Origin of the sequence: Urbifossiella limnaea (genome assembly GCF_007747215.1) — a bacterium.
Classification (GTDB): Bacteria; Planctomycetota; Planctomycetia; order Gemmatales; family Gemmataceae; genus Urbifossiella; species Urbifossiella limnaea.
The window spans coordinates 7,282,213-7,509,371 of record NZ_CP036273.1 but is presented as its reverse complement, the minus strand read 5'-3'; the positions used below and the strand labels follow the sequence as shown (position 1 = coordinate 7,509,371).

196 protein-coding genes and 1 tRNA gene (2 of these 197 only partly in view) are annotated in these 227,159 nt (G+C 72.2%); 83 read left to right on the top strand and 114 right to left on the bottom strand.

Annotated features, from left to right (window positions below; all coding sequences use genetic code 11):
* A protein-coding gene (locus tag ETAA1_RS30340) for an FHA domain-containing protein (RefSeq protein WP_145244347.1) crosses the window boundary here: on the top strand, positions 1-1,155 show its 3' portion. Its footprint begins 60 nt before the window's first position; the window shows 1,155 of its 1,215 coding nt (coding positions 61-1,215); its start codon lies off the left edge, out of view; the stop codon is at positions 1,153-1,155.
* Positions 1,089-1,595 carry an anti-sigma factor family protein gene (locus ETAA1_RS33995; RefSeq protein ID WP_390621227.1) on the top strand — a complete coding sequence of 169 codons (507 nt, stop codon included), beginning with the start codon at positions 1,089-1,091 and terminating at the stop codon, positions 1,593-1,595. The genes ETAA1_RS30340 and ETAA1_RS33995 overlap by 67 nt, the downstream gene beginning before the upstream one ends.
* Before the next feature lie 4 nt (positions 1,596-1,599).
* Here ETAA1_RS33995 and ETAA1_RS30330 read toward each other — a convergent pair whose 3' ends face one another.
* A complete protein-coding gene (locus ETAA1_RS30330) occupies positions 1,600-1,971 on the bottom strand; it encodes a zf-HC2 domain-containing protein (protein ID WP_145244346.1) in 372 nt (123 codons plus the stop codon).
* 379 nt (positions 1,972-2,350) lie between these two features.
* Positions 2,351-3,121, bottom strand: a complete 771-nt coding sequence (locus ETAA1_RS30325) for a methyltransferase, TIGR04325 family (RefSeq protein ID WP_202920524.1) — start codon at positions 3,119-3,121, stop codon at positions 2,351-2,353.
* A gap of 121 nt (positions 3,122-3,242) precedes the next feature.
* Here ETAA1_RS30325 and ETAA1_RS30320 point away from each other — a divergent pair, with 121 nt between their 5' ends.
* From ETAA1_RS30320 to ETAA1_RS30310, 3 genes are all read left to right on the top strand, one after another.
* Positions 3,243-4,673 carry an alpha/beta hydrolase family protein gene (locus ETAA1_RS30320; protein WP_145244345.1) on the top strand — a complete coding sequence of 477 codons (1,431 nt, stop codon included), beginning with the start codon at positions 3,243-3,245 and terminating at the stop codon, positions 4,671-4,673.
* 143 nt (positions 4,674-4,816) lie between these two features.
* Complete coding sequence (locus ETAA1_RS30315) at positions 4,817-5,875, top strand: polysaccharide biosynthesis/export family protein (protein WP_145244344.1); 1,059 nt, start codon at positions 4,817-4,819, stop codon at positions 5,873-5,875.
* A 64-nt stretch (positions 5,876-5,939) separates the two neighbouring features.
* Positions 5,940-6,416 carry a hypothetical protein gene (locus tag ETAA1_RS30310; RefSeq protein WP_145244343.1) on the top strand — a complete coding sequence of 159 codons (477 nt, stop codon included), beginning with the start codon at positions 5,940-5,942 and terminating at the stop codon, positions 6,414-6,416.
* 6 nt (positions 6,417-6,422) lie between these two features.
* Here the strand turns inward: ETAA1_RS30310 and ETAA1_RS30305 are convergent, their stop codons facing one another.
* The 12 genes from ETAA1_RS30305 to ETAA1_RS32575 all read right to left on the bottom strand — a co-directional run bounded on the left by ETAA1_RS30305 (position 6,423) and on the right by ETAA1_RS32575 (position 20,817).
* The gene (locus tag ETAA1_RS30305) at positions 6,423-7,586 is read right to left on the bottom strand and encodes a glycosyltransferase (RefSeq protein WP_145244342.1); all 1,164 of its coding nucleotides are present in this window, start codon (positions 7,584-7,586) and stop codon (positions 6,423-6,425) included.
* Positions 7,583-8,791 carry a glycosyltransferase gene (locus ETAA1_RS30300; RefSeq protein ID WP_145244341.1) on the bottom strand — a complete coding sequence of 403 codons (1,209 nt, stop codon included), beginning with the start codon at positions 8,789-8,791 and terminating at the stop codon, positions 7,583-7,585. Before ETAA1_RS30300 ends, ETAA1_RS30305 begins: the two co-directional genes overlap by 4 nt.
* Positions 8,792-8,856: 65 nt before the next feature.
* On the bottom strand, positions 8,857-9,876 hold the full coding sequence (locus tag ETAA1_RS30295; RefSeq protein WP_145244340.1) for an NAD-dependent epimerase/dehydratase family protein: 1,020 nt from the start codon (positions 9,874-9,876) through the stop codon (positions 8,857-8,859).
* Entirely contained in the window at positions 9,873-10,946 is a 1,074-nt protein-coding gene (locus ETAA1_RS30290; RefSeq protein WP_202920523.1) for a Gfo/Idh/MocA family protein, read from the bottom strand. The genes ETAA1_RS30295 and ETAA1_RS30290 overlap by 4 nt, the downstream gene beginning before the upstream one ends.
* A gap of 22 nt (positions 10,947-10,968) precedes the next feature.
* Positions 10,969-12,105, bottom strand: coding sequence for a glycosyltransferase (locus ETAA1_RS30285; protein ID WP_145244338.1), 1,137 nt, complete (start codon positions 12,103-12,105; stop codon positions 10,969-10,971).
* Positions 12,105-13,307, bottom strand: coding sequence for an acyltransferase family protein (locus ETAA1_RS30280; protein WP_261342002.1), 1,203 nt, complete (start codon positions 13,305-13,307; stop codon positions 12,105-12,107). The genes ETAA1_RS30285 and ETAA1_RS30280 overlap by 1 nt, the downstream gene beginning before the upstream one ends.
* Before the next feature lie 101 nt (positions 13,308-13,408).
* Positions 13,409-15,034 carry a lipopolysaccharide biosynthesis protein gene (locus tag ETAA1_RS30275; protein ID WP_202920521.1) on the bottom strand — a complete coding sequence of 542 codons (1,626 nt, stop codon included), beginning with the start codon at positions 15,032-15,034 and terminating at the stop codon, positions 13,409-13,411.
* A gap of 36 nt (positions 15,035-15,070) precedes the next feature.
* A complete protein-coding gene (locus ETAA1_RS30270) occupies positions 15,071-16,363 on the bottom strand; it encodes an O-antigen ligase family protein (protein WP_145244335.1) in 1,293 nt (430 codons plus the stop codon).
* Between the two features lie 47 nt (positions 16,364-16,410).
* Positions 16,411-17,085 (bottom strand): exosortase-associated EpsI family protein, encoded by a 675-nt coding sequence (locus tag ETAA1_RS30265; RefSeq protein ID WP_145244334.1) that lies wholly within the window; start codon positions 17,083-17,085, stop codon positions 16,411-16,413.
* A gap of 23 nt (positions 17,086-17,108) precedes the next feature.
* Positions 17,109-19,274, bottom strand: coding sequence for a polysaccharide biosynthesis tyrosine autokinase (locus ETAA1_RS30260; protein ID WP_202920520.1), 2,166 nt, complete (start codon positions 19,272-19,274; stop codon positions 17,109-17,111).
* A 53-nt stretch (positions 19,275-19,327) separates the two neighbouring features.
* The gene (locus tag ETAA1_RS30255; RefSeq protein WP_145244332.1) at positions 19,328-20,200 is read right to left on the bottom strand and encodes an exosortase/archaeosortase family protein; all 873 of its coding nucleotides are present in this window, start codon (positions 20,198-20,200) and stop codon (positions 19,328-19,330) included.
* A gap of 230 nt (positions 20,201-20,430) precedes the next feature.
* Entirely contained in the window at positions 20,431-20,817 is a 387-nt protein-coding gene (locus ETAA1_RS32575) for a nuclease A inhibitor family protein (protein WP_202920519.1), read from the bottom strand.
* A gap of 550 nt (positions 20,818-21,367) precedes the next feature.
* Here ETAA1_RS32575 and ETAA1_RS32570 point away from each other — a divergent pair.
* The gene (locus ETAA1_RS32570) at positions 21,368-21,562 is read left to right on the top strand and encodes a hypothetical protein (protein ID WP_202920518.1); all 195 of its coding nucleotides are present in this window, start codon (positions 21,368-21,370) and stop codon (positions 21,560-21,562) included.
* 5 nt (positions 21,563-21,567) lie between these two features.
* Here the strand turns inward: ETAA1_RS32570 and ETAA1_RS30245 are convergent, their stop codons facing one another.
* The 11 genes from ETAA1_RS30245 to ETAA1_RS30195 all read right to left on the bottom strand — a co-directional run bounded on the left by ETAA1_RS30245 (position 21,568) and on the right by ETAA1_RS30195 (position 38,526).
* Entirely contained in the window at positions 21,568-25,014 is a 3,447-nt protein-coding gene (locus ETAA1_RS30245) for a WD40 repeat domain-containing serine/threonine protein kinase (RefSeq protein ID WP_145244330.1), read from the bottom strand.
* 301 nt (positions 25,015-25,315) lie between these two features.
* The gene (locus tag ETAA1_RS30240) at positions 25,316-26,656 is read right to left on the bottom strand and encodes a DUF1552 domain-containing protein (protein ID WP_145244329.1); all 1,341 of its coding nucleotides are present in this window, start codon (positions 26,654-26,656) and stop codon (positions 25,316-25,318) included.
* Positions 26,653-28,992 (bottom strand): DUF1592 domain-containing protein, encoded by a 2,340-nt coding sequence (locus tag ETAA1_RS30235; protein WP_145244328.1) that lies wholly within the window; start codon positions 28,990-28,992, stop codon positions 26,653-26,655. Before ETAA1_RS30235 ends, ETAA1_RS30240 begins: the two co-directional genes overlap by 4 nt.
* A gap of 391 nt (positions 28,993-29,383) precedes the next feature.
* On the bottom strand, positions 29,384-29,563 hold the full coding sequence (locus tag ETAA1_RS30230; protein WP_145244327.1) for a hypothetical protein: 180 nt from the start codon (positions 29,561-29,563) through the stop codon (positions 29,384-29,386).
* A gap of 732 nt (positions 29,564-30,295) precedes the next feature.
* Positions 30,296-30,610, bottom strand: coding sequence for a hypothetical protein (locus tag ETAA1_RS30225; protein WP_145244326.1), 315 nt, complete (start codon positions 30,608-30,610; stop codon positions 30,296-30,298).
* A 38-nt stretch (positions 30,611-30,648) separates the two neighbouring features.
* A complete protein-coding gene (locus tag ETAA1_RS30220; protein WP_145244325.1) occupies positions 30,649-31,980 on the bottom strand; it encodes a DUF1552 domain-containing protein in 1,332 nt (443 codons plus the stop codon).
* Positions 31,981-31,988: 8 nt separating this feature from the next.
* On the bottom strand, positions 31,989-34,496 hold the full coding sequence (locus ETAA1_RS30215) for a DUF1592 domain-containing protein (protein ID WP_145244324.1): 2,508 nt from the start codon (positions 34,494-34,496) through the stop codon (positions 31,989-31,991).
* A 270-nt stretch (positions 34,497-34,766) separates the two neighbouring features.
* Entirely contained in the window at positions 34,767-35,078 is a 312-nt protein-coding gene (locus tag ETAA1_RS30210) for a hypothetical protein (RefSeq protein ID WP_145244323.1), read from the bottom strand.
* On the bottom strand, positions 35,075-35,839 hold the full coding sequence (locus ETAA1_RS30205) for a diheme cytochrome c precursor (protein WP_145244322.1): 765 nt from the start codon (positions 35,837-35,839) through the stop codon (positions 35,075-35,077). The genes ETAA1_RS30210 and ETAA1_RS30205 overlap by 4 nt, the downstream gene beginning before the upstream one ends.
* Before the next feature lie 16 nt (positions 35,840-35,855).
* Positions 35,856-38,282 (bottom strand): molybdopterin-dependent oxidoreductase, encoded by a 2,427-nt coding sequence (locus tag ETAA1_RS30200; RefSeq protein ID WP_145244321.1) that lies wholly within the window; start codon positions 38,280-38,282, stop codon positions 35,856-35,858.
* Positions 38,269-38,526, bottom strand: a complete 258-nt coding sequence (locus tag ETAA1_RS30195) for a hypothetical protein (RefSeq protein WP_145244320.1) — start codon at positions 38,524-38,526, stop codon at positions 38,269-38,271. Before ETAA1_RS30195 ends, ETAA1_RS30200 begins: the two co-directional genes overlap by 14 nt.
* Before the next feature lie 210 nt (positions 38,527-38,736).
* Between ETAA1_RS30195 and ETAA1_RS30190 the strand changes: the two genes are divergently transcribed.
* The 6 genes from ETAA1_RS30190 to ETAA1_RS30165 are packed head-to-tail and all read left to right on the top strand — an operon-like array spanning position 38,737 to position 43,425.
* Positions 38,737-39,264: a cytochrome c3 family protein gene (locus tag ETAA1_RS30190; protein ID WP_145244319.1), complete on the top strand. Its 528-nt coding sequence runs from the start codon at positions 38,737-38,739 to the stop codon at positions 39,262-39,264.
* A complete protein-coding gene (locus tag ETAA1_RS30185; RefSeq protein WP_145244318.1) occupies positions 39,257-40,192 on the top strand; it encodes a 4Fe-4S dicluster domain-containing protein in 936 nt (311 codons plus the stop codon). The genes ETAA1_RS30190 and ETAA1_RS30185 overlap by 8 nt, the downstream gene beginning before the upstream one ends.
* Positions 40,193-40,226: 34 nt before the next feature.
* Positions 40,227-41,132 carry a hypothetical protein gene (locus ETAA1_RS30180; protein ID WP_145244317.1) on the top strand — a complete coding sequence of 302 codons (906 nt, stop codon included), beginning with the start codon at positions 40,227-40,229 and terminating at the stop codon, positions 41,130-41,132.
* A 30-nt stretch (positions 41,133-41,162) separates the two neighbouring features.
* Complete coding sequence (dsrP, locus tag ETAA1_RS30175) at positions 41,163-42,410, top strand: sulfate reduction electron transfer complex DsrMKJOP subunit DsrP (RefSeq protein WP_145244316.1); 1,248 nt, start codon at positions 41,163-41,165, stop codon at positions 42,408-42,410.
* Between the two features lie 10 nt (positions 42,411-42,420).
* Positions 42,421-42,909, top strand: a complete 489-nt coding sequence (locus ETAA1_RS30170; protein WP_145244315.1) for a macro domain-containing protein — start codon at positions 42,421-42,423, stop codon at positions 42,907-42,909.
* A 30-nt stretch (positions 42,910-42,939) separates the two neighbouring features.
* Positions 42,940-43,425: an RrF2 family transcriptional regulator gene (locus ETAA1_RS30165; RefSeq protein WP_145244314.1), complete on the top strand. Its 486-nt coding sequence runs from the start codon at positions 42,940-42,942 to the stop codon at positions 43,423-43,425.
* Here ETAA1_RS30165 and ETAA1_RS32565 read toward each other — a convergent pair.
* From ETAA1_RS32565 to ETAA1_RS30140, 5 genes are all read right to left on the bottom strand, one after another.
* Complete coding sequence (locus tag ETAA1_RS32565; RefSeq protein ID WP_202920517.1) at positions 43,403-43,648, bottom strand: hypothetical protein; 246 nt, start codon at positions 43,646-43,648, stop codon at positions 43,403-43,405. The genes ETAA1_RS30165 and ETAA1_RS32565 overlap by 23 nt on opposite strands.
* 27 nt (positions 43,649-43,675) lie before the next feature.
* Positions 43,676-44,971 carry a hydroxylamine reductase gene (gene hcp, locus ETAA1_RS30155; protein ID WP_145244810.1) on the bottom strand — a complete coding sequence of 432 codons (1,296 nt, stop codon included), beginning with the start codon at positions 44,969-44,971 and terminating at the stop codon, positions 43,676-43,678.
* 1,054 nt (positions 44,972-46,025) lie between these two features.
* Positions 46,026-46,096, bottom strand: a tRNA-Gln gene (locus ETAA1_RS30150).
* A gap of 77 nt (positions 46,097-46,173) precedes the next feature.
* Positions 46,174-47,529: a DUF1501 domain-containing protein gene (locus ETAA1_RS30145; protein WP_145244313.1), complete on the bottom strand. Its 1,356-nt coding sequence runs from the start codon at positions 47,527-47,529 to the stop codon at positions 46,174-46,176.
* A 118-nt stretch (positions 47,530-47,647) separates the two neighbouring features.
* Entirely contained in the window at positions 47,648-50,203 is a 2,556-nt protein-coding gene (locus ETAA1_RS30140; RefSeq protein WP_145244312.1) for a PSD1 and planctomycete cytochrome C domain-containing protein, read from the bottom strand.
* A gap of 295 nt (positions 50,204-50,498) precedes the next feature.
* On the opposite strand from ETAA1_RS30140, the gene ETAA1_RS30135 reads away from it, so the two are divergent.
* A complete protein-coding gene (locus tag ETAA1_RS30135; protein ID WP_145244311.1) occupies positions 50,499-51,365 on the top strand; it encodes an alpha/beta fold hydrolase in 867 nt (288 codons plus the stop codon).
* 186 nt (positions 51,366-51,551) lie between these two features.
* Positions 51,552-52,109 carry a cytochrome P460 family protein gene (locus ETAA1_RS30130; RefSeq protein WP_145244310.1) on the top strand — a complete coding sequence of 186 codons (558 nt, stop codon included), beginning with the start codon at positions 51,552-51,554 and terminating at the stop codon, positions 52,107-52,109.
* A gap of 106 nt (positions 52,110-52,215) precedes the next feature.
* On the opposite strand, the gene ETAA1_RS30125 is transcribed toward ETAA1_RS30130, so the two are convergent.
* Together ETAA1_RS30125 and ETAA1_RS30120 are read right to left on the bottom strand one after the other, a co-directional pair.
* Entirely contained in the window at positions 52,216-53,712 is a 1,497-nt protein-coding gene (locus tag ETAA1_RS30125; protein WP_145244309.1) for a S10 family peptidase, read from the bottom strand.
* Positions 53,713-53,867: 155 nt separating this feature from the next.
* Positions 53,868-57,917: a PVC-type heme-binding CxxCH protein gene (locus ETAA1_RS30120; protein WP_145244308.1), complete on the bottom strand. Its 4,050-nt coding sequence runs from the start codon at positions 57,915-57,917 to the stop codon at positions 53,868-53,870.
* Between the two features lie 124 nt (positions 57,918-58,041).
* Here ETAA1_RS30120 and ETAA1_RS30115 point away from each other — a divergent pair, with 124 nt between their 5' ends.
* Positions 58,042-58,734, top strand: coding sequence for a DUF4058 family protein (locus ETAA1_RS30115; RefSeq protein ID WP_145244307.1), 693 nt, complete (start codon positions 58,042-58,044; stop codon positions 58,732-58,734).
* Between the two features lie 3 nt (positions 58,735-58,737).
* Here the strand turns inward: ETAA1_RS30115 and ETAA1_RS32560 are convergent, their stop codons facing one another.
* Complete coding sequence (locus ETAA1_RS32560) at positions 58,738-58,881, bottom strand: hypothetical protein (protein WP_202920515.1); 144 nt, start codon at positions 58,879-58,881, stop codon at positions 58,738-58,740.
* 44 nt (positions 58,882-58,925) lie between these two features.
* On the opposite strand from ETAA1_RS32560, the gene ETAA1_RS30110 reads away from it, so the two are divergent.
* The gene (locus ETAA1_RS30110) at positions 58,926-59,774 is read left to right on the top strand and encodes a glycosyltransferase family 2 protein (RefSeq protein ID WP_145244306.1); all 849 of its coding nucleotides are present in this window, start codon (positions 58,926-58,928) and stop codon (positions 59,772-59,774) included.
* 172 nt (positions 59,775-59,946) lie between these two features.
* Here the strand turns inward: ETAA1_RS30110 and ETAA1_RS30105 are convergent, their stop codons facing one another.
* From ETAA1_RS30105 to ETAA1_RS30095, 3 genes are read right to left on the bottom strand one after another with little or no spacing between them, the layout of a single operon-like run.
* Positions 59,947-60,381 carry a DUF7689 domain-containing protein gene (locus tag ETAA1_RS30105; RefSeq protein WP_145244305.1) on the bottom strand — a complete coding sequence of 145 codons (435 nt, stop codon included), beginning with the start codon at positions 60,379-60,381 and terminating at the stop codon, positions 59,947-59,949.
* Positions 60,382-60,384: 3 nt separating this feature from the next.
* Entirely contained in the window at positions 60,385-60,699 is a 315-nt protein-coding gene (locus ETAA1_RS30100) for a hypothetical protein (RefSeq protein ID WP_145244304.1), read from the bottom strand.
* Positions 60,700-60,741: 42 nt separating this feature from the next.
* A complete protein-coding gene (locus ETAA1_RS30095) occupies positions 60,742-62,583 on the bottom strand; it encodes an L-lactate permease (protein WP_145244303.1) in 1,842 nt (613 codons plus the stop codon).
* A 264-nt stretch (positions 62,584-62,847) separates the two neighbouring features.
* Here ETAA1_RS30095 and ETAA1_RS30090 point away from each other — a divergent pair, with 264 nt between their 5' ends.
* Complete coding sequence (locus ETAA1_RS30090) at positions 62,848-63,312, top strand: hypothetical protein (RefSeq protein ID WP_145244302.1); 465 nt, start codon at positions 62,848-62,850, stop codon at positions 63,310-63,312.
* Between the two features lie 1,265 nt (positions 63,313-64,577).
* Here the strand turns inward: ETAA1_RS30090 and ETAA1_RS30085 are convergent.
* Entirely contained in the window at positions 64,578-65,948 is a 1,371-nt protein-coding gene (locus ETAA1_RS30085) for a DUF1501 domain-containing protein (protein WP_145244301.1), read from the bottom strand.
* A 294-nt stretch (positions 65,949-66,242) separates the two neighbouring features.
* Between ETAA1_RS30085 and ETAA1_RS30080 the strand changes: the two genes are divergently transcribed.
* From ETAA1_RS30080 to ETAA1_RS30060, 5 genes are all read left to right on the top strand, one after another.
* Positions 66,243-67,319, top strand: coding sequence for an arsenate reductase/protein-tyrosine-phosphatase family protein (locus tag ETAA1_RS30080; protein ID WP_145244300.1), 1,077 nt, complete (start codon positions 66,243-66,245; stop codon positions 67,317-67,319).
* Positions 67,310-67,789, top strand: a complete 480-nt coding sequence (gene rpiB / locus ETAA1_RS30075; protein ID WP_145244299.1) for a ribose 5-phosphate isomerase B — start codon at positions 67,310-67,312, stop codon at positions 67,787-67,789. Before ETAA1_RS30080 ends, rpiB begins: the two co-directional genes overlap by 10 nt.
* 100 nt (positions 67,790-67,889) lie before the next feature.
* Positions 67,890-68,303, top strand: a complete 414-nt coding sequence (locus tag ETAA1_RS30070; RefSeq protein ID WP_145244298.1) for a hypothetical protein — start codon at positions 67,890-67,892, stop codon at positions 68,301-68,303.
* 29 nt (positions 68,304-68,332) lie between these two features.
* Entirely contained in the window at positions 68,333-69,718 is a 1,386-nt protein-coding gene (locus tag ETAA1_RS30065) for a DUF1501 domain-containing protein (protein ID WP_145244297.1), read from the top strand.
* Between the two features lie 18 nt (positions 69,719-69,736).
* Positions 69,737-70,267: a PH domain-containing protein gene (locus tag ETAA1_RS30060; protein ID WP_145244296.1), complete on the top strand. Its 531-nt coding sequence runs from the start codon at positions 69,737-69,739 to the stop codon at positions 70,265-70,267.
* Positions 70,268-70,269: 2 nt separating this feature from the next.
* Here the strand turns inward: ETAA1_RS30060 and ETAA1_RS30055 are convergent, their stop codons facing one another.
* The 5 genes from ETAA1_RS30055 to ETAA1_RS30035 form a co-directional block, all read right to left on the bottom strand.
* Positions 70,270-71,454 carry a TolC family protein gene (locus ETAA1_RS30055; protein WP_145244295.1) on the bottom strand — a complete coding sequence of 395 codons (1,185 nt, stop codon included), beginning with the start codon at positions 71,452-71,454 and terminating at the stop codon, positions 70,270-70,272.
* 80 nt (positions 71,455-71,534) lie between these two features.
* Positions 71,535-72,164, bottom strand: coding sequence for a Uma2 family endonuclease (locus tag ETAA1_RS30050; protein WP_145244294.1), 630 nt, complete (start codon positions 72,162-72,164; stop codon positions 71,535-71,537).
* A 42-nt stretch (positions 72,165-72,206) separates the two neighbouring features.
* Complete coding sequence (locus ETAA1_RS33650; RefSeq protein ID WP_145244293.1) at positions 72,207-74,018, bottom strand: adenylate/guanylate cyclase domain-containing protein; 1,812 nt, start codon at positions 74,016-74,018, stop codon at positions 72,207-72,209.
* 211 nt (positions 74,019-74,229) lie between these two features.
* The gene (locus ETAA1_RS30040; RefSeq protein ID WP_202920514.1) at positions 74,230-75,261 is read right to left on the bottom strand and encodes a DUF1559 domain-containing protein; all 1,032 of its coding nucleotides are present in this window, start codon (positions 75,259-75,261) and stop codon (positions 74,230-74,232) included.
* A gap of 388 nt (positions 75,262-75,649) precedes the next feature.
* Positions 75,650-76,441 (bottom strand): hypothetical protein, encoded by a 792-nt coding sequence (locus ETAA1_RS30035; RefSeq protein ID WP_145244292.1) that lies wholly within the window; start codon positions 76,439-76,441, stop codon positions 75,650-75,652.
* Positions 76,442-76,674: 233 nt separating this feature from the next.
* Between ETAA1_RS30035 and ETAA1_RS30030 the strand changes: the two genes are divergently transcribed.
* From ETAA1_RS30030 to ETAA1_RS30020, 3 genes are all read left to right on the top strand, one after another.
* A complete protein-coding gene (locus tag ETAA1_RS30030; protein ID WP_145244291.1) occupies positions 76,675-77,214 on the top strand; it encodes a hypothetical protein in 540 nt (179 codons plus the stop codon).
* A 33-nt stretch (positions 77,215-77,247) separates the two neighbouring features.
* A complete protein-coding gene (locus ETAA1_RS30025) occupies positions 77,248-77,589 on the top strand; it encodes a hypothetical protein (RefSeq protein ID WP_145244290.1) in 342 nt (113 codons plus the stop codon).
* A gap of 115 nt (positions 77,590-77,704) precedes the next feature.
* A complete protein-coding gene (locus tag ETAA1_RS30020) occupies positions 77,705-77,959 on the top strand; it encodes a hypothetical protein (protein WP_145244289.1) in 255 nt (84 codons plus the stop codon).
* A 74-nt stretch (positions 77,960-78,033) separates the two neighbouring features.
* On the opposite strand, the gene ETAA1_RS30015 is transcribed toward ETAA1_RS30020, so the two are convergent.
* Together ETAA1_RS30015 and ETAA1_RS30010 are read right to left on the bottom strand one after the other, a co-directional pair.
* Entirely contained in the window at positions 78,034-79,491 is a 1,458-nt protein-coding gene (locus ETAA1_RS30015; RefSeq protein ID WP_145244288.1) for a DUF1501 domain-containing protein, read from the bottom strand.
* 67 nt (positions 79,492-79,558) lie between these two features.
* Positions 79,559-80,452, bottom strand: a complete 894-nt coding sequence (locus ETAA1_RS30010; protein ID WP_145244287.1) for an RpnC/YadD family protein — start codon at positions 80,450-80,452, stop codon at positions 79,559-79,561.
* Positions 80,453-80,604: 152 nt separating this feature from the next.
* Here ETAA1_RS30010 and ETAA1_RS30005 point away from each other — a divergent pair, with 152 nt between their 5' ends.
* Positions 80,605-83,649 (top strand): protein kinase domain-containing protein, encoded by a 3,045-nt coding sequence (locus ETAA1_RS30005; RefSeq protein WP_145244286.1) that lies wholly within the window; start codon positions 80,605-80,607, stop codon positions 83,647-83,649.
* A gap of 3 nt (positions 83,650-83,652) precedes the next feature.
* Here ETAA1_RS30005 and ETAA1_RS30000 read toward each other — a convergent pair whose 3' ends face one another.
* Positions 83,653-86,328: a heavy metal translocating P-type ATPase gene (locus ETAA1_RS30000; protein WP_145244285.1), complete on the bottom strand. Its 2,676-nt coding sequence runs from the start codon at positions 86,326-86,328 to the stop codon at positions 83,653-83,655.
* Positions 86,329-86,414: 86 nt separating this feature from the next.
* Between ETAA1_RS30000 and rsmH the strand changes: the two genes are divergently transcribed.
* Complete coding sequence (gene rsmH, locus ETAA1_RS29995; protein WP_145244284.1) at positions 86,415-87,308, top strand: 16S rRNA (cytosine(1402)-N(4))-methyltransferase RsmH; 894 nt, start codon at positions 86,415-86,417, stop codon at positions 87,306-87,308.
* Positions 87,309-87,323: 15 nt separating this feature from the next.
* Entirely contained in the window at positions 87,324-88,976 is a 1,653-nt protein-coding gene (locus tag ETAA1_RS29990; protein ID WP_145244283.1) for a hypothetical protein, read from the top strand.
* Positions 88,977-89,138: 162 nt separating this feature from the next.
* Here ETAA1_RS29990 and ETAA1_RS29985 read toward each other — a convergent pair whose 3' ends face one another.
* The 9 genes from ETAA1_RS29985 to ETAA1_RS29945 all read right to left on the bottom strand — a co-directional run bounded on the left by ETAA1_RS29985 (position 89,139) and on the right by ETAA1_RS29945 (position 98,566).
* On the bottom strand, positions 89,139-90,512 hold the full coding sequence (locus ETAA1_RS29985) for a DUF1501 domain-containing protein (protein WP_145244282.1): 1,374 nt from the start codon (positions 90,510-90,512) through the stop codon (positions 89,139-89,141).
* 125 nt (positions 90,513-90,637) lie between these two features.
* Complete coding sequence (locus tag ETAA1_RS29980) at positions 90,638-92,329, bottom strand: GH3 auxin-responsive promoter family protein (protein ID WP_145244281.1); 1,692 nt, start codon at positions 92,327-92,329, stop codon at positions 90,638-90,640.
* A 112-nt stretch (positions 92,330-92,441) separates the two neighbouring features.
* The gene (locus ETAA1_RS29975) at positions 92,442-93,446 is read right to left on the bottom strand and encodes an alpha/beta hydrolase (RefSeq protein WP_145244280.1); all 1,005 of its coding nucleotides are present in this window, start codon (positions 93,444-93,446) and stop codon (positions 92,442-92,444) included.
* A gap of 146 nt (positions 93,447-93,592) precedes the next feature.
* Complete coding sequence (locus ETAA1_RS29970) at positions 93,593-94,882, bottom strand: beta-ketoacyl-[acyl-carrier-protein] synthase family protein (protein ID WP_145244808.1); 1,290 nt, start codon at positions 94,880-94,882, stop codon at positions 93,593-93,595.
* Complete coding sequence (locus ETAA1_RS29965) at positions 94,882-96,168, bottom strand: beta-ketoacyl-[acyl-carrier-protein] synthase family protein (protein WP_145244279.1); 1,287 nt, start codon at positions 96,166-96,168, stop codon at positions 94,882-94,884. Before ETAA1_RS29965 ends, ETAA1_RS29970 begins: the two co-directional genes overlap by 1 nt.
* 230 nt (positions 96,169-96,398) lie before the next feature.
* Positions 96,399-96,890, bottom strand: coding sequence for a 3-hydroxyacyl-ACP dehydratase FabZ family protein (locus tag ETAA1_RS29960; RefSeq protein WP_145244278.1), 492 nt, complete (start codon positions 96,888-96,890; stop codon positions 96,399-96,401).
* Entirely contained in the window at positions 96,890-97,279 is a 390-nt protein-coding gene (locus tag ETAA1_RS29955; RefSeq protein ID WP_145244277.1) for an acyl carrier protein, read from the bottom strand. The genes ETAA1_RS29960 and ETAA1_RS29955 overlap by 1 nt, the downstream gene beginning before the upstream one ends.
* A 46-nt stretch (positions 97,280-97,325) precedes the next feature.
* Entirely contained in the window at positions 97,326-98,090 is a 765-nt protein-coding gene (locus tag ETAA1_RS29950) for a 3-oxoacyl-ACP reductase family protein (RefSeq protein WP_145244276.1), read from the bottom strand.
* Positions 98,087-98,566 (bottom strand): 3-hydroxyacyl-ACP dehydratase FabZ family protein, encoded by a 480-nt coding sequence (locus ETAA1_RS29945; protein WP_145244275.1) that lies wholly within the window; start codon positions 98,564-98,566, stop codon positions 98,087-98,089. Before ETAA1_RS29945 ends, ETAA1_RS29950 begins: the two co-directional genes overlap by 4 nt.
* A 269-nt stretch (positions 98,567-98,835) precedes the next feature.
* Between ETAA1_RS29945 and ETAA1_RS29940 the strand changes: the two genes are divergently transcribed.
* The 4 genes from ETAA1_RS29940 to ETAA1_RS29925 all read left to right on the top strand — a co-directional run bounded on the left by ETAA1_RS29940 (position 98,836) and on the right by ETAA1_RS29925 (position 105,009).
* Positions 98,836-101,946 carry a serine/threonine-protein kinase gene (locus ETAA1_RS29940; RefSeq protein ID WP_202920513.1) on the top strand — a complete coding sequence of 1,037 codons (3,111 nt, stop codon included), beginning with the start codon at positions 98,836-98,838 and terminating at the stop codon, positions 101,944-101,946.
* A 37-nt stretch (positions 101,947-101,983) separates the two neighbouring features.
* A complete protein-coding gene (locus ETAA1_RS29935) occupies positions 101,984-102,259 on the top strand; it encodes a hypothetical protein (RefSeq protein ID WP_145244273.1) in 276 nt (91 codons plus the stop codon).
* Entirely contained in the window at positions 102,256-102,768 is a 513-nt protein-coding gene (locus tag ETAA1_RS29930) for an HNH endonuclease (protein WP_145244272.1), read from the top strand. The genes ETAA1_RS29935 and ETAA1_RS29930 overlap by 4 nt, the downstream gene beginning before the upstream one ends.
* 390 nt (positions 102,769-103,158) lie before the next feature.
* Positions 103,159-105,009, top strand: a complete 1,851-nt coding sequence (locus tag ETAA1_RS29925) for an FG-GAP-like repeat-containing protein (RefSeq protein ID WP_145244271.1) — start codon at positions 103,159-103,161, stop codon at positions 105,007-105,009.
* A 33-nt stretch (positions 105,010-105,042) separates the two neighbouring features.
* On the opposite strand, the gene ETAA1_RS29920 is transcribed toward ETAA1_RS29925, so the two are convergent.
* The 6 genes from ETAA1_RS29920 to ETAA1_RS29895 form a co-directional block, all read right to left on the bottom strand.
* Positions 105,043-106,488: a DUF1501 domain-containing protein gene (locus tag ETAA1_RS29920; RefSeq protein ID WP_145244270.1), complete on the bottom strand. Its 1,446-nt coding sequence runs from the start codon at positions 106,486-106,488 to the stop codon at positions 105,043-105,045.
* A 19-nt stretch (positions 106,489-106,507) separates the two neighbouring features.
* A complete protein-coding gene (locus tag ETAA1_RS29915) occupies positions 106,508-106,714 on the bottom strand; it encodes a hypothetical protein (RefSeq protein WP_145244269.1) in 207 nt (68 codons plus the stop codon).
* A complete protein-coding gene (locus ETAA1_RS29910; protein ID WP_145244268.1) occupies positions 106,711-107,157 on the bottom strand; it encodes a DUF6932 family protein in 447 nt (148 codons plus the stop codon). The genes ETAA1_RS29915 and ETAA1_RS29910 overlap by 4 nt, the downstream gene beginning before the upstream one ends.
* Positions 107,158-107,265: 108 nt before the next feature.
* Positions 107,266-107,703 (bottom strand): Clp protease N-terminal domain-containing protein, encoded by a 438-nt coding sequence (locus tag ETAA1_RS29905; protein WP_145244267.1) that lies wholly within the window; start codon positions 107,701-107,703, stop codon positions 107,266-107,268.
* 25 nt (positions 107,704-107,728) lie between these two features.
* Entirely contained in the window at positions 107,729-107,950 is a 222-nt protein-coding gene (locus tag ETAA1_RS29900) for a DUF7336 domain-containing protein (RefSeq protein ID WP_145244266.1), read from the bottom strand.
* Positions 107,951-107,964: 14 nt separating this feature from the next.
* Positions 107,965-108,177 carry a hypothetical protein gene (locus ETAA1_RS29895; RefSeq protein WP_145244265.1) on the bottom strand — a complete coding sequence of 71 codons (213 nt, stop codon included), beginning with the start codon at positions 108,175-108,177 and terminating at the stop codon, positions 107,965-107,967.
* A 133-nt stretch (positions 108,178-108,310) separates the two neighbouring features.
* Between ETAA1_RS29895 and ETAA1_RS29890 the strand changes: the two genes are divergently transcribed.
* The 6 genes from ETAA1_RS29890 (at position 108,311) to holA (ending at position 119,771) form a co-directional block, all read left to right on the top strand.
* The gene (locus tag ETAA1_RS29890) at positions 108,311-110,392 is read left to right on the top strand and encodes a catalase (protein ID WP_145244264.1); all 2,082 of its coding nucleotides are present in this window, start codon (positions 108,311-108,313) and stop codon (positions 110,390-110,392) included.
* Between the two features lie 24 nt (positions 110,393-110,416).
* Positions 110,417-110,920, top strand: coding sequence for a hypothetical protein (locus tag ETAA1_RS29885; RefSeq protein ID WP_145244263.1), 504 nt, complete (start codon positions 110,417-110,419; stop codon positions 110,918-110,920).
* Positions 110,921-110,949: 29 nt separating this feature from the next.
* A complete protein-coding gene (locus tag ETAA1_RS29880) occupies positions 110,950-112,314 on the top strand; it encodes a right-handed parallel beta-helix repeat-containing protein (protein WP_145244262.1) in 1,365 nt (454 codons plus the stop codon).
* 82 nt (positions 112,315-112,396) lie between these two features.
* Positions 112,397-113,548 (top strand): alpha/beta hydrolase, encoded by a 1,152-nt coding sequence (locus ETAA1_RS29875; protein WP_145244261.1) that lies wholly within the window; start codon positions 112,397-112,399, stop codon positions 113,546-113,548.
* A gap of 325 nt (positions 113,549-113,873) precedes the next feature.
* On the top strand, positions 113,874-118,751 hold the full coding sequence (locus tag ETAA1_RS29870; protein ID WP_145244260.1) for a sigma-70 family RNA polymerase sigma factor: 4,878 nt from the start codon (positions 113,874-113,876) through the stop codon (positions 118,749-118,751).
* A 12-nt stretch (positions 118,752-118,763) separates the two neighbouring features.
* Positions 118,764-119,771, top strand: a complete 1,008-nt coding sequence (gene holA, locus ETAA1_RS29865) for a DNA polymerase III subunit delta (RefSeq protein ID WP_145244259.1) — start codon at positions 118,764-118,766, stop codon at positions 119,769-119,771.
* Between the two features lie 270 nt (positions 119,772-120,041).
* Here the strand turns inward: holA and galE are convergent, their stop codons facing one another.
* Positions 120,042-121,028 carry a UDP-glucose 4-epimerase GalE gene (gene galE / locus ETAA1_RS29860; protein ID WP_145244258.1) on the bottom strand — a complete coding sequence of 329 codons (987 nt, stop codon included), beginning with the start codon at positions 121,026-121,028 and terminating at the stop codon, positions 120,042-120,044.
* A 172-nt stretch (positions 121,029-121,200) separates the two neighbouring features.
* On the opposite strand from galE, the gene ETAA1_RS29855 reads away from it, so the two are divergent.
* Positions 121,201-124,293 (top strand): YCF48-related protein, encoded by a 3,093-nt coding sequence (locus ETAA1_RS29855; RefSeq protein ID WP_145244257.1) that lies wholly within the window; start codon positions 121,201-121,203, stop codon positions 124,291-124,293.
* A gap of 60 nt (positions 124,294-124,353) precedes the next feature.
* Here the strand turns inward: ETAA1_RS29855 and ETAA1_RS29850 are convergent, their stop codons facing one another.
* From ETAA1_RS29850 to ETAA1_RS29810, 9 genes are all read right to left on the bottom strand, one after another.
* Complete coding sequence (locus ETAA1_RS29850) at positions 124,354-125,280, bottom strand: hypothetical protein (protein ID WP_145244256.1); 927 nt, start codon at positions 125,278-125,280, stop codon at positions 124,354-124,356.
* A gap of 131 nt (positions 125,281-125,411) precedes the next feature.
* Positions 125,412-126,434 (bottom strand): DUF481 domain-containing protein, encoded by a 1,023-nt coding sequence (locus ETAA1_RS29845; protein ID WP_145244255.1) that lies wholly within the window; start codon positions 126,432-126,434, stop codon positions 125,412-125,414.
* Positions 126,435-126,596: 162 nt separating this feature from the next.
* Positions 126,597-127,457: a LamG domain-containing protein gene (locus ETAA1_RS29840; RefSeq protein WP_145244254.1), complete on the bottom strand. Its 861-nt coding sequence runs from the start codon at positions 127,455-127,457 to the stop codon at positions 126,597-126,599.
* An 11-nt stretch (positions 127,458-127,468) separates the two neighbouring features.
* A complete protein-coding gene (locus ETAA1_RS29835) occupies positions 127,469-127,765 on the bottom strand; it encodes a type II toxin-antitoxin system RelE/ParE family toxin (RefSeq protein WP_202920512.1) in 297 nt (98 codons plus the stop codon).
* A complete protein-coding gene (locus ETAA1_RS29830) occupies positions 127,758-128,003 on the bottom strand; it encodes an addiction module protein (protein ID WP_145244252.1) in 246 nt (81 codons plus the stop codon). The genes ETAA1_RS29835 and ETAA1_RS29830 overlap by 8 nt, the downstream gene beginning before the upstream one ends.
* A 40-nt stretch (positions 128,004-128,043) precedes the next feature.
* Entirely contained in the window at positions 128,044-129,480 is a 1,437-nt protein-coding gene (locus ETAA1_RS29825) for an MBL fold metallo-hydrolase (protein ID WP_145244251.1), read from the bottom strand.
* A gap of 33 nt (positions 129,481-129,513) precedes the next feature.
* The gene (locus tag ETAA1_RS29820; RefSeq protein WP_145244250.1) at positions 129,514-130,212 is read right to left on the bottom strand and encodes an NfeD family protein; all 699 of its coding nucleotides are present in this window, start codon (positions 130,210-130,212) and stop codon (positions 129,514-129,516) included.
* Positions 130,213-130,296: 84 nt separating this feature from the next.
* Entirely contained in the window at positions 130,297-130,974 is a 678-nt protein-coding gene (locus tag ETAA1_RS29815) for an SDR family oxidoreductase (protein ID WP_145244249.1), read from the bottom strand.
* 128 nt (positions 130,975-131,102) lie between these two features.
* A complete protein-coding gene (locus ETAA1_RS29810) occupies positions 131,103-132,620 on the bottom strand; it encodes a DEAD/DEAH box helicase (protein ID WP_238389325.1) in 1,518 nt (505 codons plus the stop codon).
* A gap of 148 nt (positions 132,621-132,768) precedes the next feature.
* Here ETAA1_RS29810 and ETAA1_RS29805 point away from each other — a divergent pair, with 148 nt between their 5' ends.
* Both ETAA1_RS29805 and ETAA1_RS29800 read left to right on the top strand, forming a co-directional pair.
* A complete protein-coding gene (locus ETAA1_RS29805) occupies positions 132,769-134,370 on the top strand; it encodes a M20/M25/M40 family metallo-hydrolase (protein ID WP_145244247.1) in 1,602 nt (533 codons plus the stop codon).
* 67 nt (positions 134,371-134,437) lie between these two features.
* Positions 134,438-134,956 carry a YfiT family bacillithiol transferase gene (locus tag ETAA1_RS29800; RefSeq protein WP_145244246.1) on the top strand — a complete coding sequence of 173 codons (519 nt, stop codon included), beginning with the start codon at positions 134,438-134,440 and terminating at the stop codon, positions 134,954-134,956.
* A gap of 73 nt (positions 134,957-135,029) precedes the next feature.
* Here ETAA1_RS29800 and ETAA1_RS29795 read toward each other — a convergent pair whose 3' ends face one another.
* The 4 genes from ETAA1_RS29795 to ETAA1_RS29780 are packed head-to-tail and all read right to left on the bottom strand — an operon-like array spanning position 135,030 to position 138,206.
* Positions 135,030-135,293, bottom strand: coding sequence for a hypothetical protein (locus tag ETAA1_RS29795; protein WP_145244245.1), 264 nt, complete (start codon positions 135,291-135,293; stop codon positions 135,030-135,032).
* A 30-nt stretch (positions 135,294-135,323) separates the two neighbouring features.
* Positions 135,324-136,232, bottom strand: coding sequence for a hypothetical protein (locus ETAA1_RS29790; protein ID WP_145244244.1), 909 nt, complete (start codon positions 136,230-136,232; stop codon positions 135,324-135,326).
* Between the two features lie 50 nt (positions 136,233-136,282).
* On the bottom strand, positions 136,283-136,981 hold the full coding sequence (locus tag ETAA1_RS29785; protein WP_145244243.1) for a hypothetical protein: 699 nt from the start codon (positions 136,979-136,981) through the stop codon (positions 136,283-136,285).
* Positions 136,982-137,027: 46 nt separating this feature from the next.
* Entirely contained in the window at positions 137,028-138,206 is a 1,179-nt protein-coding gene (locus ETAA1_RS29780; RefSeq protein WP_145244242.1) for a hypothetical protein, read from the bottom strand.
* 332 nt (positions 138,207-138,538) lie between these two features.
* On the opposite strand from ETAA1_RS29780, the gene ETAA1_RS33645 reads away from it, so the two are divergent.
* The 5 genes from ETAA1_RS33645 to ETAA1_RS29755 all read left to right on the top strand — a co-directional run bounded on the left by ETAA1_RS33645 (position 138,539) and on the right by ETAA1_RS29755 (position 143,469).
* Positions 138,539-139,921 (top strand): serine/threonine protein kinase, encoded by a 1,383-nt coding sequence (locus ETAA1_RS33645; RefSeq protein ID WP_145244241.1) that lies wholly within the window; start codon positions 138,539-138,541, stop codon positions 139,919-139,921.
* A gap of 237 nt (positions 139,922-140,158) precedes the next feature.
* Positions 140,159-140,473 carry a hypothetical protein gene (locus tag ETAA1_RS29770; protein ID WP_145244240.1) on the top strand — a complete coding sequence of 105 codons (315 nt, stop codon included), beginning with the start codon at positions 140,159-140,161 and terminating at the stop codon, positions 140,471-140,473.
* A 148-nt stretch (positions 140,474-140,621) separates the two neighbouring features.
* Entirely contained in the window at positions 140,622-141,848 is a 1,227-nt protein-coding gene (locus ETAA1_RS29765) for a phage portal protein (RefSeq protein WP_145244239.1), read from the top strand.
* 89 nt (positions 141,849-141,937) lie between these two features.
* On the top strand, positions 141,938-142,570 hold the full coding sequence (locus ETAA1_RS29760) for an HK97 family phage prohead protease (protein ID WP_145244238.1): 633 nt from the start codon (positions 141,938-141,940) through the stop codon (positions 142,568-142,570).
* Between the two features lie 158 nt (positions 142,571-142,728).
* The gene (locus tag ETAA1_RS29755; protein ID WP_145244237.1) at positions 142,729-143,469 is read left to right on the top strand and encodes a phage major capsid protein; all 741 of its coding nucleotides are present in this window, start codon (positions 142,729-142,731) and stop codon (positions 143,467-143,469) included.
* On the opposite strand, the gene ETAA1_RS29750 is transcribed toward ETAA1_RS29755, so the two are convergent.
* Both ETAA1_RS29750 and ETAA1_RS29745 read right to left on the bottom strand, forming a co-directional pair.
* A complete protein-coding gene (locus tag ETAA1_RS29750) occupies positions 143,399-145,096 on the bottom strand; it encodes a recombinase family protein (RefSeq protein WP_145244236.1) in 1,698 nt (565 codons plus the stop codon). The genes ETAA1_RS29755 and ETAA1_RS29750 overlap by 71 nt on opposite strands.
* Positions 145,093-145,305, bottom strand: a complete 213-nt coding sequence (locus ETAA1_RS29745; protein ID WP_202920511.1) for a hypothetical protein — start codon at positions 145,303-145,305, stop codon at positions 145,093-145,095. The genes ETAA1_RS29750 and ETAA1_RS29745 overlap by 4 nt, the downstream gene beginning before the upstream one ends.
* A gap of 204 nt (positions 145,306-145,509) precedes the next feature.
* Between ETAA1_RS29745 and ETAA1_RS29740 the strand changes: the two genes are divergently transcribed.
* From ETAA1_RS29740 to ETAA1_RS29700, 10 genes are all read left to right on the top strand, one after another.
* Positions 145,510-146,019 (top strand): hypothetical protein, encoded by a 510-nt coding sequence (locus ETAA1_RS29740; RefSeq protein ID WP_145244234.1) that lies wholly within the window; start codon positions 145,510-145,512, stop codon positions 146,017-146,019.
* Positions 146,020-146,208: 189 nt separating this feature from the next.
* Complete coding sequence (locus tag ETAA1_RS29735; protein WP_145244233.1) at positions 146,209-146,691, top strand: hypothetical protein; 483 nt, start codon at positions 146,209-146,211, stop codon at positions 146,689-146,691.
* Between the two features lie 1,442 nt (positions 146,692-148,133).
* On the top strand, positions 148,134-149,642 hold the full coding sequence (locus ETAA1_RS29730) for a phage major capsid protein (RefSeq protein ID WP_145244232.1): 1,509 nt from the start codon (positions 148,134-148,136) through the stop codon (positions 149,640-149,642).
* Positions 149,643-149,706: 64 nt separating this feature from the next.
* Entirely contained in the window at positions 149,707-149,865 is a 159-nt protein-coding gene (locus tag ETAA1_RS32555; protein ID WP_202920510.1) for a hypothetical protein, read from the top strand.
* 63 nt (positions 149,866-149,928) lie between these two features.
* A complete protein-coding gene (locus tag ETAA1_RS29725) occupies positions 149,929-151,323 on the top strand; it encodes a transposase (RefSeq protein WP_145233609.1) in 1,395 nt (464 codons plus the stop codon).
* Between the two features lie 249 nt (positions 151,324-151,572).
* Positions 151,573-151,758: a hypothetical protein gene (locus ETAA1_RS29720; RefSeq protein ID WP_145244231.1), complete on the top strand. Its 186-nt coding sequence runs from the start codon at positions 151,573-151,575 to the stop codon at positions 151,756-151,758.
* A 30-nt stretch (positions 151,759-151,788) separates the two neighbouring features.
* Positions 151,789-153,192, top strand: a complete 1,404-nt coding sequence (locus ETAA1_RS29715; protein WP_145244230.1) for a phage portal protein — start codon at positions 151,789-151,791, stop codon at positions 153,190-153,192.
* Between the two features lie 350 nt (positions 153,193-153,542).
* On the top strand, positions 153,543-154,382 hold the full coding sequence (locus ETAA1_RS29710; protein ID WP_145244229.1) for a terminase large subunit domain-containing protein: 840 nt from the start codon (positions 153,543-153,545) through the stop codon (positions 154,380-154,382).
* Between the two features lie 22 nt (positions 154,383-154,404).
* Complete coding sequence (locus tag ETAA1_RS29705) at positions 154,405-155,061, top strand: hypothetical protein (protein WP_145244228.1); 657 nt, start codon at positions 154,405-154,407, stop codon at positions 155,059-155,061.
* Positions 155,058-155,747, top strand: coding sequence for a phage terminase large subunit family protein (locus ETAA1_RS29700; protein ID WP_145244227.1), 690 nt, complete (start codon positions 155,058-155,060; stop codon positions 155,745-155,747). The genes ETAA1_RS29705 and ETAA1_RS29700 overlap by 4 nt, the downstream gene beginning before the upstream one ends.
* Positions 155,748-155,826: 79 nt before the next feature.
* On the opposite strand, the gene ETAA1_RS29695 is transcribed toward ETAA1_RS29700, so the two are convergent.
* Together ETAA1_RS29695 and ETAA1_RS29690 are read right to left on the bottom strand one after the other, a co-directional pair.
* Entirely contained in the window at positions 155,827-157,356 is a 1,530-nt protein-coding gene (locus ETAA1_RS29695) for a hypothetical protein (protein WP_145244226.1), read from the bottom strand.
* A 197-nt stretch (positions 157,357-157,553) separates the two neighbouring features.
* Complete coding sequence (locus ETAA1_RS29690) at positions 157,554-157,757, bottom strand: hypothetical protein (RefSeq protein WP_145244225.1); 204 nt, start codon at positions 157,755-157,757, stop codon at positions 157,554-157,556.
* A gap of 26 nt (positions 157,758-157,783) precedes the next feature.
* Here ETAA1_RS29690 and ETAA1_RS29685 point away from each other — a divergent pair, with 26 nt between their 5' ends.
* From ETAA1_RS29685 to ETAA1_RS29645, 9 genes are all read left to right on the top strand, one after another.
* Positions 157,784-158,434 carry a phage major capsid protein gene (locus ETAA1_RS29685; protein ID WP_145244224.1) on the top strand — a complete coding sequence of 217 codons (651 nt, stop codon included), beginning with the start codon at positions 157,784-157,786 and terminating at the stop codon, positions 158,432-158,434.
* 110 nt (positions 158,435-158,544) lie between these two features.
* Positions 158,545-158,916: a hypothetical protein gene (locus ETAA1_RS29680; protein ID WP_145244223.1), complete on the top strand. Its 372-nt coding sequence runs from the start codon at positions 158,545-158,547 to the stop codon at positions 158,914-158,916.
* Between the two features lie 68 nt (positions 158,917-158,984).
* A complete protein-coding gene (locus tag ETAA1_RS29675) occupies positions 158,985-159,578 on the top strand; it encodes a head-tail connector protein (RefSeq protein ID WP_202920509.1) in 594 nt (197 codons plus the stop codon).
* A 164-nt stretch (positions 159,579-159,742) separates the two neighbouring features.
* Complete coding sequence (locus ETAA1_RS29670; RefSeq protein ID WP_238389324.1) at positions 159,743-160,330, top strand: RNA polymerase sigma factor; 588 nt, start codon at positions 159,743-159,745, stop codon at positions 160,328-160,330.
* A gap of 145 nt (positions 160,331-160,475) precedes the next feature.
* Positions 160,476-161,270 carry a hypothetical protein gene (locus ETAA1_RS29665; RefSeq protein ID WP_145244220.1) on the top strand — a complete coding sequence of 265 codons (795 nt, stop codon included), beginning with the start codon at positions 160,476-160,478 and terminating at the stop codon, positions 161,268-161,270.
* Positions 161,271-161,272: 2 nt separating this feature from the next.
* Positions 161,273-161,746, top strand: coding sequence for a hypothetical protein (locus ETAA1_RS29660; protein WP_145244219.1), 474 nt, complete (start codon positions 161,273-161,275; stop codon positions 161,744-161,746).
* 164 nt (positions 161,747-161,910) lie between these two features.
* Positions 161,911-162,090: a hypothetical protein gene (locus ETAA1_RS29655; protein WP_145244218.1), complete on the top strand. Its 180-nt coding sequence runs from the start codon at positions 161,911-161,913 to the stop codon at positions 162,088-162,090.
* On the top strand, positions 162,090-162,311 hold the full coding sequence (locus ETAA1_RS29650) for a DUF350 domain-containing protein (RefSeq protein WP_145244217.1): 222 nt from the start codon (positions 162,090-162,092) through the stop codon (positions 162,309-162,311). The genes ETAA1_RS29655 and ETAA1_RS29650 overlap by 1 nt, the downstream gene beginning before the upstream one ends.
* A 36-nt stretch (positions 162,312-162,347) precedes the next feature.
* Positions 162,348-163,646, top strand: coding sequence for a sulfatase-like hydrolase/transferase (locus ETAA1_RS29645; protein ID WP_145244216.1), 1,299 nt, complete (start codon positions 162,348-162,350; stop codon positions 163,644-163,646).
* A gap of 9 nt (positions 163,647-163,655) precedes the next feature.
* Here ETAA1_RS29645 and ETAA1_RS29640 read toward each other — a convergent pair whose 3' ends face one another.
* From ETAA1_RS29640 to ETAA1_RS29630, 3 genes are all read right to left on the bottom strand, one after another.
* A complete protein-coding gene (locus ETAA1_RS29640) occupies positions 163,656-164,450 on the bottom strand; it encodes a hypothetical protein (RefSeq protein WP_202920508.1) in 795 nt (264 codons plus the stop codon).
* Between the two features lie 97 nt (positions 164,451-164,547).
* A complete protein-coding gene (locus ETAA1_RS29635; RefSeq protein ID WP_145244214.1) occupies positions 164,548-165,795 on the bottom strand; it encodes a secretin N-terminal domain-containing protein in 1,248 nt (415 codons plus the stop codon).
* A 94-nt stretch (positions 165,796-165,889) separates the two neighbouring features.
* A complete protein-coding gene (locus ETAA1_RS29630) occupies positions 165,890-167,275 on the bottom strand; it encodes a DUF1501 domain-containing protein (RefSeq protein WP_145244213.1) in 1,386 nt (461 codons plus the stop codon).
* Between the two features lie 244 nt (positions 167,276-167,519).
* Between ETAA1_RS29630 and ETAA1_RS29625 the strand changes: the two genes are divergently transcribed.
* The gene (locus ETAA1_RS29625; RefSeq protein ID WP_145244212.1) at positions 167,520-168,266 is read left to right on the top strand and encodes a hypothetical protein; all 747 of its coding nucleotides are present in this window, start codon (positions 167,520-167,522) and stop codon (positions 168,264-168,266) included.
* Complete coding sequence (locus tag ETAA1_RS29620) at positions 168,244-170,517, top strand: pentapeptide repeat-containing protein (RefSeq protein WP_145244211.1); 2,274 nt, start codon at positions 168,244-168,246, stop codon at positions 170,515-170,517. Before ETAA1_RS29625 ends, ETAA1_RS29620 begins: the two co-directional genes overlap by 23 nt.
* Positions 170,518-170,549: 32 nt before the next feature.
* Here the strand turns inward: ETAA1_RS29620 and ETAA1_RS29615 are convergent, their stop codons facing one another.
* Positions 170,550-172,901, bottom strand: coding sequence for a spermine/spermidine synthase domain-containing protein (locus ETAA1_RS29615; RefSeq protein ID WP_145244210.1), 2,352 nt, complete (start codon positions 172,899-172,901; stop codon positions 170,550-170,552).
* A 318-nt stretch (positions 172,902-173,219) separates the two neighbouring features.
* On the opposite strand from ETAA1_RS29615, the gene ETAA1_RS29610 reads away from it, so the two are divergent.
* Entirely contained in the window at positions 173,220-174,026 is an 807-nt protein-coding gene (locus ETAA1_RS29610) for a hypothetical protein (RefSeq protein WP_145244209.1), read from the top strand.
* A gap of 7 nt (positions 174,027-174,033) precedes the next feature.
* Here ETAA1_RS29610 and ETAA1_RS29605 read toward each other — a convergent pair whose 3' ends face one another.
* Together ETAA1_RS29605 and ETAA1_RS29600 are read right to left on the bottom strand one after the other, a co-directional pair.
* Positions 174,034-175,311 carry an MFS transporter gene (locus tag ETAA1_RS29605; RefSeq protein WP_145244208.1) on the bottom strand — a complete coding sequence of 426 codons (1,278 nt, stop codon included), beginning with the start codon at positions 175,309-175,311 and terminating at the stop codon, positions 174,034-174,036.
* A gap of 65 nt (positions 175,312-175,376) precedes the next feature.
* On the bottom strand, positions 175,377-176,132 hold the full coding sequence (locus tag ETAA1_RS29600; RefSeq protein ID WP_145244207.1) for a creatininase family protein: 756 nt from the start codon (positions 176,130-176,132) through the stop codon (positions 175,377-175,379).
* 101 nt (positions 176,133-176,233) lie between these two features.
* On the opposite strand from ETAA1_RS29600, the gene ETAA1_RS29595 reads away from it, so the two are divergent.
* Together ETAA1_RS29595 and ETAA1_RS29590 are read left to right on the top strand one after the other, a co-directional pair.
* Positions 176,234-176,701 carry a RidA family protein gene (locus tag ETAA1_RS29595; RefSeq protein WP_145244206.1) on the top strand — a complete coding sequence of 156 codons (468 nt, stop codon included), beginning with the start codon at positions 176,234-176,236 and terminating at the stop codon, positions 176,699-176,701.
* A 174-nt stretch (positions 176,702-176,875) separates the two neighbouring features.
* Positions 176,876-178,291 (top strand): DUF1501 domain-containing protein, encoded by a 1,416-nt coding sequence (locus ETAA1_RS29590; protein ID WP_145244205.1) that lies wholly within the window; start codon positions 176,876-176,878, stop codon positions 178,289-178,291.
* Between the two features lie 417 nt (positions 178,292-178,708).
* On the opposite strand, the gene atpC is transcribed toward ETAA1_RS29590, so the two are convergent.
* The 11 genes from atpC to ETAA1_RS29535 all read right to left on the bottom strand — a co-directional run bounded on the left by atpC (position 178,709) and on the right by ETAA1_RS29535 (position 187,258).
* A complete protein-coding gene (gene atpC / locus ETAA1_RS29585; protein WP_145244204.1) occupies positions 178,709-179,134 on the bottom strand; it encodes an ATP synthase F1 subunit epsilon in 426 nt (141 codons plus the stop codon).
* A gap of 103 nt (positions 179,135-179,237) precedes the next feature.
* Entirely contained in the window at positions 179,238-180,692 is a 1,455-nt protein-coding gene (atpD, locus tag ETAA1_RS29580; protein WP_145244203.1) for a F0F1 ATP synthase subunit beta, read from the bottom strand.
* 41 nt (positions 180,693-180,733) lie between these two features.
* Positions 180,734-181,204 (bottom strand): DUF1569 domain-containing protein, encoded by a 471-nt coding sequence (locus ETAA1_RS29575; protein WP_145244202.1) that lies wholly within the window; start codon positions 181,202-181,204, stop codon positions 180,734-180,736.
* Positions 181,205-181,276: 72 nt separating this feature from the next.
* Positions 181,277-182,149, bottom strand: coding sequence for an ATP synthase F1 subunit gamma (gene atpG, locus ETAA1_RS29570; RefSeq protein WP_145244201.1), 873 nt, complete (start codon positions 182,147-182,149; stop codon positions 181,277-181,279).
* A 140-nt stretch (positions 182,150-182,289) separates the two neighbouring features.
* Positions 182,290-184,020, bottom strand: a complete 1,731-nt coding sequence (locus ETAA1_RS29565) for a F0F1 ATP synthase subunit alpha (protein WP_145244200.1) — start codon at positions 184,018-184,020, stop codon at positions 182,290-182,292.
* Positions 183,983-184,687: an ATP synthase F1 subunit delta gene (atpH, locus tag ETAA1_RS29560; RefSeq protein WP_145244199.1), complete on the bottom strand. Its 705-nt coding sequence runs from the start codon at positions 184,685-184,687 to the stop codon at positions 183,983-183,985. The genes ETAA1_RS29565 and atpH overlap by 38 nt, the downstream gene beginning before the upstream one ends.
* A 98-nt stretch (positions 184,688-184,785) precedes the next feature.
* A complete protein-coding gene (locus ETAA1_RS29555) occupies positions 184,786-185,382 on the bottom strand; it encodes a F0F1 ATP synthase subunit B family protein (RefSeq protein ID WP_145244198.1) in 597 nt (198 codons plus the stop codon).
* Positions 185,383-185,413: 31 nt separating this feature from the next.
* The gene (gene atpE, locus ETAA1_RS29550; RefSeq protein WP_145244197.1) at positions 185,414-185,722 is read right to left on the bottom strand and encodes an ATP synthase F0 subunit C; all 309 of its coding nucleotides are present in this window, start codon (positions 185,720-185,722) and stop codon (positions 185,414-185,416) included.
* A gap of 32 nt (positions 185,723-185,754) precedes the next feature.
* Positions 185,755-186,528 (bottom strand): F0F1 ATP synthase subunit A, encoded by a 774-nt coding sequence (gene atpB, locus ETAA1_RS29545; protein ID WP_145244196.1) that lies wholly within the window; start codon positions 186,526-186,528, stop codon positions 185,755-185,757.
* A 122-nt stretch (positions 186,529-186,650) separates the two neighbouring features.
* Positions 186,651-186,872, bottom strand: a complete 222-nt coding sequence (locus ETAA1_RS29540; RefSeq protein WP_145244195.1) for an AtpZ/AtpI family protein — start codon at positions 186,870-186,872, stop codon at positions 186,651-186,653.
* Positions 186,869-187,258: a hypothetical protein gene (locus tag ETAA1_RS29535; RefSeq protein WP_145244194.1), complete on the bottom strand. Its 390-nt coding sequence runs from the start codon at positions 187,256-187,258 to the stop codon at positions 186,869-186,871. Before ETAA1_RS29535 ends, ETAA1_RS29540 begins: the two co-directional genes overlap by 4 nt.
* 561 nt (positions 187,259-187,819) lie before the next feature.
* Between ETAA1_RS29535 and ETAA1_RS33235 the strand changes: the two genes are divergently transcribed.
* Positions 187,820-189,100 (top strand): DUF4912 domain-containing protein, encoded by a 1,281-nt coding sequence (locus ETAA1_RS33235; protein WP_202920507.1) that lies wholly within the window; start codon positions 187,820-187,822, stop codon positions 189,098-189,100.
* 66 nt (positions 189,101-189,166) lie between these two features.
* On the opposite strand, the gene ETAA1_RS29525 is transcribed toward ETAA1_RS33235, so the two are convergent.
* From ETAA1_RS29525 to ETAA1_RS29505, 5 genes are all read right to left on the bottom strand, one after another.
* The gene (locus ETAA1_RS29525; RefSeq protein WP_145244193.1) at positions 189,167-189,409 is read right to left on the bottom strand and encodes a hypothetical protein; all 243 of its coding nucleotides are present in this window, start codon (positions 189,407-189,409) and stop codon (positions 189,167-189,169) included.
* A gap of 90 nt (positions 189,410-189,499) precedes the next feature.
* A complete protein-coding gene (locus ETAA1_RS29520) occupies positions 189,500-190,039 on the bottom strand; it encodes a hypothetical protein (RefSeq protein ID WP_145244192.1) in 540 nt (179 codons plus the stop codon).
* A gap of 79 nt (positions 190,040-190,118) precedes the next feature.
* Positions 190,119-191,153, bottom strand: a complete 1,035-nt coding sequence (gene selD, locus ETAA1_RS29515) for a selenide, water dikinase SelD (protein WP_238389323.1) — start codon at positions 191,151-191,153, stop codon at positions 190,119-190,121.
* Positions 191,154-191,155: 2 nt separating this feature from the next.
* Positions 191,156-192,037 (bottom strand): SDR family oxidoreductase, encoded by an 882-nt coding sequence (locus ETAA1_RS29510; RefSeq protein ID WP_145244191.1) that lies wholly within the window; start codon positions 192,035-192,037, stop codon positions 191,156-191,158.
* A gap of 105 nt (positions 192,038-192,142) precedes the next feature.
* Entirely contained in the window at positions 192,143-192,835 is a 693-nt protein-coding gene (locus ETAA1_RS29505) for an HAD family hydrolase (protein WP_145244190.1), read from the bottom strand.
* A gap of 106 nt (positions 192,836-192,941) precedes the next feature.
* Between ETAA1_RS29505 and ETAA1_RS29500 the strand changes: the two genes are divergently transcribed.
* The 4 genes from ETAA1_RS29500 to ETAA1_RS33640 all read left to right on the top strand — a co-directional run bounded on the left by ETAA1_RS29500 (position 192,942) and on the right by ETAA1_RS33640 (position 202,183).
* Positions 192,942-193,895: an EF-hand domain-containing protein gene (locus ETAA1_RS29500; protein ID WP_202920506.1), complete on the top strand. Its 954-nt coding sequence runs from the start codon at positions 192,942-192,944 to the stop codon at positions 193,893-193,895.
* Between the two features lie 90 nt (positions 193,896-193,985).
* Positions 193,986-195,224 (top strand): DNA methyltransferase, encoded by a 1,239-nt coding sequence (locus ETAA1_RS29495; RefSeq protein WP_202920505.1) that lies wholly within the window; start codon positions 193,986-193,988, stop codon positions 195,222-195,224.
* A gap of 116 nt (positions 195,225-195,340) precedes the next feature.
* On the top strand, positions 195,341-197,317 hold the full coding sequence (locus ETAA1_RS29490; protein ID WP_145244187.1) for a WD40 repeat domain-containing protein: 1,977 nt from the start codon (positions 195,341-195,343) through the stop codon (positions 197,315-197,317).
* 264 nt (positions 197,318-197,581) lie between these two features.
* Positions 197,582-202,183 (top strand): VWA domain-containing protein, encoded by a 4,602-nt coding sequence (locus ETAA1_RS33640; RefSeq protein WP_145244186.1) that lies wholly within the window; start codon positions 197,582-197,584, stop codon positions 202,181-202,183.
* A gap of 102 nt (positions 202,184-202,285) precedes the next feature.
* Here ETAA1_RS33640 and ETAA1_RS29480 read toward each other — a convergent pair whose 3' ends face one another.
* Complete coding sequence (locus ETAA1_RS29480; RefSeq protein ID WP_145244185.1) at positions 202,286-202,975, bottom strand: metallophosphoesterase family protein; 690 nt, start codon at positions 202,973-202,975, stop codon at positions 202,286-202,288.
* 110 nt (positions 202,976-203,085) lie between these two features.
* Between ETAA1_RS29480 and ETAA1_RS29475 the strand changes: the two genes are divergently transcribed.
* Positions 203,086-206,112: a PSD1 and planctomycete cytochrome C domain-containing protein gene (locus ETAA1_RS29475; RefSeq protein WP_145244184.1), complete on the top strand. Its 3,027-nt coding sequence runs from the start codon at positions 203,086-203,088 to the stop codon at positions 206,110-206,112.
* Positions 206,113-206,189: 77 nt separating this feature from the next.
* Here the strand turns inward: ETAA1_RS29475 and ETAA1_RS29470 are convergent, their stop codons facing one another.
* Positions 206,190-206,972, bottom strand: coding sequence for a DedA family protein (locus tag ETAA1_RS29470; protein WP_202920504.1), 783 nt, complete (start codon positions 206,970-206,972; stop codon positions 206,190-206,192).
* A gap of 179 nt (positions 206,973-207,151) precedes the next feature.
* On the opposite strand from ETAA1_RS29470, the gene ETAA1_RS29465 reads away from it, so the two are divergent.
* On the top strand, positions 207,152-207,982 hold the full coding sequence (locus ETAA1_RS29465; protein WP_145244182.1) for a sugar phosphate isomerase/epimerase family protein: 831 nt from the start codon (positions 207,152-207,154) through the stop codon (positions 207,980-207,982).
* Between the two features lie 37 nt (positions 207,983-208,019).
* Here the strand turns inward: ETAA1_RS29465 and ETAA1_RS29460 are convergent, their stop codons facing one another.
* The 6 genes from ETAA1_RS29460 to ETAA1_RS29435 all read right to left on the bottom strand — a co-directional run bounded on the left by ETAA1_RS29460 (position 208,020) and on the right by ETAA1_RS29435 (position 215,774).
* Positions 208,020-208,673 (bottom strand): flavoprotein, encoded by a 654-nt coding sequence (locus tag ETAA1_RS29460; protein WP_145244181.1) that lies wholly within the window; start codon positions 208,671-208,673, stop codon positions 208,020-208,022.
* Positions 208,666-209,418, bottom strand: a complete 753-nt coding sequence (locus tag ETAA1_RS29455; protein ID WP_145244180.1) for a phosphopantothenoylcysteine decarboxylase domain-containing protein — start codon at positions 209,416-209,418, stop codon at positions 208,666-208,668. Before ETAA1_RS29455 ends, ETAA1_RS29460 begins: the two co-directional genes overlap by 8 nt.
* A 202-nt stretch (positions 209,419-209,620) precedes the next feature.
* Complete coding sequence (locus tag ETAA1_RS33635; RefSeq protein WP_145244179.1) at positions 209,621-211,156, bottom strand: hypothetical protein; 1,536 nt, start codon at positions 211,154-211,156, stop codon at positions 209,621-209,623.
* Between the two features lie 60 nt (positions 211,157-211,216).
* Positions 211,217-212,449 (bottom strand): hypothetical protein, encoded by a 1,233-nt coding sequence (locus ETAA1_RS29445; protein ID WP_145244178.1) that lies wholly within the window; start codon positions 212,447-212,449, stop codon positions 211,217-211,219.
* A 205-nt stretch (positions 212,450-212,654) separates the two neighbouring features.
* Positions 212,655-213,677, bottom strand: a complete 1,023-nt coding sequence (locus ETAA1_RS29440; protein WP_145244177.1) for a vWA domain-containing protein — start codon at positions 213,675-213,677, stop codon at positions 212,655-212,657.
* A 69-nt stretch (positions 213,678-213,746) separates the two neighbouring features.
* Positions 213,747-215,774 (bottom strand): transglutaminase domain-containing protein, encoded by a 2,028-nt coding sequence (locus ETAA1_RS29435; protein ID WP_202920503.1) that lies wholly within the window; start codon positions 215,772-215,774, stop codon positions 213,747-213,749.
* 134 nt (positions 215,775-215,908) lie between these two features.
* Here ETAA1_RS29435 and ETAA1_RS29430 point away from each other — a divergent pair, with 134 nt between their 5' ends.
* Positions 215,909-217,252: a WD40 repeat domain-containing protein gene (locus ETAA1_RS29430; RefSeq protein WP_145244175.1), complete on the top strand. Its 1,344-nt coding sequence runs from the start codon at positions 215,909-215,911 to the stop codon at positions 217,250-217,252.
* An 87-nt stretch (positions 217,253-217,339) separates the two neighbouring features.
* The gene (locus ETAA1_RS29425) at positions 217,340-218,062 is read left to right on the top strand and encodes a thioredoxin family protein (protein ID WP_202920502.1); all 723 of its coding nucleotides are present in this window, start codon (positions 217,340-217,342) and stop codon (positions 218,060-218,062) included.
* 21 nt (positions 218,063-218,083) lie between these two features.
* Here ETAA1_RS29425 and ETAA1_RS29420 read toward each other — a convergent pair whose 3' ends face one another.
* Positions 218,084-218,515, bottom strand: a complete 432-nt coding sequence (locus ETAA1_RS29420; RefSeq protein ID WP_145244173.1) for a DUF1810 domain-containing protein — start codon at positions 218,513-218,515, stop codon at positions 218,084-218,086.
* A gap of 83 nt (positions 218,516-218,598) precedes the next feature.
* On the opposite strand from ETAA1_RS29420, the gene ETAA1_RS29415 reads away from it, so the two are divergent.
* Positions 218,599-218,877, top strand: coding sequence for a hypothetical protein (locus ETAA1_RS29415; protein WP_145244172.1), 279 nt, complete (start codon positions 218,599-218,601; stop codon positions 218,875-218,877).
* Here the strand turns inward: ETAA1_RS29415 and ETAA1_RS29410 are convergent, their stop codons facing one another.
* From ETAA1_RS29410 to ETAA1_RS29400, 3 genes are all read right to left on the bottom strand, one after another.
* A complete protein-coding gene (locus tag ETAA1_RS29410) occupies positions 218,878-219,273 on the bottom strand; it encodes a hypothetical protein (protein ID WP_145244171.1) in 396 nt (131 codons plus the stop codon). It lies immediately after the preceding gene.
* A gap of 199 nt (positions 219,274-219,472) precedes the next feature.
* On the bottom strand, positions 219,473-220,237 hold the full coding sequence (locus ETAA1_RS29405; protein WP_145244170.1) for an SDR family NAD(P)-dependent oxidoreductase: 765 nt from the start codon (positions 220,235-220,237) through the stop codon (positions 219,473-219,475).
* Positions 220,238-220,322: 85 nt separating this feature from the next.
* Complete coding sequence (locus ETAA1_RS29400) at positions 220,323-221,234, bottom strand: peptidylprolyl isomerase (RefSeq protein ID WP_145244169.1); 912 nt, start codon at positions 221,232-221,234, stop codon at positions 220,323-220,325.
* Positions 221,235-221,440: 206 nt separating this feature from the next.
* Between ETAA1_RS29400 and ETAA1_RS29395 the strand changes: the two genes are divergently transcribed.
* Positions 221,441-221,935, top strand: coding sequence for a DUF4279 domain-containing protein (locus ETAA1_RS29395; protein WP_202920501.1), 495 nt, complete (start codon positions 221,441-221,443; stop codon positions 221,933-221,935).
* 166 nt (positions 221,936-222,101) lie between these two features.
* On the opposite strand, the gene ETAA1_RS29390 is transcribed toward ETAA1_RS29395, so the two are convergent.
* Positions 222,102-224,285, bottom strand: a complete 2,184-nt coding sequence (locus ETAA1_RS29390) for a glutamine synthetase III family protein (RefSeq protein ID WP_145244167.1) — start codon at positions 224,283-224,285, stop codon at positions 222,102-222,104.
* Between the two features lie 170 nt (positions 224,286-224,455).
* Between ETAA1_RS29390 and ETAA1_RS29385 the strand changes: the two genes are divergently transcribed.
* Positions 224,456-225,316: a ParA family protein gene (locus tag ETAA1_RS29385; protein ID WP_145244166.1), complete on the top strand. Its 861-nt coding sequence runs from the start codon at positions 224,456-224,458 to the stop codon at positions 225,314-225,316.
* Complete coding sequence (locus ETAA1_RS29380; protein ID WP_145244165.1) at positions 225,313-226,212, top strand: RpnC/YadD family protein; 900 nt, start codon at positions 225,313-225,315, stop codon at positions 226,210-226,212. The genes ETAA1_RS29385 and ETAA1_RS29380 overlap by 4 nt, the downstream gene beginning before the upstream one ends.
* Positions 226,213-226,261: 49 nt before the next feature.
* On the opposite strand, the gene ETAA1_RS29375 is transcribed toward ETAA1_RS29380, so the two are convergent.
* Positions 226,262-227,159: the 3' portion of an outer membrane protein assembly factor BamB family protein gene (locus ETAA1_RS29375; RefSeq protein ID WP_145244164.1), read on the bottom strand. Its footprint extends 305 nt past the window's final position; only the last 898 of its 1,203 coding nucleotides appear in the window; its start codon lies beyond the right edge, outside the window; the stop codon is at positions 226,262-226,264.

Below are 227,159 nucleotides of genomic sequence, written 5' to 3'. Positions count from 1 at the left end.
GCCGTCGCGTGCGGGATGCGGGGCCCGCTCCACCTCCGCCTCACCCACCGCTCGTCGGGGGCGACCCGCGCGGTCGCGCTCGACCAGCCCTACGCCCTGCTCGGCCGGGGCCAGGCGGTCCATGTCAAGCTGAACGACCCGAGCGTCAGCCAGTACCACGCCTACCTCCAGGTGATCGACGGCCGGCCGTACCTCGTCGATCTCGGCAGCCGAACCGGGGTCGTGTGGGAGGACGGGAGCCGGGGGCGGGGGTGGCTGACGCCCGGGCACAAGGTTCGGGTCGGGGCGTTCGACCTGGTCGCCGACGGGGCCGTGGCCGCCTCGGACCCGCTGGCCCCGCCCCGACCGGAGCCCGGCGAGCCGGAGGACGGCGAGCCCGGCGCCGGTGCGACCGCCGTCCTGGAGGTGTTTCCCGCGGCGGGGGGCGCGGCCGGAACCTTCCCGCTCGACCAGCTGCTGACCTTCGTCGGGCGCCACCCGTCCTGCCAGTTGCGGTTCGCCGAGGACTCGGTCGGCTACTTCCACTGCGCCCTGGTGAACACCCGGGACGGGGTGTGGTTGGTGGACGTGTTCAGCCAGAAGGGGACCCGGCTCAACGGCCGGGCGGCCCGGCTGTCACGGGCCCGCGAGGGCGACCTGATCGAGATCGGCCGGGTGAACCTGGTGGTCCGCCCGGCCGGGGGCCGGGGGCCGCTGACCCTGTGGGGCTCGGCCGCCCGGCCGCCCGCCGCGGAGCAGCCGGCGGCCCTGTCGCGGCAGATGGCCGAGTCGGTGACCGGGGCGCTCACCCCGGTCCGGGAGATGATGGAGCAGTTCCAACAGTGCTTCGTGACGATGGCTGGGATGTTCGCCACCCAGCAGCAGGAGCACGCGTCACTGGTCTGCGAGCAGATGCGACTGATCCAGGACCTGGCACGCGAGCTCCGCGAGCTCCGCGGCGAAATCAAGGGCGGCCGGGCCGAGGAGTCGACATCCACGCCGCCGACGGTCGCCCGGCCGGCCCCCCGGCCTGCGGCCGCACCCGGCGCCCCGCTCCCGTCGGTGAAGGCCGAGGGGGCGGCCGCGCAGGCGCTGGCCGACGCCCACTCGTGGTTCCTGCAGCAAATGACCAAGCTCAACCAGTCGGCACCGTCGTCCGGCCCGTCGAAGGGCTAGCGGAGTGGCCGCGCGTCCCTGCCCGCAATCGCTGCACCGACCGCGAGTGCGAAACTTCCTCCCCGCCGCCGCATCTAACCAAAACAGGCTCAGGACTTTCCGCCCTTCTCCGGGCGTCTCGGGTCGGACTAGCGGGGTTTCACTTGGTCACGTGCGAGCGGGTCGTTGAGTTGCTCGGTGGCTACGTCACGGGGGGCATCCCCGCCACGACTCGGGCGGGGGTTGTGCGGCACCTGTCGGTCTGCGTCGAGTGTGCCACACTTACCGCCGAGTACCGGGAGGTGATCCGCCTGGCCGGGTCACTTCCGCGACCGGCCCTATCCGTGGCCGCCGCGTCCCGCCTGTTGTGCGGAGTCCAGTCGGCCACCGCCCAGCCCGGGTGCGGGGCGATGGACGAGACCGTCCCCGAAATGCCCGCGTTCGTGCCCGCCCGCGGGTAGCCAATTACCTGTTACCGGTATCGGGCCGGCCGATCGCCCGGCCGATGAACTTGCGGAGTCGGGCCTCCACATCGGGGGGCGGGTCCGCGGGGCGGAGGGTGCCTGCCAGCCGGACGATCTCGAGGTACTCGTCTGCCACGATCTTGCAGGTCGTGCACAGGGACAGATGAAACGCGAGGCCCACCCGTTCCACTTCGCTGAGGCCGCCACCAACGTATCCCTCCAACGACCGCTGGACCCGGTCGCAGGTGGTCGTCTGGATTGCCCGCGAGATGGGGGCGACGTCGGGCGGCAGGGGTGTCGGCGAAGAGACTTCGGCGACGGGTGGAAGGGGTGTGGACGAGGAGACGTCGGCATCGGTAGGCTTGGCGGTCACGCGTGCCTCCGGAACGGACGTGGAAAGCGGACGGGAGTCGCGGACGACAATGGTCCGGGGCGAGTAGAACGGTACCGAGTGAGCGACCGACAACCAGGCGCCAAGGAAATCGCTTGTGCCACACAGCGGTCTGACATGGCGAACCGGGTGGACTCAGCCACGCCGTTCGCACCCACAATTCATCCCATTTTCATTCTCGCCTCTTCGACCCGAGTTGGCAACCGACCCCTCGAAAAATCGCGCCGGCCCACGCACTTTCTTGTCAAATATGCTTCTGATTACTACGTCCGCCGTGAACGACGGTCTCGGTTGGGTAGTTCCCGCCCGTGAAAGGAGCCGACGGCGATGGGGTGCGGTAAGCCTTTCCCCACCCGTTGACTCACGAGCGGCGAACGGCGTACCACCCCCGACTAGTCGACTTCCCGAGGTGCGGGTGGGTCGGAATTTCGTGCGCCAGGTTCGGGATCTCCCACTCGTCCACCACGTCGTACCCGGCGGCATCGAGGGCCGACAGAAACTCGGCCCGGTTGCGGATCTGGTATGGTACCTCGGCCCGCGGGAACCGCTCCAGGGTCACCACCGTCGGCCCCTCCCGTGTCGCCACCTTGTTCAGGAGGAGGTGCCGCGGCCGGGCCGGGAGGCGGCCAAGCAGTTGCCCGAGCGGAACGTCGAGGTATTGCAGGAGGCCGGAGGCCAAGAAAATATCAGCCTCCGGTGCGGCGTCGAGGGAGTCGACGAACTCCAGTCCTCTCAGGCCGTCCCGCTCGGTCCTCGCGCGGCCGGCCCGGACGACCGCGGGGACGTCGTACACCACCCACCTGAGGCGCCCGTCCAGTTCGAGGTGGCCGCCGAACGCCCGGAACTTGGTCCCCTGGTGCCCCCCGGCGTCCAACACGCACCGGGACTCGGGGATGAGTCGCCGGAGCCAGTACAGGACCGGCCAGTCCCACAGGGCGATGCGGCACATCTTCTCGAACGAGACATCGGCCACGCCGTCGTTGTCGTACCCCGCCAGCAGCCCGGGCCTCACCGCGGCCAGCGCCTCCTGGTAGGTCGCGAAGGCCCCGCGGTGGTAGTATTCGCGGAGGTGAAATCGTCCGAGTACCGAGTTGAACGCAGCCCTGGCGAGCACGAGCGGGGAGCGATTCAAATGCGGGTGATCCACAGGCCGACTCACTGGGACGCCTCCCGATTAAGCAGTTGGACGGCCGATCGACGACACGGGCCGGGACGATCACCCCCGGTTAGTATTTCCAACCACGGGTGCTCCGGTGAGACCACTTGAGATCGCGTTCTGGGCCGCGACCGCTCCCGTCCTGCTCTGGTGCCTGTCGCACCGCGACCTGCCGGCGTGGGTCCGGGTCCTGTCGGCTGTCGCAACGGCGTTGCTGGTCGCTCACGTCGCGACCGAGGGTTGGCGGTGGCACCTCGTCCCGGCCTACCTGACGGTAGGATACGTTTTCCTCACCTGCGTGTGGCCCGGACCCCCGCGCCTGGAGGTGGGACCGGCGGGCGCCGCGGTCGGCCTCGGGCTGCTGGCCGCCGCCGCCGGTCTCGCGGCCGCGTTTCCGGTCTTCGATCTCCCAAAGCCGACCGGCCGCTACCCGGTCGGCACGGTGACCCTCCACCGCGTCGACCCCGCCCGTGCGGACCCGCGCACGGACCGCCCGGACGGGCGGCGCGAGCTGATGATTCAGGTGTGGTACCCAGCCGAGAGGCCCGGCCCGGGTCACCCGTACCGGCAGTCGGCGGAAACGACGTTCCTGTCCCGTCACCTGTCGCTGGTACGGACGCACGCGGCGTACGGCGTGCCCGTGGCGACCGACCCGGGCCGCCACCCCGTCGTCGTCTTCGCGCCGTCGTGGGGCGGCTGCCGGGGGGACAACACCACCCAGGCGGAGGAGCTGGCCAGCCACGGGTTCGTCGTCGTCGGCATCGACCACCCGTATTTCACCGACCGGGTCGTGTTCCCCGACGGCCGGGAGGCCCGCACCGTGTTTCCCGAATTCCTCGACTACGCGACCGAGGAGACGCTCGCGGCGACCCGCCGAACGATCGAGGACACGTTGACCGTCCGGGTCGCCGACGCCCGGTTCGTCCTCGACGAGGTCGGGCGGCTGGACCGTGCCGACCCGGGGGGCATCTTTACCGGCCGGCTGGACACGTCGCGCATCGGTATGTTCGGCCACTCATTCGGCGGGGCGGTGTCGGCCGAGGCTTGCCTCCTCGACTCCCGGGTCGCGGCCGGGTTCAACCTCGACGGCTTCATCTTCGGCCGGTCCCTGGTCGAGGGCCCCGGGAAGCCGTTTGTCTTCATCACCGAGGACGTCCCGGAGCCGACCCAGGCCGACGTGGCAAACGCCCGGAACGACGCCGTCCGACGGCGGCACACGGTGTACGTCGAGAACTTCTCCGGCATCCGCAGCGGCCTGGCCCGGGTCCGGGGGCACTACGGCGTCCTCCGCGGCGGGCTGCACGTCAACTTCGGCGACGCCGCGTACTTCTCGCCGATCCGAAGGCTCCGACCCGTTCACGACCTGCCGGCCGGCTCCATCCGCCCGGACCGTGCGATGCGGATTCTCAACACGTACTTGCTGTCGTTCTTCCGCAAGCACCTGACGGGCGAGGACGACGGGCTCTTCGACTCGCCGTCGCCGTTCCCGGAGCTCGAGATCGCGCGCCTCGCGGACGGCGGCAGGTGACCGACAACCGGAGCGACCCCGGCCGGAAGCCGGGTAAGTTCGGGGGGCAAATCGGGTTCTTCCGGGAATTCGGATTAACCCGCGGGCGCCGGTCGTTCCGATACCTCTACACGAGACGTGCCGATGTGTTGACGGGGGCAGTCATGGGGAAGATCCGCGGGCTTACGCCGACGGTAATTGCTCTGCTCATGGGGGCCATCCTCACGACCGGGTGCTTCCACGGCGGCGGGCGGCATAAGCCGATCGTCCCGGTCGCGGTCCCCCGCGAGCTCGAAAAGGTTACCCTCCCCGACTACCGGGTCGAGCCGCCGGACATCCTCGTCGTCGAGGCCGTCCGGGCGATCCCGAAGCCGCCGTACAAGGCCGAGCCACTCGACGTGCTGTACCTGAGCCTGGCCACTCCGCTGCAGGATAACCCGCTGTCCGGGTTGTACAGCATCGACCCGGACGGGACGGTCAACCTCGGCCCCGCTTACGGCGGTATTGTGCCGGTCCGCGGCCAGACCATCGCCCAGATCAAGGCGTCGTTGGAGGACCACCTCAGTAAGACCGTGAAGCTGAACAACCCGGTCATGACCGTGACCCTGGCCCAGTCCCGGGCGGCGCAGCGGATCACCGGCCCGCATCTGGTCCGGCCGGACGGGACGATCGCGCTGGGGACCTACGGGAGCGTCCGGGTGGCCGGGATGACCCTGGCCGAGGTCCGGCAGGCGGTCGAGGCCCAGCTCGCGCTGTACCTGCTCGACCCGGAAGTGGCGGTCGACGTGCAGACGTACAACAGCAAGCTGTACTACGTCATCCTCGACGGGGCCGGGGCCGGACAGTCCGTGTACCGGCTGCCGATCACCGGCAACGACACCGTGCTCGACGCGGTCTCGCAGATCACCGGGCTGTCGGCCGTGTCCGACCCGCGGCGCATCTGGGTGTCGCGCCCGGCCCAGCCGGGCGGGTGCCACCAAATCTTCCCGGTGGACTGGAAGGCCATCTCCGAGTGCGGGGACGTGGCGACCAACTACCAGTTGCTGCCCGGCGACCGGGTGTTCGTCGGGTCGCTGCCGGCGGTCGCCCTGGACATCCGCCTCGGCCGGCTGTTCGCCCCGCTGGAGCGGATGCTCGGCGTGACCCTGTTGGGTAACAGCACGATCCGCGCGGTCGACGGCCAGAACCAGAATGGTGGGGGTGGGGGCTTCGGCGGGTTTTGAGTCGTGAACGGCGTCGGGTAGACTAGTAAGTGGTTGGAACCGGGTCACCGCACGGGGCAGGACCATGAACCGAAAGTCGCTCGTCGCCGCGGCCGTCCTCGGCACCCTCGCCGGGGCGGCGAAGGCCCAGCCCCCCGTCCCGGGCGGGGTGGGGGGCGCGGGGAACATTCAGCGGCCGTCGTTCAGCCCGTACCTCAACCTGCTCCGGTCCGGCTCCCCGGCGCTGAACTACTACGGCCTGGTGCGGCCCGACCAGCAGTTCCGGCAGTCGATCACAAACCTCCAGGGCTCCGTGGCCGCCAACCAACAGGCGATCGGCGGGCTCCAGTCGGAGGTCGAGGTGGGGGCGCCGGTCACCGGCCACCCGACCCAGTTCCTCAACTACGGCGGGTACTTCCTCAACAGCGGACCGGGTTCAGTCGGTGGCGGGGGTCCGGCGAACTTCCAACCGGGTGGCCAGGCCGGTGGGGTGATGACCGGCCGGCCGGGCATTGGCGGGACCGGCGCGGGCGGCGTCGGCACCCCGCCCCGACGCCGGTGACCCGACTCAGCCTCGCTCCGCCGCCGCCCGCAGGTGCCCGGCCAGTTGCCGGGCCGACTTGTCCCAGCTGACATTGACCGAGCGCTCGGCCTCGGTCACCGGCGGCGGGTCGGCCAGGACGGCGGCGAGCGCGTCGGCCAGCGCCGCCGGGTCGCCCGGCGGGACGAGCCGGCCGGCGGGCCCGCGGACCAGTTCCGGGATCCCCCCGACGCGGGTGGCGACGAACGGCCGGCCGCACGCCAGTGCCTCCCGCAGCACGTTCGGGATTCCCTCGGAATAGCTCGGGAGCGTCACGACGTCGGCCGCCCGGTACCAGTCCGGCAGGTCGGCCTGCGGGCGGGGGCCGGCAAGGGTCACCCGGTCGCCTAGCCCGAGCCGCTCGACCGACCGACCGACGGCGGCTGTGTCCGCACCGCGGCCGACGACGTAGCACCGGAACTCGGCCCCGCGGGCGGCGAGCGCCCCGCAGGCCTCGACCAGCACCCCGGCCCCCTTCGACAGCAGCACGTTCCCGACGAACACGATGACCCGCCCGTCGGCCGGCAGCCCGAGCCGGGTCCGCGCCTCGCCCCGGTCCCCCGGGCAGAACACCTCCAGGTCGGTCCCCTCCGGGACCACGTGGACGCGGCCGGGGTCGACCCCGAGGCGGACGACGTGGTCGGCCAGATCGCGGCTGACCGCGACCACGCCGTCCGCCTCCCGGAGCGCCTCCGCGACCCTTGCCGCCCGGCGGCCAGCCCGGCCCAGGACCAGCACGTCCGACCCGATCACCTTGATCACCACCGGCAGGTCGAGCTCCCGCCCGAGCTGGACCGCGGCCCACCCGTCCGGGTGCGCCCAACAGGCCAGCACGACCTCCGGCCGGAGTGCGGCCGCCGCCCGAAGGAACGTCCGCCGGACGCTCGCCTGGTAGAACCGGCCGTACGCGCTCTGAAGCACCCACGGCGGGTAGTAGTACGTCGGGTGGTAGACGTGTACCCTGTCGCGGTCAAGCTCGGGGGGGATCGTGACCCCCGTCCGGCGGTTGGCGACCCGCTCAGTCCACGGTACCGGGACGACGGCGGCGACCGTGTGCTCCCGGGCCAGGGCGCGCGCCTGGAGGTGGTTGTAGACGGCGTCCTGCTCGCGGCCGGGCCGCGGGTAGCGGTTGGTGAGGGCCAGGATTCTCATGCGGACCGCGGGGCTGGGCCCGACAGGATGGGGACCAAGTGCCGTTCGACCTCGGCCAGCCGGGCGTCCCACCCCTCGCCGCGGACCGACTCGCTGATCGCGGCCTGCGGGCCGGGCGTCGCGAGTGCCGCACGCAGCTCGGCGACGAACTCCTCGGGGGACCGCCCGATCCGGCACTGCGGCAGCACCCGGACCTCGGGGATATCGGTGGACACGACCGGGAGGCCGGCGGCCAGATATTCCCGGGCCTTCAGCGGGTTGGCGTTGAGCGTCACCTCGGTGACCGGGAACGGGATGACGGCCGCGTCGAACGCCTTGCTGTACCCCGGCAAGTCGGCGTAGGGCTTGCGGCCGAGGAGATGGATGTTCGGCTCCCGCGCCAGGGCCGACACGTCCATCGTCACCTTGCCGAGCAACACCAGCGACCCCGTGGGGAAGTTGCGGGCGACGTGGACGAGCAGCGGAATATCCACCCAGTCGTCGGCGATCAGGCCGAAGTAGCCGATCACCGGCCGGGGGAGGTTCGCGACCTCGGCGGGCACCGGCGTGTCTGGCCGGAGGGCCTTTGCGAAGTGGTCGAAATCGACCCCGTGGCGGACGAGGATGGTCGGGGCGTGCGGGGCCTTCTTGCTGGCCAACAGCTTCTCGGCCGACACGACGACGAGGTCGGCCTTCGCGATCAGGTCCCGCTCGATCGCGGCGAGCGACGCGGTGTCCACCCCCTTGAAGGCGGTGTACTCGTCGACGCAATAGTAGACGACCCGCTCCTCGCCGAGGCGGCCGGCGAGTATGCCGGCGGCCGGGTTGAACACCCAGTTGACGGGCCGGCGGAAGCGGAGCTTCCGCATCGCCCGCCGGACCTGCCAGCGGAGTAGCCGGGCGTTGAGCCGCCGGAGGAGAGAGTTGCCCCAGGACGGGATGACGAGGGGGCTGAAGACGAACAAGTTCGGCTCGACCTCGCGGACCGGCTCGGCCACGGCCCGGAGCTTGGTGACGATCCGGCCCAGGTCGCGCTTGTTCGCCAGGGACGGGGAGCGGTACCCGATGGAGTTGACCCAGAGCACCCGGTTGTTGCGGGCCAGGAGCCGCATCAGGTGGGTCTTGGACAGCGGGTCGCCGGTCCAGTCGTGGCTGAAGCAGAGCATGTCGCGGCCGCGGAGGTGGGCCGGGGCTGGCGCGTCCGTAGAGTCGGTAAGTCGGTCCATGTCGTCCGCTTGGGTATGGCCGTGGACGCCGACGGGCCAGGCCCGCCCGCGGGGAGCGGCCGGGGTTACGATGTCGCTGGCGTCCCCTGGCGCAGGGCGGCGAACGATTCGCGTAGCCCCGCCTCCAGCCCGATCTCCGGCCGCCACCCTAGGCCCTGCTTCGCGCGGTCGTTCGGGTACCGTCTCGGCCGCCACATCGCCTGGCTCTTGTACCGGGTCAGCACCGCCGGCAGCTGGCCCCGTGAGTGCCGGTGGTACCACTCGCATAGCCCGGACAACGGGCCGATCGCCCACCTCGGAATAGTCACCCGGCGGATGCCGCCGACCTCGGTCCGGTACCGCCGGACCAGGTCGCGGCCGGTCGGCAGCTCGTCGTCCACGACGTTGAACGCCTGCCCCTCGACGCCGGCGGCCTCCCCGGCCAGCACCACCGCCCGGGCGCAGTTGGCCACGTGGGTGTACGGCATCGCCTGCCGCCCGCCCATGACGACCATCAGCTTCCCGACCCGCAGCCCGACCCGGGCCGTCAGGCAGTCCCGCCCGGGGCCGTAGATGACGCCCGGGCGGACCACGACGAGCGGCAGCCGGCCTTCCCGGTAGGCCGCCCACGCCGCCTGCTCTTCCGCCACCTTGCTGTACGAGTACGGGTCCCGCAGGTGGGCCGCCGGGTCGAGCGGGCAGGTCTCGTCGAGCACGCCGCCGGTCGGGACGCCGGCCGTCCCGTACACCCCGAGCGAGCTGACCAGGACGAACCGCCGGACCCCGGCCCGGCCGGCCGCGTCGGTCAGCACGCGGGTGGCGACCACGTTGCCGAGGAACAGCACCGCGGTCGCCCCGGTCATCTCCGCGGCGACGTGATAGACGACGTCGCACCCGGCGACCGCCCGGTCGCAGAAGTCGGGCCGGGTCAGGTGCCCGCGGACGAGCTCCAGCCGGTCGGCGCCGTGTGCGGCGGCTACCGCCCGGAGTTCCTCCTCCGAACTGGTCGGCCGCAGTGCGCAGCGGACGGCGGCCCCGCGGCGGAGCAACTCGGCGACGACGTGGCGGCCCAGGAAGCCGGTTCCGCCCGTGACCAGCGCGGTCATTTCCCCCCCCCCTCCTGCCGGCGGCACGTCTCGAAGATGTCGTCCATGATGACTGTGACCCGGCGGATGTCGCCGGGCGGCGTCGGGGACGGCTCGCCGGCCGCGATCGCCCGGTAGAACGCCCGGAACAGCGCATTCATCCCGGCGAAGTAGTGGAGGTCGCTGCGGGCGAACCGCCAGACGCTCCGGGTCCACGCCCGGGCCGCCTCGGTGAGGTGGCGCCACGGCCGCTGGACCTTCCCGAACGGCCCGGGCATACCGGCCGGCCGCGTCCAGCGGAGGGTCTGGGCGTCGAGGTCGGCCTCCACGCACGCCTTCGTTCCGTACACGCGGGCGACCCGCTGCACCGGCCGGGCCTGGCTGCTGAACAGTACGCCGGCCGTCGCCTCCGCCCCTCGGAGCATGACCCGGAGTTCGGTCGGCACCCGCCCCGACTGGCCGAACCAGGTGGCCCACACGGCTGGCCGCTCGTCCGGCAGGAAGTCGGTGATCTTGTACAGGGCGTGGGAGATGTTGTTCTGGAACAGCCCGCCGGGCAGCCGGTGGACCCAGTGGTCGGGGTCGCCGGCCAGGACGCGGCCGAACGGGCCGGACAGGTCGTACCCCATGACCGAGTCCACGTGGACCACCCGCCCGAGGTCGCCGCGGCGGTGGCAGGCCCGGAGTTCGGCCCAGCAGGGGTCGAACAGCTGGTCGTGGCCGACGCACACCAATCGGCCGTGCCGGGCGGCGGCGGCGAGCACCTCGTCGGCCTCGGCCACGGTCACGGTGAACGGCTTCTCGACGTACACGTGGGCACCGGCCGCCAGCGCCTGCAGGGCGAGCGGGGCGTGGGAGTGCGGCGGGGTGGTGACGTGGACCACGTCCGGCCGCACCTCGGCGAGCATCCGGGCCACGTCGGTGTCCGTCCGCGCGACGCCGAACCGCTCCGCCGCCTGCCGGGCGAGTTCCGGGTAGGAGTCGCACACCGCGACGACCTCGGCCGTCCGAATTTTGCGGACCTCCGCGAGGTGCGCGTCGGCGATCTGCCCGCACCCGACGACCGCCACCCGGAGCTTGCCCGAATCCATAGTCCCCTTACCTTCTCGTCGGTCACCCGGCTCGCGGGGCGGCCTCGCGCTCGCGGTACAACTCCTCATAGGTCGCGGCCATCCGGTCGAGGGTGTAATTCGCCTCGAACGTCTGCCGCCCGGCCCGGCCGACCCGCCCGGCGAGGGCCGGGTCGCCGAGCAGCCGGGCCAGCGCGGCGGCGGCCGCCGCGTCGTCCCCCGGCGGGAACAGCAACCCACTCACCCCGTCGGACACGACCGCCGGGATGCCGCCGACCGCGGCGGACGCGACCGGCACCCCCGCCCGCCACGCCTCCAACAGCGAGACCGGGAAGCCCTCCGACCGGCTGGTGAGGGCGAACGCGGTCATGATACCCAGGACCGCCTCCGGCCGGGGGTGGTAGCCGAGGAAGTGGGTCTGGTCGGCCAGGCCGGCCTCCCGGGCCACCGCCTCCAGGCGGCCCCGTTCCGGCCCGTCACCCACCAGTACCAGGTGAACCCCGGGGAACCCGGCCCGGAGCCGGGCCACGGCCCGGATCAGCAAGTCCTGCCGCTTGACCTCGACGAGCCGGCCGACGGTGCCGACCACCGGGGCGTCCGCGGGGATGCCGAGCGACGCCCGGACGGCGGCCGGGTCGGGCAGCCCCGGCCCCGGGTCGAGCGGGATGCCGTTGGGGACGACCAGCACCTTGCCCCGGGGCACGGTCCGCCACCGGGTGACGGCGGCGGCAATCTCGTCGGACACGCAGCAGAAGCGGTCCACGGACCGGGCGGCGGATCGGAAGACCAGACGGGCCTTGAGGGCCGCGAGGCGTGACCCGAGGCGGGCGAAGTGGTTGCCGTGCTCCGTGTGGACGACCGGAATCCCGAGTGAGCGTGCGGCCGGCCCGAGATACCAGGCGGCCCCGATCTGGTGAGTGTGAACGACGTCCGGCCGCAGCCGGGAGAGGGTCTCGGCGGCCCGGGCGACAAACGCCTGTTGCCGACCGGGCGGCTTGTCCAGGCTCACGACCGCGGCCCCGGCGGCCTCGGCGGCGAGTTGTCCCGGAGCCTCGACGCAGACGACGCTGACCCGGTGGCCGGCTTGCACGCCGTGGCGGACGAGGCCGAGGACCAGCCGCTCCAGCCCACCCACGTCGAGCGACAGGACGCCGTGGACGGTATGCAGCGGCGACCCCATCACGGCTCCATCCCGGCCTTGGGCGGGTCACCGACCAGCCGTGCGGCGGGGGCGAAGTACTCGGCCCCGCGGGGGTCCGACGGTACGGAGGCCGGGAGCACGTCAGAGAGGCCGTCCGGGGCGGGAGCGGGTGTATTACCCGACCGACCACGAGCCTCCAGCCTGCTCTTGATGCGGAGGAACGGCTTCTCCACCAGCCAGTAGGACGCGAGCGCGCAAGACCCCGCCAGGATCAGGTTTTGGGGGAACCGAGCGTACCACCCCTCGCAGTGGGGGTTGAGGAACGGCTGCTGCCAGAGGTAAAGGCTGTAGGACCCAACCCCGACCGCGACCATCACGCGTGCCTCCAGCCAACGGGGCGCACGGCGGGCGGCGGCCCAGACCAGAACCCCGAGGGTCAGCGCGACCACCGTCGGTGTTACCAGGATCCCCATTTTCCCGGACAGGGTCCCGGCGGCCAGGCCGGCGACGAGCAGGACGAAGGCCGCGGGCCACCACCGCCCAAGTACGTCGAGGGTGCGGAATCCGAGTGGCGACCGCGCGAGCACCGCCACCAGACACCCGGCCGCGATGGAATCGAGTCGCGTGAACGTCCACAGGTCGGTCATCCGGGCTTCGGCCGGCCACCAGATGAGGACGGCCAGGCGAGCTAGCGGGCCGAGGGCGAGGGTGCCCGCGAGCACGCCCGGCAACGCCCGCCGCGGTACGACGAGGAACGTCACCGGCCAGATGAGGTAAAAGTGCTCCTCGACGGACAGGCTCCAGAGGTGTCCGAGCTCCCAGGCCGGGCGGGGCACGAAGTTCATCGTGTACGTGACCGCCGCCGCCCAATCCCAGGCGGAAGGCTTCGCAAAACCGTACCAGCTGAGGGCCGCAACGAAGGCCATGAAGCAGACGTAGGCCGGGAGAATCCGGAAGGACCGGCGCAGGTAAAAGCCGCCCAGACTCGTTCGGCCGGTCTGCTCGTGCTCGCGCAGCAGGAGGGTGGTGATCAGGAAGCCGCTCAGCACGAAAAAAATGTCCACACCCACGCTGCCGATGGAACCCAACCGGTGAAGCGGACCGAGCGAGGGGAAGTCCGTCGTGCGGTGGGCGTGGGCCAGGCAGACGAGCAGCACCGCCACGGCGCGCAAGCCGTCGAGCGCGGGGATGCGCCCCCGCGACAGCCAATCCGGTTCAGGACCAGTACGGGATCTCAACACGCGCGTCCAACCCCCAAGAGGTACTGAAACGAGCTCGGCAACCCCCCGGCTCCCGAGGCGAGTTCGGAGGGTGATTCGGTAGCCCTAACGGATCACGGGGCTTAGCCCGCGGTCGGTGATGTCAGGAGATCGGGTGGCGCGAGCCCCGTCCGATTCACTGGCTGTCCGTCCACCGACCCGAGCGACGCCTCTGCCCCCGGGGAAACTCGGCCGTCGTGCGTGTCCTGCCGGGACTCCGCCACGGCCGAGGAGCCCTTCAACGGCCGGCGAAGTACCAGTATCGCCAAGCCCGCACCGAACAGAACCGTGTAGAGGCCACCGTACGCGACCAGCTTGGCCCAACTGTCCACCGGGAATGTCCCGAGAAGGACCCACAGGACGGCGGCGGGCAGGAGGCAGCACAGGACGGCCGGGGCGATCGAATACCCGATGTACTCCCAGACCCCGACGCCCACGAGCCGGCACCCCTGGACCAGGGGCGCGACACCCCGCGACAGGACCGCGGGGATGGCGATGGCCCAGCCGATGCCCTGGAGACCGTAGACCGGACAGACGACGGCCGTGATGCCGCAGACGGCGGCGGCGTCCAGGATCGAGCACAGCGCCAGGGCCCGGTGCTGTCCGGCCGCGACCACCATCCCCTTCGTGATGTGCTGGGTTCCGGACAACATCTCGCCCGCCGCGATCACGATCAAGAGGCCGGCGGCGGGCGCCATCGCTGCCCCGACCCAGAGGTTAATCAGGGGACCGCCGAGCACGATCAGGAGCGATGTCAACAACACCGCCATCGCCGCCGAGACACGCCCCCCCTCCAGGAACAACCGCCGCTGCGCGTCCACCCGCCCGGTGGCGTACAGGGAGGTCGCGTACGGGGTCAGTACCCCGGTCACGGCGACCAGGGCCGCGGTGGCGGCCCCGAGGAGGCGTTCCGCGACGGAGAACGGCGCCGTCCACATCACCCCCAGGAGGGCCCCGATCAGGAGGATCGTGAACTGCCGCCGGCTCACCACCGCGACGTTCGTGACGAGGTTCCAACTTCCGAAGTGGAACAACTCCCGGAGGGAGTCCCTGGTGAGGTACCTCGGGCGGACCCGCAACCCCGGAACGGCCCGGTAGCAGAGCACGCCTTTCGCGACACACGTGCCGGCTGTTACACCCACCGCGATCCACGCGAGCGTCGGCATGTCCTCGGGCGACCGGACCAGAGCGAACGTGAGGCCCGTCCGGAGGACGACGGCGGGGATGTCGACCATGTTCAGCCAGTCGAACCGCTGACAGCCCCAGAGGGTGGCGTCGAAGCCCGTCGAGACCAGAAACAGGGCGAGTTGCACCGCCACCAGTTGGAGCGCGAGTTGGACCGTCTCGTGCTGCGGCGGGGGGATGTCGAACACCTGAAAGAAGAGCGACTGACCGGCCAGGATCGCGGCGACCGCGGCCACGGCGACGGCCGACAGGAACGTCATCCCACCGGTCAGCGTCCGGTTCAAACCCTCCTGATCGCCGCGGGAGTGGTAGAACGCGACATGCCGGCCGACCGCGCCCCGGATGCCCAGGTCCAGCAGGCCGAAGTAGCCCATGAGTGCGCCCAGCACGATCCAGACCCCGTAGACTTCCTGGCCGAGGTGGACGATCAGGTACGGCAGCACGAGGAACCCGGCCCCCGTCTCGGCGACGAGACCGGCCGTGTTCCACACCACGTTCCGCCGGATCGCCTTCTTGGTGCCCACATCCGCTCCGTTGTCGAGTCCCACATCCGGCGGCAGTTACTCCCCGCCGAGCCCGAACAGGACGCTAGTTAACAGCCGAAGGCCGAGCCAGCCGGTCACGCCGACGCCGACGCCGACGCCCACCAGCCGGGGGCTCACGCGGTACCTCGCCGGCGGGTGCGGGTAGGCCATCCGTAAGTAGGCGTCGGCCAGGCCGAGGATCAGGAACGTGGGCACGACGTAGTTCCGCGAGATCGAAAAAATCCCGCCTGCGTAACCGATTAACGCGGCCAGTACGAACGGCCGCAACCGATCCAGCAGCGGGTTCGCCGGGCGGACCGACCAGAGCATCGTCCCGCTCAGGACGAACAGCCCGGTGAACACCGACCCGCCCAGGAGCCCGAGCTCGACGTAGGCGTGAACGAAGGAGTTGTGCGCGACCAGCCCCATTTCCTTGCCGAAGTTCCGGACGCCGATCCCGGTCACCGGGTTTTGCGTCATGAGGCTCAACCCATCGGACCATAGCGCCACCCGAGAGTGCGCGGTGTCGTTCCGGTCCATACTGATGTTCGCCTGCCGCCCCCCGGCGAGGAGTGGCAGCCCGGGGAGGAGGACGGCGGCCACGGCCAGGGTCTTCACCCACCCGTATCTGCCCCAGGCCCAGCCAACGATGGCGATCAGCAGGCCCAACAACCCGCCCCGTGATTGCGTCAGGACGAGTGCGTACCCGAAGAGCCCGGCGGGCAACAGCCAGCACACGCTCCCGACCAGCCGGGCCGACGTCGCGGTCCGGGCGAGGGTAAAAATGGTGCCGGTGACGAGAATCAGGCACAGGTCGTTCGGGTCGTTGTAGATGCCGCTACTGCGGAGCTGCGTGGTAAAGGTTTGCTCGCCGGTGGTGTCGTACTCGAGCCGCTGGAGCGGGGCCAGGGCCGGGTTGTCGATCACGCCGTGGTACTGGAGGAGGCCCAGGGTTGACAGCACGACGACGAGACCCACCACCGCGCCCACGAACACCCGCAGTCGTGACGGCGTGTCGATCACGCTGACCAGCAGCAGGTAGTAGAGGACGACCTTGCCGAACTCGGAGCCGAAGTCCAGCGCGACCCCGACATCCCCTCGGACCAGTTGTGAGAGCATCCCCGCGACCCAGAACGCGATTACCCCGACCGTCAGGGGCCGGTCGGCCAGGGTGCCCGGTTGCAAGTTCTCAATGAGCCGCGGGGCGGCCGTGATCAGGCAGAGGGTGATCACGAGCAGGTACAACCGCAGCCCGGCGATCTCCGGCACGAGTTCCTCCGGCCGGATCAGCAGCACGGCGTTCAGGAGGAGAAAGAGCCAGAAGGCCATGGGATACCGAGGGGGCAGCCGGCGAGGGCGGGGGGCGGGGGGACGACTCAACCGGGACTGAGGGCCGCGCGGAACTCCGGGATCGCCCGGGCCAGGAACGCGCCGCACACGTCGGCCGCCTCCGCCCGCGTCCCGGGGAGGAACTCGCGGACGACGTAGAACTTGTACAGCGCCGGGGCACGGGCCAGTGTCACCCGGGGGTTGTCGGGGGCGTCCCAACCCTGGCCGTCGCGGGACCACGCCCAGAACACCTCCAGCTGGGCCGGGGAGGCTCCTTCGGTCTTGGCGAACCGCGCCACCCGGAACGGGTGCGTGCCGCCGCCGGCGACGACGGTCCGGACCGTCGCGTCCGTCACCTGTCGGTACCCGCCCGCCGAGTAGCACACGTCCGGGGTGTGCACGCTGATCGGCCCGCCCCGGCCGCACACCACCAGGGCCGAGACCGCCTCCCGCGTCCGCCGGTTCGTGTACAGGCGAACCACGCACCGGTGGATGCCGGCCCGGGCCATGTCCTCCGGCTCGTACGGGACGTCCTCGCCGGTCCAGTCGCCGAACGCCGGCGGCAGGCGGTCGAGGCTGGCCGACGCTTCCTGGAGTTGCCCGGACGGGCCCCACCGGTCGGTGGACACGCCGTGTACGGCCCCCAGCCCGCCGACGAGCAGGGCCCCGACCAGTACCGGGGCGGCCGACTTGACCGTCATCACGCGTGCCTCACTCGCCACGGGACCCTACGCCTTCCGCCACGTTACACCGCCGCTTCCGCCGGCACCTTCCCGTACCCCTTGGCCGACCGGTGGGCCTCCTGCCAGACGCCGTTGACCACCGCCCCGGACAGGTTCGCCCCGACCGCCCGGAGCCGCCCGGCCGTCTCGGCCACGTGGGCGACCTGGCTGACCCCGATCAGCACCGACAGCACCACCCGGTCGGCGTCCCGGGCGAGTAGGAGCGTGTCGGACACGAGCAGGAGGGGGGCGGTGTCGACCACCAGGAAGTCGAACTGGGCCTCCAGCGACTCCTTCACCCGCCGCCACCCGTCACCGATGATCGCCTGCCGGGCCGTGAGGTCCCACCGCCCGGCCGGGACGACGGACAGCCCGGGGATCGGGGACGGGCGGACGGCCGTCGCCAGGTCCGTCTCCCCGCGGAGCAACTCGCACAGCCCCGGCCCCGCGCACACGCCGAACAGCCGGTGCGCGGCCGGGGACTGGACGTCGCCGTCGACCAGCACGGTGCGGTAGCCCGCCCGGGCGAGGCTGATCGCCAGGTGCCCGGCCAGCGACGTCTTCCCCTCGCCGGCCACCGCGCTGGTCACGAGGACGGTCCGCAACCCGTGCCCGGCCGGGGTGCCGTGGAGGAGCATGGTCCGGGTGGTGTCGATCGCCTCCGTCAGGGCGGGGCCGGCCCCGGCCGGCCCGCGGCCGTCGGCGGCACCGATCGGGGGCACCGTGCCCAGGAGGCGGACCCCCATGTCGGTCGTCACCTCCTCGGCGTGGGTGACCCGCCGGCGGCGGTACTCCCACCCGACGAGGCCGGCGAACCCGGCCGCGAACGCCAGCACCCCGCCGATCAGAGTATACTTCAGCCGCCGGTTGCCCTCGATCCCGGGCACGAGGAACGCCTCCTCGGCCAGCGTCACCCGCGGCGGCGCGCCGATTTCGAGCCGGATGGTGGCCATCTCTTCGGCCAGGCGGTTGTCCATCTTCTCGGTCTGCTCGCCGAGCCGGCGGAGGTTCTCCAGCTCGATCCGGTACTGGTTCACCTTGCCGATCTGCTGCTTGACCTCGTCGACCCGGGTCTTGGCGACCTCGACCCGCGCCTTGTGCCGCTCGACGTTCAGCTGGAGGTCCGCCACGCGGGCCTGCTGGGCCCGGGCCTGCGCCTCCCGCGCGTGGGCCTCCACCTTCGGCCGAAGCTGCGCCTTGTACTGGTCCCGCTTCTCCGCCGCGGCCTTGACCGCCTCGCGGGCCTGCACCACCACCGGGGGGTTGGCCCCGGGCTGGAACAGTGCTTCCGTCTCGACTTGCTTCTGCTGCGCCCGGGCGACGGCCGCCTCGAACTGCTGGAACGTCACGTCCTTGCGGATCTCCTCGTCGACCTGGGCGGGCGGGACGGGGGGCGGGGCGTCGCCCGCCTTGGGGGGCGCCGTGAGGGCGGCCAACTCCCGCTCGGCGAGCTGCTGCTGGTCCCACGCGGCGCCCTGCTCCCGCGAGGCGAGCCGGAGCTCGTCGTTGTAGATGGCGTCCATGGTCGTCAGGGTCGGCCCGTCCTTCGACCCGAGCACCAGGGCGATCGACTCGCCCCGCTTGCGGTACCGCTCGAGCTCCTGCTGGTTGGCCCGGTTCGTCTCCTCGAGCCGGGCCAGCTTCTGCCGCCGCTTGCCGTTCTCCCGCTCGTCCACGGCGGCGAGGTAGGCCTTGGCCACGGCCCCCAGGACGTCCTTGAGCTCCTCCCCGTTGTCCCCCTCGAGGGCGACCTGCATGAACTCCGACCCGGGCTTGGTATCGACCTTGAGGTTGCGCTCCAGCCAGGTCGGGGCGTCGGGCTGGGCCGTGCGGACGACCCCCAGGCCGCTCACGGCCGGGTCCTTGAGGGCCGCGACCAGCGTCAGCCGCCGCTTCACCAGGGCCGCCTGGGTCAGCTTGTACGAGTTGAAGTCGACGCCGCCGCCCGTCGACGTCGTGGGCAAGAGGGTCGGGTTTTGGGAGGCGATGTGGAAGACGACCGCGGTCGTCACCTTCGGGAGGGGGAGGAACAGCCAGATGCCCGCCGCCACGGCCCCGGCGAACAGGACCACCCCCAGGAAAATCACCGGCCGCCGGCGGACGGAGTGCAAGACGAACCGGGCGGAAATCCCACCGGGCCGCTTCACGTCGCCGCCGGCGGCGGGATCGGTCGTGGGCATCTGCGACATGGTGATCGGACCTCAACTCGACTCGGGAATCCGGAACCGCGCTCGCCCCGACTTCAGCCCGCCGTCGTGGCGGGAGCCGCCCGCCCGGCCGGCACCACCGCCCGGGACAACACGCACAGCACCGTCAGGAGCAGGGTCAGTCCGACCGGCATCATCAGCCACCCGGCGAGGTCGTGGAAGACGGCCCTCGCCAGGTCGCCCCGGTTCGCCTCGAAGAGCAAGCCGGTCAGCGTAATCCGCACCACGTTCGCAACGACCGCGATCGGCGCCGCGGCGGCGACCAGGATGACCTTCTCCGGCCAGCTCCGCCGGACCAGGAAGGCGACGCCGACGGACAGCGCGAAGAAGGTGACCAGCATGGTCAGCCCGCTGCACGCCTCCACGACCCCCAGTCGCGCGTCGGTCAGCAGGATCACGTTCCCCTCGGCCACCGCCGGCACCCCAAAGGTCTGGAGGGCGTAGGTGCTGGCGGCGGTCGCGGTCGCCTGGAGTCGGCCGCCGAGCAGGGTCTGCGCGCCGTACGGGAGGGGGATCATGAACGCCAGGAACAGGACGGCCGGGGCGGCCCATGCCAGCAACTCGCGCCCGCCCGCCACGGCGATCAGCCCGGCCAGCACGATCAGCAGCGAGACTTCGTCCAGCCAGGGCTGGTAGAAGACCTGCCCGGCCATCCGCACGCCCCCGCCGAGTACGACGACCAGGACCCCCCACCACCGCGGCCGGACGTCGGCGGCCGTAATTCGGTCGCGCCGGGTCCACAACAGGTACACCGAGAACACCGGAACGAGAAAGCCGTGCGAGTACTGCGGGTCGGTCGCCCACCGCTCGACGATTCCGTCCAGCGCCGACCAGTACGCCCACAGGGTGACGGCGAGGGGCACACCGACGCTCAGCAGCACGGGGGTCGTGTTTCGGGGGAGGGCCATCACGCCTCAGGGCAAGCAGGTCTTTCGGGGGAGATTGGGGGGTCGGTCGCCCCGACCGGCTCCCCGGCCGGCCGGTCGCACGCACACCACCCAGGGTCGGCTTCGAAATACTGGTAGTGTTAGGTGCGCGGGCGGCAGAAAGGGTTCAAAGAGTTGGCAACCGGATTCGTCGCGCACGGGGACCAGTCGGACCCGGCCGACGAAGGCGCCCGCCGTCCCGGTCGTGCGGTTCAGGGGTCGATCGCTGTGGTCTTGAGCCCGGCCCAGAGCCCGTCGGGGGTTCGGCCGACGACGTACACCGTCACCTTCCCCACCCCGACCCGGACCACGATCGCGTCCGACAGGTGCTCCCGCACGGCGGCCGCCACGACCCGGTAGCGGGCCGGCACCGCCCGGTCGTCGTCCCGGTCCTGCTCGAGCGGGGCGAAGAACTCGTCCACCGACAGTTGGCTGGCCGGGACCGACGCCTGGTGGAACCCCCGCCGGCGGACCCAGTCGGGGTTCGGCAGGCCGCCGGTCCCGGGCCACTCGAACGCCTCCCACCGGAACCCCACCCCGGCGGGGTAGAGCAGCCCGGTGGTCACCTGGCGGAGGAGCTGGGTGGTGTCGCTCAACATGGTCGGTCCTCGTTCGACCACCCGGCGGCGCGATCGTCCGGCGCGGCCCGGAATTGGTCGGAGGCGGTCCAACCGTCCGGGGCACTTCGCGGGGTCGTTCGGGGGACGCCTCGGTGCCTTGGCTGGCATTCGATGCGCCACGGACCGTGGGGTCGCAAAAAATGGCCGCGCGCCGATCCTGCCGGCGCCGACGGGTTGCGGGAAATGATTCAGAAAATAGCCAATGCCGCGAATCCTTCGACCCCGGTTCATCTCTAAGTAGAAAGCGTTTCCGTTTGGCAGCAGCCGTGACACGACGGACCCCGGTTCCGGCGTGCCGCTCGGCGGAATCGTCGCGGATTCCGTTGTCTCGCACCCGGGCGGATTGCGAACCCGTCCGGGTGGCGCGGGTCCCGACCCCGACTGGGGTTGCGCCCGACTGCCGGACAACGGGCCCCTTCCGCCCGACCCGAACGGCGCCCGTTCCGGCCGGCACCGGATGCCGGTCAACAGGATGCATGCCCCGACGACCAGGACGGTCGGCGAGACAGCCCAACCCGAGTTGGGAATCATGTCCACCCCGCAACCCACCCCTCCCCCCTCCCCGGAGGGGCGCTCCCGGTTTGCGGCCCTCGCCCAGGTGGCGGCGGCCACCGCCGCGTGCGCGCTCGCCCTCGTGTACCACTCGGTCATCCTCACCCTGACCATCCTCGACGGCCGGCACGGCACCGCGGCCCCGGGGCGGGTCCACCCGGGGAACCTGTAGCCGCGCTACTCCCCGAGCGGCACCCCGGCGTCGGCGAACCGGGCCCGCAGCGCGGGCAGGTCCCACAACCGGGCGGCGTAGTCGCCCTCGCACCGGACCACCAGCCGCCGCCCGTCGGCCGACGCCGTCAACTCCCGGACCGCGGCGGGGGTCCGCAGCGCGAACAACTCCTCCACCCGGTCCGCGTCCCACCGCCACACCCGCACCGTTCGGTCGAACCCGCCCGTGGCGAACGTGTTGCGGCCGAGGAACGCCACGGCCGCGGCCACGTCCCGGTGGGGCTGCCAGGCGGCGAGGACGTGCCCGTCCGACAGGCGGAGCACGTACCCGCGGCCGGTGTCGGTCGTCGCCACCGCCACGTCCTCCCCCGGGGCGATCGCGACCGCCCGCACCGCCACCCGCGACTCGACCGTCCACACCGCCGCGGGCCTCAGGTCCGCCCCCGGCGCGGGGCCGGCCGCGTCGAAGCACCGCACCGCCCCGTCGATCCCGCCGACCAGAACCCGGGTGGCGCCGACGGCCAGGCACCGCATCCCCTTCAGCCCGGTGGCCCGGCCGGGAACTTCGTTCGACCACCGGGCGAACCGGTCGAACCCGGGGGCCGCGGCGGTCGCCACGTCCGCGCCGTCGAGGGCCCACAGCCGCCCGCCCGCCCCGAGCCGGCACGCGCCCGCCGACGGGAGGTCCCCGCGGATCACCCGGTCGTAGCCGCCGCCGGCCCGGCGGTACACCTCCGCGTACCGGCGGGCCGCGGCCGCGACCCACTCGCCCGCCGGGTCCACGGCCACCCACCCCTCGGTCGCCCGCGGCTCGTCGTGCCGGACCGTCCGGACGCCCTCGGGGAGGGCGGCGGGCGTGAGGCGGTGCGGGGCGTCCAGGTCCCAGACCGACAGCCGGGCGACCCGCCCGCTGCTCTCGGTCCGGGCGAGGCAGGCGAGGGTGCGGCCGTCGGCAGCCAGGGCGACGCCGAGGAGGGGGTGGCCGTGGACCGCGACCGGCTGGTGCTCGCGGAGCCCGTTGATCTCGACCAGCCGGGCCGCGGGGCCGGCGGCCACGGCCACCAGCCGGCCCGACGGGTCGAACGCCGGGGTCGCCGGCGCGCCCTCGACCCGCAGGTCGGCCACCCGGCGGCCGGTGGCCACGCTCCACAGCTTCACGTGCTTGTCCCACTCCGACCCGGACGCCAGGAGTCGCCCGGCCGGGTCGAACCGGAGGGCGGTGATCTCGCCCCCGTGGGCGGTCCGCTCGCCCGGCTCGCGGAGGACCCGCACGACCTTCCGCTCGGCCACGTCCGCCAGGTGGATCGCGTCCTCGGCGGCGAACGCCAGGGTGGACCCGTCCGGGGCCGCGGCCAGCGCCGCGGTCCCCGGGGCGCTCATCTCGTGCGCCGGCCGCAGCGAGTCCGGGTCCAGGAAGCGGATCGTGGCATGGGTGCTGACCGCCACCCACCCGCCCGCCGGGCCGACGGCCAGCCCGTACACCTTGTCGCCCCGCTCGTACACGGCCGCCCGCTCCCACGTGCCGACGGCCCACCGGGTGACCGTGCTGCGGGCCGGGGCCGGCCGCGAGGTGACCGCGCACACGGCGTAGAGCGACCGCCCGTCCGCGGCGAACTCGACCCAGTGGGCCTCCCCGCCGGGGTTGTCGAGGCTCCAGCTCACCGCCGCGGCGGCCGGGGCGGCGAGGTCCCACCGGTGCAGGTACCCGGACCGCGTCCCGACCACGACCCAGCGGCCGTCCGGGCTGACCGCCACGGACCGCGCCTGGTCGGGCCGCAGGTTCGCCCACTCCCCGAGGCGGGCCGGGAAGGTGAGCGTGCGGACGTCCGCCCCGGTCTGGGCGTCCACGACCCGGACGGCCATCGGGGTGGTGGTGAAGGTGGTGTCGGCGAGGTTCTGGGCGAGGACGACCCACCGGCCGTTCGGGTGGAACGCCACCCCCCGCGGCCAGAACCCCGGGGCCAGGGCCCGCACCGGCCGCGCGTCGATCCCGCCCAGGGCGGCGGCCAGCGCCGTCCGCAGCCCGGCCTCGTCGCGGACGCCGGGCGGGAGGGCGAGGCGGGCGGCGGCCGTCAGGTCGTCGGTCGCCTGCCAGGTCCAGCCCGGCTCCTGGTCCGCGATCGCCTCGCGGGCCCGGGTGAACAGGGCGTGGTACGCGTTGACCCGGGCCAGCTCCTCGGCCCGGAGTTGCCGCTCGACCGCCACCTGCCGCGCCCCGTCGGCCCCGACCGCCTTCGCCTTCGCCACGCCGACCGCCCGGGCGTACCAGACGCCGCCGGCCGCGAGCCCGGCCAGGGCGAGGGCCGCGACCCCGGAGGCGGTCGCGAGGGCCGGCTCCCGCTTGCACCACCGCCAGAGCCGCTCGACGAGCCCGGCCGGCCGGGCGGTGACCGGGCGGCCGGCGAGGAACCGGTCGAGGTCGTCGGCCAGCTCGGCCGCGGTCGCGTACCGGTCCCGGGGCACCCGGGCCATGCACTTCCGGCAGACCAGGTCGAGGTCGGGCGGGACGCCGGCCGCCACCGCCCGGGGCGGCGGCGGGGTGGCGTGGGCGACCAGCTGGAGCGTCCGCACCGGGTCGTCGTCGTCGAACGGGCGGCGGCCGGTCAGGCACTCGTACAGGACCACCCCGAGGGCGTACACGTCGGCCTCCGGGCCGACGAACCGCCCCTCCCCGAGGGCCTGCTCCGGGGCCATGTACGCCGGCGTCCCGAGCGGGACGGCCGTCCGGGTCGCCCCGTCGTCGCCGGGGGCGACCCGCCGGGCCAGGCCGAAGTCGCTCACCTTCGGGGACGGGTGGGGGACGGTCCGCGGGCCGGGGTCGGGGTCGGGGCCGGCCCCGGGCTTCTCCCCCGCGGCGGGGCCGTCCAGGAGGATGTTCCCGGGCTTGATGTCGCGGTGGACGATGCCGGCCTCGTGGGCGGCGTGGACCCCGCGGGCGACGGCGGCGACCAGCCGGGCCGCCTCCGCCGGGGGGAGCGGCCCGGCCGCCAGCCGGGCCGCCAGGCTCCCCCCGGCCACGAACTCCATCACGAAGTACGGCTGGTCGCCGGCCCGGCTGGACGAGTACACCTCGACCACGTTCGGGTGCTTGACCGCGGCGACCGCCTCGGCCTCGGCCTGGAACCGGACGAGGTCCCGGTCCGTCGGCCGGTCGCCCGGCCGGGCGTCCGGGCGGATCATCTTGAGGGCGACGACCCGGTTGAGCGCCAGTTCCCGGGCCCGGTACACCACCCCCATCCCGCCGGCCCCGATTTCCTCCAGGATTTCGAAGCCGAGGACCACGGGCACGGCCCGCGCGCGGGCGCCCCGCGGGGTCACGTCGGCACCACCCCGGTCGGTCAACTCGGCCCGGTCGCGCAGGGACTCGACGACCGACGTGAGGGAGTCGCGGCGCGGCAGGCCGCCGGGCGGGCGGGCGCTGGGGTGGTTGGGTGTGATGGGGGAAAGGGTCACGGTGGTCCTGCCCGGTCCGGCAGCGGTGGCTGCGGTATAGCGTAACGCAACAGTTCCCGATCACAACGGGAACCGCCCCGGCAGACGGGAATTGTCGAACGACACCCGGACCCGGTGGTGAACCACCGGGTCGCCCGCGCGGGCGACCGCGGGAGAAGGGGAGCAGGCTGAGGCGGTTGGTCGCAGTTCCGCTCGCGCTCGCGGTCCTGATCGGCGCTGACTCGGCAGTCCTCGCCCTCGTGGCCCACGCCCGGCCGAAGCCGCCCGACGGGCGGCGGGGAGGCGGTAACAGGAACCCACGTCACACGTCGTCGAACCGGCCGGTGCTGTCGCCGACCTTCTCGGCCGCGACGCCCAGCCGGTCCAGCAGCGACACGAACAGGTTCGTCATCGGCGTGTCCGGCCGCGCCGCGACGTGCCGGCCGGGGCGCAGCGACCCGCCGCCGCCGCCGGCCAGCACCACCGGCAGGTCGTCGTGGTTGTGCTTGTTCCCGTCGCCGATCGCGCAGCCGTACACCACCATGCTGTTGTCCAGCACCGACGTGCCGTCCGCCTCCTTCATGGCGTCGAGCCGCGCCAGGAAGCGGGCGAACTGCTCCATGTACCAGCGCTCGATCTTCGCCACCTTCAGCTTCTTCTCGCGGTTCCCGGCGTGGTGCGTCAGGAAGTGGTAGCCCTCGGCGATGCCCAGGTGCGGCATCGGCCGGTTCGCCCCCTCCGGCGCGACCGCGAAGCTCGCCACCCGCGTCGAGTCGGTCTGGAACGCGACCGCGAGCAGGTCGTACATCAGCGCCAGGTGCTCGGGATAATCGTCCGGGACGCCCTCCGGCGGGCGGGCGCCGCGCGGGTCCGGGGCGCGGAAGCGCTCGTACCGGGCGATTCGCTCCTCCAGCCGCCGCACCCCGTCCAGGTACTCCTCCACCTTCGCGCGGTCGGTGCGGCCGAGCTCGCGGGCCAGGTCGCGGGCGTCCTCCCGGACGAAGTCGAGGACGCTGCGCCGCTGCTCCATCCGCGCGCGGGCCGCGGCGGCGTCGGCGCCGCCGAACAGCTGCTCGAACACGACGCGCGGGTTGGCCTCGGGCGGCAGCGGCAGCGACTCGGACGCCCACGACAGGTTGTACTGGTAGGCGCAGGCGTACCCGGTGTCGCACGACCCGTACAGCCGGCCGGCCTCGGTGCCGAGCTGGAGCGAGTCGATCCGCGTGAGGTGGCCGACGCGCCGCGCGGCGACCTGATCGACGGAGATGCCGAGCCGCAGCCGGGCGCCGCCCGTCTTCCAGGCGTGGCAGCCGGTGAGGAACGACGCCCCCGAGCGGGCGTGGTCGCCCGGCCCGTCGCCCCAGTCGTTGGCCGCATCGTGGGCGAGGCGCGTGACGACCTGGAACTTCCCCTTCAGCGGCTCCATCGGGGCGAAGGTTTCGTTCAGCTTGTAGTCGCGGCCGTCGCCGGACGGCACCCAGCGCTCGTAGTTGCAGCCGTTGGGGAAGCCGATGAAGGCGGCACGCAGGGGCAGCCCGGACGCGGTGGCGGCGAGCCGCGGGCCGGGCGGCCGCGCGGCGGCGAACGCCTCCAGGCTCGGCAGCGCGACGCAGGCGCCGAGGCCGCGGAGGAACGTCCGGCGGGACGGGGAGCGGCGGGTCATGGCTTCTTGACCTCACTCTTGTGGGCCGGCGGGCGGCGGATGTCGATGGGCGGGCGGGCCAGGCGCGGCGACTCGCCGGCGTCCCCGCGGCGGAGCTGGAACTGCGGGCTCGTCGTCACCCCGGCGAGCAGCACCGAGAACTTCCCGCCCCCGGCCGCGACCTCGGCGGCGATGCGATCAACCACCGGCGCGTCGGCCGGGTCGAGCCCGCGGCCGAGGGCGTAGGTCAGCAGCTTCTCGGTCACGCAGCGGTAGAACACGTCCTTCCGCGCCGCCAGCGCGCGGGCCAGGTCGGCGGCGCCGGCGACCTTCACGCCGGTCGTCAGCGCGGTGCGCGGGTCCACGGGGCCGCCGGCGTCGCGGTCGCGCCAGCGGCCGGTGGTGTCAAAATTCTCCAGCGCCAGCCCGAGCGGGTCGAAGTGGGCGTGGCACGCGGCGCACGACGCCTTCGCCCGGTGCGCCTCCAGCTGCTCGCGCAGCGTCTTCGGCTCGGCGGCGCCCGCCTTCGGGTCGTCGAGCGGTGCGATGTTCGGCGGCGGGGGCGGCACCTCGCGGCCGAGCAGGTTTTCCAGCACGAACAGCCCGCGCTTCACCGGCGACGTGCGGTTCGGGTTCGACGTGCCCAGCAGCACGCTGGCGTGGGTCAGCACCCCGGCGCGGCGGCCGTCGGCCGGCAGCGGCACGCGGCGGAACTCGCCGCCGGTCACGCCGGCGATGCCGTAGTGGGTGGCGAGGCGGTCGTTGAGGAACGTGTAGTCGGCGGTCAGCAGCTCCGTCAGGTCGCGGTCGGAGCGGGCGACGTGCTCGAACAGCCGGTCCGTCTCCTCCTTCATCAGCGGCCGGAGCGGGTCGATCCACTCGCGGTCCCGGAACGTGACCGGCGCGTACAGCGCGTTGCGGGTGCGGAGCCACTGGCCGCCAAAATCCTCGAAGAACCGCGCCGACTTCGGGTCGGCGAGCATCCGCCGCACCTGCGGTCCGAGCTCGGCGCGCAGCTTCCCCGCGGCGGCGACGCGCGTCAGCTCGTCGTCCGGGAGGCTGAGCCAGAGGAGGTACGACAGCCGCGACGCGAGGGCGAAGTCGTCGAGCGGCTGCACCTCGCGCGGGTCGTCCGGCCGCGGCTGGAGCTCGGCGCGGTAGAGGAAGCGCGGCGAGCACAGTACGGCGGTCGCGGCCCGGCCGACGCCGGCCTCGAACGTCGGTCCCGCCAGCGCGAGCGAGACGAGCCGGTCGAGCGTGGCGGGCTCGACGGGGCGGCGGAAGGCGCGGCCAGCGAGCTTGCCGAGGACGGCGCGGGCGTAGTCGCGGCGCGCGGCCGCGTCGGCCGGGGCGGGGCCGCGGTCGAAGACGCGGGCGTGCGACTCGGGGTACTCGAACACGTCCGACCCGAGCGGCCCGGTCACCGTCACCCGCGGCGACACCGGCAGCGGCCGGCCCTTCCCCACTGGGTCGGTCGCCACCACCAGCTCGTGCGCCCCCTTCGCCAGTTCGACCTCGGCCGCGGCCGTGTAGGTGCGGTTGCCGCCGACGCTGATCGTCCGCTTCGCGCCGACCGCCTTGCCGCCGAGTGACACCGCGATGTCGTACTCGCCGCCGAACTCCTGCCAGCCGCCGACGCCGTACTGCACCTCCACCCGGTAGCGGCCGGCGTGCTTCAGCTCGACGCTCGCCGCCTGCTCGGCCCGGGTGGTGCCTTTGGGGAGCGCTTTCGCGCGGAAGTCGGCCGGCTTGAGTTGCGTCCGCGGGTGCCGCGGGCCGTCGGTGACGAGCGCGGTGGCGGCCACCTTCTCGGCGAGGGCGAGGTACGTGTCGAGGAGCGCGGGCGAGACCGTGAGGGCGTCGCCGATGTTGTCGAACCCGAAGGCGGTGTCGTCCGGCGGGAGTTCGCCGGCGACGTCGAGGTCGATGCCGAACAGGTCGCGGACGGTGTACTGGTACTCCATCCGGTTGAGGCGGCGGATGGTGACGCGGCCGGGGTCGGGGCGGGCCGGGTCGGCGCCGAACACGCTCCGCTCGACCCAGCGGGCGATGGTGCGGCGCTCGGCGTCGGTGGGCTGGTCGGCGGCGGCGGGCGGCATGAACTCGTGCCGGACCGTCTTCCACACCTTCTCCCAGCGCGGCCGGTCGGCGCGGTCGGCGAGGAGCGTGTCGAGGGCGAACCCGCCGCGGCGGGCGCCTTCGGAGTGGCACTCGAAGCAGTACCGCTCGAAGAGGGCGCGGCCGTCCGGCTCGACGGCGGTCGGCGCGGGCGCGACCGGCCGCGGCTGGCCGGAGGCGGCGGCTGCGAGCGCGCCCGCGGCGAGCGTCAGCCACACGGGGGTGAATCTGCTCGCCACCGCTGCGCCCTCCCATCAGTCCTCTGAGTGACTGACCACAGGTGATCCGGGGTGTCTGGTTTCCATTACAGGTGGTTCGCCCCCTCACCCCGCGTGCTTCGCCGCGACCCTCTCCCCCGAGGGGAGAGGGTGAGAGGCACCCGGACGCCATTGTGGGCGGGTAACCACGCGCCTGCGTCCGCGGGTCGATGCCCGCCCATGATGAGGCCCGGTCAGTCCCACCCTCTCCCCTCGGGGAGAGGGTCGCGGCGAAGCACGCGGGGTGAGGGGGTTAACCACCTCCGATGACGACCGGTGAACGGCCATGCACACCGGCCAACCTGCCAGTCAGTAGTATCCCCGCGGCGGCGCCTCGGGGCCACCCGATTTCCCCCAGACGCTGCAACGCCAGTCACTTCGGCGCCGACTGCTCTGTCGCGAGCCGCTCCGCGGCGTCGATGAACTCCTGAATCTTGGCGAAGTACACGGCCATCAGCGCATCCGCGTCGGCAAACCGGCCCGCGCAGTACAGCTCTACCGCCTGATCCAGCTCGTCGTGGAAGGTGTCGAGGTTGACGCTGACGATATCCACTTCCCGCCCTCTCGGGTGCGACCGCCCCAGCATGACCGATCCGCCGCCGGGGGCAAGTCCCTCGGCGTCACGGTCGTGTCTCAGTAGGGAGGGACCGGCTCGGGTCGCCCGGGTGTCCGATCGGGTACGCCGGCCCGACCGCAGGGGACGAGCAATCCGACATCATTGTTTCCGCGACCCGGTGGGGGGGTCGCCGGAAACAATGATGTCGGCTCGAATGACCGCCGGCTGCGCCGCAACCCCTTGCGCCCTCACGCCCGGGTGTTGGTCGCCGCAACGACCGTGCGACGCGATTCGATCTAACCGCGTGACATGTTTCCGCGACCCGCACAGGGGCGCGGCCGAAACAATTATTTCCGCGGGAGCGTCGCCGGCGGCATGCACCCCGAACTGAGCCAACACCATCGCGTACGGGCTGCCGTACGGCGGGCAGGGCATCTCGGGCGGCCCCGGCGGCGGCGTGAACTGCGAGGAGACGTTCCTCGACTACACGCAGGTGAAGGCGGTCTACGTCGCCGGGTACCCGGCGTGAGCGGGGCTCGGGGCTTCCGTAGGTCGGGTCGAGTCTTCGAGACCCGACGCGGGGCGCGAACGGCATCCGACGGCCGACCGGGAACGAAACCCCGCGCTGGTTCGGCTTCCGGTTTCTCGTTGTGCGTACCTGTTGCCCCATGTCGGGTCTTGAAGACTCGACCCGACCTACGAAGCATGGTCCCGCGCAGTATTGGGACCCTACCACCTCGGCCGGGGTGCCGCGGTCGGGGCAGCTTGAAGAAGTTCCTCGAATCGCTCGTACTCACCGTCCTTGAGCCGCCAGTCGTCGCCCCGCACCTCCCACATGGCGACCAAGCCGAGCAACTCTTCGAGCCGCTCGGCCGTAAACAGCCGGTTGTCCTTCTCGGCTGCCCACTGCGGTCGCTTCTCCGCGCCGCCGAAGTCCAGGAAGTAGTGCGAGACCTCGTACCCCTTGGCGAGGAGAGCCTGGAGGCACGGGACAGCTGTGGCTCCTGCGGTGTGGAGGTACAGCGTCAGGTTCCTGTCCGACACCTACAAGCCCTCCGCCGAACAATCCAGAACCCCGCCGCTCACGACGCCAGAATTTCGCGGAACTCGCCGGCGTTGTCGGCGAACGACCGCGCCGGCACGTCGAAGCGGTGCAGCAGCGTCAGGAACAGGTCGCCCAGCGGCCGCTCGGCGCGCTGCTTGATGTAGCGGCCGTGCTTCAGGCCCAGGGTCTTCCCGCCCGCCAGCACCAGCGGGTAGTTGCGGGCGTTGTGCGTCGTGCTCGTGCCGCTGCCGTACAGCGCCACCGTGTTGTCCAGCAGCCGGCCGTCGCCCTCGCGGACCCGGGCCAGGCGCGCCAGGAAGTACCCGAACTGCTCCGCCAGGTAGCGGTCGTAGCGGCCCCAGCCGTGCGTCGTGTCGTCGGCGTCGTGGCTCAGCCCGTGGTGGCCGTTGCGGCGGCCGAAGTTCAGGATCGTCGGGAACCGGTCGCACACGCCCACGCCGTCCTCGGCCGTCACCTGGTACGCGGCCGAGCGCGTCGTGTCGGTCTCGAACGCCAGCGCGATCAGGTCGTACATCGTGCGGATGTAGTCGGTCGGCCCCTGCGGCGACACGTCGAGGTTGATCGCCCCGCGGTCCACCTTCGGCAGCGCCTGCCCGAGCCAGTCCTGTGCCCGCGCCACTCGGCCCTCCACCTCGTCGAGCGACTGCAGGAACTCGTCGAGCCGCTGCTGGTCGGGGCGGCCCAGGCTGTTCCGCAGGCTGCGGGCGTCGTCCAGCAGGAAGTCCACGCGGCGACGGCCGGCGGTGAGGGCGCGGCGGCGCGCGGCGAGGTCGCCGTCGGTCGGCGGCTCGAACAGCCGCTCGAACACGCGGCGCGGGTTCGACTCGGCCGGGACGGCGCGGCCCTGCTGGTCGAACGCGATCGTCGTACTGCGGCTCTTGGTGCCGACGCCGCCGTGGCTCGACAGCACCAGCGACGGGATGCGCGTCTGCGCCCCCTGGTGGCGGGCGATCACCTGGTCGATCGACGCCGAGTTGGTCAGCGTCTCGCGGATGTCGGCGCCGGTGAGCCACACGTCCACGGTGTTGTGCCCGACGAGTTGCCGGCTCGTGGGGTGCGACAGGCCGCCGAGGATGGTCAGGTCGGCGCGGTGCGGGGCGAGCGGTTCGAGCGACTTCGTGAACGTGTAGTCGGGGCCGTCGGCGTGCGGGAACCAGTGCCAGTCCTCGTGGCCGGGGTGGCGCGTCTGGAGGTTCACGCCGTTGCCGAAGAAGAAGGCGCAGAAGCGGCGCGGCGGCTTCGCGGCCGGCGCGGCGTGCGCCATGGCTTCGAGCCACGGCAGCGCCAGCGCGAGGCCCGCGCCGCGGAGGACGGCGCGCCGGTCGAGCAGCCAGGACGGGCGGGGCATGGTCGCCTCTACTTCGATTGGAACGGTTCGCTCTCGACCACGAGTTCGATGAGGGCGCCGAGGCGGTCGCCGCGGCCGCGCAGCGCCGGCACCAGCGCGTCGGCCGCGTCGGTGTCGCCGAGCGTCAGCGTGCGGCCGAGCGCGTAGGCCATCACCTTCCGCAGCACGGCGCGGCGGAAGTCGTCGCCGCGCGATCGCACCAGCTCGGCCCGCAGCCCCTCCAGGCCGTCCACCGTCGCGCCGCCGGGGAGCTCGGCCTTCGCGTCCACGGGGTTGCGGGTCCGCCTCTTGCGCAGCTCGGCGCCCGCGCCGTCGCGCTGCCAGTTGCCGACCGCGTCGTACTCCTCGAACGCCAGCCCCCACGGGTCGATCTTGCGGTGGCAGCCGACGCACGCGGCGCTGTCGCGGTGCGCGGCCAGCGCCTCCGGGATCGTCAGGCCCTTCAGCTTCGGGCTGTCGCGGTTCAGCTCCGGCACGTTCGGCGGCGGGGGCGGCGGCGTCTCGTCGAGCAGGTTCTTCAGCAGCCACATGCCGCGCTTGATCGGGTGGCCGTCGTTCCCGTCCGACGTGCCCGTCAGCACGCTCGCGTGGGTGAGGACGCCGCCGCGGTGCAGCGCCGCGTCGAGCTTCACCGGGCGGAACCGCGGCCCCTCCACGCCCCTGATGCCGTAGTGCGCCGCGAGCCGGTCGTTCACGACCGTGAAGTCGGACGCGAGGAACTGGAAGATGCTCAAGTCCTTCCGCAGCACCTCGCCGAAGAAGTGGACCGTCTCCTGCCGCATGGCCGCGGCGAGGGCGTCGTCGAAGCCGGGGTAGCGGTCCTTGTTCACGACGACGCGCTGCAGGCGGTCGAGTTCGAGCCACTGGTCGGGGAACTGCTCGACGAACTGCCACGCCTTCGGGTCCGCGATCATGCGGCGGATCTGCGCCGCGCGCACGGCCGGGTCGCGCAGCGCGCCCTCGTCGGCGAGCTTGGCCAGCGCCGCGTCCGGCATCGTGCTCCACAGGAAGTACGACAGCCGCGCCGCGAGTTCGTGGTCGGTCAGCCGCTCGCGCTCGGCCGTCGCCGTGCGGGTCGCCGGCAGCGCGAGGAACCGCGGCGAGCTGAGGACGACGGCCAGCGTCTCCTTCAGGCTGTCTTCGAGCGTGGCGGCGTCCTGGCGGGCGGCTTGCCAGTGCGCCGCCAGGCGGTCGAGCTCGGCGGTGGCGACGGGGCCGCGGTAGGCGCGGGTGGCGAAGCGGCGGATCACTTCGCGGGCATACGCCGGCTCGGCGAGGTCGCCCTTCGGGAACAGGATCGCCGCGTGCGTCGGGGGCGGCCACGCCTCGAAGTACGGGCTCTCGAACTCGACCCACTCGACCTTCAGCCGCGGCGGCGCGGCCTCGCCCTTCACCTGCGGCGCCGAGTTCCACACGGCCAGCACCGCGGCGTTCTTGTCGGTCAGCGGCCCCGAGTTCGGCGGCGAGATGTTCTCCATCCGCGCCTGGAACTCGTAGGTGCGGGCCTCGACCTGATCGACCACCACCGGCTCGCCGATCGGCGTGAGTTCGACGCCGTGGAAGTTGGTCGAGCCGAGCGCGACGGTGAGCACGGGCACGCGCGTGGCGTCTCCCTCGACGCGGGCGGCGCGGACGCGGATTCGCGTCTCGCCCTTGCGGTAGGCGTGCTGGAAGCCGACGGCGACGCGGAAGTCGGGGAACTGCGTCGCCGCCTCGCCGTGCCGGCGGACGGCCGACGGCGGCAGCGTGCCGTCCCACGGCGCCTTCTTGCTGTTGTTCGGCGGCGGCGAGGCGTTGAAGACGCGGAACGCCTTCCCCTTGGGGGTGGCGTAGGCGAACGTCTCGCCCGGCCGGTCCTCCGGCTTCGGAAGCGGCTCGACCTTGAACGTGTCGTTCTTCTCGAAGCCGCTGAGGCGGAAGCGGTGGACGGCCGGCGCCGGGCCGCTCACGACGGCCGCGTCGAGCGCCTCGTCGGCGATCTGGAGGTACGTCTCGTACTGCTGGGGCGACATCCGCAGCGCGTCGCCGTCGTTGCGGAAGCCGGTCTTCGACTTGCCGTCTTCGGGGAGGCGGGTGCCGAAGTCGATGGGGAGGCCGAGGAGGTCTTGCAGCGTGCGCTCGTACTCGCGGCGGGTGAGCCGGCGGAAGTGCGTGGCCGGGTTCTTCGCCAGCGCGGCCTTGCGCCGCTCCTGTACGAGCCAGCTGGTGAGCAGTTCGCGGTCGGCCTTGGCCATCGGCGGTTCGGAGGCCGGCGGCATGTCGCCGAAGTTGAGGCGGTCGAGCACCTCGCGCCACGTGTCGCCGTCGTTGCCCTTCACGAGGTCGGGGTCGAGTTTGTCGAGCCGCAGGTCGCCCTTCGCCTTGGCCGGGCCGTGACAGCCGAAGCAGTGCTTCTGGAGGAGCGCGGTCGCCTTCGCGTGCGGGGGTGCGTCGTCGGAGCGAACGGGTGCGGGGCGCGGTCCCACGACCAGGGCGGCGAGCACGCACGCGGCGGCGAGGAGTCGCGGTGCGGGCATGGCGGGGGATGAAGGTGCGTGGAGGGCGGGGAACCTCACTCTACCCGGGACTGCGGGTGCGGGAAAGCGATTTTCGCTCGTGTCGAAGGGGGCGGGCGTTGCAGCGGCGGGTCACTCCGGCGGCGGCCCCGGTCGGCGCTGCCGTCTCGATCGGCGTTCGACCGCCAGCCCGCCCGAAGCGCCGAAGTCGTTCCGTGGCGTCCGCGTCTCCGCCCCCGACGAGCCGACCGCGCGGTGGTTCGACCTGTACTTCGGCACCGGCGTGCCGAACTACCCGTGGCGGCAGCGGACGACTCGGAAGCCGTTTGCCGCAGCGAGTACGGTGTCGGTCCACTCGTGCCCGTCGAAGTGGTAGCGGACTTGAACCGCCCGTGCGGTGCCGGCCAGTAGACGTTCCAGGGCGACGGCCGGGGGCATCACGTCGCCGCCGGCGTACTCGGCCGGACCGCCCTTCTCCCGCACGCCGAGGACCGTTCCGGCGGTTTGAATGTCGGCGAACAGGCGGGTCAGCGTCGGCGGGTCGATCAGCCCTTCCACCATGAGCGGGACCGGTGGGCCGTCGGCGAACGTCGGCTGGGTCATTTGCGGCCTCCGGTGAACTCGACCTGATCGAGGGCGGCGGACGGGGCGTGACACTGGGTGCAGTTGGTCAGCCAGGGGTGTGTCGTGCGGGTGCCCGGCCGGGTGACCAGCCCGTGACAACTGGTGCAATTCTCCCGCAGCCAGGTGTGGTGCGGGATCGTCGGCGGGGCACCCGGGGAGGCCCGCTCGCCCGGACCGGCCCGGTACACGCCGACGAACGTCGTTGCCGCCGGCACCGGCGACTGCTCGACGTGGCACTGGGTGCAGTTCGTCATCACCGCGTGGCTCATCTTCGACGCGACCCGGTCGCCGACCTTCAGCCCCTCGCCGTGGCACGCCAGGCACGACGCGGCGGACTGTGAATCGACCGGATGGGGGACGGTCGGCGGGGCCCCGTCGTAGGCCCGGGTCTTCGCCCGGTCGGCGAGGGCGGCCAGTTTCATCGCGTCCGTCCGGACGACCGGGTCGAACAGGCCCGGCTTGTCGGACTTCAACTGCGAGAGGCTCCGGTCCCACCCGGCGTTCGGGCGGATCGTCGCCGTGGGGAGGTCGGAGTAGTTGACGGCAGCAGGTGCCGCGTGGTGATCCGCGGGCGGCGGGGCGGGCCGGTCGGGCCGGGCCGGCTCGCGGAGCCCGGTCAGGAACCCGAACAGGGCGATGCCGACCGTCACCGCCGCGAACAGCGTGGCGAACCGTTGCAGCCGTCGGGGTAACAGGTCGGTCGCCGTGTGCGGCTCGTCCGGCGGCGGGGTCTCGCTCATCGCACACCTCCCGAGATCAGGCAGACACCTTGACCAGCCGCACGGCACACTTCTTGTAATCCGGTTGCTTGCTGAACGGGCAGTGGGCCTCCAGGGTCAGCCGGTTGATGAGCTTCGTCTCGTCGAAGAACGGCACGAACACGTGCCCCTTGGGGCACTTGCCGCGGCCGTCGATCCAGGCCGTCAGTTCAAGAGACCCGCGGCGGGTTTCGAGCCGCACCTTGTCGCCGGTCTTTACCCCGAGGGCCGTCGCGTCGTCCCGGCTGACCTCGACGTAGGCGGACGGCATGGCCCGCTTCAGTTGCGGCACCCGCCGGGTCATCGTGCCGGTGTGCCAGTGCTCCAGCACCCGGCCGGTGTCCAGCCAGAGCGGGTAGTCCTTGTCCGGCACCTCCGGCGGCGGCACGTACGGGCGGAACCAGATGAACGCCTTGTCGTCGCCGGCGACGGAGTGGTAGAACTGCACCCCTTTGCCCTTCGCCACGTAGGGGTCGTACTCCTCCAGGAACCGATACCGCGTCTCCTTCCAGGTGCCGTCCGGCTGCTTCACCACCGGCCACCGCAGCCCGCGGGCTTTCACCAGTTCCGGGTACGGGGCCACGTCCTTGTGCTTGATCTGGGTGAACGGCCGGTACTCCTCGAACAGCTTCTCGTCCACGTTCACGGTGCCGTAGTAGCTCTCCCACTTCCAGACCGGCACCTCCTGCCCCTTCGCGTCGGTCATGTGGAACAGGAACTTGCCGTCCTTGTCCCTCATGCCCGAGTGCCCGAGGTCGAACAGCTTGCGGGCGACGGCGATCGTCTGCCAGCAGTCGTCGCGGGCGTCGCCCGGCGGGTTCACCATCTTGAACCACTGCTGGGTGCGGCGTTCCGAGTTGCCGAACACGCCGTTCTTCTCGACCCACATGGCCGACGGCAGCACCAGGTCGGCCAGTTCGGTGGTGGCCGTCGGGTACACGTCGGACACGATCAGGAACTTGTTCGGCAGCTTGGCCTTCGCGTCGAACAGCTTGTGCACGTTCGGCAGGGTCTGGCCGGGGTTCGTCACCTGCACCCACAGGGTGTCGATGTCGCCGCCGGCGGTGCAGAACTTCTCCCACATCTCGACGGCGTGGTAGCCCACCTTCGGGTTGATGCGGCCCGGCGGCAGGTTCCACAACTGCTCGGCCCTCGCCGCCTGGTCCGGCTTGTCCACCCGCAGGTCGCCCGGGAGGGCGTGCGACAGGGTGCCCACCTCCCGCACGGTGCCGCACGCCGACGGCTGCCCGGTGAGCGACTGCGGGCCGTCGCCCGGCCGCCCCCAGTGCCCGCTCAGCAGGTGGACGGCGTGGATGAGGTTGTTCATCGCCGTGCCCTGCGTGTGCTGGTTCGGCCCCATGCACCACAGGCTGAGAATCTTCTTCGACCGGTCGGCGAACAGTCGGCCGAGCAGCCGCAGTTGCTCGGCCGACAGCCCGCTCGTCTTCGCCACGGCCTCCGGCGTGTACTCGGCGACGAGTTGCTTGTACTCGTCGAACGAACACGGCTCGCCCATCAGCGTCTGCGGGTCGCCCGGCTTCTTCCACGGCTTGCGGAAGGTGCAGTGCTTCTCGACGAAATCGGTCGCCACCGCGTTCGCGGCGATCAGCTGGTGGGCGATGCAGTTGGCGATGGACAGGTCCGACTGCGGCTGGAACACGAGGACGTGGTCGGCCCGCTCGCTGGTGCGGGTGTGCCGGGTGGTGAGATCGACGAGGGTGATCCGGTCGCCCTTCAGCTTGCGGTCGATGAACCGGCTGAACAGGACCGGGTGCATCTCGGCGAAGTTGTTCCCCCACAGGACGAGCACGTCGCAGTGGTCGAGGTCGTCGTAGCAGTTGTACGGCTCGTCCACGCCGTACGTGCTGATGTACCCGGTGACGGCCGAGGCCATGCACAGCCGGGCGTTCGGGTCGATGTGGTTGTTCGAGAGCCCGCCCTTGATGAACTTGTTGGCCGCGTACCCCTCGGGCACGGTCCACTGGCCGGAGCCGTAGAAGGCGAACTTCTGCGGGGCGGCGTGAATCCGCCGGGCGATCGTGTCGATCGCCTCGTCCCAGGTGATCGGTTCGAGCTTGCCGTTCTTCCGCAGCATCGGCCGCGTCAGCCGGTCCGGGCCGTACAGGATGTGCCCGACGTGATACCCCTTCACGCACAGCAAGCCCTTGTTCACCTCCGCCTGCCGGTCGCCGCTGACCGCCACCACCTTCCCGTCTCTCACCCCGACCTGCACGTGACAGCCGACGCCGCAGAACCGGCACGGGGCCTTGTCCCACGTCACGCCCGGCAGCACGGGCAGTGCCAGCCCCCCGGGCGGCGTCGGCGGGTCGGCCGCCGCGGCCGGCCGGCCCCGGACGACGGCCGTCGCCGCAGCCATGGCGGCCGACTGGATGAATCGGCGGCGTGATGCCTCAAGTACCGGCATGGGTGACCTCCTGCCCGGCCCCGTCCCAGTGGACGAACACGACCTCGACGCCCACCACGCCGGGGAGGGCCGCCGCCCAGTCGTGCCAGTCGTGCGCGGCGCTCGGCGCGGTCGTCTCCAGGACGGCCGCCTGGCACCTTCCCCGGGACTCACCGAGGGCGAACGGCCCGGCGGAGAGATCGCGACGAGCTGCGGCCGCCGCCCGGTCGTCAGCGAAGGTAATCACCAGTCCGCTGGTGTGCATGACGGGCCTCCGCGGGGGAGCAACGAGTGTACATTACCGCGGTCCGCGGCGGATTCAAGAATAAAAGAGTTCTAGTTCTTGATTTCTCGCATGCCCTCGGCTAGGCTAGCGTCGTTCCCAGGGAGGGTGAGAACGGTGACGAACGTTTGTCGCCAATGCGGGTGGCTGGTCGCGCTCGCGGCCGTCGCGACCGGCTGTGGGAAGCCATCGGTGACCCCGGCGGACACGACCGCGGCGACCGGCGCGACCCGCCACCCGGTCGTGGTCCGCACCCCACCCGGCCCGCCCGTGGTGCCGACGGGCACGGTCGACGAGAAGGGGCGGCCGGTGTCGATCGCCTGTGCCACGTGTCACGCGTCGAACCCGGCGAACCCGGAGGCGAAACTGGGGACGCCGTTGACCCGGTTCCATCAGGGCCTGACCGGAAAGCACGGCAACCTCACCTGCACCTCGTGTCACAACCCGGCCGACGGGTACGCGTCGCTGCGGCTGGCGGACGGCAAGAGCGTGCCGTACACGGCCGTGATGACGCTGTGCGCCCAGTGCCACGGGCCGCAGTTCCGCGACTACCAGCACGGCGCCCACGGCGGGATGACCGGGCACTGGGACCTCTCGAAGGGGGGCCGCTCCCGCAACAACTGCGTGGACTGCCACGACCCGCACGCCCCGAAGTACCCGACCGTCACGCCGGCCCCTGGCCCGAACGACCGATTCCAGACCGGAGGCGGCCGTGAGTGAGTCGAAGACGTTCTCGCTGCCGGTCCTCGGCGAGGTGGACCGCCGGACGGCCGTGAAGGCCGGGGCCGCGACCCTCGGGCTGGCCGCGTGGGCGGCGGCGATCCAGCCGTGGTTCGAGTGGGTCGGCGAGATGGATACCGACGAGTTCCTCCAGAAGCACTACCGCGAGCTGACGCCCGAGCAGCTGCAGACCATCCTGAACAAGCTGACCGACGAGGCCCGCAAGGAGACCGGCAAGCCGGTCGTCGTCAAGGACCACAAGCCGATCCCGGGGGTGTCGTTCGCCTACGCCCTGAACCTGAGCATCTGCATCGGCTGCCGCCGGTGCGCCGAGGCGTGCCACGTCGAGAACAACCACGACCGCCCGAGCCACCAGAGCTACATCCGCGTGTTCGAGATGCAGAAGGGCGGCATCGACTTCGAGAAGGGGACCGCCACCTACGACCACCCGGTGCCGGCGAAGGACAAGTACTACATGCCGGTGCAGTGCCAGCAGTGCGAGAACCCGCCGTGCGTGAAGGCGTGCCCGATCGAGGCGACGTGGCAGGAGTCCGACGGCATTGTGGTGGTGGATTACAACTGGTGCATCGGCTGCCGGTACTGCGAGGCCGCGTGTCCGTACCACGCCCGCCGGTTCAACTGGGAGACGCCGCAGGTCCCCGCCGCGGAAGTGAACCCGAACCAGAGCTACCTGAGCAACCGCGTCCGCCCGCAGGGGGTGATGGAGAAGTGTACGTTCTGCCTGCACCGCACCCGCGAGGGCCGGCTGCCGGCGTGCCTGGAGGCGTGCCCGACCGGGGCCCGGGTGTTCGGCAACGTCCTCGACCCGGACAGCGAGATCCGCTGGGTGCTGGAGAACAAGCGGGTGTTCGTGCTCAAGGAAGAGTTGGGGACGAAGCCCCGCTTTTACTACTTCTTCGACAAGTGACCACGAGTTCCGCAACCCTTGCTGGGAGGACACCATGAGTCGCCTGTTCGTGTTCACCCTGGCCGTCGGTCTGTCACTCGCGGTCGGCGGGGACGGAGTCGCCCAGCCTAAGGAGCCCCCGGGCTACTGGAAGTTCGTCGAGGCCGTACGGGTGGAATACCCGATCGAGATGGTTCACAAGCTCTACCCGGTCGCGTTCGAGTTCGAAGGGAGCAAGCTCACGGCGGTGGCGAAGGCGCTCGACGGAAACAATCCGAAGGTGATCCACACCGAGGAACATCAGGTGTGGACGTGGACGGCCCCGCCGCAGATCCTGGTGCCCGGAGAGAAAATCCCCATGACGTTCGAGTTGAAACTCGAACGCCCGAAGTTCGACAAGGTGCCCGGCGTGTACATCGGGGGGAGCCTGGACGCGGGGTTCGCGCCCCCGAAGCCGACCGGCAGCGCAGTCTACCACAGGGGCGGGGACACGCGGACCGAGAAGGGGGAGAGAGGCGTCCTTTGGCCGGGAGCAGGGGGGAAGACGTTCGAGCCGGGCACCTACACGAAGGAATCCACCGTCGCTGTGCCGGGCCGCAACAACCCCTGGATGGTGAAGGAGCATCCGGGCCAGATTTCCTTCCGCGTGGGCGGCGGGGTGGGTAACACCCGGCAGTTCAACACGATCTACGAGTACAAGTGGGTGGAAGGAGTCGCCCCGGCCGACCGCGGCGGCCCCGCCGGCGACAAGTCGAAGGACAAGAGCCCGGGTGCCAACGTCGGGAGGTGGGAGTACCGGGTCCTGAATCTGCCCCTCGACCAGGCGCTCGGGGAGAGGCTGGAGGGGCGGCTGACCGAGTTGGGGAACGACGGCTGGGAGCTGGCGGGCGTGATCCTACCGCCGGCCGCCGCCGGCCCCCAGGCGGCCGTCCGACTCGTCCTGAAGCGGCCGCGGAGGTAGCCGGCCGCACCCCCGGCCGATGGAGCCCGCATGAGTATTCCGACACCGGTTCCGACATACCTCCGCTTCCTCCGCCGGTCGCTGCACGTGGCGACCGACGGCGGGTGGCTGTTCTACGCCTGGATGCTGGTGCTCACCGCCGTCGCCCTGGTCGGGGCCAACGCCTGGGCGGTGCAGGTGCGGGACGGCATGGTCCGCACGAACATGACCGACCACGTCAGTTGGGGCCTGTACATCGCCAACTTCACCTTCTGCGTCGGGCTGGCCGCCGGCGGGGTGATGATGGTCATCCCGGCCTACCTGTACCACGACCACGACATGCACGAGGTGGTGATCGTCGGCGAGGTGCTGGCGATCGCGGCGATCGTGATGAGTACCCTGAGCGTGGTCGTGGACCTCGGCCGCCCGGACCGGTTCTGGCACATGATCCCCGGGATCGGCAAGTTCAACTGGCCGGTGTCGATGCTGACGTGGGACATCATCGTCCTGAACGGCTACCTGCTCATCAACCTGCACGTGGTCGGCTACCTGCTCTACACCCGGTACCGCGGGCTCACGCCGAACCCGACGTGGTACGTGCCGTTCGTGCTGCTCTCGATCGTGTGGGCGATCAGCATCCACACCGTCACCGCGTTCCTGTACTGCGGGCTGGGCGGCCGGCCGTTCTGGAACACGGCCCTCCTCGCCCCGCGGTTCCTGGCGAGTGCGTTCGTGTCCGGGCCGGCGTTCATCCTGCTCGTGCTGCGGGTGATCCGGGTCGGCACCGACCTGCCGATGAACCCCGGCCCGGCCCGGCTGCTGGTGCAGATCATCCGGGTGGCCGCGGTCGTCAACCTGCTCATGCTGGCGTCGGAACTGTTTACCCTCTTCTACGCCGGCGGGTCGCACCTGGCGTCCGCCCGCTACCTGTTCTTCGGCGACCACGGCAAGTACGGCCTCGTGCCGTGGATCTGGACCGCGGTCGTCCTCAACGTCGGCGGCACGCTCCTGTTCTTCGCCCCGGCCGCCCTGGAGCGGGGGTGGACGCGGGTGGTGGCGTGCGGGATGGTGATCGTCGGCATCTGGATCGAGAAGGGGATGGGCCTCATCGTGCCCGGTTTCATCCCGTCCACCCTGCACGAGGTGGTCGAGTACGCCCCGAGCCTGACCGAGTGGAAGGTGACGGCCGGCATCTGGGGGCTCGGCCTGCTGCTGCTCACTGCGATGCTGAAGGTGACGGTGGCGGTGTTCACGAATCAGATGTCGGCCGGCCCGTCCGCCGACCGCCCCGCGAATTGAGGAGCGTACCATGATTCACGAAGTACACGGCGACATCCTGCTGACGAAGGCCCAGGCGATCGCCCACGGCGTGGCCCCCGGCGACCACTTCACCCACGGGCTGGCCCTCGCCCTGCGGGAAAAGTACCCGGCGATGGCGAAGGACTTCCGCCACTACGCCCACCAGTGTCACCCGAAGCCGGGCGAACTGTGGGAGTGGGGCGGGACCGCCGGCGTCCGCATCTTCTGCCTCATGACCCAGGACGACGAGACGGGCCGCGGGGGGCAGCCGGGGCCGGCCACCGAGGCGACCGTCAACCACTGCCTGAAGCGGTTGCGGCACGAACTCGACACGGGTGAGGTCAAGAGCCTGGCCCTGCCGCGGCTGGCCACCGGCGTGGGCGGGTTGGCCTGGGAGGGGGTGTTCCCCCTCATCCGCAAGCACCTGGGTGACTCGCCGGTGCCGGTGTACGTGTACACCCGGTACGAAGCGGGAGTGGCCGCGAACGAACCCCAGTAACCGGATCAACCCGACCCCGACCGGCTCACCATGTCACCGTACGGCAAGACCGCCCAGACCGCCATCGCCGCCGTCAGCCGGCTGGCCGAAGTGTACGACCCGGCCAGGCGGGTGAAGCTGAACTCGGCCGACATCGCCGAGAACCGACACCTGCCGCAGCCGGTGGTGGCCAAGGTGCTCACCATCCTGTCGCAGGCGGGGGTCGTGAACGGCTCGCCCGGGCCGGGCGGCGGGTACTGGCTGGCCCGGCCCCCGGAAGGGGTGACGCTGTACGACGTGGTCGCGCTGTTCGAGCGGCTGGACGACAACGTCAGTTGCCCCTACGGCCCGCAGTACTGCGGCACCGGCCCGCACTGCCCGCTCCACTTCGACATGCTCAAGGTCCGCGAGCAGATGGTGACGTTTCTGAAGACCAGCACGTTCGGCCGGTTCGTCGGCTACACCCCGCCGGCGGCGCCGCCCGCCCCGCCGTCGAAGGGGGCGAAGCGGTCCCTCAACGTCCTGCCCAAGTCCTGAAACCGTTCGGCCGGAGGGCTACCTGGACGCCGCCCGTGGCCGAGTGAACGGCCCCTTCCGACCGCCCGCCGATCGCCACCGCCAGCTTCACCAGCCGGCACGCCTTCGCGTCCAGCGGGCCGGCCCGCTCGGCCTGCCGGGCCGCCTCCCACGCCCGCCCGAGGTCGGGGAAGCGGGTGATGAACTCGACGAACGTGTCCGGCGGCTTCGGGAGGGCTGGCACGGCATCCTCGGGTCGGGTCAAGGGCGGTCAGGCCGGCTGGAGAACGCGGGCCAGGTCCTGCTTCGCGTCCTTCCCAATGATCCGCAGGTCGAACTTGTCCTGCAAGATCTTGAACACGTTGGGGGTGATGAACGCCGGCGGGTTCGGCCCCAGGTTGATCCCCTTGACGCCGAGCGACAGCAGGGTGAGCAGCACCGCCACCGCCTTCTGCTCGAACCACGAGATCACCATCGTCAGCGGCAGGTCGTTGACCGTGCAGTCGAACGCCTTGGCCAGGGCGACGGCGACGGCGATGGCCCCGTAGGCGTCGTTGCACTGGCCCATGTCCATCAGCCGCGGCAGGCCGAGGTGCTTGCCGTACTCGTGGGCGTTGATGCGGAACTTGCCGCACCCGAGGGTGAGGATGAACGAGTCCGGCGGGGTGGCCTCGGCGTAGTCGCTGAAGTAGTTCCGGCCGGGCTCGTACCCGTCGCACCCGCCGATGACGAAGAACCGGCTGATCTGCCCGGCCTTCACCGCGTCCACGATGGTCCCGGCGGCGCTCAGCAAGACCTGCCGGTGGTAGCCCACCTCGTGCGCGCCGTCCACCCGCTTGGTCAGCGGCGGGCACGCCCTCGCCTTGGCGATGACGGCCGAGAAGTCGTTGCCGGGGATGCGGGTGCCGCCGGGCACGGCGGTGAACCGGGTGGTGAAGATGCGGTCGGCGTAGTTCGCGTGCGGGATGAGGATGCAGTTGGTGGTGGCGACGACCGGCCCGCCGAACGCGGGGAACTCGCTCTTCTGCTTCTGCCACGGGCCGCCGTAGTGCCCGGCCAGGTTCGGGTGCTCCCGCAGCTTCGGGTACATGTGGGCCGGCAGCATCTCGCCGTGCGTGTACACGTTGACGTCGGTCCCCTCGCACTGCTTGAGCAGGTCCCACAGGTCGACCAGGTCGTGCCCGGTCATCAGGATGCCGGGGCCGGCCTTCGTGCCGACGGTGACGACCGCCGGCGACGGGTCGCCGAACGCCTCGACGTGCCCCTGGTCGAGCAGCTCCATGACGCGGAAGTTCTTCCGCCCGAGTTCCATCGCGATCTCGAACAGGGTGGGGACGTCGAAGTTGACGTTGGTCATGGTGCTGAACAGGGCCTCCTCGATGAAGGCCGACACCGCCTCGTCGTGCTTGCCCAGCCGGCGGGCGTGGTTGGCGTAGGCGGCCATCCCCTTGAGTCCGTACAGGATGGTCTCCTGGAGGCTCTGCACGTCGGCGTCCTTGCCGCAGATGCCGGGGCTGTGGTGGCACCCGGTGCCGCCCATCGTCTGCTCGCACTGGTTACACGACATCGGGAGGGTGGTCATGACACGTCCTCGGGAGAGAAGAGGAGGCATTCGCCGAATTCACGATATTGTTATCTTTTATTCTGCGGAATTGTCAAGTTGCATTTCTCTCCCCCATTCCGCTCACGGGCTGAGTGATTCCCCGCCGCCGGCGCCCCGACGAACCGCCCGCTCGCGCCGACAGGAACCGGCTGGCCACCAGCCTGCAATCCGTCGACGGGCGGGGGGTGACCGTCTACCGTTACCGCCTGAACCGCCCTGAAATGAGACGGTGCTCGGCTGCTGAAGCCGGAAGGACACCCTGTACGGCACCGACGGGAACTGCGTCACTTCGACCGGAAACCTCCGCGACCAGCTCCGCCCAGTGATGGCGATGCCTCCAGAGCGACGACCGCCTCCAGTATCACCGGACCCCACCCCTCCGGTCGTCTGCAAGCCTGTCTTCGACCTGCCCCCGCCGGATCGGCACATTACCGAAGGCAGCTTCTTCGTCGGCGGCGACCGCCGCGTTTACCAACTCCTCGACGGCACCAGCACTCCCGTTCCCGTCGTACCTGTCCCCGTCGTACCTGCCCTTCGCCTTCGAGTTCTGCGGGACCGACGTGCCAAGAACACGCGGGCTGAGGCGATCTCCGCGCGACGCAACTGGAGTGGATCGACCTGATCGAGAGGGATTCGCAGCGGTTCAAGTCGCCGGAGCAGTTGAAGAAACCGTTCGACGATTCCGGGAACAAGCTGGACCACCCGACGGCCACTACCAGTCCGGAGGCCGGGCCTCGGTCGTGTCCAGACTGGGCTACGCCGAGCGAGGAGCGATATGTTCGGCCAAAGTTCGGCCCCCGCCCGTGCTCGGGCTCAGCGCGTGAGAGAAACACCCCGCTCGGACCGCCCATCGGGGCAGAAGTTCCGTCGCGTTCATGACTTGTGGCAGTGATGCGGTGTTGGGTCCAAATCGGCTCAGAGTTGCTATGGAGTTGGGTCGGTCGGCCCAAGAGACCCAATTCTCCCAACGATGCGCCGGCACATCAGCCACAAGGTCCTGAAAAATATGAGTTTCGAGTTACCCGGCCTGGATTCGAACCAGGACAAAGAGAACCAAAATCTCTTGTGCTACCGTTACACTACCGGGTAAGGACTGGAAGCCCGTCGGAGCCGTTTTATACGCTCCGACGGGCCAAGATTCCAGGGGCCGCCACCCGGCGGTTCGCTCACGCGAACACCTCCCGCGCCACCGTCCCCGCCACGTCCGTCAGGCGGAAGTCGCGGCCGGCGTAGCGGTACGTCAGCCGCTCGTGGTCGATCCCCATCAGCGCCAGCAGCGTCGCGTGCAGGTCGTTCGTGTGCATCCGCCCCTCCACCGCGCGGATGCCGTACTCGTCCGTCGCCCCGTAGGTGAACCCCGGCTTCACGCCCGCACCCGCCAGGAACATCGGGTAGCCGGTGATGTTGTGGTCGCGGCCGTCCACGCCCTGCGCCGTCGGGAGGCGGCCGAACTCACTGCCGAACAGCACCAGCGTGTCGGCCAGCAGTCCGCGCCGCTCCAGGTCGTTCAGCAGCGCCGCGGTCGCACGGTCCACCGAGCGGCAGCGGTCGATCAGGCCGGCGTGCAGGTTGTTGTGGTGGTCCCAACCCGGCTGGCAGATCTCCACGAACCGCACCCCCGCCTCGCACAGCCGGCGCGCCATCAGGCACTGCCGGGCGAACGACTGGTTCGGGGCGTCCGTCGCGCCGTACTCCTCGCGCACCCGCAGCGGCTCCTTCGACAGGTCGAGCAGCTCCGGCACCTTCCCCTGCATCCGGAACGCCAGCTCGAACGACTCGATGACGCCGTCCACCGCGTCCGGGGCGCCGGGGGCCGCGGCCAGGTCGCGGTTCATCCCCTGAATCAGGTCGAGCTGGCGGCGCTGCAGCCCGGCCGCGGTCGCGGGGCGGAGGTTCGGCAACGCGCCGCGGTCGTCGATGCGCGTGCCCTGGAAGTGGGCCGGCAGGAAGGCGCTGCCGAAGTTCACGGCCCCGCCGAAGTTCGGCGGCGGGTTGATGGTGACGTACCCGGGCAGGTCGGCGTTGTCGGTGCCGAGGCCGTACAGCAGCCACGCCCCGATGCTGGGGCGGGTGAGGGCGGCGTTGGCGCTGCCGGTGTGCAGCTGCACCACCGCCTGCGGGTGCGCCGGCGTGTCGGTATGGAGGCCGCGGAGCCAGCACAGCTTGTCCGCGTGGCGGGCCAGGTTCGGCAACAGCTCCGAGAACCACGAGCCGGTCTGGCCGTGCTGCGCGAAGCGGAACTTCGGCGCCGTGAGGGTGCCGCCGCCGGGGCCGGGCTTGCCGTCGTCGGCGAACAGCTTGGGCTTGTACTCGACCGTGTCGTGCTGACTCATCGAGCCGTTCATGTGGACGAAGATGAGCTTCTTCGCCTTCGCGGGGAAGTGCGGCGCCTTCGGCGCGAGCGGGTGCGCGGCGGCCGGCGGGCGGGCCTTCGCCTGCTGGTCGAGGAGGCCGGCCAGGGCGACGAGGCCGAACCCGGCGCTGGCTTGTTTGAGGGCGGCGCGGCGGCTGATCGGGGGCATGGGTCTTCCGTGGTTCGTGGATCGCCCACCGAGCCGGGGCGTCAGCCCCCGGAGTCTTCGGCGCGCGTGATTCGTCTGGGGACGGCTCCGGGGGCTGACGCCCCCGGCTCAGGGGCGGTTACTTCACGTACCGGAACTCCGCGCTGCCGTAGAGCGCCTGCGTCAGCGCCAGCCACGCGGCGGTACGGGAGTCGCGCGGGCGGACCACGTCCTCGGTCACCGCCTCGCCGGTCTGGTCGATCTGGTCGGGGTCGATCACCTCGGGCGTGGGCCCCTTCGGCCGCGGCGCCGCCGGCCGCGGCACCGCCGGCAGCGGCCGCGGCTCGGCCCGGTACGCCGACTCGTACTCGCCCACGAAGCCCAACGCCCGCTCCACCTCCGCCTGCGACGGCGACCGGCCGAGCGTCAGGCGGTACGCCGTCGTCACGCGCTCGGCGTCGTCGGTCGTCGCGGCCAGCAGCCGGTCGGCGAGGGCTAGCGCGTTGCGGCGCACGAACGGCGAGTTCAGCAGGAACAGCGCCTGACCCGGCACCGTCGTCGTGTCGCGCTTCACGGTCACGAGCGTCTGGTCGGCGGGGTCGAAGACTTCGAGCGCCTTCGGCGTCACGCCGCGGAGCAGCGGGAGGTACACGCTCCGCACGCGGCTCCGGTCCGCGGCCTCGTGAACGCCCTTCGCCTCGGGGCCGTTGTCGCGCATCTCGATCATCTTCAGCGCCCGCGCCGGCGAGCCCTCGGGGCGGCTCCGGTCGAGCGTGCCGGCGCTGGCCAGCACCGCGTCGCGCAACTCCTCGGCTTCCAGGCGGCGCGGCGTGTGGCGCCACAGCAGCACGTTGCCGGGGTCGGCCGTGCGGTGGGCCGGCGTCGCCTCGGAACTCAGCCCGTAGGCGCGGGTCAGCACCAGCGTCCGCACCAGCCGCTTCAGCGACCAGCCGTCGCGGACGAAGCGGCCGGCGAGATGGTCGAGTAGCTCGGGGTGCGAGGGCGTGTCGCCCATGACGCCGAAGTTGTCGGGCGTGTTCACGAGGCCGCGGCCGAACAGGTGGAGCCACACGCGGTTGACGGCGACGCGGGCCGTCAGCGGGTTGTTCGGGCTCACGAGCCAGTCGGCCAGCTCGCGGCGGCCGCTCTCCGTCGCGGTCACGGCCGCGGCACCGGGCACGGGGAACGCCGTGAGGAAGCCGCGCGGCACGACGGGGCCGCGCTTCTCGGCCTCGCCGCGGAGCCGCACCTCGGTGTCGGCCACCTTTCCCTCGCGGGCGCCGTGGACGGCGTAGCCGCGGGCAGCGGGGTCGGTCAGCGCCTGGTAGTCGGCCTGGGCCTTCTCGAACTTCAGCCGGAACGGCCGCTGCGTCGGCTGCCCGTCGGCGGCCTTCTTCAGCCCCTCGGGCGTGCCGCGGATCGCGTCCCACGCCTTCTTGTGGGTGTCGAGTTCGGCCTTCGCCTTCGCCAGAACGGCCGGCGGCGCCGCCGGCCCCTCGCCGGAGAGGCGCACGAGCCCGTCCGGGGCGTAGTAGTCGAGCCCGCCGCCGCCCATCTTGTTCCGCACGCCGGCGGTCGCGTCGGTGCTGGTGAAGATGCCGGCCAGCGCGTAGTAGTCGGTGGTCGGGATGGGGTCGAACTTGTGGTCGTGGCAGCGGGCGCAGCTGACCGTCAGGCCGATCGTCGAGCGGGTGACGGCGTCGATCTGCTCGTCCACGTTGTCCATCTCGAAGCGGACCTTGAACCGCTGGTTCACGTCCTTCACGCCGAGGGCGAGGAAGCCGGTGGCGGTGCGGAGGCGGTCGCGCTCGGCGTCGGTGGCGGCCGCCAGCAGGTCGCCGGCCAGTTGCTCGCGGACGAAGCGGTCGAACGGCACGTCGGCGTTGACGGCGTCGATGACGTAGTCGCGGTACCGCCAGGCGTGCGGGTACGGGATGTTGCGGCTCGGCCCGGTGCTCTCGCCGTAGCGGGCGGCGTCGAGCCAGTGCCGGCCCCAGCGCTCGCCGAACGCCGGCGCCGCGAGCAGCCGATCGACGAGCGCGGGGAGCGACGGGTCGCGGACGAAGGCGTCCACCTCCGCGGGCGTCGGCGGCAGACCCGTCAGGTCGAACGTGACGCGGCGGACGAGCGTGACGGGGTCGGCGTCGCCGACCGGCTTCAACCCCTTGGCGTCGAGCGCGGCGAGGACGAAGCGGTCGATGTCGTCGCGCGGCCAGGCGGCGTCCGTCACCGCGGGGACGGGTGCGTTTGCGACGGGCTTGAACGCCCAGTGCTCGGCGCGGAGCTTGTCGTAGCCGGGGCGGCCCTTGCCGAGCGTCGCCGGCACGCGGACCGCCGGCCACACGGCGCCGTCCTTCACCCACTGCGTCAGGTCGGCGATCTGGGCGGGGCTGAGCTTCTCGCCCTCGGCCGGCATCTGCTTCTTGGCGTCGTGGGCGACGCGCTTCAGCAGCAGGCTCTTTTCCGGCTGCCCGGGCACGACCGCGGGGCCGCCGTTGCCGCCCGTCAGCAGGCCGTGGTGGTCGTCCACGCGGAGGTTGCCGGCGGGCTTGGTGTCGGCCGAGTGGCACTGGTTGCAGTGGCCGACCAGGACCGGGCGGACCTTCTTCTCGAAGAACTCGAGCTTGGCGGCGTCCGGCGGCGCGGCGCCGGCGACGCCGGCGGTTGCGAGCAGCCCGAGGAGCGACAGGCGCATGGGGTGAACCCGGGGGTACTCACGTTCTTGCGTCATAGTCTCCACGATGGCGGGCGAGGGGGCAAGCGCGTTCCGCCGCTTACGGCGTGGCGCTTGCGTGTGCTGAGCCGGCGTGGGGACAGGTCGAATCGGCCGCCGAGCTCGGCCTGTCTGCCGGGCTCCCGAATTTTCTTGCGATCGTCATTACCAGTCGGTACGCTCCAGCGGACGGCCGGTGCCCGCCGCGGAGCCGTACCGGGGATTCACCCACTCGCGGCGAGTACGCCGAAACACTGTTCGGCCACAGAAGGTGCCGATGGCACGTGTGACGATACGCGGAGCCGATCTCTACTTCGAGGAACACGGCACCGGGGCGGAGGTGATCGTCTTCGCCCACGGTTGTCTGCTCAACTGCCGCCAGTTCGACGCGCAACTGGCCGCCTTCCGCGGTCGCTACCGCTGTATCGCCTTCGACTTCCGAGGCCAGGGGCGGAGCCAGGTCACGCGGCGAGGCTACGACATGGATAGCCTCACCGAAGACGCGGCCGGCTTGATCCGGGCGCTGGGCGGTGCCCCATGCCACTTCGTCGGTAGCTCGATGGGCGGGTTCGTCGGCATGCGGTTGGCCGTCCGGCACGCCGAGCTGTTGCGCTCCCTGGTGCTCGTGGGGTCCTCCGCCTCCCCGGAGCCGAGCCCATGGCGCTTCCGCCTGATGAGTTGGGCCGCCCGGCTTCTGGGCGTCCGGGCTGTCACCCCCGGAGTCATGCCGGTGCAGTTCGGGCCGCACTTCCTCCGTGACCCGCGACGGGACGACGAACGCCGGGCCTGGTTCGAGCGGATCGCCACCGCGAGCCGCGCCGGGGCGGTCCGCTCGGCCGGCGGAGTCATCTCTCGCCCCGACTTTACGGGACAGCTCGGCCGGGTCCGGGTTCCGACTTTGATCGTCGTGGGCGAGGACGATCGGGCCACGCCTCCCGAAGAAGCACGGCGGATGCACGCTGGCATCGCCGCGTCGGATTTGGTCATAATCCCGCAGGCCGGGCACGCGGTAGTCGTTGAGCAGCCCGCGGCCGTTAATCAGGCCGTTCAGCGGTTTCTGGAGCGTAACTGCGACCGCAACCGGGGTGGTGTAAGCGAGGCCGAACCACACGCTACAGCAGACCGCGGCCTCATCAGCGAGTAGCATCTGGGTAGCGCCAGCGGCCGCGACTGCTGAGCTGGGTGTTCGGCCACGAGCGGAGCGGGGGCGAGCCATGCCCGATACGGAGGGCTGAACACGGGGTGGTCGCTCACCGAGAGTGCGCCGCCCCACGAGAGCACGCCGGTGCGCGGACGGCGGGCTCGCTCACTCAACCGAAAAGGACGGACCATGAAAAGTGTGCTGGCGCTGGCGGTCGGGGTGGCCGCGTCTCTCACGTGGGCTGCCCCCTCCCGGACGCATGCGACCCAAGACAATCCCGAGAAGGGCCGGAAGACGGAGTGGGACGGGTACCACACGTGGCACCGCCTCACGAAGGGCCGGGCGATCACGGGCGACCCGACCGGGTTCCTGGGGAACAAGGAGTTCGAGAAGGGCTACCGCGAGGTGTACGTGAACGCGGCGGGCGCGGCGGTGAGCCAGGGTCAGTCGCCCTACCTCTACCCGGCGGGGACGGTCATCGTCCGTGAGGTCTACGCGGACAAGAAAGCCTGGGAGGAGAAGAAGACCCCGGCCCTGACCATCAGCATCAAGCTGAAGGCGGGTGCCGCGCCGGAATCGAAGGACTGGGAGTACGTGCTCATCCCGCCGGGGGAAAAGGAACAGCGCGGGCGTGGGAACTCCGAGACGGGGCAGTTCTGCACCAAGTGCCACCTCAACGCAAAAGCGAGCAACGACTATCACTTCACCAACGCGTCGTTCTTCGAGGGCCTGAAGAAGAAGAACTGACGCGCCGTGCCCGCGGGCCGGAGACCCCGCCGAGCCCCGCGTCGCACCCGCCCGCGGCAGGTGAGCCCAGCGCAGGCGCTGGGCTTCGAAGCCCGGCCTGATCGCGTCAGTTCACCGCCCGCGGGGCGGGGGCCAGCGGCGGCGCCGTGATGAACCGCGCCAGGTCCTCCTTCAGCCGCTGGTGCGACTCGCGGACGGTGTACATCATGTGCCCGCCGTCGTAGTACCCGAACGACACCCGTCCCTGCAACTCGGCCGGGCCGCCCAGGTTCGCCAGCGAGTACCGCGCCGCCGCGTACGGCGTCGCCAGGTCGCAGTACCCGCACGCCACGAACACCCGCAGCTTCGCGTCCGCCTCCATCGCCTCCCGCAGCCGCGGCACCACCGTCGCCTTGCCGCGCGACGGGCCGAAGTTCCACCGCACCGGCACCAGCGAGTTGTACTTCAGCTCCGTCTTGATCCCCAGGTCGCCCGTCAGGTACGTGTTCAGGCACTCGGCCAGCGGCGGCGACGTGAGCGCGCTGCTCGGGTCGCCGAACCCGCCCTTCCCGCCGGTCACCAGCTTCGCCTTCACCCGCGCGTCGTACCGGCCGATCAGCTCCTGGCTGTCGCGCAGCAGCTCGGCCCGGAACGCACTGGCGCTCACCCGCAGGTTCGCCTTCAACACGACCGCCTCGCTCAGCCCCGAGAAGCGCGCCACCTGCTTCGCCACCGCCGCCTTCTCGTCGTCGGGCAGGTCCTTCCCCTTCTTCAGCGCCGCGGCGTACTCGCCGTGCGCGAACTTCTCCGCCGCCGCCAGCAGCGCGTCGCGGTCGCCGGTGATCTTGCGGTGGTGCAGCGCCGCGGCGGTGTACGCCGGCAGGAACAGCACGTTCGGCAGGGGGTTGTCGGGGCCGAACGAGATGGTGGCGTAGTCGAGCACCGTCGAGATGAGGAGCACGCCGGCGAGGCTCACGCCGCCGCGCTCCTGCAGGTACTTCGCCAGCGCCGCGGCCCGCAGCGTGCCGTAGCTCTCGCCGGCGAGGTACGCCGGCGACGCCTTGCGGTCGTAGCGGTCGGCGTAGGCGCGGATGAAGTCGCCGACCGAGTGCGCGTCCTCGTCGATGCCGTGGAACAGTTTCGCCTCCTCGGCCTTCTCGGCCCGGCTGTAGCCGGTGCTGACGGGGTCCACGAACACCAGGTCGGACACGTCGAGGATCGAGTTGTAGTTGTCCACGAGCGTGGCGGGCTTGGGGACGGTGGTGCCGTCGTCGCCCATCGAGACGCAGCGGGGGCCGAACGCGGCGAGGTGGACGAACGACGACGACGCGCCGGGGCCGCCGTTGAAGCAGTACGTGACCGGCCGGGCGGCGGCCGGCGTGTCGGTCTTGCGGGTGTAGGCGACGAAGAAGACGCCGGCCTCGGCCTTGCCGGTCTTGTCGGCGACCTTGAGCCGGCCGGTGGTGACGGTGTAGTCCACCTTCTGCCGGCCGATGGTGGCGGAGCGCGCGACCTGCACCGCGGGCGCGTCCGGCGGCGGCGGGTCGGCCCAGGCGGCGGGGGCGGCGGCGAGCGCGACGAGGGCGAGCGCCCCCCCGAGGCAGCGGAACGGGTACGGCGGCATGGCAGCTCTCCTCGCGGGCGCCGGGGCGGCGGCCGGGACACGGGACCGGAGAGGGGTGGATGGATGCGGGAAAGTGTAGCCGCGGGGCGGGCCGCGCACAAGGAGCCGGGGCCCGCCCGCCCGGGGCGCGCGCCCCGGGCGAACGGCGACGGCCGCTACCGCAGCACTTCGAGCCGGATGTCCTTGAAGCGCACCTCCGTCGGCCCGCCGCTGTGGACCTGGAGGCCGATCACGCCGCGGCGCGACAGCTGCGCGTCGGTGTAGTCGCACACCAGCTGCCCGTTGATCCAGATCTTCACGGTCGCGCCCTTCGCCTCCACCACGTAGTCGTTCCACTCGTCGGCCTTCACGTGCTGCTCGCCGCCCTCCTTCGCCAGCAGGCCGCGGCCGCTCTCCTCGTACAGCTTCCCCCACCAGCCGGCGCCGACGTCGGCCTGCGGGCCGCGCATCTCGCCGTCCGGCAGCGGCTCGCTGCGGAACTGGATGCCGCTGTTCTCCCGGTTCGGCGTCAGCTTCACCTTCACGCTCAGCCTGAAGTCGGTCACCGCCAGCGACGACTTCAGGAACGTGTTCCGCTTCAGCCCCGTCGCCGTCTTGCCGACGATCTCGCCGTTCTGCACGCTCCACACGTCCTTGTCGCCGTCCCAGCCGGTGAGGTCCTTGCCGTTGAACACGTCCTTCACGTTGTCGGCCGTCGCCAGCATCGGCACCTGGTTCGGCGCCTGCAGGTACGCCATCAGCGACCGCACCTCGAACTCGGTGGTGTTCTTCGTGATGTCGTCCGGCATCATCGACAGCGCCGACGGCGCCCGCTTCTCGATGTCGGCGGCCGGGATGGTCAGCGTCTCGTTCTCGGTGAGTACGGTGACGGCGTTCGGCGTCTGCCCCTTGAGGATGCCGGTGACGACGCGGCCGTCGGCGAGGTTGAACCGCGTCGCGGCGTACTCGTTCGGGATGACGGCGCTCGGGTCGAAGACGTTCTCAAGCAGGTAGTCGAGGTTGGCGCGGTTCGACCCGGTGATGTCCGGCCCGACCTTGCCGCCGACGCCGTAGAGGGTGTGGCACTGCTGACACGTCTTGGCGAACACGGCCCGGCCGAGGTTCAGGTCGGGGGCGGTGCGCGCCGGCGTCGTCAGCTTCGCGCGCCACTCGGCGATGAGTTTGAGCCGGTCGGCGGGCGTGGCGCGGACGACGCCCCACAGCTTGCCGATCTGCTCGTCCACGCCGGCGTCCTGCAGGTTGCGGAGCTGGCGCACCGTCTCGGCGGTCACGTCGGCGACGGGCACGCGCTTGTCGGCGACGGCCGCCATCAGCGCCTTGCCGTAGGCGGTGCGGGCCGAGAGCGTGGCCAGTGCGTCCCGCTTCTCGGCGGGCGTGTACGAGCCGTACCCGCCGAGGATCACGCCGGGGGTCTTCTCGTCGTCGAACGATGCGAGGCCGCGGATGGCCGCGCCGCGGAGCGCGGTCTCCTGCACCAGCGTGTGAAGCACGGGCGGGAGCTCGGCGTCGCGCGCATCGACGAGCGAAGTCAGCGCCGAGGTGCGGGCGCCGGCGTCGGCCTTCGCGTCGGCCACGACTCGGCGCAGCGCCGCGAACGCCTTCTTGTCGCCGAACACCACGGCGAGCGCCTGTGCCTGGCTGCGCACGTCGGGGCTCTCCGACTTCAGCAGCGCCGGGAACGCCGCCTCCCACTCGCGCGGCATCGGGTACTGGCGCTTCCCCTTGAGCCCGTCCTGGAGGCCGCGCAGCAGCGCGAGCTGCTTGGTGGCATCGTTCGACTCGCCGGCCGACTTCACCAGCAGGTCGATGGCGTCGGGCGTGCCCGTCGCGCCGATGCGGCGGGCCATCAGCGGCAGGAGTTGCGGCAGCTTGGCGTCGGCGGCGAGCATGAGGGCGCGCGGCGCGTCCACCTCGGCGAGCGGCTCCATCGCGTACCAGTACAGGTGCGGCAGGTTGTGGTCGGTCGCGTCCTCGGGGAACGCGGTCAGCGCCTCGACGATCTTCCACCGGTCGGCCGCGCGGAACTGCTGGGCGAGCGACGCCTGGAAGCGCCGGGAGACGGGCGACGGCATCGCGCGGGCGGCGGCGGCAAGCGTGTCCGCGTGCTCCTGGGCGTTAAACATGTGCAGCGCGTAGTGCTCGTGCATCATCCGTGACGCCCACGACCGGACGTGCGGGTCGGCGTCCTTCCACAGCGCCTGGGAGTTGAGGCTGGTCAACTTCCCGCACGCCGCCAGCGTCCACAGGGCGTTGAGGCGGCGGAGCGGGTCGGGGTGGGTCAGCATCGCGGCCAGCGCGCCCTCGGCCTTGGCGTCGCGGAGGCCGCGCTCCTGAAGGACGCGCCGCGCGTGGCGGACGTACCACACGTTCTCGTGCAGCTGGAGCTTCACCAGCTCCTCGTCGCTCAGCTTCTTCAGGTCGAGGCCGGCGACGGTCTTCGTGCCCTTGTAGCTGATCTTGTAGATGCGGCCGTTGGTGCGGTCCCAAATCTCCGGCTCGTTGCGGTGGCAAATCTGCTTGTCGTACCAGTCGATGGCGAAGGCGTTGCCGTCCGGGCCGCTGCGCAGGTTCACCAGCATCGACCACTTGTCGTTGGTCTTCAGGAAGTCCGGGTTGCGGTCGGCGACGTAGCCGCTCCCCTTCGGCGTCAGCACGTCCACGTTGATGCGGTGGCCGTGCAGGTTCCCCATGAACAGCTTGCCGTGGTACTCCTTCGGCCAGTGGCCGCCCTGGTAACACATCAGGCCGCTGTGCGCGTGGCCGCCGCCGACCGCGTCGCTCACGTTGTTCCCGGCGTGCGGCGTCGCGCCCTGGTAGTGGCGGTGCAGGGCGATCGTCGGGATGTCGGTGAACGTGAACGGGTTGAAGTGTTGCCCGCCCTGCCGGTGGTAGCGCGCACCCTGGATGATGTGCCACATGTGCGGGATCACGCACGCCTCGACGAAGAACTCGCCGTGCGCGTTGTAGTCCAGGCCCCACGGGTTCGACGTGCCGTGCGCGAACACCTCGAACACGTGCCGCGTCGGGTGGTAGCGCCACACCCCGGCGTTGATCGGCGTGCGGTCCTTGTCCGGCGTGCCCGGGACGCCGACGCGGCTGTGCGTGAACACGCCGTGGCATCCGTACAGCCAGCCGTCCGGCCCCCACACGAAGGTGTTGAGCGTCTCGTGCGTGTCCTGGTAGCCCCAGCCGTCGAGGAGGATGCGTGGCTCGCCGGCCTTGTCCGTCGCCTCGTCGTGCGGGATGAACAGGAAGTACGGCGCCGCGCCGACCCACACGCCGCCGAAGCCGACTTCGAGCCCGCTGACGAGGTTCAGCCCCTCCATGAACACCGTCTTCTTGTCGAACTTCCCGTCGCCGTCGGCGTCCTCGAAGATCAGGATGCGGTCGCCGAGCTTCTTCTGCGCCTCGGGCAGCACCGGCCCGGGATGCGGGTTCCGCTTCGGGTAGGTGAACGCCTCCGCGACCCACATCCGGCCGCGGTCGTCGAAGCAGAACGCGATCGGCTGGTGAACGTCCGGCTCGCCCGCGAACAGCGTGACGCTGAAGCCGGGGGGCACGGTCATCGCCTTCGCCGCGGCCTCGGGCGCCAGCCCGGCGTGCGCCACAACGTCCTGCTTCGCGGGCGGCGCCTTCTGCGGCCGCGCGGCGAACTTCGGCTGCGCCGCGTGGAAGCGGAAGTCGTCGAAGTTGACGTGCCCCCAGTGCCCGGTGTGCCGGTCCACGACGCGGACCTGGATGTCCTTCCCCTGCACCTTCGCCAGGTCCACGACGACGCGGCGCAGGTCTTCCTCCTCCAGGCCGGCGGCGCGGAAGAAGACGGCCTTCGTGGCCACGTCCACCAGCTCGACGCACGTTTCGAGCTGGTGCGGCCCGCCGCCGACGAGGAAGCTGGCCCACGGGTGCGTCACCTTGAACGGGGCGCTGGTGAGCGTGCCGGTCCCCTTGTCGCCGTGCTTCTCGTAGCCGCCGACCCAGAACTGCCCCTGGTGGCGGCTCTTCATGTCGCCGCGGCGGGCGGCGACGGTGTCGCCCTTGATCGGCTGGTCGCGGAAGGCCGTGCCCTCGGCGGTCCAGTCCTGGAGAGTGCCGGTCTCGAAGTCGAGGTTGAGGGGCCGGCCGTCGGCGGCGGCGGGGAGCACGCCGGCGTCGGCGGGCGGCTGGGCGGGGGCGACGAGGGCGAGGGAGAGGATCGCCGGGAACATGGGGGGTCTCGCGTGGGGGCGGCGGGCGGGCGCCACGCTCCCAGCGTACCGCGGGGCGTGCGGGGTGGCGACCCCGCGTCACGAGTACAATGGCGGCGGGTTCCGAGTCGCCGGGCGAGACGCCATGCCACTTCACGACTGGGCCGCGCTGACGGGGTGGGACGGCGTCCACCAGGTGTGGGGCGTCGAACTGCTGTACGCCCTCAAGCCGCTCCTGCCGCCGGCCTACCGCGCCTACATCGGCACCACCCCCACCTTCGCCATCGGTGGCCCGGACGACGGGCGGCCGGACGTCGGCGTTCGCGACTGGCCGCCCGGCGGGCCGACGAGCGCACCGGCGCCCGACGGCCCCGAGCCGGACGAGGAGGTCGCCGTCGCCACCCTCGCGGCCGACACCGCCGTGCTCGTCGAGCGGGCCGGCCGGCTGGTCGCGGCGATCGAACTCGTGTCGCCGCGGAACAAGGACCGGCTGTCGGCGCAGGGGGCGTATGCCGCGGCCTACGCCGGGTACTTGCTGCGCGGCGTTCACCTGCTGCTGGTCGATGTCCACCGCCGCCCGGCCGGGTTCTCGTTCGCCGACGAGGTGGCGCGGGCACTCGCGCTGGCGCAGCCGGCGGTGGCGGCGCCGTTCGCGGTCGGCTACCGGGTCGGCGGGCCGGCGCCCGGCGGTGGGCGGTTCCTGGCGGTGTGGCGGCGGCCGCTGGCCGTCGGCGACCCGCTGCCGCCGATGCGCCTGCCGCTGTCGGCCGACGAGTCGGTGGTGGTCGATTTGGAGGGGACGTACCGCCGCGCCACCGAGGCGGCGTACCTCGGGTAGCCGTCACCCCTTCGCGTACTTCGGCTGGTACAGCGGTACCGCGAAGTCGCCCGGCACCTTCACGAACGTCACCAGCCCGTACCCGTGGTCCGCCACCGGGCCGGAATGAGTGCGCCTACCCACGCCCGCCGCGGGTTCGTACCTCATCCCAGACCGCCGGCCGCCGCCGGCCCACCCCGGACCGCCGCCTCATGGCCCACCCGACGACCGCCCCGCGCCCCGGCGTCACCGTCGTGGTGCCGACGCACGACGCCGCCGACAAGCTCGAAAAGATGCTGCCGGCGTGGGGCGCCGTCCTCGCCCGCGCCAAGCGGCCGTACGAAATCCTGGTCGTGGACGACGGCAGCACCGACCGCACGCCGGCCGTGGTGGAGGCGATGGCCGCCGGCCGCGTGTCCCACGTCCGCGGGCTCCGCCACGACGCCCGCAAGGGCTTCGGCGCCTGCCTCCGCACGGCGCTGGCCGAGGCCCACCAGCCGCTGCTGTGCTACGTCTCGCCCGACTACCCGTTCACGCCGCACGACCTGTTCGGCATGCTCGACCGCATCGAGCTGCGCGACGAGATCCTCGGCAAGCAGGCGGACCTGATCAGCGGCGCCCGCCGCGGCCGCCGCGCCCCGCTGCTGGCGCAGGCCGCGAGCTGGCTGTGGCGCGGCTTCTGGCGGCTGTTCGCCGGCATGCGAATGGAGCCGCCGGAGGTGTGGCCCGGCTACCGCAACCGGGTGTACGGCGTGTTCGTCGGCTGGTTCTTCGGCGTGCCGATGGTCGACGTGGGGAGCCCGTTCAAGCTGTTCCGCACCGACTTCCTGCGGCGGGTGCCGATCCAGTCGGACGGCGACTTCGTGCACACCGAGCTGGTGGCGAAGGCGACGTTCCTGACGAGCATCATGGACGAGGTGCCGCTGACCCCGCAGCCGGACGCGCCGGTGCCGCGCGGCGACTTCTTCTGGCGCGAGCTGTTCGCGGTGTTCTCGAACCCGCAGTTCGCGCACCCGCCGGCGCCCGCCGCGCCGCCGGCGCCCGCCGTGTCGCCGGCCTGACCGGCTCTCACGTCACCGCCCCGCGGACGCCGACGTACCCGCGAGCACCACGAGCGTGGCCACGGCGCACGCCCGCGCGACCGCGCCACGACACACGTCAGCAGGCCGGCCCGATTCCGTCAGGGGTGCGGCACCATCCGCGTGAACGGGGGGACGAACGCCTGCCGCGCCGTCACGCCGTCGGCCGTCGGAGGTAAGCCACGACGGTGCCGTACACCAGCCCCGCCACCCCGGCCGGCGTCGCGTGGCCCACGGTGCAGTCGCGGCCCAGCTTGCTCGACCAGCGGCCGCCCGCCACCTGCCGGGCCACGTGCGTCGGCACCCCGGCCCGTGCGTACACCGCCGCCTTCTCGAACCCCGGCTCGTACCCGCCGTCGGCGCACGGCACGTAGCCCACCGTTCCCAGCGCGGCGACGAACGCCGCTACGGTCAGCTCGTCCGGCGCTCCCGGCGGCCAGTACCCGTCCGGGTCGGCCGGCCACCACAGCACGTCGGTCACGCCCGCGGCCCACGCCACGCAGTTGTACGCCGGGTCGGCCGGGTGGGTGACGGCGCCGCCGTCGGCGTCCAGGTCCGGGAAGGCGGCCTGAAGAAGGGGCGAGAGCATGGGTCAGGCCAGCCCGCGGGCGCGGCCCCACGCCAGCCAGTGGTCGGCCGCGGCGCGCGGGCGGCCGCGGTCGGCCGGCGGCACGGGGTCGGCACCGGTCAGCTCCCTCAGCGCGGCGAACCACGGCTCCGGCGTCGCGGCCAGTTCCGCCAGGATCAGCGGCACCACGTCCGGCCCTAGCGCCACCACCGCGCGGTACGCCGGGTGATTCGCTGTGGCGGCGGCCGACGACAGGAACCGCGTCGCGGCCTGCCACTCGGCGGCCAGCGTGCGGAAGCGGGAAGCGAGCGCCGGCGAAGGTACGGTGGTCGTGGCCATACCGTCATTCTCCCCGGCCGCCTGGGGCACGTCCAGCCCGCGTCAGGGGTGCGGCACCATCCGCGTGAACGGGGGGACGAACGCCTGCAGCGCCGTCAGCGCGCCGACGACGCTCGCCAGGAACACACTGTGCCAGATCACCGCCTTGAAGATGTCCGCCTCGCGGCCCAGCTGGTTCGTCCCCGCCGTCGCCACGCAGATGCTCTGCGCGTCGATCATCTTCCCCATCACCCCGCCCGTGCTGTTCGCGGTGCACACCAGCACCTGCGTCTGCTCCAGCGTCAGGTTCGACAGCGCCGCCGGGTGGTTGTTGAAAACCTCAGTCGCGGTGATCTTCTGGAGGCTACCGAACAGCGCGTTGCTGCCGGCGTCGGTGCCGGTCAGGAACACGCCCAGCCAGCCCAGCATCGCCGCGAAGAACGGGTACAGCACGCCCGTCTCCGCAAACGCCACGCCCAGCGTGGCGTCGACGCCGGCGTACTTCGTCACGTAACTCAGGCCCAGCATCAGCGCGATGGTCGGGATCGGAATCTTCATCTGCACCGCCGTCTTGCGAAACACGCCGGCCACCTGGCGACCGTTCATGCGCAGGAACGCCATCGACGCCAGCGCGGCCAGGAACACCGCCGAGCCGGGGGCCGTCACCCACGGCAGCTTGAAGACCGCGGCCTCCTTGCGGGCGTCGCCCACGGCGCCCGGCGGCAGCAGCCGGTCGGCGCGCTCCACCTGCTTGTGCAGCGTCGGCACCTCGAACTCGTAGAAGGTTCGCAGCGGCCCCACCTCCAGCGCCCGCTTGGCGTCCGTCTCCGCCCCGCGGACCACGCCGGCCGCCGCCAGGAACGCCGCCATCACCAGGAACGGCGACCACGCCACCGCGATGCTTCGCGCCGTCAGCGGGATCTCGGTGTGCGGGTTGCGGAACGACGAGTCCAGCAGCCGCTTCGCCTCCTCGACCGCGGCCTCGGCGTGCGGGTCGTGCGGGGCCGTCTGCGCGGGCTTCGGGATGGCGCCGTCGCCCGCCGCGGGGAACTTCCACTCGTCCTTCGGCTTCCACACGAACCGCAGGAACAGCGCCAGCGTCACGAGCGAGAACAGGCCGCCGCCGATGTCGGTCAGCGGCCAGATGTACACGCCCGGCACCCACGTGTGGAAGGTGGCGAACACGTACTGGAACGCCGCGAACGACCCGCCGCCGACCAGCAGCGCCGGCCACACGGCGAACGTGTCGCGCCAGCCGCACATGCAGCGCACCATGTACAGCGGCACCAGGCACGACAGCAGCGGCAGCTGGTGCCCGCACATCACGCTCACGGTCGCGGGGTCGATGCCGGTGACGTTGCCGAGCGTGAGGATGGGCACGCCGAGCCCGCCGTAACACACCGGCGACGTGTTGGCGATCAGGCACAGCACCGCGGCGCGGAACGGCGGCACCCCGAGGCCGACCAGCATCGCGCCGCAGATCGCCACCGGCGACCCGGCCCCGGCGGCCCCCTCCATGAAGGCGCCGAACGCGAAGCCGATGAGCACCGCCTGCACGCGGGCGTCGCCGCTCAGGCCGCCGATGCTGCGGCGGATCACGGCGAACTGGCCGGTCTCGACGGTCACGTTGTACAGGAGCATCGCCGCGAACACGGTCCAGCCGATCGGCATGAGGCCGAACGCGGCGCCGTACAGGAACGACCACGACGCCTGCTCCACCGGCATCTTGTAGACGAGCCACGCGATCAGGATGGCGGTCGTGGCCCCGGCGACGCCGGCCCAGCTGGCGAGCCAGCGGCGGCCGACGAGGAGGTAGAACAGCACCAGCACCGGCAGCGCCGCGACAACTGTCGAGAGCAACTGGTTGCCGAGCGGGTTCAGGTCCTGGACGTAGGCGAAGGGCATGGAGAGGGGCCTCGCGGCGGCGGGTCCGATCCGGCGATGCTACGGCGGGCGGGGCGCGGGTGCAAGGAGTTGGGACGAGTCGGGCCCGGGCCCGTGCGCGATCCGCCGGTCGGGTTCTGCCGGCTGGCGCGGCCGGTGGGGGGCGGGGCAAGGGGTAACGGTCCGGGAAGCAGGCAGATTTGCGTAAGTCGCGGGCTCCGGGCAGCCGAGAGAAGATGGGTCGATACCCGCCGCCACGATCTTCCCCGCTGCCGGAGACCGGCCATGACGCGATCACACAAGGTTCTCGGCTTCCTCCTCGTCGCCCTGCTGGGCATCTACGGCTGCGCCAAGGCGCCCGGCGGCGGCGACCCCGCCGCGACGGACGCGAAGGTGCAGCGGCTCGAAGAGGACTTCCGCGCCGCGGCATCGGCCCGGGACAACTTCCGGGCGCAGCTGGTGCAGGCGCACGAGAAGCTCAGCCAGCAGCAGCGGCAGCTCGAACAGGCGAACGCGGCGGCCGCGGCCGAGCGGGTGCAGAAGGACGCGGCCCGCGCCGACCTCCGCGCCCGCACCACCGAGCGCGACAACCTCCAGACGCAGTACGATGGCTTCCGCCGCACCATCCGCGACCTGCTCGGCCAGGCCGACGCGGCGCTGTCGAACCCGTCGGCCCCGCTGCCGGCGTTCGCGGGCGGGTCGGGGCTGCACGCCCCGACGCCGTCGCCGACCGCCGCGGCCGCGAACTGAGTCTTCCGCCGCTTGCGGCGTAGCGCCCGCGGGCGCTACGCCGCAAGCGGGCGTGTCACTTCAGCTCGATCCCCAACTCCGCCGGCGGCGGCACCGCCACCGCCGGCACTTCCAGCTTCACCCCCAGCGATTCCGGCGGCGGTACGGCCACCGGCCGCACCTCTGGGGGGCGTACTTCGGGTGGCCGCACGGCCACCGGCGCCGGCCGCACGGGCGCCGGCCGCACGGGCGCCGGTCTCGGCGGGGGCTGATAAACGGGGCGCTGGTAAATCCAGGGGTCGAAGGCCGGCAGACCGCCGGCCGGGCCGCAGCCCACGGGGGTTCACCCCGCCCCGGATTCGCTCGGGAACACCGTCACCCACGCGGCGCCGACCACCACCACCGCGGCCGGCACCCCGACCCACCACATCAGCTTGCGCATCCGCCGCCTCCTGCCGAGGGGCGCCCGTTTACCCGCCTTCCCCCGCGGCGCGAAGGCCGGATTGCTGCGAGGTTGTGCTTACGGTTTTCGGCCAGCCGTTAGGCCGGGGCGCGAGCCCCGTCGGGGTTCAGACGCCCGACGGGGCTCGCGCCCGAAACACTGCTCCACAGGATGAATCGGGGTGCGCGCGTGGCGCTGGTCCCCATCGATCGTGGTTAACCCCCTCACCCCGCGTGCTTCGCCGCGACCCTCTCCCCCGAGGGGAGAGGGTGGGCCTGACCCGCGCCCGTCACGGGCGGGCATCGACCCGCCGCGCAGGCGCGTGGCCACCCGCCCTCGATGGGTGTCGTGTGGCTCACACCCTCTCCCCTCGGGGGAGAGGGTCGCGGCGAAGCACGCGGGGTGAGGGGGTTAACCACGATCGATGGGAACCAGAAGTCACGCACCGCCGCGAATCACGAACCCACCCAACGCAGTGTCCCGACCCCTCGCCCGCCGGTCAAACCAATAGCCGACCGAGAATCCGCGCCGAATTTCTTGACACCTCCCATTCAGGAGGCCATTGAACTTTTGTTCACCATATCACCCCCAACCCCCGGGTGCCGCCATGACCGCCACCCTGAACGCCCTCCCCGACCTCGACCCGCTGCCGGACGCGCTCGGCGAACTCGACGACGACGCGCGCGTCGGCGGCGCCGTGCAGGCGCTGCGCGGCGTCATGGCCGGGGGTACGCCCGCGCAGGCGCTGCGGGCGGCGGAGATGGTCTGTCGGGTGTGGCTGGCGGGGGAGCGGAAACGCGGCGAGCCGGGGACTGACGCCCCGGCTCGCCCGAAGAAGGCGAAGTCAAACGAGCTCGCGGATCGCCGGGGTGCCGGGGTCGATCGGGTACTGCGGCCGGCCGTTCGGGTCGAACTCGCGGATCGGGTTCAGGTCGATGCCGAGGTTGTGGTACAGCGTGGCGAACACGTTCTGGTGGGTGACCGGCCGCTCCACGGCGTACTCGCCGAGGCGGTTCGAGGAGCCGATCGCCTGCCCCGTCCGCATCCCGCCGCCGGCCAGCAGGCAGGTGCTCAGTTGGGGCCAGTGGTCGCGGCTGGCCATGTTGTTCAGCCGCGGCGTGCGGCCGAACTCGCCCCACACCAGCACCGTCACGTCCTTGTCCAGCCCGCGGTCGTGGAGGTCGCTCACCAGCGCGGTGACCGCGCGGTCGAGCAGCGGCATGTCCTTCTTCCCCTGCACGAAGTTCTTCCCGTCGCCGCCGTGCCAGTCCCAGCGGGTGAAGTTCAGCGTTACCACGCGGGCGCCGGCCTCCACCAGCCGGCGGGCCATCAGGAAGTTGCGGACCATCCGCGGGGCGCCGTCGCGCTCGAACGCCGGGTCGTCGAAGCCGTAGCGCTCCAGCGTCTTCGGGCTTTCCTTGGTCAGGTCGAGCGCGTCCTTCAGCTTCGACGACGTGAGGATGTCCAGCGCCTGCCGGTTGAACGTGTCCATGCCGTCCATCAGGCCGCTGCGGTCGATGCGGCGGTCGATGGTGTCGAGCGAGCGGACCAGCGCCGTGCGGTCGCCGAGTTGCTCCAGGGTGACGCCCTTGAGCGTCATGCTGTCGGCGGGGCCGGTGCCCTTGCCGGCGCTGAGGCGGAACGGGGCGTGCGCCAGGCCGAGGAAGCCGCCGTCGCCGGGGTAGCCCCAGCGCTGCTCGCCGGTGCGGTACATGAGCGTGAGGTGCGGCGGCACGGCGGCGTCGGCCCCGCCCTGGGTCTTCGACACCCACGCGCCGAAGCTCGGCCAGTAGCCGTTGTTGGCGGGCGTGCGCGGCCGGCCGGTCATGCACTGGTAGGCGTCGTGGTCGCCGCTGCTGCCGACGAGCGAGCGGACGACGGCGAACCTGTCCATCATCTTCGCCATCAGCGGGAAGTGCTCGCAGATGCGGACGCCGGGGACGTTCGTGTCGATCGGGTTGAACTCGCCGCGGACCTCGGCGGGGGCGTCGGGCTTCATGTCCCACATGTCGATGTGGGGCGGGCCGCCCGGCAGGTAGACCATGATGACGGACTTGTGGCTCGTGCGGGTGCCCTGGCGGGCCTCGGCGGCGAGCAGGTGCGGGGCCGCGAGGGCGCCGCCGAACAGGGTGCCGCCGATGGTGAGGAAGTCGCGGCGGGTGCGGCCGTCGCAGAAGCCGCCGCCGCGGTGGGGGGTTCCGAACAGGTTGAGCATGAACGTGGTCCCGGGCGGAACGGTGGGGCCGCGGCCCCGGCAGGTGCTGCCATCTTCGGCGATCGTGCCGATCGGGTCCAGCGGAAAATCGACCGCATCACCCACCCGAGCCGGCCCCGTCAGGGGTCGGAGCGTCCCCCGGTCGGACGCGACCGCGTCGGGAGTGGGTGCGCTCCGACCCCCGACGGGGCCGGCTCAGAAGCCCGTCCGCGGGTTCCTTGTTCGCACGCGAGCGCCTCCGTACACTACCCGCCGCTGTCCCGTTGCGCCCCGGCCCGCCCGGAACCGGCCCCGATGCCACCGACGGTCCTGGACTGGAGCCCGACCGTCGATCCGTCGGACTTCGTCCGCCGGGTGCGCGAGGAGCTGGCGGCCGGCCGGGTGGTGATTTACCCCGGCGATTCCGGGTACGTCGCCCTCGCCGACCCGACTTCGCCCGTCGCCCCGACGATCCCCGCCCCGGCGGTGCTGGTGTACGGCCCGGACGACCCGCCCCGGCTGGGGGTGAGCGTGCCGACGGCCGCCCGCCGGCTGATGTTCCGCGGCTGGCCGTCGCCGCTGACGGTGGCGCTGCCCGCGGACCCGACGGCGGTCCCCGAGGGCTGGCCGGCGGCGGCGTGGGAGGCGGTGACGCGGGACGGCGTGGTCCGCTTCCGCTGCCCGGAGCACGCGCTGACGGACGCCCTGCTGCCGGCGCTGCCGGGGCCGGTGCTCCTGAGCGAGACGCACCAGCCGACGGCGAGCGCGGCGGCGGAACCGTTCGGCGACGCGGTTCAGCTGGCGGTGAGCGCCGGCGGGCTGAGGACGGACCGCCGGCCGACCGAGGTGGCGGTTTCGGACGCGGGCTGGCGGGTGACACAGGCCGGCGACTTCCCGGCGGACGAGGTCGAGCGACTGACGGCGCGGATCGTGTTGTTCGTGTGCACGGGCAACACCTGCCGCAGCCCGCTGGCCGAGGGGATCGCCAAGGCGCTGCTGGCGGAGCGGCTCAGCTGCCCGGCCGACGCGCTGCCGGCGAGGGGCATCTGGGTGCTGTCGGCGGGCGTGGCGGCGTACGGCGGCGGGCCGGCGTCGGACCTGTCGGTGGCGGCGGCGGCGGAGTTCGGCGCCGACATCGCCGACCACCGCAGCCGGCCGGTGAACCCGCAGCTACTGGCCGCCGCCGACGACGTGATCGCCATGACCCGGTCGCACGCCCACGCCCTGGCGGAGCGCTACCCCGGGGTCGGCCCGGCGGCCCGACTGCTGTGCGGCGACGCCGACCTGGACGACCCCATCGGCGCGGGGCCGGAGGTGTATCGGGACTGCGCCCGGCGGATCCGGGAGCACGTGGGGCGGTTCTTACAGGAGTGGGTGGCCGCATGCGAGTAGCCGTCGGCAACGACCACCGGGGCGTGGCCGTGAAGTACCGGGTGGTGAGCCTCCTGAAGGAACTCGGTCACGAGGTCACCGACCACGGCACGGACGCGCCCGCCGGGTGCGACTACCCGGACTTCGCGTTCGTGGTGGCGAAGGCCGTGGCCGGCGGGGCGGCCGACCGCGGCATCCTGCTGTGCGCGACCGGCCACGGCATGTGCATCGCGGCGAACAAGGTGCGCGGCGTCCGCGCCGCCAACTGCCGCGACGCCCTCGACGCCGAGATGAGCCGCCGGCACAACGACGCGAACGTGCTGTGCCTGTCGGCCGACCTGATCGGCGAGGAGGTCATCGACCGGATGGTGCGGGCGTGGCTGACCGCCGACTTCGAGGCCGGCCGGCACCAGCGGCGCAAGGACAAGATCACCGCGTTCGAGCAGGCCAACCCGCTGCCGGCCGCGAAGACCCCGCCCCCCGCCGGCTGACCGCCGGCGTCGCCCTCTTCCCGCCTCCGACCGTCGGCTTGCCGTTTGACGGCCGCCCGCCGCCGCGGTAGCCTCAACACACCCGCACTCCGAGGCCGCGATGGTCCGCCCCGCCTGGCTGCTCGGCCTGGTCCTGCTCGCGCTGCCGGCCTGCACCCGCCCGATCACGCCCGAGCAGGCCTCCGCCCGCCTCGTCGGCATCTGGCAACACGTCCGCCAGAACGGCCAGCCGGTGCCGCCGCGGACCGACGTGTCCGGCCTGATGGAGATCGAGCCCGGCGGCGTCCTCAAGCGCGAGGCGCCGGTCGAGGTGTACGCGGCCGGCGTGCTCCAGTCGCGCAACGTCCAGAAGGTCGAGGACCGGTTCCGCTTCCTGGACGGCGAGACGATGGAGGTGACCGGCAACGACCGCGGCCAGGTGCGGACGTGGCGGGTGCGGGCGGTGCTGGCCGGCACCCGGCTGACGCTCCACAAGCCCGACGGCGTGGTGGACGACTACGACCGCATCAAGTGACCCGCCCTCGCTCTCCCGAGGTGCCGCCCATGCCCGCCCGCACCGCCCTCCTCACCCGCCGCCGGCTCCTCCACGTCGGCGCCGGCGGCTACCTCGGCCTGAACCTCGGCGGCCTCCTCGAAGCCCGCGCCGCCGCGCCGCCGCCCGCCGCCCCGAAGCCGATCCGCGCGTGCGTCCTCGTCTTCCTCTACGGCGGCCCCAGCCACCTCGACACGTTCGACCTGAAGCCCGACGCGCCCGCCGAGGTCCGCGGCGAGTTCCGGTCGGTGGCCACGAGCGTCCCCGGCCTCCGCGTGTGCGAGCACCTGCCGCGGGTGGCCCGCGTGATGGACAGGGTGGCGCTCGTCCGCAGCGTCACGCACTCGGCCCGGCTGCACGACTCGGCCTCGATCCACGCGCTGACCGGCCGGCCGCTCGACGGCCCCGACCGCGAGCTGTTCGCCCCGCAGCCGCAGGTGTACCCGAGCTACGGCAGCGCCGTCGCGTACCTGACCCGCGGCCGCGGCGTGGACGTGCCGTTCGCGTCGCTGCCGTTCCCGTTCCACAACGTGGTGCCGACGCCGTGCCAGGGCGGCGGCTTCCTCGGCCGCGCCTACGACCCGCTGTGGGTGGACGTGGACGCGGCCACCCGCGAGTACCGCGCCGGGGCGCTGCGGCCGGCCGCCGACGTGAGCCCCGCCCGCCTCGGCGAGCGCCGCCGCCTGTTGGACACGCTCGGCAAGCCCGCCGCGGTGTACGAGACGGCGTACCGGCTGCTCGAAGCCGAAGCGGTGCGCGGCGCCGCCGACGTGTTCCGCGAGCCGCTGCGGGTGCGCGAGCGGTACGGGTTCGGCGCCGCGCCGGCGGCGGTCGGCGAGGGCGGCGGCGGCGGCAACGGGGCCGAGCTCGGCGTCGCCCGGCAGATGCGCGGCCAGAACTTCCTGCTGGCCCGGCGGCTGGTCGAGGCCGGCGTGCCGTTCGTGACCGTGTACGACTTCAAGCAGCAGGGCCAGAACTGGGACGCACACTTCAAAGGCGCGAACCAGCACCGCACGCACCTGCTGCCGCAGTTCGATCAGGGGTTGTCGGCGCTGATCGAAGACCTGGACACGCGGGGCTTGCTCGACAGCACGCTGGTGGTGGCGATGGGCGAGTTCGGCCGGACGCCGCGGGTGAACCGCGACGGCGGCCGCGACCACTGGCCGGACTGCTACACGGCGCTGTTCGCCGGCGGCGGCGTGACCGGCGGCGCGGTGTACGGCGCGAGCGACCGCCTGGGCGCGTACCCGGCCCGCGACCCTGTGACGCCCGGCGACCTGGCGGCGACGATCTTCTGGCGGTTCGGCCTGGACCCGGCGGCGGAGGTGTTCGACCAGGCCGGCCGCCCCCACCGCCTCGCCGCCGGCGAGCCGCTGCGGCGGCTGTTCGGCAGCTGACCCACCCGGAGGCCGGTCGTGTCTACTGCCCCGCTCCGCGAGATCAAGCCGGTCGTCGTTCCGGCACAGTTCGTCGTGCTCGGGCCGCTCGTCGCCGGGTTCGTCGCCGTCTTCCCCGCCACGTTCGCGTTCGTCGTCGGCGGCATGTTCGGCGACCCGTTCGAACGCCTCGAGCGCGGCCCCGACCACTCCCTTGCGGTGGGCGTGTACGTCGCGGCGTTCATGATCGCCCTCGGGCTCTTCGGGCTGAAGTGCTTCCAGGAGCCGCAGCAGACGACGTACCGGGTGTTCGCCGACCGCGTGGAGTGCGACGAGGGCTTCTTCAACAAGCACCAGCGGACCGTCGTGTTCGACCAGGTCATCGACGTGGAGCTGACCGAGGGCGTGCTCCAGCAGACGCGCGGCGCCGGCACCGTGTCGCTGGTGACGCAGCAGCTGGTGAGCGGCTCCGACGGCAAGCTCTCGAACCGGAAGGTGGCGCTGGTGAACGTGCCGCAGCCGCGCGAAGTGTACGACCTGATCCGCTCGCTGGCGCTGAAGAAGACCTGACGCTACTCCCGCACCAGCGTCCCCATCGCCTGCCGCAGCCGGGCCTCGGCCCGGTGCCAGTCGGACGCCGCCTCCAGCAGCGCGCCGCGGGCCTTCAGCAACTCCAGCCGCGCCGCCGTCAGCTCGGCCAGCACCGACTGCCCGGCGGCGGCCTGCTTCTCCAGGTCGGCCACCCGCGCCGCCGCGTCCGTCACCGCCGCCGCCCGCGCGCCGACGGCGGCGCGGTGGCCGTGGAGCGTCGCCACCGCCGCCCGCACCTCGGCCTCGGCCTGCCGCTCCCGCCCCGCGAGCGCCGACGCGAGCCGGTCCCCGGAGCCGTCGTCCTTCCCGCACAGGGCCGAGAGTAGCGCCAGCAGCGGGTGCCCGCTCGCGGCGGCGAGCAGCGGGTTGAGGCTCGTCAGCGCCTGTTGCGACAGCCCGCTGTCACTGCCGTCCCGGCAGCCGATCAGCGCCCGCAGGAAGTTCAAGTCCGGCCGGTAGTGCAGCGCCGTGCGGACGGCCTCGGCGGCGTCGACGTCCTCGCCGCGGACGCGGAGCGGGTCGGCGGGGCCGAGCGGCATGGGGTCGGCGGCGTCGAGCGCGAGCCGGCCGCGGAGGCTGGCGTTCAGCGCCCCGATGCCGCCGCCGAGCTGGCCGAGCTGCGCGTCGAACTCGTGCAACTGTACCCGCAGCGGGTCGCCGCGGTCGCGCAGGCCGTGCTTCGCGGCGGCGTCCGCCTCCGCGAGCCGCGCCGCGACCTCGGCGCGGGCGGCGACGAGCAGGTCGAACTGGGCCTCGGCGCGGGCGAGCTTGTAGAAGTCGTCGAGGGCATCGCCGGCGGCGCGGTTGCGGAGCTCGTCGGCGGCGTACCCGCGGACGAGCCGGGCGCACGCCGCCTTGTCGGCCTTCTTCGGATGAAGCCGCGGGTGACTCGGGCCGCTGTTGCCCGGGTGCTTGTCGAGGTCGTCGGCGAAGGGCGCGTTCTGCGCCGCGAGCGCGCGGCACTCCTCGGCGGTGAGCCGCCGCACGGTCGCGGGCCGCGCCGGCGTCGTGGCTCCCGATACCGCTGTGGCGTCCACTGCGACCGGTTGGCGTGCCGCGGTCGGCAGTTCGACGGGGGCGTGGGCGTGGGGGGAGCACTGGCGGGCGTGGTGGCACCCCGCCGCGATCAACAACAAGCAAGCGTAGGAGGTCGCCCCCCGGCGCATCTCCGCCCCCGCGGTGGAATCGGCACCCGCGGTAAGATCGGCAAACTCGGCACGGCGTGGTGAGCCGAATTGCCGCGCGGCTACGGCAACAGGTCGGCGACGGCGACGGCCGAGTTGGGGGCGGCGAGGGGAACGACGGTGTCGGCGCGGCCGAGGTAGCGGATGCTCGTGTAGCCGTGGCCGAAGCGCGCGGCCGCGTCCGGCTTCGGGTCGCGGAACACGATCAGGCGGTTGTGGACGAGATCGACGACCCAGTAGTCGGCGATGCCGCCCGCGGCGTAGAGGCTGGCCTTGTCGCCGGTGTCGTAGGCGAGCGAGCTGTCAGCCACTTCGACCACCAGGAGCGCGGTCGTGGGGTGTCGGCGCGGCTGACTCCGCGGCGGTCCGGCTTCGACCGCGATGTCCGGCTCCGGGTCGGAGGCCTGCCCGAGGTTCAGGGGCATCTGTTGCCGGTACGTCATCTCGTCGCCGAACGCCGCGTGGAGGGCCACCGCGGACACGATAATACCGGTGGAGTGCGGTTCGTTCTGGGGTGTCATGGCGATGATTTCCCCGTCGATGAGCATGACTCGTTTGCCGGCGAAATAGCCGGCCTCGGCGAGGCGGTAATACTCCTCCCGCGTCCAGCGGAGCGGCGCGACCGGCGGCAGGTGCGCGAACGGGTCGGCCGGCGGGGCCGGTGGCGGCGCGGGGAGCGCGACAGCAGACATGCGGGGAACCTCCACGAACCGGAGCCATTGTACCGGCGAACCCTACTTCGCCGCCAGCGGCACGACGCCGTCCCAACCCGGCGGCGGGGCGTGGTTGTGCTGCAAAATGAAGCCCGTCAGCAAGTCCTTGCCGCGGTCGCGCGGGGGCAGCCGGTGCAGCCGGTCGTCGGCCGCCGACCAGTCGCCGGACATGAACGCCTCCAGCGCCGCGGCGTACTCGGTCAGGTGAACGTCGGTCAGCACCGCGTCGGGGCCGGCCGGCGGGAGCAGCTCGCTCACGTCCAGCGGCGTCTCCAGCCCGGCCGGCTTCACCCGCGCCAGCCGGCGCACGCGGGCCACGTCCGCCGGGAGGTGCGCACGCACCGCCGCCGCCGTCGCCTCGTCCAGCAGGATCGGCACCCGCAGCGGCTTCGTCATCCCTTCGAGCCGCGACGCGAGGTTCACCACCGGGCCGAACACGCCCACCTTCGCCTGCTCCGCGGTGCCGATCCCGCCGGCGACCGCCCGGCCGGTGGCGATGCCGATGCCGGCGCGGAAGCCGAACAGCGGGTGCGACCGGTCACTGCTCACCGCCGCGAACCCGTCGCGGATCGCCAGCCCCGCCCGGCACGCGTTCTCCACCTTCGCCGGGTCGTCCAGCGGCCAGCCCCAGAAGCCCATCGCCGCGTCGCCGAGGAAGTCGGCGATCGCCCCGCGGTTCTCCACGATGGCGCGGGTCATCACGCCGAGCGCGGCGCTCACCCGCGTCAGCACGTCGAGCAGCTGGCCGGACGCCTCCTCGACGGTGCGCGAGAACCCGCGCAGGTCGCAGAACAGCACGGTCGCGTCCACCTCGCGCGGCTCCAGGGCGCGGGCGGCGTCGCGGCCGGCGACGACGTGCAGCACGCCCGGCGAGAAGAACCGCCGGAACACGCCCTGCCGCTCGCGGAGCACCTGCACCTGCCGCAGCGAACTCAGGATGTCGGCGACCAGCTCGGCGAACTTCACGTCGTCGCGCAGGTCGGTCGCGCGGGCGGGGAACGACAGCGCCGGCGCGTCGTCCGTCGTGAACCGGCCGGCGGCGACGAGCCCCCAGCCGCGGCACGCCTCACCCCCGACCGGCGTGCAGAACGACCAGTCGAACCCGCCCTGGACCGTGAATTCGCCCGCCGGCTCGTGTGCCCGCGCGGGGCCGCGCCAGACGTGCAGCACCGTCGCCTCCCGCGCCGCCACCGCCTCCACGACCAGCCGGCGGCTCGGGACGAACGGGCCGTCGGCGGCGCGGCGGCGGTCGGTGTGCAGCACCCGCACCGGCACCTCGGGCACGCTCCCGGCCGGGCCGAACAGCTCGACCGCGCCGACCTCCGTGGCCACCAGCGCGACCGCGTCGGCCCGCGGCAGGCCGGCCAGCAGCATCTCGCACACGCCGGCGAACAGCTCGGGGTCGGACGCGGCGCCGGCGATCACGTCGGGCAGCTTGCTGAGCACGTCGAGCCGGTGCGGGGCGTCGCGGAACGGCAGGTGCGCCAGGTCGCCGTGCGCCACCGTCAGTGACTCGTGCCGCGCCCCGGGCGCGGACGAACTCGGCGCGTCGGGCACGACCGTGAACGTGGTGCGGCCGACCACGAACGCCGCGCCGAGGCCGAGCTCGAACGGCCCGTCTACGGGGTCGCCGTCGCGGAAGACGGGGTTGCGGGCGGCGCTCGGGCGGACGTGGAGGCGGCCGGCGGACCATTCCAGCTCGGCGTGCCGGCGCGACAGGAACGGCTCCCACGCGGCGCCCCAGCCGTCGCGGCCGAGTGTGACCGGGCCGGCGGGCAGGCGGCGGCGCCAGTGGTTCTCCGGCTGCGGCCCCTGGGCAATCAGGTCGGGCATACGCGGGTCGGCGGCGGGGAGGGCGACGGACACCTGTAGTGTAACCGCCGATCGGCCCGCCGCGACGGATCGCCGGCCGGAAAGGCGTCCGCCCCGTGTGGCGTTCGGGACGAGGCGGTCGCGGACGGGAAATGACAGGGGCCGGCCCGAGGGGGCCGGCCCGAGAGCGGCGGGAGGTCGGTCCCGCCCACGACACCTTTGGTTGCCCGAATCAGTTCGCTTCGGCCGGCAGCGGCTGGCCGTCTTGGGCGCTGCCGAGCTGGTAGAACGCCAGCTGGGAGATGCTGTCGCGGAGGAACCGCACGGTGCCGTCGCCCATCGCCGCGTTCACCCCGCCGGTGTGGGCGCTGCGCGCCGTCGCCACGGTGTTGCTGCCGTTGGCGCACCCCAGGTTCAGCGCCGCCGCCGTCGAGCCCGGGCACGTGGTGATGATGTCCGACAGGTCGTTCTTAGCGTTCGGCGTCAGCGCCGCGCCCTTGCCGTAGGAGCCGATGGTGCTGGCGCCGATGTGGCCCATCGCCCAGACGCCGCGGCTGTCGGTGGCGTTCAACCCCGACAGCACCTCCGACATCATGATCGTATTCGAGCTGCCGTCCTGGATGCCCTGGATGGTCATGCACTTGTGCGCCGCCTTGGTGGTGAACCAGAACGGTCCGCGGCCGTTGAGCGACGTGGTCACGCCGTTGATCGTGAACGCGAACGAGGTCGAGCCGCCGTCGTTGGCCTCCTGCCCGGTCGGCCCCAGGTTGGCCGCGTAGTTGCCGCGCACCCAGCTCCCGCCGGCGCCGGCGTACGGCGTCGTGTTCCGCGGGTCCGACGGGCACTGGGCGTAGTTGAAGTTCGCCGTCCGGACCAGCCGCCAGTTGTGGTCGGTGTTCACGGTGTTGAGCCACGACGTGATGCTCGTCACCTGCTGGTTGTACAGCGGCGCCTGCTCGATGTACGGCAGGATGAGGGTGATCCAGTTCGGCCCGTACCCGGTGGTGTTGTCCGGGGCGGTGCTGAAGGTGGCGCCCGGCACGACCATGGCCGGCGGCAGGCCGCCGACGGTGTCCTGGTAGCTGTGGGCGGCCAGCGCCCACTGCTTCAGGTTGTTCTGGCACTTGACGCGGGCGGCGGCCTCGCGCACCTTCTGCACGGCCGGCAGCAGCAGGCCGATCAGGATGGCGATGATGGCGATCACCACCAGCAGCTCGATGAGCGTGAACCCGCGGCGGGTCCGGGGGCGAGCGAACGGCGTCATGCACAACTCCATGCGGGAACGGGGGTGCCGATCGGGGTGGGGAAGACGAGGACAATGACCGATCGCTCGGTCTTGTGGATGCCGGATTAGGAGAGAGGGGAGAGAGACCACGACGGAGCGTAGTCCGTCGTCACGATCCCGTGGTTGCGCCGGAGTGGGAGATGAGAGGGCTGGCGCGCCGCGGGACCACAGCAGATTTTAACTTGCGGCGCGGGGCGGCGGCTTTCAAGAAGGATCCGAGAATTTCGGCGCGATTCCCGGAACGCGACCGGAGCCGTGGGGTTGCCACGGCTCCGGGTGTAGTACGTGGGGCACGTGTACAACGTGCCGGGATGAGGCGCCCGGACGGGGCCGGCAAGGCACGTTGAACACGTGCCCCACGTTCCGACTAAGCCGGTACCGGCTTCCGCCGCAGGCGCGACCGGCCGATCAGGGCCACGACGCCGATGCCGCCGAGCAGCGCGCCGGCGGGGGCCGGCACGGCGCCGACCGACCGCATCGTGATCTGGTCCTGCACCTCCATCGTCTGCTTGCCGCCCACCGACGACGCCGGGGCCACCAGCGCCACCAGCTCGTAGCCGGCGTACTTCTTCGAGAAGTACGAGGCGTCGCCGGTCGCGGTCAGGCTGTTGAGCATCTTCTGGGCGTTGGTCGCGGCCGTGTACGTGGCGTCGGGCAGGAAGAAGTTGCCGGTGGTCAGGTTGTTCGACTTGCCGTCGTAGATCAGCTCCCACAGGGCGATCTGGAACGAGATCGAGGCGTCGGTCACGCCGCTGCTCTTGAACGAGCTGCTGTTCCAGGCGGTGTCGTAGTACTTGCCGTACAGCTCGGCGATGAGGTTGGCGTTGGCCGCGGCCGGCGACGGCGCCTTGCTCAGGCTGAACACGCCGAACTCGACCGTGGTGCCGGGGGCCGGCAGCGTCTGCACGGGCGGGCCGGCGTTCAGCTCCAGGCAGAACGTGGCCGTCGGCGGCGGGAAGCTGCTGTTCGGCGGCAGCTGGTTCTGCGTCCAGTAGAACGGCCCGGCCTCGGCGTCGAGGCGGTTGTTGCTGATGCCGGGGTTGCCGGACGTGCCGTTGTACGTGAGGAACACGAATTCGGCCGAGGCGCGCGGGGCGCCGGCGGCGAAGGCGGCCAACACGAGTGCGGCCGCGAACGGACGGGTAAGACGGGCGCTCATATGGGCGGCTCGGGGCTGAATGACGGCCGCGCAGGCGGGGGGGCGACGGCGCGACCGGGGCAATGCTCCCAACACCTCGATTTGTACCAACCGCTACCGCCCCTGTAAATGCGACAAACCCGAAACTCTAGCATAAAATACCGCCGCGGGGTCGGTTTTCCCGGCGCCGCGATTGGACAATTGGCGTTTTGTTAAGCCCGGGAAGCGCCACGACCCTCGGCGGAGGCCGGACGATGCTCGCAACCCTTACCATCGCGCTCGCCCTGGCCGATCCGGACGCACGGCCGGAGGTCGCCCCGCCGCCCCGACTCGTGGCCCCCCTCGTGGAACTCGCGCCGCTCCCGAACGGCTACCGCATCACCCTGAGCCGCCGCGGCGTCGAGCAGTTCCGCGACTTGCTGGAGAGCACCGACGAGAAGCAGGCCGCGGCGCTGCTCCGCGACCGGGCGAAGAACATGCGTGCCGGCGAGACGCCGGACGACGCCACGGCCGGCAAGCTGGAGCTGATTGCGTTCGTGGCCGGGTCGCAGATTCCCGCCCTGCGGACGGAGCTGCGCGACAAGGCCGGGCCGGGCGGTGCCGTCATCACGGTCAGCGGCTTGCAGAAGGCGGACCTGCCGATCCCGGAGAACCGCCCGCTACTGCGGCGGGTCGCCGGGGTGGTGCAGGGCGTGGCCCCGCTGCTGCCGGCCGACGCCCGCGACACGCTCCTGGGCCTGTCGGCGATGTCGCGCACGACGCCGCTGACTTGGCGGGTCGAGCCGCGGGAGTAGACTCCCAGAGGCTCCCAACTCCCGAAGACTGTCATGCAGCCGTCCGACGTGACCCGGCAGATGCTGCGGGACTACCTGCACGACGCCCTGCCCGAGGCCGAGCTGGCGGCCGTCGAGCGGGCCGTGCGCGCGTCCGCCGAGGTGCGCCGCGTCCTCGACGAGGTGCGCGAGGAGGAGGACCGCGGCGAGCACACCGTCGGCGCGATCTGGCGGCGCGAGCGCGTCAGCTGCCCCGGCCGCGACCAGCTCGGCGGCTACCTCCTCGGCGCCGGCGACCCCGACCTGCACGACTACGTCACGTTCCACCTCACCGTGGTCGGCTGCCCGTACTGCCAGGCCAACCTCGACGACCTGAAGAAGCTCGGCGGCCACTGACGCCGCCCGCGGCGTTGCTCGGTCGTCCGCAGTAATCGGGTTCGGCTTGCACCCGGCGGCGGCGGTGGTATACGGCCCCCGCTTCCACACAGCGGAACGGACGTCGGGGAACCACATGCGGGGCAAGCTGCCGGCAGCGTTCGGGCTCGCGGTCGCGCTCGTCGCGGCGTCGGCCGGCTGCCACCACGACAAGCACGGGCTCATGTTCAAGCCGAAGGAGGAGGTCGTCCTCCCGGCCGACGAGGCCCGGTTCAACAACCCGCCGACGGCGCAGTACAAGAAGCGGCCGGCGAAGAGCGCCGACGACAAGGCGCTGCTCGGCCGACAGATGGGCGGGCCGGGCGGCGGCATGGGCGGGCCGGGCTTCTAGGAAATGACGAATGACGAATGACAGAATCTGACGGGGTTCCGTCATTCGTCATTCGTCATTCGTCATTTCCGAAGTCATTTCAACACGCCCCGAATCACTTCGCCGTGCACGTCGGTCAGCCGCATGTCGCGGCCGCCGAACCGGTGCGTCAGCTTCGTGTGGTCGAAGCCCAGCAGGTGCAACAGCGTCGCGTGGATGTCGTGGACCTGCACCTTGTCCTGCACCGCGTGGTAGCCGAACTCGTCGGTCGCGCCGAACGCGGTGCCGCCCTTCGCGCCGCCGCCGGCCAGCCACATCGTAAACCCGAACGGGTTGTGGTCGCGGCCGTCGGAGCCCTGCGCGACGGGCGTGCGGCCGAACTCGCCGCCCCACAGCACCAGCGTCCGGTCGAGCAGGCCGCGCCGCTTCAGGTCCGTCAGCAGCCCGGCGATCGGCTTGTCCACCGCCTTCGCGTTGGCCTCGTGCCCGGCCTTCAGGCTGCCGTGCTGGTCCCAGCGGTCGAAGCCAAGGGTCTGGCACAACAGTTCCGTGAACCGCACGCCGCGCTCGACGAGCCGGCGAGCGAGCAGGCACTGCCGGCCGAACACCTCGGTCTTCGGGTCGTCGAGGCCGTACAGCTTCTTCGTCTCGTCCGTCTCGCGGCTCAGGTCGGCGAGCTCGGGCACGGCCGTCTGCATGCGGAACGCCAGCTCGTAGTTGGCGATGGCGGCCTCGACGGCGTCGGCGTTGCCGAACCGCTCGCGGCTGCGGGCGTCGAGGGTGCGGATGAGGTCGCGCTGGGCGGCCCGGCTGCGCGGGCTGGCGCCGCCCGGCGGCGTCAGGTCGGCGACCGGCTGCGACCCGTGGCGGAACAGCGAGCCCTGGTACGACGCCGGGAGGAAGCCGCTGCCGAAGCAGTCCACGCCGCCGGGCGGGATCATGCCGCTGCCGAGGACGACGAACCCCGGCAGGTCGCGGCACTCGCTGCCGAGGCCGTAGGTCACCCAGCTGCCGACGCTCGGCCGCCCCTGGAGGCCGCTGCCGCTGTGGATGAAGTAGTTGGCGTTCGTGTGCTCGGAGAAGTTCGACGTGACGGAGCGGATCACCGCCAGGTCGTCGGCGCACGCCCCGACGTGCGGGAACAGGTCGCTCACCGGCAGGCCGCTCCGGCCGTATTGCTTGAACTTCCACGGGCTCATCAGGGTGGCGCCGACGTTGTTGAACTGCGTCGGCTCGACCCGCGCCGGGAAGGGGCGGCCGTGGTACTTCTCCAGCGCCGGCTTGGGGTCGAACGTGTCCACCTGCGACGGGCCGCCGTCCATGAACAGGAAGATAACGCTGGTGGCCTTGGGGTCGAAGTGCGGCTTCTTCGGCGCGAACGGGTCGGGCGCGCGCCCCGAGCCGGGGGCGTTAGCCCCCGGAGTCTGCGCCCGCGCCTCGTCGTCGGCGAGCATCGTGGCCAGGGCGGCGCCGCCGAACCCGTTGGCGGATCGGACGAGGAGGTCGCGGCGGGTGAGTGGTCGGGTGGACCGGCGGCAGGGGAAGTCGTGCATTCGGAGGTGCCGGTGCGGGAGGCGGGATACGTTCTGTTATACCCGCCCCGCGGCCCGGGGTGAAGCGCTACGGCGTGCCGAGGAGGTCGTCCCACCCGGCGGCGTCGAGGAGGCGCTCGGCGATCCGTTCGAGCCGTTCGCGGTCCGCGATGGCGTCCAGGGCGGCCGGGGGTGGGGTGCCGAACTTCTTGGTGCCGAGCCGGGCGAGGATGCCGCGGGCCTCGGCGACTCGGCCCGTGGCTTCCCCCACCGCCTTCCCCCGCGCCTCGCCGCGCGCCTCGCCACGCTTCAAGATCAGCTGGTACGTCGTCGAGTCTTCCAGCGTCATGCTCAGCCTCTCGTAGATGGCCTCGACCCGTGCCTCATCATACCGCATGCCGCACAGGATGAAACTCGAACCGAACAGCGCCTTCGCCAGGTGCGGCGGCACGTCGGGCTCGGTGAGCCGGTCGCGGAACCGCTCGACCGCCGCCTCCAGATTCCCGGCGGCCTCGTTCGTCAGTACGGCCAGCGGCGCCAGGCCGGGGCCGGCGGCGAGAAACGACGCCACCGACTCCTGCCAGACGCGGACGACGGTGTAGCGGAACGTCAGGTACGGCCGGCCGTCGGCCCCCGGCACGTCCAGCACCCCCGTCAGGTCGGTGGCGGTGGCCTTCGGCCGCAGCAGCACCAGTACGGAGTGAACGGGCAGGCCGACGGCCCCGAGCGCGGCGACGCTGTACCGCAGCAACTCGGTCGGGATGCCGAGGCGACCGGTCGATTCGAGTTCGAGGTGGAGGACGAACGGCGGGTCGGCGCGGACGCGGAACAGCCGGTCAGCCTGGAGGGTGGCCGACAGGTCGGTGTCGAGCGGCTCGGCCGGGCCGACCGGCAGCCCGGCGCGGGCGGCGAGGTACGCCGTCCACTCGCCGAGGTGGCCGACGATCAACGTCTTCAGAATGGTGTCGAACGGCTTGGACACGCCAGACACCTTAGCCGCCCTGTGAGGCACGGTCAAACGGCTCGTTGCGCCCGGGTTGCGCAACGCTGCTTGCGTTCCGGCCCGCCGTCCCGATAATCTCCCACGCCCGGCGGCGAACCCCCCTTCGCCCACCGGTCGGAGGCCACCCGGCGGTGACCATCACCTGCACCCGCTGTCGGCGAACGCTGTCCACCGCCGACCCCGGCGGCCCGCCCGCGTTCTGCATGTACTGCGGCCAGAAGCTCTCCGCCGGCCCCGCCGACCCCAACACGCCCGTCCCCGCCGGCATGGTCACCGGCTCGTTCGTGCCGTTCTCCGACACCGGCGAGCCCGCCCCCGAGCCGCCCCCGGCCGTCGTCGGCGGCTACCACCTCCGCCGCTTCCTCGGCGCCGGCGGCATGGGCACCGTCTACGAGGCCGAGGCGCCCGACACCGGCGCCCGCGTCGCCGTCAAGCTCCTGTCCGGCCGCCTCGCCGCCAACCCCGGCTCCGTCGACCGCTTCCGCCAGGAGGGCCGCCTCGCCAGCCAGCTGGCCCACCCGCGCTGCGTGTTCGTCCTCGCCGCCGACACCGACGCGGGGCGGCCGTACATCGTCATGGAGCTGATGCCCGGCCGCACCCTCAAGGACGTGGTGGACGAGCGCGGCCCCGTCCCGCCGGACCAGGCCGTCGCCCACATCCTCGACGTGGTCGAAGGGCTCGCCGAGGCGCACCGCCTCGGCGTGCTCCACCGCGACGTGAAGCCGTCGAACTGCTTCCTCGCCGCCGACGGCCGGGTGAAGGTCGGCGACTTCGGCCTGTCGAAGTCGCTCGTCGGCTCCTCCGACCGCCAGCTCACGCAGAGCGGCGCGTTCCTCGGCACGGTGCTGTTCGCGTCGCCGGAGCAGCTGCGCGGCGACCCGCTCGACTACGGCTCGGACGTGTACTCGGTGTGCGCCACGCTGTACTACCTGCTGTGCGGCGAGGCGCCGTACCACCACGAGAGCATCACCGCGGCGCTGGCCAAGGCCGTGACCGAGCCCGCCGTGTCGATCCGCGACCGCTGCCCGGCCGTGAGCGCGGCGCTCGACCGCGTGGTGATGAAGGGGCTGGAGCGCGACCCGGGCCGCCGCTGGGGGTCGTTGGAGGAACTGCGCGAGGCTCTGATCGACCTGGTGCCCGCGCGGCAGACGCCGGCCCGGCCGCGGGCGCTGATCGGCGCCTTCCTCCTCGACGCCATCCTGCTGACACTCCTGGTGACGCTGCCGGTCGAAATCCTGCGGAAGCTGATCGGCTGGGGCCACGTCGCGCTGGCCGGCGTGCCGATCGACCCGGTCGAGGACGCGGTGACGCTGGCGTACTTCGCCACGCTCGAAGGCCTGTTCGGCCGCACACTCGGGAAGGCGCTGCTGGGCCTGCGCGTGAGCCGCGTCGGCGCCACGGGGCCGCCCGGCCTCGGCCGGGCGTGGCTCCGCGCCGGCACGTTCGGGGCGATGATGCTGGCGCTGATGTACGCCCCGGCGGCCGCGGGGCAGGTGCTCGGCGGGTGGGTCGGGCTCGCCGTGCTTGCCGCGGGGCTGGCCGTGTTCGCGGTGCAGTTGCGCCGCTCGCCCGGCGGCTACCGCGGCGTCCACGACCTGGTCAGCGGCTGCCACGTGACACAGCGGCCGTTCCGCTCGCGGCGGCCGAAGCTGGTGTCGGCCCGGCCGAACCCGCTGGACGCGCTGGTGCCGCCGGACCCGTCGCAGCCGCTGCCGGCGACGCTCGGCGGGTACGCGGTCCGCGGCCGGCTGTGGGCCGACGGCGCCGGCGGCGAGGTGTGGGCCGCGGAAGACCGAGCGCTCGGCCGCCGCGTCGTCATCTGGCTGACGCCGACCGCCGTGGTGGGAACGGACCCGGCGCGGCCGACGCGCCTGCGCCGCCTCGGCAGCGGTCGCGTGGCGTGGGCCGGCGCCGACTGCGCGTGGACGGCGTTCGCCGCCCCGGTCGGGGCGCCGCTGGCCGACACGATTCACCCGCGGCGCCCGTTGCCGTGGGCCGACGCGCGGTTCCTGCTGGAACAGCTGGTGGACGAGTTCCGCGCCGCCGCCGCCGACGGCACCACGCCGCCGCGGCTGGGGCTGGATCAGGTGTGGGTGGAGCCGAACGGCCGCGTTCAGCTGCTGGACTTTCCCGGCGGCCCGGTGACGGCCGCGGCCGGGGGGGCACCGTTCGCGCTGCTGCGGGCCGTGGCCGGGCTGACGCTCGAAGGCCGCCCGCGCGACGCCGACGCGGGTGGGGTTCGCGCCCCGGTTCCGCCGCACGCGGTGCCGGTGCTCGACCGCCTGTTCGACCCGCGCGGCTACCGCGCGCTCGACGCCGTTCACGCCGACCTGGCCGCGACGCACGCCCACCCGCCGGAGGTGACGCCGTCGATCCGCGCCGCGCAGCTGACGCTGCAAGCCGCCGTGCTGGCCGGCGGGCTGTTGCTGATGTTCGTGAGCGCGGCCGCGGTCGGCGTGGTGGTGACGGCGCTCGCCGGGCTGCAGGCCGACATCTCCGACCGCACCCTGGCGGCGCTGCGCGACCCGGCGCAGGCGCCGCACCTGGGGCGCATCGACGGGGCGGCGAAGGCGCTGAACGACCCGCGGGCGGCCGGCCGGGTGGAGCGGCTGCGCGACCGCAAGCGCGACGAGGCCGGCGCCCGCCGCGCGGAACTCCTCGGGGTTCAGCGGAAGGCGCTGGACCGGATCGAGGACGTGGTGCTGGACCTGTCGCGGCAGCCGGCGGAGGAGGCCCGCGAGATGGGCGTGGTGCTGGCGTGGGCCGCCGCCCCCGAGAAGGCCGGCCGCGGCGACGTGACCTCGCCGTGGGGCTCCGAGGCGGGGCCGGTGTGGGTGCTGCTGGCCGCGGTGCCGCTGGTGTGGGTGCTGACGGCCGGGCTGCTCCGCGGCGGCGTGTCGATGCTGCTGACCGGCATCGCGGTGGTGCGGGCCGACGGCCGGCGGGCGTCGCGGCGGCAGTGCGCGTGGCGGGCGCTGCTGGTGTGGCTGCCGGTGGCGGGGCTGCTCACGGCGTCGGCGTGGGTGCAGGTGTACCACCCGGCGCGGTCGGGGGCGGCGGTGGCGCTGTGGCTGCTGGCGGCGGCGCTCCTGCCGGTGTACGTGGCGGTGGCGCTGAAGTTCCCGACGCGGCCGCCGCAGGACCGCCTCGCCGGAACGTACCTGGTGCCGGCGTGACGATCAGCGGCTTGCGGCGTGGCGCCGCGCCGCACCGACGAGCCGCTCCGCGAGCCACGTCCCCGCGAGCATCCCGCCGACCATCCCGACCGTCATCCCCGCCAGCGCCACCGCCACGGCCCCCGCCAGCGGCGTCACCTCCGCCGCCGCCGCGAGCCGCCCGCCGGCGGCCATGCCGACCAGCATGCCGACGTTCCCGCCGCCGAACATCGCCGCCGCGTGGTCGCCGCCCGGCAACGGCCGCCGGCCGAGCCACAGCATCGCCGCGTTCGCCGCCACCAGCATGCCGAACCACATGCCGGGTTCCGCGCCCGTGCAGCAGCGCGCGCACGCCAGCGGCGCGAACCCGGCGTCGGCGAACCAGCCCGCGAGCATGCCGAGGTTGCCGACGGTGAGCATCCCGAACGCCATGTCCGCGCCGTGCGCCAGCGCCGGCCGCCGCACCCACCACGCCGCCAGCAGCCCGCCGAGCACCACTGCCGCGGCCACCGTGGCACCCGCGACCGCGGGCGTCGCCCCGGTCAGCAGCGCGAACAGCAGCCCCTGCAGCGCCACCGCGGCGCCGTGAACCACGCCGCGGCCCACGCCGCACACGACTTCGCGGTTCCCCCCACAATCCGGCCGCACGCCGACGCGCCCGGCGAACACCACCATCGTGACGCTCGACAGCACCATCAGCAGCACCGCGGCGACGGGGTGGAGCAGCCCCGCGGCCGCGAGCGCGACGCCGACGGCGTTGTACGCGACCGCCGCGGCGAGCCCGCGCCGCACCGCGCGGACGCCGGCCCGGCACAGTTCCACGGCCCACGGCAGCACGCGCAGGTCGCCGTGGTAGAGGGTGGCGTCCGCGGCCGCGACCGCCAGGTCGGTGCCCGACGCCAGCGCGACGCCGGCGTGCGCCGCGGCCAGCGCGGCGGCGTCGTTGATGCCGTCCCCGACCATCAGCGGCCGCCGCCCCGCTGCGGCTAAGGTGTTGATTCGCGCCAGCTTGTCGGCGGGGAGGAGGCCGCCATGCGCCGCGGGAAGGCCGAGCGCGGCGGCGCGGGCGGCGGTGTCGCCGGTGAGCACTTCGACGGGAAGCGCGAGGCGGTCGAAGGCGGCGAGCGCGTCGGCGGCGGAGTCGCGCAGCCGCTCGGCCACCACGGCGACCGCGGCGAGCTCGCCGTCGACCGAAACGGCGACGCGGTGGTGGAATTGGCTTTCATCGTGCGGGGTTAACCACGTCGGACGAAGCCCTTCCCCGCCCTCCCCCGCCACCCACCCCGGCCGCCCGACCCGCAGCGTGCGCGCCACACCGTTCGCCACCACGTCCGCCTCCACGCCGCAGCCCGGCACCGCCGTCAGCCGCTCCACCCGCACCTCCGCCTGCGGCAGCCGCGCGAACGCCGCCGCCACCGGGTGCTTGCTCCGCTCCTCGACGGCCGCCACCCAGCCCAGTAGCTCCGCGCGGGCCTCGCCGGCGCACGCCGTCTCCACGTCCACGAGGGAAAACTGCTCGTCGGTCAGCGTCCCCGTCTTGTCGAGCAGCACGACATCGACCGCCGCCAGCCGCTCGACCGCGTCGCCGGAGCGGACCACGAGCCCGCGCTCGGCCAGCCGGCCCAACACCGTCCACACCACCACCGGCGTCGCCAGCCCGAGCACGCACGGGCACGCCACCAGCAGCACCGACATCGCCCGGAACAGCGCCGCCTCCCACCCCAGCGGCGTGAGGACCGCCCAGTAGCCGAACGTCAGCGCCGCGACCGCCACGACCAGCGGCACGAACGCGGCGCTCAGCCGGTCCGCGCGGTGTTGCAGTGACAACGGGATGTCACGCGCCGCCGCCACCGCCGCGAGCAGGCGGTCCACCTGCCGCGCCGTCCCGGCCGCGGTCGCTTCCACGCGAAACGTGGCGTCGTGCGACGCCACCCCGGCCAGGACGCGGTCGCCGGGCCGCCGCACCACCGCGAACGGCTCGCCGCTCACCGGCGCCTCCGACACGTACCCCACGCCGGCGACGACCACGCCGTCCACGGGCACCGTCTCGCCGGGGCTCACCTCCACCACGTCGCCGGGAAGCACGTCCGCGGCCGGCACCGCGCGCGACCGGCCGGCGGCGTCCACGACGCGCGCCGTCGCCAGCTGCCCGGCCCAGGCGTGCGCCCCGGCCAGCGCCGCGGCGCGGGCGCGGGCGCCGACCAGCTTCCCGAGCGTCCACACCACCAGCAGGATCGACACCACCTCGAAGTACACCGCCCCGCGGCCGGTGACGTGCGCCTGCACCGACGCCGCGGTCGCGCCCAGCCCGGTGACGACGAACAGCGCCTCCAGCGTGACCCGGCCGTGCCGCAGTTCCGCCCACGCGGCGCGGACCAGCGGCCCGCCGAGCAGCGCGAACACGACCGCGGTGGCGCCGAGCATCAGCGACTGCACGACGCGGCGGACGTCGGCGGGAACGTCGTCGTGGAGGTTGAGCGCCAGCCCGAAGATCATCGACTGCCCGACGACGAGCAGCGCCGCGGCCAGGCGCATCCCCAGCGCCATCCCCGGGCGCGGCGCGGCGTCGCGCTGGCGGTCGGCCTCGCCGAGGCTGAGGCAGCCGTAGCAGCAGTACGCGGCGGCGGCGCGGCCGGGCCACGGCCGGCCGGCGAGGCCCGACCCGCCGACCGGCCCGCCGCAGTGGGAGCAGTGCGACATCGTTCCCGCTAGGTTACGAATGCCCCCGCCGCTCGCGGCGTTGCACGCGCCCCCGGTTCGGCTTGACCCGTTTTCCGGAACCGCCTATGTCCCCAGCCGACCCGGTCGCCCGGCACGTCCCCGTCCTCGCGGACGCGGTCGTCCGCCTCCTCGACCCACAGCCCGGACAGCTGTGGGTCGACGGCACCGCCGGCGGCGGCGGGCACGCGAAGCTGATCGCCGACCGCGTCGGCCCGACCGGCCGCGTGATCGCCCTGGACCAGGACCCGACCATGCTCGCGCGCGCCGCCGTGCGGCTCGCCGGGCTGCCGGTCGAACTCGTCCACGCGAACTTCGACCAGCTCCCGGCCGTGCTGGCGAACCGCGGCCTGACCGCCGTCGACGGCGTCCTCGCGGACCTGGGGTTCGCCTCGGACCAGATGGACGCGGCGGACCGCGGCCTGAGCTTCCGGGCCGACGGGCCGCTCGACATGCGGCTCGACCCGACCGGCGGCCGGCCCGCCGCGGACCTGGTGAACACGCTGTCCGAGGCCGGCCTCGCCGACCTGTTCTTCGAACTCGGCGAGGAGCGGCACAGCCGCCGGGTGGCGCGGAAGATCGTCGAGCGGCGCGCCACGAAGCCGTTCGCCACGACCGCCGACCTGGCCGACGTGGTGCGGCGGTGCGTGCCGCGCAGCGGCGGCATCGACCCCGCCACGCGGGTGTTCCAGGCGCTGCGGCTCGCCGTGAACGACGAGCTCGGCGCGCTCGACCGGCTCCTCGCGGCGCTGCCCGCGGTGGTGAAGCCGGGCGGCCGGGCGGGGATCATCAGCTTCCACTCGCTGGAGGACCGGCGGGTGAAGCAGGCGTTCCGGACGCCGGGCGTGTGGAGCCCGGTGACGCGGAAGCCGGTCGAGGCGGACGCCGAGGAACTGGCCCGCAACCCGCGGTCGCGCAGCGCCAAGCTGCGGGTCGCGGCGCGGGAGCCGACCCAACCCTGAAGACGAGGGGCACGGATGGACCCGATCGCGGTTGACCTGCCCGCCGCGGCGAAGCCGGCGGCCCCGAAGCCGGCGGCCCCGAAGCCCGAAGCGAAGCCCGAGGCGAAGGCCGACGCGGCCGCGCCGTTCGGCCTGCTCGGCTGGGTGAAGTCGTTCACGAAGAAGCAGGCGATCGGCGCCGCGGTCGCGGGGCTGAGCCTGTGCGCCGGCGTCGCGGTGGTGAAGTACGGCGCCCCCGTCGCGCCCGACCGGCCGACCGAGAAGCTGACCACGCCGGAGACGGCGAAGGCGACGCCCACGCCGGAGACGGCGAAGGCGAAGGCCGAGCCGCCGGCGGTGCCGTTCGGCCCGCCGGGCGTGCCGGCGCAGACCCAGCAACTCCCCGCGGCGGTGCCGCTCCTGCCGGTCGAGTCCGGCCGCGGCCCGGCGCCGGTCGTCCCGCCGACGCCCGCGGCCGCGGTGCCGCTGCCGGCCGCGCCGCAGCTGTACCCGGCGGCGCCGCAGGTGCCCGCGGTGCCGGCCGCGCTGCCGCCCTACCCGCCGCGCGTGACGCAAGACGTGCCGCAGTTGCCGTCGCCGCCACTCGTGACGCCCGCCGAGTTCACCGCCCCCGGGGCGGCGCGCACCACGCCGGTGGTGCCGGCAGCCCCGCCGCTGCCGCCGGCCGTCGTTCCGGTCGCCGGCATCGATCCGAAGTCGTTCCCGACGGCACCGCAGGGTCCGGCCGCGCCGCCCGCCGTCACGAAGGTGGAACTGCCGCCGCTGCCGTCGGCCCCGGCCGCGCCGGTCGGGCTCCCCGCGGCGCCGTCGGTGGTGCCGCCCACGACGCCGGCTCTTGTGCCGACGGCGCCGCCGCTGCCGAGCGCCCCGCCGCTGACGCCGACGGTGCCGAGCGCCCCGCCGCTGACGCCGACGGTGCCGAACGCGCCGCCGCTGACGCCGACGGTGCCGAGCGCGCCCCCGCTCACGCCGTCCCTTCCGACTGCGCCGCCGCTGACGCCGACGGTGCCGAACGCGCCGCCGCTGACGCCGGCAGTGCCGAACGCGCCGGTGTCCGGCGCGCCAGTCACGCCGACGCCGCTCGTGCCGGCGCCCACCCTCACGCCCACGCCACCAGCTGCGGTTCCGAACCTGACGCCGACGCCGAACCTCACGCCGGCGCCCGCGGCGCTGCCGCCGACGGTGACGCCCGCGGCCGGGGTGCGGTCGCCGGCAATCACCGACCGGGCGCCGCAGACCACGTTCGACGTGGACCTGCACGAGCCGAAGGCGGGCGACAGTTACGAGTCGATCAGCAAGGCGTTCTACAACGACGCCCGGTACGCGGGGGCGCTGGCGGCGTTCAACCGCAACCGGCCGCTGACCGGCGGCCAGGCGGTGGAGGTGCCGCCGGTCCACGTGCTGCGGCAGCGGCACGGGCAGCTCGTCGGCACGACCGGCGGGTTCCAGCCGCCGACCGCGACCGACCCGGCGCCGGCGTTCCGCGCCGGCGGCACGAAGCGGTTCGTGGTGCCGGCGGGCGGGATGTCGCTGGACGCGGTAGCGCAGCAGACGCTCGGCTCGCGGGCGCGGTGGCGGGAGATTTACGACCTGAACGGCGGCGTGACGCCGGAGATGGTTCCCGCGGGCACGACGCTGGCGCTGCCGCCGGACGCGACGGTGCGGTGACGGCGGAGGCGGTCGTGGTGCCGGCGTAACCCGTTGCTCCGACGTGGCTTCCGCCTGCCTGTCGTCCCAGCGATAATTTGTGTATTTGACTCAATGCGTGCCTCGACCCCCCGGGGGGGTCGCGTGCACACAATGAACCCCACCCGAGCGTCGCCCCGCGGCTCAGAACAGCTCGTGGATCGGCTCGGGGTCGTCGAGCACGTTCACCGGCCGGCCGCTCGGGTCCAGCAGCATCAGCTTCGGGTCGATCCCTAACACCTGATAGATCGTGGCGTGGATGTTCGACGGCGTCACCGCCCGGGTGTGCGGCCGCTGACCGAGCCGGTCGGTCGAGCCGACCAGCTGGCCGCCCTTCACGCCGCCGCCGCCCATGAGGCAGAAGAAGGCGTTGCCCCAGTGGTCGCGGCCGGGCGTCCCCTGGCTGCGCGGCGGGCCGCCGTTGCCGCCGTCGTTCATCTTCGGCGTCCGCCCGAACTCGCCGCACAGCACCACCAGCGTCGTGTCCAGCAGCCCGCGGTCGTCCAGGTCCTCGAACAGCGTCGCCACCGCGGCGTCCACCTGCGGCAGCATCCGTTCGTAGCTCGCCTTCAAGTCCCAGTGGTGGTCCCAGCCGCCGGAGTGGACGGTCACGAACGTCGAACCCGCCTCGACGAGTCGGCGCGCCAGGAGGCAGCTCTGGCCGAGGCCGTTGCGGCCGTAGCGGTCGCGGAGGCCGACCGGCTCGCGACCGATGTTGAACGCCGCCCGCGCCGTCGGCCCCATCACGAACTCGAGCGCCTCGCGGTTGAAGCGGTCCATCGCCTGCGCCGTCGCGTTGCGGTCCAGGCTGCGCTGCGCGGTGTCGAAGTGGGCTAGCAGGTCGCGGCGGCTGTCGAGCTTCTCGACGGTGAGGCCGGCGGCGAGGTTGAGGTTGCGGACCTGGTAGTTGGCCGGGCTCGGGTCGCCGGTCAGGAACGGGTCGTGGTGCGTGCCGAGGAAGTTGCCGCCGAAGTAGCCCGGGGCCAGCCCGATGCTCGCGGCGTGCGGCGCCCCGACGTAGGCCGGCATGCCGGGTACGCGCGGCCCGAGTTCGCGGCTGACGATCGAGCCGATGCCGGGGAACTTGCCCGGCGTGTTGGCGCCGCTGACGCCCATGTCCTTCGCCGTGAGCATCCGGTGGCCGCCGGCGAAGTGGTCGCCGGTGTCGTGGTGCAGGCTGCGCACCACGGAGAACTTGTCGGTGATCTTCGCCTGCTTCGGGTAGAGCTCGGTGACGTCGAAGCCGGGCACCCGGGTGCGGATCGGGCGCCAGAGGCCGCGGTACTCCTCCGGGGCGTCGGGCTTCATGTCGTACATGTCCATGTGGCCGGGGCCGCCGTCCAGCCAGATGAGAACGACCGACGTGTTCTTGCGGTCGGACAGCGACGGCTGGGCCTTCGCCTTCATCAGCGCGGGGAGGCCGACCGACGCCATGCCGGCGACGCCGAGTTGGAGGAAGTCGCGGCGGGTGCGGCCGTCGCAGTACGGGCCGGAGCGGCCGAGGTCGAGGCGGAACATGCGGGCTCCGGGGCGGGAAGGGCAGACCGGCGGGTACTGGAAATGTCGCATTCGGACGGGCCGGCGTCAAGCGGCAATGTCGCCGACCCGGCCCTGGCCGGGCTGTCGGATGCCGACGGCCGTCGTCACGCCCCCACCTCGCGCGTCACCGGCATCGACGCGCGGAAGGACAGGTCGCCGATCAGGCACGGGTGCTTGTACTGCTCCGCCGAGCCGCCGGTACTCGCCAGCCGGGCGCGGTCCCACGCCGCCCACGCCCCCGCCGGCAGCAGCGCCGCCCGCACCGGGCCGAGCCGGTTCCCCTCCCGCTTCGACGCGTACTCCACGTTCTCCTCGCCGAGTGCGCGGTCGAGTTCCGCCAGGAACGCCGGCAGCGCCGCGCCCGCGTCCGGCTCCTCCAGGAACAGCGCGTAGTACGGCCGCACGTCGTCCCACACCGGGGCCAGGGTGTACGCCGTCAGCGGCTGGGGCACCCGTGCCGCCGCGGCGTCCACCGCCCGCGTGACGTGGTACTCGCTCAGCTTCTCGCCCGTCAGGTTGGCGAAGCGGTGGCCCTTCCCCAGGAACTCGACCTCGGGCGTCTGGCCGTAGAAGCCGGTGACGCGGACCAGGTCCGAGATGTGGTAGCGATACAGGCCGTACAGCGTCGTCGGCAGGATGTAGTAGCTGCGGCCGAGGAGCAGCTCGTGGGCGCCGAGCACCGTCGGCTGCGGCGAGTCGATCTCGGCTTCCGGCACGAACTCGAAGTAGTGCGACCAGATGTCGAGGACGCCGCTCGCCGTGTGGTTGGCGAACGGGATCGTCATGCGGCCCTCGCTGGCCAGCAGCCCCAGGTCGCGCACCGGCGGCTCGCCGTAGTAGCGCGGCAGCTGCCGCAGGTACGGCCCCATGCTGCCGCCGGTCCACGTGTTGATGATCGTGCCTTCGGTGGGCCACACGTCCATCGGGTACAGCCGGCCCATCTTCGCGGCGACGGCGGCGAGCTCGCGGGCGCGGACGGGGTTCGGCTTCAACCCGCGCGTCAGTTCGGCGCGAATCTCCGGTGACAGGTCGATGTCACTGCGGAGGGTGCCGTTCTGCAAATCCCGCAGCAGGTGGTCCTTCTCGGCGTCGAGGGTGCGGGCGAGTTGCACGAGCGTGCTGGGGTTGGCGGCGGCGTGCTGCGACACGTCGCGGCCGAGGGCGAACCGCAGGGCGACGTAGTAGCGGGCGGTGGCGTCCTTGATCTTGCCGGCCTGGTACGGCACCGCGTACATGCGGCGGATCAGGCGGCGCTGCACCATCGCGGTGTAGCCGCTGAGGTTGCCGCACGGGATGCCGGCCGGGGTGCGGTACTCCTCCGGGTCGCCGCCGAGTTGGATGATCGGCCGCATGGCGATGCGGCGGCCGCGGTGGTCGCGGTACATCCGCACGCCCCACATGTTCCACCCGCGCCGGTACGCCGCGAGGTAGTCGTCGGTCACCGGGATGAGCTTGCGGCTGGCGGTGGTGCCGCTTGTCAGCGCGAACAGGCGCACGGCGCGGTCGGCGAGCAGCGCGTTCAGCTCGCCCTTCTGAACGCGCTCGATGTACGGGGCGACGCGCTCGTACGGCGCGATCGGCACGCTGCGGCGGTAGTCGGCGACGGTGCGGATTTCGGCGAAGCCGTGGTCGCGGCCGAAGCCGGTGCCGGCCTGCTTGCGGAGGATGTGGAACAGCAGCGCCGTCTGCACGGCTTCCGGGTCGTGGCAGGCGGTCTCGAAGTGGCGCAGCTTGCGGCGGACGGGGTAGGTGAGGAGGCGGCCGAGGCGGACGAGCAGGAAGCGCTTCAGCGACATGGAGATTTCCGCCGAATGACCAATGACCAATGACCCACCAATGACCAAGGAAACCCAGCGACGTCTTTCTTGGTCATTGGTGGGTCATTGGAAATTGGTCATTCCCGCGGCGTCAGTCCGCCCCGGCCGGTACGGTCGGCTCCGCGTCGACGCGCGCGAGGTGCCGGTCGAAGAACTCGACCACGCGGCGGTGGTACTCGTCGCCGGCGACGTGCAGCGCCTGGTTGTGCTTCGCCTTCGGCACCACCCACAGCTCCTTCTCGCCCTTCGCCCGCTCGAACAGCGCCCGCGCCATGTCCGGCTTGATGTACGTGTCGCCCTCGCCGTGGATCATCAGCAGCGGCTGCCGCATCCGCCCCACCGCCTTCTCGACGCTCGGGTACGTCACCCCGCGGTTCCGCCCCACCCGCCGCACCCCGGACAGGCCCAGCAGCCCGTAGAACCAGTTCGGCAGCGCCTTTTGCAAGTTGCTGCGGCTGCTGTAAATCTTGACGAACTTCTGCATGTACGGCACGAGCGTCGTGTACGTCGCGTACGCCCCGTCGGTGACGACGCACCGGATGCCGCGGTCGCCGGCGGCGGCCACGAACCCGGTGCTGCCGCCCTTGCTGATGCCGAACAGGCCGATGCCGGCGGGGTCGGCGTCGGGTCGGGCGCGGAGGTACTTCAGGGCCGCGGACAGGTCGGCGGTGTCCTTATCGGTCACCCACTGGAGCGGCTCGTAGGCGGCGTCCTTGTCGCTGTCGCCCTGGTTCCGCGGCTCGTAGGTGAACACGTCGTACCCGGCGGCGACCAGTTGCTCGCAGTACTGCCGACACGCCCACCGGTCGGAGCCGAACTCGAGGCCGAACAGGATGACGCCCTTGCGGGTCGGCGCCGGGGTGCGGACGTAGCAGCCGCGGAGGGTGAGCCCGTCGGCGGCGGGGAACGCCACCGGCTCGGCGGCGTCGGAGGGTTGGCCCTTCGGCACGATGAAGAGCGGCTTCTCCTGGAAGATGCGGACGAGGAGCGGGACGTACTTCCAGCGCAGGTACAGGTACAGCATGGCCAGCCCCAGCCCGACCGCGACGGGCGGGGTGGCGACGACCGCGAGCGTGACCCACAACCAAAAGACCACCTTGGCTTCTCCCGGTGCTTAACTTGCTGTCACTTCGCGGGAGCCTCCTGCTCCACGTTGATGATTGGTGATTGACGATTGATGAATGCCGGACACAGGAACGGTGCCACATCATTCATCAATCACAAATCACCAATCATCAATCATCAGTCCCGAAACCGGCTGACCACCAGCGCGATGTTCTGCCCGCCGAAGCCGAAGCTGTTGCTCAGCACGTGGTCCACGCGCTTCTCGCGGGCCACGTTCGGGATGTAATCCAGGTCGCACTCGGGGTCCGGCGTCTCCAGGTTGATCGTCGGCGGCAGCACGCCCTTCCGCAGCGCCATGACCGAGATCACCAGTTCCACCACCCCCGCCGCGGCGATCAGGTGGCCCAACATGCTCTTGCTGCTCGACACCGGCAACTGGTACGCGTACTCGCCGAACACGGCCTTGATCGCCGCTGTCTCCGCCGAGTCGTTCGCCTGCGTGCTCGTGCCGTGGGCGTTGATGTAGCCGATGTCCGTCGGCTTCAGCTTCGCGTCGGTCAGGGCGTCGGCCATCGCGCGGATGGCGCCCTTCCCCTGCGGGTGCGGGTCGGTCATGCGGTAGGCGTCGGCGGTGGTGCCGTAGCCGGTCACCTCGGCGTAGATCGTGGCGCCGCGCTTCCTGGCGTGCTCCAACTCCTCCAGCACGACGATGCCGCCGCCCTCGCCGATGACGAAGCCGTCGCGGGTCAGGTCGAACGGCCGGCTCGCGGTCCGCGGCGACTCGTTCCGCTGCGACAGCGCCGTGAGGCGGTTGAACCCGGTGATGCCGAGCGGGTGGAGCATCGAGTGCGAGCCGCCGGCGGCGATCACGTCGGCGTCGCCGGCGCGGATGAGTTCCGCGGCTTCGCCGATGGCCTGCGAGCTGGCGGCGCACGCCGTCTGGCAGGCGAAGTTGGGGCCGTCCAGCGCGAACAGGTGCGCCAGGTGGCCGCAGGTGGTGTGCATCTCCACCTCGGCCTCGCGGTCGCGGCTGAGCACCTGCAGGATTTCCCGCTGGAACGTCGCCGGGTCGGCCTTGCCGCTCGGACCCGTGGCCAGCGCGATGCTGTTGATGAGCGCGGGAAAGTCCTCCGCACCTTCTCCCGAGCCGAGGTAGACGCCGATGCGGCTGCGGTCGCCGGTGCCTTCGTCGAGGAGGCCGGCGTCGGCGAGGGCGTCTTTCGTGGCGCCGATTGCGAACTGCGTGTTGACGCCGCAGTGGGCGTAGCGGCCGCGGTCGTCGACGTACTTGTCGAGCTCGAAGCCCTTCACCTCGGACGCGAACGTGGTCGGCATGGTGCGGGCGTCGAACCGGGTGAGCGGACCCACGGCCGTGCGCCCCTCCAGCTGGGAGGCGAACAGCTCGGCGACGGTGTGCCCCAGCGGGGTGATCACGCCCATCCCGGTGATGACGACCCGACGACGCATCATGCCCCCCCGTCCCAACGCTTCACCACCACCACGGCGCACTGGCCCAGGTCGGTGGCGCTCACCTTCACCGCGTAGGGTTTCGTCACCGGCCGCGGCGACCCCGTGTGCACCGTAATGGGGCAGCCCGGGTACGGGGCGGCGTGGTTCAGCGTGCCCGGCAGCCTGCCGTGCTTCAGCGCCAGCAGGCTGCACGCCAGCTCGGCCGCGCCGGACGCGGCGCCCATGTTGCCGAAGCGGCTCAGCGGGGCGAACACCGGCACGTCCTTGCCGAACACCGCGCCGATGCCGTTAGCCTCGAACCGGTCCAGCGCCGGCACGCCGACGCCGTGCGCGTTCACGTGGTCCACGTCGGCCGGTTGGATGCCGGCCTCGGCCAGCGCGGTTCGGATCACCCGCGCCAACCCCGGCCCCGCCAGCGGCCGGTCGACGCCCGCCGCGAACCCGACCACTTCCGCGAGGATGTTCGCGCCGCGCGTCTTCGCGTGCTCCAACTCCTCCAGCGGGAAGGCGGCGCCGCCCTCGCCGAGCACCGAGCCGCTGGCCGCCTCGTCGAACGGCCGCACGGCCGCGCCGCCGAGCTCGTTGCGGCGCGTCAGCGGGTAGAAGCTGTTGAACCGCGACATGCTCAGCGGGTTCACCTTCGCCTCGCTGCCGCCGACGAACATCACGTCGGCGGCGCCGCGGCGGAGGATGCGGAGCGCCTCGCCCAGCGCCATCACCCCGGCGGCGTCGTTCGGGATGATGGTGTTGCTCGGCCCCTGCATGTCGAACACGATCGTGACGTGGCACGCCGGCATGTTCGGCAGGTACCGCAGCATCCACATCGGCGGCACTTCGGGGAGCCCCTTCTCGCCCCACACCGCCATGTCCACCGCCTGCCGGGCGCCCACGGACGAGCGCTTGCTCGCCCCGGCCAGGTCGTCGATATCGGTGGCCCCCATAACCGACGCGAACGAGATGCCGATCCGCTCCGGCGCCACGGTCCCCTTGGCGAGCCCGGCGTCCTGCATGGCGAACTGCGACACCACCAGCCCCATCTGCACCGGCCGCGACATCGCGTTCAGCGTCTTGCGGTAGGCCTTCTCGACAACGGCCTTGGCGTTGAAGTCGGGCACCTCGCCGCCGAGCTGGCAGGGGAGGGGGGTGGGGTCGAAGGCGCGAATCCGACCGACGCCGGGCGTGCCGGCCTCGAGCGCGGCCCAGAATGCGGCGGGCGTGCTGCCGATCGCGGAAATCACCCCGAGCCCCGTTACGACGGCCCGGCGGCGGGGGGTCTCTACCATACGGGCGGCTCGGCACGGAGAGGGCAAAACATCGGCGGCCCTGGGTGCGGGTGTAGCATCAAGGTAGTGTATTCGGCCGGCGGACTTGCGCCGTTGGAGCCGCGACACCCCAGTCTGATAAGCCAGGAGGGTTGGGGGGTGCGGGAAACTCCGGTTGTCGGGGCCGCCGTTAAACGCGGAAAGCCCCACACGGGGCCTCCGGCTGCGTCGGCGGGTGTCGAACTCGGCCGTTAACCCGCTGTTGTGGCGGGGGTTACGGCCACGGCCTCGGCCGTCTTCAGGAGCGTCTGCAGCTCACCCGTGAACACAAACTTCGAGTCGGTAACGCCGGGCGGCAGCTGGTCGGGGCCGACGTGGGCGAACAGGATGTCGGCCTCGGCCACCAGGACGTCGCCGCTCTTGACCGTGCCGCTGACCCGCCCGCCAGTCGCCCCCAGGTCCACGAGGGTGGCGGTGTAGGTGAGCTGCTCGCCGGGATACGCCTCGCGGGCGAACTTGGCGCTCATTTTGGCCAGGACGACGTTCTCCTTGAAGCCGTTGGCCTCGCCCACGAGGATACCGCCGGTCTGGGCGAGTCCTTCAAGGATGAGCGGCGCCGGCATGACGGGGAAGCCGGGGAAGTGGTCGGCGAAGTGGTCCTCGGCCAGGGACAGGCACTTCACCGCCGTCGCCGCCTTCCGCGACTCGAACGCCGTGAACCGGTCGATCCACGTCCAGCGCATCAGCCGCCCAGCTTCTTCTGGAGGTAGTTCACGATCAGGTCCACCGTGAACAGGTCTTCCATCTTGTCGAGCCGCGGGTCCTTGCGGAACTCCGTCAGGTCGGCGAACGGCATCTGCTTGGCCAGCTCGTCCAGCCCCTTGGCCGTCACCTTGCCGTCGGCCACGTAGTCGGCGTCGCCCTGGAAGATCGACTCGGGGAAGAGCTCCTCCCGCGGAATCTTCACGTTGAACTGCTTCTCCAGCCGGAACACGATGTCGAGGAAGTCGATCGACTCGGCGTTCAGGTCGGCGCGGAGCCGGCTCGTGAGCTTCACCTCGTCGTCGTCGACGTTGAGGGCGTCCACCAGGGTGGTGCGGACCTTCTCGAAGATCTCGTCCTTCGTCGGCATGACAGGAACCTCCGGTGGCCCGCAGGGCGGGGGGTGTCGGTGCGGGTCACGCGGTCACGGCACCCAGGCTGAGGCCGCCGTCCACGGTGAGCACCTGGCCGGTGACGTAGGCGGCCGCGGGGCCGGCCAGGAACGCCACCACCCCTGCGATGTCCTCGGGCTTGCCGAGTCGCCGCAGGGGGACCAGCTTCTTGGCGATGAAGTCCCCGCCCTTGGCGCGGACCGCCTCGCTCATGTCCGTCTCGATGAACCCGGGCGCGACCGCGTTGACGGTCACGCTCCGGCTCCCGAGTTCCACGGCCAGGGCGCGGGTGAAGCTGTTCACCGCGCCCTTGCTGGCCGCGTAGTTCGTCTGGCCGGCGTTCACGTGGCTGGCCGCGACGCTCGACACGTTGATGATCCGCCCGCTCCGCTGCTTCAGGGCCATCTGGTCGGCGACGGCCCGGCAGAAGTAGAACGTGCCGTTCAGGTTCGTGTCGATCACCGCCAGCCAGTTCTCGGGCTCCATCCGCACGAACAGCCCGTCGCGGATGACGCCGGCGTTATTCACCAGGATATCGACCCGGCCCCAGTCCGCCAGCACCTGGTCCACGACCCGGCGGGCGGCGGTCGGCTCGGCCACGTCGGCCTGGATGGCCTTCGCGGTCCCACCGGCGGCGGTGATCTCCTTCACCAACTCTTCGGCAGCGGCCTGGCTGCCGCGGTAGACGAAGGCGACTTTCGCGCCCTCGGCGGCGAGTTTCTGCACCACCGCCCGGCCGATCCCGCGGCTCCCGCCCGTCACCAGCGCGACTTTGTCGGTCAGGGTCATCGGAGAGCCCCAGTCAGGAGAGCCCAGCGCGTCTTCCAGTGGTCTTGCAGCTTGGCGTCGGCGGCTTCCCCGGCCGGGCCGCGGTTGGCGAGGGCGTAGCCGTGCAGCACGAACTGCGCGGCCACGGTCTGCAGGCCGGCGTCGTTGGTGCCTTTGCCCTTGAACGTCGCCGTATCCCCTTCGTGCTTCACGAGTTCCACCGACACGCTCATGGTGCGGCCGGGGAGCATGAAGGTGCCGTACTTGACGCTCTTCACGTCGCGGAGCACGACGACGGGGTGGCGGTAGTCGGTGGTGGCGCGCCAGAGCCACGAGGCGGCTTCGACCACGGCCTGGAGCATGAGCACGCCGGGCATGACCGGGCACTTGGGGAAGTGGTCGGCCAGGTATTCTTCGCCGAGGGCGAGGCGCTTGGTGGCGGTGAGCGCCTTGCCCGGCTCGCAGCTGTCGATCCGGTCGATCAGGTGGAACCGCATCGCTCTTTACGTTGTCCGGCGGCCCGGCGGTCGCCGGATGTCGTTTCGAGAGAGGGGAGTATAGGAAGGCCCGGGGAACGGGACAAGCCCGGGGTGTCGGCGCAACCCGGGCCGACGTTCTGGCCGAAATCATTGTTTCCGGCCGAGGGGGGTCGATTCCCGGAATCATGTCACCGACTCATAAAGATCAGCGTTGGAGCGATTCCGGCCGGTTGCGGGCCACGTTTGGTCGTGATAGCATCGGTGCGACTCCCACGGGACTCGCCCTCATGCCCAACGACCCGCCGGCCGCCCCGCCCGCCGCCGGCCTCACCGCGCGAACGCCCGACCCGGACGTTACCACCCGCCGCGGCGACTCGCTCCCGCCCGTCGTGCTCCCGCCGCCGACTGGAGGGCGGTACGTCCTCGGCGCCGAGATCGCCCGCGGCGGCATGGGCGCCGTCTACCGGGCCACCGACACGGCGCTGGGCCGCGAGGTGGCGGTGAAGCTGCTCCAGGAGCAGTTCGGCCCGGACAGCGGCACCGCCCGCCGGTTCGCCGACGAGGCCCACATCGCCGGCCAGCTCCAGCATCCGGGCATCCCGCCGGTCCATGACTTCGGTACCCTCCCCGACGGCCGGCCGTTCCTGGCGATGAAGCTCATCAAGGGCGACACCCTCGACGATCTGCTGCGCACCCGCCGCGACCCGGGCGACGACCGAGGGCGGTTCGTGGCGGTGTTCGAGGCGGTGTGCCAGGCGGTCGGGTACGCCCACGCCCACGACGTGATCCACCGCGACCTGAAGCCGGCGAACGTGATGGTCGGCGCGTTCGGCGAGGTCCAGGTGATGGACTGGGGGCTGGCGAAGGTGCTGCGCCCCGGTACCGCCGCCGACGGCACAGTCGCCGATGCCGCCGCCACCGCGCCGAACACCGAGGTGCGTTCCTTGCGCGACTCGGACATCGAGCGCACGCAAGCGGGGGCGGTGATGGGGACGCCGGCGTACATGCCGCCGGAGCAGGCGGCGGGTGCGGCGCACAAGGTGACGCCGCGGAGCGACGTGTTCGGCCTCGGCGCTGTGCTGGCGGTGATCCTGACGGGTCGGCCGCCGTTCGAGGCGGGGTCGGCCGAGACGACGCGGGTGAAGGCGGCGCAGGGGGACGTGGCCGACTGCCTGTCGCGGCTGGACGATTGCGGGGCGGAGCCGGAACTGGTGGCGCTGTGCAAGCGGTGCCTGAGCCCGAAGCCGGCCGATCGCCCCGCAACCGCCGGGGAGGTGGCCCGGGAGGTCGCGGACTTCCGGGCGGACGCCGAGGCGCGGGCGCGACAGGCGGAGCTCGACCGGGTGAAGGCCGAGGGGGAGCGGGCGACGGCCGAGGCGAAGGCGGCGGCGGAGGCGGTCACCCGCCGCGAGGCGGAGGCGCGGGCCGCGGAGCAGCGGAAGCGGCGGCGGGTGCAGCTCTGGCTGGCGGCGGCGGTGGTGCTGCTGGTGACCGGGGCCGGCGGCGTGGCGGTGTGGCGCGTGGACGAGGACGGGAGGAGGCGGACCGCCGCGGCGCGGTCCGCGGACGCGGTGAACGACCTGCTGGACCGGACGAAGGCGGCGCTGGAGGCGGGCGAGGCCGCCCGCGCCGCCCCGCTGCTCGCCCAGGCGGAGCGCCGCGCCGCCGACGACGCCGTGACCGACCACGCCGACCGGCTGGCGGCCTACGCCCGCGACCTGGCGATGCTCCGCGCCCTGGACGGGGTGAACGACTACCGCTGGACGCCGCACGACTCGAAGAACTTCCCGCCGCCGGAGCGGGTGGCGGAGCGGTGGGCGGAGACGTTCGCCGGGTACGGGATTGTCCCGGGCACGACCCCGCCGGCCGAGGCCGCCACACGCATCAACGACTCTCCCATCCGGACGGCGCTGGTGGCGGGCCTGGACGGGTGGCTGGCCTTGGCGCAGTCGGCGGCGGTCTGCGATCTGCTGGCCGCGGCCGACCCGCACCCGTTCCGGGACGAGGTGAGGCGGCTCCTGGCGGCCGGAGACGCGATCGCGCTGAAGGCTCTGGCCGGGCGGGGAGAGTGGGCGACGCAGCCGTCGGGGCTGGTGGTGGCGTACGGCGGCTCCCGGGCGGTGCCGGCCGCCGCCGGGCGGGAGCTCCTGCTTCGGTTGGCGGTCGCGCGGCGGACGGATTTCCCGCTGCTGATGCAGCTAGGGGCGAGGTACCCGATCGCCCGCACGGAAGGGTCTGGCGAGCGAGCCCAATATTTCCAGGCTGCGGCGGCGCTCCGCCCCGAGAATGCGGCCGTGCTCAACAACCTGGGGGTCGCCCTCCGCAACCGGAAGGACCTGGAGGGGGCGGCGGCGGCGTACCGGGAGGCCATCCGCCTCGACCCCAACTACGCCCTCCCGCACAACAACCTGGGGCTCGTGCTCGTCGACTGGAAGGACCTGGAGGGTGCGGCGGCGGCGTACCGGGAGGCCATCCGCCTCGACCCCAACTTCGCCGCACCACACCACAACCTGGGGCTCGTGCTCTACGACCGGAAGGACCTGGAGGGGGCGGCGGTGGCGTACCGGGAGGCCATCCGCCTCGACCCCAACGCCGCCGACCCGCACACCGGCCTGGGGAACGTGCTCCGCGGCCGGAAGGACCTGGAGGGTGCTGCGGCGGCGTACCGCGAGGCCATCCGCCTCGACCCCAAGGACGCCCTCCCGCACAACGGCCTGGGGAATGTGCTCGTCGACCGGAAGGACCTGGAGGGTGCGGCGGCGGCGTTCCGCGAGGCCATCCGCCTCGACCCCAACTTCGCCCTCCCGCACAACGGCCTGGGGAACGTGCTCGTCAACCGGAGGGACCTGGAGGGTGCGGCGGCGGCGTACCGGGAGGCCATCCGCCTCGACCCCAACTTCGCCACACCACACTACAACCTGGGGCTCGTGCTCCGCGGCCGGAAGGACCTGGAGGGTGCTGCGGCGGCGTTCCGCGAGGCCATCCGCCTCGACCCCAACGCCGCCGACCCGCACAACGGCCTGGGGAACGTGCTCCGCGGCCGGAAGGACCTGGAGGGTGCTGCGGCGGCGTACCGCGAGGCCATCCGCCTCGACCCCAAGGACGCCCTCCCGCACAACATCTTGGGGCTGATCTACGAAGAACAACTCCGGCTGGATCAGGCCGAGGCGGCGTACCGGGAGGCGGTGCGGCTGAACCCCCAGTTCGCCGTCGCCCGCGCCAACCTCGGCGTCGTGCTCCGCAAGCAGGCCCGTCACGCCGACGCCATCGCCGCCTACCGCGCCGCGCTCGCCATCCAGCCGTACATCGGATACGCCCATGAGGGGCTCGACTACTGCCAGCGCGTCCTCCGCGGGGAGGTGCCGACCGCCCCGCCGCCGCGGGCGGTGGGGCGGTAGAATACCCCGGCCCGTCCCCCGCCCGCGAGGACCGCTCATGTCCGCGGCCGCACCCGCCGAGCCGGCCTGGCAGACCGCCCTCGAAGCGTCCGTCGCCGCGCTCCGCCGCGTCGCCGGGTACGCGCTCGACCCGGCCCTCGATCAGCGCGTTCTCGAACTCGGCGAGCGGAAGGAGTTCCTCACCCCCGCCGAGCACCAGGAGCTCCTCGCCTGGGTCGCGTTCACCGAGCAGCGGGCGCTCGACAAGTTCACCGCCGAGCGCGCCCTCCGCCGCCTCCTCGCCCTCCGCCCCGACCTCGGCGGGGCGCCGTGAGCGTCGTGTCCGACGCCGTCCGGGCCGCCGTCGTCGCCCGCGCCGGCGACCGGTGTGAGTACTGCCGCCTCCCGACCCGCGGGCAGGTCGCCACGTTCCCGGTGGATCACGTCCGCCCGCGCACGGCCGGCGGCACCGACGACCCGAACAACCTGGCGCTGGCCTGCCCGCGCTGCAACGGGCACAAGTGGGCCGCGACCGACGCCACCGACCCGGACACGGGGGCGGTGGCCCCGCTCTTCAACCCGCGGGCCGACGTGTGGGCCGATCATTTCGCGTGGTCGGCCGCCGCGCCCGGTCAGCTCGTCGCCCGCACCCCAATCGGCCGGGCCACCGTCGCCCGCCTCCGGATGAACGACCCGACCGTCGTCGCCCTTCGGGTACTCCTCGCCGACATCGGGCTGTTCCCCGAGGTCACCGGCGGCGAAGACGTAGAAGCGCGGCGAGGTGCCGACCGCCCTGCCGCGGGCGGTGGCGCGGTAAGCACCAGCCCGTCAGGTCCGCCGTGAATCCCGCCGGCCATTCCCGCCCGCCCTGAACCGCCGCTCCTCGCCCCCCGTGGCCGCACCCGGCACAACCCGCACCACCCGCAGCGATTCCGCAATCGGACCACGTCGCACCACCCCGACATGGGGATTTTTGCTCCCAGCCGACACGACCTGAATCGGTGTCCTACACATCAGCAGCGCCGTCGGAAGTTCCGCCACTGGACTTGACGGAATCGGCGAATAAAGCGGAAGAACTGTTGCTCCCGGAACAGCCGGGTCGTTAGAAAAAACTCTCCCATCCGGGAAAGTCGTCCACGCCGCAGCCGGCCCCGAGCGCCGGCGCGAGAACTCGTCGCCCGCGCGGCCCGCCGCGCGGGGCCGGTCGTCCACGCCCGTCAACTGGGGCCCTCGATGCGGAACCGGACCGACTCGCCCCCGCGCGCCCGGCTGACACTCGAACACCTCGAAGCCCGCGACACCCCCGCCTTCGTCGTCCAGATCGACTACTCGCTCGACGCCCTCGGCTTCTTCGCCGACCCGACCCGCCGCGCCGTCCTCGAGCGCGCCGTCAACGACGTGGCCGCCAACCTCAGCGCCAACCTCCCCGCCCTCACCCCCGGCAACGGCAACACCTGGGACGCGACGTTCTTCAACCCCGCCACCGGCCGGGAGGTCCGCGTCTCCAACCGGACCATCCCGGCGAACACCATCGTCCTGTACGCCGGCGGCCGCGACCTGGTGGGCGCCGAGGCCGGCCTCGGCGGGTACGGCGGGTACGCCGCCGGCGGGTCGCAGGCGTGGTTCGACCTGATCCGCTCGCGCGGCCCCGGCTTCACCCTGTGGGGCGGCGCGCTGGCGTTTGACACCGCCGGCACCAACTGGTACTTCGGCACGAGCGCCGCCGGCATCGGCCGCAGCCAGGTGGACTTCTATTCAGTAGCGGCGCACGAGTTCGGCCACGCCCTCGGCCTCGGCACCGCCCCGACGTGGACGTCGCAGGTCCGCAACGGGGCGTTCGTCGGCCCGCAGGCGTCGGCGCTGTACGGCGGCCCGGTGCCGCTGGCCGGCACGTCCCACTGGGCCGACGGCATCAGCGTCGGCGGGCAGGTGGTGGCGCTGGACCCGACGGCCACGCTCGGCGGGCGGGTGACGTTCTCGGCGCTGGACTACGCCGCCCTGCGTGACGTCGGGTGGAACGCGTCCGCGGCCGCGCCGCCGCCGGCCGCGCCGTCGCCGCCGCCGTTCGTGCCGGTGCCGCTCAACAACCCCAGGACGGCCCCGGCCCCGGTGGTGCTGACCGGCCCGGCCGACGGCACCGGCCGCGCCTACACCCTGAGCGCCGACGGCTTCCTCCGCCCGGCCGGCGACGCCGTCCCGGCCTTCCCCGGGTACGCCGGCGTCACCCGCGGCGTGGCCGCCGACTTCACCGGCGACGGCGTCGAAGACCTGGCGTTCGGCACCGGCCCCGGGGCCGCCGCGGGCGTGCGGATCGTGAACGGCGCGACCGGCGCCGACGTGGCGTCGGGGGTGGTGCTGGACGGGTTCGGCGGGGGCGTGTTCCTGGCCGCGGCCGACGTGGACCGCGACGGCCGGGCCGAGCTCGCCGTGTCGGCGGACGCGGGCGGCGGCACCCGGGTGAGCGTGTACAAGGTGACCGGCGGCCGGCTCGTCCCGCTGGCCGACTTCCTGGCGTTCGGCGACCCCGGCTTCCGCGGCGGCAGCCGGGTGGCGATGGCCGACATGAACCGCGACGGGGCGGCCGAGCTGATCGTCGGCGCCGGCCTCGGCGGCGGCCCGCGGGTGGCGGTGTACGACGGCGCGGCGCTGGCCCGCGGCCAGGCGGCGCGGCTGGTCCCCGACTTCTTCGCGCTCGACCCGGCGCTCCGCAGCGGCGTGTACGTGGCGGCCGCGGACCTCGACGGCGACGGCCGCGGCGACGTGATCTACAGCACCGGCGTGACCGGCGGCCCGCGGGTGCGGGTCGTGAGCGGGGCGCTGCTGATCGCCAACCCGGGCGCCGACATGGCGGCGCTGCCGGCGCTGGCCGACTTCTTCACCTGGGACTCGCGCGACCGCAAGGGGCTGCGGGTGGCGGCCCGCGACCTCGACGGCGACGGCAAGGCCGAGCTGATCGCGGCGTCGGCCGACCCGGCGAACCCGTTCGTGCGGGTGATCCCGCTGGGGCAGCTCGGCAACCCGACGGGGCCGCTGCAGAACCCGCTCGGCACCGGCGTGACGCTCGACGGCGTCTACCCGGGCTGAGGCGGGGGCCGCGGGCCGAGCCCGGGACCCGCGTCACGCCAGCAGCTTCGTCACCACCTTGCCGCCCACGTCCGTCAGGCGGAAGTCGCGGCCCTGGAAGCGGTACGTCAGCCGCAGGTGGTCCAGCCCGAACAGGTGCAGCAGCGTCGCGTGCAGGTCGTTGATGTGAACCGGGTCTTTCGTCACGGTCCAGCCGATCTCGTCCGTCTCGCCGATCACCTGCCCGCCCTTGATGCCGCCGCCGGCGGCCCACACCGAGAACGCGAACGGGTGGTGGTCGCGGCCGGTCACGCCCGGCCGGCCGGCGCGGTTCTCGCCCAGCGGCGTCCGCCCGAACTCGCTCAGCCACAGCACCAGCGTCGTGTCCAGCAGGCCGCGCTGCTTCAAGTCCTTGATCAACGCCGCCACGGGCTGATCCGCCATGCCGCAGTTGAACGGCAGCTCCACTTCGAGGTTGGAGTGGTGGTCCCAGCTGGCGTGGAACAGCGACACGAACCGCACCCCGCGCTCGACCAGCCGGCGGGCCAGCAGGCAGTTCGCGGCGAACTGGCGGTACTGCCCGCGGCCGCCGCCGCGGTCGGCCTTCACGTCCGGCTCGCGGCGGTCGAGGCCGTAGGCGTCGAGCGTCCGCTGCGACTCCTTCGACAGGTCGATGAGCTCCGGCGCCGCGGCCTGCATGCGGAACGCGAGTTCGTAGGCGGCGGTGCGGGCGTTCACCTCCGGGTCGCCGACCGCCGCGGCGCGGGTGCCGTTCAGGTCGCGCACCGCCTCGATGGTGCGCTGCTGAATCTCGTCGGACACGCCGGGCGGGTTGCCGAGGTTCAGCACCGGGTCGCCGTGGTTGCGGAACAGCGTGCCGGCGTGCGTGCTCGGCAGGAAGCCGCTGCCCCAGTTGCTCGTGCCGCCGCTCGTGCCGCGGCCGGCGTTCAGCACCACGTACCCCGGCAGGTTGCGGCTCTCGCTGCCGAGGCCGTAGGTGAGCCACGCCCCCAGGCTCGGCCGGCCGAAGGACGTGCTGCCGGTGTTCATCAGCAGCTGGCCGGGGTGGTGGTTGAACGCCTCCGTGTGCATCGAGCGGATCAAGCAGATGTCGTCGGCGACGGAGCCGAGGTGCGGCAGCAGTTCGGACAGTTCCATGCCGCACTGCCCGTGGCGCGTCCACCGCCGCGGGCTCCCCATGACGGTGGCGGTGTCCTTCTGGAGGAACGCGAACCGCACGTTGCGGGTGAGCGACTCCGGCAGCTTCTGGCCGTGGAGCTGGTTGAGCCGCGGCTTGGGGTCGAACAGGTCGAGCTGGCTGGGGGCGCCTTCGAGGTAGATGCAAATGCAGTTCTTGGCCTTCGGCGCGAAGTGCGGGGCGAGCGGCGCGGCGGCGAGGCGGCCGTCGTCCGTCAGCAGCGACGCGAGAGCCAGCAGCCCGACGCCGTTGGCGCTGGTGGCGAGGAAGTCGCGGCGGGCCTGGAGCGCGGCGGGGTACATGGCGTTCCGGGGGTGAGGGTCAGGCGACGCCGGCGAGTTCGGACGGGTGGAGGCTGAGGAACTCGCGGACCTCGCGCTGCATCCGGTCGATTTCGGCCAGGAACCCGGCCGCGGCCGCGCGGTAGTTGGCCGGGTTCGCCACCGTCCTCCGCAGGTGGGCGACCTGCTGCTGGAGCCGGGTAATCCGGTCCTGGGTGACGGTGAGTTCGCGGTCGTCGGCGATCATGACTGCTCCGGGACGATTTCCAGGATACCGCGCAGGCGGCCATCGCGGCGGGTCTGCCAGTACTCGATCATGGCCTGCTCGCCGCCGAACGCCCCGGACCGCGTGGCCCAAAACACGCTCGCACCGAGCCGGGCGTCGGCCTCGGCGTGGTCGAACACCGCGGCCACGTCGTCGGCCGTGGCGGTCACGTCGAAGCCGTCGTCCATGAGCAGCACGACGTCCACGTCCCGCGGGTCGGGCTTGGCGGTCACGAACGACCCGAACACGACGAACCGGGCCAGGCGGCCGGTGGAGGCGGCGAGGCCGTGAATCCTGGCGAGCCGGCCGGCGACCACCTGCCGCTGTGCCGACCCGCGGCCGAAGCGGGCAAGGGCGTCGGCGAGCGTCACCAGGTACACGCCCGGAGGCAGGTCGCCGTCCGCGTTGAACGCCGGTAGTCCCATACTCAGCGGCCCGATCGGTCGCGCGTACCCCCGGTGCCGCTGGTGGCGAGGAAGTCGCGGCGGGCCTGGAGCGCGGCGGGGTGCATGGGCGGGGTCGGGGGTTGGTGGTCAGTCGGTGTCCGGCCACCCGACTTCGCGGAGCACGTCCGCCCGGAGTTCCTCGGGGTCGACCCCCAGGGCCCGTAACACGTCCGCGGCGACCGAGTCCTCGACGGCGAGCAGGGCGATCATCAGGTGCGTCGGGCCGACGAAGTTCTGTTCCCGCATCCGCGCCTCCCACACCGCCCGCTCGACGACCTGCTTGGCCAGGGGGCTGTGCGGCAGCCGGCCGGCCGGCGCCTCGGACGGCCCCGGGGCGGTGAGGCGACGGACCTGGGTGCGGAGCGTCCCGACGTACACCCCACGTTCCGCCAGGGCCCGCGCGGCGGGCTCGTCCGGGGCGGCCGTCAGGCCCAGGAGCATGTGCTCGGTGCCGATCACCGCGTGCCCCAGCGCCACCGCCTCGGCGTGGGCCAGCCGCATCACGTCCGATGCCGGGTTTGACATCACCGCTTCTCACCGGATCTTGGCGTCACCCGCCGACGGTCGCGTAACCCTCGGCCCACTGGTCCTGGTCCAGCCGGTACTCGTCGATGTGGAACCCGGCCGCCGCGTCCACGAACCCGGGCCGGCGGGACATCCGGTCCACCGCCGCCGCCGCCGCCGCACGCGACGAATACACGCCGATCAACTTCACGTCCTCGGAGCCGTCGTCCCGCTCGTGGACGTGCTGGAGGATGAACACGCTCGCCATCGTCGGCCCTCCCGTCACTCGAACGCCCGGTCGCCCCACTTCTTGATCTTGCTGAACTCGCTCCCCGGCCCCGTCGGGTAGTTGCCCGCCCCGTACTTGTCGTCGAGCAACCGCTTGGCAAAGTCGCGCCCGGTTTCGGTGGCGAGCGGCCGGGTTCCCTCCGCCCAACTGGGGATGTCGTCGGCCGCGTCCTTGCCGCTCAGGCCGGGCTTCTTCTTCTTGTGCATCGGGCGAACTCGGTCGCGGCACGCCGGGCACTTACCGAACCCATGATACCGCGCCGGTTACCGGTACGCGAGCGGTGCGCGGTTTGCATCGGTCCGCCCCACGACGAGCCTCCCCCCTGTCAGGACGCACCCCATGCCCCCGCCGAACGACCCCGCCCCGCCCCGCAACCCCGGCGCCGGCGGCGAGACGCACCAGCAGGCCGGCGGCACCGTCCCGCCGCTCACCACCCAGCAGGGCGTCCCCGTCGCCGACGACCAGAACACCCTCCGCGCCGGGCCGCGCGGGCCGGCGCTCCTGGAAGACTTCCACTTCCGCGAGAAGCTCTTCCACTTCGACCACGAGCGCATCCCCGAGCGCGTCGTCCACGCCCGCGGGTTCGGCGCCCACGGGTTCTTCGAGAGCAACGGCGAGCTCGAAGGCGTCAGCCGCGCCGCCGTGTTCAAGAAGGGCGCGAAGACGCCGACGTTCGTGCGCTTCTCGACCGTCGCCGGGAACAAGGGCTCCGCCGACCTGGCCCGCGACGTGCGCGGGTTCGCCACCAAGTTTTACACGACAGAAGGGAACTGGGACCTCGTCGGCAACAACATGCCGGTGTTCTTCATCCAGGACGCGATGAAGTTCCCCGACATGGTCCACGCCTTCAAGGACGAGCCCGACAGCGGCTTCCCCCAGGCCGCGACCGCGCACGACAACGCCTGGGACTTCATCAGTCTCACGCCCGAGTCGATGCACATGGTCATGTGGGTCATGTCCGACCGGGCCATCCCGCGGTCCTTCCGGTTCATGGAAGGGTTCGGCGTCCACACCTTCCGCCTCGTGGACGCCCAGGGGAAGAGCACGTTCGTGAAGTTCCACTGGAAGCCGAAGCTGGGGATGCAGTCGGTGGTGTGGAACGAGGCGGTGAAGATCAACGGCGCCGACCCCGACTTCCACCGCCGCGACCTGTGGGACGCCATCGGCGCCGGCCAGTTCCCCGAGTGGGAGCTCGGCGTGCAGCTGTTCGACGACGCCTTCGCCCGCAAGTTCGAGTTCGACATCCTCGACCCCACCAAGCTCATCCCCGAGGAACAGGTGCCGGTGAAGGTCGTCGGCCGGATGGTGCTCGACCGGCGCGTGGACAACTTCTTCGCGGAGACGGAGCAGGTGGCGTTCTGCACGCAGAACGTCGTCCCCGGCATCGACTTCAGCGACGACCCGCTGTTGCAGGGGCGGAACTTCTCGTACCTGGACACGCAGCTGAAGCGGCTCGGCGGGCCGAACTTCACGCACATCCCGATCAACGCCCCGAAGTGCCCGGTGATGAACTTCCAGCAGGACGGGCACATGGCGATGCGGAACCCGAAGGGCCGCGCCAACTACGAGCCGAACTCGTGGGGCGACCAGGGCGGCCCGCGCGAGACGCCGGCCGGCTTCAAGACGGTGCCGGTGCCGTTCCCCGCCGACGCCGCGAAGGTGCGGCAGCGGCCCGAGACGTTCAGCGACCACTACAGCCAGGCGCGGCAGTTCTACGTCAGCCAGACGCCGGTGGAGCAGACCCACATCGCCGACGCGCTGGTGTTCGAGCTCAGCAAGGTGCAGACGGTGGCGATCCGCGCCCGCATGGTGTCGCACCTGCTGAACATCGACGCCGGCCTCGCCGACAAGGTGGCGAAGGGGCTGCGGCTGGAGCCGGTGCCGGCGGCGATGCCGGCCGCGAAGCCGACCCGGCAGGACCTGCCGCCGTCGCCGAAGCTGAGCATCCTGAAGAACCCGCCGGCGTCGTTCGCCGGCCGCAAGGTCGGGGCGCTCGTGACCGACGGCGTGGACGCGGGCGTGCTGGCGGCGCTGCGGAAGGCGCTGGAGGCCGAGGGGGCGATGCTGGCGCTGGTGGCGCCGCAGGTCGGCGGCGTCACCGACTCGGCGGGCACCCGCCACCCGGCCGACGAGAAGATCGACGGCGGCCCGTCGGTGCTGTTCGACGCGGTGGCGGTGCTCGTGTCACCGGCCGGGGCGGAGGCGCTGGCCAAGCTGCCGCCGGCGCGCGACTTCGTGGCTGACGCGGCGGCGCATTACAAGTTCGTCGGCTACTCCGCGGCCGCGGCGCCGCTGTTCGAGAAGGCCGGCGTGCCGCTGGACGAGGGCTTTGTCCGCCTCGACGACGCCGGCGCGGCCGCGGGGTTCGTGACGACGTGTCGGAAGCTGCGGTTCTGGGACCGCGGCGCGGCGAAGAAATAATTCCGACCCCTCCTGGAGGCGCACATGCTCCGCGACCGCCGGTCCGTCCTGGCCGCCCTCGGGCTGGCCGTCCCGTTCGGCATCCCCGCCCGCGCCGCCGCCACCGGCCCGGCGCCGGGGTTGCGCTTCCGCTCGTTCGAGGACGCCGTCCGCGAGGCGTTCGCGTCCGCCGCCGCGGCCGGGGGGTCGTGGCGGCGCGTGGAGGTCGGCCACTCGGACGAGGTGCGCGCCGGGGTGCAGGGGTGCCACAACGACCGCCCGTTCGCCGGCTTCCCCGCCGGTCACCTGCGAATCGTCCGCAGCGGGTGCGAGCCCGGCCCGGTCGTGCGCGGCGTGCGGCTGTACGTGGCGACGGTGGACGTGGAACTCGCCGTCGGCCCCGGCGGGCGGCCGCTCGACTTCGCTTCCATTCCGCCCGCGCCCGTGTTCGCCGAGCCGGCTGTCGTGGGGCCGGTTCCCACCCGGCCGGGTGGCGGGCAGGTGGGAACCGGCCCCACGACAGCGGCCACCGCCCCCCGCGGCGCCTAGACCACCCGGCACCCGCCAGGAGGTCCGCCATGCGCCGCCTGCTTCTCGCCGCCGCCTTCGCCGCCGGCTGCGCCCAACCCGCGCCCCGCCCCGCCACCGGCAACGTCCGCGACCACGGCGCGAAGGGCGACGGCACCGCCGACGACACCGCCGCCCTGCAAGACGCCGTCGACCGCGCCGCCGGCGCCGTGGTGCTGCCGCCCGGCACGTACCGCATCACCCGCCCCGTCGTCGTCGACCTCGACAAGACCGGCCCCGCGTCCATCTCGGGGAACGGCCCGGCGCGCGTCGTGATGGCCGGCCCCGGGCCGGCGTTCAAGTTCGTCGGCACCCACGCCGGCACCGCGGCCCCGGCCAGCGTCAAGGACAACGTCTGGGACAAGCAGCGGATGCCCTGCCTCGACGGCGTCGAGGTCGTCGGCGACCACGCCGCGGCCGTCGGCGTCGAGGCGACCGGCACCCACATGCTGACGATCCGCCGCGTGCTGGTCCGCAAGTGCCTCCACGGCATCCACCTCACCGGCCGCAACCGCAACTTCGCCATGTCCGACAGCCACGTCTACCACAACCGCGGCGTCGGCGTGTTCTTCGACCGCGTCAACCTCCACCAGGCGAACGTGAGCGGCAGCCACGTCAGCTACAACGGCGGCGGCGGAATCGTGGTGAAGGCCGGCGAGGTGCGGAACCTGCAAGTCACCGGCTGCGACATCGAGGCGAACCACGACAAGGACGGCCCGCCGACGGCGAACGTGCTGATCGACAGCACCGGCGGGTCGAACGCGGAGGTGGCGGTCACCGGCTGCACGATCCAGCACACGCGGGCCGCGCCGGGCTCGGCGAACGTCCGCGTCGTGGGGCCGAGCAACCCCGACAAGGGGACCAACGAGACGCGCGACGGGCACGTTACCATAACGGGGAACGTGCTCAGCGACGTGAAGGTGAACGTCCACCTGGCGCACGCCCGCGGCGTCGTGGTCACGGGGAACACGTTCTGGACGGGGGTCGAGTACAACCTGCTGGTCGAGCACAGCACGGGCGTGGTGGTGGGGCCGAACGCGATGGACCGCAACCCGCGCTACCACCGCGAGGAGGACGGGGCCGCGAACGCCGTGCGGTTCCGCGACTGCGCCGACTGCACGGTGACCGGCCTGTTCGTGAAGGGCACGCGCACGGCGCCCGCCGGCGTGGCGCTGGTGACGTGCGACCGGATGCACCTGTCCGGGCTGACGGTGCTGGACTGCGACGGCGGCGGGCTGCTGCTGGACGGGCTGACGCGGAGCCGGGTGACCGGGTGCGTGGTCCGCGACGACCGGCCGGGGGCCGGCCCGGCGGTCCGGGTGGTCGGCGGCAGCGGGAACGTGGTGGCCGACAACACGGTGGCCCCGGCGCCGTGATTCCGCCGCTCGCGGCGGTGCGAATTGCTTCCCCGTGCGGCCCGGAGTATGATCCCGTAACCCCCTCCCCCGAGGACACGACATGCGCCGCCTGTGGTCCCTCCCGCTCCTGGCCGCCGCGCTCGTCGCGCTGAGTTTCGACGCCACGCCGGTGGAGGCGCAGGCCGCCAAGCCGACCGAGGAGGCGTTCACCACGGCCGACGGGGTGCGGCTGAAGGGGCTGTTCCACAAGAGCCCGAACGGGCCCAAGCAGGGGAACGCGGTCGTCATGCTCCTGTACCCGCCGGGGGCGGAGCGGACGATGCTCAAGGGCGACTGGGACGGCCTCGTGGACGCCCTGAACACCGAGGGCTTCCACGTCTTCCGGTTCGACTGGCGGGGCCACGGCGGCAGCACCGACATCGTGGACCCGGTCGGCGACAACATGCCGATCGGCGGGGTGCTGTACAACGGGTTCTTCTCCAACGGCATCACCGGCGGGTGGAACGTGAGGTACGTCAAGGGTGGGGCGCTCGCCAAGAAGCCGAACGAGCTGCGGGTGAAGGGCGGCATCACCCTGCCGGCGTACCTGCCGGTGTTCGTGAACGACCTGGCCGCCGCCCGCCTCCACCTCGACCAGAAGAACGACAACGGCGAGGTGAACACCAGCTCGCTGTACATCGTCGGGGCGGGCGAGACGGCGTCGCTGGGGATGATGTGGCTGGCGTCGGAGTGGCAGCGGCCGGGCGTGGCCCCGCTCCTCGGCGGCGGCCTCCAGTACAAGGCGACCCCCACCCCCGGCATCGTGGTGGACCCGCCGGCCGGGGCCGACATCGCCGGCGCCGTGTGGCTGAGCGGCAGCCGGCCGCCCGTCTTCCCGCAGACGACCGTGCAGTGGTGGGCCAAGTCGTCGGTCAAGCTCCGCGACAACAACAAGATGCTGTTCCTGTACGGCGGCACCGACGCGGCCGCGAAGAAGGACGCCGACTTCTTCTTCGACCAGGTGCTGGTGGCCGACGGCCGCAAGGGCGCGGCCGGCGTCGCGGCGGTCGAGCAGACGTTCAAGGCCGACCTGGGGAAGACGAACCTGAACGGCGTGGCCCTGCTCGGCAAGGACAAGGACCTGAAGACCGAGACGAAGATCCTGGAGTACCTGAAGGCCCGGCAGAAGGACCGCGTGGACATGATCCGCAAGAGCCGGAACTACGTCACCCCGTACTACGTGAACGTGAACCACTACCTGAGCCCGCGCTAGACGCGGCCCGGGTTCGGAACCCCGACGGGGCGACGGCCAGTAGGCCGGGGCGCACGCGCATCGTTCGGAGCCCCGAAGGGGCGACAGCCAATAGCCCAGGGTGTCAACCCTGGGCAGCCTGCGGCGGGGTTCGTGGGGCCACGCACCCGTGACACCGCCCACGCTGCCCAGGGTTGACACCCTGGGCTATTGGCTGTCGCCCCTTCGGGGCTTCGAACGACGCGCTTGCCGCCCCCCAATTCCCGCAACACCCCGCCGGCCGGCGGGCATATCCTGGCGACGGGCGGGGGCGGTCCCCGCCCCACCCCCGTCCGGGGACTCTGCCATGACCCCCGCCACCGCCCGCGGCCTCGTCCGCCGCGTCGAGCCCCACCCCGACCCGTCGGCCGACGCCGACCTCGTGGGCCGGTTCGCCCGCACCGCCGACCCGGCCGCGTTCGCCGCGCTCGTGCGCCGGCACGGGCCGATGGTGCTGGCCGCCTGCCGCCGCATGTTGCCCACCCCCGCCGACGCCGACGACGCCTTCCAGGCCGTGTTCCTGGTGCTGCTGCGGAAGGCGGGGGCGGTGCGGCCGGCGGGGGCCGTCGGCGGGTGGCTCCACGGCGTGGCGGTGCGGACGGCCCAGAAGGCCCGGGTGGCCGCCGCCCGCCGGCGGAGGCGCGAGATGACACGCGTGCTGACGAGCCCCGAGGAGTCGTCCCTGTCCCCCGCCGAGCACGCCGAACTGCGGGCCGTGCTGGACGAGGAGCTGGCGAAGCTGCCCGAGCCGCAGCGGGCAGCACTGGTGCTGTGCGACCTGGCCGGCAAGACGCGCGCGGAGGCCGCCGCCGACCTGGGCTGCCCCGAAGGCACCGTCGCGGCGCGGGTCCACCGCGCCCGCAAGGCGCTGGCCGAGCGGCTGACGCGCCGCGGCGTGACGGCGCCGGCGGTGGTCGCGGCCGCGGCGGTGCCGGCGGAGCTGGCCGCGGCCGTGGCCCGCTTCGCCGACGGCGGGCCGATCCCCGCGGCGGTGCGGTCGCTGGCCGACGGCGTGGTGCGGGGCATGGCGGCGCACCCGCTGTCGCTGGCGGTGGCGGCGCTGGCGGCGGCGGCGATCGCCGCCGGGGCGCTGTGGGCGGCGGGGCCGGCGCCGGCGGAAGCGGTCGCGGCCGCCGACCCCGTACCGGCCGCGGCGCGGCCCGTCGTCGATCTGTCGTTCAACGCCGACGGCACGCGCTACGTGGTGCTGGCCGGCGGCGCGGCGGCGGTGAAGGACGCGGCGACGGACCAGACGCTGTGGACCGCCCCCGCCGAGGCCGTCCGCTTCACCCGCACCCCGGCCGGCCGCGACGACCTGACCACGCTGACGGCCGACGGCGTCGTACAGCGCGGCGGCGCAGACGGCACGCCGCACGGCCGCACGGCGCCGCGGCCGAAGACGGCCACCCCGTGGCGCGCCGTCCGCTTCTCGGCCGACGCCGCGCGGTACGCGGTCCACACCGGCGCCGGCGTCCGCGTGTACGAGACGACGACCGGCGCCGAGGCGGTGGAGCCGGCGGAGCAGCACGGGCCGGGCGACCGCCCCGCCGCGGCGCACGCGGCCGACGTGCTGTTCTCCCCCGACGGCAAGGCGCTGGTCGGGCTGGGGGTGATGATCGAGCCGGGGAACGTCGGCCTCGCCGAGTGGGCGATGGAGAACGGCCACCGCCGCCGCGCCACCGGCGGCGACCCGCGCCCCACGGCCGCGGCGTATTCGCCCGATTCCGACATGATCGCGGAGGGCTTCGCGGACCGCATCGTGCTGCTGTCGAACAAGGCGACGGAGGCACCGGAACCCGAGGGCGGGCGGGAGCGCACGCGACTGCGGCCGCACAAGCAGTTGCCGCCGGCGGCGCCGGTGACGGCGCTGGCCTTCAGCCCGGACGGGAAGGTGGTGGCGGCCGGCGTCCGCGGCGGGGCCGGCAAGCTGGCCGCGGCGGTGCAGTTGCTCGACGCGGCGACCGGTAAGGAGCTGCGCCGCTTCGGCGGGTTCGCGGCCGACGCCGCGGTGACGGCGCTGGCCTTCAGCCCGGACAGCCGGACGCTGCTGGCCGGCACCGCCGGCGGCGAGGTGAAGCGCTTCGCCGTGGCCGACCCGCCGCCGGCGTCGAGCCACGTCTCGGCGCTGCAGTTCGCCCCGGACGGCAAAACGTACCTCGTGGTCGCAAGCGAAAAGGCGCGGGTGAAGGACGCCGCCACCGACCGCATCCTGTGGGACGCCCCCGCCGAGGCCGCGCGCTTCACCGCCGACGGCACCGCGGTGGTGACGATGGGGAAGGACGTGGAGCGCCGCTCGGCCGCGACCGGCGAGGTGCAGACGGCGGCGCGGCGGCCGAAGACCGAACTCGGCTGGCACGCCGTCGCGTTCAGCCCGGAGGGCGCCCGGTACGCCGCCCACTTCGGGTTCGAGGCCCGCGTCTACGACCGCGACCCCGCCGCCGAGCCGTTCCGACTGGAGCGGTCGTTCGGGCCGCCCGGCGGTGCCCTCATCGGGGTCCACGGGCGGGACGTGCGCTACTCCCCGGACGGCAAGTTGCTCGCCGCCGTCGGCGTGATGCTGACGCCGACCGACATGGGCACGGCGGTGTGGGACGCCGAGACCGGCAAACGGCTGCTCGCGTACCCGCCGCCGGGGAACCTCGGCGAGTGGCAGGGGGCCACGGCCGCGGCCTTCAGCGCCGACGGCAAGCGGTTCGCGGTCGCGCTGGAGAAGCGCGTTCACGTGTTCGACGTGCCCGGGTTCAAACACCAACTCCGGCTCGACGACACGCCCGGCAGCGGGCCGGTCACGGCGCTGGCGTTCGCGCCCGACGGCAAGAGCCTCGCCGTCGGCTACCGCCTGCCGTTGCTCCACGGCGGTGAAGTGAAGCCGTCGGTCGTCGGCCACAAGACCGAGGTGCAGCTGATCGAGCTGGCGACGAGGAAGGAGCTGCGCCGGTTCGACGGCTTCGGGGGCGTCAACCACATGGGGCCGACGGTGCTGCCGGTGACGGCGCTGGCGTTCAGCCCCGACGGCAAGACGCTCCTGGCCGGCACCGGTCTGTCACACTTGTCCACACCGCCGGCCGGGCCGATTCCTCCCGGCGAGGTGAAGCGGTTCATCCTGGCCGACGAGCCGCCGGCGAAGGGGGCCGCGGCCCCGGTGTGGCGCGAGACGGGGAAGCTGCCGCGGTTTGAGGACCGCGTGCAGTCGGTGACGTTCAGCGCCGACGGCAAGCAGCTGGCCGTCGGCGGTCGCGGCGGCGCGGCACAGCACACCGTTACCATGTGGGACGCCGCGACGCGCCGGCAACTGTGGGCCGGCGGCCCCGTCCCGGCCGGCACCACCGGCGTGAGCTTCAGCCCGGACGGCAAGCTGCTCGCCGCCACCTGCGACACGACGACCGGCCTCTACGACGCACGGACGGGCCAACCGGTGCCGATGAACCCGCCGCTGCCGGGCGGCAAGGCGGCGGCGTTCAGCCACGCCGCGGAGCGCGTCGCGGGGCAGGCGCGGCGCAAGCTGGCGGTCACCGACGGGCGCATGGTGGCCGTGCTGGACTGGGCCGAGGGCGTGCCGGTGTCGAGCGCCACGTTCGGCCCGCTGAAGGACGGCCCGAAGGTCGAGGGCGAACTGCCGGCCGGCGTGGCGTTCGCGCCGAGCGGGCGGCAGCTCGTGTTCATCCCCAACCACAAGGTCGATCCGGCGTTCTTCGCCGGGAAGGCCGCGGCGGCGGGGCCGGCGACGCACTGGGTCGCACACGTGTGGGGCGGCGGCAGCGGCGAGGCGATGTACCCCCTGCCGCACGGCACCGCCCCGGTCACCGCGGTCGCGTGGTCGCCGGACGGCAAGACGATCGCCAGCGGCTGCCGGCTGGGCGACGTGGTCGTGTGGGACGCGAAGACGTTCCAGGAGCTGCGCCGCACCCGGCTCGGCGGCCGCAGCGGCGAGGGAATCATCCGCGCGCTCGCCTTCGCCCCCGACGGCCAGACGCTCGCCGCCGCCGTCAGCTTCGACGCGGGGAAGAACGCCGAGCGCGTGGTGATGCTCGACCCCGCCACCGGCGAGCGCCGCGGCAACGACCTGCAAGGCTTCGGCAGCTTCACCCCGGTGGCGCTGGCGTTCGCGCCGGACGGCCGGCCGCTCGCCGTGGGGCTCGCCGACTTCCTCCCGCAAATCCAGCTGCCGCCCGGCGGCGAGGACCGGCCGCTCGGCTCGGTCGTGCTGTTCACCACCGACCCGGAGCCGAAGGAGCCGCCGGCCGCGCCGGCGGCCGACGACGTGAGCTTCGCCCCGGACGGCCGCACGTACCTGTTCGTTCACGGCGGCACCGTGCAGCTGGCGGACGCGGCCACCGACCGCGTGCGGTGGGACGCCCCCGCCGACGCCGCCCGCTTCACCCCGGACGGCAAGACGGTGCTGACCGTCGGCGACGGCCTGATCCGCCGCGACGCCGCCACCGGCAAGGTGCTGACGGGCTTGCCGCGGCCGAAGCACAGCCACCCCGTTCGCGCCGCGGCGTTCAGCCCGGACGGCAAGCGGTACGCCGTCCACCACGGCACGTTCGCGCAGGTGCTCGACGGGGCCTCCGGCTTCGAGCTGGAGCGGCTCGGCCCCGACCCGATCTTGCCGCAACGCATCCTGCCGGCGGGGGCCGTCGCCCGGGTGGCGTGGTCGGCCGACGGCAAGCGGCTGGCGGTCGTCGGGCTGCCGGCGCGCGCCGACGGCAAGGTCGGCGTGCTGCTGTGGGACGCGGCGCGGCCGCTCTCCGTCGAGCTCGACGGCTTCCCCGCGGCCGAGGCCCGCGCCGCGGCCTTCTCCCCGGACGGCAAGACGCTCGCGGTCGCCACGCAGCACGACGTTTACCTGTGGGCCGACGGGGCGAAGGCGCCGCGGCGCGAGGCGCTGCTCGGCGACCTGGGCGCGGTCGGTTTCCTGCCGGACGGCCGCGTCCTCGTCGCCGGCGAGGGCCGCTACGCCGACGGGAAGTCCGACCCGCCGGTGTACGAGCGCCGGCTGTTCGCCCACGTAATCGACCGGAAGCAGGCGTTCGGCGGCATCTCGGCGATCGACATGACGACCGTCCGTCCGGCCGGCGCCCCGCCGGTGACAGCGCTCGCCGTGAGCCCCGACGGGCGCTCGGTGCTGGTCGCCGCCGGCGGCGGCGTGACGCGGCTGACGTTCGCGGAGCCGCCGGGCCGATAAGATACCCGCCGCATGGACGCCCTCCCGTTCCTCGCCGCCGTCGCCAAGTCGAAGCGCCAGCCCGTCTACGTCCTCGCCGGTGACGAGGACTTTCTCAAGCGCCGCTGCCGCGACGCCATCATTCACGCGGCCCTCGGCGACGCCGACGCCGCGTTCGCCGTCGGCACCTACGCCGGCGACAAGCTCGACTTCTCCACCGTCCGCAACGAGCTGGACACGCTGCCGTTCCTCAGCCCGTGCCGCGTCGTCGTGGTGGACGCGGCCGACACGTTCGTCACCGCCCACCGGCCGGCGCTGGAGCGCTACGCCGCCGCGCCGTCCGCGGCCGGGGTGCTGGTCCTCGACGTGAAGGCGTTCCCCGAGAACACGAAGCTGGCGAAGGCGCTGCCGGACGCGGCGAAGGTTCACTGCAAGGCGCCGCCGGCGTACAAGCTCGGCGCCTGGGTGCAGGAGTGGGCGCGCGCCGGCCACGGCAAGAAGCTCAGCCCCGACGCCGCGGCCCTGCTCATCGACCTCGCCGGCAACACGATGGGGCAGCTCGACCAGGAGCTCGAAAAGCTCGCCGTCGCGGCCGGCGCCAAAAGCACGATCGAGGCCGCGGACGTTCACCGCCTCGTCGGCCGCAGCCAGGGCGCGGACGTGTTCCGCATCCTCGACGCCATCGGCGAAGGCAAGCCCGCCGCGGCGCTGACGATCCTCGAACGCCTGTTCGCGGAGGGGGTGGCGCCGATGGGCGTGCTGGCGCCGATGATGGCGCAGCTGCGGAAGCTCGCCGCGGTGGGCCGGCTGACCGCCGACGGGCAGGCGCTCGGCCCGGCGATGGACGCGGCGAAGGTGCCGGCGTGGCCGCAGGCGCGTGAGAGCTTCCAGCGACAGGTCCGCTGGCTCGGCCGGCGCCGGTTGGACGCGCTCAGCGGCTGGCTCGTCGAGATCGACCGCGACCTGAAGGGCGGCAGCCCGCTGCCGGAGAAGGTGCAGGTGGAGCGGCTGGTGGTGCGGCTCGCCCGCCCGCGGACGTAGGGGCGAGGGTCATTGTGTGCCGCCGACCCCCCCGGGGGGTCGAGGCACGCAATGAGTCAGTGACACGAAAGTATGTTGGAGTGTCGCGACCGGGTTTCGTAGGTCGGGTTGAGTCTGCGAGGCCCGACGCGGGGCGCCGGACGCGAACGGCGCAGGGTTAGAAGCAAACCCCGGTCAGGGATCGGTTTCCGCCATTTCCACATTCGCCGCTGGCTCCCCGCGTCGGGCCTCGCAAAGCCTCGACCCGACCTACGAAGTCCGAGGCCCGCGTCAGTCGGCGTACCCCGCGGGGTGCGTGCGGTGCCAGTTCCACGCCGTCTCCACGATCGGCCGCAACTCCGCGTACCTCGGCGCCCAGCCCAGCTCGCGCCGAATCAGCGCCGCGTCCGCCACCAGCTCCGCCGGGTCGCCGGCGCGGCGCGGCGCTTCCACCACCGGCACGCGCAACCCCGTCACCTCCTCCACCGTGCGAATCACCTCGCGCACGCTGTACCCGCGGCCGGTGCCGACGTTGTACCGCAGCGCCGCCCCCGGCTTCAGCGCCCCCAGCGCCAGGACGTGCGCCTCGGCCAGGTCGTCCACGTGGATGTAGTCGCGGACGCAGGTGCCGTCGGGCGTCGGGTAGTCGGTGCCGAACACGCTGATGTGCGGCCGGCGGCCGGTCGCGGCGTCGATCACCAGCGGGATGAGGTGCGTCTCGGGGTCGTGGTCCTCGCCGATGGTGCCGTCCGGGCTGGCGCCGGCGGCGTTGAAGTAGCGCAGGGCGCAGAACCCGAACGGGTACGCGCCGGCGTAGTCGGCGAGGGCGCGCTCGAACGCCAGCTTCGTGTTCCCGTAGGGGTTGATCGGCGACTGCTTCTCGGCCTCCGTGATCGGCACGCGGTCGGGGGTGCCGTAGGTGGCGCAGGTGCTGGAGAAGACGAACTTCGTGACGCCGTGGCGGCGGCAGGCGTCGAGCAGCGATAGCGAGCCGACGAGGTTGTTGGCGTAGTACTTCGCCGGGTCCGTGACCGACTCGCCGACGTAGGCGAACGCCGCGAAGTGGACGACCGCCTCGGGCCGCTTCTCCGCGAACAAGTGGTCGAGGCCCGCGGCGTCGCCGATGTCGCCGACGACGAGGCGGCCGGCGGGGACGGCGGCGCGGTGGCCGTAGACGAGGCTGTCGAGGACGGTCACGTCGTGGCCGTCGGCGAGCAGCCGGCGGACGGTGTGGCTGCCGATGTACCCGGCGCCGCCGGTGACCAGGATGCGTGGCATGGGATCGCTCCGGCTTGGGGCCTCGCCGCTTGCGGCGTAGCGCTGCGGCGCTACGCCGCAAGCGGCGAGGCCCTATACCTTACCCTCCGCGAAACTGCTCTAGCACTTCCCGCCGGGTTTGCCTATTCCCCCGGGTCGAACGTCGTCCACGCCCGCCCCCGGGGGTTCCCGCATGACACGCCGGCTCCTTGCCCTCCTCGCCCTGTTCGCCCTCGCCCCCGCAGCCCACGCACAGCCGCCCGTCGCGTTCGCCGACGCGGCCGTCCGCGCCGTGCAGTTCGTGGACAAGGACGAAGGCTGGGCGGTCGGCGACGACGGCGTCGTCTGGCACTCCATCGACGGCGGCGCCCACTGGGAGCGGCAGAAGACCGGCAGCCGCGCCAGCCTCCGCGGCGTCCACTTCCAGAACCCGTACACCGGCTGGGCCGTCGGCCGGCTCGACGCCCCGAACGGCGTCTCGGCCGGCGTCATGCTCAAGACCGCCGACGGCGGCCTGACGTGGGAGGAGGTCGGCGTCAACGTGCTGCCGGGCCTCCACGCCGTCCGCTTCTTCGACGACAAGAACGGCTTCGTCTGCGGCGACGGCTCGGACGCCTTCCCCACCGGCATGTTCCACACCGCCGACGGCGGCAAGACGTGGCGCCCCGTCAGCGGCGCACGGTCCCCCGGCTGGCGCGCCGCCGACTTCGACGCGCAGGGCACCGGCGTCGTGGCCGGCGTGTGGTCGCGGCTGGCGGTCGTCCGCGGCGGCGCGCTCGCCGACGCCGACCTCGACCCGCTCGGCGGCCGCGCCGTTCACGCGATCAAGAACACGCCCTTCCGCTGGGTCGCGGCCGGCGACGGCGGGCTCGTGATGACCAGCGACGACGGCCGCCGCTGGGGCGCGGTGAACCTCGGCGTGCCGGCGGCCGTGGCGATGTCGTGCGACTTCCGCGCCGTGGCCGCGAGCGGCACGCACGTGTGGGTCGCCGGCCGGCCCGGCAGCGTCGTGTTCCACTCGCCCGACGGCGGCAAGACGTGGGAGACGCAGAAGACGAACCTGACCACGCCCGTGCTCGGCATGCACTTCCTCGACGCGACCACCGGCTGGGCCGTCGGCGAGCTCGGCACCATCGCCCGCACCACCGACGGCGGCCGCACGTGGACCGCGAGCCGCACCGGCGGCGGCCGCGCCGCGGTGCTGTTCCTGAACGCCCACGGCCGCGGCGCCCCGCTCGACCTGGCGGCGCTCGTCGGCGCCGCCGACGGCTACCTCTGCGCCGCGGTCAACGTGATGAGCGCCGACCCGGCGACCGCCCACCCGCGGGCCGGGGCCGACGCGGCGCGGTTCGCGCAGGCGGTGCGGCTGGCCGGCGGCGCCGCGGCGGAAACGGCGTGGGCCTTCCCGCTGCCGGGCCACGCCGCCGGGCTCCCGCCGCGCGAGCTGCTCGCCACCTGGGACCGCCTCCACGACGGCAAGGCGAACGAGCAGCTGCTGCGGCAGGCGGTGCTCGCCGTGCGGATGTGGCAGCCCGAGGTGGTCGTCACCGACCCGGCCGCGGCCGACGCCGGCGCCGCCGAGGTGCTGGTGCTGCACGCGGCCCGCGAGGCCTTCCGCCAGGCCGCCGACCCCGCGTGCTTCCCCGAACAAATCACGGCACTCGGCCTGCACCCGTGGGCGCCGAAGAAGCTGTACGCCCTCGCCGGCAGCGACCCCGCCGCGGCGGTGAAGTACGACCTGACGGAGTTCGTGCGCGAGCTCGGCGAGTCGGCCCGGGACGCCGCCGAGCCCGCGGCGCGCGTGCTCGGTGTCAACCCGGTGTCACAGCGAAGCCTGAAGCTGATCGCCCACCGGCAGGACGGCGCCGAGGCGCATTCGAAGCTGACCGACGGCTTTGGCCTGGCCCGCGGCGGCGTCGCCCGCCGCGCCGAGAGCGGGGCGAAGTTCGACCCCGTGGCCACCGAGGAGCGGAAGGCCGCGGCGCAGAAGCGGCGGCACCTCGAAGGGCTGGCGTTCGCCGACAACCTGGACCTGGCCGGCGCCGACCGCGCCCTCGGGGCGCTCGGCGCCGAGCTGCCGAAGCTGCCCGACGACATCGCCGCGCGGACGGCGCACGCCGTCGCCACGCGGTTCGCGCAGACGGGCAAGTGGGCCGAGGCGCGGGAGGTGTTCGCGCTGCTGTCGATGAAGTACCCCGGCCACCCGCTCGCCGTGGACGGCTACCGCTGGCTCCTCCGCTACCACGCCGGCACGGAGACGCGGCGGCGCGTCGAGGTGCAGCAGAAGCTCGCCTTCGGCCGCGTCTCGTTCGACCCGCTCGGCGGCGGCAAGGTCGTGCAGGCCGGCGCCACCGGCGGCTCCAAGACGATCGTCGAGGAGGACGTGTACCGGCTGCACGACCCGGCGATGATCGTGAAGTGGCACCAGGCGTGCCTCGACATGGAGCCGAAGCTGACGGCGTTCGGCCCGCTGTACAGCCGCGACCCGGCGGCGTGGCTGGCGCTGCTGGCGGCGCGGCGGCACGTCGGCAAGCACGCCGAGGCCGACGCCTTCCTCCGCGAGTACTTCAAGGGCTCCGACGCCGCGACGATGCCGCCGGGCCAGGACCACTGGCGCGACTGCCTCGCCGCTGAGCTGTGGCTCGCCGACCGCACGCTCGTGCCGACGCCGCCGAAGCCGGTCGCCGGCAGCGCGTTCACCGAGACGCGCCCGCTGCTCGACGGCAAGCTCGACGACCCGTGCTGGCAGGCCGCGAAGGTGCTGCCGCTGACCGCGACCTCGGCGAGCAACCGCCCCGACGACGCGGCCGCGTTCGCCGCCGGCTACAAGACCGAGGCGAAGTTCGCGCACGACGGCCAGTACCTGTACGTGGCCGTGAGCTGCGCCCACCCGGCGGGGAAGGCCGTGGCCGCGGTGGCGAAGCGCGACCGCGACGCCGACATGACCGGCCGCGACCGCGTGGACATCACCCTGGACCTCGACCGCGACTACCAGACGTACTACCGCTTCCAGGTGGACCAGCGCGGCTGCCTGGCCGAGGACTGCTGGGGCGACCGGACGTGGAACCCCAAGTACTTCGTGGCGTTCGTGCCGGGCGAGGCCGGGTGGACGTGCGAGTTCGCCATCCCGCTGGCGGAGCTGACCGGGGACCGGCTCGGCGGCCGGGCGTGGGCGGTGAACGTGTCGCGGGTGGTGCCGGGCGCCGGCGTGCAGACGTGGAGCGGCCCGGCGGACGCCGAGCCGCGGCCCGAGGGGCTGGGCCTGCTGCGGTTCGAGGGGCGGTAGCCGTCCGCCGCTCGCGGCGTAGCGAGCCCGCGGGCCGCTACGCCGCAAGCGGCCGGCGCGTCACTTCGTCTTCAGCCGGGCCGTGCCGTCGATGGTGATCGGCCCGGACAGGTCCAGGTCGAGCTTCTGGCCGTCCTGGTCCACCGTGCCCGACATGCGGATGCGGCCCTTCGCCTGGTCCTTCACGTCGATGCCGGTCTTCAGCGCCCGCCACGTCAGGCCGTCCAGCTCCATCTCGACGTTCAGGTCGCCCTCGTCCTCCTTCGCGACCCCGGTCACCTTCCCCTTCGACGAGATGACGGCGCACTCCTCGTCGCCGAGCTTCTCGACGCGGACGAACTTCATCTTCAGCTCGCCCTTCAGGTCGCTGATCGAGCCGCCGAAGATGCGCTGGAGCGCCGCCGCCTTCACCTTCCACTCGTGGCCGACCTTCACCTTCTCGGCCGGGTACAGGTCGTCGTCGCTCTCGGGGCCGACGCGCTTGTCCAGCTCCTTCTTCTGCTTGGCGGTCGGCCGGCCGTCCACCAGCGTGTGCTTCCACTTGGCCTGGCCGACGCGCTCGCTGACGATGATCTCGCCCTGCAGGTCGCCGTCCTTCGACTCGTCCATCTCGTTGCCGCCGACGTCGGTGACGGTGTCCACCTTCTCGACGACGACGCGGGTCTGGGCCTTGGTGACCTGCCGGCCGTCCACGGCGAGGTACTTGATCTCTTCCTCCTCGTAGGCCTTGAGGGTCTGCTTGGCGTCGATGCCCATGCCGGCGACCTTGATGGCCACGGCGGCGTTCTTGATCTGGAACGTGGACTTGTGGGCGACGACCTGCCCCTTCTGCGGGGCGGGGCCGCGGAGGTCGTACTCCGCGTCCTGGCGGGCGGTGCCGGTGCCGACGAACCCGGCGACGACCGCGACCGCCCCGACGAGCCACCTGGACTGCCGCATCGGCTGCTCCTGCTGGGGGTGCTCCCGCGTCTGCGGGGTCGGGTACATGATAGGGCGGCGGGGAGCCTGTGAAGGGGTGAAGGGGTGAAGGGGTGAAGGGGTGAAGGGGTGAGGAGGAACGCTCACCCGTTGCGACGGGTGGGCCGTCTTCCTCACCCCTTCACCCCTTCATGGCGGCATCAGAAGCGAAAGAGCAGCGTCGTGAAGTAGTTCAGGTCGTTCCGCTTGGCGTTGCCCGGGCTGGTGTCGTAGCGGTCCTGCACGCCGAGCCGCAGCACCATGCCGCGCTCGGGGTTCAGCACGATCTCGTACCCGACCCGCGCCCGCACGCGGTACTGGCCCAGCTGGCTCAGGTTCGGGAACACGTCCAGCCCCGACAGGAAGCTCTGCCGGTCGTTGAGCCGGTGGTTGAAGTCGCCGCCGATTACGGCTTCCGGCACCCACCGGTCGGCCGGGCCGTTGTTGTCCGTGTCGATCTCGCGCACCGCACCGGCACCGAGCCGCGTCTTGAACAGCGTCGTGTCGGTCTTCAGCCAGCGGTACGACATACCGGCGTAGGCACCCGCGCGGAGGTCGTAGGAGCGGAACTCGTCGTACTCCACCTGCACGGCGCTGAACACGCTCCACGGGCTGCCGGGGAACAGGATTTCGTCGCGGACGTTGAGGATCGCCTGGTTCTGCCTCGTGCTGCCGTCCTGCCGCGACAGCGTGTACAGGGCGTTCACGTGGAGGGCGTTCCGCTCCACCTTGGCGTCGAAGGTGGTGCCGAGGCGGAGGCTGAGGATGTCCGAGTTGCCGTCGGCCCCGTTGAGGCCGAACTCGAACCCGCCGCGCCACTTCCGCGGCGGCGGGGCGGTCGGCAGCGACCCGTCGGGGATGACGACCGGCGGCCCGGCGTCGGGCGGCGGCAGGAGCCCGGCGGGGGGCTGCGTGGTGGGCGGGCCCGGCGGCGGGACGTCGAGCTTGACGGGGTTGGGGAACAGCGACTTCTCGTTGAACGGCTGCGACACCGCCGGGCCGAAGTAGTCCGGCACCTTGACCTCGGGCGCCTTGACCTCCGGCAGCTTCGCCGGCGCGGCCCACGGGTTCGGCTCGGGCGGCGCGGGCGGCGCGGGCGCTTTGACGACGGCGGGTTCGGGGGTCTGGGCGTGCGCCGCCGCGGTAGCCGCGAGGAATCCGACCACGACCGCGAGCCCGCGCATGCCCATCTGCCCTCCGGGGAGGGGCGGACGATACCGACCGGCCCGGATTCGGACAACCCCGGGCGGGGCGGGTATCCCGTTAGGCCGGGGCGCAAGCCCCGTCGGGCGTCTGATCCCCGACGGGGCTTGCGCCCCGGCCTAACGGGCTAACGGGCGGCGCCGTCACTTCAGCAGGCCGGGGCGCTCGCGGAGCTCCTTCACCTCGGCGGCGGTGAGCGGGCGGCGGAACAGCGCCAGCTCGTCCATCAGGCCGATGTAGCTGACCGCCACGTAAATCCCCGTGCGGTCGATGTCCCAGTTCATGGCGATCGCGCGGTCGCGGACCTCGCCGATCAGCCTGCCGTCGATGTACAGCTGCGACACCGCGTCCGCCTTGCCGGTGTCGAACCCGGACCACGACAGCACGACGTGGTGCCAGTCGCCCAGCTTCCACGCCACCCGCGGGACGCGGACCAGCGGCGCCTTCGGGTCGTCCTCGCCCACGCCCTTCTGCCCGGCGGGGACGGCCGGGAACGCCCCGTGCCGCAGGTCGCGCGGCTTCGCGTCGTTGAAGTCGAACCACAGCCCGCCGTTGTTGGCGCCCTTCTCGGTGATCTGCACGGGGTCGCAGAACGACGTCTTGAGCGACGTGTTCGGGTCGGTCTGGCACCACACCGAGAGCGCCCCGCCCCACCCCTTCGGGTCGTAGGCGAGGTTCCCCCTGGCGGGGAAGAAGACGCGGCCGTTGCGGGGGAGCACGTCGGTAACTTCGAGCGCCCCGCCGCCGGCGACGCCGCGGCCGCGGGCGACGTGGAAGACGTTGTCGTTGAACCCCGGCTCGACGAGGAACGTGCCCGGCCGCGACGGGTGGTTGAAGCGGGTGTTGAGCATCTTGCCGCCGCCGGCGACGTCGGCCTGGACGTGCTCGTCGAACGAGGCGTAGAGGGTGACGGCCTTCTTGAGCGCGTCGGGTTCCGGCTGCGCCGGCGCCGGCGCGGCGGCGAGGACGGCGGCGACTGCGCAGGGGACAAGCAGGGGGCGCATGGGCGGCTCCGTCAGGTGCGGTCGAGCCAGTAGCCGGGCTCGCGGCTGGCGTGGGCCACGGCGACGACGAGTACGTCCCCGGCGTCATCGACGCGGTAGATCACGCTGAACGGGTAACGGTTGAGAATTGCTTCACGGAACGGCGGGTCGTACCAGCCGTACCGGTCCGGTTGGGCGGCGATGGCGGCCGTCACCCGATCGACCTCGGTGACGAACCGCCGGGCAGCCGCCGGATTTCGTTGCCTGTACCAGTCGAAGGCTTCCCGGAGCTCCCGCCGGGCGCCGGGGAGGAACTCGAGGTTAGCCACCACCCGCCCCCGCGTCGAGTTCGGCCTCCAGCTCTCGACGGATCTCCTCCCACGGGATCGGCTTCACCTGCCCGGAATCGACTTCGGCGGCGCGGCGGCGGATTTCGTCCTTCCAGGCCGGGTGAAGCGAACTCGGCGGCGGCTCGAGCGACGCGGCAAGCAGATCGACCAACTCCGCCCGCTCGTCTTCTGGGAGGGCGAGCGCGGCATCGAGTAGCGCGGCGACCGTCTGGGACATCACGCACCTCCGGTTCACGTCACCGAGCATACCCGAATCGCTACCCGATCACCACCCGGTCGCCCGGGGCGGGAACGCCCACGTCGGCGAAGCCGAGGTCGCGCAGCGTGTCCGACAGCGCCAGCGCCTGCTCGCGCTCGCCGTGGATCAGCCGCACCTTCCCCACCTTCCCCGCCAGCGGGCCCAGGTACGCCAGGAAGTCGTCGCGGTCGGCGTGGCCGCTGAAGCCGTCCAGGTGCACCACCTCCACCCACTTGTTCCAGTCGCGGCCCTGGAACCGCACCGTCGGCTTGTTCTCCAGCAGCCGCCGGCCGGTCGTGCCCGGCGCCTGGAAGCTCACCAGGATCACCGTGCAGCGCGGGTCGTCCACGATCTGCTTCAGGTGCTGCTGCACCCGGCCGGCGTCGCACATGCCGCTCGACGCGATCACCACCGCCGGCCCCGGCCGCGTCGCCAGCAGCGTGCTCTGCTCGAAGTCGCGCACGTAGTTCACCCCGTCGCCGCCGAGCAGGCCGTGGCCCTCCCGCAAAGCCTGCGCGATGTCCGCCGACAGGCTGTCCGGGTGCGCCCGGTACACCTCGGCCACCTCGCTCGCCAAGGGGCTGTCCACGAAGATCGGCAGGTGCGGGAACTTGCCCGCCCGCAGGCCGAGCTGCAGCACGTGGATGATGAGCTGCGTCCGGCCGAGGCTGAACGCCGGGATCAGCGCCTTGCCGCCGCGGGCGACGGTGTCGCGGATCGCCGCGTACAGTTGCTCCACCGTCTCCTCGAACGAGCGGTGGAGGCGGTTGCCGTACGTGCTCTCGCACACCAGCAGGTCGGCCGGCGGCACCGGGGCGGTCGGCTTCAGGATCGGCATGCCGCGGCGGCCCATGTCGCCGCTGAAGCACAGGGTGCGCTCGCGGTCGGGGCCGGTCGCGGTGATGAGGACCATCGCCGAGCCGAGGATGTGCCCGGCTTCCACGAACTTGAACTGCACGCTCCGGGTGGCCTCGGCGACGCGGCCGTATGGCACCTGCACCACCTGGCGGAACACCTGCTCCACGTCCACCTGGCTGTACAGCGGCTGCACCCACGGCTCGGCGTAGTTGCGGGCGATGTTCAGGTGCGCGGCGTCCTCCTCCTGAATCTTCGCGGAGTCGTGGAGCATCACGCGCAACAGGTCGCGGGTCGGCGGGGTGCAGTAGATCGGCCCGGCGAAGCCCTGGCGGACGAGCGTGGGGAGGTTGCCGCAGTGGTCGATGTGGGCGTGGCTGAGCACGACCGCGTCGATCTGGTTCGGGTGGAACGGGAAGTGGGCGTTGCGCTGGCGGGCTTCTTCGCGCTTGCCCTGGTTGAGGCCGCAGTCGAGGAGGACCTTGTGGTTGCCGACTTCGAGCAGGTGCATGGAGCCGGACACGCTCCCGGCCGCCCCCCAGAAGGTGAGGGTCGGCTCGGTGGGGTGGTGCGGCTCGGGCGGGGGGGCGGGTGGTGTCATCCGGGTATTGTACCCGGTTCCCGCGGCGGGGCGTCACTCCGGGCCTTCCGGCCCGCCGAAGACCAGTTCCAGCCGCGTCGCCACGAACCATCCGGCCACGACGCCGACCAGCGCCCCGGCCGCGGCGGCGCCGGCCGACTGGCCGAACGAGTGCGGGTCGCCGGCGAGCCAGTACCCGACTGCCGCGCCGCCCAGGCTCGATGCCAGCGCGGCGTGACCGGCGAGGGTGGACCAACGAAACAGCGGGCCGGCCAGTTTCAAGGCGGCGCCGACGGCCCAACCGACCGCCAGGCCGAGACCACCCTCCGCGTGGCCGCGATAGAGCACGACCTGCGGCGGGGCGAGTGCGTCTCCGAGGATTTGACCGCCGATCAGCCCGCCGAAGACGCCGGCCACGACCCGCCACCGCGCCGCGACCTTCCATCGTCGGCGCAGCTTCGCCTCGTCGGCCGCTTCGACGCGGCGGACCTCGGCCGAGTTCCGCATGAACTCGGGGCGCACGATTTCGGCACCGGCGTCGGGAAGTTGCGGGATGGGCTGGTCCGGGCCGACCGCGCGGACGACGTAGCCGGTCGGGTCGCCGCGCAGCACCACGACGGCGGCGCCGGCGGGGATGGGGGCGCCGTCGGACCGCGCGTCGAGGCGGCGGCCGTCGAGCTCGACCACGCCGCTGGGGCTCATCGCGGTGAGCGCCGTCCCCAGGTCGCCGACGCGGACCACGCGGGCGGACATGACTTACGCTCCGACGCGCCGGGGTTTTCCGCTTGCGGCTTAGCGCTGGGCAGCGCTAAGCCGCAAGCGGAAAACCCCGGCGCCTCACCCCACGCTCAGCGACCGGCCGTTGTCCTCCGCGCCGAGCGCCAGCAGGAACGGCGCCGCCCGCTCGGCCCACTTCTCCGCCTTCGGGTACGCCGACGCGCCGTCGGCCCACGCCTGCCGCAGCATGTCGGTGTCGATCACGCCGGGGTTCAGTGGCACCGCCGCCATGCCGCGCGGCAGCTCCTGCGCCAGCGCCAGCGTCAGCCCCTCCACCGCGTACTTGCTGGCGCAGTACGGCGCTACCTCCGGCGACACGCTCCGCCCCCACCCGCTCGACAGGTTCACGACCACGCCCGACTTGCGCGCCACCATCGCCGGCACGAACCCGCGCAGCACGTTCGCCACGCCCTTCACGTTCACGTCGATGACGGCGTCGAACGCGGCCGCCGGCACCTCCCACAGCGGCGCCGGCGCCGCCATCACCGCGGCGTTGTTGATCAGCAAATCGGGCGCGCCGTGCGACTTCAGCACGCTCTCCGCCCAGGCGGCGACGGCGGCGGAATCGGTCACGTCGAGTGGGTCGAAGCGGTGCGGCGCGCCGAACGCGGCGGCCAGCTCGGCGACGTGGGCGGCGCTGCGGCCGCAGCCGACGACGGTGTGCCCGGCGGCGGTGAACCGCGGCACCAGGGCGCGGCCGAGCCCGCGCGTGGCGCCGGTGAGGACGATGAGTTTCATGAGCGAAATCAATTTTTGACGGGATGAACAGGACAAGACAGGATGGAAGACAAAGACCGAATTTAAATTAATTCTTGTCTTTATCTTCCATCCTGTCTTGTCCTGTTCATCCCGTCAAAAATGCCTTCTTAGAGGCGCTCCGAGTAGCGCTTGCCGCGCTTGCCGAAGACCGGCTTCTTCGCCGCCGGCGCTCCGGCCGCGGGCCCCGCCGGCATGTCCGGGTCGCGCGGCGGCGCCTCGCCCTCGGCCACGCCCAGCTTGCCGCCCTCCAGGTCCTGCTCGTCGATGCCCCAGCCGTCGTCGTTGCGCAGCACCTGCGTCGCCGCCCGCGCCACGTCCGCGTTGCCGGTGGTCACGTCCGCGGTCCGCTCGCTGCGGCGCACCGCCGTGTACCACGGGCCGCCCGGCACCTCGTCCTGCTCGATCAGCCGGTTGATCATCACCTCGATGTCCGTCAGCAGGCCGCCCTGCTCCGGCGTCGAGAACGAGATGGCGATGCCGTCGCGGCCGATGCGGCCGGTGCGGCCGATGCGGTGGACGTAGCTCTCGATGTCCTGCGGCAGGTCGAAGTTGATGACGTGCGACAGCCCCTCCACGTCGATGCCGCGGCTCATCACGTCGGTGGCGATGAGGAACTTGATCTCGCCGGTGCGGAACGCCGCCATGATCTTCTCGCGCTGCCCCTGCGGCAGGTCGCCGTGGATCACCGCCGCGCCGCGCACCACCCGCTTCAGCCCGCGGTACAGGTCGTCGGCCCACCGCTTCCGCTCCACGAAGATCAGCGCCTGCCGCGGCTGCTCCCGCTCCACCACCTTCACCAGCAGCTCGAACTTCTTGTGCTTGTCCACCGTGAAGTAGCTCTGCCGGATCTTGTCGACGGTCATCACCTCCGGCGTCATCTGGAGGTGGACCGGGTTCGTCATGTACCGGTGGACGAGCTTCTTGATCGGCTCGGGCACCGTCGCCGACATGAGGAGCGTCTGGCGGGTGAGCGGGCAGCGGCGGAGGATGCGCTCGATGTCCGGGCGGAAGCCGATGTCCAGCATCCGGTCGGCCTCGTCGAGCACGACGAACTTCACGTCCTTCAGGTCCATCGACCCGCGGCTGAGGTGGTCGAGCATCCGGCCGGGGGTGCCGACGACGAGGTCGCAGCCGCGGCTGAGGCCGTCGAGCTGCTTGCCCATCTTGGCGCCGCCGTACACGGCCACGGTGCGGAACCGCTTGCTCGGCGCCAGCTTGTCGGCCTCGGTGGCGATCTGCAGGGCGAGCTCGCGGGTCGGCGTCATCACCAGGCCGATCGGGCCTTTCAGGTTGTGCGGCCGCCACCGGTTCATGAACGGCAGCAGGAACGCGGCCGTCTTGCCGGTGCCCGTCTGGGCCTGGCCGATCACGTCCTGGCCCTTCATGGCCACGGGGATGACGGCCTCCTGCACCGGCGTGGGGTGGATGTAGCCGGCGCGAGACACGGCGTCGAACAGCGGCCGCATCAGCTTCATGTCGGCGTAGGTGACGGCCGGGTCCGTCTCGGGCGGGAGTTCGTGCTCCGGCGGCTCGGCGTCGAGGTCGAGGTCGGCGTCGGGGTCGGCGTGCGGCGGCGCGGCGTCGTCGAGTTCGTCGTCGGCGTCCGCGGCGGGGTCGGGGGTCAACTCTGGCTCCGGTGCGGGTTGGCGGGCGTCCGTCGCGTTGCGGTTTATGTTATGGACCGGGAGGCGGGCGCCGGTATTCCGTTGCCGCGGGCCCCGCGCCCGGCCAGAATACTCCGACCCTCCCCGCCCGCACCCCCCGGAGACTCGCATGCCCTCGCTCCCGAGGCCCGTCCTCGCAGCCGCGCTCGTCGTCGGCCTCGCCGCCGCGGCGCGGACCGCCGACCCCGTCAAAACGATGCCCCCCGCCGAGCTCGACCAGGCGCTGCTCGCCGAGGTCAAGGCCGGCTCCGAGGTCGCCAAGAACCTGCAGCACCTCTCGGACGTGATCGGCCCGCGGCTCACCGGCTCCAAGCAGCTCGAGCGCGCCAACAACTGGACCGCCGAGATCATGAAGAAGTACGGTCTGGAGAACGTGAAGCTCGAGCCGTGGGAGATGCCCTACGGGTGGGAACGCGGCACCGCCAGCCTCAAGGTCGTGGAGCCGGACACGAAGGTGAACTGCGTCGTCGCCGCGTGGGGCTGGACGCCCGGCACCAAGGGGAAGATCACCGGCCCCGTCGTGGTGCTGAAGGTGGCCACCCGCGCCGACCTCGACAAGTACAAGGGGAAGCTCAAGAACGCCGTCATCATGACGGCCGAGCCGGCGAAGGTGGCCCCGGTGACCGACCTGAACTACGGCCCGCTCCCGCCGCCGAAGAAGGTCGAGCCGAAGACCGAGCCGAAGGACGAGAAGAAGGCGACCCTCGGCGCCGTGTTCGCGCAGGTTCAGCCGGAGAAGAAGAAGGAGGCGCAGCCGGAGAAGAAGGACGAGCAGCCGAAGCGGTCCACGTTCACCGACGACGTGGAGGCGTTCCTCGTGGCCGAGGGCGCGGCGTGCCGGCTGCAAGACTCGGGCAAGCCGCACGGGCTGCTGGCCGTGTCCGGCAACTGGAAGGGGACCGACCGCGTGCCGTCGCCGAACATCATGCCGCGGCTCACCGTCGCCCACGAGTACTACGCCATGCTGTGGCGGCTCGCCAACCGCCCGGAGCCGGCCGAGACGCGCGTCGAGGTCGAGATCACCAACACGCTCGTCCCCGGCCCGGTGACGTGCTTCAACACCGTCGGCGAGGTGAAGGGCTCGGAGAAGCCGGACGAGTTCGTCGTCGTCGGCGCGCACCTGGACTCGTGGGACCTGGCGACCGGCACGATGGACAACGGCACCGGCACCTGCTCTGTGCTGGAGACGGCCCGCGTCGTGGCGGCGATGGCGAAGAAGGGCTACCCGCCGAAGCGGACCATCCGGTTCGCGCTGTTCACCGGCGAGGAGCAGGGGCTGTGGGGCTCGCGGAAGTACGTCGAGCGGCACAAGGACGAGATGCCGAAGACGTCGATCGCGCTGGTCCACGACACCGGCACCGGCAAGGTGTACGGGTTCGGCGTGCACGGCCAGGCGAAGGTGAAGGAGATTCTGGAGCGCGAGCTGACGACGGTGGCCGCCGGCGAGGGCTGGAAGGGGATCGACATGGGCGGCGTGTTCGGCAGCGACCACCAGGCGTTCCACCCGGCCGGCGTGCCGGGCCTGGCGTGCCGGCAGGACATCGACGAGTACCGGCTGACGCACCACACGCAGACGGACACGTTCGACCACGCCAAGACTGGCAACCTGTCGCAGGCGGCGGGCGTGCTGTCGATCACCGCGACGCGGATCGCGAACCTGCCGGAACTGCTGCCGCGGATGACGCCGTTCACGCGGCCGAAGAAGGACTGATTCGACTCGCCGCTTGCGGCTTCGCGCTGCCCAGCGCGAAGCCGCAAGCGGCGGAACTGGAGCCCCGATGCACCCGCCCCAGTGGCCCGCCGGCCCCTTCGTCGCGGAGGGGCCGCTCGCGGCGGCCCGGCGCGCCGAACTCGTCGCTGAGATCGTCGCCGCGCCGGCCGCCTTCCGCACCGCGACCGCCGGCCTCAGCGCCGAACAGCTCGACACCAAATATCGCAACTGGACCGTCCGCCAGATCGTCCACCACGTCGCCGACAGCCACGTGAACTGCTACGTCCGGTTCAAGCTGGCGCTGACCGAGGACGTGCCCACGATCAAGCCCTACGACGAGACGCGCTGGGCCGCGCTCCCCGACTCCCGCGGCGACGTGGCGGCGCCGCTGGCGCTGCTGGAGGCGGTCCACGCCCGCTGGGCGCTGCTGCTCGACACGATGACCGACGCCGACTTCGCGCGGACGTTCTTCCACCCCGAGAGCAACAGCACGGTGCGGTTGGACGAGGCGCTGGCGCAGTACGCCTGGCACGGCCGGCACCACGCGGCGCAGGTGCGCTGGGTGCGCGAGCGGAATGGGTGGTGAAGACGTGAACGAAAATCCGCTTGCGGCTTCGCGTCGGGCAACGCGAAGCCGCAAGCGGCAACGGAACTGATTGCTACATCCCGTCGGTGGCCGCGCCGCCGCCCTTCGGGGTCTGCGCCGCACCGCCGCCGGCGGGCGCGTCGCCGAGCTTCGGCAGCGCCGGCACGGTCTCCTTCGTCGGCTGCGTCTTGCCGTACTCGTCGTAGTCGAGGAACAGCAGCGCGCACCCGGCGGCGATCGCCACGAACGTGACGAACGTCATCACCGTGTACACCGGCTCGGTGCGGCGCGCCGGCTTCGGCTTCTTCTCGGGGGCCTTCGACGACTTCTTGGCCATGTCACGTCCCCAGTGCGGCGGTGTGCGGAGTTACGGGGTGGGGCCGCTGCCGATGCGGCCGATGCGGTCGCCGGCCTTCGGCAGCTCCTCGGGGCGGAGCGACCGCAGCGGCCGCCGCGGGTCGGCCGGGCGGAACGTGCCCACCGACGACTGCGGCCGCGCCCGGTCCACCACCACCGTCCCCAGGTAGCGGGTGTCGGCGCCGGTGCGGAACACGTCGAGCGTGGCCCCGTCCGTCACCCCGTGGTCGATGCCGAGGGTGAACTGGATCGACCCGTCGCGGTACGTCTCGATGGTGCCGCGGGTGCCCTCGCGGATCGGCACCGGGCGGTTGGCGAACAGGCTCGCGCCGCCCGACCCGCCGGCCCCGGTGAAGCCCTGCGCCTTGGCGTCGGCCAGCAGGTTCGACACCTCTTCCAGCTTCTTCTCGGCGGTCAGCTTGTCCTGCGTCGCCTGCCGGGCGACCGTCTCGGCCGCCTGCTTGTCCTTGACCGCCTGCTCGCGCTTGATCGTGTCGTCCACCTTCTCCGTCTCCAGCGTGTTGACGCGCTTGGTCTGCGTGTCGGCCCGGCTGGTCTCGGCGGCGAGGCTGGCCTGCAGGTCGGTGATGGTGGCGTCGCGCTTGCCGGTGGCGTCGTTGAGCACCTTGATCTGCTCGCCGTTCTTGGCCACGTCGGCGGCCAGCTGCGTCACGTCGGTGGTCAGCTTGGCCACCTGCGCCTGCTCGGACTTCAGCTGCCGCAGCAGCGCGTCCTTCTCGGCGAGGTACGTGCGGTACTCGCTGTCGCGGGCGGCGACGGCCTCCTCGCGGCCCTTCTTGAACGCCTCGGCCTGCGTCTTCCAGTTGGTCCGCGCGGCGAACACGGTGACGGTGAACCACATCCAGACCAGCGCCAGGAGCAGCACCAGCACGGCGAGAATCTTGCCTAGCCAGCTCATCGCCCGACCCCCCGCAACGTGCCGATGTGGATGGAACGCCGCCCCGTGTCTCAGTTCTGCGGCCCGAACGTCTTCAGCCGGAGGTCGAGCTGCTTGAGCCGCCGCTCGGCGGTCCCCTGCTGCTCGGCCACGTTCACCCGGGCCGCCCCCAGGTACGCCGCCTCATTCTGCAGGTCCTCGCGGATCGTCCGCTGCCGGGTCAGCTTCGCCTGCACGTCCGAGATCTCGCCCTGCAGCCGCTTGACGTCCACCAGGTGCTTCACGATCTTCGGCGTCAGGTCGGTCGTCATCCGGTCGATGGACTTGGCGATCTGCGCCTCCAGCGTGTCGGCCCCGGCCAGGTTCTTGCCGTCCGGCCCGATCACCGCCTTGCCCGGCGTCGTCACGTTCAGCAGCCCCGTGGCCGGGTCCTCGGCCAGCTCGGCGAACCCGTTCGGGGCCGTCCGCGCCGCGGCCAGCAGCTTGACGTACTCGGCCTTGCGGCTCTTGCGCAGGTCTTCGGCGTCCTGCAGCGCCTTGAGCCGCTGGCCCCACAGGGCGGAGGCGGCGCCGGCCACCTTCCCCTGGGTGTCCGTCTCGCGGGCCAGGGTCTTGAAGTTCATGACGACGTGGCCGCGCGGGACGGCGCCCTCGGGCACGTCGTCGCCGAACCAGCCGGGCCGCTGGGTGTAGACGGCCGTGGCGAACACGACCGCCCCGACCCCCGCGACCAGGGTGAGGAACACCAGTGTCTTGGCGATCGCCGTCATCGTGGTGCCTCGTGCCCGCCCGCCCGTCGGTCCGAACCGCCGCCGGTCACTTCTTGTTCGAGTACCGCTGCCGCTCGACGTTCGTCAGGGCCGCTTCCATCCGGTAGATCTCGTCGAGCGTCTGGGCCACCTGCCGCTGGATGGCGAACAGCTCCTGCTCGGTCAGGTTCTGCTGCGCCAGCATCTTCGACACGTCGGCCTTCACCTGCGTCAGCTGGGCCTTCAGGCCGACCGTCGGGTCGTCCAGCTGCGTCTCCAGCGCCTTCACGGCGTCGGCGTTGCGGCTCTCCTCGGCCGCCATCCGCACCTCCTGGTCGGTCACGTCGCGGAGCCGCTGCGTCCGGTCGATCGCGAGCCGCCGCAGGGTGGAGTACTCGCCGACGAACGTGTTCTGGTCGTCGGCGGTGAGGTGCTGCACGCGGGTCACCATCTCGCCGAGGCGGACGGCCTGCGCGGCCACGGTGCGGGCGTAGCGGCGGGCGCCGACCACCATCAGCACCCGCTTCTGCCACGCGGCCGACTGGTCGAGGTGGGCCAGCAGGTGCGCCAGCCGGGCGCGGCGCTCGCCCTCGTCCTTCGTCGGGCCCTCGCGGAGGACGCCGGCCTTGTCGAGCCGCTCCTCCGTCTTCTTCGCGTCCTCGGCGTCGGCCGGGGCGTCGATGGCGGACGTGTCGGGCTTGGCGTCCGGCGCCTTGAGCACGCGGTCGAACCGGGCGTACAGCCGGTCGCGGAGCTCGTCGGTCTTGTTGGCCGCGTTCAGCGCCTGGAACTGCTGCCGCTCGTCGAGCGTCTCGGCCTGGAGCTTCAGCAACTCGAACGCGACGGCGGGCTGCGCCTCGACCTGGGCCTTCACCAGGCCGTACACCCGCCGCACCTCGGCGAGCTGGTTCGGCACGGCGTCGGCGCCGGCGAGCGGCAGCCCCCCGGGGGCGGCGCCCCCGCCGGCGGCCTTGAAGTAGTCCTTCAGCAGGGCCGCGCTGACCGTGCTGGTCGGCTTGCCGCCGGGGCCGGTGACGACGAACGGGATCTCCGCCTCGGCGTCGGTCGGCATCGTCTCCGGGTCGTCCTTCGATCCCCCGAGCGGGAGGCCGTTGAGGAGGACGTTGTGGCGGAGGCCGGCGGCGGTGATGGTCTGCCGGCCCTGCCAGTCCTGGAGGGCGAGGTACGCGAACCCGCCCCCGACGAGGAGGTTGAGGACCAACAGAACCTTGCCCAGGGTGCTCATGACGGGCTTTTCCCAGGGACGGGCAACGGCCGACCCCGCCGCGGGGCCGCTACCTCGTGATTGTGACGGACGCCGGACACCGGGACAAGCGCCGAACCGCGAGAACCCGCGGGAGATCAGTCGGCCGCGGGGGTTCTCCGGGTTGCGCCGCGCGGCACCGTTCGGCATCATACCCGCGCCGCCGGCGCAATCCAACTCCTTGTGCGGCGCGGACTCCCGTCCGCGCCGCCCGCGGCGGCGCGCGGCGCGCGGCGGACCCCATCCCTCTCACCGACTGCCTCGTCGTGACCTATAGATGGTAGTGCCCCAGCCCGCCGGACGGAGTCGTCTCCATGCCCCCCCCGCCGGACGCGACCGCCGCCGACCACCCGCTCACGCTCGGGCTGTACGAGGTCGTCAGCAAGATCGCCGAGGGCGGCATGGGCACCGTCTACAAGTGCCGCGACCCCCGCTCCGGCCAGCTCGTCGCCGTCAAAGTCATCTCCCCCGGCACCACCCGCAACCCGGTCGTCCTGCAGCGGTTCGAGCGCGAGTTCACCTCCGCCCGCGTCCTGGAGCACCCCAACGTCGTCCGCGCCATCGAGTTCTGCGGCACCGGCCCGAACCCGTTCCTCGTCATGGAGTTCGTCGACGGCGAGTCCATCGGCCAGATGGTCGAGCGCGCCGGGGCGATGCCCGAGGACGAGGCCGTGCGGCTGATCGGCCAGGTGTGCGACGGGTTGCAGCGGGCCCATAAACAGGGGCTGATCCACCGCGACGTGAAGCCGGACAACGTGCTCGTCACCAAGGGCGGCGTGGCGAAGCTGACCGACATGGGCCTGGTGAAGGACGTGGAGGGCGACACGAACCTGACCAAGACCGGCCGCGGCCTCGGCACCCCGCACTACATGGCGCCCGAGCAGTTCCGCAACGCCAAGGGGGTGGACGCCCGCGGCGACGTGTACAGCCTCGGGGCCACGCTGTACTGCATGGTCACCGGCGTGGTGCCGTTCAACAACTCGAACCCGCTCGACTGCTGGATGAAGAAGATCCGCAACGAGTTCCCGCCGCCGCGGGAGCTGAACGCGGCGGTGAGCGAGCGGGTGGACTGGGCCATCCGCCGGGCCATGAGCGCCGACCCGGCCAACCGGCCGTCGAGCTGCCGCGAGTTCTACGAGGACCTGACCGGCCAGAGCCGCGGGTCCGGGCCGGTGAAGGGGACCGCGGCCACGGCGGCCCCGGCCGACAACTGGTACCTGGTCTACCGCGACGAGAACAACCAGCCGACGACGGTGAAGGGGACGACGGCGAGTATCCGCGACGCGCTGAAGAACTACCTGCTCGGCGACCCGAACCAGATCCTGGTGGGCCGGTCGAAGACGGGGCAGTTCGTGCCCCTGGGGTCGGCGCCGGAGTTCCGCGACCTGGTGGTGGCGCCGGCGGCGCTGGGGCCGGACGGGAAGCCGTCCGGCACGCCGCGCCGGCCGGTGCCGGTGCCGACGCCGCGGCCGAGCTCCGACCCGACGGTGGACCCGGCGGAGGCGTCGGGCCGGAACCCGAAGCCCCCGGCGCCGCCGTCGGGCCGGTACGTGCCGGCGCCGGCGAGGGTGCCGAAGCGCGACGCGCCGCCGGCCGAGGACCAGGCCGCGAAGAAGATCGACTGGACGACGTTCGCGCTGATGATGCTGGTGGCGCTGCTGTCGTCGGTCGTCGGGTACCTGCTGCTGACGCGCTGACGAGCTCGCCTCACGTCCGCCGCTCGCGGCGGACCCCTTCTCGAAAAATCCGACAAACTCCTCCCCGATTTTCTTGACAGCCCCGGAACGGGAGCTTATCACCAGTAGTGTACAAAATAACACTGCCCGCCCGGGTGGTGGTCCGGAGCCCTTCCCGAGTGCCGGGCGGGGGGTGAGGCCGTGAGGGCGCCCGACCCCCCGCCCGGTCCCTTCGGGGGCCGAGCCGGGAGGGAGCCGATGCCGCCGATCCTCGGGTTCAGCCAGCACGCCGAGAACCACCCCGGGAGCGACTTCACGCCCGCCGAGTGGGAGTTCGCGGCGGCGGTGGCGGCGTACCAGAAGCGGTGGGGCCGCCGCTACCCGTCGTGGCGCGAGGTGTTCGGCGTGCTGGTGGCGCTGGGCTACCGCAAGGTGGCGCCGCCGACGCCGCTGCGGCGGATGACCGCCGCCGAGCGCGAGGTGGTGGCGCAGGCGCGGAAGGCGTTCGCGGAAGCCGTTCCGAAGGCACCCGACGCCACGCCAACGCCGCCCGGGGTTTCCACCCCGGGCTAAGAACGTCCGCCCCTCCGGGGCTTAAATCCAGGTTCTTGTCTTGAGCCGCGGAGCGGCGGCCGTGCGTAGCCCGGGGTGGAAGCCCCGGGCGGCGTAGACGGTGCGCCGGTCACATCCGCACGTCACACTCCCCCACGAGGGTCCGCTCATGCGCGTCCTGTCGAGCCTGTTCAAGGCGCTCCGCCCGGCGCCGCCGAAGCCGGCCCCGCCCAAAGTCGCCGGCCTGTTCGCCCCCGCGTACGGCCCCGCCGCCGGGTGGTGGCAGTCCGACCCCGCCGAGCAAATTCGCAACTTTCGATCCTGGGTGTACGCCGCGGTCAACGCCATCGCGCAGGAGGCGGCGAAGCACCGGCCGCTGCTCTACCGCAACACCGGCCAGGCCGACCACGAGCTGACGCCGCTGCCGCACACGCACCCACTCGCACGGCTGCTCGACCGCCCGAACCCGTGGCTCACCCCGTGGGAGCTGTGGTACCTGACGGTGGTGTACCTGGAGCTCACCGGCAACTGCTTCTGGTACGTCGCGCCGCAGTCCGTGGGCGACACCCGCCTCGGCACGCCCGGCGAAATCTGGCTCATCCCGACGCCGTGGGTGACGGTGCTGCCCGACGCCCGCGAGTTCGTGAAGGGGTACCGCGTGACCGCCCCCGGCGCCGCGGCCGAGACGTTCGGCCCGGACGAGGTGATCCACCTGAAGTACCCGAACCCGCTCGACCCGCACCTCGGCCTGTCGCCGCTGCAAGCGAACGCCCTGGCCGTGGACGCGAACACCGAACTGCTGCGGGCGCGCGTGCAGACGTTCCAGAACGGCCCGCGCCCCGGCGTCGTGCTGCGGACCGAACAGACCCTCACCGACCAGACGGTGGCGCGGCTCGAAGACAAGATTCAGGCGAAGTTCGCCGGCCGCGACAACTGGCACCGGCCGCTGATCCTCGAACAGGGCCTCGCCGCGAGTCCGTGGACGCTGACGCCCGCGGAGATGGACTTCCTCAACTCGTCGCGCATGACCCGCGACGAAATCCTGGCCGTGTTCCGGGTGCCGGCACCGATCACGGGCGTGGTGGAGAACATGGGCCTGGGCGCGGACATCTGGTTCGGCGCGCGGGTGATGTTCTGCGAGGGCGCGGTGCAGCCGAAGCTCGACCTGATCGGCCAGTGCCTGACGCGCGACCTCGGCCGCCGCTACGGCCCGGACGTGGCGATGAGCTTCCCCGACTGCTCGCCGCGCCACGCCGACCAGCGCCGCAAGGACGACGAGACGGACGCGCGGTTGGGGCTGCGGACGGTGAACGAGATCCGCCGCGGCCGCGGGCTCGAGCCGTACCCGGATTCGCGGTTCGATCGGCCGTTTCAACTCGGCGAGCCGGGAGCGTGAGCGACCGGAGTCCGACGCATTTCGAGATGCGTGCCACTCCGGTCGCTCACGCTCCCGGCTCGCCCTATCCCCCATATCAGGAGCCTCCCATGCTGACCGCCATCCGCGCCGACCCCGGCATCCGGCCGCTCCCCGACGGCTCCTTCGGCGCCGCCCACCCGGCGGCGCTCACGCTGTCGATCGACCCCAGCAAGATGCGCGTCCGCAGCGTCATCACCACCGCCGAGCCCGACCGGGCCGGCGACGTGATCCTCCCCAACGGCCTCCGCAACCTCGACGAGTTCATGCTGAACCCCGTCGTGTTGTGGGCGCACAACCGCACCCAGTTCCCGCCGGTCGGTACGGCCGAGTGGGTGGACGTGCAGCCGCGGCGCGTCGTCGCCGAGACGCGGTTCGCCCGCGGCGTGCCGTTCGCCGAGGACGTGTTCCGCCTGTACGAGCAGGGCGTCCTCCGCGGCTGGAGCATCGGCTTCGTGCCGCGCCGGGCCTTCCGCCGCGGCGCCGGTCCGACCCCCGGCCTGCGGGTCGAGGAGTGGGACTTGCTCGAGTACTCGGCGGTGCCGATCCCCGAGAACCCCGGGGCGCTGACGGTGGCGCTGCAAAAGGGCTGGGTGACCGACCCGTCGCTGCGGCACTGGCTCGGCCAAATCCCCGACGACCGCGGCGGCCGCTTCTTTCGCACGTCCGACGTGCTGGCCGAACTGGTGGCGCCGCTCGCCTGAGCCCCGCGCGATTCACCTCACGAGCCGCGACCGCAAGGGAGCGGCTGATGCCCAAAGCAGACCGCGTTCGCGGAAGTCGTGTTCAGCAGCCGCTCCCTTGCGGTCGCGGCTCGTGAGGTTGTTCGTTCCCTGTCCCCTGTCTCCCACAAGGAGTTCCCATGTCCGCGACGACGATCGACACCCCGGCCCCGGCGGCCGACCGCTTCCAGAGCCGCGACGAGCTGGTGACGTTCATCGAGCAGCAGGCCCAGAGCGCCCTCGACCGGGCCGCCCGCGTCGAGCGGCGGGTGCCGTGGACCACGTCCGGCCCCGTCGGCCAGGACTCGGCCGGCTACTCGGTGCTGAAGGCCGCCGCCTTCGCCCTCGGGTTCGTCGGCCCCGAGCAGGCGAAGGAGGAGATCCACACCCACCACCAGCTCCGCGACCTGTACGCCGCGTACGGGTTCACCCCGCACCACGGGCAGCAGTCGTTCCTGGTGCCGCTGGCCAGCTCGCACCTGCCGGCGTTCGAGCCGCAGGGGCTGCGGTTGCAGAACGAACTGCGGCAGAAGATGACCGCGCACGCGGTCCGCTTCGACCCCGAGGAGGCCGACTGGCTGTGCCGCCGCACCGGGTTCCGCACGAAGGCGCTCGGCACGTCCACCGACACCGCCGGCGGCACGCTCGTGCAACTGCCGATGCTCGGCGAGCTGATCGACCTGCAGCGCAGCATGGAGGTGTTCGCCGCCGCCGGCGCGCGCGAGGTGGCGCTGCCGCCGAACGGGCGGGTGCAGTTCCCGAAGCTCACGGCGGCGAGCACCGCGTACTGGGTCGGCGAGGGGAGCAGCATCACGGAGAGCCAGCCGACGACGGGGAACTTGGACCTCCAGGCCAAGAAGTTGGGGGTTCCTGGCTTATAGAGTCCGCATTCCGGTTGAGGTCGGGTTCGCCGTCTGGGCGGATCATGTGAATGTCGCCGCCGCGGAACACGATCCGGGTCCGGCCGCCCTCGCGCTTGGCTGGCGTCCGGTCGAAGTGTAGCACCACCTTGCTGACGAGCGACTGGAGCACGGCTCGCACGTCCGCCGGGCTTCCGGTGTCGAGGATGTCCACGAGCCGGTGTATCCGGCCGGTGATCTCGTCAATGGCCCGCTCCAGGTCGAGCGTCGGCCGCGCTTGAGCGTCGATCCTCACCAGTTCCGCCTTGACCCCCTCCCGCTCCACCTTGAGCTTGCGAACGCCCTCCACGGCCCCGGCCAGCACGTCTGTGGGCAGCTCCAGCAACCGCTCCTCGCCGCGGCTGATCTGGCCGTCCAGGTCCGCCAACCGCTTCGCCAGCGTCTCCCGGGTGAGCGGGTCGTGAAGCGTCTGTTCCTGCCGGGCGACTTCGGCCCGCAGCATGGCGATGGTGTCCGGGTGGACGAACTCCGCGGCGAGCTTCTTGCCAATGGCTTGGAGTAGCGGCTTTTCGCGGACGGTGTTGGAGTCGCACCCCATGAGCCGCCGCTGGGCGTACCGGGAGCAGCGGTAGACGATCCCGCCCTTCTCCTTCTGGTGGGAACCGTACAGGAACGAGCCGCACCGCCCGCATATCAGCAGCTTGGTGAGTCGGAAGTCGCCCCCGTCCCGGTGCGGGGTCGTCCAGGTCTTGTTCCCCTTCAACCGCTCCTGGACCGCCTGGAACACGTCCCGCGAGACGATGGCCGGGGCACCGTCACGCACCAGCACCCAATCCTCCCGCGCGTTGAACCGCGTGCCCTTCTGGGTCTTCACCGTCGGCTGGCCTCCGGCGAGCCGATGGAACCGGCCGCTCGTCTTCCGGTTCCACACCAGATCGCCCGCGTATACCGGGTTCCGCAGCATGTAACTGAGCCCGGCCTGTGAGTACGGCTTGCCCGTCTTCGGGCTCATCACGCCGCGGTCCGCGAGCTTCGCGGCGATGGTGGTGAGCCCGACCTGCCCGGCGGCGTAGTTCTCGAATGCCCAGCGGATCGCCTCCACGACTTCCGGCGAACCGAGCGCGAGCCGGGGTTGCTTCGTCTCGGGGTCGGTGACGGCAACGTAGCCGCTCGGGATACTCCCCACCTTCCCACCCGCCGCCGCGGACTGCCGGAGTCCGCCCAGCACCCGCCGGGAAAGCGCCTTCACTTCCGCGGATGACTTGTCCGCGTTCACCACGGTGAGGATGAGCCCCACAAGGTCGTTCCAGTTCGTCGGGCCGGTGCTGACCGCCTCCACACTGACCCCGGCTTGCTGGAGCGGGTAGATCGTCTGGGCGATGAGCGCCAGCGGCTCGGAGCGGGAGAGGCGGCTGGGCTCGTCCACCAGGATCACGTCCCACTGGCCGCTCGTGGCATCCGTTATGAGCTGGCGGAATCCGGGTCGATCGTCCTTCCACCCCGAGACACCGAGGTCGCTGTATTCCCGGGTGACGACGTAGCCGCGACCCGCGGCGTACTTCTCGATGGCGGCCCGTTGGCGATCGGGGCTCGCGTCTTGCCGCTCCGTGCTCATGCGGATGTAGGAGCACACACGCGGGGTGGTCATTGGGCACCCCCTTCCCGCTTCCTGATCTTGTCCGCCAGCATCGCCGCGGCGATGCGGATGGCGTCCGCCCGCGACTGCTTCTTGCGGCGTTCCGCCGTGTAGTGGGCGGCAATCGCGTCCAGGTCCGCCAGGGTGTCGTCACCCAGCCGGAACTGGCGCGGCGTCGTGGCCCCGACCTCGCCCGCCGTCCTCGCCTTCTTCTTCGCCATGATGCCCCCAAGTGTGTGCCGGGTCATTGTAGCTACACGGGTAGCTGAAATCAAGGCGGGGAAGTTGCGAGGTTATGTATTGACTTGTGTAGCTACACATGGCATGATAGGGATGTCGGCGGGTGATCCGCCGACGACGCGGCCCGCGGGTGGCGGCAACCACCCGCGGGCCACTTCCCAACCCCTGGTGAGAGGGATCAGGCCATGACAAGTTACGCGACCGAGACGACCCCCGTCCAGCCCGCCGCGGCTCTGACGTTCACTGAGGTTCTCCCGGCCGCCCCGGGAGTGCGGCCCGCGGCTCTCCGGTGGACACCGGGGCGGATGGTCGGCACCGGCCTTCTCTGCATCCAGACACCGGCGGGGCGGTGCAACTGCGAATACCTCGCAGTCGAGCTCCCCGGCGGCGACGGCCGCGGCGGTCGCGCCGCCCTGTTCGCCAAGACGACGCCCGGAAGTGACGCCGAAGCGGACAGCTACACGGCCACCGTGAGCCGCGACGGCCGCGGCGGGTGCGAGTGCCGCGGGTTCCTCCGTCACGGTCACTGCAAGCACGAAGCGGCTCTCCGGGCGCTCCTGGCGAACGGGTGGATGGACTTGCACCTGAGCAACCCCGACGCGGATACCGGCTGCACCGAGCCCATCGAAGACCAGCCCGAGCCGGTCCGGCCCGCCCGCCCGTCGTGGATGGACCGGGCGGAAGCCGCCGTCTGAGCCGCCCCAGCGAGCGCCTCAAATCGCTAAGGCGCTCACAAGTGTCAAGTTTTATTATCTCGATCTGACACCTCTTGACTCGGCACTAGCGACCGCCTACAATAACTCCCAACATACCGCTGCGCGGCCACTCTGCCGCGCGCCATTGAACTGGAGACCCGTACCCGCATCACCCCACAGGGGACGGGCATGGCTCCGCTCTCGACCGCTGACGCTGCCGCAATCTTGGGCTGGTCTGTCTCTCAGGTCAAAGGCTTCGCCCGTGCCGCCGGTATCCGACCGCTGCGCATCGGCGGGCGCGACCGGCGGCCCCGCCGCCTGATGTGGTCCGCCCGGCATCTGCTCGCGCTCATGCTCGCGGCGCCGCTCCGGCAGCTCGGCGTGCGCGACGAAGACGCCATCGCGTTCATCCGCGGTATCGCCAACCTGTCGTCTGACGAAGCACTGGAAGCGGTCGTGAAGGATCGGCCGTTCGCGCTCGTCGCGGCCCCGCACCTCTGCCCTCATTTGCTCGACGCGGGTGCCGTGCGCGCCGCCGGTGAGGCAGGCGGTGAGGCGCTGATGATGCAGGGTCGGCAGCTCACCGCGGTCAGCCTGAGCGACCTGTACGCCGACCTGATCGCGCGGATGCGGCGCGCCGCCGTGGGGGGCGCTGCCGATGCCAAGCGCTGAACCCCGACCGACCCCGAGCCCGGCCGGCATCGCCGCGCTGGCTCGATTGCTTCGCAGCACCGCGCCCGCCGCGGTCTGCGAGCTGAATCACACGAGCGACCCCGGTCACGGCCGGTCGCCCTCGATGCTGCTGAATGTCGTTCCGCCGACCCACGAACGGGGCGGCCGTGACGAGTATTGGACGGGCTCAACGAATTGGGGCGTGCAGAAATGAAACAACCCGGCCGGGATGGCACACCGGCCGGGTCGAAGCGGAGGGTGTCATCACCCATCCCCCGTGCTCGCATCTTAGCGAGCGAAGCATCAATCGTCAATGGCGATTGATGTGCCCTACGAGGGTAGCTAGTTCCGATGGCGGTGGTGTCGGTCCGCTGGTCCGCCGACGAGTCGAGGGACCAGTAGCGTTTGTCTCTGACGCGAGTCAGAGATGCACCCGATTTCGGGTGGCACACAGGTGGGCGGGCACAATACCCGATACCCGGCTGCGGCCGGGGAATGATGGCACCCCACTCATGGCGACAGGTGAAGCGCGGCGGGATACCCTCCCGCTCCCACGGATGGGGTGAGGCGCCAGTCCGAACCGAAGAGGATCGGGTCCAGGCCCGGAGAGGCCAGCTACCCGAGCCGGTGGCGACGTGAGCCGAATCAACGGCGGGGCACCGTCACGAGTGGGCGGTAGGCCGGGGTACGTCCCGAGGCAGCCGGGTTCGGCTGGGTCTCTGAGTCAGAGACACATGCGGGGGACGCTAAACATGCCGCGGGGGAGAGAACCGATCACTGCGTCTGTAGTCACTGCTCGCGGTTGCCTTCGGGAACCAAGATGTGTTCCCGCGGCGGGATGATGAAAGTGAATGCCGCTGGTGAAGTGATGCAGCGGCAACCGGGAAGGCGATCGCCACTGCCACCAGCACAGGGGCGGTTCCGAGGGGGCAGGACATTCCACCCCGCCGCGGCCAGCACAACACGAACCCAGAGGCTGAGTGATGGCAACCAGCTACGTCGTACCGGCCGGAACTGCTGCTATCGTGACGCGGGCCGGTAAGCCCAGCGCCGAGCGGCTGACGGCACCGTTGGAATTCGAGCGATTGCCTCCCGTTCGGGTCGTGTGGGTCACGATCCCGACGGATGACGGGAGTGTCCAAGTGCCGCTGTCGGCAGTGCGGCCAATGTTGCGTGAACGCCATCGGATCGACGCCCACGGCTTCCGGGATCGAGACGACGACTGAGCGCGCCGGGGCGGGTGGGGTCACGGCGCCGACTGGTGAACGGCTGCCGGTGGCTGAAACCCGGGGAGTGGGCGGGGCTTAGTCCTTTCGACCGCCCGCGCCCTTGACCCTGCCCGCCTGCCGGATGCGCGAGACCGACCAACACCACCACGCCGCGGAACCTTTGGGAACCGAGAGGCTCCCGCGGGAGCCGCTGCGCGCTGAGGAGAACGGACCATGCGAGTGCTCAAGCGGATGCGGGTGCGGAAGGGCGCCCCCGCGCTACGAAACGTGCCGGTCCGCCCGGACTTCGGGGACGCCTACTTGGCGCTCCGAGCCGCGGCGGCCGACGGGGTGCCGGGCGCCGCCACGGCGATCCACCAACTGACCGTTCTCGGTGCCGTGCTCCCTGACGTGAGCGGCTTCACGCCTGCCGTGGCCGCCGCCATCCTCCCGAACCCCACCCACACGAGGGCAACCGCGATGACGACGAAGCTCAAGAGCAACACCCCGTCCGGGCTCGCCCCGGACAGCAAGGCCGCGAAGCTGGCCGGCGCCGCCCGCGTCAAGGACGCCGGCGCGCGGCTGAGCCAGAAGCGGTACGACGTGAAGCGGCCCGACGGCAACCCGCTCATGTTCGGCTGTTCGCCTGTGGAGCGCCCCAGCGAGTACGACAACGCGCTGATCGGCGTCTACTTCAAGTCGCAGCTTCGCCGCCAGGGCGTCGCCGTCGAGCTCAGTGACTGGGAGCGGGCGCTCCTGGCCGAGAGCGTGACGAAGGACAAGTGGGTCGGCTCGCTTCCGAACGGGGACTACTACGGCGGCGGGTCGCCCGGTGACTACGTTCCCGCCCACCGCGTCAAGGCGCTGCTGGACGACACGATCAGCGGCGGCATCTACCTCAACCCGGTCGTACTCGACACCGCGGTCATCACGCGCCCCTTACTGAGCGGCCAGCTCTTCCCGTTCATCGACGTGAAGCCCATCACCGGCCGCCGCGTCCAGGTGCCGGTGATGGAGAATCTCTCGGTGTCGTGGGGGACCGGGCCGGGCACGGCCGTCGCCCCGTTCAACACCGCGTCGCTGGTCTCGCCGCTGGACACCGCCGTCCAGAACGTCCAGGGCTTCATCGAGCTGTCGAACGACCTGCTGGCCGACTCGCCCGTGAACATCGGCACGGCCGTGGTCGAGCTGTTCGGCGAGCGGCTCAAGTCCGAGCTGGATCGGGTCATCGCCGTGGGCAACGGGTACAACGAGCCGCTCGGCATCACGCTCGCGTCCGGTGTCGCCGCGGTCAACAGCGATAACGGGACCGGCGGGCCGGTCACGGTGAGCGACGCGGAATCGCTCATCTTCTCCATCCCGGTCCAGTACCGCCAGCAGGATTGGGGGCCGTGCTTCATCGGGTCGGACGTGGCCTACAGCCGGTTCCGCGGCCTCCCGGTCGGCCCCGGCGACGAGCGGCGGGTGTTCGGGCAGGGGATGATGGGGACCGACGACACCCAGCGTTACCAGCTCTTCGAGTACAAGTTCCGGGTCGCCAACGACCTGCCGAACACCCGGCTCGCGTTCGGCTGCCTCAAGCGCTACCGCATGTACCAGCGGCTCGGCATGGAAATCGTCCGCGAGTCCGGCGGCCGGACGCTCGCCCTGTCCAACACGTCCCTCGTCGGCATCCGGGCGCGGTTCGGCGGGCGGCCGATCGACACCAACGCCTTCGCGGTGATGACCGATCTGCAAAACTGACCCCGCCGCGGGCGCCTCAATTCGTTGAGGCGCCCGCCCCACCCCCACCCACAGGAACACGCTCATGGCCGTCGAAATCGAAGTGGACACGCCGACGAACGCGGACCTGCTGTTCGAGCCGATCCGGGAGCGGGTCCGCGGGCGGTTCCAGCCGTCGCGGGTCAAGCTGGAGGCGGCCGGCGGGCTTGCCATGCGTCTCCCGGAGGCAGGCCATTCACGGTGACGCATCCCGGTCGTAAGCCGTCCGCTGGCAGGGACTTGGCCAAGCCAGGGAGAGGGCGCGCCCATGCTGTTCGGTGGGGTCTTCGAGCGGTTCCTAGAGGAGAGCCCGCTCAGCGTGATGTCCCGGGCGACCATCGAGCACGCCCTCTCGGCCTCGGCCCTCGACGCGCTGTTCGACCGGACCGCCGAGCGCGGGTACACCCGGGAGTTGCTGTTCTCCACGACGGTCGATCTGATGACCCTGGTGGTCGGCGGCAAGGCCCTCCACGTCCAGGCCGCCTACCGGCACCTGCGGGACCGCGTCCCGGTCACCCTCAAGTGCGTCTACGACAAGCTCCGGAACATCGAGACGGGCGTGTCCGCGGGGCTGGTCGCGCACGTGTCGGGCCGGTGCGAGGGGCTGATCACCGCGCTGGGCGGGGGGTGCAAGAGCCTGCTGCCGGGCTACCGGGTGCGGGTCCTCGACGGCAACCACCTGGCCGCCACCCAGCGGCGGCTGGGCGTCACCCGGGGGCACACCGCCGGCCCCTTGCCCGGGCAGAGTTTGGTCGTGCTCGACCCGGCCCTGATGCTGGTCACCGACATCGTCCCGTGCGAGGACGCCCACACCCAGGAGCGGGCGCTGATCGACCAGATTGTGCCGCTGGTGCGGGAGCGGGACGTGTGGGTCGCGGACCGCAACTTCTGCACGGCGGAGTTCCTGTGTGAGGTGGCCGCCCGGCGGGCCTACGTCGTCATCCGACGCCACGGGAACCTGAGCGTCGAGGCCGAAGCCGGGTACGGGGCCGAGGTCGCGACGGACCGGGGCTGGGTGGGCGAGCGGCGGGTCTGGGTCTGCTGGGGTGGGGCGCGGTTGGTGCGCCTGCGGCAGGTGCGGGTGCGGCTGCGGGCGCCGACCGCGGACGGGGACGCGGAGGTGGAGATCCTGACCAACCTGCCGGCGAAGGTGCCGGCCAAGAAGGTGGCCGAGATCTACCTCAAGCGGTGGAAGATCGAGGGGGCCTTCCACGAGTTGACAGTCGCCTTGAACTGTGAGGTGAACACCCTGGGGTACCCCAGGGCCGCGCTGTTCGGGTTCTGCGTGGCGGTGGCCGCGTACAACGTGCTGGCCGTACTGAAGGCGGCCCTGCGGGCGGTGCATGGTGAGAAGAAGGTGCAGGAGGAGGTGTCGGGGTATTACCTGGCGCTGGAGTGGGCGATGGTGTACGCGGGGATGATGATCGCCCTGCCCGCGTCGGAATGGGAGGCGTTCGGTCCGATGCCCAGCCCGGAGTTGGCCGGCCACCTCCGCGAGTGGGCGGGCAAGGTCGACCTTGGGAGGATCAAGAAAGCGCCGCCCCGGAAGCCGACGAGGACGGCGACCCGACGGATCAAGGACAAGAGCCCACATGTTTCCACGGCCCGGTTGCTCGACGAGGGGAAGAAGACCCGTCAGGCGAAAGTCAGCCGGAATCCGTGAGTCTCACACCGTGAATGGCCTGGTCTCCCGGAGGGCGTCCCCGGGCAGCGCATCCGGCTGGATACCGCGGCGGACGGGACCGCGCGCGGGACGATCCTGGAGCCGCTCGCCGGCCCGGAGCACGCCGCCACCCGGGCGACCCTGGCCCGACTCGTCACCGGGGACGCTCACGCGACCGGGGACCGGCTCGGGTTCGCCCCGGCCGTCCGGGAGTACCCGACCGCCCACGCCCCGACGTGGCTCGGCTGGATGCTCCGGGCCGTCCGGGCGGGTTACGCCCGGGTGGTGTCGGGCACGCTCCCGGACGCCGTGCCGGCCGACTGCAAGCCGCGGGTGCTCTCGTCCATGTCCCAGCCGAACCAGCCCGACGCCCGCGACCTGCTCATCGGCGAGCTGATGCGGCGGCTGGACGCGCTGGAGAAGGCGAAGAAGTAACCCCACCCGGAACCCCCGAGAGGCGGCGCGATGCTCGATTGGCTCACCCGCCTCTGGCGGGGCACACCCGGCGCGGCGGACCCGGCGGGCGGACTGGTGCCGAAGGCGCCCCGGTCCGCCACGCTCACGACCTACATGGGGACTGGCGGGTTCGGGATGAGCCCGACCTGGAACGACGTGGACACCGCCCGGTTCAACACGGGTTGGGTGTTCGCGTGCGTCCGCGCCATCGCCGACCGGATCGCCGGCCAGCCGATCCGGGTCGGCCGCGTCACCAGCACACCCCGCCGCGGTTCAGGCCGGCGCGGCGGCCCCGGCACGGTCAAGGCCGCGTCCGCGGCGCCGCCGTGGATGCGGGCCGGGTCGGTCGAGGAACTGGACGCGCACCCGCTCCTGGACGCGCTCCACGACCCCAACCCGTACCTCGTGCCGTACAGCCTCATCGGGCTCACCATCGCCAGCCTGCGACTCGCCGGGGTAGGGTTCTGGTGGATCGACCGGGAGCGGGACGGCACGACGCGCATCTGGTATCTGCCGGCCGGGTGGGTGACGGAAGACCCGGACGCCACGGTCCCGCTGTCCAAGTTCATCGTCCGGCCTGCGCACTCGGCGGATGAGTTCCACCTGGATGCGACCGAGCTGATCCGATTCAGCACCCCGGACCCGGCCAACCCGTTCGACAACCTCAGCCCGCTCAAGGCCGGGCTGGCGGCCGTGCAGACCGACCGGGAAATCCAGACGGCGCAGCTCCTGGCGTTCCGCAACGGGGTGCTCGGGGGCACGCTCGTCACCGTGGGGCAGCTCCCGGAAGCGGGCGGGGCTGGCGCCGTAGGCGACCCGGACGGCCGCCCGCTCCTCACCCGGCACCAGCGGAACACGCTCGCCCAGCGCATCCAGGAAGCCTACGCGGGAAGCGCGAACACCGGGCAGCCGATCATCCTGGACGCGCTCATCCGGGACGTGAGGAAGCTGTCCGACAGCCCGGCGGAAATGGACTTCGGCGGGTCCAGCGGCATCACCAAAGAGCGGGTCACGCAGCTCTTCGGGGTCAACCCGATCATTCTCGGGCAGGTGGAGGGCGCCAACCGGGCGAGCGCCACGGTGGCGGATGAGCACTTCTGCTTTACCACGCTGGCGCCGCTGTGTGTGCTGATCGGCCAGACGCTGACGAAGTGGTTCCGGGTCCACCACGACGACCCCGGGCTGGTGGTGTGGGTGGAGCCGCCGCGCCCCCGCGACCCGGACGGCAAGCGCGCCGACCTGGAACAGCTCGCACGATACGGCGCCATCCGGGTGAACGAGCTGCGGCAGGAGCACGGGCTGCCGGCGGACCCAGACGGGGAAGGGTGGGTGAAGGGCACGGCGGCCGTGGCCGCGGGAGCGAGCGCCGACGGGGAGCGGCGGGCGGGGGTGGCGCGTGCCGACTCAGAATGACGCACCCCTGACCGCCCGGGACCGTGAGCTGGCTGCGCTCCTCGCGGTCGGGATGACCGACGAGGCAGCCGGGGCGCGGCTGAACGTGTCCCGCCGCACCGTCACCCGCGCGAAGGCCAAGCCCGGGTTCCGCGGGCTCGTGGACTCCCTGCGGGACGACGCCGCGGACCGGATCGTCGGGGCGCTGGGTGAGGTCGCCGCCGAAGCGGTCGGTACTCTCCGGGAGCTGCTCACCGCCCCGGGCGCGGCCGTCCAGCTCGGCGCCGTCCGCACCGCCCTGGAGTTCCTGATCCGCGGCCGGGAGCACGCCGAGCTCACCCGCCGCATCGCCGACCTGGAGCGCGCCTCCGATGTCGAGTCAGACGATTCGGTCCCGGCTGACGCGCCTGGAGCGGGTCCGGGCGACCCGACGGGCGAGCCGGCCGGACCGGCAGGCGCTGGACCGACTCCGGGCGGACCCGGCCCGGGTGCTGTCGCGGCCGGACCCGTGGCAGGCGGCGCTTCTGCGGGCGCTCCCCCCGCGCACGCTGGCGGTCTGCTCCCGTCAGTCGGGTAAATCCACGACGGCGGCCGGGTGCTGCCTCACGACGGCGCTTCTGGAGCCGGGTTCGCTCACCCTCATCCTGAGCCCGACCCTGCGCCAGTCGCAGGAACTGTTCCGCAAGGTGCTGACGCTGTACCGGGCGCACGGGCGGCCGGTCCCCGCGGCGGCGGTGAGCAAGACGGCGCTGGAGCTCGTCACCGGCTCGCGGGTGGTGGCGCTCCCGGGCGACCCGGACGGGATCGTCGGGTTTAGCGCCCCGCGGCTGGTGGTGATTGACGAAGCGGCCCGGGTCACGGACGAGCTGTATCAGTCGGTGCGGCCGATGCTCGCCACGAGCGGCGGGAAGCTGCTCCTGTGCAGCACCCCGTTCGGCCGCCGCGGGTTCCTGTGGCGGGAGTGGAGCAGTGAGACCGGCAATAGCGGCACCGAACCGGCCGCTAATTGGCACCGGGTCGAAGTCCCGGCGACTGCTTGCCCGCGGATCGGCGCCGCGTTCCTGGAGCAAGAGCGGCGGGCGCTCGGGGAACGGTGGTTCCGGCAGGAGTATCTCTGCGACTTCGCGGCCGACGCCGGGGCGGTGTTTGCGTTCGATGACGTGCTGGCGGCCGGGGTGGACAGCGCCCCGGATTGGGTCCAGGCGGCATGAGGCTCAACGATTTGAGGCGCTCGTGGACGACCCCATCATACTCGGGCCGTCGGGCCGGCTGGACGGGTTCCGGCCGCTCGCTCTCGCACCCGGGATGCTGGCCTCCTTCCCGGAGTCGGAGCGGGCGCGGCTCGGGTCCGGGTCGTTCGTCGTCGGGCCGTCGGGGCAGGTGTGGTGCCTGTCGGGCCGGTGCCCGGAACTGGTGGGGACATGGGAGCCCACAGCGGAGCGGGTCCGCCCCCTGCCGTGGGCGCTCGACCCGGACGAACGCGCCCGGCTGGACGGGTTCCCGCTGGCCGGGCTTCGCGCGCTCCGCTCAAGGGTCGTGGCCGATCCGGTCGAGAGCGCGCCCAGCGCGCCGCCGAGCGCCCCAGCGGCTCCCGCGGAGTTCCGGCCGGCTGAGGCGCCGATCGGCCCGCCCCGCGCGCCTGAGCGCGAATTTGACGGGGTAGGGGTGACGAAGCGGCGGACGCGCGGGCCGGGGAAGAAGTCCCGGCCGCCGGTTGTGCCGTGGGCCGGGGGGACGGCTGAGGAGCGCGCGGCCGAAATGGCGCGGCGGCGGGAGACCGGGGAAACGTTCGACGCCATCGGCCGGGCATTCGGGGTCAGCGCGGGGACGGTGTACCAGACCATCCGGTCGCACCAGGAGCGACTCAAACGGCGAGAGGCCGTGGCGTGAAGATCATCGCCGCCGACATCGCCAGCGTGAGCGACTACACCGCCGCGGCCGTGCTGGCGGTGTCGGACGCCGCGCCGCGGCGCTACTACCTGTCGGCGCTGGACCGCTGGCGGGAGAAGTACACCGTGACCGGGGAGCGGCTCGCCGCGCTCGCCCGCCGGCACCCGGACGCGGTGCTGGTGATCGACGCCACCGGGGTCGGGCGGCCCGTGCTGGATGCTCTGCGGGACGCGCTGCCGGGCCGGGCGGTGTACGGCATCACCATCACCGGCGGCCGGTCGGTCAACCGCGGGCAGGCGGCAGGGGACGTGACCGTCCCGAAGGCCGATCTGGTGGGGGCGCTCCAGGTGCTGCTCCAGAACCGCCGACTGGCGTGGCCGCGGGAACTGCCGCTGCTCAGGGAGCTCCAGGGCGAGTTCGCCGCGTTCCAGCCTAAGATCACGCCGGCGCTGCACCAGACCTACGGCGGGAAGGGTGAGCACGATGACTTGGTGCTGGCGCTCGGGCTCGGGTGCTGGCTCGGGGAGCACCTGCCGGCGCCGCTGGCAGACGTGGAGAGTTTGGTGCTGGGGCCGTTCCCGGAGCCGCGGCCGGAGCAGAAGAGCGGATGGGAGGCGATCGCGGACGAGTATCCAGACCTTTTCGGCTCACCCCCTGACAGCCCCATGTGTGGTATGGAGCTATGAATATGTGGCATGAAGTAATTCAGGGTTGTCTCGCAAAGTCCAAGTCAGTAGACGCAGGGTTGTCCAGGCGTTAATCACCTTATCCCAATCGTGTCATCGTATCGTTACGTGCCGCTGCCTCGATATTCCCCCACATGCCTCCGAACCCGATGTGGTTGAGGTAGAAGTGGGCGTGGTCGCGGACCCGCTGGATGTAATAGTCCCCCTCTGCCCGGCCGGCATCGTTCCTGGCCGCGGTGTGGATGTCGTTCCAAAGGTTCGCGTACCCGATAGCGGGCAAGTAGAATTGCGCATGGTCTCGAATGCGAGCGTTATAGTACACCTTGTCGGCGGCAAGCACAGCAGTCTCCATTTCCGCCTTCTTCGCCGCCCATGAAGCCGCGATCACCTCACCCCGCGTATCATTGGCGAAGAAGCCCCATATCCAGGACAAGTCTAACTCTCGCTGCTGCGTGGCCGACGCGATTGCGTCAGCGTGCATTTGCGTCCGTTGCGATACAGGCATTGTGATGGTGGTGATCGCCGGGTACGTACGACTATACCCCGTGGATCCCCCCGTGGGCACTCTCACCACCCCCCCAGCCCTTGACAGATGTGCGTGGATTGCTTCTCGACTGACGCCGAGGGGGGCTAGGCGCCGCACAAGTTCGTCGGTATGGATGAGGTAGGTGGGTGAATAGCTGTGTCTCATGTTGTCGAGTCGGCCGCCTGTGTCGTAGATGTTGGAGATGACCGCCGTCCCAAGCATCTCCTCCCGCCACTCCGATAGCATCTGCGTGCTATGGTCGATACACCGCTTCATAGCGGCCCAGACATTCCGTCGCTCACCGGTAGCGGCGGCAGGGAATGCCTTAATTCGTTCGGAAAGGGTGTTCAACCTTAGATCTGCCGCTGTGAGGAAGGATTTGTAGCAGATGCGGCCAAGTGACTTCGCACGGGATAGCGAAAACTCCGCATCCCGATCAAGGAGTGCTAAACGGTCGGTCGAGATAGTAGTTCGGCGATAATTGTCCAACGTGTTAATGATGGCGTCTAGATCTGATGCTAGGCGGTTTCGCTCGTTCAAGTCGAGAGCATCTCGGACCACTTGACCGACCATTGCAGCGAAACGATCAGTCTGAGCGCGTATCAGTGCCGCGATGTCGGACATGCTGGGGTTGGCGTTCCATGCATCCCAGACACGGTTCACCAGGGCACCGAACAACCCGCCAACTACTTGTTCTCCCAGTACCTGGGTGCCCCACGTTAACAGTTCCTCGCCGGTCATGGACCTGACAGCTTTGTCGAGATCTAGGACGTAGTAAGTGACGGATCCCGAACTGTCAGTGGAGCTGTCGGTGGAACTGTCGGTGGAACTGTCGGTTTGTTTGACGGAGGCAGATCTCTTTGCTGGAGCAGCGGGTGGGGGATCGACGGCCCACGACAGGAGCCGTTGCCCCGTCGGCATTCCGATGTCCAGAGAGAAGTCTAGTGGCCGTGGGATCGCCTTCGGGGGATCGGCAAGCAACTTGCCCTTCGCTAGCACATCTGGTTCGGAGGCAGCCTCTAAAAGTTGTTCGATGCGGGCCAGCCTTTCCTCTACACTCACGGGCGGTTTCGATTCAGACATCTGTACGACTCTGTTGGTGTTGCATTGCTCCATCGGCGCCTACCCAACGGGTAGCGCGTCAAGACCACGGTCTGACCGCCAGCCACGGAGCCGACCACAAAGAAAGCTTGAGTAGAGTAGCAGCAGTGTGCCCATGCAAGCCAAATCCTTAAAAAATCAGAATGCCCGATCAATCTGCCAGCGTCAGCTCAGCCGCATTAAAGTGTTGAGGCGCTGCCACGGGGTGATTCCCTGAGATAGACGTGGACGCTGGCGAAGCACACGCCCATCTCGTCCGCGATGTCCTGGAGCTTCCACCCGGCCGCCCTCAGCTCGTGCGCCCGGTCGATCCGGTCCTGGTACGCCGTGCTCGGGGTGCCCACGTCTTCGGCCGTGAACGACACCACCCACGGATTGCTCACTTCATAAGCCCGGGGTGTTCGTGAAGATGACGAACGAGCTCCTCCGGTTCGCCAGCCCGAGCGCCGAGGGGCTGGTGCGGTTCGACATGGCCCGCGCCGCGGCGCTCAAGGCCGACCTGGCGATGCTCGAAGGGACCGGCGGCACGCAGATCAAGGGCCTCACCACCTACAGCGGCATCGGCACACACACGGCGAGCACGACCGGCGCGAACGGCGACACGTTCCAGCCGGGCGACGTGGCCCTGATGGAGAGCAAGCTGCCGGACGCGGTGGACGCGCCGACGGCGTGGGTGATGCGGAAGGCGATGTTCGCGGCGCTGATGAACCGCCGGGCCGACGCGGTGAGCGCCGCCGACGGCAAGGGCGCCTTCCTGTTCCGCGGGTCGAGCTCGTCGAGCACGCCGCCGGGCGAGCTGTACGGCACCCGCGTGGTGCGGTCGAGCCAGGTGTCGGCGGCGCGGGTGAAGGGGAGCGGCACGAACCTCAGCTACGTGCTGCTGGGCTACTTCCCGGACTGGGTGGTGGCCCGGCTGGGGGTGATGGAGTTCCTGGCGAGCGGCCTCGGCGACACGGCGCTGCAGAACGACATGACGTACCTCCGCGGCATCCAGCACATCGACGCCGGCCCCCGCCAGGTGGCGAGCTTCGTGCTGTGCGACCAGCTCGTCGTCGGCTGATGAAGGGGTGAAGGGGTGAGGGGGTGAAGGGGTGACACCCGCTCGTCTTCTTCACCCCTTCACCCCCTCACCCCTTCACCCTTTCACGCGAACCCAACCAGGAGTGACCCGTGTCCACGCACATCAACGACATCCCCAACGCCGCCGTCATCGCGGCCGCGTTCCCGCCCGCGGTGATGACCGAGACCGACGCCGGCCCCGCGATCGACCTCGCCGACGCCGACGGGCCGTGCTTCGCCGTGCAGCTGGTCGGCGACGTGTCCAGCGGCGACACCGTCACCGGCGCCCTGTCCGAGTCCGACGACGGCGACACGTGGACGGCCGTGACCGGCGGCACGTTCACCGTGGCGAGCGCCGCCGGCGTGCAGACGCTGCGATTCGTCCGCACCAAGCGCTACCTCCGCTGGACCGGCACGATCGCCGGCACCGACCCGTCGATCCCCGTCGCCGTGGTCGCCGGCCAGCAGAAGAAGGTGTTCTGACCCGTCCGCCGCCCGGGGCCGTCCGCCCCGGGCGTTCCCTTTACCCCTCCACTCCGATGCTCGACACCTTGTCCAACGTCAAGGACGCGCTGCTGGTCGCCACCGGCGACGACGACGACACGCTGACGCGCCTGCTCGCCGCGGCCGACTCCTTCATCGCCGAGCACACCGGCCGGGCGTTCGGCGGCGGCACGTTCACCGAAGTCCACGCCGGGAACACCGGCCTGCTGTTCCTCCGCAACTACCCCGTGAGCGCGGTCGCCGGCGTCCGCGTGGACGCCGCCCGCCAGTTCGGCACCGACACGATCCTGCCCGCGGCGAACTACGTGCTGCACGCCGACCGCGGGGTGATCGAGTCGGTGGGCGGCGTGTTCCTGCGCTCGCGCGGCCGGCGCGGCTCGGCCGGCGCCCCGGGGACGGTTCAGGTGACATACAGCACCCCGACCGACGCCGTGCCCGGCGCCGTCAAGGAGGCGCTGAGCCAGCTGGTGGGTCACTGGTACCGGCTGGCGAAGACGAGCGAAGACCTCGGCGGCGTGCTGCTGACCGAGACGTCCGACGGCGCCGAGACGAAGCAGTACACTTGGAGCCTGGCGAGCGGCCTCAAGGTGCCGGCGGGCGTGCTGCAAATCCTGGCCCCGTTTCGGGTTCCGGCCGCCTGACGGCTTTCCGCCGCTTGCGGCGTAGCGAGGAACGACTCGCTACGCCGCAAGCGACGATTCTGTTTCCTACCAACGCCCCGTCCCCCATCACGTTACACCTTCCAGACGGGCCGGCCGCGGGGTAACTTGAACTGGCCCCGACCCGCCCCCAGACCCGGCGCCGCGTGTCGCTCGAACCCGACCCCCCCGCCGACGCGGAGGAGGAAGACTGGCTCCGGGCCGCCCTCGCCGGCGACCGGACCGCGTCCGCCCGGCTCGTCGAGCGGTACTGGGACCGGCTGTACCGGTGGCTGTGCCACCTGACCCGCGACCGGCACGCCGCCGAAGACCTGACGCAGGAAACGTTCCTGAAGGCCCTCGCGGCGCTGCCGTCGTTCCGGCCGGGGAGCAACTTCCGGGCGTGGCTGTTCCGGATCGGGCACAACAACTTCGTGAACCTCAAGCGGGCCACCCGCCGGACGCGGCACCCGCTGCCCGACGACCTGACCGCCGCCGGCACCGGCCTCGCGGAACTGGCCGTGGAAGACCGCGAGGCGCTGGCGGTGGTCGGCGAGGCGGTCGCGGAGTTGCCCGCCGACTTCCGCTCGGCGCTGCTGCTGCGGGTGGAGGAAGGGTTGTCGTTCCGCGAGGTGGCGAAGGTGCTGGGCACGACCGAGGAGACGGCCCGGTGGCGGGTGTTCAAGGCCCGCCAGAAGCTGATGAAGGTGCTCGCCCCCGAGTTGCTGCCCCCCGGGGCTGCCGCCGGGGAATGAAACCCAAGAGAATGGCCACAAAAAGGCACGAAAAGACACAAAAAGGGAACCAAGACCAAAACCGGATTTGAATTTTTCACGGTCTTACTTTTTGTGTCTTTTCGTGCTTTTTTGTGGCCAATGTCTTCTGTCCGTCGGTGATGCCATGACGTGTCAGTCGGTTCAGGCCCGAATCCTCGCCCTGCCGGACCCGCGGCAGCTGCCGGCCGACTTCCGCGCCCACGTCGCCGCCTGCCCCGACTGCGCCGCGTACTGGAAGCAGGCGGTCCGCCTCGAAACGCTCGTCGCCGCGCTGCCGGTGCCGCCGGCGCCCGCCGGCAAGAAGACCGCCTTCCTCGACGACCTGGCCGCCGAGGCGCTCGTCTTCCCGAAGGTGACCAGCACGCCGCAGCGTGCCTGGAGCATCCCCCGCCCGCCGGCGAAGGCGCTGGCCGGGCTCGCCGCCGCGGTGCTGGTGGCCTTTGGGGTGTGGAACGCGACCAAGGGCGTGAAGCAACCGGTGGTGGCGAAGGGGCCGGCGCCGCGGCACGCGCTGCTGGAGAAGGTGGTGCAGCGCGACGTGGCGCTGGCGAAGGCCCGCACCCCGAACGACCGCCTCGACGCCCTCGCCGGCCTCGCCGAAGACCTGGCGGCCGAGAGCCGCTCGCTGGCGCTGGTGGCCGGCGCCGACGACATGCGTGAAGTCGCCGACTGGTTCCGCACGGCTTCGGACGGCCTCGTCGAGCAGGCCGGTCGGGTGCCGCCGCACGCCCTGACGCCGGACCAGCGGCGGGCGCTCATGACCCGCCTGACGGACCGCCTCGCCGAGGCCGGCCGGGCCGCCGAGCAGGCCGCGAAGGAATCCCCGCCGCACGCCCAGCCGGCGCTGCGGTCGATCGCCGACACGGCCCGGGACGGCCAGACCAAGCTCCGGGTGATCGCCGCCCGGGAAGGCAGCTGACCATGACCCGCCCCGCCCTCACCGCCGTGGTTCTCGCGTCGCTCGCCGCCTGGGCCGGCGCGCAAGGCCCGACCACCGCCGCCGACAAGCTCCGCCTCCACCGCGCCAACCGCACCCTGCTCACGGACCTGGTGGGGAGTGGTGTCCGGCTCGCCGCGGCGGACCAACCCGTGACCCGCGCCGAGGCGTGCCAGCAGACGGCCCGCGCGGTCGGGCTGGCGGTCCGCCGCGCCGCCGAGGCCAACGAGACGGACCGCGTCGCGGAGCTGGCCGACCACTTCGAGGCGCTGGTGCGCGACGGCCTGGTGCCGGTGCTGACGGAGGCCGACGCGGTGGTGCCGCGCGAGTCGCCGGAGGGCGTGCGGCTGCGGGCGGTGCGGGCCGGCGCGAGTGCCGACCTGGACGCGACCGAGGCGGCGCTGCCGGCCGGCGAGCTGCGGGCAAAACTGGCCGGGCTCCGCGAGCGGCTGAAGTAACCTCACCCGCGGCGATGTGCCGGCCCGTTAGGCCGGGGCGCAAGCCCCGTCGGGCGCCATACCCCAGACGGGGCTTGCGCCCCGGCCTAACGGGCCACCGATTTCCCTTTCTCGCTCCCACCCCCGCCCGCTACAATCGCCCCGACCCCCGCCGCGGAGGCCGCATGCTCGCCCGCGTCTACCTGCTGCTCGGTACGGGCCTGCTCGGGCTGTACACCACGGCGTCGTTCCTGGGGTGGGAGCTCGGGGGCTACGCCCGGGAGACGGCCCAGCAGTCCACGGCCCGCCACGCGTCCGGCGGCCACCGGTCGAGCTGGGTGTCCGGGTACCGCGGGGGGAAGTGATGGACTGGACCAAACTCGGCGGCCAGGTCGTCACCATGGTCGTCGCCGTCGGCGTCGGCCTGGCGTTCTTCGCCGCCGCGTTCTTCCTCATCGCCAGGGTCGTGCCGTTCTCCCTGCGGAAGGAGATCGAGGAGGACCAGAACACCGCCCTCGGCGTCATCGTCGGGGCGGTCATCCTCGGCATCGCGATCATCATCGCCGCCGCGATCCACGGGACGTGATCGACTCGGCCGCCGCCCCCCAACCCCGAGGCCCCGATGCCGCGCCTCCTCTCCGCGCTCCTCGTCGCGCTCGCCGCCGGCCCCGCCGCCGCGGCCCCGAACGTCGTCCTCATCGTCGGCGACGACCAGGGGTGGCGCGACTACGGGTTCATGGGCCACGCCCACGTGCGCACGCCGCACCTCGACCGGCTGGCGGCGCAGAGCCTGCGGTTCGACCGCGGCTACGTCCCCACCAGCCTGTGCCGGGCGAGCCTCGCCACGATGATCACGGGGCTCTACCCGCACCAGCACCTCATCACGTCGAACGACCCGCCGCTGCCGCCGGGCCTCACCGGGGCCGCGGCGAACCGCGACGCCGGGTTCCTGGCGCAGCGGGCCGAGATGGTCCGCCTGTTCGAGCGCTCGCCGACGCTGCCGCGGCTCCTCGGCCCGAGCGGGTACGCCAGCCTGCAAACGGGGAAGTGGTGGGAGGGGAACGCCTGCCGGTGCGGCGGCTTCACCGAGGCCATGACGCACGGCGACCCCGACAAGGGCGGCCGGCACGGCGACGCGGGGCTGACCATCGGCCGGCAGGGGCTGGCCCCGGTGAAGGACTTCCTGGCCGCGGCGAAGAAGGACGGCAAGCCGTTCTTCGTGTGGTACGCGCCGATGATGCCGCACACGCCCCACAACCCGCCGGACCGCCTGTTCGCCAAGTACAAGGACAAGACGCCGTCGGTCCACGTCGCCCGCTACTGGGCGATGTGCGAGTGGTTCGACGAGACGGTCGGCGAGCTGCTGGCCGAGCTGGACGCGACGGGGCAGGCGGCGAACACGCTGGTGGTCTACCTGCACGACAACGGCTGGCTGCAGGACCCGAACGCGGCGGTTTACCTGCCGCGGTCGAAGCGCTCGCCCTACGACGGCGGTCTGCGGACGCCGGTGCTGGTGCGGTGGCCGGGCCGGGTGGCGCCGGGGCGGAGTGACACCCCGGTGTCGTCGATCGACCTCGCGCCGACGGTGCTGGCCGCGGCGGGAGCGCGGGTGCCATCGACGCTGCCGGGGGTGAACCTGCTGGACGCCGCGGCGCTGGCGGCGCGGCCGGCGCTGTTCGGGGCGACGTTCGAGCACAACGCCGTGGACATCCGCCGGCCGGCGGCGAACCTGCAATACCGGTGGGTGCTGGCCGGCGGGTGGAAGCTGATCCGCCCGCGCCTCGCGGCGGTGCCGGCCGGGCGCGTCGAGCTGTTCCGCGTGGACCGCGACCCGGACGAGCGCGACGACCGCGCCGCCGCCGAGCCGGCGCGAGTCGCCGAGCTCACCAAGCTCCTCGACGGCTGGTGGGCCGGGGAGTAGCGGCGCCCCTTAGCGCCCGACCGGCCGGGGCGCCGGGGCCGCGGGCAGCGCCGACTCGTCCTCGATCAACGTGGCCGTCAGCACCAGGTACGTCCGCACCGGGACGCGGCTGACGCCCACGTTCGTGAACAGCCGCGACACGTAGGGAATCCGCGACAGGACCGGCGGCCCGAACTCCTCGCGGACCTCCTCCGTCCGCACCGGACCGGGGATCACGACCGCCCGCCCGGCCGGCACCCGCACCGTCGCCTGGGCCGTCGCCGTGCTCACCTCCGGCGCCACGAGCGTCACTACCCCGTTCCGCAGCAACCCGTCCGCGCCGACGTGCCGCACGGTCACCGCCGCGCCCTGCACCACGTCGCCGACGCGCGTGTCGGTGTACTTCAGCCGGGCCGCGACCGCTCCGCCCGCGGCCGCCCGGCCGGTCAGCTCGAAGCGCGTGCCGACCTCCACCGTCTTCGTCGTGGGCAGCACCTGAACGCTCCCGTCTTTCAGGACCGCCTCGACCCCGGTGTCGAACGAGCGCGCCTGGCCGGTGAACACCTTCGCCGTCTGGCCCTCGGTCACCGTCACGCGCGGGGCCGTGAGCAGGTTGCCGCGGGCGCCGACCTCGGTCAGCAGGGTGCGGAGCTGCGCGTCGGTGAGCGGCGCGTCGAGGCCGGCGGGCGGGTCGCCCTGGATGGTGAGCACGCGGAGCTGGAAGATGATGGTCCGCTTGGCGTCGGCCGGGGCCGCGGTGAACTCGGCCCGCAGGCCGGGCGGCGAGACGGCGGCCAGCGCGGCAACGAGGATGAGGGGGTTCACACGGCGCCTCGCACGGGTACGGGCCGCGGCGTGCAGCCCGAGCCGGCGGACGATACCGCGGGCGGCGGCGGGGGCAAGTTGAACCCCCGCCGACGGGTTACGGCTTCTCCGACTTCACCACCGACGGCGTCAGCACGAACAGCAACGCGGTGGGCTTCCCGTCGGTCCCGGTCGTGGTCGGGCCGACGAGCACCACCGTCTCCCCGTCCGCGGCCAGCACCGTCGTCTGCACCGACTGGACGTTCACCGGGAACGCCCGCACCCCGGCCGCGGCGACCACCGGCGCGGCCACCGACCGGACCTGCGGCTCGACCCGCAGCAGCACCTTCCCGTCGGGCATGATGCGCGGCGTGATCCGGGCCGACAGCCCCGTCACGGTCCCGGCCACCGCCCCGGCGGGGACGACCGGCTCGCTCGGGCCGACCTGGAAGTGGCCCGTCTGGCCGTCGCGGACCAGCAGCTCCGGCCGCGCCAGGATTTCCCGCGTCGGGTAGTGCCGCAGCGCGACGTTGAACAGCACCCGCTCCCGCTTCCCGAGCGAGAACACGCCGCCGGCCTTGGTCAGCCCGCAGTCGTCGAGGAACGCCGGCGGCACCTGCGCGACCAGCGCCTGGATGACGACCTGCGGCGGGGTTCGGTCCAGTTCGCCGACCAGCGCCGCCACCGCGGCGTGCGTCGCCGGCGACCCCTGGACGACCAGCTGGTTCTCGGGGAGGTTGATGCGGAACTCGCGGTCGGTGCCGAGGGCGCGGCCGACGGCCACGGCCGCGTCGGCCGCGGCGACGTTCCGCAACTGGTAGGCGGCGGTCACGACGGGCACCTCGCGCGGCGCCGGCGCGGCGGGGACGGCGACCGGCATCGGTTCCAGGTCGAACGAGGCCACGACCGCGGCGGCGCGAGCCTGCATGGCGCGGGAGCCGGAAATGACGAACGCGTTGTTCCTGGCGTCGGGGACGAGCTGGACGGGTACGCCCGACGTGGTCAGCCGCTCGACCGCCACCTGGGCGGCGGCGTCCGCGGAGGCGTGCTGGAGCCGGAACACCCGCAGTTCCGTCCGCGCGCCCTCCTCGACTTGAGGCAGGAACTCGTCGACCCGCGCGTGGGCGGCCGCCGACCCCTGGACGAAGAGGGTGTTCGACGGCAGGTCGAAGGCGATGCGGGCGGTCAGGCCGGCGGTTCGCAGGTCGGCGGCGACGGCCGGTGCCGCGAGTTGGGCGGACGCGGACTTGAGCTGGTACGCTCGGGGGCGCACTTCCTCGATCGGCCGCTCCGCCGGGGCGGCCGTCGGCGGGGCGGGCGGGCCGCCGGCGCCGAGTACGGCCGCGACGAACAGGGTTTCGAGCATCCGCGTCTCCCGGCGGGCGGGGCGGGCGGGGGTGCCCGCCCCGGTCGGACGCGGAAGATAGCGAAGGCGGGCGGCCGCACAAGTCGAAGCCGGGCTACTCGAACAGTTCCGTCACCACCTCGCCGGTGCTCAGCGGGCGCGTCAGGCCGTCGCGCGTCACCCGCGCCTCCCACGGCACGCCCAGCGCGTGGAAGATCGACGCGCTCAAGTCCTGCGGCCGCACCGGCCGGTCCTTCACGTAGGCGCCGATCTTGTCCGACGCGCCCACGATCGCCCCGCCCTTCACGCCGGCGCCGGCCAGCAGCGCCGTGTAGCACGCCGGCCAGTGCTGCCGGCCGGGCGTGGCGCCGCCCAGCTGGTTGATCCGCGGCGTGCGGCCGAACTCGCCCATCACCACCACCAGCGTGTTGTCCATCAGCCCGCGGTCGGTCAGGTCCGTCAGCAGCGCCGACAGCGCGCCGTCGAGCACCGGCTGACACCAGCCCATGCCGTAGGAGCCGGTACCGAAGGCGTTGCCCATCCCCATCTCGCCGCCGTGCATGTCCCAGCTCGAACTCGGCGGGCCGTTGCCCCCGGTGCCCGGCGCCGGCCCCGTCCAGCCGTTCACCGTCACGAACCCGACGCCGGACTCGACGAGCCGGCGGGCCAGCAGCAGGTTCTGGCCGAGCGGGTTGCGGCCGTAGCGGTCGCGGGTGCGCGGCGACTCGCGCTCCAGGTCGAACGCCTCGCGCGGGCCGGTGCTGGTGGCGATGTCGAACCCGCGCCGCTGCACGCCGCGCCAGCCGTCGCCGCTGCCGGCCGGGCCGCGGTCGAGGCCGTCGAGGAGGCCGCGGCGGGCGTTCAGGCGGTCGGCCGGGTCCACGGGGATGAGCGTGTCGGGCGCCTTGAAGCCGGGCTTCGCGGGGTTGTTCTCGGCGGTGCCGACGAACAGCGGGGCGTGGTGCGGGCCGAGGTTGCCGCCGGTGCCGATGTTCGGGGCGCAGAACACCGGGTCGCCGACGCACTTGATGAGCCACACGTACGACGCCAGGCTCTGCCGCGTCGGCTGCACCTTCGACAGGACGGAGCCGAGGTACGCGGCGTCGGGCGGGGCGTTGTGCTGGCCGGCGAGCAGGTTGTGCATCGCGTCGAAGTGGTTGCTGATGTTCCCCGGGTGGGTCATCGAGCGGACGAGCGTGAACCGATTCGCCAGCGCCGACAGCCGCGGTTGCAGCTCGGACAGCCGCAGGCCCGGCACGGCGCTGGGGGCGGGGCGGTAGGGGCCGCGGATCTCGTCGGGGGCGTCGGGCTTCAAGTCCCACAGGTCGAGGTGGCTGGGGCCGCCGCACAGCAGCACGAAGATGCACGACTTCTCGGCGGCGCCGCGGCTGGTGCGGTTGGGGTCGGAGCGGGCTGCGACGGTGCCGGGGAGGCCCATCGTGAGGGCGGTGACGCCGCCGGCGGCGAGCAGTTGTCGGCGCGAGACGCGGGTCGAGGTCATGGGAGGCGCGCCTGGCGGGGAGGGGGGCTGATACGACTGTCCCCGCGCCGCGGCGCCGCGTCAAGCGCATTCCACCCCTGACAATACTGTGGGACGTAAGTCACATTCTGCGCTACGAAACCGCCACCGCTTCTGATATAAGCACACGCACACGGCTCACGTGAACCCCGCCCCCGCGCCGCTCGTCCTTAGCGACACGGGGGGCTGACCTATCCCCGTTCCGATGCCACCGACACTCGTCCTCGTGGACTACGACAACCTACGGCCGTCTCAATACGGGGAACGCCCCCGCTCCGGGCGGCGGCCGAATGCATCCGCTCACACCGATATATTCGAGCGTCTTCGCAGCGAACTGATCGCCCACTTCAGGACCCTTGCCGGACCGCACGACGTGAGGATGCGGCTGTACGGCGGCTGGAGCGACACATCGGGCGGCCGTCGGACCGAGACCGGAGACATGGTTGCCAGTGTCGTCTACAAGCACCGGGTCACGAACGTCGCCAATATCCGTGTACGTGCCGAACTCGTCGAAACGCTGGTGGACGACCGATACCGCGAGTCGCCGCTTTACCGCACATTCCGCCAACTCCCGTGGCAAGGCGCAAGGCTGGAACTCCGCCCACGGCCCGACGCCTGCACCGACTCTGCCGCGGCCTGCGCCGGATATGAGGCGTTCCGCAGTTGGGCGGTCAACGGCCGCTGCCCGAACCGAGCCAGTTGCTCGGCGGCCGTCAATGACTGCGTCGAGCAGAAATCACAGAAACTGATCGACACCATGATCGTGGCCGACGCCATCCTCGGGGCCGCCGACGGGTCGGGGGTCGCGGTCGTGTCCATGGACGACGACCTTGTGCCGGGCCTCCTCGCGGCAGCCCGGTACGGCCGCCCGACGGCCTTGATCCGCTTCGGGTATCGCAACCGGCCGGGTGAGTACGACACCATCCTCGAACACCACGGGGTCAACATTTATGACTACGACGATCTCGGCTGAGGACACCCTCCGCGAGACGATCCAGAAAGACCTGGCGTCCTTTGCCGACCCTCGAACCACGGTTGAGGTGACCGACCGTGAGGCCCACTGGGTACAGCGGCGGCAGGCCCGCACGATCCTATTCTTGGCCCCGCTGAGCCAGTCCGAGGTGCCGCCACGGCTGCGGTACGACGGGACGGAGTACGACTACGCCGCGTTCTTCGCATCCGAGTGGATGGCTGATCTCCGCGGACTGGCCGAGGCCATCCCGCACGAACTGGAGGCATCGCCGAACTTCGTGCGCAGTGGGTACGTGGACGGCAGCGCGGCAGCAGTCGAGGACGGGGCGGCTGTGGCCGAGAAGGCCGGCGAGCTGATGACCCGGTTGGGCGCGCCGGCCGACGGCCAGACCCGATCGAAGCTTGTGTTCCTCCAGGGCCGGGCCGGGGACGGAAAGAGCTCGTTGCTGACGCATTTGGCCCACGCCCATGCCCTCCGCTACCTGCGCGGGGAGACGACCTGGCTGTTCTTCTACATCGACGCCCAGGGGCAGGCGCTGGCCCGGCTCAACCAAGCAATCGCAACCGTTCTCCAGGACCTGCGGGCATCCTTCACCTACCACGGTCTGAGCACACTCACCCGTCTTGGGCTTGTCGTTCCTGTCGTGGACGGGTTCGATGAGCTCCTCAGCAGCGGCGGGTACGACGACGCGTTCGCGTCGCTCGAGGCGTTCGTCCGCCAGCTCGACGGCCGCGGTGTGCTGGTCGCGTCGGCCCGGTCCACCTTCTACAAGTACACCGGCCGGGCGGCCGGTGGCCGGGTGGCCGGCGGCCGTGAGGGACTCGCCGTTGAGACCGAGCCCGTCTTTCTCCAGCCGTGGGGCGATCGGGAGTCCGGGGAGTACCTGTGGCAGAGGGGTCTGGGTACGCAACTCGCCGCCGCTACCCCTGTCGAGGCGGCCGAAAAGGCTCGCAAGCTGCTCGGGGCGGCGGCGGACGAGGTGCTGTCGTCGCCCTTCCTGCTCACCCAGTTCGCCGACGAGGTTGCCGCCGGCAGACTGACAGACGTGGACCACGACCGGTTCCTCCACGGGGTGATCCGGTCGTTCATCACCCGCGAGCTGACCGGCAAGATTCTGAACACGCACGGCGACCCGATCCTGCGCGAGGACGGGCACGTGCGTCTCCTCGGAGCCCTGGCCGAGGAGATGTGGATACAGGAGACGCGGGAGCTGGACCAGGAATCGTTCCGAACGATCTGCGAGATGGTATGCGACGACCTAGGCCTGGACCCGTCGGCGGCCAAGCTCCTCCTCGAGCGGATGCCGAGCCACGCGGTCCTGACCAGGACCAACCGGCCGGTCCGGGTGGCCTTCCGGCACGAGCTGTATTACGGCTACTTCTTCGCCGAGTATCTCGAACGTGCCGTCCGCCGCCGGGACGAGGTTGAGTCCCTCCTTGCCCGGTCGAAGGTCTCGGCGCCGATCGCGGCTGAGTTCGCCGCCTTCGTCCGCCCGGCCGATGTTCCGAAGGTGGTCGAGACCCTCGGGAGTCTGCGAGGCGGGGCCAGCGTCCAAGAACTCCTTGCCGCGAACGCCGGCACTCTCGCGGCGGCCGTGGTCCGCCGCCACCCGGCCGCCTGCACGGGCGTTGAGTTCCGCGGCATGACGTTCGACGCCGTGGACTTGTCCGGCACCGCCCTCAACGATGCCTCGTTCACACGGTGTACGTTCGTTCGGGCCGACCTCCAGGGGACGAAGTGGGAAAACGTCCGGTTCACCAACACCACCCTTATCCGCCCGGTACTGTCGGAGGACACCGTCCTCGGGGTGACCGGGTTGCGGCTGCCGGAGGGCGTAGCCGGGGTCGTCGTGCGGCGCGGCCGCAAGGACGATGAGGAGTACAACCCGGCCCGAGTCCGCGAGTTGTTGGTCGCGCGGGGCGTGGTCCAAGAGACGCCGCCGCCGCCGCCGCTCACCCGTGACCAGCAGGAGCTGGTCAACAAGATGCACGACTTCCTGAACTGCGTGAAGCACACGACCTACTTCACCGAGGACGACTTCCTGCGGAAAGGGCGACCGCTATCCCAGTACGACGGGTTCATGCGGCTCGCGCAGCAGGCCGGGGTGCTCGAGGCGTCCAGCCGGGGAGCCCGGGGCACCAAGACATTCTATCGACTGCTGGTCGATCCGGACGACCTGAAGGCAGGCGAGTCAGGGGCGGTGACGAACGACCGCATCCGGGCCTTCTGGGACCGGGCGCTCGGGGCGTAGCAGACGTGTAGCGGGCGCGGCGTGGCTCGGGGTCATGCAGTTCGCTTTGGCACCGACACGGTCCCGCACAGCGCCGACAGCAGGTAGAACGCCGCCGCCACGCACAGCAGGTACTGGAAGCCCAGCACCACCGACGCGTTCTCCGCCAACCCGCCCAGCAGCGCCCCCGCCACGTTCGCGCCGAACACGCGGTCCGGCCGCGACGACCGCGCGAACGTCGTGGCGAAGATCACCCCCGCGAACGCGATCGGCAGGAACACCAAGAGGCACGCCCCCGCCAGCTGCGCCGCCGGCGGCAGGCCCAGGAAGTGGTCCACCTTCACCACCAGCCCCACGCCCAGCGACGCGAATAGCCCCACGTAGTACGGCAGCAGCGCCCGCGGCTTCACCCACCCGGCGAACAGGTTCCCCGCCAGGCTCATCACCAGGATCGCCGCGAACACCACCGAGTTCACCGTCCACGTGCTGCCGAACAGGAGCGCCATCTGCACCACCGCCTTCGTCTCCACCAGCATGAACCCGGCGCCCAGGAAGAAGCTCCGGCCCGCCAGCCCCCAGTCGGACGGCGTCCCCGCCGCGACCGTGCCCTCCCGCGGGCGGTACACCCACCACAGCAGCGCCGACAGCCCCACCATCAGGGCGATGCCCCGCCACGTCACGCGCGGGATGCCCGGCTCGCGGACGTACAGGAACGGCCAGTCGTCGGTCGCCAGCGGCAGGCCGCCGGTCTCGGCCACGTCCGCGACGCGCACCCCGACCCACGGCTTCGGCGTCCAGTTCACCGGCGGCAGCGGCTCGTCGGCCGGCGGCAGCGCGGCCGGCGCGATCGTGCCGCCCCAGCGCGTCGGGTAGCGGGCCGCGTCCGGGTGCGGGGCGCGGTCGCCGGGCACCCACAGGAAGTTGTCGTGCGCCGCGAACTGCCGCTTCAGCGGGCCGATCACGTTCTCGGAACCCGCCAGGAACGCGGTGAACGCCTCGGGCGCGAAGTCGTCCAGCTTGATGCTCGCGGTCGGCTCCTCGTTCAGCACGAAGACCGCGGGGTCGGCGCTGAACGCCTCTCGCAGCTCGGCGCGGATGCGGGCCGCGAGCCAGCCGTGGCGGAAGTAGTTGTAAACGGCGCACACCCCGCCCGGCTTCAGCACCCGCCGGGCGTCGCGGAACGCTTCGGTGGTGAACAGGTAGCTCTCGAGCCGCAGGTTCGAGTAGCCCGAGTGCAGCACCAGCGAGTCGACCAGCGCGAACACCACGAGGTCGTACGTCTCGGCCGGCGCTCCGCGGAGGAAGTTGCGGCCGTCGTTCAGCACCGGGTTGATCCGCGGGTCGGCGTACGGCGTGTCGGGGTGGTGCGCCTTGCCGATCGACTGGATGACCGGGTCGATCTCCACGGCGTCGATGCGCGCGTCCGCCGGGAGCCACTGGAGGGCGCGGGCCAGGTCGTTGCCGCTGCCGGCGCCGATGACGAGCACGCGGCGGATCTCGGGCCAGTCCTTCCCCGGCAGGTCGCGGCCGAACAGGTACGGCAGGGCGTAGTTCGCGTACCGGGCCACCGGCACCCGCTTCCGCGGCTCCACCACCTGGTGGCTGACGAGGTTCGTCTCCAGTTCGTCCACCCGCTCGCCGGTCTTGGTGGTCTGGCGGTGGAAGTCGATGCGGTAGTACGGCGACCACGCCGTGTCGCGGCTGCGGAGCGTGAAGAACCCGGACGTGGGCACCGTCAGCAGCACGGCCGCGGCGAGGAACAGCAGCGACTGCGTGCCCGACTTCGCAACGGGGGCTTCTTCGGGGTCGCGGCGCAGCAGGAAGTACCCGACCCCCGCGGCGACGGCGGCGAACCACACGACCGGCGGCAGTTGCAGGTGCGAGCAGAGCGAGAACGTGGCGATGCCGGCGAGGCTGCCGAGGAGGTTCGCGGAGTAGGCGCGGGTGCGGCTCGTCACGCGGGTGAAGGCGCGGCCCATCTCCTGCCCCGGCCCGATCAGCAGCACCGCGATCAGCACGAAGAACACGCCGGCGATCGCCTCGACGGGGACGCGGAACGGCAGGTTCACGAGCATGTCGCCGGCTTCGGCGCCGAAGTACACCACGTCCACGTCGGCCCGGTCGCCGACGGCGAGGAACTTCATCAGCGTCTGGCGGAAGCGCTCGGCGAGCAAGCCGAGCGCGACGGCGCCGGCGAGCCACAGCGGGGTGCTCGCCAAATAGCGGGTGCGGTTGCCGGCGGCGAGGCAGCCGACGGACATGCCGACGAAGCACGCCAGCAGCACAATGTTGGTGAAGAACGTGAGGAACATGACGTGCGACGGGAACCACCGGATGCAGGCGAGTTCCAGGAACAGGACGAGCCAGGAGACGAGGAACAGGTCGCGGGTGGGGCGGTCGGTCATGGGCTCGGCCGGTGGCGTGCGGGTGCGGGCGGACGTGTGTAAACCGTAGTTTACAATCGGCCGCGGCGAAAGGCGCGTACCACAACTGGCGCGGCAGGCTACGGTTGCGGCGCGGTGGTTGAGCCGGGAGGGCGTCGGCGAGTAGCCCGGGGTGCAACCCGGGGCGGGCCTCGGCGGAGTTCGCGGGTGCCACGGACAGCGGCACCGCCCGGGCCGGCCGGGGTTCCACCCCGGGCCTCACCCGTCGCCCGACTTCGCCTTGCGGCGGACCGGCGGTTCGGCGTCTAATCCGCGTCCGCCCGTCACGGAGGACGCGCCTTGCGGACCGACACCCTCCCCCTCCGCGCCCCCGCCGTGGAGCCCGACCCGGCGTTCGCCGCCCGGCCCGGGCTCGTCCGCCTGCGCGACGCCCTCCAGACCGCGGCCGCCCCGCCGCCCCGCCGCGGCCCGTGGAAGGAACCCCCCGTCTTCTTCTTCGACCCCGCCCGGCAGGCCGAACTCGACGCCGCCCGCGCCCCCCTCCCGCCCGCCGACCGGCACCCGCTCGACGCCCGCGTCGCCGCCGAACTGCCGGCGCTGATCGACTCCGTGGACGTGCGGCGGGTGGCGCGAACGATCCCCGGGCTGCGCGAGGCCGCGGCCGCGCTCGCGGGTCGGCTCCCCGCCGCGACGGACTTGTTCGACCTGCTCGCGGTGCCGGACGACGAGGTGGTGGTGGCGCTCGACCCGGCCCGCGGCGTCGGCGTCCGGCTGCTCGTCCGCGGCGTCGCCGACGTGGGCCAGCTACAAACGCTTCTCGCCGACGCGGTGCCGGAGCTGGTCGGTCGCGGGCCGGGGCGGTGGCAGGCGTACCGGCCCGCGGCGCTGCGGGCGGACGGGACGCTACCCGAAGGGGTGAGCGGGTACGAGCACTGGCTGTGGCCGCACGCGCCGCTCGCCGCGGTGCCGCTGGTGCGCGGCGAGCGGGTGCTGCTGCTCGGCCCGCCGGCGTTCCCCGCGGCCGACGCCGGGCCGCGCTTCCCGGAACTGGCCGCGGACGTGACGGTGCTGGCGGTGCTGGCACCGGCCGAGGTGGCGGCGCGGCTCGGCCGGCCGGCGCCGCGGGTGCTGGCGCGGGCGGCGTGACCCCGCCTCACGCCCGCCGGTCGTCGCGCCACAGCACCAGCAGCGCCGCCAGCCCCGCGAGCGGCGCCAGCCCGGCGATCACGAACCCGGCGTCGTAGCTCTTCGTCGCCTCGATGTGCGCCCCGATCCGCCCCTGCACCGTCCCCACCACCACCCACGTCACCGCGGCCAGCGCCCCGGACAGCACGCCCATGTGCTTCGCGGGCAGTTCCTGCGCCAGCGCGTAGTACACCGGGTGCAGCCCCAGCACGCCCGCCCCCACCAGCATCAGCGCCGGCAGCAGCACCCACGGGCTCCCGCCCAGCGCCGGCACCGCCACGGCCAGTGCCGTCAGCCCCGCCCAGCCGGCGTACACCAGCACCCGGGCCGGGTGCACCCCCCACCCGCGGCCGGCCAGCCACTTCACCGCGAACCCCGCCAGGATGCACCCGACATCCGCGGCGATGTAGTACCCGGCCACGGCCAGGTCTGCGAGCCCGGCCGGGTACTGGTGGTACTCCTTCAAATACTTCGGCAGCCACGCCCGGACGAACTGCCAGCTCACGCCGATGCACGTCACCACCGTCACCAGCACGGCCACCCGGCGGACGAACCCCCACACGTCGGCCGGGCCGGCGTCGCCGGACGCGGGCGGCGGCGGCGGGCCGTCCAGGTCGCCGCGGCGGACCAGCGCGAACCACACCGGCACCCACAGCAGGCCGACCGCGCCGACCGTCCAGAACACGACCTCCCACCCGAGCCCGAGCGCCCGCAGCAGCATGACGTACAGCGGCACCAGCACGGCGCCGACCGTCGCGCCGCTCTGCAGGAGCCCGTTGCCGAACGGCCGGTCGGCGGCGGTGAGCACCTGGCGGGCGGTGATGAGCGCGCACGGCCAGTGCCCGGCCTCGAAGAACCCGAGCACGGTGCGGCACAGCACGAGCCACCGGAACGCCCCCTCGCCGGGCTCGTCGCCGGGTGATTCGAGCCGCCCCGAAATGCTGGGATCGGCGGCGAACGGGGTGACGATGCCCGCGAGCGACCAGCCGACGAGGACGAGCGGGTAGAGCCGCCACGGCCCGAACCGGTCGGCGAGGAGGCCGAAGACGACCGACCCGACGGCGAAGGCGTAGCTGAACCACTTCTCGACCTGCCCGTAGCGCGCGTCGTGCAGGTGGTACAGCTGCTTCAACTCGGTGGCGGTCTGGGCCAGCGCCTGCCGGTCCATGTAGTTCAGCAGCGTCGCCAGCAGCAGGACGCCGCAGACCCACCACTTCCACGAGGAGGAACGAGCGGGAGGCGTCACGGCGGCCGGCTCCGGGTTGCGGGTTGGTGTCTTCGTAGGTCGGGTCGAGTCTTCGAGGCCCGACGTTATCCGTCCCACCCGCGTTCCCAGGCGACTGCCCGTTCCAGGAATCGAGAAACGCCCAACGAGAAGTGCGCGAACAGCGCCTCGCCCTTCTCCGCGGTCGCCGCCGCCGGCGTGCCGATGTGGCCGGGCTCGCTCCGGTCGCCCATCACCCACCCGCGGTAGCCCGGCGCGAACCCCGCCCCGAACGGCACCTCCGGCACGTCCTTCACCGGCCCCGCCACCAGCGCCGGGTTCAGCCGCAGCACCATCGACGTCTCCCACTCGCAGGCGTGCCCCATCTGCGTCTGCACCAGCCCGGGGATGCCCGGCACGCCGGCCGCGTCCCAGTACGTCAGCGACAGCAGCAGCAGCTCGCGGGTCGTGCGGTGGTCCTGGCGCAGCTCGAACAGCGCCTGCTGGAGCGGGCCGGTGTTGCCGCCGTGGCCGTTCACGAACACCACCCGCGTGAACCCGTGCGCGACGAAGTTGTTCGCCAAACCCTTCAGCAGGTCGAGGTACACCCGCGGCGACGCCGACAACGTTCCCGGGAAGTCGCAGTGATGGTGCGAGTTGCCGAGCCACTGCAGCGGCGCGAACAGGCACCGCCCCGCCACCGGCGTCAGCTTCACCCGGCGGACGACTTCGCCAAGCAGCAGCGAGTCGGTGAAGACGGGCATGTGCCGGCCGTGCTGCTCCAGCGCGGCGACGGGGAACACGACGGGCGTGGTGCGCGGCAGCGCCGCGACGGCGGGCCAGGTGAGGTCGGTCAGGTCCATGAAGTGCGTCTCGGCGGGGCGGGGTGGGGTCAGTGTACCGGGTTCCCGGCCGGGCGGAACCCGGTAGAATCGTGGCATCCCGACCACACGGAGCGACGACGATGGGCGACCGCGAGAAGCGCCTCGAAGCCGCGGGCTACCCGCTCGACCGCGGCCCGAAGGAGGGGCCGGTCATCGACCTCCTCGCCGTCCTCGGTAAGACGGTCTACGCCTCCGGGCAGGTGCCCTACGACGCCGGCGTCCTCACCAGCAAGGGGAAGGTGCCGTCGCAGGTGTCGGTCGAGGACGCGACGAAGGCGGCGGCCCTGTGCGCGGCCAACATCCTGCGCGCGGTCGTCACCAAGCTCGGCACGCTGGACCGCATCGCCCGGGTGGTGCGCGTGACCGGCTACGTCAACACCGACCCCGACTTCGCCGACTGTCACCTGGTCATCAACGGGGCGACGAACCTGTTGAAGGAGGTGTTCGGCCCCGAACTGGGTCGGCACGCCCGCACGGCGCTGGGCATGGGCCAGTTGCCGCTCGGCACCAGCGTCGAGGTCGAGGCGATCTTCGAGCTGGCGGAATAGATTGGGATTTGAGCCCCGGAGGGGCGGCCTTCGTTAGCCCGGGGCGGAAGCCCTGGGCGGCGTCGGCGGTGTCCGATCCACGTTTCTCCCACGAACCACGCCGTCGCCCGCCCGGGGTTCCCACCCCGGGCTACACAAGGCCGCCCCTCCGGGGCTCAAGACCCGAGCCGACCCATGACCCCGTACTCCTCCCGCCGCGACTTCCTCGCCCGCGCCGGCGGCGGCCTCGGCCTCCTCGCGCTCGCCGACCTGCTCCACGCCCAGGACGCGCCCCGCGACCCGCTGGCGGCGCGGCCGAGTCACTTCCCCGCGAAGGCCAAGAGCGTCATCTGGCTGTTCATGAACGGCGGGCCGAGCCAGGTGGACACCTGGGACTACAAGCCCGAACTCGAGCGCCGTCACGGCCAGGCGCTGCCGAACTTCGACAACACCACCGGCTTCTTCGCCGGCCAGGTCGGGCCGCTGATGAAGTCGCCGTTCAAGTGGGACCGCCACGGCCAGAGCGGCAAGTGGGTCAGCGAGCTGTTCCCGAAGATGAGCCGGCACGTCGACAAGATGGCGTTCCTCCACTCCCTGTGGACCGACTCGAACAACCACTCGCCGGCGCTGTTCAAGATCAACACCGGCATGGGCCGCATGGGCTTCCCGTGCGTCGGTAGCTGGGCCACCTACGGGCTCGGCGCCGAGAGCCGCAGCCTGCCGGCGTTCTGCGTCATGTACGACACCCTCGGCCGCGGCGTGCCGAAGGGGCACAGCCAGAACTGGGGCGCCGGCTTCCTCCCCACCGTGTACCAGGGCACCGCCTTCGCCCCGCAGGGGCAGCCCATCGACAACCTCGCCCGCCCCGCCGACCTGCCGGCCGACCGCCAGCGGGCGCAGCTCGATCTGCTGGCGCGCCTCAACCGTACCGCCGCAGAGCGGCACCCGGGCGAGGCCGACCTCGCGGCGCGGATCGAGTCGTACGAGCTGGCCTACCGGATGCAGACGGCCGCGCCGGAGGCGCTCGACATCGACCGCGAGACGGCGGAGACGAAGAGCCTGTACGGCCTCGACGTGCCGAAGTCGGCGCACTTCGCCCGGCAGTGCATCACCGCCCGCCGGCTCGTCGAGCGCGGCGTGCGCTTCGTACAGATCTACTCGGGCGGCATGGAGAACGAGCGGTCGTGGGACGGCCACGTGGACATCGCCGGCAACCACCGCGGCTTCGCCGCCGAGACCGACACGCCGATCGCCGGGCTGCTCGAAGACCTGTCGCGCCGCGGCCTGCTGGACAGCACGCTGGTGATCTGGGGCGGCGAGTTCGGCCGGCTGCCGGTGACGCAGACGGGGCCGAACCCGGGCCGCGACCACAACCCGCACGCGATGACGTACTGGCTCGCCGGCGGCGGCGTGAAGGGCGGCACGGGCTACGGCGCGACCGACGAGGTGGGCCTGCGGGCGGTCGAGAACCGGGTGAGCATCAACGACCTGCACGCGACCGTGCTCCACCTGCTCGGCCTGGACCACAAGCGGCTGACGTACAAGTACAACGGCCGCGACTTCCGCCTGACCGACGTGGCCGGCAACGTCGTCCGCGAAGTGCTAGCCTGACCATCGTCCCAGCGACGGGGTGTATTGTGTGCACGGCTCCCCCCCGGGGGGTCGAGGCACGCATTGAGTCAAATACACAAAAGTATGCTGTGGTGACGCCGTCCGCTCGCCTACCGCTGCTTCGGAACGACAACCGGCGCCGGGCCGAGCAGCAGCGGACTGAGCACGCACGTGGCGAGGTCCACCGCCCCCCGGCGATGACGGCCCAGCGGATGCCCGATGCCGCCTGCGCCTCCGTCATCGCCGGGGGTTCGGGCGCGCGCCGGCGCCGCCGCGGGGGCGGCGGGCGGACCGGAATGGCTTTGAGGACTTCGTCGGCGACCGGACGGGTGCCGTCGGACGGAAGGGGGTCGAACGGCCAGCCGCACCCGCGGCACACGCTCGGCTCGCCGGGCGGCGGGGCACGGCGGCCACGGGTCACCCCGCGGCGGCGTTCTTCGCGGCGACCGACTTCATCCCTTGGGCGCGCTCGCGGGCGCGGTCCTTGTTGGCGCGCTCGACGGCGTTCCCGCCCGGCAGCGCGTCGGCGGCGGCCGCCGCCTGCTCGGCCGACGCCGCGGTCACGCTCGCCGCGGGAAGTGCCTTCGCCGTCAGCACGGTCACCACGTCGGCCCGCACCTGCGCGAACCCCGGCTCGACGTAGAACCGCGTCGCCGCGGCGCCGCCGGTCATCAGCCGCAGCTCGCCGGCGCCGAGGCGGCCGATGAGCGGGGCGCGGCCCGGCAGCACGCCGAGTTCGCCGTCGTACATCGGCAGCACCACGAAGTCGGCGGTGCCCTCGAACGCCGCCTTCTCGGGCGTCACCACCACCACCTGCACCGTCTTGCCCGTCGCGTCGGCCATGGCTGGGAGCCCAATTGATGATTGGTGATCGAGGATTGATGATTGCCAACCGGGGATCGGTGATTGAAAATCATCAACCCCCGGTCATCAATCATCAATCTCGTTACTTGGCCGTCTTCATCTTCTCGGCGGCGATCGCCACCTGGTCGATCGCCCCGACGTACATGAACGCCGCCTCGTTCACGTTGTCCCACTTGCCGTCGCACAGCTCCTCGAAGCTGCGGATCGTGTCTTCGAGCTTCGTGAACTCGCCGCTCTTGCCGGTGAACGGCTCGGCCACGAAGAACGGCTGGCTCAGGAACCGCTCGATGCGGCGGGCACGGCCCACGATCGCCTTGTCCTCCTCGCTCAGCTCCTCGACGCCGAGGATGGCGATGATGTCCTGCAGCTCGCGGTACCGCTGCAGAATCCGCTTCACGCGGTCGGCCACCGCGAAGTGCCGCTCGCCGACGAACTGCGGGTCGAGCAGCCGGCTGTTCGACGCCAGCGGGTCGATGGCCGGGTAGATGCCCTTTTCCGAGATCGACCGCTCCAGGTAGATGAACGCGTCCAGGTGCTGGAACGTGTTGGCGGGGGCCGGGTCGGTGGGGTCGTCGGCCGGCACGTACACGGCCTGCACCGACGTGATGGCCCCACTCTTGGTCGAGGTGATGCGCTCCTGGAGCTCGCCCATCTCGGTCGAGAGCGTCGGCTGGTAGCCCACGGCGCTCGGCATACGCCCGAGGAGCGCCGACACTTCCGAGCCGGCCTGCGAGAAGCGGAACACGTTGTCCACGAACAGCAGCGTCTCGGTGCCGGTGCTGTCGCGGAACCACTCGGCCATCGTCAGGGCCGACAGGGCGACGCGGAGGCGGGCGCCCGGCGGCTCGTTCATCTGGCCGAACACCATCGCGGTGCTCTGGAGCACGCTCTTGGCGTCGGCCGCGGCGCTGGTCTTCGTCTCCTGCATTTCCAGCCAGAGGTCGTTCCCCTCGCGGGTCCGCTCGCCGACGCCGGCGAACACCGAGTACCCCTTGTACTCCTTGGCGATGCGGGTGATGAGCTCCTGCAGAATCACGGTCTTGCCGAGACCGGCCCCGCCGAACAGGCCGGCCTTGCCGCCGCGGACGAGCGGCGTGAGCAGGTCGATGACCTTGATGCCGGTGACCAGCACCTCGGCCTTCGGCGACAGGCTCTCGAACGACGGCGGGGCGCGGTGGATGCCGCGGGTCTCCTTGTTCCCGACCGGCCCCTGGCCGTCGATCGGGTCGCCGAGGAGGTTGAAGACGCGGCCGAGCGTTTCGAGGCCGACCGGCACGCTCACCGGGCCGCCGGTGTCGGTCACGTCCAGGCCGCGGACGAGGCCGTCGGTGCTGCCGAGGGCCACGCACCGCACGCGGCTGCCGCCGAGGTGCTGCTGCACCTCGCCGGTGAGGTTGATGGCAACGCCCTTGTCGCCGGTCGTCTCGATCTTGAGGGCGTTGTAGATCTCGGGGAGGTGGCCCTCCTCGAACTCCACGTCGAACGTGGAGCCGATGATCTGGACGATCTTGCCGACCTTCGCCACGGTGCTGACCATGCCTACCTCCGGTGATTCGGGCAACGCCGCGAGCGGCGGAGTTAACGCTTCGGGACCAGGAAACTCAAGTGGTGCGCGGCGTGGGCCAGCTGCACCTTCAGCGCCTCGTCGCGGGTCAGCGGGCCGAACAGCGGCGACGGCAGGTAGTCGCCGGCGTGCGCCTCGAACCGCTCCGCCGCCGCCTTGAACCGCCCCAGCGCCGCCGCCGGGTCGCCGCCCGGCTGGCCGACCGACTGCGGCATCGTCGGCTTCCCCGCGGGCATCCCCTCGCGGAGGTACTTGTTCAGCATCCCCCGGCCGAGCGTGGCCCGCACCAGGGCGAACAGCGGCCGGAGCAGCAGCGGCATCCGCGGGAAGCCGCTCACCGGGTACGTCAGCCACGCCGCCAGGTGGTCGAGGCACTGGGCCAGGTCCCAGCTGCCGGCCCGGTCGTAGCCCGCGGCGAGCAGGTGCTCGGCGTCGCGGGCGGCGGCGCCGAGCGTGTCGAACGTCAGGGCGCGGCGGGTGACCATCGGGGCTCCAGGGTTTCGCCGCCTGCGGCTTCGCGTCGGGCAGCGCGAAGCCGCGAGCGGCGAAAACGTCTGTTACTTCAGCGCCTCGCTCCCGGCGATGAGCTCCGAAATCTCCTTCGTGATGTTCGCCTGGCGCGTCCGGTTGTACAGCCGGGTGATGTCCTTGATCAGGTCGCCGGCGTTCTCGGTCGCCGCCTTCATCGCCACCCGGCGGGCGATCTGCTCGCTCACCGCCGCGTCGAGGAAGCACTTGAACAGCCGCGCCTTGAACGCCGCCGGCACCAGCTCGCCGAGGATTTCGGCGGCACTCGGGATGAACTCGTATTCCACCCGCGGGCCGGCGCCGGCGGAGGTCGTCGCCCCCACGCTGCCGAGCGGCAGCAGCGTCTCGACCACCGCCTCCTGCCGGGCGGCCGACACGAACCGCATGTACGCCACCTTCACCTCGTCGATCTGGCCGGTGATGAACAGGTCGATGTACCGGCCGGCGACGGCGTCCACCTGCTCGAACGTCGGCTTGTCCTCGAAGTGGCTGTACTCCCGGCTCCGGGGCACCCGCTGGAACTTGAAGAACGCCTGCCCGCGCTTGCCGCTCACCTCCAGGTCGAACGGCGCGGCCGCGGCCGTGAGGCGGCGGATCTCGCCGTTCGCCTCGCGGAGGATCGACCCGTTGTACCCGCCGCACAGCCCGCGGTTGCTGGTGAGCACCAGCAGCAGCGACTTCTTCACCGGCCGGGTCGCCAGTAGTGGGTGGCTCACCTCGCCGGCGTTCTGGCTCAGGTCGGCGGCCAGCTCGGCGATCTTCTTGGTGTACGCCGCCGCCTCGGACGCCCGGTCGAACGCCTTCTTGAACCGGGCGGTGGCGATCAGCTCCATCGTCTTGGTGATCTTGCGGATGTTCCGCACCGCCTTGCGGCGCTTCACCAGGGAGCGGAGGTTTGCCATTGTTCGTCGGGGGTTGTAATTGGCAGTTTGGTATTAGGGTCCGGGGCGGTAATCGGGCTTCGTCGTCCACCTACGGGAAACACAGGTTAGCCGCGGCGGACGACGAAGCCCCCAAATTACAACCCACCAATTACAACCGACTAAGCCTTGAACTGCGGCCCGAACGCCGCCAGCGCCGCGTCCAGCGCCTTGGCCACGTCGTCGGTGATCTTCTTCTCCTTCGCCAGCAGCGCCCGCGCCTCCGGCGCCTGCTCCTTCATGAACTTCGTGAACTGCTCCTCCCACGCCTTCACCTTGCGGCGGTCCACCTTGTCCAGCGCCCCGCTGTTCCCGGCGTAGATGATCATGATCTGGTCCAGCACGTGCATCGGCTTGTACTGGCCCTGCTTCAGGATCTCCACCATCCGCTGGCCGCGGTCGAGCTGCTTCTGCGTCGCCGGGTCGAGCTCCGTGCCGAGCTGCGCGAACGCCTCCAGCTCGCGGAACTGGGCCAGCGTCAGCTTCAACCCGCCGGCCACCCGCTTGTCCTTCATCGCCGCGATCTGGGCGTTGCCGCCGACGCGGCTCACCGAGATGCCCACGTCCACGGCGGGGAGGATGCCGGCGTTCTTGAGGTCCGGCTGGAGGTAGATCTGGCCGTCGGTGATGGAGATCACGTTGGTCGGGATGTACGCCGACACCTCGCCTTCGAGCGTCTCGATGATCGGCAGCGCCGTCAGCGACCCGCCCGAGCCGGGCACCTTGGCGATCTTGTGGCCGGGGAAGCTCTTCAGGTCGTGCTTGGCCTGGTCGCGGCCGCCCATCTCGCCGGGGCCGACGTACACCTTCCCCGCGGCGCCCGGCTGGCGCTTCTCGGTCGGGTGGCTCGCCGCGTTCACGCCCCAGTCGGCCGTCACGTCCGCGTCCTTGGCGTCGCCGGGGACGATGACCCACTTCTCGGCCAGCTTCGCGGAGCGCTCCAGGAGGCGGCTGTGGCAGTAGAACACGTCGCCGGGGTAGGCCTCGCGGCCCGGCGGGCGGCGGACCAGCAGCGACAGCTGGCGGTACGCCGACGCCTGCTTGGAGAGGTCGTCGTACACGCAGAGCGTGTCCATCCCCTGCTCGTACATGAAGTACTCGGCCATCGCCGTGCCGGCGTAGGGGGCGTAGTACTGGAGCGGGGCGGGGTCGGACGACGACGACACGACGACGATGGTGTACTCCATCGCCCCGGCCTCGCGGAGCCGCTCGACGACGCCGGCGATCTTCGACTCCATCTGCCCGCACGCCACGTACACGCAGATGACCCGCTCGCCCTCCGGGTTGTCCTTCTGGTTGATGATCGTGTCGAGGGCGATGGCCGTCTTGCCGGTCTTGCGGTCGCCGATGATGAGCTCGCGCTGGCCGCGGCCGACGGGGGTCATGGCGTCGATGGCCTTGATCCCGGTCTGGAGCGGCTGCTTCACCGGCTGGCGGTCCACGATGCCGGCGGCCGGGCTCTCGACCGGGCGGCGGTGGGTGGTGATGACCGGCCCCTTGCCGTCGATCGGGTTGCCGAGCGGGTCCACGACGCGGCCGATCAGCGCCGGCCCGACCGGCACGCTCAGCAGCTCGCCGGTGGTGCGGACCTCCATCCCCTCGGTGACCTGCAGGTAGTCGCCGAGGATGATGACGGAGACGGACGACTCCTCCAGGTTGAACGCGACCCCCTTGACGTTGGCGGCGGGGAAGTCGACGAGCTCGCCGGCCATGACCTCGGAGAGGCCGTAGCAGCGGGCGATGCCGTCACCGACTTCCAGGACGCGGCCCGTCTCGCGGGTGTCCACGGCGGCCCGGAAGTTGGTGAGCTCCTCGCTAATTACGGAAGCGATCTCGTCGGCCTTGAATCTCATGGGAGCCTCGTGCCAGGAGTTTGGTGCGGACGGCCCGGAGCTTCGACCGGACCGAGGTGTCGTAAATCTTGTCGCCGACGTGGACGACCAGCCCGCCGATCAATTCCGGCGCCGGCCGGACGACGAGGACGGGGGTCTTGCCGGTGAGCTCGGCGAGGGCCCGTTCCAGCGCGGCGGTCTGGTCGGCGTCGAGCGGGGCGGCGGTCTCGACCAGGATGCGCAGGCGGTTGGCGTCGTTGTCGCGGAGCGACCGGTAGGCGATGGCGATCAGCCGCAGGATGCCGAGCCGGTCCTTCCGGTTCAGCAGCCGGAGGAAGTCGAGGAACAGCGGGGTGGCCCGGCCGTCGAACAGCTGGGTGATGACCGCGTCCTTCCGCTTGCGGCTGACCGACGGGCTGTCCAGGAGGGCCTCGAGCCCGGGCATGGCGGGGAACACGTCCTTGCCGAGCGAACGGAACTGGTCGCCGACCGCGTCGGCCTCGCCGCGGGCCTCGGCGGCGGTGAGGAGGGCCTCGGCGTAGGTCCGGGCGACGCGGCCGGTGACGCGGCTGCTCTCGGTGCGGAGCAGGATGTCTTCGTACCGGTGCTGGGCCTTCTCCATGTCCTCGGCGGACATGTGGTACCCGGTGGACATCACCTCTTCGACGTACGACGAGTACTGGCTCACGGTCGCGCCCTTCGGGTCCGCCGTTTCGGGGTGGGGCCGGCGGGACGCCGGCCGGTCGGGCGGGGCCGGCGGGGAGCCGGCCCTACCGGGCTACAACCTTACGCCGAGCGGGCCGACTGCCGCAGCTCCACCAGCGACTCGTCCAGCAGCTTGCGGTGGTCGTCGGCCGAGATCTGCCGGCCGAGCGTCTTGGCGCTCAGGCTCGTCGCCAGGTCCACGGCGGTGCGGTAGATCTCGTCGAGGGCCGTGTCCTTGGCGACCTCGATCTCGCGCTTGGCCCGCTCGCGCTCGGCCGCGGCCTCCTTCACGCCGGCCTCGCGCTCGGTGGCGCGGAGGGCGCTGGCGTCGTTGCGGGCCTCGTCGAGCATGGCGCGGACCTGGTCGGCGGCCTTGGCCAGCTCGGCCTGCACCTGCGCCCGCATGGCGGCGGCCTCGTCGCGGGCCTTCTTGGCCTCCTCGATGGCCGCGTACTGGGCGTCCTCGCGGGCCTTCAGCCCCACCAGGATCGGCCCCCAGGCGAACTTGTACAGGACGGCCAACAGCGCGCCGAACACGATCAGCGTGACGACCGAGTTGACGAGGTCCGGCTCCATCACGTTCTTGGTCCCGCCGGCGTCGGCGGCCAGCGCCAGGGCGGGGGTGACCAGCAGGGCGGCGACGGCGGCGGCCGCCCGGCGGGTGGTGGTCGCGGGCATGAGGTCGGTCCTCGCGGCGCTCGGGGCGGGGTTAAATCTTGCCGACGAGCGCGAAGCAGATGACCAGCAGGGCGATGATCGCGGCCCCTTCGACGAGGGCGGCCATCACGATCATGTTCACCTGGATCTTGCCGGCCTGCTCCGGCTGGCGGGCGATGCCGGCGAGGGCCGACCACCCGATCAGCCCGATGCCGATGCCGGCCCCGATGATGGCGAGCCCGGCCCCGACGCCGGCCCCGATGCCGATGCCGCCCTTCGAGGCGTCGTCGGCGGCGAAGGCCGGGGTGGAGACGGCGAGCAGGACGACGGCGGCGGCCAGGAGACGGCAGGCGAAGTTCATGGTCGGCGGTCCTTGTTACTGGGGGAACGGGATCAGTGTTCGGGGTGCAGCTGCATCCCCAGGAAGATCGACGTCAGCAGCACGAACACGAAAGCTTGCAGGAATGCGACGAACAACTCGAGCATGCTCAGGGCGGTCCCCATGACCACCGCGGCCACCGTGCCGCCGGCGGACATGCCGCCGATCGTCGCGTCGGCGACGGAGAACGACACGATCACCGCCAGCGCGACGTGCCCGGCGAAGATGTTGGCGAACAACCGGATGGCCAGCACCGCCCCGCGGATGACCGCGCCCATCACCTCGATCACGGTGATCAGCGGCACGATCAGCACCATCAGGAACAGCTTCATCGGGAGGTTGTCGGCCTCCAGGTGCGGGATGAAGGACTTCACATACGGTCCGACGCCGTTCTTGATGATCGCCGAGACGTGGATCACCAGGAACACGACCGCGGCGAGCACGATCGTCACGCTGATGTCGGCGGTCGGCGACCCGAGGAACGGCACCATGCCGAGCAGGTTGCAGGTGAGGATGAACAGGAACAGCGTCCACAGGAACGGCAGGAACTTGTCGGCGTCGTGCCCGTGGATGTTCGGCCTCACCACCTCATCGCGGATGTACAGCAGCAGCGACTCGAAGAAGTTCCACAGCGGGCCGCGGGGCGGGGTGCCGTCCTTCACCTTGCGGGCGAGCAGGACGAACGGCACGGCCACGACCACGGCCGCGACGACGAGCAGCACCTGATACTTCGTGATCGGCCCGATCCAGGCGTGATCGACGACGTGATCGATGGGGCTGTGCGCCATGGCTCGTAAGTCCGTGTGGCTACTTCGCCGACTCGTCCCGACTCATCCGCCGCGCCCGGCCCGTTAGGCCGGGGCGCAAGCCCCGTCGGGGTGCTGACGCCCGACGGGGCTTGCGCCCCGGCCTAACGACCTTCGTCCCGACTCATCCGCCGCGCCGTCAGGAACAGGTGGCCGATCCCGCCGACGACCCCGATCACCGACCCGACCGCCAGCCCCCACGGCGCCCAGCCGTACTTGCCGTCCAGCCAGACGCCGAGGACGATCGGGCCGACCATCTCGCCGATCGCCGTGCCGGCGAGCGCCAGGCCGCGGTAGTCGCCGGGGCTGCTCTTCGGCGCGGTCACGGCGAGTCCGCCGGGGGTGTCGGGCCGGGGTGTAACAACAACACCGACTCGGCTGTCAGCGTCATTAAGTAGAAGAACACCGCCCACCCGGCGAACCGCTCCCGGCCGATTCCCGCCGCCGTCACCGCCCCGTCCAGGAGGAACACGCCGGCGGTCACGCCGACGAACCTCAGCCCGATGCCGACCAGGATCACCGTCGTCGTGGTGTCCGGGTCACCCGGCCCGACCGCCCCCGCGAGGAGGAGCGTGCCGACGGCGGGGATCAGGCACAGCGCCGCCGCCAGGGTGCCCGCCGCCGCGTGCCTCGGGTCGTCCAGCAAGGCCAGCGGCAGGACCGTCAGCAGGCCCGCGCCGGCCGTGGCACCGACCAGGATCAGCACGCGCACGGTGGCTCCCGAACGCCCAGTGTGAGCTGGTGCCGTCCAGTGAGCGTATTGAAGGGGGGAGCAAAGGGAACGTCAATTGCGGCTTCGTGAAATATTTCACTAACTCGGCCGGGATGCGTCCGAAGGTCAACCCGGGTGTCCGGTTAGCTCCGATTCCCGGAAATGAGAGGCGTTCGGAGTCGCCCAGAGGTTGTGCGGTGGCGCCGGGAACACTGCAACATTCCCGCGCAAGTGCGATGACGGATGCGCCGCGCGGGCCGGTCGCCGCGCCTGGGCGAGCGTGGTAAATCGTGTTGACGCATGGAGTACGAATTCTCTAGTATGTCTGTACAACCGGCGAGTAAAACCTTGCCGAGAACGGGTCGATCGGCCCCGCCCGGCCGCGACCCGCACCGGTCCCCCCGCCCGTCGGACCGTTCCGACTGGACCGGTAGCGCTAGAATGGCCCGGCTTCCACCGGTGCCCCTGTCCGGGTCGGACCCCGGACCCCGACCCCGGCTCGGACGCCGAAGCCCCGTCCCGCGACCGCCGGCCCCACCGGCGAGACGGAGTGGCCGCACGATGAAGACCGCAGGTGCGCTCGGCGACCGGTCGAAGAAAGAGTTGGCCGACATGGCCAAGCGGAAGGGCGTCCGCGGCTGGGAGCGGATGGCCAAAGACGACCTCGTGAAAGCGCTGGGCCGCCTCACGGCCAAGCCCGCGCCGAAGCCGGCGCCCCGCCCCGCGGCCAAGCCGGTCGCCAAGTCGGCGGCGAAGGTGACCAAGCCGGCCAAGCCCGCGGCGACGCGTGCCCCCAAGCCCGCGGCGACGCGCGCCCCCAAGCCCGCCGTCAACGGCACGCACCGCCCCGCGGCCCGAGTCGCGCTCCCGCCGCCGAAGCCGGCGCCGGTCGCCGCCAGGCCCGTCGTACCCGCGGCGAAGCCGACGCCCCCCGCGGCCGCGCTCAAGCCGCCCGTCAAGCCGCTGATCAAGACGAACGCCCCGCCGCCGGCGGCCATCCCGCCGGCGAAGGACCTGTCGGCCGCGGCCGTCGGCGCCACCAAGGACCGCATCCTGCTGATGGTGCCGGACCCGTTCTGGCTCCACGCGTACTGGGAGCTGACGCACCAGTCGGTGCAGCGCGCCGAGGCCGCCCTGAAGCAGGACTGGTACGGCGCCCGGCCCATCATCCGCGTGTTCGACGTGACCAGCACCGACACGACGAGCACGTCGGAGACGCCGGTGCGCGACGTGCAGGTGCACGGCGAGTGCAACAACTGGTACATCGACATCCCGCAGCCGCCGCGGTCGTACCGGGCGGACATCGGGTACGTCTCGCGCCGCGGCGAGTTCTTCGTGCTGGCCCGGTCGAACGTGGTGACGCCGCCGAAGGCCGGCAGCACCGAGGCGCTGGACGTGGGGATGGGCGAGCTCGACCCGAAGAAGGCCGAGCGGCTCATCGCCATGTCCACCGGGTTCGACAACGGCGGCGGCAGCGCCGAGCTGAAGGAGCTGTTCGAGGAGCGGCTGCGGCGGCCGCTGGGCGCCCCGAAGGACACCGGCTTCGGCACGGGCGCGGCGCTGCCGGCGAGCCTGAAGAAGTTCCAGTTCGAGATCGACGCCGAACTCATCGTGTACGGCAAGACGGACCCGGCGGCCCACTGCACGCTGCAGAACGAGCCGGTGAAGCTGCGGCCCGACGGCACGTTCACGATGCGGTTCAGCCTGCCGGACAGCCGGCAGATCATCCCGGCCGTGGCGACGAGCGCCGACGGCGGCGAGGAGCGGACGATCGTGCTGGCCGTGGAGCGGAACACGAAGCACCTCGACCCGATGATCCACGACCCGATGGGCGAGCAGTAGGCCGCCGCCCGTTCGGCCCGACGAAGCCGGGGGTTTTCACCCCCGGCTTCGTCGTTTTCCGGGGGGTCACCCCGACGGCCCGAGTACGGCGCCGAGGACGAGCCCGGCGAGGCCGCCGACGTAGACGAACAGCGGGTTCTTCGTGGCCGGCCAGTGCATGATGAGGAACACGAGCCCGACGAACGGGACGAACAGGCACCCGAGCCCCCACAGGATGCTCTCCTGGAAGGCGAGGACGAGCATCCAGATGCTGCCGGCGATGCACGCGATCAGGCCGACGAAGTAGATGATCGTGCCGATGGTCTCCATGGGCGGTCGGCTCCGGGGGTCGAAGTGGCGGGTCGTGCGTGAGGCTACCCGCCCGCGCGGCCGGCGTCAAACGCCAACCCCCGCGGGAGTCTAAACCCCGTCCAGCGGCGTGCTCAGCTCGCGCGGCGGCACGGCCGCGCGGAACCCCAGCGCCGTCGTCACGCCCCAGCCGCCCACGCCGACGCGGCAGCGCAGCCGCGCGTCGCGGTCCGCCCCCAGCAGCGCCGCCATCCGCCGCGCCGCGAAGCTACGGTACAGCACCACCGGGAGCGCGAGCCCCGCCGCCACGCCCGCCGCCGCCGCGGCCGCGAGCCAGGGCGGCTCCGTCAGCGCGGCGGCCACCACCAGCACCGCCCCCGCCACCGCCCACGCGCCCAGCCACGCCAGCGCGGCGAGGCGGGCGCGCCCCACGGCGGCACCGCGGCGGAAGCAGCGCGGGCAGCACACGGCGCGGACGTTCGTCCAGGTACGCCCGACGGCGTGCCGCTCCGCGACCCGCAGGCAGCACTCGCGGGTGCCGGCGGCGTCGCTGCCGCAGAACCGGCAGCACAGGTGTTCGGCGTGGCCGGCCGGCGCGTCGGACAGCACGGCGCGGGCGACGGCGTCGGAGAAGAGCGCGTCGGTAGACACGGTCGTGCCTCCCGGTGAGGGGGGAGAGGGGCACGCGAGTCGATCTGAAGTGGCAGGCTACCCGGGCGCCGGGGTGGTGTCAAACGGTAACCGTGATCCGCCCCGCGCCGCGGCCGCTGATGCGGCCCACGACCGCGCCCGTCACGCCGGCGTCGGCGAGCGCCCGCAGCGTCGCGTCGGCGTCCGGCACCGCGGCGAGGAGGCCGCCGCTGGTCTGCGCGTCGCACAGCAGCAGCCGGTCGGTGTCGGGCACGTCGGCGGCGTAGCTCACCCAGTCGGCGAGGAAGGCGAGGTTGGCCCGGGTGCCGCCGGGGGCGATGCCGGCCGACACGTACTCCCGCGCCGCCGCCAGCACCGGCACCCGCGCCGCCCACACGTCGGCCGTCACGCCGCTGGCCGCGGTCATGTTCCGCAGGTGGCCGAGGAGGCCGAACCCGGTCACGTCCGTGAGCGCGTGCGCGCCGTGTGCCGCGAACACCTCCGAGGCGGCGCGGTTGATCGTGGTCATGACGCCGATCGCTTCGGTGATGGCGCCGCGGGAATCGCGGTCGTTCTTCGCCGCGGTGGTGATGATGCCGAGGCCGAGCGGCTTCGTCAGGATGAGGGCGTCGCCCGGCTGCGCGCCGGCGTTGCTGAGCACGCGCTCGGGGTGAACAGTGCCGGTGACGGCGAGGCCGAAGATGGGTTCCTCGCTCTTGATGGTGTGCCCGCCGACGATGGCGGCGCCGGCCTCCGCGGCGACTTCGTGGGCGCCGGCGAGGATGGCGCCGAGGACGGCGGCGGGGAGCGTGTCGGGGAAGCCGACGATACTGAGCGCGGCGAGCGGCTTGCCGCCCATGGCGTACACGTCGGACAGCGCGTTCGCCGCGGCGACGCGGCCGAAGTCGCGCGGGTCGTCCACGATGGGGGTGAAGAAGTCGGTGGTGAGGACGAGCGCCGTGTCGGCGGTGAGCCGGTAGACGGCGGCGTCGTCGGCGGTGCTGCTGCCGACGAGGACGTTGGGGTCGGTGGTGGGCGGGAGCAGCCCGAGGAGCGGCAGCAGGAAGCCGGGCGGGTGCTTGGCGGCGCACCCGGCCCGCTTGGCCAGCTTCGTCAGGCGGATCGGCTCGGTCACGGTCAGTTCCCCATCACGTTGTAGCCGCAGTCCACGTACAGGATCTGACCCGTCACCGCCGACGCCAGCGGGCTGCACAGGTACAGCGTCGCGTTCGCCACCTCCTCCGGGCCGATCGGCCGGCGCAGCGGCGAGTGCGCCGCCGCGTGCTCGATCAGCTTGTCGAAGTCCTTGTTGATCGCCCGCGCCGCCCGGCTGGCGTACGGCCCCGCCGAGATCAGGTTCACCCGCACGTTCCGGTCGCCCACGAACCACGCCAGCTGCTTCGCGTCCATCTGCAGCGCCGCCTTGCACGTCCCCATGCCGCCGCCGTAGTGCGGCACCACCCGCTCCCCGGCCACGTAGGTGAGGCCGACCACGCTCGCCCCGCCGGGCCGGTTCGCCATGTACGGCGCCGCCGCCCGTGTCAGGCTCACCAGCGAGTACGACGAAATCCCCATCGCCTCGTGGTACGCCTTGCGGCTCGTGTCGATGAGGCTCTTGGTGATCTCCCGGCTGAACGCCACCGAGTGGATCAGGATGTCGATGCCGCCGAACTCCTGGCCGATCGCGTCCACGGTCCCCTTGATGGAGTACTCGGGGAACTTGGCGTAGCGGCGGTCGGCCTTCACCTCGGCGGGCACGTCGTCCATCGTGTCGTAGCTGGCGTCGCACGGCAGCACCTTCACCGGCTTGAACTCGGAGCCGTCCGGCAGGAGGCGGCTGTCGCGGTCGCCGTCGCGGGTGAGGATGCTCTCGACGATGCTCACCATGCGCGGGTGACAGGCCAGCGCCACCTTCGCCCCGGCCGCCTGGAGCGCCTTGGAGATGAACCACGCGAAACTCTCGTTGTCGCCGACGCCGGTGACGAGCGCGATCTTGCCGGACAGGTCGATCGAGGTCATGGACGACTCCCTGGAATTCGATGTCGTTGTTTTACGGCGCTGAGGGGGTGAAGGGGTGAGGGGGTGAAGGGGTGACGAGCACTGCTTGCTCACCCCTTCACCCCCTCACCCCCTCATCTGCTGAGCCGCCCAGATGGTGCGCACGCGGCGCAGGTCCGACAGGTCGGCAAAGGCGTGGTCCGGCTCGCACGCCGTCAGCTCCTCCAGCGGGTGCCACCCGGTCGCCACGGCGACGGCGTTCGCCCCCACGGCGCGGGCGCAGCTCACGTCGAGCGGCGTGTCGCCGACGACCCACACCGCCCGCGGGTCGAAGTCGCGCCCGGCCGTCTGCCGCGCGCTCGCCACGGCGGCGCGGGCCACGTCGTCGCGGTCGTAGTGGTCGTCGCCGAACCCGCCGCAGCGGAAGTGGTGCCACAGGCCGTAGTGCCCGAGCTTCGTCGCCGCCCCGGCGCGGACGTTCCCCGTGAGCAACCCGAGCAGCGTGTTCGGGCACGCCGCCAGCTCCGCCACCAGCTCCGCGACGCCGGGGCACACCAGCCCCGGGTAGCGGCCCAGCGTGTGGGGCAGCTGCGCCAGGTACGCCTCGCGCAGGGTCCGCTCGTTGGCGGCGGTGTCGGGGATGCCGTGGACCCGCAACAAATCGCGGGCGATGGCCCGGTCGGTGCGGCCGCTGTACGGCACGGTGTCTTTGATGTCGCGGACGGCGAACTCGGCCCGGAGGGCGTCTTCCATCGCCGCCTTGCCGGCGCCGCCGGTGCGGACCAGGGTGCCGTCGATGTCGAAGAGGATCACGCGCATGGGCGCATTCTACGGGTCGGGCGTGACACCCGCCCGCCGCGCGGGTACAGTAGCGTCACCCGCCGACTCGCCCGTTCCCGCCCCCCGCCCTCCCCGGGCCCGCCTGATGACCCGCCTCCCCCGCCCCGCCGCCGTCGGCGTCCTGCTCGCCCTGCTCGCCGCCCCCGGGCCGGCCCAGGAGCCGCCGACCCGGAAGGACCGCACCGCCAAGGGCGAGGCGTGGGAGCAGGAGCAGTTCGAGGAGAAGTCGATCGCCCGGGCGGCCGAGCGCGCGGCGAAGGCGGCCGACAACGAGGCCACCCGCTGGCACCGCGAGCTCGGCAAGGCGTACCCCGGCAAGGTCGCCGCCGGGCTGACCGAGGACGACATCAACGCGTGGTACGACCTGCTGGCCGGCGACGCGAAGGAGTGGCGGCGCGACGCGGCCCCGACCCGGCCGCTGGCCGAGCTGTTCGACCGCGCCGCCTCCCGGCTCGAACTCGGGCCGGTGCCGTCGATCCGCCGCGACGAGTTCGCCGGCCTGGCCCGCCGGCTGGCCCGCGACGTGCCCCGGGCGCCGAAGGACGGCGAGCGCCCGCCGGACGCCGACCGCCTGTTCCGGGTGCTCGACCGCGACGGCAGCGGCGAGCTGGAGTCGCCGGAGTGGACCGACCGCCTCCGCGCCGACGCCCGCCGGGCCGACGCCGACGGCAACCGCCGGGTGACGGCCGAGGAGTACCGCGAGTACTTCGACTTCCGGGTGGGGGAGGCGCTGGAGGGGCAGGCGAAGGCGGCCGACGCGCAGGCGAAGGCGGCCGCGACCGCGGCCCGCAAGGGCGGCCTCCCCGCGTGGTTCGACCAGTACGACAAGGACATGGACGGCCAGGTGGGGCTGTACGAGTGGCGCCTCAGCGGCCGCCCGCTGGCCGACTACCGCACCATGGACCTGGACGGCGACGGCCTCCTCCCGCCCGAGGAGTACCACCGCTACGTCCGCCTCGCGGAGGCGGCGGCGAAGGGCGAGCCGCCCGCGGCGGGGCCGCCCCCGCCCGAGCGGCGCGCGGGGATGATGCCGCGGTAATGACGAATGACGAATGACGAATGACCGCAGCAGCCATTCGTCATTCGTCATTCGTCATTACCGCGGCGCCCCGCCGCTAAGATGTCCTCCATGTCCGACGAACCCCGGAAGCGCCGATCACTCAGTCATGTCGGCGGCCGCGCCGACACCGCCGGCCCCCGCGCCGAGGCCGACCTGCTCGCCCACGCCCTCGACGTGGAGCCGTCCACCGACGACGACCGCGACCCGGCGCGCAGCCACGTCCACGGCTTCCACACCTACCCGGCGCGGATGCACCCCACCACCGCGGCCCGGCTCGTGCGCGCGTTTTCGCCGCCGGGCGGCCGCGTCTACGACCCGTTCTGCGGCTCCGGCACGGTGTTGGTCGAAGCGATGCTTGCCGGCCGCGCCGCGCTCGGCAGCGACCTGAACCCGCTGGCCGTGCGCCTGGCCCGCTGCAAGACGCGGCCGCGGACCGAGCCCGAGGTGGAGTACCTGGTCGCTCGCGCCGCCGAGGTGGTGCAGCACGCCGACGACCGCCGCCGCGCCCGCGCCGGCGCCACCCGCCGCTACCCGCCCGAGGACGTGGAGCTGTTCGACCCGCACGTGCTGCTGGAACTCGACTCGCTGCGATCGAAGATCGAGAGCCTCCCCGACGAGCCGACGACGCTGGACCTGGGGCTGGTGCTGTCGGCGATCCTGATGAAGGTGTCGCGGCGGCCGGGGGACACGTCCGGCGGGGTGGTGGTTCGGCGCATCCGGGCGGGGTTCCCGTCCAAGGTGTTCACGCAGAAGGCTGAGGACTGGGCGACGCGGCTGGGGGCGTTCTCGCGGGCGCTGCCGAGCCCGCTGCCGCCGCGCGGCGACGTGAGCCTCGACGACGCGACGGTGCTGAAGGCGCCGCGGGACGGCGTGGCGGACGCGGTGATCACGTCGCCGCCGTACGCGGCGACGTACGACTACCTGTACCACCACGAGCTGCGGCTGCGCTGGCTGAACCTGGACGCGGGGATGATGGTGCGCGGCGAGATCGGCAGCCGGGCGCAATACCGGCGGATGAGCGCGGCGGACGCCCCCGCGGCGTGGGCGTGGGAGCTGTCGCGGTTCCTGAAGGCGGTGCGTCGGGTGCTGAAGCCGGGCGGCCCGCTGGTGCTGGTGGCGGCGGACTCGGCGGTGCGGGACGTGGCGATCCGGGCGGACGAGATCGCGGCGGACGTGTCGCGGGACTGCGGGTTCGAGCCGGTGGCGCGGGCGAGCCAGGCCCGCCCGCACTTCCACGAGCCGAGCGCCGCGGCGTTCCACGACCGCCCGCGGTTCGAGCACGCACTGCTGCTGCGGCGGACGGGATGACGCCGCTCGCGGCGGTGTACCGCCGCGCGCGGCGTCACTCGGGCGCCCGCGGGGCGGGCGCTCGGTTCTTCGTTCGTACCCTTATAACCGCCCGAACTCCCACGCCCAGGTGACCCATGCCCGTCGTCGTCTGCCCCGGCTGCGGCGCCCGCATGACCGCCCACGACGCGGCTGTGGGGAAGAGCGTGAAGTGCCCCGAGTGCCAGACGGCCGTCCCCGTCGGCGCCGCGGAGCCGGCCGACGAGTTCCCGCCGTGGCGCCGCGGACCGGTTGACGACAACGAGCCGGACGACCGTCCGCGGCGCAGGGGGAAGTCGCGGCCGAAGAAGTCAGGCGCCTTGGTCGCCCTGATCGCCGGGCTGCTGGCGGTCGCGGTGCTCGCGGGCGGCGGCTTCGCGGCGTACTGGTTCGGCTTCCGCGACAAGCCCGATGTCCCCGCCCCGGCCGCCCCGGCCGCCCCGGCCGCCGCGACCACCCCGGAGACCCCGGAGGCCCCGGAGCCCCCGTCAAACCCCGGCGACAGCCCCCCCGCCCGGACGACGAAGACGCCCGTGCCGGACGGCTGGATGGTCTACGACGTGCCCGGATGCGGCTTCCGCGTCGCGCTGCCCGCCCCGCCCTCCGAGGAAGCGTACCGGGCCCGGGAAGCGGCCGACGCCAGCGCCACCGGGCGGATGTTCCGCAGCCCCTACGGAGGGTTCGCGGATTCCCCGTCGAAGGTGCTGTGCGCCGTCGGCCGCGTCACCCCGCCTGCGACCGTCCCGGCCGACCGGCGGCGGCGGGAGGGGGTGGAAGCCTTCCGGTCCGACTTCGACTTCCGGAATCGGCCCGGCGCCAAGGTCCTCCGACGGGCCGCGCCGGTCGGTTTGAAGTACCAGGGCAAGGAAGTCGTCGCCGAGACTTCTTCCGGCGACCGCAAGTGGGGCTGGGTCGTCCGCTCGGCCGTGGTCGGCGACGACGTGTTCGTCATGGCCGTGTCGAAGGAGAACGAGCTCCCGCCGGCCGCGATCGTGGACGGGTTCTTCGACTCGCTCGAAGTGACCGGCGGCGCGGACTGGGCGAACAAGCCGGCGCCGAAGCCGGCGGGCACCATCCTGCCGACGAAGACTGTGGCGTACCAGGAGACACTCCACCCGATGCTGAAGACGGTCAGCCTGTCGGCGGACGGCGGCACCGTGGGCGTGTTCGGCCTCGGCAAGTTCGGGGTCGGGAAGAACGGCCCCGGGCTGGCCCCGATGACAGCGTTCTACGACGTGGATTCCGGCAAGCGGGTGGGCGTGCCGATCCTCCAGTTCGAGGGGCACGGGCCGATCGCCGCCGGCGGCAAGACGACCGTCTACGACAACACGTCCGCCGTGTTCGTCCACGACATAGCCACGGGCCAGAAGACCGAGGCCGCCACGTTTGGCCGGTCGCCGGGTCGCTACTCGTTTGCCCCGTCCGGGCGGCTACTGGTGACCGCCCAGAAGTCGACGCTGCGGTTCCAGCCGTGGCCGGCCGGCGCCGCATCGGTGCCGGAGGTGGACGCGGGGAGCCCGGTGTACGGCCTGTCGCAGGTGTTCCAAGGCGGCACCCGCGTCGCGGCCGTGCAGTACGACGCCGACGACGTGGTGGCGCGGGTGTGGGACGTGACGGCGGGCCGGGCGGTCAAAACGGTGCCGCTCAAGCGCCCGCGGAAGACGGGCGACGACCCGGGCGAGCCGGTGCTGGTCGCCGAGGACGGCAAATCGATGGTCGTGCGGACGGAGAAGGATGCGCAGGCGGTGTGGGACCTTAGCACCGGCGAGCGGATGACGTGGTGGGACAACCTGTGGGGCCGGCTGCCGAGCACCCGGCTGAAGCCGATGACCGGCGGCCGCATCCTGTACGCGGTGCAGGGGCGGAAGCGGCTGCCGGAGGGCGGCGGCTGGCGGGACATCCGGCACGTGGTCATCGCCGACCACCGCACGGGCGGCGTGATTCACGACCTGGAGTACCCGCCGGAGGTGACGGACTTCGCCCTGGTGACCGTCGAGTGCACGCCCGACGGGCGGCGGGTGGCGTCGCAGTGCCCGGTGATGCGGAAGGTGTACGTCTGGGACGTGCCGGAGTAGCCCCGTTGCCGCCCGGGGCTTCGCGCCGCGGCGCGAAGCCCCGGGCGGCACAACCCGCCCGCCTCCACCCCGCCCGCACGGTCCGACGGCGCCGGCGGTGCCGGCCGGGGCGCCGGCGCCCGGCGCGCCATCTCACGGATTCCCACAACCCGCCAACGTCGCTAGATCACCGCCGTTACACAGGTTAGACTGGACGGAAGCGGCACGCCGGACCCGGCCCCCGCACGTCTTCGGCCCGTGATTTCCCGAAGGAGCGCCTGGCTCATGACACTCCTGACCCGACTCCGGGTGGTCCCAGCACTGCTGGCCGTCGCCGCCGCCAGCGTCTCGATCGGCACCTCGCTGTTCGGCGACTTCCGCGGCGGCACCGCCAAGACCGCCGTCCCCGTCGAGAATCCGAACGCCCGGCCGGTCGCCGAAGACCTCGCCGTCACCAAGTTCACCAACCTCCCGGCGCTCACCTACAAGAGCACCACCGGCGACACCCTGTTCGCCTGGCAGGTCAAGCCCGAACTCGCCGCCGCCCCCGCCCGGCCGCGCGACATTCTGGTCGTCGTGGACACGTCCGCCAGCCAGGCCGGCCGGCCGCTCCAGCAGGCCCGCCAGATCATCATCGGCCTCGCCGGGGCGCTCGCCGCCGACGACCGCGTCAGCGTGTGGACGGCCAACACCCCCGCCGCCACGCGGAACCTCACCAAGGACTTCCAGCCGGCCACGTCCGACGACGTGAAGGCCGCCGCCGCCGCGCTCACCGAGACCGAGTACGGCTCGGGTGCCACCGACCTGAAGGGCGCGCTCGCCAAGGCGCTCGGCACCGTCGCCCCGAACCGTGGCCGGCAGCAGCTGGTGCTGTTCCTCGGCGACGGCGACAGCTCCTACGACCCGATCAACGAGAGCGACCGCGTCGCCCTCGGCGGCCGGATGGAGCAGAGCGACGTGTTCTTCTTCGCCGTGCCGCTCGGCGTCAAGGTGAACGCCAACAACCTGCACGGCCTCGCGGCCCTCACCGGCGGCACCGTCGTCCGGGTGCAGGAAGACCTGGCCAACGTCAGCAAGCGCGGCGAGTTCGTCGCCCGCCTCAAGACGGCCCTCGACGTGCCGGTGCTGAAGCCCGAGAGCGTCAAGTTCGGGGCCGACGTGGCGGAAACGTTCCCGTCGAAGCTGCCGCCGCTGCGGGCCGACAAGGCCACGCTCGTCATCGGCAAGCTGGCGAAGGCCGCCCCGCGCGTCACCGCCGAGGTGAAGGGCGTCGTCGGTACCCGCGCCGTCACGCTGAGCCTGGGCCACGACCTGCCGGCGCCGCTGCCCGAGCACTTCTTCCTGAACCTGATGTTCGCCCAGTGGCGGGACGCCCCGCACAAGGACGCCCCGGCGATGCTGCAGGCCGACCGGGCGCTGGCCCTGGCGTCCACGCAGATCAGCCTGTACCGCGAGGAGTACATCACGCAGGCCACGTGGGCCGTCAGCCTGAACAAGCTCGACGACGCCACCAAGCTGTACGAGGCGGCCGCGAAGATCGACCCGAGCAACACCGAGGTCGCCACCGGGCTGGCGCTCGTGGGGCGGATGAAGACCGGCCAGATCACCAAGGCCGACATGGACAAGCGGGCCGCGGCGAAGGTCGAGGGCCTGAAGATCGACAAGGCCGGGGCCGTGCGGATGGTCATCCAGGAGGGGGCGAAGGAGCCCGCCGCGCAGCCGCCGGCCGGCGGCCAGCCGGGGCTCACGCCGCGCGCCCAGACGGACCTGATTCAGGAGGCGGCGGACCTGAAGCGCGTCGAGGAGCAGCGGTACCGCGTGCTCGTGGACGCCACCATCCGCCGCGCCCGGGAGAACCTGAAGGTGGACCCGGACGGCGCCTACGCCGAGCTGAAGCGGCAGCGCGACGACATCCAGGCCTACGCCGGCATCGGCGACGCGGCCCGCGGCCGGTACGTCTCGGACCTGACGGCGGTGATGCAGGAGATCTTCCTGAAGGGCGCCGAGATCAAGCGGCAGGCCGCGGCCGAGCGCGACCAGATCGCCAAGACCCGGCAGCGGCTCAACGAGTTCGACCGCCAGCAGGCCGAGGAGGACCGCACGAAGGCCCGCATCGACGCCTTCCGCCAGCTGATGCAGCAGGCCCGGTACGAGCTCGCGTACCAGGAGGCGCAGCTGATGATCCAGGAGCGGGTCAGCCGCGGCCAGACGGTGCCCTCGACGGCCGTCGCCAGCTACATCATCGGCCAGCACGCCACGCAGCTCCGCGAGTGGCGCGAGCTCGTCCGCATCCGGGAGGACCGGTTCCTGCTCACGATGATGCAGGCCGAGAAGAGCCACATCCCGTACCCGGACGAGCCGCCGGTCCACTTCCCGCCGGCGGCCGTGTGGCGGCAGCTGACGGAGGGCGACGGCCAGCGGCCGGGCCGCCGCGACCGCTACGGCAACACCGCCCTCGGCGCCCAGCCGAGCCCGTCGATGCTCCGGCTGCGGAGCATCATCGAGGACGGCCTGCCGGTCGAGCTGCAGGGCAAGGACCTGAAGACCACGCCGCTGCAGGAGGTGCTGGCGGACCTGTCGAAGCGGTACGAGATCACGTTCGTCATCAACCAGAACGCCCCCGGCATGGAAGGGCTGGACCAGAGCACGGCCAACGCCAACAAGCTGAGCGCCAGCACGCTGAACGGCCTGCGGCTCGGCACGTTCCTGGACGTGTACCTCCGCGGCCTCAGCGTGCCGAACATCACCTACGTGGTGCGGCCGGACTACATCGAGATCACGTCCTACGAGGCGAGGTTGACGGACAAGGTCACCACGACGTTCGCCGTGGCGGACCTCGTGATCCCGATCCCGTCGGCCGTGAACCAGGCCACCCTGCAACAGACCCTCGGCGTCCAGCAGCAGACGCTGGCGATCTTCGGGGCGGCGTCGGGGGCGGCCCAGTTCCTCGGCGGCGGCAACTTCCTCGGCGTCGGCGGGAACGGCGGGGCTCAGCCGTTCGGCGGCGGCGGGGCGGCCCCGCCCGGCGGCGGCGGCGGGGCGGGTAACCCGTTCTTCGGCGGCGGCCAGAACGGCCAGGGCGGCATCGTCGGCCTGGGCGGCAACGGCGGCGTCGGCCAGTTCGGCAACCTCGGCGGCCAGTTCGGCCTCCAGGGCGGCACCCAGGAGTCGCTGCTGATCGGCGTCATCGTGGAGACCGTGGCCCGCGGCGAGTGGGACGCCCGCACGATGGGCCTGGCCGGCTACTCCAGCCAGCAGAACCAGGCGCCCGGGGCCGAGGTCGAGGCCTCGTTCCTCGACGCCAAGCAGCAGAACTCGCTCGGCTACTACCCGCCGGCGCACGCCCTGATCGTCCGCGGCACCGGCAAGTACCTGCCCTACGCCGGCACCAAGCTGGAGAAGGTCGGCGGCGGCATGGCCGCGGGCCCGAACCCCAAGGTACTCGTCATCGGGCCGAACACCCCGGTCGCCCCGAAGGCCGTCCAGCCGAAGGCGCCGGCGGCCGTGGCCGCCGGGACGCCGGCCCCGAAGTCGGGCATCGTCAACCCGAAGAACGACGCGGCCCAGCTGGCCAAGTCGCTCGACTCGAACCCGAAGAAGAAGTGGAACCAGGCCGTCGAGTGGACCGTGACCGACCCCGGGCTGATCGTGGCCGCGGCCGACTTCCTGATGGGCTTCGACGAGTACGGCCACGCCGCCGAGGTGCTCAAGGCCGGCATGCGGAAGGGGCTGACGACCGAGGCGTGGACGCACGGCGCGCTGCACGTCGCCCTGCAGATGTCGAACGCCGCCCCCGAGGAAGTCGAGCGGGCGGCGCTGTCGGCCATCGACCTGGACCCGGCCGACCCGGGCGCCTACATCCGCGCGGCGAAGGCCGAGGCGGAGCTCGGCAACCACGACGTGGCGGTGGCGCTGTGCCGCCGGGCCGCCGACCGCGACCCGGACCAGCCCGCGGCTTACGCCAACGCCCTGGCCTACGCCGAGAAGGCCCGCAACGTGTCGCCCGACACGGTGGAGTGGGCCGCCAGCAGCCTGCTGCGGCGCGACTTCGGCCAGACCGACGGGGTGGACTACCACGGCCGGGTGAAGGAACTGCTGCCGCGGTTCGTGGCCCGGTTCGACGCCGCCGGCACCCCGACCCCGGGGCTCCGCCGCACGGTGACCGAGCAGACGCAGCGCGACCTGACGATCGAGCTGCTGTGGCAGGGCGCCGCCGACCTGGACCTGACGGTGACGGAGCCGGGCGGCTCGGTGTGCACGACCCTGACGCCGCGGTCGGTGGGCGGCGGCGTGCTGACCGGCGACCGGATCGAGCAGACGGACGACGGCCGGGCCGAGGCGTACACCGCGGCCAGCGCGTTCAGCGGCGTGTACCGGGTGACGGCGCGGACGGCGTTCGGCCGGCCGGTCGGCAACACGGCCACGCTGAAGATCACGCGGTTCAAGGGGACGCCCCGCGAGTCGCACGACCTGGTGACGATCGACCTGGGCTCGGCGACGCCGGTGGAAGTGCGGCTCGACGGCGGCAGCCGGACGGAGCTGGCCCCGGTGAACCCGGACGTGACGACGCTGCGGACGGCCGCGATGAACGACCGGGCGGCGGTCCCGACCGGCACCCGCGGGTTCGGCGGCGGCGTGGCGGCGGCCGGCAGCGCCTCGACCTCGGCGATGGGGTCGGCGGCCGGCCCGGACGCGCGGCTGCCGCTGGTGGTGCAGCCGTGGGACCAGGTGATCCGCGGGACGGGGGCGTCGGCCGACATCCGGGCGACGTACCGGCTGAACCCGGACCGGCAGACGTACAGCGTGTCGGCGCAGCCGGTGTTCGCCACCGGCGGCCGCGACGTGCGGCTGCCGCGCGTGTCGCTGCTGCCGGGCGGCGGCGACTGACCCGCGACGGTGAGTCGTGACGCGCCGCGGCCCGCCCGGGAAAACCGGGCGGGCCGCGGTGTTTCGTGGGGCCGGTGCCCAACCGGCCCCACGACCGCGGCGTCACCCCTCGTACTCGACGCGCCCCTCGCGGCGCTTGCCCATCAGGTTCACCTGCCAGTAGCGACCACTCGCCGCGTCGAGGCACGTCAGCCATCCGCCGCCGTGCGCGTGCGTGTCGATGCACACCGCCCCCGGCACCACCTTCGGCACGCCGCCCTTCTGCGACGTGTGGCCGCACACGATCGTCTTCCCCGACACGTGCCGCATCGCGGGCGGCAGGAAGTCCCAGTACAGCGACTCCTCCGGCTGGTCGCCGAGCGCGAACCCGCACAAGACCCCGGCGTGGACGAAGATGTGGGTGTCGGTCTCGAAGTACGGCGCGAGCTGGTATTCGAGGAAGTCCCAGTGCTCGGCCGGCACGTCGGCGAGGGTGCCCGAGCGACCGGGAGCTGCGCCGTAGGAGCCGAGCGTCTGGAGGCCGCCGACGCTGAACCAGTCGGCGGACGCCCCGGGGTCGCCGCTGCGGGCGGCGAGCATCATCAGCTCGTGGTTCCCGCGGAGGCACACGAGCCGCGTACCCTCGCGCTTCATGCGAATCAGCCGGTCGAGGACGCCGCGGCTGTCGGGGCCGCGGTCCACGTAGTCGCCGAGGGTGACGACGGTGTCGTCGGCGGTCGGGGCGACCCACGCGAGCAGGTCGTCGAGCATGAGGGAGCAGCCGTGAACGTCGCCGATCGCCAGGACGCGCATGCGGGGTGCTCCGGAGTCCGCTCTATCGTACCGGCCGGGGCGCTTCCCCGCCGCGCCCGGCGCCGGTAAACTGACCTCATCCCGCCCCCCGGCACGTCGAGGCTCCGCCGATGCTCGGTCTCTCCCCCCGGCTGCTGCCGCTCGCCGCCCTCGTCGCCCTCGCCGTCACCGCGACCGCGCAGCCGCCCGACCACGCCGCGAAGATGGCGAAGGGGACGGAGCTGTTCAAATCGGCCGTGCGCGACGTGCTGGCGAAGAAGTGCCAGAGCTGCCACAGCGGCACCCGCGTCGAGGGCGAGTTCGACCTCGGCACCCGCGAGGCGCTGCTGAAGGGCGGCGCCGGCGGCCCGGCCGTGGTGCCCGGCGACCACAAGAAGAGCCTCCTGTACCAGCTCGTCGCGCACCAGCGCGAGCCGCACATGCCGCACGAGCGGGCCAAGCTCCCCGCCGCCGACATCGCCCGCATCGCCGAGTGGATCGACCTCGGCGCCCCCTACGACCGCCCGCTCCTCGGCCAGGACGCCGCCTCCGCCTGGACGCGCAAGGTGGTCGCCCCCGAGGCCCGGCAGCACTGGGCGTTCCAGCCGCTGAAGCGCCCCGCGGCCCCGGCCGCGATCGACGCCTTCGTGCAGGCGAAGCTGAAGGAGAAAGGCCTCGACCTCGGCGCGCCGGCGGAGCCGCGCGTGCTGCTGCGGCGCGTCTACCTCGACCTGATCGGCCTGCCGCCGACGCCCGAGCAAATCGACGCCTTCGAGAAGGACCACTCGCCGGCCGCGTTCGAGAAGGTGGTGGACGAACTCCTCGCCAGTCCGGCCTACGGCGAGCGGTGGGCGCGGCACTGGCTCGACCTCGTGCGGTTCGCCGAGAGCCACGGGTTCGAGCACGACTACGACCGGCCCACGGCGTACCACTACCGCGACTTCGTCATCAAGGCGCTGAACGCCGACCTGCCGTTCGACACCTTCACCCGCTGGCAGCTCGCCGGTGACGAACTCGCCCCGACCGACCCGCTGGCCGTGATGGCCACCGGCTACCTCGCCGCCGGCGTCCACAGCACGCAGATCACGCAGAACGAAGTGGCCAAGCACCGCTACGACGAGCTCGACGACATCGTGGCCAACGTCGGCACCACGTTCCTGGGCCTGACCGTCGGCTGCGCCCGCTGCCACGACCACAAGTACGACCCGGTCCCGGCGCGCGACTACTACCGCATGGTGAGCGCGTTCACGACCGCGGTGCGGACGGAGATGGAGTTCGACCTGGAGCCGGAGAAGTACCGCCGCGACAAGGCCGCGTTCGACGCCGCCCACGCCCCGCTCGCCGCGGCGGTCACGAAGTACGAGGCCGAGGAGCTGCCGGCCAAGCTCGCGGCGTGGGAGACGGCCCGCGGTGACACCCCGCTGTCATTCCCGTGGGTGTTGCCGGAAATCACCGGGCTCACGTCGGCCGGCGGGGCGACGACCACGAAGCAGGGCGACGGTAGCGTTCTGGTCACCGGCAAGAACCCGACGACGGAGAACTTGAAGTTCACGCTCGTCACCACCGAGACGGGCGTGAAGGCGCTCCGGGTGGAAGCGCTGACGCACCCGTCGCTGGTGCGCGGCGGGCCGGGCCGCGCCACGAACGGCAACTTCGCGCTGTCGAACGTGCAGGTGCAGGCGGCGCCGAAGGACAAGCCGGCGGAGGCGAAGCGGGTGAAGCTGACGGCCGCCCGCGCCACCTTCGAGCAGAAGGGGCTCGGGGTCGCGGATGCGATCGACGGCAACGTGAACAGCGCGTGGGCGATCGACCCGCAGTTCGGCAAGGACCACGCCGCCGCGTTCGCGTTCGAACAGCCGGTCGGCTTCCCGGGCGGCACGGTGTTCACGGTCACGCTCGCGTTCAACAACAACACCGGGCACGGCATGGGCCGCCCGCGCCTGGCCGTCAGCACCGACGCCGGTGCGAATCTCACCGCCCCCGCGGCGACGGAAGCGGTTCGCGCCGCGTTCGCCGCCAAGGAGCGCACGCCCGCGCAGACGGCGGCGCTGCTGGCGTGGTTCGCCCCGCAGGACGCCGGCTGGCGCGAGCGGAACAAGGCCGCGGCCGACCACCTGGCGAAGGCTCCGAAGCCGAACCTGACGAAGGCGCTTGTCACCAGCGAGGGGCTGCCGCCGATCCGGCTCCACTCGCAGGGCGACGACTTCCTGAAGGAGACGCACTACCTCCGCCGCGGCGACGCGGCGCAGAAGGACGGCGTGGCCGACGTGTCGTTCCTCCAGGTGCTGATGCCCGCGGCCGACGCCCAGGCGAAGTGGCTGACGCCGCCGCCGGCCGGCAGCCGCACCCGGCACACCCGCGCCGCCTTCGCCCGCTGGCTCACCGACGCCGACGGCGGCGCCGGCAACCTCGTGGCGCGCGTCATCGTGAACCGCCTGTGGCAGCGCCACCTCGGCCGCGGCATCGTCCCCACGGTGTCCGACTTCGGCGTCCGCGGCGAGCCGCCGTCGCACCCCGAGCTGCTGGACTTCCTGGCGTCCGAGCTGGTCCGCGGCGGCTGGAAGCTGAAGCCGATCCACCGGCAGATCGTGCTGAGCCGTACGTACCAGCAGGGCTCGGGCCGCGACGCGGCGAAGGAGAAGGCCGACCCGGACGGCCGGCTGTTCGGGCGGTTTCCGGTGCGGCGGCTGGAAGCGGAGGTGATCCGGGATAGTATTCTGAGCGTCGGCGGCATCCTCGACTCGACGCCGTTCGGGCCCGGCAGCCTGAACGACGGGATGACCCGGCGCAGTGTTTATTTCACGATGAAGCGCAGCCGCCTGATCCCGGCGCTGACGGTGTTCGACGCCCCCGACGGCACGGCCGGCGTGGGCGAGCGGCCGAGCACGACCGTCGCCCCGCAGGCACTCCACCTGATGAACAACCCGCAGGTGCGGGCCGCGGCGAAGGGGCTGGCGAGGCGGGCGCTGGCGGCCGGCGACGACGCGGCGGTGGCGACGCGCGCCTACCGGCTGGCGCTGGGCCGCGCCCCGAGCGCGGGCGAGTTGGCCGACGCGACGGCGTTCCTCCGCGGCACGACCGGCCCGTCGCGCGAGGCGGCCGCGGCCGACTTCTGCCAGGTGCTGTTCTGCCTGAACGAGTTCTTGTACGTAGAGTAACTGCGCGGTTCTGTTGCCGCTTGCGGCTTGGCGTTGCCCGGCGCCAAGCCGCAAGCGGCAACGGAACCGCGAGCCATTCACCCCGTCTTCTCCTCCGGCGGCGGGGCCGCCGGGTCGGGCACCAGCTCCGGCAGCGCCACCGCAGGCGGCTCCGGCTTGTGGTGGTGCGCCACGTGCGCCACCACCTCCACCGCCTTCTCCACCGCGTGGACCACCGCCCCCGCCGGCTTGGCGATGATCGGCGGCACGTGCGGCGCCTCGCCGGTGCTGATCTTCCGCGTCAGCACGTACTTCTGGAACAGCGCCCCCGCCACCGCCGACAGGATCGCCACCATCACCAGCGGCCGGTACTGCTCCAGCTGCCGGAACACCACCAACACCTGATCCGTCAGGAAGTAGGACAGCCAGAACAGGACGTTCACGCCGGGGATGGCGTACAGGCCGTCGGCCAGGATGAACCGGCCGAACGGCACCCGCAGCACCCCCGCCATGATGAAGATCGGCGTGCGGATGCCGGGCAGCAGCCGGGCGAACAGCAGCACCATGACGCCGCGGTCGTGGAAGTTCTTCTCGATCTCGGCGCGCTTGTCCGGCGGCACCAACGTCCGCTGCACCCAGCCGATCTTCAGCAGCCGGTCGCCCCAGAACCGGCCCATGCCGTACAGGAACACGTCGCCCATCACCACCCCGGCGATGACCACCGGGAGCATCAGGTACCACTTCAGGGTGGTGCCGTCGTGCCCGACGATGATGCCGGCCATGATGACCGGCAGCTCCTCCGGCAGCGGCACCCCGCACCCCGCCGCCAGCAGCGCCAGGAAGATGCCGATGTAGCCGTAGTCGCTGAAGTGCTCGAGCATCCCCGGGGGCTTCCTCAGGAGACAGGGGACAGGGGACGGGAGTCTGGGACCAGGGGACAGGGAACAGTCCGAGAGTGTACCCCCGGGGCGCATCCGTTCCTAGCCCGCGGCGCCCGGGGAGCGTACCCAAAAATCGTATTCTGTCCCCTGTCCCGTGTCCCCTATCTCCCGGGTGACCCATGCAGCTCGGCCTCATCAACTCGGCCTGGGTCCAGGCCGGCAAGGGTACCGCCTACGGCATCCGCCAGACGAAGGCCATCGGCTTCGACTCGATCGACGTCTTCGCCGACCCGCTCGACCTCGACGCCCGCGAGCGCGCCCTCATCCGCACCGAGTGCGCCGCCGCCGGGCTGCCGGTCGTCAGCGTGGCGTGCGTCGCGGTCGGGCTCATCGACTTCAACCCGAGCGTGCGGCGGTTTCACCTGGAGCGGTGCGAGGCGTACCTCGACTTCTGCTACGAGCTGGGGGCGAAGAACCTGCTGCTGGTGCTCGGCGAGTACATCTGGGACCGGCAGGTGATCCCGCCCGCGGAGCAGTGGGCCGCCGGCGTCACCGCGCTGAAGGACCTCGGCGCCTACGCCGGCGGGCTCGGCCTGAAGATCGCGCTGGAGCTCGAACCGTTCAAGCTGTCGCTGCTGAACGACGTGCCGAACATGCGCCGCTTCCTCGACGACGTGAACCACCCCGCCGTCGGCGCCAACATCGACGTGAGCCACCTCCAGCTCGCGGGGACGAAGCCGGAGGAGTTGCGGTCGCTGAAGGGGCGGGCGTTCCACGTCCACATCAGCGACTGCGACGGGAAGGTGCACGGCGACCTGCCGCCGGGCCGTGGGGTGGTGGACTTCGCGCCGTATCTGCGCGAGATCGCGTCGCTGGGCGTGGAGGACGCGGGCGGGGCGGTGAGCATCGAGCTCGAATACTCGCCGGAGCCCGAGAAGATCGTGGAGTGGGTGACGGAGGCGTACGCGGCGACGGCGGCGCTGCTGCGCGACGCGGGTATGCGGAGTTGAACCGCCGAGACGCCAAGTCGCCAAGCAGACAACAGACTTAAATTTGGATCGGTGTCTTGCTTGGCGTCTTGGCGTCTCGGCGGTTCACAACGGCTGCCACCACGTCCGCCACCTCGGCCATCGCCCCGACGCCCACGTCGCCGCACGCCAACAGCTTCGTGATCGGCGACACCACCCGCAGCGTCGGGCTGCGGTCGTTGATCTGCGCCAGCAGCGCGGCGCCGTCGAGGTGGGCGGGGATGTGGCCCGCGCCGAAGTCGGCGGCGAGCGACCGGAGGTGCCGCCGCGTGAACGGGTGCTCCCACATCAGCGTGTTCATCGCCGGGGCCAGCACCACCGGCCGCGTCTGGTCCCACGCCCGCCACACGCACGTGAGGCAGTTGTCGCACAGGCCGACGGCCAGCTTGGCGAGCGTGTTCGCGTCCAGCGGCGCGATCAGGAACAGGTCGGCCCACTTCCGCAGCTCGACGTGCAGCACCGAGTCGCCGCGCCCGTAGCGCTCGCCGGGCCACTCGTCGGCGTCGCGGTACAGCCGGCCGGCGAGCGCGGGGTCGGCCGGGTCGAAGAAGTACGCGGCGGCGTCGGTGGCGACGACCTTCACGTCGTGGCCGGCGGCCGCCAGCGCCGCCGCCAGCGCCGGCACCCGCACCGCGGCCACGCTCCCCGTCGCCCCCAGCAGCACGTTAGCCATTCGCCACCCGCTTCTGGTACAGCTCCTCGACCGCCAGGATCAGCCGGTCCGGCAGGTCGCGCCGCGGCACCCGGTCGTAGCGGTCGTTCAGCGGCCCGAGGTACGCGAAGTGCGCCGCGCCCTCCAGCGTGTTCGCCACCATCAGGTCGGCCCCGCTCGCCAGCCGGGACTCGTCCGCCACCGCCACCAGCTCCTCGTCGCCGAGGCCGACCTCCAGCTTGAATTTTACGAGCACGCCGGCGAAGCCCCACGGCTCCCGGAAGCGGTCCACGAGCTTCGGCGCCCGCACCAGCCGCACCCACAGCTCGGGCTCGCTGCTCTTGATCTTAGGCGCCGTCTGCTCGGCCAGCCGCGGCGGCCCGATCATCGCCTCCCACTCGCCGAGGCGGGCGTTGAAGAACGTACCCGGCTCCGGGGCGAACGTGCCGGCGGGGAGGTAGTCGCTGACGGCGGCGGCGTGGCAGACGGCGTCGAACGGTACGCCGCGGAGCTGCTGCTGGAGGATCCGGGCCAGGTCGTCGAACGTGCGGTACGGCAGCACGGTGAACCGCTCGCCGGGGTCCTTCGGGTTGACGCCGAACTCGGGCAGGCTTTCGGGGTTGGACGTGGCGAGGGTGACGGTGTGGCCGCGGCCCCAGGCGGTGCGGGCGACGGCGGCCCCGGTGCGGCCGGTGAACACGTTCGTGACGCACCGCACCCGGTCGATCGGCGACTGCGTGTTCCCGGCGGTGACGAGGAAGTTCATTCGCGGGCGCCGTCCGTGGGCGAGTGGTCCGGGGGTCAGGATACGCCCGCGGGCCGGCGCCGTCCCCGTGCCCGCGGAAGCGGTCGGCCGGCTCCCCGGAGCGGGCGGAGGTGGGGAAGGAGTCGGGGGCGGCGGAGGAGCCGAAGGCGAGACGGTCGGCGGGTGCCCCCGGTACAGGTGCGGCCCGCGTCGGGGGTGTCGGTCAGGGGTTGAATTCGACGTAGGCGACCCACCCGTTCGTCCGCACCAGCAGGGCGCGGCCGTTCGGGTGCGGGACGTAGCCGACGCCGTTGTTCACGCCGCGGTCGTCGCCGCCGAGCTTCGAGTCGCCGCGGTGGGTGCCGTTCTCGTCGTACACCCGCAGCGGCAGGTCGTAGTTGTGCGCGTAGACGCGCTTCCCGACCGGGTCGAACCCCATCACGTTCGGGTACGCCCCGGACTTCACCGTGGCGTGCGGCCGGGAGAGGTCGTCGGCGCGGTACACGAACGTGGAGTACGGCCCGTCGGCGTTCGAGTTGCCGCCGCCGGACGGGTACGCCACGAGCTTCCCGTCCGGGCTGACGCACGCCCCCACCTGCGCCCCCGAGATGATCCGGTCGGTGGCCGTTTCCAGCACCAGCTTGTTCGGCTCGATGCGGTAGCGGCCGAGCGACGAGATGCCGACCTCGGCGTACAGGTACTTGCCGTCCGGGGCCAGCGCGGCGCCCGAGAGCCGGCGGGACGGCTGCAGCATCACGTTCTTGCGGTCGCCGCGCTCGGGGAGCAGTTCGGCGAGTTTGCCGTCGGCCAGCCCGACGCGGACGACCGCATCGGTGCCGTTCTCGCGGCACAGGGCGAAGGCGTCCGTCAGGCCCGGCCCGGTGAGCACCCGGTACAGCCCGGACACGCCGACCCGCCGGGTGACGGCGAGGGTGTCCGGGTTCACCACCCACACCTCGTGCAGCTGCGGCAGGCACGCGACGAGCCCGGCCGCCGACCACCCGAGCGAGCCGGCGTCCTGGTCCCAGTCGGCGACGCGCTCGGCGGCGCCGCCGGGGTGGCGGAACCGCGTCAGCTTGCCGCGGCCCGTCAGCACGAACCCGGCGTCGCCCTTCGGCGACCAGCACACTCCGGGGTAGCCGACCGTCTCGAACGCCCGGTTCTGGGGCGGCGGCGGCGGGTCGAGGGCGAGCCTGGTGAAGCGGAGGATGCCGTCCGACTGCATCGGACCGAACAGCTTGACGGCCGTGGACACGCCCGCGGCCGGCTTCACGTCGGCGAGCGGGCGCGACCAGTCGCGCGGCGCCGCGGCGGGCGGCACGGGGAAGCCCGTCGGCGGCCGTACAAACGGCGGGGGCGTGAACGCCGGCGGTGGCACGAACGGCGGGGGCGTGACCGGCATCGGCGGCACGGTCGCGGACGGGTCGAACCCCGGATCGAGTTTGGTCAGGTCCGGCGGCGGTGGCTCCAGGTCGATCCGGGGCACGACCTGCGCCGGCGGTGCCGGCATCGGCGCGGGTCGCTCGGGCTGGCGCGGCGGCGGCAGCGCGGCGACCTCGGGCGGCTGCTCCGGCGGCTCGTCCCGGTCGCGCGTCACCGCCACGAACACGAAGCCGGCGACGATGACGCCGACGGCCGCGAGCGACACCAGCATGAGCACGCCGACGATGCCGAACACGAGCCACGCCTCGTTGCCGCCGGGCAGGTCGCGGCGGCGGCGCGGGCGGTCGTCATGCTCGGGGCGGGGGCGGGGCGGCATCGCGTCACCCGGGCGGTGGGGGGGCGTGGATTCTACCAGCCTCACGGGCGGACGCCAGCGTCACTTCTGCGGCGGCCGGAGGCGCCGCGACTTCGGCAGCGCCCCGAACACCGACTCGCCGCTCGGCGGCGGCGCGGCGGGCTTCACCACAGGTGCCGGCGGCGGCGGCGAGCCGGTGAACAGCGCCGACGGCAGCACGCCCTTGCGCATCTGCCGCTTCGCGTCGTGCGTCCGCACCGCCGCCTTCATCCGCCCCACCGCCCGGAATAGCGCCTTGTGCCGCCGCTTCTCCTCCGCCGGCATCGTCGCGCACTCGTCCACCAGCGTCCGCATCTCCGCCACCACCGCCTCCGACGGCTCGGGCGGCGCCGTGACCGGCGCCGCGGCCGCGACCGGAGCGGGCGCCGCCTGCCGGGCCATCAGGTCGAGCATCGCCTGGTACATCTGCCGCAGCTGCTCGTTCTGCTGCGCCATCTCCGCCTTCAGGGCCTGCACGTCCGTCTGCACCGCCAGCCCCACGTCGCGCGTCTCCGCGGCCAGGGCGTGCGTGTCCTCCAGGAGCGTCATCGCGTCGGCGAGCAGCTGGTCGAGCCGGGCGCCCTGCGCGGCCACGGCCTGCTGCAACCCGGCGAACCCGGCCTCCTGCCGCTGCGACAGCTTCTCCACTTCCTGGAACTGGAACTCGGCCGCGAGCTCGGTGTCGGCCTGTACGTCCTTGCGGAAGAAGTACTGCACCGCGACGACGAGCAGCGGCTGCCCCTGCGGCGGCTTCAGCGCCACGAACCGGCCGAGCTCGGCGAACCCGGCCTGCTGGAGCTCCTGGCTCGTGCGGCGGACGGCGGCGAGTTCGGCGTCGAGGACGGCCTTCGGGTCGTCGAACCGGGCCAGCGACTTGGCGGCGGCGTCGAGCGCGGCGGGGTCGCCGAGCTGGTCCCCGGGGAGGAGCCGGGCCTTGCGGGCGGCCTTCAGCTCGGCGAGGCAGCGCTTGCGGAACTCCGGGCCGGCGTCGGGCAGGTCGTCGCACGGGGTGGCCTGCAGGAACGCGGCCACTTGCGTGCGGAAGGCGGCCTGCTCGCCGCTGGACACGGCCAGCTTGCACTTGTCCCACCACGACGCGCCGGCGAGGGCGATCTCGATGGCGCGCCACGCCTGGGCGTTGGCCCCCTTCAGGGTTTCGAGCAGGCGCGCGCTGCGGTCCTGGAAGCGGCTGCCGACGGCCATGAGCGCCGAGTCGGACCCGGGGCCGAGCACCTGCCGCAGCGCCAGCGCCGACACCTGGAACAACACGCGCATGGGACGCTCCCGCTCGTACCGCCAGGCTTGTGTTCGGAGCCCCGGAGGGGCGGCAGTCAATAGCCCAGGGTGTATAAACCCTGGGTAGCCTACGGCGGAGTTCGTGGGAGCCACGCCCCTTGGACCACGCCTACGCCACCCGGGGCTGACGCCCTGGGCTATTGGCTGCCGCCCCTCCGGGGCTGCGGACAAAAGCCAGACCCCCTCACCGCAGCCGCTGCCGGACCCGCTGCCCCTCGATCTCCAGCTCGAACCAGTCGCTCCCGGCCGGCACCCGGAACGTCACCTTCGCCGGCATCCCGTCGGTGAACTCGCGCGCCAGTCGGCCGGCCGAGTCGTACAGTGCCGCCCGCGGCGCCACGATCTGGTTCTCGTCCACCACCTCGGCGAAGATCTCCGTCAGCGCCCGCATCTCGGCCGCGATCTTGTGGTCCCAGATGTCCACGTCGGTGCCGGTGTCGAGGTCGTCGAGTTCCTCCATCTGCCCCTCGTCGATCGCTTCGCCGACGCCGATCAGGACGCACTTCACCGGGTTCCGCTGGCCCGCGGCGATGCGCTTCGCCAGCTGCGTGGTCGCGCGCTTGACGGCGTCCAGGTCGTCGAGCCGGCCGTCGGTCACGAACAGGTACATGCCGCGGGCGGCGTCCGCGAACCGCGTCAGGAAGTAGTCGAGCGCCGGCAGCAGGTAGGTGCCGGTGCCGAAGCGCGCCGCGGCGGGGCCGCCGAGGGCCAGCGTGCGGCACTGGTCGGCGGTGAAGTCGCCGAGCACCTCGACGCCGCGGCCGTCGTCGCACGCCCAGTACACGACGGTGGTGCCGCCGTCGGCGTCGAGGTTGCCGGCGAGGTACGAGATGAACTCCCGGGCCCGTGGCTCGACGACGTTCTCGCCGAACCGGAGGTAGCCGCGGCGGACGGCGTCGTCGTGCCCGGCGGCCTTCAGCTTCAGCGTGGACTTGCCGTCTTCGACGCGCTCGGCCATCCACCCGCGCGCCCGGTACTCGGCCTGCACGGCGACGGGTATGGTGCCGGTGAGCTGCCGGCCGTAGGCCTTCCGCATGGACGCGCTGGCGTCGAGGGCCACGCCGGTCTGCCAGCCCTCGGCGTCGACGCCCTGCGGCTCCATCGCCACGGTGAAGGTGACCTCGACGGCGCCGCCGGCGGGGCGGACGTTCACCTCGCCGAACTCGGCGGCGACCATCGAGCTGGGGAGTTGTCGGCTGTCGGCCATCGGCGGTCTCCGGTCGTGCCGAGTGACGGTCGGTCGAAGCCACGGCCCGGTCCCAACGTCTCACAGCCCCTACGGCAGCTCCACCGCCACCTCGGCGCTGAACATCAGCCGCGGGTCGCCGCGGCCGGCCAGCGTCTTCGCCAGCACCGCCGCGGTCCGCGGCGGCGAGCCGGCGTAGAGCTCCTTGCCGTCGCTCACGACCCGCACCGGCCGGTCCAGGTCCGCCACCCGGTCGTCGAGCCGCACCAGCACCCGCTTCACGCCGACGCTCGCCACCTCGATCGTCTGCCCGGCCCGCTTCGCCGTCACCACCGTGTGCAGGCCGCCGAGCTGCGGCACCGCGAGCCAGTACGAGCGGTCGTGCAGGTTGCCCGACTGGTGCCACACCACGCGGTCCGGCACCGGCGTCCGCGTGAACTTCGCCATCCACGGCAGGGCCAGCTTGTCCTCGCGGTCCATCCAGTGGCCCTTGCCGGGGTGAATCTTTACCAGGTGCTCGTACCCGCCGGGGTCGGCCAGCCGCAGCTTGTCGAGGTGCTCGCCGAACTCGCGGCCGACCTTGCTGCGGTTGTAGGCCGTGTCGTTCTCGCCCACCTGGAGGGCGAACGGCACGTTCCGCAGCGACAGCGGCGACACGCCGTTCGGGTGCCCGGCCATCATCGCCGCCGCGGCCCACCGGTCGGCCATCCGCGGGGCCATCTGGTAGACGCCGTCGCCGCCGGCGGAGTAGCCCAGGATGTAGACCTTGTCGGGGTTCACGCCCTCCAGTGCCACCATGTTTTCGATCAGCCGCGAGTACAGGGCGTCCATGTGCCCTTCGTGCCACAGGTTCCACGTGTTCGTGGGCGCCCGCGGGGCGACGTACACGCCCTCGTCGAGGGTGTAGAGGCGCTTCTGGTTCTCCCACTGCTGGTCGTTCACCTTCTTCGGGGCGCCGCCGCCGCCGTGGAGGGAAATCCACAGGCTGTGCCCGCCGGCGGGGGCCGTGCCGAACGTCTTCACGTCGAACGGCATCTGCAACTCGCCGTGCTTCAGGACGCGCTCCTTCATCTCGGCGGCGCGCTCGACCTTGAGCTTGGCGACGTGCGCCTTCCAGATGAGGTCGCGGGCCGATTCGGCGTCGGCCTTCGTGAGCGGCACGGCGGCGATGTCGCGCTTCTCCAGGCCGGTCAGGGCCGCGGGGTCGGCGATCGCCGCCTTCAGCGCCGCGAGCGCCGCCGCGGAGCGCGTCGCGTCGGTGGCGGCGGCCGTCGTGTAGCGGTCGGTGACGTTCACGCCGGGCACGGCGCGGCTCTTGCGGTCCCACACCAGCGGGAAGGCGGTGCCGGTGGCCTTGAAGCTGGTGGCGAAGATGGCGTGCTCGGGCACGTCCTTCTGGGCGCGGGCGGCGTCGGCGACGAACCACCCGCGGTCGAGGCCGTTCGGGTCGGGCTCGCACGCCCCGGTGAACCGCCACCGGCCGTCCCACACCTCGACCCACGTGTGGTTGCCGCGCTTGTCGGACCAGTTGGCGGTGCCGGCGAGCCGGGCCGGGATGCCGACCGCCCGGCACGCGTCGGCGAGCAGGATCGACAGCCCGGTGCAGGACGCCTTGCCCGATTCGATCGTCTCGAACGGCCCCTGGTTGGGCGCCCGCCGGCCCGTGGAGTAGCCGACCTTCAGCTGCGGGAACAGGGCGGTGTTCAGCTTCTGCACGGCCTCGGCGGGCGTCTTGCAGTCCTTGACGAGCGGCACGCAGCGGTCGAACAGCTGCTGCCGCCAGGCGTCGCGGGTCTCGTCGACGTGGCAGTACGGCAGCACGTCGTTGAGGAACAGCTCTTCGGGCACGTCCTTGCCCCACGGCAGTTCGCGGCGGGCGCGGTAGGCGAGCTTGGTGTTCGTGAGGAGGAACTCGGCCGTGAGCGTCTTCAAATCGCGATCCGGCATGTGGGCGACGAGGAAGGCGACGCCGGGCCGCTCGTCGGCGGGCGCGGCGGCGAGGGCCTTCTCGAGCTGCGCGCGGTTGGCCCCGGCGCGGGCGAGCGCCTTCTCCACGTCGTCCGGCGACTGGGCGAGGGACACGGCGGCGACGACGGCGAGCACGGCGAGCGGGCGCACGGCGCGGCCCTCGGGGAAGGTGTGTTGCCTGCCAGTATATCGCGGCGGGGCGTGCCGGGCGGGAAGGCGCCCTTCCCCCCGCCCGCCGCGCCGGTGTAGCATCGCCGCCGGTCGCCACCCACGGATGGGTCGCCATGCGCCGCCTCTGCCTTCTCGCGCTCCTCCTCGCCGCCCCGGCCCGCGCCGCCGACCTGCCGCCCGGCGCCGCCCGCCGCCTCGGCGACGCCCACTTCCGCGCCGGCGGGCCCGTCGCCGAACTCGTCTTCTCCGCCGACGGAACCGAACTCGTCTCGCACGTCGCCGCCGCCGCCGGCGACCGCGTGACGGTGTGGGACGCGACCACCGGCGAGCGGCTCCGCACCGGCGTGCCGCCGCGCACCGCCGGGGCGCGCGTCCGCTGGGGCGCCAGCAGCATCCCCGGCACCGACCTGGGTGTCGTCATCGGCCCCGACGGCACCGCCGTGGTCCGCGACTTCGCCGCCAAGCAGGACCGCGCCCGGCTCGCCGGCCACGCCGCCCGCGTCACCGCCGTCGCCGCGTCGCCCGACGGCAAGCGCCTCGCCACGGGCTCCGCCGACGGCCTCATCCGCACCTGGGACGCGCGGACGTTCCGCCCGCTGTCGGCGCCGGTCGGCCACCTCGGCCCGGTCCGCACGGTGGAGGTGTCGCCCGACGGCCGGCTGGCGCTGACCGTCGGCACCGACCGCAGCGCCCGCGTGTGGGACATCGGCACCGGCCGCGAGGTCCGCGTGTTCGCGCTCGACGAGGGCGGCGCCGCGACGTTCACCCCGGACGGCGCCGGGCTGAAGGTGCGCACCGCCGAGCGCGTCCTCACCCGCGACATCCTCACCGGGCTGGAAACGGTCCGCACCGACGTGCCGACCGTGGACCCGCTGACGCCGCTCCGCGCGGTCACGCCGGCGGCGCTGGCGCTGTCGCCGGACGCGCGGGTGGTCGCCGTCGGCCGGCCCGGGGGCGAACTCGACCTGATCGAGACGGCGACGCTCGGCGTGCGCCGGCGGCTGGCCGGGCCGGGGGCGCCGTGCCGCGACGCGGCCTTCACGCCCGACGGCTCGCGGCTGCTGACGGCCGGCCCCGGCGCCGGCGTGCTGGTGTGGCCGGTGCGGATCCGCGACCTGCCGCTGACGGCCGAGCTGAAGCGCGAGACGAGCGCGGCGAGGTTGTGGGACCGCCTCGGCTCGCCGGACGCGGCGGTCGCGTACGGCGCGATCGCGCGGCTGGCGCTGGAACCGACCGCGGCGGCGAAGATGGCCCGGCTGCGGGTCGGCGGCGCGGCCGACGCGCTGACCGAGGCGCGGGCGGTGGAGCTGCTGGAAACGCTGGACACGACCGAGGCGCGGGCGCTGCTGCGCGAACTGTCGGCGGCGGGCACGCGGTCGGCGGCGCGGGCGCTGGCGCGACTCGGGGCGCCGCCGCCGGCCGGCGACATCCGCACGACCGGCGGCACCCTGCCGTAGCCGCCCGCGTTCGGGTTGCGGCACCGCCACCCCCGCGGTATGCCTCCGCCCCCGCATGATGCGGGGTTCAGCGCACGGAGGCGCGTCATGATTCGCACCACGCTCGTGGTCGCCGGCTTGCTCGCGGCCGCCGCCCCCGCCGCGGCTCAAGAGGTCCGCTGGCGGACCGACTACGCCGCCGCCCGCAAGGACGCCGCCGCCGCCGGCAAGCCGCTGCTGCTGGACTTCGCCGCCGAGTGGTGCGGCCCGTGCAAGCGGATGGAAGCCACCACCTTCCGCACCCCCGCCGTCGTCGCCGCCGTCAGTGCCGCCGTCGTGCCCGTGCGGGTGGACGCCGACAAGGACGCGTGGCTCGTCAAGGCCGCCGGCATCCAGGCCTTCCCGACGCTCATCCTCCTCACGCCCGAGGGGAAGGTGATCGCCCGCCGCGAGGGCTTCGCCGACGCCGCCCAGGTGACCGAGTTCCTCCGCCAGGCGCCGGCCGCGCGGCCCGCGGCGGTAGTACAGCCGGCGGTCGCGTTCCAGCCGGCGGCGGTGGCGCCCCCGGCGGTGCAGCCGGCCGCGGCCGTGGTGCCGAGCGCCGCCTCCGAACTGCTCGCCGCGGCGCGGGCCGACTTCGCCGCCGAGCGGTACCTGGCGTGCGTCGAGCGGTGCGACCGGATCAGCGGGGTGCACGCGGCGGCGCCGGAAGCCGCCGAGGCGCGGCGACTGTCGGCCGCGATCACCGCCGACCCGCAGAAGTGGAAGCGCGTGCTGGATCAGCTCGAAGCAAACCTCACCGCCGCCCGCCGCGGGCTGCCGTCGCCCTGACCTCGCGGGCGGACATCCCGCCTACCGCCCTTCCCCGAGCAGCCGCAGGGTGCGCGTGTCGAGCTCGCCGTCGAAATACTTCGCCAGCAGCTGCTCGAACACCGACCCCGGCGGCGCCACCCGCGCGAACAGCGTGGCGAACGACCGCAGCTTCAGGTCGTCCGGCGTACCGAACACGTCGAACGCCGTGCGCCCCTCGACGGCGAGCGCGGCGGCGGCGATCTCCAGCAGCCGCGGGCCGAGAACAGGGTGGGCGAGGTACGCCTCGGCTTCGGCGCGGCCGGACACGCCGTACTTCCGGGCCGTGGGGCTGGAGCCGAGTCCGGCCAACTGCGGGAACACGTACCACATCCAGTGCGACTCCTTCCGCCCGGCACGGACCTCAGCCAGCGCGGCGGAGTAGTCGTGCGCCTGGGCGCGGACGAACCGGGCGAGGTCGAACGGGTCGGACATGGGGGCCTCCGGCTCGGGCGAGACCAGCTTACGGGTCGGCACGGGATTCTCATGCACCCGGGGGGGACTACCGGAGGGCAGGCATGGCGGGCGAGTACGGCGGCGCGGGCGGGGCGTGGCAGGTGAGCCGGGTCGAGTCGCCCGGTCGCCCGGTCACGCCCGAAGACGTGTGGAACGCCGCCGTCCGCGCCGGCGCCGACCCGGCGCGGCTGGCGCTGTCGCTGTCGCACGTGCTGGGGGAAGTGAGTTACGACGAGATGGTCGCGGGCTGCGAGTGCGACCCGGCCGCGGTGCGGTACACGCTCACGACCGGCGAGGTGCTCGAGTACGACGCGGGGTTGTTCAACCCGTTCCGGCGGTAGTCAGCGGTCGAACTGGTGGGCCAGGCGGCGGGAGTTGACGTCGAGCGCTTCGAGGATCTCAACAACGGTGTTGAGGTCGATGTCTTGGGCGCACGCCCAGTGGATCACGTCCAGGTTTTCCTTCCCGCCCTTGAGCCAGCCGAGGATTTGGTTCAGCAGCGGCTGGCGGTCGCGGAACGCGCGCTGGAGGAGGCCGTAGTCGCCGCGGTCGAGTTCGAGCCAGAAGCACGAGCCCTGCAGGTGCTCGACCCACCGCGCCCGCAGGTAGCCGTTCCAGTGCTCGCGCACCCACTGCCGGATGGCCGCCTCGCCGAGGTCGTACCCGGCCTTCTCGCTGGCGATCCACTTGTACCGGTTGGCTTCTTCCAGACAGTCCGAGTAGACGCTGCGTTGCATGAGCGGAACCCCCGGGGAGAGGTTTGCGGGGTCGGCCTCGGTCGGGCTGACGCAGCACGCCACCATGTTCCACACCTCGGACCGGGGAGAGCGGGCCTCGCCGCCGGCGGGAGCCGCGGCGCGGGTGGACTGACCAATTCTACGGCGCCGGCGTCCGTGCGTGCAACATCGGGCAGAGCGTCCGGCGTGCCCCGACCGCCTAGCGGGCCAAATAGCCCCCGTCCACGAACAGCGTCTGGCCGGTGACGTAGCTGCCGGCCTCGCTGCACAGCATCAGCACCGGGCCGACCAACTCGCGCGGGGCGCCCCACCGGCCCAGCGCCGTGCGGTCGGCGAACGCCTGTTTCTCGGCGTCCGACAGCACCGACATCGGCATGTCGGTCAGGAACGGCCCCGGGGCCACGCAGTTCACCGTCACGCCGAACGGCCCCAGGTCCAGGGCGCTGGCCTTGGCCATGCCGATCAGCGCCGCCTTCGTCGCCGAGTAGACGTTCCGCCGCTCCTTCGACACCTGCCCCATGATGCTCGACACGTGAACCACGCGGCCCCAACGCCGTTCCTTCATCTGCGGGACAAGGGCTCGCGTCATCGCCATGACGGACGACAGGTTCACCTCGACGACGCGGTCCCAGGTGGCGTCGTCGATGGCGTCGATGGCCTGGGGGGCGTTCATCCCGGCGTTGTTGACCAGGATGTCCACCCGGCCGAACTTCGCCAGCGCCGCCTTCGCCAGGGTGTCGGCGTCGCCGCGGACGGACATATCAGCGACGAAGTAGGCACCCTTTTGGTTGGTGCCGGCGAGAATCTCGTCGAGCGCGGCCCGGAGTTCGTCCTCGTGCCGGCTGGCGATGACGACGTCGGCCCCGGCCTCGGCGAAGCCGCGGGCCATGGCCTTGCCCAGACCCTTGTTGCCGCCGGTGACCAGGGCGACGCGGCCGGTCAGATCGTAAAGGCCGACCGGCATTGGGAGAGGGCTCCGACTCACGGGGGATTCCGTAATCTTGCCGCGGGCCGCGGAGGGGTGCAAGTGAAAAATTTCACGAACTCCGTCACGGGACGGTGATCGTCACCTGCCCCTCGCGCCGCAACCGCGGCAGCAGGCCGGCGCGGAAGTCGTCGGCGTAGGCGTCGCGCACGTCCTCGACGCACCGGTCGAACGCCGCCGGGGTGCCCGGCGTGCGCGCCGACACGCGGATCAGGTGGAAGCCCACCGGCGTCTCGACGACCGGGCTCAGCTCGCCCACCTTGAGCGCGAACGCCGCCCTGGCGAACGCCTCGTCCTGGAGGCCGCCCTTGCGCGGCACCGGCCCCAGGTCGCCGCCGCGGGCGGCGCTGGGGCACTGCGAGTGCTTCCGCGCTGCCGCCGCGAAGTCGAGCCGGCCGGCCGCGATCTCGGCGCGAATCGCTTCGAGCCGCTCGCGGGTCCGCGCCCGCTCCACCGGCGACCCCTGCGGCCGCAGCACGATGTGCGCCGCCTGCACCTCCACGCCGTCGAAGTGCTCGCGGTTCGTCTCGAAGTACTTCTGCAACTCCGTCGGCGGGACGTGCTGGCGGACGTAGGCCTGCATGGCGATCAGGTCGGCCCAGGTGTCGCGGAGGGCGGCTTCGGTCTGGCCGGTCTGGCGGGCGTAGCCGGCGAGCGTTTGGCCCTTCGCCTTGAGGCTGTCGGCGAACGCGCCGAGCTGACGGTCCACCTCGGCGGGATCGACCTTCGGGCCGTTGGCGCGGAGGAACTGGCGGACGAGGAGGTCGTCCACGAGGTCGTTGGTGACTTCGGTGCGGAGCGCCTTGAGCTGCGACGCGGTGAGCGGCGCCCCGGGGAAGCGGGCGCGGATGAACGTGTCCACCTGTTCGAGCGTGACCTTCTCGCCGTTGACGGTGGCGACGGTGGCCGCAGGCGGCGGTTGCGCGACCGCGGCCCCCGCGGCGAGGACGACCCCGAGCAGTGCGACGCGAACCATGCCGTACCCCCTGCCGGTGCGGCGGGGGAATAGCACGGCACGGCGGCCGGGGCAAGATCGAGCCGCCGCCCGCCGCCGAGCCGATCCGACGGAATCCGGTGGCGACCTCCCGTGGAGGTCGATACGCTCCTGGAGTTGGTCGGGCGAAGTCTGTATCGCGACCGGCGAGTAAGCCCAAACCACGATTCGGTCTCCGAGGGTCTGGAGTGGCGATCAGCGAATTGCACGCATCGCACATCCGAAAAGTGGAGGTCTCGTTCTGCCTGATCGGGCCAGACCTCGATCCGGAAGTCGTGACCACCAGGCTCGGGCTAACACCGGACCAAGCCGAACGCCGCGGTGACGAGCGTCGGCACCAGCGCTCGGGTGCGGTCCTCGGATTGTTCCACGAGGGGCTGTGGGCGCTGGGTAGCCTGCCGCGTGTGGACTCGAAAGATGTCAACGACCACTTCCGGTGGGTGCTCGGCCGACTGCTCCCGCACAAGGAGGCGGTCCTGGAGCTCGCCCGCGGTGGGGAGGTGTTCTTTAACGTGCTGTGGAAGTCCACCTACCTCTATGCCGGTACCGGACCGTTGATCGACGCGGAGTGCTTGGCCGGCGTTGCCGCGTTAGGCGGTGGAATGGGTTTCGACATCTACCAGGTAGACGAGCCAGAGGCCGAACGCCGTGCAGTGGCTGACCACGGCCCGGATACCGTGTAGTATCAGACAACGGTCACGGCTGCAGCCGCCGGGATTCTCGTTCGGCCGGGTCGCAACACTTGTCGAGATGTGAAGCCGGGCTTGGGCCCTGACCGAACGGACCGAGGGCCCGGTGGGACAGGTGTCCCACCGGGCCCTCGCTCTGCGTCAGCTCACCGAGCCGGCGTCACTTGATGAACAGCATCTCGCGGTAGGTCGGCAGCGGCCACAGGTCGTCGGCCACCATCGTCTCCAGCTTGTCGCCGAAGGTGCGGAGCTCGGCCATCTTCGGGATCACGCTGTCCTTCATGTACTTCGCGTGGGCGTAGGCGTCGCCCTCGGCGTGGTGGCCGGCCGCGTCGTCCAGCGCCTTCGTCGCCGCCTGGAACTTCGACAGCACCCCCGTCAGGTCCTTCAGGTGCTCCAGCTGAGCGGCGTTGTCCACGCCGGCCGCCTTCGTCGCGTTCACCGCCGCCGCCACCTCCGCCTGGTACCGCAGCGCCGCCGGCAGGATCATCGTCTTGGCCATCATCACCATCATGTTGGCCTCGATGGCGACTTCCTTCACGTACTTCTCGGCGTAGATGAAGTACCGGCTCTGCAGCTCCCGCTCGGTCAGCACCTTGTACTTCCCGAACAGCTCCACCGAGTCCTTGCGGATGAGCACCGGGAAGGCGTCGGTCGAGCTCTTGAGGTTCGGCAGGCCGCGCTTCTCGGCCTCCTTGTGCCACTCCTCCGAGTACCCGTCGCCGTTGAAGACGACCTTCTTGCTCTCCTTCAGGATCGGCGGCAGCAGCTCCTGGATCGCCTTGTTCAGGTCCTTGCCGCCCTTCGTGGCCTTCTCCAGCTCGGTGGCGATGTAGTCCAGCGACTCGGCCACGATCGTGTTCAGCACCACGTTCGGCCCGCCGATCGAGAAGAACGAGCCGACGGCCCGGAACTCGAACTTGTTGCCGGTGAACGCGAACGGGCTGGTGCGGTTGCGGTCGCCGGCGTCGCGCGGCAGCTTCGGCAGGATGCTGACCCCCACCTCCATGAACCCGCCCTGCTTCGTGCTCTTCAGGTCCGAGCGCTCGAGCTGGTCCATGACGTCCTGGAGCTGGTCGCCCAGGAAGATGCTGATGATCGCCGGCGGGGCCTCGTTCGCCCCGAGGCGGTGGTCGTTGCCGGCGCTCGCCACGCTGACGCGGAGCAGCTCCGGGTACTTGGCCACGGCGCGGATCACGGCGACGCAGTAGACGAGGAACTGCGCGTTGTCGTGGGGGTTGTCGCCGGGGTTCAGCAAGTTCTCGCCGGTGTCGGTGGACATGCTCCAGTTGTTGTGCTTGCCGCTGCCGTTGATCCCGGCGAACGGCTTCTCGTGGAGCAGGCACGCCAGCCCGTACTTCTCCGCCGTGCGGCGGATCACGTCCATCGTCAGCTGGTTGTGGTCGGTGGCGAGGTTCGAGTCCTCGAAGATCGGGGCGATCTCGTACTGGCTCGGGGCCACCTCGTTGTGCCGGGTCTTGACCGGGATGCCGAGCTTGAACATCTCGGCTTCACAGTCGGCCATGCACGCCAGCACCCGCTCCGGGATGGTGCCGAAGTACTGGTCCTCCAGCTCCTGCCCCTTCGGCGGCTTGGCGCCGAACACGGTGCGGCCGCAGTTGAGCAGGTCGGGGCGGGAGTACAGGAAGTTCTTGTCGATCAGGAAGTACTCCTGCTCCGGGCCGACGGTCGTGAACACCTTCTTGACCTCGGTGTTCCCGAACAGCTTCAGGATGCGCAGCGCCTGGATGCTCAGCGCCTCCATCGACCGCAGCAGGGGCGTCTTCTTGTCGAGCGCCTCGCCCGTCCACGACACGAACACGGTCGGGATGACCAGCGTGGCGCCGTTCGGGTTCTCGCGGATGTACGCCGGGCTGGTGGGGTCCCAGCCGGTGTACCCGCGCGCCTCGAACGTGGCGCGGATGCCGCCGCTCGGGAACGAGCTGGCGTCGGGCTCGCCCTTGACGAGCTCCTTCCCGCTGAACTCGGCCAGGGCGCTGCCGGTGCCGGTCGGGCTGAGGAAGCTGTCGTGCTTCTCGGCCGTGAGGCCGGTCATCGGCTGGAACAGGTGGGTGTAGTGGGTGGCGCCGTGCTCCAGCGCCCAGTCCTTCATGGCGCTGGCGACGGCGTCGGCGACCGCCGGGTCGGTGAGCTGGGCGCCCTTCTTGATGGTGTTCTGGAGCGCCTTGAAGACCGGCTTCGGCAGCCGGGCCTTCTGCACCTCCTCGCTGAACACGTTGACGCCGAACAGGTCCTTCAGCTGGTTGGTGCGGAAGTCGAGTTGGTTGAGGTCGTACTCGGTGTTGGCGATCGCGTCGATGGCCTTCTGGCGAGCGGTTCCCATCGGTCGGAGACTCCTCGGCGCGAGAGCGGGGCGGGGGTGTGGAACGAAGCCCGGGGGGGTGTACCGGCCCGCGGCGCGGTGGCGCCGGTTGGGCTGGTGGGGGAGAGGTTCCTGTCGTTATAACGGCCGGCCGATCGGCGGCAAGGAGAAACCGCAACGGAGGCCACGACATGCGACGGATCGCCGTCATCAACCAGAAGGGCGGCGTCGGCAAGACGACGACCACCGTGAACCTCGCCGCCGCGCTCGCGGCCGCCGGCAAGCGGGTGTGCGTCCTCGACCTGGACCCGCAGGCCCACGCCAGTACGCACCTCGGGTTCGAGCCCGACGGCAAGGCGCCGTCGTTGTACGACGTGCTGGTCGCCAACACGCCGCTGTCGGCGGTGCGTCGGGAGGTCGAGCCGAATTTGACCCTGTGCCCGTCGGACATCAACCTGGCGGCGGCGGAGGTGGAGTTGGCCGGCGTCGTCGGCCGCGAGGTGCTGCTGCGCGAGGCGCTGGCCGCGGACGGCGCCGCCTTCGACTACCTGCTGATGGACTGCGGCCCGTCGCTCGGCGTGCTGACGCTCAACGCCCTGGCCGCGGCCGACGAGGTGTTCATCCCCCTGCAGCCGCACTTCTTCGCCCTGCACGGCCTGAGCAAGCTCCTCGAAACGACCGCGCTCGTCGCCCGCCGCATCAACCCCGCCGTGAAGGTGAGCGGCGTCGTCATCTGCCTGTACGACGCGGCGACGAAGCTGGCGCAGGAGGTGGTGGGCGACCTGGCGGCGTTCCTCGACCAGAGCCGCGCCGCGAACGTGCCGTGGGCGGCGGCCAAGGTGTTCGACACGAAGGTGCGGCGGAACGTGAAGCTGGCCGAGTGCCCGAGCCACGGCAAGTCGATCTTCGCCTACGCGCCGCGGAGCCCGGGCGCCGCCGACTACGCGGCTCTGGCGAACGAGGTGCTGGGCGTGGCGCCGCCGGTAGTGCTGGGGCCGCTGAAGGTGACCGACCCGGTCGAGGCGCGGATGGCGGGGGCGGCGGTGGCGTGAGCAAGCCCTACGACGCGACGCTGAACGCGCTCATCGACGCCCGGCCGGACGACTGGGCGGCCTTCCTTGCGGCGCGCCTCGGCCTGCCGCCGGGGCCGGCGACGCTCCTGGACACCGACCTGTCAGTGACGGCGCAGTCGGACAAGGCGTTCCGCCTGGCCGGCCCGCCGCCGGCGGTGATTCACCTCGAAGTGGAGTCGAGCGCGCACGCCGGCGTGCCGGCCCGGCTGCTGCGCTATAACGTGCTGCTCGGCCACCCGCGGCCGGGCGCCGCGGAGGAGCCGGTTCACACGGTCGTGGTACTGCTGCGGCGCGAGGCGAACGTGGCCGACCTGACCAGCGTCTACACCCGCGCCGGGGCCGACGGTGTGCCGTACCTGGAGTTCCGCTACACCGTGATCCGGCTGTGGGAGGAGTCGATGGCCGGGCTGCTGGCGGGCGGCCCAACTCTGGCGCCGCTGGCGCTGGCGACCGCCGAGTCGAAGGCCGACCTGCCCGACGCGGTGGCGCGCTTCGCCGAGCGGTTGCGGCGCCCGGACGTACCCGGTAACGTGAGGGATGAGTTGGCCGGCTACGGGCTCGTGCTCGCGGGCTTGGTTCACGAGCCGGACGACGTTGTGCCGCTGCTGCGGAGGATGAGCATGACCTTCGAGGGAACCGCCGGGTACGAATGGATCAAACGGCAAGGCTTGGCGGTCGGCCGGGCCGAGGGCTTGGCTGCGGGCAAGGCCGAGGAGGCCCGGCGGATTCTTCAACTCGTCGCCCGGCAGAAGTTCGGCGCCTCGCCGGTGGCGGACGCGGCGCTCGGCGGGATCACCGATACCGAGCGCCTCGAACGGATGGCGTTGCGCGTCCTCGCGGCCGCCGACTGGTCGGACCTGCTCGCCACGCCCTGACGACCGCTTGCGGCGTTGCACCGCGGTGCAACGCCGCAAGCGGCGGAACTCACCGCCCGACGCAGAACAGTGTCTTGTCGGTGCGGATGAACAGGCACCCGCCGCTGATCGCCGGCGTGCCCAGCACCTCCTCGCCCAGGTCGTTGTCGGCCAGCACGTCGAACTCGTCGGTGCCCGCCCGCAGCACCGTCGTCACGCCCTTCTCGTTCACGCAGTACACCTTCCCGTCGCCGCCCACCGGCGACGCCGAGAACGGCGCCTTCTTCCGCTCCTTGAACAGCGTCTTGCCGGTCTTGGCGTCGGCCGCGGCGATGAAGCCGTTCCCGTCCACCGCGTACACGCGCCCCTTGTACACCAGTGGCGAGCCGTGCCGCGACGCCATCTCCTTCGCCTTCATCAGCGGCTCGCCCGTCACGCCGTCGGGGCCGAGCTTCACCGCGCTCACGCCGCCGGTCGGCAGGAACAGCGTGTCGCCGATCAGGCTCCCGGTCGGGATGGCGCCGCCGCCCTCCTTGTAGAGCCAGCGCTTGCCGCCGTTGTCGGCGTCGTAGGCGGTCAGGCCGTTCGGGCCGGCGAACAGCACCTCCGTCTTGCCGCCCGTGTCGCGGACCAGCGGCGTCACCCAGTTGATCGACCGCGGCCGGTCCACCTTCCACACGTTCTTGCCGTACTTCACGTCCACCGCGGCGAGGAACGAGTCGCCGTCGTTGTCCATCGGCACGATCAGCTTGTCCTTCGCCAGCACCGGCGACGCCGCCATGCCGACCTGGTTGGTGATCGCCGGGTAGTCGCCCACGAGCGACCGGTACCACCGCAGGTTGCCGTCGGGGTCGAACGCGGCCAGGTCGCCGGTGGCGAACAGGGCGTACACGCCGGTGGCGTCGGCGGCCGGGGTGGGGGCGGCCATGCACGTCATCGGGTGGCACGCGGTCGGGCCGGTGGCGTTG

Bases quoted from the DNA above. Each gene is read 5' to 3' on its own strand.
- ETAA1_RS30315 (WP_145244344.1), top strand. From the start codon at position 4,817: ATGGGGAAGATCCGCGGGCTTACGCCGACGGTAATTGCTCTGCTCATG.
- ETAA1_RS30310 (WP_145244343.1), top strand. From the start codon at position 5,940: ATGAACCGAAAGTCGCTCGTCGCCGCGGCCGTCCTCGGCACCCTCGCC.
- ETAA1_RS30305 (WP_145244342.1), bottom strand. From the start codon at position 7,586: ATGAGAATCCTGGCCCTCACCAACCGCTACCCGCGGCCCGGCCGCGAG.
- ETAA1_RS30300 (WP_145244341.1), bottom strand. From the start codon at position 8,791: ATGGACCGACTTACCGACTCTACGGACGCGCCAGCCCCGGCCCACCTC.
- ETAA1_RS30295 (WP_145244340.1), bottom strand. From the start codon at position 9,876: ATGACCGCGCTGGTCACGGGCGGAACCGGCTTCCTGGGCCGCCACGTC.
- ETAA1_RS30290 (WP_202920523.1), bottom strand. From the start codon at position 10,946: ATGGATTCGGGCAAGCTCCGGGTGGCGGTCGTCGGGTGCGGGCAGATC.
- ETAA1_RS30285 (WP_145244338.1), bottom strand. From the start codon at position 12,105: ATGGGGTCGCCGCTGCATACCGTCCACGGCGTCCTGTCGCTCGACGTG.
- ETAA1_RS30270 (WP_145244335.1), bottom strand. From the start codon at position 16,363: ATGGCCTTCTGGCTCTTTCTCCTCCTGAACGCCGTGCTGCTGATCCGG.
- ETAA1_RS30260 (WP_202920520.1), bottom strand. From the start codon at position 19,274: ATGTCGCAGATGCCCACGACCGATCCCGCCGCCGGCGGCGACGTGAAG.
- ETAA1_RS30255 (WP_145244332.1), bottom strand. From the start codon at position 20,200: ATGGCCCTCCCCCGAAACACGACCCCCGTGCTGCTGAGCGTCGGTGTG.
- ETAA1_RS32575 (WP_202920519.1), bottom strand. From the start codon at position 20,817: ATGTTGAGCGACACCACCCAGCTCCTCCGCCAGGTGACCACCGGGCTG.
- ETAA1_RS32570 (WP_202920518.1), top strand. From the start codon at position 21,368: ATGTCCACCCCGCAACCCACCCCTCCCCCCTCCCCGGAGGGGCGCTCC.
- ETAA1_RS30240 (WP_145244329.1), bottom strand. From the start codon at position 26,656: ATGACCCGCCGCTCCCCGTCCCGCCGGACGTTCCTCCGCGGCCTCGGC.
- ETAA1_RS30220 (WP_145244325.1), bottom strand. From the start codon at position 31,980: ATGCCCCGCCCGTCCTGGCTGCTCGACCGGCGCGCCGTCCTCCGCGGC.
- ETAA1_RS30215 (WP_145244324.1), bottom strand. From the start codon at position 34,496: ATGCCCGCACCGCGACTCCTCGCCGCCGCGTGCGTGCTCGCCGCCCTG.
- ETAA1_RS30210 (WP_145244323.1), bottom strand. From the start codon at position 35,078: ATGACCCAGCCGACGTTCGCCGACGGCCCACCGGTCCCGCTCATGGTG.
- ETAA1_RS30205 (WP_145244322.1), bottom strand. From the start codon at position 35,839: ATGAGCGAGACCCCGCCGCCGGACGAGCCGCACACGGCGACCGACCTG.
- ETAA1_RS30200 (WP_145244321.1), bottom strand. From the start codon at position 38,282: ATGCCGGTACTTGAGGCATCACGCCGCCGATTCATCCAGTCGGCCGCC.
- ETAA1_RS30195 (WP_145244320.1), bottom strand. From the start codon at position 38,526: ATGCACACCAGCGGACTGGTGATTACCTTCGCTGACGACCGGGCGGCG.
- ETAA1_RS30180 (WP_145244317.1), top strand. From the start codon at position 40,227: ATGAGTCGCCTGTTCGTGTTCACCCTGGCCGTCGGTCTGTCACTCGCG.
- dsrP (WP_145244316.1), top strand. From the start codon at position 41,163: ATGAGTATTCCGACACCGGTTCCGACATACCTCCGCTTCCTCCGCCGG.
- ETAA1_RS30170 (WP_145244315.1), top strand. From the start codon at position 42,421: ATGATTCACGAAGTACACGGCGACATCCTGCTGACGAAGGCCCAGGCG.
- ETAA1_RS30165 (WP_145244314.1), top strand. From the start codon at position 42,940: ATGTCACCGTACGGCAAGACCGCCCAGACCGCCATCGCCGCCGTCAGC.
- hcp (WP_145244810.1), bottom strand. From the start codon at position 44,971: ATGTCGTGTAACCAGTGCGAGCAGACGATGGGCGGCACCGGGTGCCAC.
- ETAA1_RS30145 (WP_145244313.1), bottom strand. From the start codon at position 47,529: ATGCCCCCGATCAGCCGCCGCGCCGCCCTCAAACAAGCCAGCGCCGGG.
- ETAA1_RS30140 (WP_145244312.1), bottom strand. From the start codon at position 50,203: ATGCGCCTGTCGCTCCTCGGGCTGCTCGCAACCGCCGGCGTCGCCGGC.
- ETAA1_RS30135 (WP_145244311.1), top strand. From the start codon at position 50,499: ATGGCACGTGTGACGATACGCGGAGCCGATCTCTACTTCGAGGAACAC.
- ETAA1_RS30130 (WP_145244310.1), top strand. From the start codon at position 51,552: ATGAAAAGTGTGCTGGCGCTGGCGGTCGGGGTGGCCGCGTCTCTCACG.
- ETAA1_RS30125 (WP_145244309.1), bottom strand. From the start codon at position 53,712: ATGCCGCCGTACCCGTTCCGCTGCCTCGGGGGGGCGCTCGCCCTCGTC.
- ETAA1_RS30120 (WP_145244308.1), bottom strand. From the start codon at position 57,917: ATGTTCCCGGCGATCCTCTCCCTCGCCCTCGTCGCCCCCGCCCAGCCG.
- ETAA1_RS30115 (WP_145244307.1), top strand. From the start codon at position 58,042: ATGCCACTTCACGACTGGGCCGCGCTGACGGGGTGGGACGGCGTCCAC.
- ETAA1_RS32560 (WP_202920515.1), bottom strand. From the start codon at position 58,881: ATGAGGTACGAACCCGCGGCGGGCGTGGGTAGGCGCACTCATTCCGGC.
- ETAA1_RS30110 (WP_145244306.1), top strand. From the start codon at position 58,926: ATGGCCCACCCGACGACCGCCCCGCGCCCCGGCGTCACCGTCGTGGTG.
- ETAA1_RS30105 (WP_145244305.1), bottom strand. From the start codon at position 60,381: ATGCTCTCGCCCCTTCTTCAGGCCGCCTTCCCGGACCTGGACGCCGAC.
- ETAA1_RS30100 (WP_145244304.1), bottom strand. From the start codon at position 60,699: ATGGCCACGACCACCGTACCTTCGCCGGCGCTCGCTTCCCGCTTCCGC.
- ETAA1_RS30095 (WP_145244303.1), bottom strand. From the start codon at position 62,583: ATGCCCTTCGCCTACGTCCAGGACCTGAACCCGCTCGGCAACCAGTTG.
- ETAA1_RS30090 (WP_145244302.1), top strand. From the start codon at position 62,848: ATGACGCGATCACACAAGGTTCTCGGCTTCCTCCTCGTCGCCCTGCTG.
- ETAA1_RS30085 (WP_145244301.1), bottom strand. From the start codon at position 65,948: ATGCTCAACCTGTTCGGAACCCCCCACCGCGGCGGCGGCTTCTGCGAC.
- ETAA1_RS30080 (WP_145244300.1), top strand. From the start codon at position 66,243: ATGCCACCGACGGTCCTGGACTGGAGCCCGACCGTCGATCCGTCGGAC.
- rpiB (WP_145244299.1), top strand. From the start codon at position 67,310: ATGCGAGTAGCCGTCGGCAACGACCACCGGGGCGTGGCCGTGAAGTAC.
- ETAA1_RS30070 (WP_145244298.1), top strand. From the start codon at position 67,890: ATGGTCCGCCCCGCCTGGCTGCTCGGCCTGGTCCTGCTCGCGCTGCCG.
- ETAA1_RS30065 (WP_145244297.1), top strand. From the start codon at position 68,333: ATGCCCGCCCGCACCGCCCTCCTCACCCGCCGCCGGCTCCTCCACGTC.
- ETAA1_RS30055 (WP_145244295.1), bottom strand. From the start codon at position 71,454: ATGCGCCGGGGGGCGACCTCCTACGCTTGCTTGTTGTTGATCGCGGCG.
- ETAA1_RS30050 (WP_145244294.1), bottom strand. From the start codon at position 72,164: ATGTCTGCTGTCGCGCTCCCCGCGCCGCCACCGGCCCCGCCGGCCGAC.
- ETAA1_RS33650 (WP_145244293.1), bottom strand. From the start codon at position 74,018: ATGCCCGACCTGATTGCCCAGGGGCCGCAGCCGGAGAACCACTGGCGC.
- ETAA1_RS30040 (WP_202920514.1), bottom strand. From the start codon at position 75,261: ATGACGCCGTTCGCTCGCCCCCGGACCCGCCGCGGGTTCACGCTCATC.
- ETAA1_RS30035 (WP_145244292.1), bottom strand. From the start codon at position 76,441: ATGAGCGCCCGTCTTACCCGTCCGTTCGCGGCCGCACTCGTGTTGGCC.
- ETAA1_RS30030 (WP_145244291.1), top strand. From the start codon at position 76,675: ATGCTCGCAACCCTTACCATCGCGCTCGCCCTGGCCGATCCGGACGCA.
- ETAA1_RS30025 (WP_145244290.1), top strand. From the start codon at position 77,248: ATGCAGCCGTCCGACGTGACCCGGCAGATGCTGCGGGACTACCTGCAC.
- ETAA1_RS30020 (WP_145244289.1), top strand. From the start codon at position 77,705: ATGCGGGGCAAGCTGCCGGCAGCGTTCGGGCTCGCGGTCGCGCTCGTC.
- ETAA1_RS30015 (WP_145244288.1), bottom strand. From the start codon at position 79,491: ATGCACGACTTCCCCTGCCGCCGGTCCACCCGACCACTCACCCGCCGC.
- ETAA1_RS30000 (WP_145244285.1), bottom strand. From the start codon at position 86,328: ATGTCGCACTGCTCCCACTGCGGCGGGCCGGTCGGCGGGTCGGGCCTC.
- rsmH (WP_145244284.1), top strand. From the start codon at position 86,415: ATGTCCCCAGCCGACCCGGTCGCCCGGCACGTCCCCGTCCTCGCGGAC.
- ETAA1_RS29990 (WP_145244283.1), top strand. From the start codon at position 87,324: ATGGACCCGATCGCGGTTGACCTGCCCGCCGCGGCGAAGCCGGCGGCC.
- ETAA1_RS29985 (WP_145244282.1), bottom strand. From the start codon at position 90,512: ATGTTCCGCCTCGACCTCGGCCGCTCCGGCCCGTACTGCGACGGCCGC.
- ETAA1_RS29980 (WP_145244281.1), bottom strand. From the start codon at position 92,329: ATGTCGCTGAAGCGCTTCCTGCTCGTCCGCCTCGGCCGCCTCCTCACC.
- ETAA1_RS29970 (WP_145244808.1), bottom strand. From the start codon at position 94,882: ATGCGTCGTCGGGTCGTCATCACCGGGATGGGCGTGATCACCCCGCTG.
- ETAA1_RS29965 (WP_145244279.1), bottom strand. From the start codon at position 96,168: ATGGTAGAGACCCCCCGCCGCCGGGCCGTCGTAACGGGGCTCGGGGTG.
- ETAA1_RS29960 (WP_145244278.1), bottom strand. From the start codon at position 96,890: ATGCGCTGGACGTGGATCGACCGGTTCACGGCGTTCGAGTCGCGGAAG.
- ETAA1_RS29955 (WP_145244277.1), bottom strand. From the start codon at position 97,279: ATGCCGACGAAGGACGAGATCTTCGAGAAGGTCCGCACCACCCTGGTG.
- ETAA1_RS29950 (WP_145244276.1), bottom strand. From the start codon at position 98,090: ATGACCCTGACCGACAAAGTCGCGCTGGTGACGGGCGGGAGCCGCGGG.
- ETAA1_RS29945 (WP_145244275.1), bottom strand. From the start codon at position 98,566: ATGCGGTTCCACCTGATCGACCGGATCGACAGCTGCGAGCCGGGCAAG.
- ETAA1_RS29940 (WP_202920513.1), top strand. From the start codon at position 98,836: ATGCCCAACGACCCGCCGGCCGCCCCGCCCGCCGCCGGCCTCACCGCG.
- ETAA1_RS29935 (WP_145244273.1), top strand. From the start codon at position 101,984: ATGTCCGCGGCCGCACCCGCCGAGCCGGCCTGGCAGACCGCCCTCGAA.
- ETAA1_RS29925 (WP_145244271.1), top strand. From the start codon at position 103,159: ATGCGGAACCGGACCGACTCGCCCCCGCGCGCCCGGCTGACACTCGAA.
- ETAA1_RS29920 (WP_145244270.1), bottom strand. From the start codon at position 106,488: ATGTACCCCGCCGCGCTCCAGGCCCGCCGCGACTTCCTCGCCACCAGC.
- ETAA1_RS29915 (WP_145244269.1), bottom strand. From the start codon at position 106,714: ATGATCGCCGACGACCGCGAACTCACCGTCACCCAGGACCGGATTACC.
- ETAA1_RS29910 (WP_145244268.1), bottom strand. From the start codon at position 107,157: ATGGGACTACCGGCGTTCAACGCGGACGGCGACCTGCCTCCGGGCGTG.
- ETAA1_RS29905 (WP_145244267.1), bottom strand. From the start codon at position 107,703: ATGTCAAACCCGGCATCGGACGTGATGCGGCTGGCCCACGCCGAGGCG.
- ETAA1_RS29900 (WP_145244266.1), bottom strand. From the start codon at position 107,950: ATGGCGAGCGTGTTCATCCTCCAGCACGTCCACGAGCGGGACGACGGC.
- ETAA1_RS29895 (WP_145244265.1), bottom strand. From the start codon at position 108,177: ATGCACAAGAAGAAGAAGCCCGGCCTGAGCGGCAAGGACGCGGCCGAC.
- ETAA1_RS29890 (WP_145244264.1), top strand. From the start codon at position 108,311: ATGCCCCCGCCGAACGACCCCGCCCCGCCCCGCAACCCCGGCGCCGGC.
- ETAA1_RS29885 (WP_145244263.1), top strand. From the start codon at position 110,417: ATGCTCCGCGACCGCCGGTCCGTCCTGGCCGCCCTCGGGCTGGCCGTC.
- ETAA1_RS29880 (WP_145244262.1), top strand. From the start codon at position 110,950: ATGCGCCGCCTGCTTCTCGCCGCCGCCTTCGCCGCCGGCTGCGCCCAA.
- ETAA1_RS29875 (WP_145244261.1), top strand. From the start codon at position 112,397: ATGCGCCGCCTGTGGTCCCTCCCGCTCCTGGCCGCCGCGCTCGTCGCG.
- ETAA1_RS29870 (WP_145244260.1), top strand. From the start codon at position 113,874: ATGACCCCCGCCACCGCCCGCGGCCTCGTCCGCCGCGTCGAGCCCCAC.
- holA (WP_145244259.1), top strand. From the start codon at position 118,764: ATGGACGCCCTCCCGTTCCTCGCCGCCGTCGCCAAGTCGAAGCGCCAG.
- galE (WP_145244258.1), bottom strand. From the start codon at position 121,028: ATGCCACGCATCCTGGTCACCGGCGGCGCCGGGTACATCGGCAGCCAC.
- ETAA1_RS29855 (WP_145244257.1), top strand. From the start codon at position 121,201: ATGACACGCCGGCTCCTTGCCCTCCTCGCCCTGTTCGCCCTCGCCCCC.
- ETAA1_RS29850 (WP_145244256.1), bottom strand. From the start codon at position 125,280: ATGTACCCGACCCCGCAGACGCGGGAGCACCCCCAGCAGGAGCAGCCG.
- ETAA1_RS29845 (WP_145244255.1), bottom strand. From the start codon at position 126,434: ATGCGCGGGCTCGCGGTCGTGGTCGGATTCCTCGCGGCTACCGCGGCG.
- ETAA1_RS29840 (WP_145244254.1), bottom strand. From the start codon at position 127,457: ATGCGCCCCCTGCTTGTCCCCTGCGCAGTCGCCGCCGTCCTCGCCGCC.
- ETAA1_RS29830 (WP_145244252.1), bottom strand. From the start codon at position 128,003: ATGTCCCAGACGGTCGCCGCGCTACTCGATGCCGCGCTCGCCCTCCCA.
- ETAA1_RS29825 (WP_145244251.1), bottom strand. From the start codon at position 129,480: ATGACACCACCCGCCCCCCCGCCCGAGCCGCACCACCCCACCGAGCCG.
- ETAA1_RS29820 (WP_145244250.1), bottom strand. From the start codon at position 130,212: ATGTCCGCCCGCGTGGTCCGCGTCGGCGACCTGGGGACGGCGCTCACC.
- ETAA1_RS29815 (WP_145244249.1), bottom strand. From the start codon at position 130,974: ATGAAACTCATCGTCCTCACCGGCGCCACGCGCGGGCTCGGCCGCGCC.
- ETAA1_RS29805 (WP_145244247.1), top strand. From the start codon at position 132,769: ATGCCCTCGCTCCCGAGGCCCGTCCTCGCAGCCGCGCTCGTCGTCGGC.
- ETAA1_RS29800 (WP_145244246.1), top strand. From the start codon at position 134,438: ATGCACCCGCCCCAGTGGCCCGCCGGCCCCTTCGTCGCGGAGGGGCCG.
- ETAA1_RS29795 (WP_145244245.1), bottom strand. From the start codon at position 135,293: ATGGCCAAGAAGTCGTCGAAGGCCCCCGAGAAGAAGCCGAAGCCGGCG.
- ETAA1_RS29790 (WP_145244244.1), bottom strand. From the start codon at position 136,232: ATGAGCTGGCTAGGCAAGATTCTCGCCGTGCTGGTGCTGCTCCTGGCG.
- ETAA1_RS29785 (WP_145244243.1), bottom strand. From the start codon at position 136,981: ATGACGGCGATCGCCAAGACACTGGTGTTCCTCACCCTGGTCGCGGGG.
- ETAA1_RS29780 (WP_145244242.1), bottom strand. From the start codon at position 138,206: ATGAGCACCCTGGGCAAGGTTCTGTTGGTCCTCAACCTCCTCGTCGGG.
- ETAA1_RS33645 (WP_145244241.1), top strand. From the start codon at position 138,539: ATGCCCCCCCCGCCGGACGCGACCGCCGCCGACCACCCGCTCACGCTC.
- ETAA1_RS29770 (WP_145244240.1), top strand. From the start codon at position 140,159: ATGCCGCCGATCCTCGGGTTCAGCCAGCACGCCGAGAACCACCCCGGG.
- ETAA1_RS29765 (WP_145244239.1), top strand. From the start codon at position 140,622: ATGCGCGTCCTGTCGAGCCTGTTCAAGGCGCTCCGCCCGGCGCCGCCG.
- ETAA1_RS29760 (WP_145244238.1), top strand. From the start codon at position 141,938: ATGCTGACCGCCATCCGCGCCGACCCCGGCATCCGGCCGCTCCCCGAC.
- ETAA1_RS29755 (WP_145244237.1), top strand. From the start codon at position 142,729: ATGTCCGCGACGACGATCGACACCCCGGCCCCGGCGGCCGACCGCTTC.
- ETAA1_RS29750 (WP_145244236.1), bottom strand. From the start codon at position 145,096: ATGACCACCCCGCGTGTGTGCTCCTACATCCGCATGAGCACGGAGCGG.
- ETAA1_RS29745 (WP_202920511.1), bottom strand. From the start codon at position 145,305: ATGGCGAAGAAGAAGGCGAGGACGGCGGGCGAGGTCGGGGCCACGACG.
- ETAA1_RS29740 (WP_145244234.1), top strand. From the start codon at position 145,510: ATGACAAGTTACGCGACCGAGACGACCCCCGTCCAGCCCGCCGCGGCT.
- ETAA1_RS29735 (WP_145244233.1), top strand. From the start codon at position 146,209: ATGGCTCCGCTCTCGACCGCTGACGCTGCCGCAATCTTGGGCTGGTCT.
- ETAA1_RS29730 (WP_145244232.1), top strand. From the start codon at position 148,134: ATGCGAGTGCTCAAGCGGATGCGGGTGCGGAAGGGCGCCCCCGCGCTA.
- ETAA1_RS32555 (WP_202920510.1), top strand. From the start codon at position 149,707: ATGGCCGTCGAAATCGAAGTGGACACGCCGACGAACGCGGACCTGCTG.
- ETAA1_RS29725 (WP_145233609.1), top strand. From the start codon at position 149,929: ATGCTGTTCGGTGGGGTCTTCGAGCGGTTCCTAGAGGAGAGCCCGCTC.
- ETAA1_RS29720 (WP_145244231.1), top strand. From the start codon at position 151,573: ATGCTCCGGGCCGTCCGGGCGGGTTACGCCCGGGTGGTGTCGGGCACG.
- ETAA1_RS29715 (WP_145244230.1), top strand. From the start codon at position 151,789: ATGCTCGATTGGCTCACCCGCCTCTGGCGGGGCACACCCGGCGCGGCG.
- ETAA1_RS29710 (WP_145244229.1), top strand. From the start codon at position 153,543: ATGTCGAGTCAGACGATTCGGTCCCGGCTGACGCGCCTGGAGCGGGTC.
- ETAA1_RS29695 (WP_145244226.1), bottom strand. From the start codon at position 157,356: ATGTCTGAATCGAAACCGCCCGTGAGTGTAGAGGAAAGGCTGGCCCGC.
- ETAA1_RS29685 (WP_145244224.1), top strand. From the start codon at position 157,784: ATGACGAACGAGCTCCTCCGGTTCGCCAGCCCGAGCGCCGAGGGGCTG.
- ETAA1_RS29665 (WP_145244220.1), top strand. From the start codon at position 160,476: ATGACGTGTCAGTCGGTTCAGGCCCGAATCCTCGCCCTGCCGGACCCG.
- ETAA1_RS29660 (WP_145244219.1), top strand. From the start codon at position 161,273: ATGACCCGCCCCGCCCTCACCGCCGTGGTTCTCGCGTCGCTCGCCGCC.
- ETAA1_RS29655 (WP_145244218.1), top strand. From the start codon at position 161,911: ATGCTCGCCCGCGTCTACCTGCTGCTCGGTACGGGCCTGCTCGGGCTG.
- ETAA1_RS29650 (WP_145244217.1), top strand. From the start codon at position 162,090: ATGGACTGGACCAAACTCGGCGGCCAGGTCGTCACCATGGTCGTCGCC.
- ETAA1_RS29645 (WP_145244216.1), top strand. From the start codon at position 162,348: ATGCCGCGCCTCCTCTCCGCGCTCCTCGTCGCGCTCGCCGCCGGCCCC.
- ETAA1_RS29635 (WP_145244214.1), bottom strand. From the start codon at position 165,795: ATGCTCGAAACCCTGTTCGTCGCGGCCGTACTCGGCGCCGGCGGCCCG.
- ETAA1_RS29630 (WP_145244213.1), bottom strand. From the start codon at position 167,275: ATGACCTCGACCCGCGTCTCGCGCCGACAACTGCTCGCCGCCGGCGGC.
- ETAA1_RS29620 (WP_145244211.1), top strand. From the start codon at position 168,244: ATGACTACGACGATCTCGGCTGAGGACACCCTCCGCGAGACGATCCAG.
- ETAA1_RS29615 (WP_145244210.1), bottom strand. From the start codon at position 172,901: ATGACCGACCGCCCCACCCGCGACCTGTTCCTCGTCTCCTGGCTCGTC.
- ETAA1_RS29600 (WP_145244207.1), bottom strand. From the start codon at position 176,132: ATGGACCTGACCGACCTCACCTGGCCCGCCGTCGCGGCGCTGCCGCGC.
- ETAA1_RS29595 (WP_145244206.1), top strand. From the start codon at position 176,234: ATGGGCGACCGCGAGAAGCGCCTCGAAGCCGCGGGCTACCCGCTCGAC.
- ETAA1_RS29590 (WP_145244205.1), top strand. From the start codon at position 176,876: ATGACCCCGTACTCCTCCCGCCGCGACTTCCTCGCCCGCGCCGGCGGC.
- atpC (WP_145244204.1), bottom strand. From the start codon at position 179,134: ATGGCCGACGCGACGGGCAAGACGGTGCAGGTGGTGGTGGTGACGCCC.
- atpD (WP_145244203.1), bottom strand. From the start codon at position 180,692: ATGGTCAGCACCGTGGCGAAGGTCGGCAAGATCGTCCAGATCATCGGC.
- ETAA1_RS29575 (WP_145244202.1), bottom strand. From the start codon at position 181,204: ATGGTCACCCGCCGCGCCCTGACGTTCGACACGCTCGGCGCCGCCGCC.
- atpG (WP_145244201.1), bottom strand. From the start codon at position 182,149: ATGGCAAACCTCCGCTCCCTGGTGAAGCGCCGCAAGGCGGTGCGGAAC.
- ETAA1_RS29565 (WP_145244200.1), bottom strand. From the start codon at position 184,020: ATGAGATTCAAGGCCGACGAGATCGCTTCCGTAATTAGCGAGGAGCTC.
- ETAA1_RS29555 (WP_145244198.1), bottom strand. From the start codon at position 185,382: ATGCCCGCGACCACCACCCGCCGGGCGGCCGCCGCCGTCGCCGCCCTG.
- atpE (WP_145244197.1), bottom strand. From the start codon at position 185,722: ATGAACTTCGCCTGCCGTCTCCTGGCCGCCGCCGTCGTCCTGCTCGCC.
- atpB (WP_145244196.1), bottom strand. From the start codon at position 186,528: ATGGCGCACAGCCCCATCGATCACGTCGTCGATCACGCCTGGATCGGG.
- ETAA1_RS33235 (WP_202920507.1), top strand. From the start codon at position 187,820: ATGAAGACCGCAGGTGCGCTCGGCGACCGGTCGAAGAAAGAGTTGGCC.
- ETAA1_RS29525 (WP_145244193.1), bottom strand. From the start codon at position 189,409: ATGGAGACCATCGGCACGATCATCTACTTCGTCGGCCTGATCGCGTGC.
- ETAA1_RS29510 (WP_145244191.1), bottom strand. From the start codon at position 192,037: ATGACCTCGATCGACCTGTCCGGCAAGATCGCGCTCGTCACCGGCGTC.
- ETAA1_RS29505 (WP_145244190.1), bottom strand. From the start codon at position 192,835: ATGCGCGTGATCCTCTTCGACATCGACGGCACCCTGGTCCGCACCGGC.
- ETAA1_RS29500 (WP_202920506.1), top strand. From the start codon at position 192,942: ATGACCCGCCTCCCCCGCCCCGCCGCCGTCGGCGTCCTGCTCGCCCTG.
- ETAA1_RS29495 (WP_202920505.1), top strand. From the start codon at position 193,986: ATGTCCGACGAACCCCGGAAGCGCCGATCACTCAGTCATGTCGGCGGC.
- ETAA1_RS29490 (WP_145244187.1), top strand. From the start codon at position 195,341: ATGCCCGTCGTCGTCTGCCCCGGCTGCGGCGCCCGCATGACCGCCCAC.
- ETAA1_RS33640 (WP_145244186.1), top strand. From the start codon at position 197,582: ATGACACTCCTGACCCGACTCCGGGTGGTCCCAGCACTGCTGGCCGTC.
- ETAA1_RS29480 (WP_145244185.1), bottom strand. From the start codon at position 202,975: ATGCGCGTCCTGGCGATCGGCGACGTTCACGGCTGCTCCCTCATGCTC.
- ETAA1_RS29475 (WP_145244184.1), top strand. From the start codon at position 203,086: ATGCTCGGTCTCTCCCCCCGGCTGCTGCCGCTCGCCGCCCTCGTCGCC.
- ETAA1_RS29470 (WP_202920504.1), bottom strand. From the start codon at position 206,972: ATGCTCGAGCACTTCAGCGACTACGGCTACATCGGCATCTTCCTGGCG.
- ETAA1_RS29465 (WP_145244182.1), top strand. From the start codon at position 207,152: ATGCAGCTCGGCCTCATCAACTCGGCCTGGGTCCAGGCCGGCAAGGGT.
- ETAA1_RS29460 (WP_145244181.1), bottom strand. From the start codon at position 208,673: ATGGCTAACGTGCTGCTGGGGGCGACGGGGAGCGTGGCCGCGGTGCGG.
- ETAA1_RS29455 (WP_145244180.1), bottom strand. From the start codon at position 209,418: ATGAACTTCCTCGTCACCGCCGGGAACACGCAGTCGCCGATCGACCGG.
- ETAA1_RS33635 (WP_145244179.1), bottom strand. From the start codon at position 211,156: ATGCCGCCCCGCCCCCGCCCCGAGCATGACGACCGCCCGCGCCGCCGC.
- ETAA1_RS29445 (WP_145244178.1), bottom strand. From the start codon at position 212,449: ATGCGCGTGTTGTTCCAGGTGTCGGCGCTGGCGCTGCGGCAGGTGCTC.
- ETAA1_RS29440 (WP_145244177.1), bottom strand. From the start codon at position 213,677: ATGGCCGACAGCCGACAACTCCCCAGCTCGATGGTCGCCGCCGAGTTC.
- ETAA1_RS29430 (WP_145244175.1), top strand. From the start codon at position 215,909: ATGCGCCGCCTCTGCCTTCTCGCGCTCCTCCTCGCCGCCCCGGCCCGC.
- ETAA1_RS29425 (WP_202920502.1), top strand. From the start codon at position 217,340: ATGATTCGCACCACGCTCGTGGTCGCCGGCTTGCTCGCGGCCGCCGCC.
- ETAA1_RS29420 (WP_145244173.1), bottom strand. From the start codon at position 218,515: ATGTCCGACCCGTTCGACCTCGCCCGGTTCGTCCGCGCCCAGGCGCAC.
- ETAA1_RS29415 (WP_145244172.1), top strand. From the start codon at position 218,599: ATGGCGGGCGAGTACGGCGGCGCGGGCGGGGCGTGGCAGGTGAGCCGG.
- ETAA1_RS29410 (WP_145244171.1), bottom strand. From the start codon at position 219,273: ATGCAACGCAGCGTCTACTCGGACTGTCTGGAAGAAGCCAACCGGTAC.
- ETAA1_RS29405 (WP_145244170.1), bottom strand. From the start codon at position 220,237: ATGCCGGTCGGCCTTTACGATCTGACCGGCCGCGTCGCCCTGGTCACC.
- ETAA1_RS29400 (WP_145244169.1), bottom strand. From the start codon at position 221,234: ATGGTTCGCGTCGCACTGCTCGGGGTCGTCCTCGCCGCGGGGGCCGCG.
- ETAA1_RS29390 (WP_145244167.1), bottom strand. From the start codon at position 224,285: ATGGGAACCGCTCGCCAGAAGGCCATCGACGCGATCGCCAACACCGAG.
- ETAA1_RS29385 (WP_145244166.1), top strand. From the start codon at position 224,456: ATGCGACGGATCGCCGTCATCAACCAGAAGGGCGGCGTCGGCAAGACG.